This window comes from Schaalia sp. ZJ405, assembly GCF_011038885.2.
Lineage (GTDB): Bacteria > Actinomycetota > Actinomycetes > Actinomycetales > Actinomycetaceae > Pauljensenia.
Map to the genome: position 1 here is coordinate 287,270 of NZ_CP064952.1, position 230,686 is coordinate 517,955.

The following is a 230,686-nucleotide window of genomic DNA, read 5'->3' on the forward strand; positions in this document are numbered from 1 at the left end:
GGGCGTTGCCCTACCCGTGGATGACCGATGTTGTTGACGCTTTCGAGGCGCTCACCGGTGCCTCAATTCAGCTTCTTCGCCACGATGACGTCCTGGGGAGCCTGCGCCGTGGCGAGGTCGACGTTGCTCTGAGTCGTTACGAGGCACAAGTTGACGATGTGCGATCACTGGTTATTCATTCTGAGCAGCGGGTTGCTGCGGTGAGTAAGCGCCTGCCGCTGAGTGGTCGTGACCGACTCGACTGGGATGAACTCAGGGATTTTCCGGTGGTGATTAACAAACTCAGTGGAAGCACTCAGCCAGAATTGTGGGACGACCCGCTCCCTCCAGAACGCATCGTCAGCTGTGAGAGCTACGACGAATGGGAAGCGCTGATCGCCGCGGGTCGCGGAGTGGGGGCAATCGGACAATCGGCGGCGTGCGCAAAACCACATCCGGGGATCGTGTATCTTCCCCTGAATGGGGCGCCGATGACGACGCTACGGTTATTTATTCTGGCCGGACACATTCCCCCGCTCGTGGGCACCTTCATTGAGATCGCTTCGCAAACCCCGTTCTCGGTGGCGTCGACGTGGTCAACGTCTGTTGCCTTAGATGATGAATAAACGACGAAAGAGAGCCGATGTTGAGCAGTCCGATAACCGTGACTGCGTGCGAGGGTGATCATGAGCGGACGTGGTCAAGGCCAGACGCCAGCGGCTCGTGACTGCGCGGTCGCCGTCACGAGCCGCGGTCTAAGGAACCGCCTGTCCCTGTGATCCCCTTGACTTCAAGTTCACTTGAGGTCTTAGGCTCACTCATGTGAAGAAACACGCCGTCGGTCATCCGTCAGGATCTGCTCCGTGGAGAGTTCACCTGAGCATGATCCTCGTAGCTGTGGCCGCGATCCTGCTGCCTGGATGCGGTGGCACGCAACCGGAATCGCCACTAAGCGAAGAACCTCAGCTTCACGCGCCCCAGTCAATGCCATCACAGCAATCAGGACGTGTCCCAGATCAGAAGAAGGGGCCTGAGTCTGGAGAGTCTCCTCAGCCGCTGACAGGAGACAATGAAGAAACAACGACCGGATCGGGAGACAATATGCGCGAGACTTTGGTGATGACAGCCAACGGGCAGGAACTCCTCGTGGACTGGGAAGATAACGACTCCGTGAGGAATCTCGCCGCGTTGGTTGCTCAGAGTCCTGTGACCGTGGAACTGACTCCCTACGGAGGATTTGAGCTCGTTGGGGATCTCCCGTGGTCTGTGACAAGCAATGATCGTGCTCTGGCGGCAACAAGCGGCGACATTCTGCTCTACCAATCACGCAGCCTCGTTCTCATGCTCGGCGAAAACCAATGGTCGTACACGCGTCTGGGACGCCTTCGGCCTCAGTCACTGGAGGTGCTTGGGTCGATGAGTCCTGGGGCGCCTAGCGCGGGTGCATCGCTCGTCGTGCAGCTGAGCGCTCGGGCGTAAGTCTGTGTCGTTGAATAGTCAGTGGACGTACAGCCCGACCGCAGGGTGCAAGTCGTGAGCGTCTACGGCCTTGGCAAGCAGCGGCGGCCTCGTCCATTGAGAAGAACCTGTGAGAAGAACTGTTGACCCTCAAGAAAGGACAATTCGCGTGGATGTCTCAACATTTCGTCAGCTGATGGACGAGCGCTGCGCTCTTGAACCGGGTACCGAGGCAATGCGCTTCATGCACGAGAAGGCGAACCGTGCCCGCCGCCTCTGCCAGAAAATTAATTCCTCCGAGTTTGACGAGGACGAAATCCGCGCCATTCTCCGCGACGTCACGCAATCACCTGTCCCGGAGTCCACAACGATCCTCCCGCCGGTCACCCTTGACTGCGGGGTGAACTTTCACGTTGGCGAGGGCGTCTTCATCAATGCGGGATGCAGCTTCCAGGACCAGGGTGGCGTGTGGATTGGAAACCGCACACTCATCGGCCATCAGGTCGTCATCGCGACCCTCAACCACGACGAAGATCCCACCCAGCGCGGCATCCTTCATCCCGCTCCGGTGATTATCGAGGACGATGTCTGGGTTGGTGCGCATGCCACGATCCTTGGGGGCGTGACCATTGGCCGGGGCGCAATCATTGCGGCTGGAGCTGTTGTGACGAAGGATGTGGCTCCTGGGATGATCGTTGCGGGTGTTCCCGCTGCTCCGATTCGTCGGGTCACCTCGGCGGAGAAGATCTGAGAGTCCACGGCACTGATGTGAGTGGATGGTAGAATAGGTCCTGCTATTGACAGAATGCAGGGAGAAACTCGATGTCGTTCGAAATTGGTCAGACCGTCGTCTATCCGCACCACGGTGCTGCCACGATCGAGGAAATCTCTACTCGAACAATTAAGGGCGAGGAACGTATCTACCTGACCCTCCGCGTGAACCAAGGTGACCTGACGATCCAGGTTCCGGCCGACAACGTGGACCTCGTGGGGTTGCGTGATGTCGTTGACGAGGGCGGTTTAGAAGAGGTCCTGTCAGTTCTGCGCGCCCCCTACATCGAGGAGCCAACGAACTGGTCACGCCGCTTTAAGGCAAACCAGGAAAAGATCGCAACGGGCAATATCGTCAAAGTTGCGGAAGTTGTTCGTGACCTCACCCGTCGTGACGAAGAGAAAAAACTGTCAACCGGTGAGAAGCGGATGCTGACGAAGGCCCGCAACATTCTGACCTCTGAACTTGCATTGGCACGAGATATCGACAAGAGCGCTGCAATGATTCGCCTCGATGAGATTCTTGCAGAGGGACACGCCGCGAGCGCTGACGCCGATGCTTCCGGTGCTTCGGACCAGGATGGGGCCGAGGACGCAGCTGAGAAGTCCTCTCAGGAGTGAGCCCGAGCTGCCTGGCGGTTCTCACCGCCGCTGGATCGGGGACCCGCCTCGGGTGCGATGGGCCGAAGGCTTTAGTTCCCGTCGGTGGTGTCCCGATGGTTGTCAGGGCCGTCAACGGATTGGTGGCTGCCGGAGTGGATGGCATTGTCATCACAGCTCCCCTAGAAGCAATTGACGATTTTCGTCGGCTTTTCCCCGGTGGTGTTGCCGGGGTGGCGGGCGAGCGACATGTGCCTTTGGTTCCAGTGGACATCGTGGCAGGATCCCAGGCCTCTCGGCAGGCATCGGTTGCCCTGGGTCTTGAGGGGCTGCGTGACATGAGTGAGAGCCGCGGACTTGACCTCGTTGATGACTCTGTTGTCCTCATTCACGATGCGGCACGATGCCTGACTCCCGTCGAAGCGATTCGGCGCGTGATCGATGCGGTGGAACAGGGGTATCACGCGGTCATCCCAACGATTCCCGTGTCGGACACTCTCAAACGTGTTGGTGACGCGAAAGGGCAGGAGAGTGCCCCTCGGCCCGTGCATCAAACAGTTGACCGATCCAGCTTGGTTGCTGTCCAAACTCCGCAGGGTTTCACTTGGAAAGTGATTTCCGCCGCTCATGAACGAGGGGCTTCCCGCTCGGCCTCGGAAATAACTGCGGCAACGGACGACGCCGGGCTTGTTGAGGAGATGGGCGGCATTGTGTACGTCGTTGACGGTGACCATCTGTCGCTGAAAGTGACCACGGCTCTTGACTTGACCCTCGCGGAGGTCCTCATTACCCGGTGACAGTTGGCTGTGGGAATGTTACGAGCCGGCTCAGGCGTGGTACATTCAGGCCGGGCCTTCGGGCAGGAACTCGGACATCCTAAGGAGAAGGACATGTCCACTCTCGACACAGCGAATGTTGACGTCAAGCAGGCGTCAACGAAGCTTCTCACGCGACCCATCATTGAATGGTCCCTGTGGGATTGGGGTTCTGCGGCATTCAACGCAGTTGCCACAACTTTCGTCTTTTCCACCTACTTAACGTCCGACGGAGTTTTCACCGACTCGGGGACAGCGAATTCGTACCTGTCGCTGGGATTAACCATTGCGGGACTCTTCATCGCCTTGCTTGCGCCGATCACGGGGCAACGTGCTGACCGTAAGGGCAAGGGTGGTCTCCTGCTTGGATGGTTCACCGGAGCCGTTGTCATCTGCATGCTCGCGATGTTCTTCGTTGCACCCGAATCGGCGATGGGCCCCGAGGCTTCGCTGTGGCTGGGTATCGCGCTCCTCGGCCTCGGCAATGTCTTTTTTGAGTTCGCCTCGGTCAACTACAACGCGATGCTCAATCACCTCGCAGCGAAGAAAGACATGGGACGTATCTCCGGCCTGGGCTGGGGCATGGGCTATGTCGGCGGCATCGTGCTGCTCCTCATCCTCTACGTTGGACTCATCGGCCCGAACCTCCTGGGGGTTTCCACGGCGAACGGCTTGAACATCCGTATCGCTATGGTCATCGCCGCACTGTGGTTTGGAGGATTCGCGCTCCCCGTTATTCTTCGCCCTCCGAAACCCCGGGTCGTCCAGCACAACGATTCTGCTGAGTCCCTGGTGGATTCGTATCGCCTGCTGTGGAAAACAGTGAAGTCCCTGGCTAAAGATGCCCCTCACACGATGTTCTTCCTCATCGCTTCGGCGGTGTTCCGTGACGGACTCGCCGGCGTCTTCACGTTCGGAGCGATCATCGCCCGGACAGCCTTTGGTTTCAGTCCCGGTGACATCATGATCTTCGCGATCGCTGCGAACGTTGTTGCGGGCTTGGCAACGATTGCTTTTGGTGCCATTGACGACTGGATCGGCCCGAAGAAAGTGATTCTTGCGTCGCTGATCTGCATGGTTGCTGCCGGCCTCGGAGTGTTCTTCCTCCACGACCGCGGAGCCATTGTCTTCTGGATTCTCGGCTTGGTCCTGTGCGTCTTCGTGGGTCCGGTCCAATCGGCATCCCGGTCGTTCCTTGGCCGCATGATCCCTGAGGGGCGTGAGGGCGAGGTCTTCGGCCTCTACGCAACAACGGGTCGAGCCGTGTCCTTCATGGCTCCCGCGATGTACGGTGTCTTCCTTCAGATCGGTCGGGCCATGCAGACTGATCCGAATGCGGACTACACCTACTGGGGGATTCTCGGCATCGTCCTCGTGCTCCTCGTTGGCCTCGCTCTCACGATCCCGGTGAAAGCTGATCAGGCTCATCTCGATTCGTTGACGTGACCCTGACGCGTTAACGCGAGCTGTCCACACCCGCTGATGTGAGTCTCCCCTGCGGTTCTTAGGACCGAGCGACCAAGGCAACAGCGGATGCTGCCAGCCCTTCTGCGCGCCCAGTGAATCCCAAGCCGTCCGTTGTTGTGGCGCACACGTGAACGGGAGCGCCAACGATTTCGCTCATACGCCTACAGGCTTCAGGCAGGCGCGCAGTCATCCGAGGTTTCTTCCCGATGACCTGCACGGTGACATTCCCGATGACCCATCCAGCCTCGGCCACCATGCGCCGCACCTCGGTGAGGAACTGTTCCCCGGAAGCATTGGCCCATTCGGGGCGGGACGTGCCGAAGATCGTTCCCATATCGCCCAGCCCTGTTGCGGCAAGGATCGCGTCGCACACGGCGTGGGCGGCAACGTCGCCGTCAGAATGTCCGCTCAGAGGCGTTTCGCCAGGCCATTGCAGGCAAGCAAGCATCAGCGGTGCCGCGTCGATTCCCCCGGTCTCTTCTCGTGACGAGGACGAGGCGGCACGTTCCTCCTCAGTGGCGAAGGCGTGAACGTCGATTGCTTGGCCGACGCGGAAAGGGAAAGATTCTGAGGACATGGTCATGAGGCCAGAGTAATCGTTTCTGGCGGTGGAGTGCTCACACTGCACGGGTGGCTCGGATGCTCGGACTGAAGACTGGTCATCTGCAACCGCCGGAGATCAGAGGTCCTCTTTCGGACAGCCACTCAAACAGTTGACGGTGACAGATAGGATCAATGTGTGCGTTACATTTCCACTCGTCAAGGCCCTGACGTTCGTCCTCGTCAATTCTGCGACATCCTCCTGGGAGGACTTGCGCCAGATGGGGGACTTTACCTGCCGGAAAGCTATCCGCAGCTGACCGCTGAGGACTTGGCGGGGATGCGCACAACCCTCAACGACGAGGGGTATGCGGCGCTCGCGGCCCGGATCCTTGAGCTCTATATCGACGATATCCCCGTTGAGGATCTGCGTGAGATTACGGCGCGTGCCTACCGGACACCCGCGTTCTCCAACCCGCAGATCGTGCCCGTCACTCGGCTAGAGAATACGGACGACCTGTGGATTGCGCACCTGTCGAACGGGCCGACGGCGGCCTTTAAGGACATGGCGATGCAGCTGCTCGGCGAGCTTTTCGACTACGAACTCACGCGCCGCGGTGACTGGTTGACGATTGTCGGTGCAACATCGGGAGATACGGGTTCCTCCGCGGAATACGCGCTGCGTGGACGTGCGGGACTGAGCGTTGTCATGCTGACCCCCGCCGGGCGGATGACTCCTTTCCAGCGAGCACAGATGTTCTCGCTGATGGACGACAACATTATTAATGTCGCTGTTGACGGAGTATTTGACGACTGTCAGGACCTGGTCAAGGCCGTAAATATGGACGCGGACTTCAAGAAACGCTGGCACGTGGGTGCAGTGAACTCGATCAACTGGGCGCGGCTACTTGCCCAGGTTATTTACTACATTGCCACGTGGCTGCGTGTCACGCAGACTTCCGTCGAAGGTGTGACCGGTGCGGCTGCGACGTCTGGGGACGAGGACGAGCGTGGTCCTTTCTCCCGCGACGCCCACGCCGCATCCGTGGGCCTGCCGGAGGTCTCGGTTGTCGTGCCCTCGGGGAACTTTGGGAACGTGTGCGCCGCCCATATTGCCCGGCAGATGGGTGTCCCCCTCAAAGCACTGGTCGTTGCGACGAACGAGAATGACGTGCTTGACGAATTCTTCCGTACCGGCGTCTATCGCGTCCGCACAAGTGACCAGACGCTGGCGACGTCCTCGCCGTCAATGGATATTTCCAAGGCGTCGAACTTCGAGCGTTTTGTGTTTGACCTGCTGGGACGCGATGGTGAGCGCGTGCGAGAACTCTTCGGTGAGTGCCTGGGGACCGACGGCTTCTTCGACCTGTCCGGCACACCTGAATATGCGTCGTTGCGCGCGACCTACGGTTTTGTCTCGGGATCGTCGACTCATGCGGATCGCCTGGTGGAGATCGCCCGCACGCACGACGAATCCGGGTATCTTTTGGATCCTCACACCGCTGATGGTGTGCATGTTGCGCGGCAGTGGCGCGAGGAAATCGACGGGCCTGTCGTTGTCATGGAGACGGCGTTGCCGGTGAAGTTCGCTCAGACCGTTGTGGAGGCCACGGGGCATCTGCCCGACGTGCCCGAACGCTTCGCGGGGATCGAAGGTAGCGACCAGCGGGTTGTTGATCTGCCCAATGATGTTGCCGCTCTGAAGTCCCTGATCGAGGACGAGGTCCGCCAGGGGCGATAACTCAGGGCTGTAGCGTGAGCCTGGTTCATGAGCCGCGGTGGGGTGCGTGGGGCGTCGCGCAGGTGATTGTCGAGGTTGCTATCCTCGGTCTTTCGTGGACGACAAGGTGGAAGGCGACGTGAAGATGCAGGGTGTGTCTGATGAGCGACGCAGGATTCTTCATCGACGTGTGCGGCTCATTGTTGCCGTAACGATTTGCTACAACGTCATTGAGGCGATCGTCGCTGTGTGGGCGGGTGCTGCGTCCTCGTCCGCTGCGCTCCTGGGTTTCGGTTTGGATTCAGTGATCGAGGTGCTTTCTGCGGTTGTTGTTGCCTGGCAGTTCACTCGCAAGGATCCGCAACGTTGGGAACGCGTGAGTGTCAAAGCGATCGGCCTTGCGTTCTTCTTGCTTGCGGCGTACGTCAGCGTGGATTCCGTGCTGGCGCTCCTGGGGCGCGAGGGCCCGGAGCATAGTCCGCTTGGCTTGGCAATCACGCTCCTCAGCCTGATCATCATGCCTGCGCTTTCACTCATTGAGCGTCGCACCGGTGAGGAACTGGGCTCACAGAGCGTTGTTGCGGATTCGAAGCAGCTGCTCCTGTGCGTCTACCTGTCGGGAACGGTTTTTGTTGGTTTAATCCTCAACAGTCTGTTCCACTGGTGGTGGGCGGATTCCGTTGCTGCTCTCGTTGTTGCCGTGCTGGCCGTTCGTGAGGGGCTGGAGGCGTGGGGTGGCGAGGTCGAGACTCCCCTTGAGGTACTTGACGATCTCAACTAGTTGAGCGATTCCTATTCGCTGCGTCCGCTACTCTTTGTCATAACTCTATGACAAATCACATTGTCATGGTATCGTGACAATATGGCGTTGATCGGCAATGAACTGGAACTCGGTGCCGCTATCCGTGAGCACCGCGACAAGGCGGGGCTCACACAGGCTGAGCTTGCCGCGCGTGCCGGGGTTTCGCGCGCCTTCATCATCGATATCGAACGAGGGCGACGCCCTCGTGCCGAACTTGGACGCGTCCTCGCACTATTACGATCCCTCGAAGTGTCGATCACCCTGACTGCGGCGGACACTCGAAGCATGGATGAAATCCTCGACGCGCTCGTGGGAGACCAACTCGTGGAGGACAGATGAGAGTCGCTTTCGCCCTCTACGGCAAGGTCGCCGGAATAATCGAGAGAACCGGACCGCGCACATCGCTGCGGTATCTGCCTGAATATCTTGTCCAAGAAGCTCCAACGCCTCTCTCGTTGTCGATGCCGATTGCCTCGACGACGTACATGACGAAGCCAATTGAGGCATACCTCCGGGGGCTTTTGCCCGATAATCCTCAGGTCGTCGACAGATGGGCACGCAAAGCACATGTTCGTCCCGGCAACACTCTCGGTTTGATCGCGCACTATGGTGCGGACATGCCCGGCGGTGCAATTTTTGCTCGGGAGGATGAGATTGACAGCCTTCTCGAACGTCCAGGTCGGCTTATTCCTGCATCCGAGGCTGACATCGCGCAAAGGCTCAGGAGAATCCGTCGTGACGGTGCTGCCTGGCAGGAAGAATCCGATGCCGAGCACTGGAGCCTTGCCGGAGCCCAGTCAAAGTTTGCTCTGGCATGTACAGCCCAAGGATGGGCCTTCGCGCAAGGCTCACAGCCGTCAACCCACATCGTTAAACCAGGGATTGACACAATCCGTTCGCAAGCACTCATCGAACATGTGAGTATGCGAGCGCTCGACATTGTGGGGCTCCCCGTGGCCCACAGTGAATACCAGATATTCGAGGATCAGCCTGCGATCGTCATTCGACGTTTCGATCGAGGAGTGACAACGTCTGGGGCAACGATTCGGATCCACCAGGAAGATCTTGTTCAATCCTTCGCCACGGATCCTCGGAGAAAATACGAGAGCGATGGTGGCCCTGGAGTTCAGAGGATTTCTGCGCTCCTGAGAATGACGGCGGGTGAAGATTCCGTTGAACGCTTTGCTCGTGCGGTCATCGCCAACTACATCATCGGCGCACCGGACGCGCACGCAAAGAACTACGGAGTTCTTCTCGTTGGGCCTCGGGTGAGTCTGACACCGCTCTACGACGTTGCGACCGGTCTTGTGCCCGACGCTAATGGACGCCTGCGTTATCCGCGCGCAGCAATGTCGATTGGCGGTGAACGAAGATTCGGCGATGTCGAGCGAAGGAATTGGGAACGTTTTGCGCGCCTCATCCAGTTGCCGCCCGACCAGGTTATTCACTGGGTTGATGAATTAGCGATATCGATTCCGCGCGCGTTCGAGCAGGCGGCAATCGACACTCAGGCTCCGGACTCACCGTTCCTTGCCGGCGTTGTCGCCAAGAACATCGCTGCGGTAGCGCAGCAGACTAGGCGAGGGTTGAGTACTTCTCGGCGCGTGGGCGGTCGAATTGTTCGGCCGTTCATTGACGACATGATGACGAACTGAATATGTGGTGAACGCGTGTTCGTCACCTTTTCCCACGGCGGCCAGCCGACGCGGAGGATCTCAATGAACACCACTATGATCAGCACCATGACGCTGCACATGCACGATTCCAAGACCGCCCGCCTCCAGGAACTGACGCCCGTGACACCCGGTCACGTGGGGATTTACCTGTGTGGCGCAACGGTTCAGGGGGCTCCGCACGTCGGACACCTGCGGGCGGCCGTCGCTTTCGATGCGCTTGTGCGGTGGCTGCGTCGCAGTGGGCTGGACGTCACCTACGTTCGCAACGTCACCGACATTGACGACAAAATCCTCAATAAGTCAGCCGAGGCCGGAGCGCCGTGGTGGGCGTGGGCGTACCGCTTTGAGCGAGAATTCACCCAAGCCTACGAAACCCTCGGCGTGCTCCCACCCACCTATGAACCGCGCGCCACCGGACACATTCCCGACCAGATCGCCCTGGTGCGCAGACTCATTGAACGCGGACACGCCTACGACGATGGCCGGGGAAATGTCTACTTTGATGTGCACTCGCAGTCCGACTACGGGTCGCTGACCCGCCAGCGCCTAGAGGATATGCGGACCACCGAGGACGAGGCGCAGATCGATTCTGCTGTTGAGGCGGGTAAACGTGACCCACGGGATTTCGCTCTGTGGAAGTCCTGGAAAGCGGGTGAACCTCAGACCGCTGCGTGGGAATCCCCCTGGGGGCGAGGCCGTCCGGGCTGGCACCTCGAATGCTCGGCAATGTCACGCCGATACTTGGGCGATGAGTTCGATATCCACGGCGGCGGCATCGACTTGCGTTTCCCCCATCACGAAAATGAGCAGGCTCAGTCCCACGGCGCGGGATGGGATTTCGCGCGCCTGTGGGTGCACAACGCATGGGTGACAACCAAGGGCGAAAAAATGTCGAAGTCCCTGGGGAACGTCTTGTCGATCGGTGCCCTCACGCAGGATTATCCGGCCGTTGCCGTGCGCTGGGCCCTGTCAACCGTGCATCATCGTTCCGCAATTGAATGGGCTCCGGAAACCCTCCCCACGGCGGCTGCGGCCTGGGCAAAGTTCTCCTCGTTCATTGAGCGTTCCATCGACTCTGTTGGTGAGGTTGGTTTCGATGAGGTCCACTCCCTGGGCAGCGGTGACCTGCCCGAAGGCTTCGTTGCGGCGATGGACGATGACCTCAACGTCGCGGGCGCTCTGGCCATCATTTACGAGCACCTCAAGACGGGGAACACGGCGCTTTCCGAAGGTGATGCCCAGGTTGTACGACGCGAACAGCTGCTGGTGCGTTCGATGCTCGACGTCCTCGGCCTCGATCCCGCATCGGCGCAATGGCGTTCTGGCCTGGGTAGCGGTGGAGGATCAGATTCTGCCGAGCATGATGCTCTTGATTCTCTGGTGCAGACTCTGCTTGATGAACGTGCCTGTGCCCGCGCCGCAAAAGACTGGGCTCGGGCCGACGAATTGCGTGATCGCCTGGGACATGCCGGCATCATGATCGAGGACGGACGCGACGGAGCCACGTGGCATCTCGCCTAACGCGGGATGAGACATCGGTAGGCGTTTGTTGTTGTGATCAAGTGAATCAACACGCAGTCCCGCAACTTCGTGTGCTTGACAGGCCAGCAGGCCGCTAGGCTGGGTGTTATTAAGCAGCCTCGTCCTCGTCAATGAATACGACAAAGGCGACGGACACGAACGGGCATCGTCCGCACGAAGCAAAGGGGACCACTATGGCCGGAAACGATGGACGCCGCGGCGCCTTACGGAAGCCGGGAACGAAGAAAGGTCCCAAGGTCGGCACCGGCGGTCATTCGCGGCGCAGGCTCGAAGGGAAAGGCCCCACCCCCAAGGCCGAGGACCGAACCTATCACCCGGCATATAAGCGCAAGGTGGAGCGTGAGAAACGTCAGGCGCAGGAAGCGGCGATCGCTCGGGCTCGTGCGAAAACCTCGATCAAGATCCCCGAGGGGCACGAGCTAATTTCCGGGCGTAATCCGGTTGCCGAGGCCGTGCGCGCAAACGTTCCCGTTGAACGCGTCTTCGTTCTCGACAACGTCAAAGATGAACGAGTCGAGGAAGTCATTCGCAAAGCCTCGGCGCTGGGTGCTCCCGTTTTGGAGGTGACACGCCGTGACTTGGATGTTGCCACTGACGGGGCCGTGCATCAGGGAGTTGCCATCGATGTTCCCGCCTATGAATACCTCGATGTTGCCGATCTGATTGCGCAGTCCACTCAGCAAGTCGGTGAGCCGCTGCTTGTTGCCCTTGATCAGGTGACGGATCCGCATAACTTGGGCGCTGTTTTGCGGTCGACCGGGGCATTTGGTGGAGATGGCGTCATTATTCCGGAGCGGCGCAGCGCATCGGTGAATGCCACGGCGTGGAAGGTGTCGGCGGGTGCGGCGGCTCGGGTCCCTGTTGCGCGTGCAACGAACCTTGTTCGTGCGTTGGAAGACTGTAAGAAAGCTGGATTCTTTATCGTCGGCCTCGATGGGGGAGGCGAGGCCGAGTTGCGCAATCTGCCTTTGGCCACGGCGCCACTGGTTGTTGTCACCGGGGCTGAGGGGGCTGGTCTGTCGCGTCTTGTGCGGGAAACCTGCGATCAGATTGTGTCGATTCCGATTTCCTCGACGGTAGAGTCCCTGAACGCGGCTGTTGCCACGGGTATTGCGTTGTACGAGGTCGCCTCGGTGCGGGCGGCGGAGGCTAGCCAAGAGTAGAGCGTCCGTTTGTGTGAGGCTGACGCGCCCCGGCTCTGAATGAGTCGGGGCGCTAGTGTATGACGAGCATAAACATGGGTCACGCTTAAAATGTGATATCATATTGATATATGATTCAATCGAAGGAGCCGCGATGACACATAACGACGTGACCAATGATGGCGTTCCCGCTGTCGCAGACGATGAAATCGTCGTCGCCACCTCACCGCACAACGTCAGTCCACGAGTCGATATCTGCGAAAAGCCTGCTCGCTCCTTGGGAAGCGGTGTAGCGTTCCTCGTTCTTCTCCTCATCATCGCCAGCCTCGCCGGCGCAGTTCCGAGCTTCGTCATGGCTGCTATCTCGGAGGAAGGCGGCGGTGAAGCCGCGGAAAAGGCTGGCCTGTATGGGCTGCTCGGAGGGGTGCTCATCGTCCTCTTCTTGATCCTCCTGACAACCCTGACGATCGTGCCACCGGGACAGACCAGTGTTCGCCAGTTCTTTGGAAAATACATTGGAACCGTGCGCCGCACCGGCCTAGTCATCGTTCCCCCATTCACCGGAGGAAAGAAAGTCTCCGTCAAAGTTCACAACTTCGAGACCCACGAACTCAAAGTCAATGACTCTGACGGTAACCCCATCAATATCGCCGCGATTGTCGTGTGGCAGGTTGCCGATACTGCGCGCGCCGTTTTCGCCGTTGAACAATACGAAGAATTCATCCAAACCCAAGCTGAGGCTGCGCTGCGTCACGTTGCCACCACTCACCCCTACGACGAACCGGGACCCGGTGAAACCTCGCTGCGTGGAGCCACCGACCTCGTATCGGAGGAACTGGCCGAAGAAGTTGCCGCTCGTGTTGCTCTCGCCGGACTTGAAATTGTCGAGGTGCGGATCTCGTCTCTGGCCTACGCCCCCGAAATCGCCCAGGCAATGCTCCAACGCCAGCAAGCCGGAGCAGTGATTGCCGCACGTGAACAAATCGTTGAAGGGGCAGTGAGCATGGTCAACCAGGCCCTCGCACGCCTCGAAAACGAAGGGATCGTCGACATGGACGATGAACGCCGAGCCCAGATGGTCTCCAACCTCCTCGTTGTCCTGTGCTCCGACCAACGCACGCAACCCGTGGTGAACACGGGGTCGCTGTACGCGTAATCTGCGGTCCTCCCCGCGACGCAGAGTACCGAGGGAGAGCCACACAGGGGAGGAGTCATGACAGGAAAAGAACGCAAAAGTATCCTCCTGAGGCTTGATCCCGCCGTCCACGAAGAACTTGCCAAGTGGGCGGCGGACGAGCTGCGCTCAGTGAACGCCCAGATCGAAATCATTTTGCGACGCGCACTGAGGGAAGCGGGACGCGAGGCAAAGGCAGCTCCGATGAGAGGGCGTGGTCGTCCTCGTCAAGAAAAGGCTGATGATCAGGACCGGATCAGCGACTGACGAGGACGAGGCGCGCCCCCTTGTGTCGAATAGAATCGCCCCGATGTCGAGCAAACGCTAGACTCTCGATGTACGGCCACCGTCGTACGGACGTCGAATTCGGGGGAGATACCCATGCCAGCCGTGATCGTGCTTGGTGCCCAGTGGGGCGACGAAGGCAAAGGCAAGGCCACAGACCAGATCGGCCACCTGACCAACTACGTGGTGAAGTTCAATGGTGGAAACAACGCGGGACACACCGTTGTCATTGACGACGAGAAATACGCGCTTCACCTGCTCCCCGCCGGAATCCTCTCCCGGGGAGTCACGCCGATCATCGGAAACGGCGTCGTCGTTGACATCGAAGTTCTTTTCCAGGAAATCGAGGAAATGACGGCACGCGGCGTCGACTGCTCGAAGCTGAAGATCTCATCGAACGCCCATATCATTCCCTCGTACAACCGCTTCATCGATCAGGCCAATGAGAAGGCCCGCGGACATAACCTCATTGGCACGACGGGGCGCGGCATCGGTCCGACCTACGCTGACAAGATGAACCGCATCGGTATCCGTATCCAGGACCTGTTCGCTCCGGAAACCCTTGCGGAAAAAGTCGCGCTCGCCCTGGCGCCGAAGAACGAGATCTTCCAGGCCGTTGGCATGGACACCCTTGATGCCGCCGAAGTGACGCAGGAACTCCTGTCCTACGCTGAGCGCATCCGCCCGATGGTCTCCGACGTATCGCTTGAAGTCAACAATGCTCTTGATCGCGGCGAAACCGTGCTTTTCGAGGGCGGTCAGGCGACGATGCTCGACATCGATCACGGAACCTACCCGTTCGTTACCTCGTCGAACCCAACAGCTGGCGGTGCCCTCACCGGGTCCGGAGTTGGTCCCACCCGTATCGACCGAGTTGTTGGCGTTGCCAAGGCCTATACGACACGCGTTGGTGAAGGACCGTTCCCCACCGAGTTGACCGACGAGGTGGGTGAAGAGTTGCGTACGAAAGGCGGAGAGTTCGGCGTCACGACAGGTCGTCCTCGTCGCACCGGCTGGTTTGACGCAGTCATCGTGCGCTACGCGACGCGGGTCAACGGACTGACAGACATCTGCTTGACCAAACTTGACGTGCTCTCGGGCTACAAGTCAATCCCGCTGTGCGTTGCCTACGAGGTTGACGGAGTTCGTACGGAAGACATGCCTCTCGATCAGGGAGCTTTTGAGCGTGCCATCCCGATTTACGAGGAAATGCCCGGATGGGATGACGACATCTCCCAGTGCCGGTCCTTTGACGAACTGCCTGAAAACGCTCAGGCCTACGTCACACGTCTTGAGGAGATCTCTCGTTGCCGCATCCAGTCGATCGGAGTTGGTCCCGGTCGTGAGGCAACAATCGTTCGCTACCCGCTGCTGGGGGAATGATTCTCGCCGGTGAGCTGGTGAGCCAGTGAGCCGGTGAGTAGGAGCGCAAGAGAAGGACGAAAAGTCTGAAGACGCCGAGCCGAAAGCGCCTGTCGGCGCGAAGGCCGCTCGTAGCGGCAGAGTTTGGAGCCCGGGGCTTAGCGGCTCGGCGCAGGCATTAGCATATGCGAGAGGGAAACACTTGCGCATTTTCAGCCAGGTGATTTCGCGCACCGATGTTCTCGCGCGCCGACTGTGCGACGATGGATACCGTGACTACCGGTAATGATCCTCAGTACTCCAGTCCCTTTCCCAAGAGACGTGACCTTGCCCAGCGCGCAGCGGCGTCAACGGACAGTGCGGACGTGCGTGAGCACGATGAGCGAATGACCAACAGTCAGCTGGGTGAATCCTCCACAGAGGCATCGCCCATTCGTGATCAATCGGCACAGGCGTCACAGAATGAGACCCGTGAGCCTGTGGACACCGCGGATACTTCCCCACGCTTCCCATTACGCCGGGACGTCGTGCACAGCGATGAGGACGATGACGAGTCACAGGGCGGCATCCTCGACACCTTCTTTCGCAAGCTTTCCGTTCCAGCGGGACTGAGAGTCTCGGCGATCACCGTTCTCATCCTCTCTGCTGGAGCTGTCGGAGTCTGGTTCCTGCCCGGCGCTCAATGGACGTTCATCCCCGTTATCGGCTTAGCCGGTGTCCTCCTCGCCGCCGGATGGCCACGGCTCACGGGAGTGCGTATTCGCTCCCTCACCCAGGGGGTCCTCGTGCTCTCGGCTCCCCTCATTCCTCTGACTGTCGCGTTAACTCAGGATCTTCGCGTCGCGGTTTCAGCGCTTGCTTTGGCGATCGTCGCACTTGTCATCACGTCCATTCTTGAAGCCCCAACACCCGTTGACCACCACATTTGTGACGCTCCGACGAACAACGAACCTCGGGGAGCATGGTACGTCGAAGACACGGGACAACAGGTAAGGCCGTCATGGAGGACAACCTCGACAATGGCTTCCCTCGCCTCGGGGATTACAGCGCTCCTGATCATCACGGGTGGATCGGCATGGGCCGCCCTCGATTCCTTGAATGAATGGGCCGTCACAGTTCCGATTGCAGCGGTTGTTGTTGCCATCGTTGTGTGGGGCAATCAGATCGGCTCAACATTTCGCTCGCAGTCCGTGGCCGCAGTGGTCTCAGCGATTGTCGCGGGAATCGCTGCCGCCGTCATCGCGTGGGCGCTGGGACATGCAACGGCTCTTCAACCGCTTGTCCTTCCGGGGCTGGCTCGGACAATGGGCGAACTTGCGGCAATTGTTTTCCTGGGGGTTGCCACGGGTATTTCTATTGCCCTGGCGATCGTTGTTATTGATGGACTCCTGGGAGACCACGATGTCCGTCAACCTCCCGTAGCAGCGGTTGCCCGGGGTGCCACGAAGTTCCTTGTCGCTGCGGTTCCGGTGTACGTCATGATCCGCGTTGGCGGACTCTGAGACGGGACGCCCAGTCAAAGAAGCCGAATGACCCACGGGGTCGTAGGCTTATCACCATGATGGTGATACCAACGGACCTTCCCTCCTCACTTGCTCCGCTTGCCTGGATGCTGGGAACCTGGGAGGGATGGGGGATGCTCGCAACCGACGGCGAGGACCCCGATACGGCGCTTATTCAACGAATTCGATGCGACATTGTGGCCTCCCAGATGCGGATGACAACGACGCTGTGGCATGCGATTCCCTCGGGACAAACGCCCATTGAGCCGACGTGGGAAGCCGCTGAAGGGCTGCGTCACATGACACGGGGTGACCTGTTCCGTGAGGAAACGATGTACGTCACGGTGTTACCCGGATCGGGAACGCTTCCGCCTCCGGGACAGTACGAACCGCGTGAGTTCACAACAACGGCCTCGGACACGCGAGGTTTCGGCGCGCTGTGGGCAGGTGTGGGCGTGGGTCCTCGGGTGCAGATGACCTCCGACGCCCTTGCCCGATCTCCTCAGGCCGAGGACGTCACCCACCTGGGCCGCATGTACGGGCTGGTCGCTGGGGAACTCATGTGGACCCAGGAGAAAACCGTCGGTCAAGGAGATGCCGCGGTTGAGCTCTCCGGTCGCCTGATGCGCACCGAGCAGGCAACAACGGCCTCGGGTCAAAGTATTGAAGGTATTGCCGCCGAAGGTGAACAGGACGGGTTCCTTGTCTGAAAACCGTGAATCCCCGGTATTTGAGGGACCCGCACTGGCCCAACCTGCCGCGCATTTTGGCGACCCAATTGGCGAGCAGTGGGCGTTGGAGGCAGGACGCGCCCTCGTTGACCGCTGTGATCTTCGCGTGATCGCCGTATCAGGGCCAGACCGTCAGACGTGGTTGACGTCAATCACGAGCCAGGTCATCACCGGCATGGGACCATCTGATTCCCGTGAGCTTTTAATCCTCAGCCCCGAAGGTCGGATCGAACATGCAGCCGCGGTCCTTGATGATGGCTCCACCACGCTACTGATCACCGAGGGTGCACGCGCCGACGGACTCATCGATTTCCTTGAGTCGATGCGTTTTGCCTTGAGAGTTGACGTGGAGTTGCGATCCGACCTCACGGTGTACGGGTCCGTTCGTCCTCGCCCCTCTTCCGGTACAAAAGATTCCCTCATTGACGAGGACGAACCCGGCTCACCTGTGTGCGCAGAAATCGCCGTGTGGGACGATCCGTGGCCGGGACCAACGGATGGAGGAGCGGAATACTTCCGTGGGACACATCCGGGACTGGCCACGCCGATGCGTCTGCACCTGGTCGATGCTTCCCGCAGGAAGGAATTCGAGGAAGACTGGCTGTCTCGGGCGCCGAAACGTCTGCGAGCGGGCATGCTCGCGTGGGAAGCAATGCGCATCGCCGCCTGGCGTCCACGCGTCGGCATCGACACGGATGAGCGGACAATCCCGCACGAGGTTGACTGGCTGCGAACCGCAGTCCACACCGACAAAGGATGCTATCGGGGACAGGAAACGGTTGCCCGCGTCATTAACCTGGGGCGTCCACCGCGCAGGTTCGTGTACCTCCAACTCGATGGAATGCGCTCGGATCTTCCTGAACCCGGTACGCAGATCACGCTGGGGGATCGGGTTGTTGGGAGGGTCACCTCGGTGGCCCGGCACGCCGATCAGGGACCGATTGCGTTGGCGCTTGTTGCGCGCAATCTGCCCGCCGACACGGTTTTCGTTATCGACGGTGTGGCGGCAGCTCAGGAGCTGATCGTTCCTATCGACGGGAAGTCGTCGATTTCACCGCAGAGGCGCCCGGGATTGGGCCTGTCCAACCCCGATCTGCGTCGCGTGGACACTCATGTTCGCGCCGGTAGTGGAAGTCTGGGGGCCCGCTGATGCGCGCGGTGATTCAGCGCGTGACCCGCGCATCTGTCACGGTCGACTCAGAGGTTGTCGGACGGATCGACCGTCCGGGCCTCATGGTGCTGCTCGGTGTGGCTCGCGGTGACGGCGCTGAGCAGGTCGAAACCGTTGCGAGAAAAATCGCGGAACTGCGGCTTTTAGATGGAGAAGTCAGCGTTCTTGACGCGCACGCCCCCGTCTTGGTGGTCTCCCAGTTCACTCTGTACGGGGACACGCGAAAGGGACGCAGGCCCTCGTGGTCTCATGCTGCCCCGGGAGACGAAGCCCAGCCGCTCGTTGCCGCGGTGGTGGAGAATCTACGCGCTCGCGGCCTTGACGTTGCCACCGGCACCTTCGGCGCGATGATGCAGGTGGAATTGGTCAACGATGGGCCTTTCACGGTGCTTGTTGAGGCCTAGCCTCGTCCTCGTCCCCTGAATCCCTCACGCCCTGGGCGAACTAACGGGCACAACCCCGATGCCTGGCCGTAGTGTTAGGGCCAGTGACAGAGTTCAGCAGTGTCGGCGCGGCGTCCCAGTGGCGCGGCCAGCAGGCCGGCATCGAGGGGAGAAGACATGTTTGAACGCTTTACCGACCGTGCCCGACGCGTGGTCGTTCTGGCGCAGGATGAGGCGCGCGGACTCAAACACAACTACATCGGAACAGAGCACCTGCTTCTCGGGTTGATTACCGAGGGCGAGGGCGTGGCCGCAAAGGCCCTTGAAACTATGGGAATCAAGGGTAACGAGGTGCGAGCCAGCGTCGTCGACATCATTGGCGAGGGCGAGAAGCCCGTTGAAGGTCACATTCCGTTTACACCGCGCGCAAAGCGCGTTTTCGAGCTGTCGCTTCGCGAAGCCCTCCAGCTGGGACACAACTACATTGGGACGGAACACCTCCTGCTCGGTCTGCTCAAAGAGGGCGAGGGCGTGGCAGCCCAGGTCCTGACGAAGCAGGGAGCTGACCTTGCGCAGGTGCGTCAGACCGTCATTCAAATGCTCTCGGGTTACCAGCGCGGAGATGATGAACGCCGTGAATCCGTGGGCGCCGGTGTGGGTGGTCCGGGTGGAGCTGAGCGCTCGAACTCGGCAATTCTTGAGCAATTTGGACGCAATCTCACTCAGGCGGCTCGGGACAACAAACTTGATCCCGTGATCGGCCGTCGCACCGAGATGGAACGCGTCATGCAGGTCTTGTCACGTCGAACGAAGAACAACCCGGTCCTCATCGGTGAGCCCGGCGTGGGAAAGACCGCTGTCGTTGAGGGACTTGCGCAGGCCATTGTTCACGGTGACGTGCCTGAGACAATTAAGGACAAGCAGATCTACAGCCTCGATATGGGGTCGCTTATTGCTGGTTCACGCTACCGCGGTGACTTTGAGGAACGCCTGAAGAAGGTTCTTAAGGAAATTCGTACGCGCGGTGACATCATTCTTTTCATCGACGAGATTCACACGCTCGTTGGTGCCGGTGCCGCTGAAGGTTCAATTGATGCGGCGCAGATGCTCAAGCCGATGCTTGCCCGCGGTGAACTTCAGACAATCGGTGCAACAACCAATGATGAGTACCGCAAGTACATTGAGAAGGATGCGGCACTTGAGCGTCGTTTTCAGCCGGTGAAGGTTGACGAACCGTCCGTTGAGGAAACCGTTGAGATTCTCAAGGGGCTGCGTGATCGCTATGAAGCCCACCATCGCGTGATCATTACGGATGATGCGATCAAGGCTGCTGCTGAGTTGGCGGATCGTTACATTTCGGATCGTTTCCTCCCGGATAAGGCGATTGACCTCATGGACGAGGCGGGTGCGCGCCTGCGTATTCGCCGGATGACGGCCCCGCCTGAGCTGCGTGAACTCGACGAAAAGATCGCCGAGGTCAAGCGCAACAAGGAATCCGCGATTGACGATCAGGACTTTGAGAAGGCTGCGGCGCTGCGCGATGAGGAAGCGAAGCTGTTCGCCGAACGCAAAGCGAAGGAAGATGCGTGGAAGGGCGGCGAGAGCGACGAGATCGCCGAGGTGTCCGAGGATGAGATCGCCGAGGTCCTCGCAATGTCCACGGGTATTCCGGTCTTTAAGCTCACCCAGACGGAAACAACGAAGCTGCTGAAGATGGAGGACGAGCTGCATCGGCGCATCATCGGTCAGGACGCGGCTGTGAAGGCTCTGTCGCAGTCGATTCGCCGTACCCGTTCGGGCTTGAAGGATCCGAACCGTCCCGGTGGTTCGTTCATCTTCGCTGGCCCCACGGGTGTTGGGAAGACGGAGTTGGCGAAGGCTCTCGCTGAGTTCCTCTTCGGTGACGAGGATGCGCTGATCCAGCTGGACATGTCGGAATTCTCCGAGAAGCACACGGCGTCGCGTCTCTTCGGTGCCCCTCCCGGGTACGTTGGCTACGACGAGGGTGGGCAGCTCACCGAGAAGGTGCGTCGCAAGCCGTTCTCCGTCGTTCTTTTTGACGAGGTCGAGAAGGCTCACCCCGACATCTTCAACTCGTTGCTCCAGATCCTTGAAGAGGGACGCTTGACGGACGCTCAGGGACGCAAGGTTGATTTCAAGAACACCGTCATCATCATGACAACGAACCTGGGGACGCGGGACATCAACAAGGGGGTTCTCACGGGATTCCAGTCGGCCGACAACCTAACCCACGATTACACGCGCATGAAGGCGAAGGTCAACGAGGAACTCAAGCAGCACTTCCGCCCCGAGTTCCTCAACCGCGTGGATGACACGATCGTCTTCCCGCCGCTGGAGAAGGAACAGATCAAGCAGATTGTTGACTTGATGATCGCGAAGCTGGCCAAGCGCATGGAAGCACAGGACATGCACCTACAGCTGTCCGACGAGGCCCGTGACTTGCTGGCGGACCTTGGTTTCGATCCGGTGTTGGGTGCTCGACCGCTGCGCCGTGCGATCCAACGGGAGATCGAAGACGCGCTGTCTGAACGCATCCTCTTTGGTGAGATTCACGCCGGTCAGGTTGTCACTGTGGGTGTCGAAGGTGAGGGCGTGGATCGCCGCTTCACTTTCAACGGTGCCTGATAGGTGTAAGGCCCGACGTCGCTCGGCTGCGGACTGTTCGGATCGCGGCGAAAACTCCCCCCTTTCCGACCAAAACGTCACAGTGAATCTATTCGTTGTGACGTTTTTGGTCGGAAAAGGCTATTTTGGGGCAATTCTGAGCACTTTGCGTAGCAGTGAATTCTTTCAGTGTGACGTTTTTGTCTCGCAATCGTCATCGTGTCGCCCCCTCTGCCCAGAGGCGTCGAGGAATCAGCGAGGGTGTCTTCACCTGCGAGTGGACATCTGCGACTAAGCTGCGGCCAGGTCGGTACAGTCTGTTGCCCCAGTCGCAGGTCACCCGTCTTTTCGTTGTCATTGCTGGTGTTTGCTCGGGTGCCTTCAGCCGGTGAACGAGGAAAAATCAACTATCTCAAGATCTGAACATACCGCGAAAAGTTCGCTGGAACCATCTTATTTTATGGTGTGAATCACATGTTTCGTGTGGAGGAGTGACCATGACTAAGCGTCCCAGTGGTTCAGACAATACGCAGTCAGTAGCGGATCTTGCACATAAGCCACAGATGTCGATGTTGCAGATTCTTCTTCTCAACTTCGGCTTCTTTGGTATTCAGTATTCCTTCGGTATGCAGCAGAATGCGATCTCACCGATTTATCAGATCCTCGGTGCAGACCCTGCGGACCTACCGATTCTCAACCTTGCAGGACCCGTCACAGGACTACTTATTCAACCCCTCATTGGGGCACTATCCGACCGAACGTGGTCGGATCGTTGGGGCAGACGCAAACCCTTCTTCCTGATCGGTGCCATCGGATGTTCGATCTGCCTGTTCCTATTCCCCTTCGTCACCGCGGTGTGGATGGCAGTGCTGCTGCTCTGGCTCCTTGATGCGTCAAATAACACCGCTATGGAACCCTATCGAGCTTTCATCGCAGATCGCCTGCCGAACAATCAGCTCGCCAAGGGCTTCCTCACACAGTCCCTCTTCACGGGGGCTGGCTCTGCTCTCGCAGCCCTGTCGTTGGCCGGATTGGAAGTTGTTCTCTCCGGAGCAACGGCTGTGGGTATTCCCTACTGGGTATTCGGAGCCTTCATGATCGGCGCAGTCTGCTCGATCGGCTCCGTCCTCGTCAGTGTTCTGTCTACCAAAGAACTCCCACCCACTCCCGAGCAGCGCGCGGAACTTGAACGGAAGAAGAAAGAGGAAGGCTCCTTCGGATTCGTTCGCGACGTCTGGGTTGCCATCATCGAGATGCCGCGCGGCCTGAAGAAACTCTCGGTGGTGTATCTCTTCCAGTGGTACGGAATGCAGATTTTCTGGCAATACCTGGGATTGGCAATGGCCGTCACGCTCTGGTCTGTCGACCTTGCCGACAAGAACTATGCCAAGTCTGAGGCCTTCGCTCAGGCAACGGCATTCTCGGCCTCGCTCATGGCGGTCTACTACATCTCGTGCACGATCGCTGCGCTCTTCCTTGCTGCACTGGCAAACAAGGTGGGGCCGCGCAATGTCCACATGGTCTGCCTGATCCTCGCAGGTGTCTGCTTCTACGCGCTGACGCACATCGACGCAACGGGCAAGCACTGGATTCTCTATATCCCGATGGTGGGTATTGGCATCGCCTGGGCCTCGATCATGGGTGTTCCCTACATCATGATTTCGCGGATGATTCGACGCGACCGCCAAGGCGTGTACATGGGCGTCGTCAACATGATGATCGTCATCCCCCAGCTCATCCAGACGCTGACCTTCGGTTGGATCTTTGAGAACCTGCTTGGCGGATCGCCAACGAACGCCCTGGTCTTCGCCGGTGTCTGCCTGGCAATCGCCGGCGTCCTCATTCAGTGGATCAACACGCGCAAAGACGCTGATCCACTTGTTCAGGCGGAGCTTGCCGCAGCAGAAAAGTAAGGCTCGGGGGAGGAATCATGCCACTGCCCACGGATGTTCGCGATGCTGCGCGATCGGCGCTGGAGTCCCTGGATCCAACGGCACGCGAGATTTTTCTCGCGCGCCTCGACGAATGGGGTCCAGACCTGCTCGACGGCCTCGTCACTCTCTATGGTGCGCAACGGGGAATCGACACGGCGAAACACCTTGTTGAAGCCGCGGCCGGTTCCTACGTTGAGCGCGATGACGATCTCAAAAGGCTCGACCTATCCCGGATGATTCATCCGAACTGGATCCAATCTCCCGATCGCATCGGATACGCGGCCTACACTGAGCGCTTCGGTGGTGACCTGCGTGGCGTTGTCCGACGGATTCCCTATCTCCAAGAACTAGGAGTCACCTATCTCCACCTCATGCCCCTGCTCACGCCCAGACCCGGGGATTCTGACGGGGGTTATGCCGTTGCGGACTACCGCACGGTCCGCGAGGATCTTGGAACAATGGAGGACCTGCGCGTTCTCACGCGTGAACTCCGTGCAAAAGGGATGTCGCTGGTGATGGACCTCGTCCTCAACCACGTTGCCCGTGAGCACGAGTGGGCGCGGCGCGCGCGAGCCGGCGAGCAAAAGTACCGGGACTATTTCCTCATATTCCCCGATCGCACAGAACCGGACGAGTACGAAAAGACTCTTCCGGAGATCTTCCCCGATTTCGCCCCCGGAAACTTCACCTGGGACGAGGAAGCTCAGGGATGGGTGTGGACAACATTCAACTCCTTCCAATGGGATGTCAACTGGGCGAACCCTGAAGTGCTCGTCGAATACGGGGACATCATCCTCAACTTGGCGAACCAAGGGGTTGAGGTCCTGCGCCTGGACGCGATTGCTTTTATGGGCAAACGCAAGGGGACGGACTGCCAAGGTCAACCCGAGGTTCACGCGATCACGGAGGTTCTTCATGCGCTTGTGCGCATCGCCTGCCCCGCGGTGATCCTCAAAGCAGAGGCGATCGTTGCGCCCGAGGAACTCATGCAGTACCTGGGGCGTGGTCGCTACACCGGCAAGGTCTCCGACCTCGCGTATCACAATTCCCTCATGGTGCAGATCTGGTCGATGATGGCCACGAAGGACGTGCGTTTGACCGCTCATGCGCTCGGTTCCCTCCCGGTGGCTCCGGCGAGCTCAACGTGGATTTGCTACGCCCGGTGTCACGACGACATTGGCTGGGCAATCTCCGACCACGATGCCGGAGCGGTCGGCTTGTCCGGCTACTGGCACAGAGTCTTCCTCTCCGACTGGTATTCGGGCCTCTACGAAGGGTCGAATGCGCGCGGCCTCGTGTTCCAATACAACCCGGTGACTAACGATCGCCGGATTTCAGGAACCGCGGCCTCGCTCATTGGCCTTGAGGTCGCGGCTGAGCGTGCGAAGGAAATGAAAGACAGCGTCAACCCCATTGACACGGTGCGTGCCAACCAGGACGTTGACCTGGCGATCCAGGCGCTGTTCTGCGTCAACGCGATGATCTTCGGCTGGGGCGGCGTTCCCGTCATCTGGAGCGGCGACGAGCTTGGACAGTTCAACGATCCGCACTGGGCCGAGGAGGAAGGCCACGAGGCGGACAACCGGTGGGCGCATCGTCCTCGACTTGACGAGGACGCGGTCGCGCTTCGCCACGACCGTTCAACCATTCCCGGACGCGTTTTTGAGTCCATCGCTCACCTGGCAAAGGTCAGGGCATCGTTGCCGTATCTTGAAGCGTCGACGCGTACAGAAATCGGAGCGGTTGATGATCCCGGTGTCCTCGTCACGGTGCGTCATCATCCCTTGGGGACAATGGTCGGTCTATATAACGTCACCCCGACACACAGGAGTTGGCCCGGGTGGCGGCTTGGCCAGTACGGACTTGAGAACGCGGTTGATGCGCTGAGCGGACACTCGGTGCGGGTGGACAGCGATGGGACAATTGCCCTGGCTCCCTACCAACCCATGTGGTTAGTCAGAGGGGAGGACGGCGGAGCTGAGAACTAGGGTCATTGCGTGCCGCTCTGTGACAGGGGGGTGACATGCGGTGGCTGGTCCATGCCGATACGGGTGGCGGACGATCAATGAACAACGGGGATGCGCTGTGCCATTCTGAGTGACAATAGAAGCGAGGCGGTGCCATCACCGTCTCCTTGATCGCAGCGGCCCGCAGAGGGCAGGATCGCACGACATGTCTTGGGAGGCACGGTGGAATCACGGCTTGACACATCCCTGAGCATCGACTGGGGAGCCGCCACGGATGCGGGTCCGGTGAGAACCGAAAACCAGGACTCGTGGCTGTCAGCACCTCCTTTCTTCGTTGTCGCCGATGGGATGGGTGGTCATGCCGGGGGAGCGCAGGCATCTGCGGTTGCCGTCCACACGCTCGGCTCTGTCATGACCTCCGCATTCCGTGGGGAACGCCGCCTAGATGTCACAGATCTTGACGCAGCTATTGAGGCTGCGGGTCATGCAGTTGCTGAGCTTGCAGATCCTGACGATCCGTCGAATTCCCCTGGGACAACCGTGACCGGGGTGCTCGCGTTAAACACCAGTGAACACCCGTATTGGTTAACTTTTAATATCGGGGACTCACGGACCTACGTGGTCGGAGGAGGAGCAATTCGCCAGATCACCAAGGACCACACGGCGATCCAGGAAGCGAAGGACCTCATGGAGGCCACGCACACCCAGCTTGCTGTTCCCTCGGCACACGTTGTCACGCGCGCTCTCGGTGGTGGGCTCCCGGGGTCACCTCAAGCAGACTACGCAGTCGTTCCCATTGTTGACGGTGATGTTGCGATTCTCTGCACCGATGGGGTGCACGGTGTGTTGTCTGATGACGACCTCCATCGCGCAGCAACATCGGGAGACTCTCCTGCCGACATCGCGCACTTCCTCGTTCAGGCAGCCCTGGGAGCGGGAACCCGAGATAACGCAAGCGCGCTAGTTGTGCGCGCCACGACGCAGCAACACGTGGGAAATTCCCGACCTATCACCGAACGCCTCGTCCAGGCCGTGCGTCCTCGCGTCACCGGCCGAGAGTAAGGAAACACCACCAATCGAGGTGGGGGCTGTGTCGATCAGACGCGCCGTGATCACCGCCCCCTGAAGAACAGCTGAGGCGAAGGCCGTGAGGGCCCACAGGGCCCCGATCATGACCCTCCCGGGCAACAGATGTTGCGCAGTGGTCGTTTTGAGGGCCCTAAGTCCCGAATTTGGTACGATTCTCCTGAAGCGACCCAACGATGGGTCTACGCAGCGACAACGGAAGTTGAGGACCTCAATGGTCAAGTACGTTTACGATTTTTCCGAGGGCGACAAGTCCATGAAGGACTTGCTTGGAGGCAAGGGTGCCAACCTGGCAGAAATGACGAAGCTGGGGCTTCCAGTTCCCCCCGGATTCACCATCACCACGCAAGCCTGCCGTGCCTACCTGAAGGACTCCGTTGTTCCTGAGTCGCTGGAAACGGAAGTGACCACCGCTCTGCGTCGCGTCGAGGACCTCATGGGTCGTCGCCTCGGTGATCCCCAGAACCCTCTCCTCGTGTCTGTTCGTTCCGGTGCGAAGTTCTCGATGCCCGGCATGATGGAAACGGTCCTCAACATCGGCCTGAATGACGAGTCGGTCAAGGGTCTGGCTGAGAAGTCGGGCAACGAGCGATTCGCATGGGACTCCTACCGTCGCCTCATCCAGATGTTCGGCAAGACGGTGCTCGACATCGACGGCGACCTCTTCGCCGACGCTCTCGATGACCTCAAGAAGGAACGAGGCGTCACGGGAGACACCGAGCTCAACGCCGATGACCTGCGTGGTCTGGTGGAGACCTTCAAGAAAATTGTTGCCAAGACCAAGGGAATGGACTTCCCGCAGGATCCTCGCACCCAGATGGACATGGCGATTGAAGCCGTGTTCCGCTCGTGGAACACCGATCGCGCACGCATCTACCGTCGCCGTGAGCGTATTCCGCATGACCTGGGCACCGCCGTCAACATCTGCACGATGGTCTTCGGCAACATGGGTGAGGGTTCTGGCACGGGTGTCTGCTTCACGCGCGACCCCTCCTCGGGTCACTCCGGCGTGTATGGCGACTACCTGGAAAACGCTCAGGGCGAGGACGTCGTTGCCGGTATCCGCAACACCCTGGCACTGGCCGATCTTGAGCGCATCGATGAGAAGTCGTACAACGAATTGCGCGCGATCATGCGCAAGCTGGAGACCCACTACCGCGACATGTGTGACATTGAGTTCACCATTGAACAGGGCAAACTGTGGATGCTCCAGACCCGCGTTGGCAAGCGCACCGCCGCCGCCGCGTTCCGTATCGCGACGCAGCTCGTTGAGGAGAAACTCATCACCCGCAACGAAGCCCTTGATCGCGTGACGGGTGAACAGCTGACCCAGCTGATGTTCCCGCAATTCGACGCCGAAGCTGACAAAGAACTCGTTGCCAAGGGTATGGCCGCCTCTCCGGGTGCCGCCGTCGGTAAGATCGCTTTCGACAACGCTCAGGCTGAGGCCGCCGCTGCCGCCGGTGTCAAATGCATCCTCGTGCGCCGCGAAACGAATCCGGATGACCTCCCGGGCATGGTTGCTGCCGAGGGCGTGCTCACGGCTCGTGGCGGTAAGACATCGCACGCTGCCGTTGTTGCTCGTGGAATGGGCAAGACCTGCGTGTGTGGTGCGGAGTCCCTCGACATCAACGCCGATGCTGGCACCGTGAAGATCGGGGACCGTGTTCTGACAGCGGACGATGTCATCGCGATTGATGGCCAGACCGGTGAAATTTTCATCGGTGACGTGCCGGTTGTGGATTCCCCGGTGACAACCTATCTTGCGCACGGCCTCGCCGCTGGCCTCGAAGCTGCTGGTGACAACGAAGGCACTCGTGAACTCGTTGAGTCCGTTGATCGCCTGCTCACCCACGCCGATAAGGTTCGCCGTCTGCGGGTCCGCGCGAATGCGGATACGCCGGAGGATTCTCGCCGTTCCATTGAGTTCGGTGCCGAAGGCATTGGCCTGTGCCGCACCGAGCACATGTTCCTCGGCGCACGTCGTCCGCTGGTTGAGCGCGCCATTCTCTCCGAAGCGGGTTCGCAGGAACGTCGGGATGCCTTCGATGAGCTTGAGAAACTGCAAAAGCAGGACTTCTTGCAGATGCTTGAGGTCATGGATGGAAAGTCGATGACGGTTCGCCTCATTGACCCGCCGCTGCACGAATTTATGCCGGCTCTAGGTGACCTGGAAGTCAAGGTCGCTGTTGACCGGGTTGCGGGGACGGTTGATCCTGACGATGAGAAGATGCTCGTCGCGGTTCGTCGCTTCCATGAGCAAAACCCGATGCTCGGCTTGCGCGGTGTTCGCCTTGGCATCTACCTCCCCGGTCTTTTTGGGCTACAGATGCGCGCTCTGTGTGAGGCCGCTGCTGAACTTGTGTCCCGCGGTCTTGATCCTCGTCCGGAGATCATGGTTCCGCTGGTTGGCTCGGTCCGTGAGCTTCAGCTGATCCGCGAGGAAGGCGAAAGCATCATCGCTCAGGTGTCCGCTGATCGAGGCGTTGACCTGTCGAAGATCACGATCGGCGCAATGATCGAGCTTCCGCGTGCGGCAATGACCGCCGAAGACTTGGCGGAGGAAGCCGACTTCTTCAGTTTCGGCACGAATGACCTCACCCAGACGGTGTGGGGCTTCTCCCGTGACGATGTTGAGGGCGTGTTCTTCGCCGACTACATCGAGGCTGGAATTTTCGGCGTGTCTCCCTTTGAGTCCATTGACGTTCACGGTGTGGGCACCGTGGTTTCTGAGGGCGTGCGTCGCGCACGTTCAACGAAACCGAATATCAAGCTCGGTGTCTGTGGCGAACACGGTGGCGATCCCGCATCGATCCACTTCTTCCACGAGGTCGGCATCGACTACGTGTCCTGCTCTCCGTTCCGTGTTCCTGTGGCTCGTCTTGAGGCTGGCCGCGCTGCGGTCGGTGGTGGCTCCACCACGGCGTGACGTTGAGTCGCTGACCCTGTAGAGGCCGGGTCCGCACTGTCCGAAAGGACGGTGCGGACCCGGTTTGCCTTTGAGCGGGTGGGGGGGGGTGGGACACCGGTATTCGCTGTGATATCAGAGATGAAGATCATGGCAGACATGAGGAGGTCGCAGTAATGTGATGAGTCTGACGCAAAATTAATTAGGTTATACTTATATTGCTTCTTTACGCCTTAGCAAAATGTCGCTAGGCTTCATGAGTAAGGTTTTCATCGCGCTCAGCGAGTGCACGGATGCCAATGACAATTGACGTCCCTCCTCGCCGGGCATCCCGCGTATCCCTGCGGTGATATAGGAGGCAAATTAGCGTGCACCCTCGTCGACGCTCGGCACCCACGCAGACGCTCGCTCGGTCGGCTCACCAGTCGTCGGTTCTGTGGTTCTCATCTGTCCTCCTCATCGGGGCTGTTCTTTGTGCGATCTTTTCGTGGACAACACCTGCCATCGCACAACCTGTGGACGCACGCTCAGCTGCGATCAATGCCCAGGTGAGCGCTGCGAACGAAAAACAGACGTGGACAGCTGTCGCCGAAGAGATGGGGCAGATGCTCGATCGGGCGGAAAAGACCTATCTTGACGGAGATGTTCAAGGCGGCAAGGACGGCGTGAATGAAGCGTATTACCGTCGCTATGAAGTTCTTGGCTTTGAGAAGCAGGTGATGGCGCGGATTTCCGGTGATCGAGTGTCCAGCGTCGAGATGGAATTCGCCCTCGTGAAGAAAGCAATGAACGAGGGCGACGACCAGGGGGTCAAGCAGCACACGCAGACTCTGAAGACCTATCTGAGCGAAGACGCCGCAGTTCTCGACGGAACCAGCGGATCGGGTGGCGGCGCGGGGAACGCGAACGACTACAGCCCGGGAGCCTGGGGCGAGGTTGCCAAAGACATGGCAGGCATCCTCGATCGGGCGGAAAAGACCTACCTTGACGGAGATGTTCAAGGCGGCAAGGACGGCGTGAATGAAGCGTATTACCGTCGCTATGAAGTTCTTGGCTTTGAGAAGCAGGTGATGGCGCGGATTTCCGGTGATCGAGTATCCAGCGTCGAAATGGAATTCGCCCTCGTCAAGAAAGCAATGAACGAGGGCGACGACCAGGCAGTGGCCGAGCACGTTGCCACTCTGAAAAACTTTCTTCGCGAAGACGCGAATTCTCTTGATGGCTACACCGGTGCTCAGACCGCAATGACGAGCCCTTGGCTCACGGGATTCCTGCCGTCACTTGCGGTGATTCTCCGCGAAGGAATGGAAGCGATCCTCGTTGTTGCCGCTGTGTTGGCGTATCTGACGAAAGCGGGGCATCGCGACAAGACGCGCTTTGTGTGGCTCGGTGTTGGGCTGGCACTTGTGGCTTCCGTGGCGCTTGCCGTCCTCTTTACCCTGGTCAAAGCTGCGGCCGGAGCCAACCAGGAACTCCTCGAAGGGGTAACCGCACTATTCGCCGTCGCCATGCTCATCTGGGTGTCCAACTGGATGATCAACAAGTCCTCCGGACAAGCCTGGGACCGGTATATCAAAGACACAACGGACCGGTCACTGACCAACGGATCCCTTTTTGGCCTCGTCTTCATCGTGTTCCTCGCGGTGCTGCGTGAAGGAGCAGAGACAATCCTCTTCTACGTCCCGGTCTTCTCAAACGCCGGCGACGCTGTGGGCTACGTCTGGATGGGCCTGGGCGTCGGGGCTCTTGCTCTGATCGTTGTCTTCCTCCTCATCCAATTCGCAGCGATACGCATCCCGCTGCGTCCATTCTTTACAGTGACGTCGATCCTCCTGGCGATCATGGCGTTCACATTCACGGGAGCCGGAATCAAGGAACTCCAGGAAGCCGATGTGGTTTCACTGACCTACCTTGAAGGCTTCCCCACCATTGACCTCTTGGGGATCTATCCCCGAGTGGAGAACCTTGCTGCACAGGCACTGGTTCTCATGATCATCGTTGGGCTCTATGCCTGGGGTGCTGTGCGCAATCGACGCGCCCTAACGACGGTCACCAACAATGCAACCAACCCTCAACATGGAGAATGATTGATGAAACGCTCTCACATTCGCATGGGTGCTGCCCTCGCGGCCGCTGCCCTCATCACCGGTCTGGCAGCGTGCAGCCCATCCACAAAAGAATCGTCCGATGAGATGCACAACCACGACCACTCGCATGCTTCTGAGCCGATGCAGTCCGGTGAGGGCGCAGCACCCGGTGAGGATGCAGGCTTCGACGAGTTCCCTCTGGGTGACGAGGTGTTCGTTGGACCTCTGACCGTCGCTGGCGTGTACTTCCAACCAGTTGAGATGGAACCCGCGATGGGCACCCCCGCTTCCGAGGCATCGATGCACATGGAAGCTGACATTGCTGCCGCGCCCAACAACAAGCTGGGCTACGGCGCCGGCGACTTCATCCCCGGGCTGACCGTGGATTACCGGATTCTTGGCGAGGGTGGAAAGGTTGTCCAGGAGGGCACCTTTATGCCGATGGTCGCCTCCGATGGTCCGCACTACGGCATCAACCTGCCCAAGCTCGAGGCCGGCACATACACGGTGCAGTTCATCATCAAGTCGCCGGAAGAATCCGGATGGATGCTGCACACCGACAAGGCGACGGGTGTTGAGGGACGCTACTGGACCGAACCTCTCGTTGCCGAGTTCACGAACTGGCAGTGGGATCCCACCGCTGTTGAATGGTGACCTGCGGGGCGGTCACGCGCTCACCCCTATCTGGTGCGTGACCGCCCGCCTGGGTGATCGGTGAACGTGAGTGTTCACCATCCCATTGGTGGAGCACGATCGTCTTGAGGCTCCACGACATGACCCCGGTCGCTCGAATCAACGCCGCCATGAGTGCGGCGTTTTCGTGCGATATGTGAAGGATTGACATCGCGATGATTGAACAGATGAGCGAAGTAACGCTCACGCTTCTCCTGACGGGCCTTGCCATCGGTGCGTTAGTTCCCCTTCTGCCCTCCCAGGGACGAGGACGAGGCGCACAGTCCCGACGGACAAGGATCATCGCGGGTGGTGTCGGCCTCGGCCTCGTCGCCTCTGCCGTGCTGTCGGTGGTTAACACGATGTGGCCTAAAGCCGTGAATAGACAGACCGTGGGCCTGTGGACTCTTCCGATGGTCATCGTGTGTGCGGCGATCGTCCTCGTCCTCGTTGCCCGACATTCTCGACGCGATGACGACGCACCTGCTTGTCGGGAGGATGCGATCCTTCGCTGGGTGGCGTTCGCGTACTTCGCGTTGGTCATCTTCCGCAGCGTGCCAACGGCAATGGCGCAGGTCGTCATGCTTTTCCCCACGGGGTTTGAGCTGTTTTCAACGCCGATGGTCATGGCCCTGCTGGGATATACCTTGGGCTGGGTGATCGTTGGTGCGCTTGCGTGGGTGTCGGCGAAACTCATCGCTCTGCGGCGCTCTCTCACGAGGAGCATCTGGCCGACGGCATTGATCGTTGGCGTTTTGGCGTTGACGCATCTCCTCTTGATCGTCCGCATCCTCCAAGCACGCCGCACGATTGTCCTCTCGAAAGACGTCTTCAACGTCATTGCCTGGTTCATCAACCACGAAGCTGTTTTCCCGCTGGCGGCGATGGCTGTCCTCGCGTTCGTCGCCGTCTCAATTGTTGTTGCGACACGGTCGATCCCCACTCAGGCTGCGAATCCTGCTCAGGGCCGCCTCAACCGGGCGCGGGTGAAACTGTGGAAAACTCTGGCCGGTGGCGCCGCCGCCGGGTACCTCTGCGGCGCTCTCTTAGTCACGCTCGGTGTGGCGATCGGGTCTGCCCAGGTTGAGTTGTCGGAACCGGAAGACTACTCCGTGTCGAATGACAAGGCCGTCATCGCGCTGGCCGATGTTTCTGACGGACACCTCCACCGTTTTGCCTACACAACGAAGTCTGGAGTTGAGGTCCGCTTTATCGTCATTCAGAAGGCCGGCTCGTCTTTTGGGGTCGCGCTGGATGCCTGTGAAATCTGCGGTCCAACCGGCTATTACGAGAAGGACGGCAAAGTCATCTGCAAACTCTGTGAAGTCGCAATGAATATCGCGACGATTGGTTTCAAGGGTGGCTGCAACCCCATCCCCATTGACTATGACGTCTCCAATGGTCAACTGACAGTTCCGTTGTCGGTGCTGGAATCCAGCGCGGAGGTCTTCGCCTAATGTTTGTCCGGATGCTATGGGGAGCGCTGACTCGCCGAGGAAACCGACACGCGATGATTGCCCTGACCGTGGCTTTGGGGGCGTGCGTTGCCACGAGCATGCTGTCGGTGATGTTTGATGTTGGCGATAAGGTCAACCAGGAACTCAAATCCTACGGTGCAAATATCGTCGTGCGTCCCCAGGGGTCGGCGGTCTTAGAAGACCTCTACGGAACAGACTCCACGATGGGACAGAGTTCGTATCTGCGTGAAAACGAGCTCGGGAAGATCAAGACGATTTTCTGGACCTACAACATCCTCGACTTCACGCCGCTGCTGCCCGTGACGGTCACCGATGATTCAGACGATCACGTCACCGTGACGGGAACATGGTTTGATCATCACCTGGCGCTGGAAACCGGAGAGAGCGTGACCACGGGCCTGGACAAACTTCGCGGGTGGTGGAGTCTGGAAGGCCAGTGGGTCGGTGACGACGATCCGAACGGCGCAGTCATCGGCTCACGCTATGCATCTGTCCGTCACGTATCCATTGGCGATACCATCCACGTGAGGCGAAATGGCGAGCCAATCGCCCTTGTTGTCCGAGGAATTTTTACCTCCGGTGACGAGGCCGATGAGCAAATCTACGTGCCTCTTGCGATCGCCCAGAACCTGCTGGGACAGCCGGGCGTTGTCTCCAGTGTCGAGGTGTCGGCGCTGACAACTCCCGACAATGACCTGGCGCGCAAGGCCGCGAAGAATCCGAACTCGCTGTCCGTGACGGAACGGGAAACCTGGTACTGCACCGCGTATGTCTCATCAATTGCCTACCAGATCGAGGAAGTCATGACGGACTCGGTTGCCAGGCCCGTCCGACAGGTCGCAGAGTCCGAAGGCACAATCCTTGAAAAGACTCAGCTGCTCATGGTCCTCGTCACCGTGCTGGCCCTCGTTGCCTCGGCCCTCGCTATCGCTAACCTTGTGACAGCGAATGTCATGGAGCGTTCCTCCGAGATCGGCCTGATGAAAGCCGTCGGTGCGAGAGGACGGTCGATTATTGCGCTTTTCCTCACGGAAATCGTTGTTGTGGGCCTCGTTGGTGGACTCGTCGGATATGCCGCAGGTCTGGGCGTTGCTCAGCTCATCGGCCTGATGGTTTTCCGTTCATCAATTGCTTTTGCTCCGGTTGTTGCCGCGTTGGTTGCCGTCCTCGTGGCGCTCGTTGTTCTTGGGGCATCAATTCCTGCGATCCGCTACCTTCTGCGCTTGAACGCCGCCGAAGTTCTTCACGGAAGGTGAGGTCATGACTCGTCGTTCAATGTTCTTCCGGATGGTGCTCTCATCCATTCTTCGTCGCCGCTCGCGCGTGTTCATTGCGATCCTCGCCGTTGCCATCGGCGGAACAACTCTGTCGGGCCTGGCAACGATTGCCATTGACGTGCCTGCGCAGATGGCCAGGGAAGTGCGATCCTACGGGGCAAACCTCGTGGTCACTCCAGGCGAGGACTCGTCTGCGCTGGCAGATGCGGATCTGAAATCGGTGGCCGAGCGTGTGGAATCGGAGGCGCTCATTGGATATGCCGCTTTCGATTACGAAACCGTTGTTGTCAACGATCAGCCGTATGTGGGGGCCGGAATCGACTTCGAGGCAGCGAAAACCGTCAACCCCTTCTGGTATATCGACGGAGACTGGCCTCAGGGCTCAGGACAGGTGCTCATTGGCGAGGAAATCGCGTCGACAATCGGTGTCACAGTCGGTGATCAGATCGACGTGTCACTGCTCAACGCGACATCTCAGTCAGGTTCTGCCGCTATCGACACGTCGAAACCACTCAAAGGTGACGCTGCCGCACCTGGAATGGACATCTTCACGGGAACCAGCGGCTCAGGTGAGTGCGCTCATGATCACGAGGCAGCTCAGTCGGGCAATAGCGAAAACCACAGCGACCATGCGGGTCACGGCAATCATGCGGGCCACGCCAGCGCTCCCGGGAACAGTGATCATGCGGGTCATGACGCCCACGCCGGGCACTCAGGTCACGGTGACCATCCCGGGCACGGTGACCACGCTGCACATGGTGACCACGCCGATCACAGTGACCACGTAGGCCACGGTGACGATGCCGGCCACGGGGAAACGCGCGAGTCGTCCTCGTCAATGACCCAGGCCGCGCACGCATCGGCCAACGCGGACACCCCGGCCACAGTGACGCTGACGGTGTCCGGGATCTTGAAAACCGGAGGAAACGACGACCAATACCTGTTCATGGGGTATTCGGATATGTCCACACTCACGGGGCAACAACCGCATTACTCACTCGCTGAATACTCGGTTGCTCTTGAGGGCGAGCAGTTGGCGGGCCTTGTTGATTCGATCAATACGCAGGTCGACGGCGTTCACGCTCAGACCGTGAAACGTCTTGCGCAGTCTGACACAGGGGTCCTTGAGATGCTGCGATCTCTCCTCCTCATCGTCACCGTCATTGTCCTGGCGCTGACAATCATCGGTGTGTCGACGACGATGGTGGCCGTTGTGACCGAGCGTCGCAACGAAATCGGGCTACGGAAAGCCCTGGGTGCAACCTCGACATCCATCGTCTGGGAGTTCATCGGCGAGGGCGTTGTCCTTGGACTCATCGGTGGCATTATCGGCGCTGCGCTGGGCTTCGGCCTCGCCGCACTCGTGTCCCTGAACGTCTTCCACCGGACGATCGCCGTGAACCCCCTGATCATCATCGTGACGATCCTCGCGTCCGTTGCCGTGTCCGTCATCGCGTGCCTGTCGCCCGTGCGTCGCGCCGCAGCTGTTGATCCCGCGCTCGTCTTGCGCGGAGAATGAGAGAACATCATGACCGAAGAATCGCAATCGCCGCTGCTGGACCTGCGCGGTGTGTCAAAGATCTACGGCGAGCTGCACGCCCTGGACAACGTATCCCTCGAAATCCCCCGCGGACAGTGGCTATCCATCGTTGGCCCTTCCGGATCAGGGAAAACAACAATGATGAATATCGTCGGCTGCATGGACACGGCGAGCCAGGGAACCGTCATGCTTGACGGCGCCGACATCTCCGACCTGACAACCAACGAACTCACGGAGATCCGCTGCCAGACCATCGGCCTCGTGTTCCAGCAGTTCCACCTCATTCCACACCTGACGGCAGTGGAAAACATCATGGTCGCCCAGTACTACCACTCGGTTCCCGATGAGAAAGAAGCGATGGAAGCCCTCGATCGTGTTGGCCTTGCGGACCGGGCAACACACCTTCCCCGTCAGCTTTCCGGTGGTGAACAGCAGCGCGTGTGCGTTGCTCGCGCTCTAATCAACTACCCGAAGCTGCTGCTGGCTGACGAACCGACCGGCAACCTTGACGAAAAGAACGAGGAGATCGTTCTCAATCTGTTCCAGCAGCTTCACCGCGAAGGAACAACGCTGATGGTCGTCACCCATGACGCGCTCGTTGCATCGCAAGGACAGCGAGAAATTCGTCTCGATCATGGCCGGATCATCAAAGAAACGTGGCACGATCATGACAGTGAAAATCCACGCACTCAGGGGAAGGACACGGTGACGCTGTGAGGCGGATGAGTCAGTGGGGATCAATGATGGGGCTGACCGCAATGATCCTTGCGGCATGTTCGACTCAGCCAACGATCGACATGTCCATCCCCATGCGAGACGGCGAATGGACCGGGCTGTCCAACCCGGATGAACAAGGAGCCGTTGGCGCGCTGACAATCACCGTCAAAGATGGGAAAATCACCCGATCCGAGTACCAGACTGAGGAATCAGATGGGCATCTCAAAGACTCAGACTACGGGAAAGATTCCTCTGGCAAGGTCTTCAACAAGGACTACTACGATCGCGCCCAAAAGGCCGTTGAATCCTTCGCCCAGTATTCCCAAAAGCTCACCGAAACCGGTGACCTCACTCAAGTTGACGTGATCTCGGGGGCAACCGTTGCCCACAGCCAGTTCGTGCAAGCCGCGATCCGCGCGATCTCAGCCGCTCAGGGAGTCAACAACGACGCCTCAGCTGACAAGATCGACATTCCTGGACTCAACACCGGCACGGAATCCACAGATCCCACCCTCGATGAGGACCTGGGTGGCTCAACAAACTGAAGTCCGCATCGTCCCCAATGGTGGCGACACCTATGGTTGGTCCGTGTCTTTCCCCGCGATGGGAACCCGCGTCGACATCAGCGGGTGGGGCGGAGACCTCCACGCAATCACCGAAGCAGCATGCTCCGTGGTTGCTCACGATGAGGCACTCTTTTCCGTGTTCCGCCCCGATTCGGATATTTCACGGCTCAACTGCTTCGCCTCCGCGTCACTTTCTCCGCCATTTTCAGGGGACGAGGACGCAGCCGCCGTGGATGCCCTGACCGATGAGCTCCTGCGTGACGCCTGCGAACTCTCACGTGCCTGCGGCGGAGTGTTCACGCCACTCATCGGTGCGCTTGTTGACCTGTGGGATGTCAAGGGACGTCACCAGGCGTTCCTCGACGGCGCAGGTATTCGTCCTCTTCCCACGTCCGAGGATATCGAGGCGGCGCTCGCGGCCACCTCGCTTGAGAGGATCCATCGTCTCGCGCCTCGTCGATGGGTATTGGGGGTTGATGGTCGGTCACAGAGAAGACGGGGACACCTCAGCGATATGAAGGATTCGGGTGGCATCGACGCCCGCTCGTCCTCGTTCATGGGAATCAACCCGCGCGTTGACCTGGGAGGGATCGCGAAGGGGCTGACGGCGGATCGCCTGGCTGAGCGGATCATGGAGCTGGGCGCAGGTGGGGTGCTGGTGTCCCTGGGAACCTCGTCCGTGACGGTACGGGGAACCAGAGTGGATGGGAGTGTCTGGAAAGTCGGTTTACGTGACCCCGGAGCAAGCGAAAGCCGATGGGTTGGATGGGTGCCACTCGGTGAAGAAAGCTCCCGTGGTGCGCAGACATCGCCTGGCCAAGCGCCCAGTTCCGTCAGAAGAACACGCAGTGATTCCCAGGGGCCCACGGGTGGATTCCGGGCACTGGCAACCTCGGGTGACTACGTGGGGCCGGCTCTCCTTCGGGCACTCGCCCCCCGGACGCAGGGGATCGATGTTCTTGGCGAGGACGACGTGAATGCCGGGCGCGCAAGCGGCGCGAAGTCACAGGATCGTCAGGGACGCGTTCCTCGCAGTACTGCGCGCACTGAGAGCCAGGCGGAATTCCTTGAAGGGATGTTCCTCCATCACATCATTGACCCGCGGACAGGGCGTCCCTCCTCGGGGCCTTTTCGTCAGGTGAGTGTCCTGAGTCAGTCCGGAGTCATGGCTGAGGCGCTGTCAACCGCGATTCTCATCGGTGGCGTTGAATGTGTTGACGAGGAAGCGATTGAGCGTTGGGCCATGCATCGAGGTCTTGATCCGCGGTGGTCATTCATCGCACTGGGGGATCGGGCCGAGGACGTGGTGTGTTCCCCCGGTGCGCAGTGGATGCCGCGCGAATCGTTGGCGCCCTGACCGAGGTCGGTGCTTTCGCTTGCGAATCTCCGCGTGGGTGCGCACTGTGGCTTGGCGGATCCGACGTGGCGAGGTGTCATGGCCGCATGTGTGAGTGATGTCGATTGCCATTAGGGACTTTCGGCTAGGTAAATTAAGGCAGGCAAGACTAACCTGACCTCATGTTGCTTTCCTCTTGCGTGCCAAACACCCGAGGGCGGCTCCTCGCCGTCAATGTTGAGCCGGCTCATCGTCTGCGCCTCGAAGAGCTTGGCGTGCGCGTGGGAGCCCAATTCTTCTTGGCTAATCGCGCGGCATTCGGAGGAATCGTCGTCAACATTGCAGGGACCCGCGTTGCCGTTGATGCGCGCAGTGCCCGCCGGATCGAGGTTGAAGAACTCGCATGAGCTGCCCAAAGTGTTCCCCATCCGCGTCCTCAACATGCACAACCCACCGTGCATCAATGCCCGGAGTGGCCGCTGCCTCATCGCCCTCGCACCGCGAAGGGGGACAGCCAACCATTCTTCTTGTGGGCAACCCCAACGTTGGGAAATCAACGCTATTTAATCAGCTCACCGGGGCGCGCCAAGCCGTGATCAACGCGCCGGGAACCACCGTTGAGGTCATGTCGGGAACGTGGGGTGCCATTGACGCCCGGCTCCTCGACATGCCGGGAACCTACTCTCTGATCGCGAACTCGCAGGACGAACAGGTTGTTGTTGACACCCTCGCCGGAGCCCCCGGTTCTTTTACCGATCCGATCCGAGGAGGGGGCGTCGACCTCGTCCTCGTTGTTCTTGATGCCACGGCGATGACGCGCTCACTGTATCTCCTCGGCCAAGTCGCCCGAACAGGACAACCCGTTGCCGCCCTCGTCACCCTGAGTGACGTTGTTGAACACGAAGGGGAATCCGTTGACGTTGCGGCGCTGGGGGCAACGCTTGGAATTCCTGTCATGGCGATTGACCCCCGCAGAAATGCCGGCATCGAAGGGGTTGCCGACATGGTGACCGCAGCCCTGCACACTCGTCCTCGTGTCAAAGGAATCACCCCGAGCCCCGCGGCACCCGGGTACGCCAAAGCCGCCGCCACGGAGACGACAATTTCCGACGATGACCGTGGCCTCCTCGACGACGCGGAGATTGACGGCGATGATATGCCGGCTCTGACGGATGTCCTCGCACAGGCCGATGAACTCTTTGCCTGGGTTGAAAATGTTGAAACACAGGCCTTCGGTAAGCGCGCTGATCAGGCAAAACTCTCTCGATCTGACAAAATTGACCGATTCCTCCTGCACCCGCTTGTGGGGATCCCCGTGTTCTTTGCGCTCATGTGGTTCCTTTTCAAGATCGCAGGGGAATGGGTGGGGCCCGTCCAGGATTTCTTTGATCAGCTTTTTACCAATGAAGACCCCGGAGCCGTCTCTGTTGCCCAGGCGATTAATGCGCTGCTGGGATTCTTCGGATGGGATCAATCGTGGCTTCACGGGCTCCTCATCGGCGGGATTGCAACGGGACTTGGGGTTGTTGCCTCCTTCCTGCCGTTGATGTTCGTCATATTCCTCATGATTTCGATCCTTGAAGACTCCGGGTACATGGCTAGAGCGGCATTCCTCGGTGATCGTGTCATGCGAGCCATTGGTCTTGACGGACGAGTCATTATGCCGTTAATCATGGGTTTTGGCTGCAATCTTCCCTCTTTGGCTGCCACGCGCACCCTGCCAAGTGCCAGGCAACGCCTCGTGACAACACTGATCACGCCCTACACCTCGTGTGCCGCGCGGCTGACGATTTACCTGATGATCTCCCGGATCTTCTTCCCCAACAACGCCGGCACCGTTGTCTTCATCCTCTACATGCTCTCGCTGACCCTGGTGATCCTCGGGGCGCTCGTCCTGAAGCCTTTCGTGACGCGCGGTGAAACGCAGGCGCCTCTAATGCTCGTTCTTCCCGCCTACCAGATGCCGCGCATCCTCGTGACGCTTAAAAACACGTGGATGAGGGCCTGGGCATTCGTTACCGGCGCCGGCAAAATCATCGTTGCCATGTCCTTCGTTGTGTGGCTCATGAGTGCGATTCCCGTAACGGCGGGACACGCCTTCGCCGATGAGGACCTGGCGATGGAGGACTCTCTCTACGGCGCAACCGCTCAGGCACTTGTCCCGGTTTTCGCTCCCACAGGCTTTGGTGAATGGCACATGACGGGGGCGCTGATGACCGGATTCGTTGCGAAAGAAACCGTGATCTCGTCAATCGTCACCTCCTACAACCTCGACCCCGAAGTCGCCGGAGGCGACGCCGAAGACGGCGGCAGCGACCTGGGGTCCCTCCCGCAGCTCGTCACCGAATCTTTCCGGTCATCTGCCGGGAATGCCGCCCCCATCGCCGCCTTCGGCTTCATGGTGTTTGTTCTGGCATACACCCCCTGTCTGGCAACAGTTGCCGAACAGGCTCGCCAGATCGGTGGGAAACGGACCGCCGCCGCGGTTGTTGTTCAGCTGGCCGCTGCGTGGATCCTCGCAGTGGCAATCTTCCAAGTGGGAAAGCTGTTCCTATGAGCCGCCCATGCGTTGATCGAATCACTGCGTCGAGTGTGTGCTTGTGGAGGTGGAGCTGATGAGTTTTACCCTTCGTGCGGCGCGTCGCCGCCGCATCTTTCACCTTGACACCTGCGTAGCGCGCCTCAAAGAGTTCTCAGGTGGAACACCCGCGCCCGTCCTCGTTCATCAGGATTCCGCTGGCATGACTGAAGCCGAAACTACGGGTCCGTGCGATGAGCCTGAGGATCGCGGTGGAGCCGGGACTGCACGCGAACGACTTTTTCGCCAGCTCAGCCGCGGCGCAACGGTCACGGCGGCGGCAGCTCAGGCGGGAGTGGATCCCCAGCTCGCTGCGGTGATGATCGAGGAATTCGAGCGTACCGGACTGCTTGATCGCGCGGAAACTCTCTGTGCTTCAGGCCTAGGGGCATGCCACGGTGGGGATTCACCGGATGTGCGTCTCCACTGTGCGGGGTGTCCGCTCATCCCCTTGGGGCCGAGAAAATAGTTCATTTCCGAGGCCGCGGTGACGGTAGCTGGAGTGGGGCGCACGAGGGTGCGTGAGGATTGTGCTACCCGCCGCCGCAGGAATTTTGATCACAATTTGGTAATTTTTGGGTAACCGCTGACGAGGGACCAATGTCCCGATTACAGTAAAAGGGTTAGTGACGACCGTCTCAACTGTTAGAAGGAGTGCAGCGGTGGGAATCCCTATCACACACGAAGCGACAACGGTCGCCCCAGGAACTCAAGAAAAAGCACCTGACTCGGGCACCTGGAAACGTCAGATCATTGGCATCGTCAGCGGACTTGCGTTGGCGGCGCTCGTATTCTTCCTCTTCCCGGCCTCAGGCGTGGACCAGATTAACGAAATCGCTCAGGCGTCGGCCGCAGCAAAAGGTGAGGAATTCGTTCCTTTCACCGACATCGGGCTGCGGGTCGTCGCATGTGCGGCAGTACTTCTTGGAGTCTGGTGGATGACTGAGGCAATCCCCCTGGCAGCAACAGCGCTGCTGCCATTGGTAATCTTCCCAGCTTTCCAAGTGGCAACATTCAAAGAAGTTGCCGCTCCCTACGCCTCTGACACGATCTACCTCTTCATGGGTGGATTCATGATCGCCCTGGCAATGCAGAAATGGAATCTCCACGTCAGGATCGCCCTCGGTGTGGTTCTGCTCGTCGGCACGAAACCACGCCAACTCGTCCTCGGGTTCATGATCGCGACAGGATTCATGTCGATGTGGGTGTCCAACACAGCAACGGCGGTTGTTATGCTGCCGATTGGCCTGTCGGTCCTCAAACTCGTTGCAGAGCTGGTCGGCGGAATGGCCCAGATTCGGAAATTTGCAACATCTCTCATGCTCGGTATCGCATACGCGGCATCAATTGGCTCCGTTGCAACGATCATTGGCACACCGCCGAACGCTCTCCTCGTTGCCTATCTGTCAGAAAATCACGACATTCACATCGGCTTCGGGCAATGGATGCTCGTGGGAGCTCCACTCGCTGTGATCTTCCTGCTCTTTGCCTGGTGGCTCATGGTGTTCGTCCTCTTCAAGCCGGAGATCTCCGAGATTCCCGGTGGCCGCGAACTCATTGAGAATCAGTGGAAAGAACTTGGGCGGATGCGTCGCCCGGAGATCAGCGTCCTGCTGATCTTCCTTCTCGCGGCGCTGTCATGGGTGTTTGTTCCGTTCATCCTTGACCTCACGGGTGCGACTCTGGTGATCTCTGATTCGCTCATTGGCATGACGGCAGCCCTCCTCCTCTTCCTCATCCCCGCGGACTTCGCGAAAGGAACGCGCCTGCTGGATTGGAAGACTGCGGCTGAACTTCCGTGGGATGTTCTTCTCCTCTTTGGAGGTGGCCTGTCCCTGTCGGCGATGTTCTCCAAGCTCGGATTGTCCCTGTGGATCGGTGAACAGTCGAAGGCTCTGGGCGTCCTCCCGATGATTCTCATCCTCGCGGCGATCACGACAATCATCATCTTCCTGACGGAACTGACATCCAATACCGCCACGGCGGCCGCGTTCCTGCCGATCATGGGTGGCATTGCGATGGGCATCGGCCTGACGACTGACAACCCGATGAACGTCATGCTTCTCGCTGTCCCCGTGGCATTGGCGGCAACCTTCGCGTTCATGCTGCCGGTGGCAACACCGCCGAATGCGATTGCCTACTCCTCGGGTTATGTGAAGATCGGCGACATGGTCAAAACGGGCGTGTGGCTCAACCTGGCGGGCATTGTCCTCATCCCGCTGGTGGTTCTTCTCATCGGCGTGCCAGTGTTTGGCCTGACCTTCTAAGACGCGGCGCCTCAATCTGCCTCGTCCTCGTCCCCCGATCGCTTTACGTGGGGGTGCCTGGATGAGGCGAACGTGAGGTGTCACAACAGACGGTGCGGGTGGGTGGTCGCGAGTAGCCTCCCACCCGCACTTCGTTTGTCGCCGCCCTTCATTAACGAGGACGACTGCGCGCCTCCCCACCCCCGCGCAGCGACCTAGCGGGCCGGGCCACCGGGCCCAGACGCGAGCAAAGTGGCCAGATGAACCCCGCCCCGGGCAGCCAGCTGCTGCGCCTGCGTGCGACAGGAGAATCCATCAGCAACATATATCGCGTCAGGGTATTGTTCGAGAGCGGGAAGCAGTGACTGCGAGGCAACAGCAACGGACATGTCGTAGTGTCCGCGTTCCATTCCGAAGTTCCCCGCAAGTCCGCAGCATCCGTCGAGGCGGATCACGCGTGCTCCCAGGCTTTCCAGGAGTGCCTGATCCGCATCCCACCCCATGACGGAGTAGTGATGACAGTGTGGCTGCGCAACGACGTCAACGCCGGTGAGATCAGGGAGGTGACGCTCGCTGGGGTCAACGGAACTGAGAAGCTCAGCAAGTGTCTGCGTTGCTTGGGACACCAGGTGTGCCCGGGGATCATCGGGCAGGAGATCACGCAGATCGTCGCGCAGCACCGCCGTACACGACGGCTCAATACCGACGATCGGGATGCCATTGGCAGCAAAGGGCGCGAGCGCACTCAGCAGGGACGTGAGTTTTTTCCGCGCGCCCGCCAGCTGTCCCGTTGTCACCCAGGTGAGACCACAGCACACATCCGGCGCAACAATCGGCGCGAACCCATTGCGTTCAAGCAGCTCAACAACGCTGCGCGCCCCCGTGTCGTCAAGTGTCTGACTAAACGAGTCCGCCCACACCACAACGTAGGGCCTCCCATGTGGGTCCTTGGGGGAGGTGGCGTGCCCATGATCGCCCGCCGCTTCGGACTGCGCTGCGGTGAGCGTGTTGTCGCGGGGCCACTCAGGCAGCGGCCCCGCGGGGTCGTATGTTTCGGGGGACGAGGACGAGACCGTCAAGGACGGGACCGCAGAGCAAAGTCCGCGTTTCTTCGCCCAGCGCGAGAAGGTGCCCGACTGGAGAGGCGGCATCGGACGCCTGGCATCCAAACCGATGAGGGAGAACACGATGCGCCGGATTGCGTCGACGGAAAGCAGCGCATTTCCCATTGCCGCAACCCCGGGGATCCGTGCCGACAGCCTCGTCCACCGCGGAAGCCACCCGAGCGCATAGTGCGAGAGTGGGCGTATGCGCCCTTGGTAGCGCCGAAAGAGAACCTCGGACCGGTATCTGGCCATGTCAACACCCGCGGGACAGTCCGAGGAGCACGCCTTACATGCAAGGCACAAGTCAAGGGCCTGAAGAACTTCCGGTGAGTCGATCGCGGCGATGAGTTGACCATTAGCAGCTTCTTGAAGGGTACGTGCGCGACCGCGAGTGACGTCTTTTTCCTGGGACGAGGCTTTCCAACTGGGGCACATGAATGTGCCGGGGATCGTGGCTCGGCACTTGCCCACTCCGGTGCATCGGTGGATCGCCGTGGAGAAGTCACCTCCGTCTTCACTAAACGCAAATCCTCCGTCCGCGAGGAGACGGCGCGCGGCAGGGCGGCGAAGGAATTGGTCAACGAGGTCAACTCCGGGTTGTGGATCTTGCTGCGAGGCTGCGGTGGCATCTTGACTGCGGCGTTCCACGCGCCGCGCCTGGGCCTGAGCCGGTGACATCGGCGCGGTGAGAACACCAGGATTCATGAGATTCTCAGGGTCAAAAATCGCTTTGACCTGGGCAAAAAGATCGAGAAGCTCCGGGGAATACATGAAGCGAAGAAGCTCAGAACGCGTGCGCCCATCCCCGTGTTCCCCCGAGACAGAACCGCCGTGTCGCGCACAGATCTGTGCCGCTTCCTCAAGGAAGCGTCTCGTGTGGGCAACCCCGTCGTCCGTTTCGATGGGGAAATTCAGGCGCACATGGACACAGCCGTCACCGAAATGGCCATACAGCAGGCCGTCGATTCCATAACGCGTCATCAGTGCCGTGAAGTCACGCAGATATGCTCCCAGGTGTTGCGGGGGAACCGCCGCGTCCTCGAACCCGGGCCATGCTTGTTCGTTGCCGCCACCGGTGTGGATATTCACCGGGGTGCGTCCACCCAGTCCGGCACCGTCGGCACGAATACGCCACAGGCGGGTGGCATCCTCTCCCGGCGGGTAGATCGCTACGGCATCGGTGTGGGCTGATGCCGCCAGTTCACGAGCGCGCGCGAGAGAGTCTTCCACGGTGTCTGAGCTCATCTCGCACATGAGCCAGCCATTCCCTGCGGGCAGGTCAGGCACACTTCCTGGGCCGTTGTGGTGACGGACAACGTCAACGAGCCGAGAATCCAGCCCTTCAACGGCAAGTGGATGGTGCTCAAGAAGCGCAGGTACGTCATCTGCCGCGGCAATCATGTCGGGATATCCCAGCGCCACCAGCACGGGAGCAGCCGGAAGGTCAACGAGTGTGACGGTGATTTCGAGGATCGTGACGAGGGTTCCCTCGGTGCCCACAAGCATTGCCGCGAGGTTACGGTGATGCTCCGGCGTGAGTAATTCAAGAGAATAACCGGAAACCTGACGGGAGAAACGTCCCAGTTCAGTGCGGATTATTTCGAGGTTCGTATCGATCAGGTGGGCGAGTCCGGGTATTTCGTGGATCGCAGAGTCGTGGCTCGTGCGGGCGGTGAAATGTCTGCCGGTGCCGTCCACGCATTCCATTGACACAATGTTGCTTGCTGTTCGCCCCCATGCCGTCGCGTGGGGTCCGCACGCGTTATTCCCCACCATTCCGCCGATCGTTGCGCGGTTTTGACTCGAGGGGTCAGGACCGAAGCGCAAACCGAAAGGCTTGGCAGCAGCCTGGAGTGTTGACTCGATGCATCCGGGTTCCACGACGGCGGTTTTTGTTTCCGGGTCGATTGACAGGACCCGGTTGAGGTGACGGGTGAAATCAATGACGATGCCCGGACCGATGGCGTTTCCTGAACACGAGGTGCCGCCGCCGCGATTCGTCACCGGAACTGCGTGGGAGCGACACAGATCGAGAGTTGTCACCACGTCCTGACGTGTTCGCGGATAAACGACTCCCAGCGGGGGGATCCGGTATAAGCCGGCGTCCGTTGAATAGCGGGCGCGGGTTGCCGTGTGTGTGTCGACCTCGCCCGTGATTGCCTGACGCAGCTCGGTGAAGAATTGTGCGATCCGGGGATCATTGTCCAGGGACGAGGGCGCCCACGCCTGATCTGTCTGTGTCCCGTTCACGGGCGCTAAGTCACGAAGAGTGGCGCTGCGTGAGGGCGCAGAGGGTCCGGATGTTGGCGCGGGGATCGTGTGCGCGGAGCCTGGAGAGGTCATCGCCGCATCGGAGGTGGTTCTCGGGGTCCGGTCAGCGCTCATGAGGGAAATTGTACGTAGGACGAGGACGTGCGGCAGCCCCGATCGAAGTCTGAACCCTCGGGGGCCGGAGCCGTCCTCGTCAATGAAGAAGCGCGGGCTGCGCAGTGACGCTGCGGACTATCTGTGGGACAATGGCACCCGTGGTGTCGCCGGGCCGCGGACCACAGCTGATCGCCCGCGTATGTGAGGGGAGCGTGACCGATGGCGCTATTCGAATTTGAGGATGGGCGACTCATCCCTGCTCAATTCGGATACCCCGTTGCCCAGGGGGTAAGCCCTGAGATGACCAACGCGGTGTGCTCCCAGGTGCTTGAAATCGTGTCGCGTCCGCTCTTTCCGATCACGTGGAACGATGTTGCGCGTACTCGTGACTCCGGTTCTCAGGCCCCGCGTCTGACCGCGCTGGATGCCGCCGGTCAGGTTGTTTCCGTCGAGGTCGTTGCCCATCTTGACTCCGACATGCTCATTGCGTCGCTGTCACGCCTGGCGGAGGCAGCTTCCCTATCGTGGTCGGATCTTGCCCAGGAACACCCCGGGGGGATCGACGGGTTTAAGCGGGGATGGATTCAGTTCCGTGACGCCATGCCACCTTCAGCCGGTGCAGGTCCCCGACTGGTGATGGTTGTTGGCTCCATTGCCCCGGAAGTTCGGCCAGCACTGGATGTTCTCGCCACATCCGGCGTGGAAGTGCACGAAATGACTATTCGGCAGATGTCCAACGGCCGGATGTTCCTTGAAGTTCAGGAAGTGGGTCCACGCCTGTACGGGCATGCCCCGCAGGTCGTCCTCGGTGGGAGCGGGCAGCTGAGTGAAATCACTGCGGCGCGTGATTCCCGTGAGGACTCTCGCGTGTCGCAGCAGGAGGCTGCACCCGCACGGGAGCAGCGGCCCTCTCCAACGGATCCGGTAGTCGACCGCTTGGTGTCAACGGATCCCCTGCCGCATCAATTGACTCCGGTGCCCACTCCAGCTGAGCAAATGGCGTCGGCGCAGGCGGGATCTTCTTCGCCCTCGCGGGTAGGTCGTCGCCGAGTGTCCAGTGAGAGCACTGACCGAAATTCCTTCCCCAGCAGCGAGGCCTTCCCTCATGATCGAGGTGATCGAGCTGGTGGCTCAGCCCTCAATTCGGGTGGACATGGTTTAGGTGGGGTCAACGACGGTGGAGCCTCAGACGCTGCGGTCTCTTCGTCGGTCGATACCGCTGTGGGAGAATCGCCGCTGATTGCCGATGCTCGTGCAGCGGGTCTTCCCCTCCTCAACAGGGACGTTGAGGGACTGACCGTGCTGGCGCAACTTATCGGGGAAGACACTGCGCTTATCGCCCATTCCGACCTTCTGCTTCCTCAGGGTCTTGTCTTGTCGAAGTTCGGTAACCTTCGGGCCGGAGGGGCAAGTTACGCAAGTCCGGAAGATCTCTTCTCCGCCTACTCCGTTTCTGGGCAACCGTGGGAGCTTTTGCGATTGGCGGATCGTCAGGGGCCAACTCTTGCCGAATCCCTCGATGAAATCAACGTCGCGATCATCCGCGAATTTGAGAACGCTCCCGCACGCGGTGGGCGCAGAGGAAAACACTAACACCAAAAGGGGCGTGTCCAGTGAGCACAGCTTTCCCTGGGATATGCGGCGTGCCCCGTCGCGGAGGCGCTCTCAATCAGCGCGGCTTTGCCAGCGGGAGCGGTTATCCCCGCAGCTCCTCGTTCTTATTCTGCGGCGACAAAAGCTCCGCACCATCGGCGCATGAGCGAATAGACATCGGCGCGAACCCAGGGATCTGAGAGGAAGAGATCGTGTTTGCCTGGGAAATGAGCGACCGTCACCAAGGGACCGAGAGTTGCCGCCCGCTTCGCGATGACTTCCACGTCAAGAACAACGTCACAGGTGAAGACCTGTTCATCCCACTGCTCCCCGAAATACGATCCCGATGATGTCATCGACAGCACGGGACAGGAAATGTCCACGCCCTCGTTGACGACCTCGTGACCACGAAGAACCGCGTCCAACCAGGACACCTGTGCCGGATACGATCCGGGTCGTTTCCATTCGTGCGCATAATCCCACCCGGTGAAGGCCGGATCGTCCTCGTTCCCTGAAAATGACGGGGGAGTTGTCAGGCCGGAACCGGACCAGCCATCAACGAGAGAGCGGGCGTAGAAGTCGGGACCTGACCCCATCGGAACCGGCCACATCGGGCTGTAGTACGCGATTTGCCCGAGGACGGGCTGGATCGTTGACCGAAGATTCGCCAGTGTCTGCATTTCGAGCCATGCAGAATTGAGAATCAGACCACCGAGGGCCCCCGGATGGCGGTGAGCCCACAGGGTAGCAATGAGACCACCCGTTGAATGAGCGACGATCACCAGTGGGAGATCGCCCTGCTCAGACCGGATGATGTCAAGGGACTCACCGATTTCCTCGTCGTAGGTGTTGAGGTCGTCGGTGTAGCCGATCGTTTGCCACGGACGCAATGAACGCCCGTATTTGCGCAGGTCAAGGGCGTAGAAAGCCGCTCCTGAGTCCGCCATAGACCGGGCCAACTCGGTTTGGAAAAAATAGTCGTTGCGGCCGTGAATATACAGGGCGGCGAAGCGCGGGAATGAACGGGCCCGGGGAGTTGACGCAGGGTCGCGGTGGGGAAGGTAGCGAACCAAGGTGGCGACGTTGTCGCCTTCGGCATCGGGAAGAAGCTCGATCGTTCGAGACTCAAATGCCGCGCCAAGAATATCGTGTCGCCATTGATTGACGGGTGCGGGGCCAGCATCTCCCCAGGGGGCAAGGACATCAATGGGTTCACTCATGCACCAAGGATAGAGCGAATCTGCTCTTCCAAGCGCGGAAATACCCTTCTGATCTTCACGTACTCTCTCAGGTGCTTTCAGCGAGCAAAGACCGACGCACGCGAAGGGATGCGTTCAGTGAGGAACTCGTTGATAAAGCCCGTTGTCTGTCCGGATTCGATGAGGAACCCGTCGTGTCCATTCGCTGAATGGATCTCCCGGTAGTAAGCACCGTGAATGCCGTCGGCCATCTGCCACACCTGATCGGGGGAGAAAAGTCGATCCGAATCCACAGCGATCACGAGGGTGCGGGCCGTGACCAGGCGGAGAGCTTCCTGCTGTCCGCCGCGGTCGCGACCAATATCGTGAGAGAGCATCGACCGGCACAGCGTCACATAGGACCCGGCATCAAAGCGACGCACGAGCTTGTCTCCGTGATAGTCCAAATAGGATTCGACCGCTAAGCGTCCCCCGTGCAGTGGATCTTCTTGACGCTGGGGGAGACGACCAAAACGCTTGTTGAGTTCGCCGGGTGATCGGTAGGTGGTGTGCGCGATCTGGCGGGCGAGGGCGAGGCCGCTGGTGGGGCCCTGCGGTCCCTCGTAATAGTCACCACCATTCCAGTGGGGATCTAACTCAATGGCCCGGATCTGGGTGTGACACCACGCGGCCTGATCGGCGGTCGTTTGCGCGCCCGAGGCAACGACGATCAGGCGATCCACCCGCTCGGGATAGCTCACCGCCCACTCGATTGCGCGGTGTCCTCCCAGTGATGCGCCGATGACAACGGACCACGTGTCGACCCCCAGGAGGTCGGCCAGGCGCGCCTCGGCCCGGACCTGATCACGCGTCGAAACGAGGGGAAATCGTGATCCCCAGGGTTTCCCATCCGGTGCCTTCGAGGACGGTCCGGTTGACCCCTGACAGCCTCCCAGGACGTTGGCTGCGACGACGTAATAGCGGTCTGTGTCGATGGCGCAGCCCGGGCCGACAATGTCGGGCCACCATCCGGGCGTGGGTTGTCCGGGGGCCTCAGGGCCCACAACATGCGCATCACCGGTGAGGGCATGAAGCACGAGAACGGCATTCGACCGCGTCTCATTGAGTGCGCCCCAGGTTTCGTATGCCAGTCGCACCGAGGGCAGAACTGCGCCATTTTCAAGGCGCAGTGCGCCCAGGTCGGCGAAGCGTCGAAATGCGGCGGGGTCGTCCTCGTGCCATGCTCCGGAAATGGGAGCCGGAGGTAGCGTCTGGTGCGACATGACGTGTCCTCTCTGTGATCGGGCGTTTCGTTCGTCAGATCCGTTGACTCCAGGGCAGCGATCGTGCTGCGTCCCTGCGCTGTTAGTCGCCGTTGACGGCGGCGGCCGCAGCAGCGAAACCCAGCGTGAGGTCGGCAAGAATATCTGCGATATTCTCCAACCCGATGGACAGGCGCACTGTCGCGGGGTTGACTCCTGCGGCTTCTAGCTCACTGGGTGTGAGCTGCGAGTGCGTTGTCGACGCTGGGTGAATGACCAGAGACTTTGCATCACCGAGGTTTGCCAGGGTCGGGAGAAGTTCCAGGCCATCTGCGAAGGCTTTTCCGGCGGTGAAACCTCCGCGGATCGTGAAGGAAAGCAGACCGGAAGCCCCCAGTGGAGCATATTTCTGCTGAAGCGCATGGTAGGGAGAGGATTCCAGGCCCGCGTAGTTGACGGACTCCACCTGCGGATGCGCCTCAAGCCACTGTGCGACGGCGAGTGCGTTGTCAACGTGACGCTGAACCCGCAGGGACAGGGTTTCAAGGCCCTGTTCGATGAGGAAAGCGTTGAACGGGGAGGTCACCGCTCCCAGGTCTCGGTTAATGAGCGTTTGGATGCGCAGGAGGAACGCCAGGTTAGCCCCCAGTGCACCGCCGACACCGAAGTCCCGGCCGAAGACGATCCCGTGATAGGACTCATCGGGCTCATTAAAGAGGGGGAAACGCTCAGGTTGCGTTGTGTAGTCGAAGTTCCCGGAGTCCACGATGGCCCCGGCGATCGTTGTGCCATGTCCGCCCAGATACTTTGTTGCGGAATGAACAACAATGTCGGCTCCCCATTCGATCGGGCGCACAAGGTAGGGGGTGGCGACGGTGTTATCGACAATCAGCGGAACTCCGATCTCGTGGGCGGCAGCGGCGATGGGTTCGATGTCGAGGATGTCGCCCTTGGGATTGGGGATTGTTTCGCCGTAGAAGGCAACGGTTTTGTCGTCAGCCAGAGCGCGCCACTCATCGACATTCAGCGGGTCACTAACGAATCGCGTCTCGATGCCGAGGCGTCCCAGCGTGTTCTTCAGCAGTGTGACGGAGCCGCCGTAGAGGGAGGGAGAGGCAACGATGTTGTTGCCGGCTTGGGCAAGTGCAAGGATCGCCAGTGCGGTTGCCGACTGTCCCGAGGAGACGAGCAGTCCTCCCACGCCATTTTCGAGGGCGGCGATACGTCCCGCAACCGCATCAGTTGTTGGGTTTGTCAGGCGCGTGTAAATCGGTCCGAGTTCCTGGAGGCTGAATCGTCCGGCTGCCTGCGCTGAGTCGGCGAATGCGTATGAGGAGGTCTGGTAGATCGGGAGTGCGGTTGCCCCCGTCGAGGGGTCGCGATCCCAGGCGGCGTGAATCTGCTTGGTCTCAAATGCCCAATTGGCCGAGTTCGTGCTGGTCATGATGTGCTCCTTGGCTGAAAGTTGAATAGGGGTGTTCTTCAGGGGGAGCGAGGACGTCGACGAGGACGAGCCGGTTTCGTGCTACTTGTGCAACATGACGGATCGGTGTCGATGGGATCCGGTGGCGTGCATGGGGCCGTGGCCTCACAGGACGCATGGGTGCCGACGCGCAGTGCGCTTCGTAGTCGAGCGTTCTCGCTTCAACGACTGCACGGTGCGCTCGTTGGCGCGGCTGTCGTGCAGTCGCTAGGGCATTCGACGGATCATCATGCGATCACGATATGGCGTTCGTGGAGATAGTTTGGGGAGTGTTCACGATGTGAGGTTGTGTAACACGTCTGGGGGGGGGTACTGGAGGCAGCGCCGGTGGCGATCTCTTGTCTCGCCGCAGAGATTCAGCGCGCGTCTGCCACCACAGACAACACTGATGTGTCGCGCGTCAACTAGCGCAGCCACCACCGATTGTTACTGCTGTGACAGATGTGAAAATAGGGATTAATGGGATTTTTGTGGATACTGTTGCTTTTTGTGGTGAAAGTGAACTAGTCTCTCAGATGGTGCGCTAGCGATTGCAGGCGCAGGTAGATATGTAGTCGACGACGGGTTAAGCAGTGATCTTTGGAAAGCACAAGCGCTCACAGCGCAAGGCACGACTCACCCTGATTTCGATGGGTGCGATCCTCGCACTGAGTATTCCCAGCCTTGCGCAGGCTGCTCCATCACCGGAGGACATTGCGCGCGCCAAGGCAGAGGAAGAGGCAGCGAAACTGTCCGTCGCCCAAATTGAGGTCAAGCTCGCGGCTGTCACCTCCGACGCTGAAACCGCGCGGCGCGACGCGCAGGTTGCCGCTGAAAAGCTGAACCAGTCAAAAATTGAGCTGGAAAACGCAACCAAGACCGCCGAGCAAGCGCAGAAGGATGCCGACAAAGCTCAGGCGGACTTCGAGGAAGGCAAACGAGAAATCGCCTCCGTTGCCCAGGCTGCCTATCGCGACGGAACGTCCTCGCTCGACTCCCTCGCCCCCTATCTTGACGCCGACGGACTGCGCACCGTTGAGACGAAGCGCGCATCCATCGACAACTTCTCCAACTCCGCGGACACGAAGATGCAGCGTGTTGCCGCTTTGGAGAAGGTTGCTGACGTCATGAAGTCAGCGGCCGATGAAGCTCTCCAAGCCCAGCGCAAAGCAACGGATGAGGTGCAGAAGCGATCCGATGCCGCCGAATCGAGCGCACAGTCTGCCCTCGACTTGCAAAAGACCACGGAAATCCAAAAGCAGGCGTATATCGAAGAGCTTGCTCGGAAACAAAACACAACGACAGACCTCATTAAACAACGCGAAGCCCAGCTTGCGGCTGAACGTGCAGCCGCAGCTGAAGCAGCAGCAAAGGCCGCCGCAGAAGCCGCAGCTGCACGCGAGAGACAGCGTCAGCAAGCCGCTGCCGCCCAGCCTGTCAATCCGTGGACTCCAGCTCCGGCCCCGGCGCCAGCCCCCGCCCCGGCTCCTTCGTGGCCCGCTGCGGGAAGTGGAGGCGCGGGCGGTGCCGTTGCTGCCGCCAAGTCATTCCTCGGCGTTCCCTACGTGTGGGGTGGAGAGTCTTATTCGGGTGTTGACTGCTCGGGTCTGACCATGCTTGCGTGGCGATCGGCAGGTGTCAACCTCCCTCACTTCGCCGCCTCGCAGTACAACTACGGAACAAAGGTGCCGATTTCAGCCATGCAGCCCGGTGACCTGATCTTCTGGTCGTCGAATGGCACGCAGTCTGCGATCTACCACGTCGCGATGTACCTCGGTGGTGGCCAGATGATTGAAGCTCCAACCTTTGGTATGACGGTGCACATCACCTCCGTGTACAGCTGGGGATTGATCATGCCCTACGCCGTTCGCCTCTGATCCTTCGGGCGTGCGAAAAGACCGGGTCCTTCGAGACACAGATATCCCTTCGGTGTCAACGGGCAGATCATGCGTGGTGGAGATGCGGCGTACGGGAAACGTCAGGAACATCTGACAGACATCACCGCCGCGGTCAGTGTGGACACTCCCTGTGCCTCGCTCATCATCGTTGCTGATCAATGGGGAATCCGACAGATTCGGCCGCGCTCGTCCTCGTCCCCCGTGGCACGTCCAGATCACGTGATAGCTGGTGACACAGAATCCCGGACGAGGGGCGACATAGCCGAGGACGTCGCCGATGCACACGTGCTCAGCCTGGGCGAGAGCACCGGGGACGGACGCGCAAACCCCGCGTGCATCAAAGCGCTGAGGCTTGCCGAACGGGCACGACGCGAACTTATCGAATACGTCGAGGGTCAGCGCCGAGAGTTCACTCTCCCACTCAGGCCCGAGGGCACAGCTTTTCAACGGCGAGTCTGGGAAGCGGTGGCCTCAATTCCCTACGGACAGGCGCGCACATACGGCGACATTGCGCGGATGATTGGCAATCCCCGGGCGGCGCGTGCAGTTGGCGGGGCAAATAATGCCAATCCGATTCTCATTGTCACGCCCTGTCACCGGGTTGTTGGCGCCCGAGGCGCACTTGTGGGGTACGCCGGAGGCCTGGAGATGAAACAGTGGCTCCTCGACATGGAGTCTGGGAGCCACTGTTCAGACCGGTAACGACCAGCGTGGGGAGCGAGCCGCTCCTCAGTGATCGCCGTGAGCTTCGGCCTGCGCAAGCCGCTCGTAGGACCGGCGAATCTCGGCTTCGGCTTCCTCGCGGCCCACCCAGTGAGCGCCCTCAACGGACTTGCCGGGCTCAAGGTCCTTATACACCTCGAAGAAGTGCTGAATTTCAAGGCGGTGGAACTCTGAGACATCCTCAATCTCAGTGCGCCACGATGCGCGCTGATCGGAAGCAGGAACACACAGGACCTTGTCATCGCCGCCTTTCTCATCGCGCATGCGGAACATGCCGAGCGCGCGGCAGCGGATCACGCAGCCGGGGAACGTTGGTTCCTCAAGGAGGACGAGGGCGTCGAGTGGGTCGCCGTCCTCGCCAAGCGTATCGTCAATGAAACCGTAGTCATCGGGATACCGCGTCGCCGTGAAGAGCATGCGGTCAAGACGGATCCGCCCCGTTTCGTGGTCGATTTCGTACTTATTTCGGTTTCCCTTCGGGATCTCGATGGTGACGTCAAACTCCACGTTGCCCTCCTTGATTATGCGCCGCATGAGACGGGTGTCGACTGGTCGTCATTACGCTATCGTCGATAGGGTAGTTTCCTAGCACGAACATGCGAGGAGAGGAACCCGATGCGGCAACAGCCTCTGGGTGTGATTGTAAGCGCTTTAGCGGTCGCTCTTGTGCTCGTTGGCTGCCACGGCGCAGATGTTCGCCGCCCAGAAGGTGCTCCGAGCACAATCTCACGGGACGTAGACCCCCGTGGACCTGCAACGATCCTCCCCCAGTCGGGAGCAGCAATTCCCGCTATTAAGGGGAACGAGAACGGGGCCGCGGTCTCCCCTCAAGCCGTTGCTGCCCTGTGGTCGCCCGTCCAGAACGCCGCTGATCAGGGTCACTGGGTGACATGGGGATCAGTGATCGACGCTTCCACGGGCGATGTGCTCTTAGACAGGTCCGCTCAAACGGCGCACGCACCGGGGTCAGTAGCGAAGGTCCTCACAGCCTTTACCGCTCTGTCTCATCTGCGGGCATCAGATCGCCTGACAACGGGGGTTAAACAGGAGGGCACGTCCCTTTACCTGTGGGGCGAGGGAGATCTCATGCTGGCTGCGGGAGCGGGAACACGGACCGCGGTCAACGGACACGCGGGCGTTGCCGATCTTGCGCAGGCCACCGCTGCGGCTCTGAAGAAACAGGGGATCGACGCGGTGACCGTCAACTGGCAGGAGAATCCTTTCGCCGGCCCCTCCAGACTCCCCGCGCTGGTTGAACAGGAAGTTGCCGATTACGAGGGACCCGTTGCGGCGATGGGAATGAACTCGGGGGCGTTGGACGCTACATTTATCGGCTTTACAGCAACCCCGGAAGCAGACGTTGCCGACGTGTTTGTTCGTGCCCTGGAAGAGGGCGGGGTGAAGGCGCAGCTGGGTCAAAGCGCAGATGCTCCCGAGGGGGCCAGTTCCATTGCTTCGGTGGAGTCGGCGACGATGGGACAGCAAATTCGGTGGATGCTTCACTATTCCGATAACACGCTGGCTGACCAGTACTGCCGTTTAGCTGCTCGCGCCGCGGGGGGAGACACCTCATTCGAGGGGGCGACCGGCCTTGTTCGCTCAACATTGATGTCCGCTGCGGTGCCAATCGAGGGGCTTCGGCTTGACGACTGCTCGGGTCTCTCAGAAGACAATAGGATCACGGCGGCGACCCTCGTTAATGCGCTGAGGACGGCGGCGCTGAGTACGGCCGATACTGACGACGCGGATGCAGACGACTCGGATGCAGACGACGCGGGCCTGGCATCACATCGGCGCGTGGGAACCTCCGACCTGATCCGTGACTTGCCGTGGTCGGGACTTCAAGGGACCATGACGAAGCGCATGCTTCCCGAGGGAATCGCGAATGTTCAAGCAAAAACGGGGTCACTGGCGGCAACGTCAACGCTGGCAGGAACGGTTACCACCAGTTCGGGTCGCACGCTGATCTTCGCGATCGGCAATGACCAGGTGCCCGACGACGGTGCGTATTTCACCCGCGATGTGCTTGACTCATTTATTCAGGGATTGGCAAAGCTATGAGAACCTACGACATGTACCGTGCGCTGACACCGGCGGGGCCAAAAGTTGCCCCGTACCACGCTCAGGCAATCGTCTCCCGGTTGAGAGAGAGCCTGCACTGGGCCAACCGTCGGCTGGCGCAGATTTCGGGTTTCGAGGACGAGGCGGCGGCTGTCACCTCACGGCCCACGCGAATTGCCAACCGGCACGGTGCATTAGCTGTGACGTATCGACTTCTCGCTGAGGCTGTGTCTCGGGCGGACGTGGCCGCTGCGTCCATCGGCCAGCGGATACGACGAGAAACCACTCACGCTCGCGCTGCGAGTCTCGTGGCCAATGCCGCCTGTGGACTCTGGGACTTCCAGCGTGACGAACGCATCCTCATTGCCCCGAATGTCCTCGTTGACGCGGAGAGATTCGCTCTGGATCAAAAAGACTGGTGCCGGTGGGTGGCCCTGCGCACGGGGCTGCGGGGCGTGTACTTTGAGCGAGCACCCTTCCTTCCAGGAGTCCTCGCCTCGGGCGCATTGAACTCTCAACCGGAGGAAGATGATTCCCTCGATGCTCTCACCGTTACTGACACAGCTCTGCTCGTTGACATCCTTGACGTGCTGCCAACGCTTCAGATGACGTGCCTGAGTCCTCGTGATCTCCCGTCGGTGCATTGGATCTTGTCGCACCGGCTGTACGGAGTGGGCCCAGCCTGTGTCCGGCTATTTGCTCCAGCGACGCAGACCAGCCAAACGGACCCCTCTCTGACGCTGCGTGCGCAGCGCTTCGCGCAGTTCCTCGTTGATCAGCACGCGGTTGCTGACTTCTTTGCTTCCCCTCAGGCACTGCCGCGAGCCCGAGAGGTGGAGGATCCTCTCAGGTGGCTTGACCGTGTCAGAGGGTAGTCGGGGTAACCAGTGGCGAACTGACGATGCCGCCGCGTCTGAGAGCCACCGAGACCGCGCACATCCGAAAGCAATGAGCACAGGATCTGTTAAGGACGTACCGGGTGTTGGTCCCCTGACCGAAGCGAGCCGACTCATTGGCGCACAGCCGACAGGGGCGGTTGCCCGGATCACCCAGGCCGTTCGACGCACACTGCGTTCGCTCACCGACCACACCCGCGATGGTGAGAATCCGGGAGGTCTGATCGTTGGACTTTCCGGTGGTGCAGACTCGCTTGCGCTCGCGGTTGCAACCATTGACTGCGGAGTCCGAATGGGATTTGTCGTCCACACGGTGACTGTTGACCACGGGGTGCGTCCAGAATCGGGAAGAGAAGCTCAGGAAGTTGCGCAGCTGGCAACCCGTCTGGGGGCTATTGCTCACGTGGAACGCGTGACGCTTGCCCGCGGTGGTGGTCCCGAAGGGGGAGCACGCCAGGCGCGACGATCCGTACTCGTTCGTTCTGCCGGGAATCCCCCGATGCCTGTGATGCTGGGACATACGCTCGATGATCAGGCGGAAACCGTCTTGCTTCGCCTTGCGCGAGGGTCAGGTGTGGGATCTCTGCGAGCCATTGCTCCCGATGTTGTTGATGATCAGGGGGTTCGGTGGCTGAGGCCCCTTTTGGGAATCCGCCGCTCAGATACCCGCCAATTCCTCGTTGATCTTGGCCTGACCTGGTGGGATGATCCAACGAATGATCCTCATGGCCCCTGGGTGGCAGCGGATGGAACTCCGCTGCGGCGGGCAGCGCTTCGGGCCAGTGCTCTGCCTGTCCTGGCCACAAGTCTGGGTGTTGATCCCGCTCCCGCCCTCGCGCGGACGGCGCAATTGGCCGCAGATGACGACGATGCGCTCACCCAGTGGGCAGACCGTGCCTGGCAGGGCGCCTCGGGTGACCTAGCGGAGCAGCTGCGTCAGGTCGAGGAATCCGACGAGGGCGGCTTAGCCACGTGGGATGCGTCTGCACTCAACGTTGCCGCGCTTGATGATCTCCCGGTAGCTGTCCTGCGGCGTGTCCTTGGACGCTTTGTGCGCGAGCACGGAGCACGAGGAGGTGACCTGAACGCCCGCCACCACGATGAGCTGGCGAGCCTTGTCACCCGGTGGCGCGGTCAAGGACCTCTGTCCCTTCCGGGAACCCGGGTTGGTCGGATCCGAGATGAACAAGGGCGAGCGTGGATCGTTGCGATGAATGATGAACATGTGGGCCGCTGCAACGATCGTGAACACTGACCATCTTTGCTCGATGAGCTTCGCTGAAAGAGAAGTATGTCGCTCACGTCGCTAAGAGCGGTCCATTTGTGGCACGCTTGTTGAGTGAAGGTCTGTTGGCCACTCTAAGCGCCGACAGCTGTAACTCTTAGTGAAAAGGGGAGTCGCGTGGACGCCACCGACATGGGTTCAGATCTCAAAGAAGTTCTGATCAGCGCTGAGGACATGGACCGGCGTCTTGAGGAACTCGCCGCGGAGATTGATCGCGACTACGCGGGCAAAGAGATCCTGCTTGTCGGTGTCCTGCGCGGAGCCGTCATGGTTATGGCTGATCTGTCTCGCAAGCTCCACAGCCCACTTCAGATGGACTGGATGGCCGTGTCCTCCTACGGGTCGGGAACAAAGTCTTCCGGTGTTGTCCGCATCCTCAAAGACCTCGATCAGGACGTCAACGGGCGTCACGTCCTCATTGTTGAAGACATCATTGACTCCGGTCTCACCCTGTCGTGGCTTCAGAAGAACCTCCTGACGCGCGGAGCTGCATCCGTGGAGATTGCCACCGCGATGCGTAAGCCGCGAGCGGCAAAGGTCGATGTAGATGTGGCCTATGTTGGCTTTGAGATTCCCGACGAATTCGTTGTCGGATACGGGCTTGACTACGCTGAAAAGTACCGGCACCTGCCTTTCGTTGGCACCCTTGCCCCGCACGTCTATCAGTGATCGTCGGTTGGTCAGTGACCTGGGACGCCAAGCAGAAGAGAAAAGACATCCGTGGCTGAAGTAACGAAGAAGAATCGCATTAACTGGGCGTGGATCATCATCCCGCTTGTCGTGCTCATGGTGGGAGGATGGTTCGTCTGGCAGACCTTTCAGCCGCGAGCCGTTGACACTTCCGAGGGCGTGGAAATCCTCAAGAGTTCCACCGTTGAACGAGTGGTGCTCAACGAGGGGACCCAGCAGGTCAACCTCACGTTGAAGGAAGACTACACGCACAAGTCCACTGGCCTGGGGGACCGTGATCGTAACCTCGGCAAGTCCGTGTACTTCACCTACTCGAATGTCCAGACCAAGGATATTCTTCAGGCGGTCGAGAAGCTCGACCCGTCAAAGGGATGGAACGCAATCTATCCGCAGTCATCCATGCTGTCGTGGATCATCCAGATGCTCTTGCCCCTGGTGCTGCTCTTCGTGCTTTTCTGGTTCGTTATGGGGCGGATGACCGGGTCGCGGATGATGGGGGCCTTCGGTCAGTCCAAAGCAAAGGAATTTAACCAGGAACGTCCCGAAGTTACTTTCGCTGACGTTGCGGGCGAGGACGAGGCCGTTGAGGAACTCGAAGAAATCCGTGAATTCCTTGCCTCGCCTGAACGCTTCCACAAGGTTGGAGCGCGGATTCCCCGCGGTGTTCTCCTCTACGGTCCTCCCGGAACCGGTAAGACGCTGCTTGCGAAAGCTGTTGCCGGTGAAGCACACGCCCCATTCTTTTCGATCTCCGGATCGGAGTTCATGGAACTCTACGTCGGCGTTGGTGCTTCACGCGTTCGTGACCTCTTTGAGCGCGCAAAGAAGAATTCCCCCGCAATTATTTTCGTCGACGAAATTGACGCGGTCGGTCGTCACCGCGGATCGGGAATCGGCGGCGGTAACGATGAACGCGAGCAAACACTCAACCAGCTGCTCGTTGAAATGGACGGTTTCGACGAACGCGCAAACGTCATCCTTATTGCTGCGACAAACCGCCCGGACATCCTTGACCCCGCTTTGTTGCGTCCGGGGCGTTTTGACCGGCAGATTGCCGTGGAAGCCCCAGACCTCAAGGGTCGCGAAGCGATCCTCAAAGTCCATGCTGCGGGTAAGCCACTGACCGAGGACGTCGACCTGCGTCAGATCGCCAAACGAACCCCCGGTTTCACCGGCGCAGACCTGGCGAATGTTCTCAACGAGGCGGCCCTTCTCACTGCCCGATCCAACGCCGACCTCATTGATGATCGTGCGATCGACGAGGCTATCGACCGTGTGATCGCCGGTCCGCAAAAGCGCACGCGCGTGATGAATGATCACGACAAAGCCGTTACCGCGTACCACGAAGGCGGACATGCCCTGGCTGCCGCAGCGCTGCGGTACACGGATCCGGTGACGAAAGTGACGATTCTCCCACGTGGACGCGCACTGGGGTACACGATGGTCATGCCCACCGAGGATCGTTTCAACAAGACACGCAACCAGCTCCTTGATGATCTGGTCTACTCAATGGGTGGACGCGTTGCCGAGGAACTGGTGTTTAGGGATCCGTCAACAGGCCCGGCCAACGACATTCAACAGGCCACAAAGACCGCCCGAGCAATGGTCACGGACTACGGAATGTCTGAGCGCGTCGGCCTCGTGAAGCTAGGATCTACTGACACCGAGGCTTTCGGACACGGTTCAGGTCGACCCAACGAGCGAGTCCTCTCCGACGAAATGGCGTCGATCATTGATGACGAAGTTCGTATTCTTCTCGATAACGCGATGCGTGAAGCATGGGAAATTCTCACCCGTAACCGCGACATCCTCGACGAACTGGCCTCGCGTCTTCTTGAGGAGGAAACCCTCGACGAGAAACAGTTGGCTCAGATCTTCGCCAAGGTCCGCAAGCAGGATGAGCGTCCCGTGTGGAACTACGGTGCCGACGCTGCCGTGCCCGGAGCCCTCATGGGTAACCCGGTGCTCGGTGGAAAACCGGAACCTCAGGAGCCGGAGGCCATTGATGAGTCTCACTGACCGCGCCTACGATGCGGCAGGAGTTGAACAGGCTTCACGCGACCTCCTCGTTGCCGTGGGTGAGGATCCCACCCGAGAGGGACTGGCCGACACCCCGTCTCGAATGGCCCGTGCGTGGAGTGAAATCCTCAGCGGAATGACTGAGGATCCCCGCGAGCATTTACGCACCCAGTTCCATGCGGGAACCGACGAATTGGTCCTCGTTCGAGACATCACCTTCTACTCCGTGTGCGAACACCACCTCCTGCCTTTCTACGGCCGCGCACACGTGGGCTACATCCCCCGAGGCGGCGTTGTCACCGGACTGTCGAAGCTCGCACGAGTCGTTGAGGGATATGCGAAGCGCCCCCAGGTTCAAGAGCGGCTCACCGCGCAGGTGGCGGACGCGATCAACGAGGTTCTCCATCCCCAGGGCGTCATCGTTGTTATCGAGGCCGAGCACATGTGTATGTCGATGCGCGGCGTCACTAAACCCGGGTCGTCCACGGTGACATCGGCGCTCCGCGGCATCATGAATGATGGTGCGACCAGGTCTGAAATCATGGCGCTCGTCTTAGGTGGTCAGCGGTAAATGCGTGAGAATTCAGCCTCGTCCTCGTTCCCAGATACAGGGGAGTTCGCCGCTGAGGTGAGGGGATCGGCGCTTGGGGGGAACGTCAACATTCCTTCCCCGAGTCTTCCCGGCGCCTGGGAACTTCCCACGGGACGCACCCTCGTCATGGGGATCCTCAACGTCACCCCGGATTCTTTTTCCGATGGTGGCCGGTGGAACGCCCCGGAGCTGGCACTTGCTCATGCGGAGGATCTCCTCGCGCAGGGTGCGCACATCATCGACGTCGGAGGGGAATCCACCAGGCCCGGATCGCAGCGCATTACCGAGGACGAGGAATGGCAACGAATCGGCCGAGTCGTTGAAACACTGGCGTCACGCGGTGTCGTTGTCTCCGTCGATACGATTCATGCGCTCACGGCCAGGCGCGCTGCCGATGCCGGCGCAGCAATCATTAATGACGTGTCGGGAGGACTGTGGGATCCGCAGATGAACGCGGTGATCGCTCAGACGGGTGCCGCCTACGTCATCCAGCATTTTCGTGCGCTTCCCGGTCCCAACGAATCCCACGACTACGGTAACGACACGGTCACGACGGTCTTGCGTGAACTTCACGCCCAGGTTGAAGCGGCTCGTGAAAGCGGTGTTCGCCCAGGTCAGATCATTGTCGATCCGGGACTGGGTTTCTCTAAGACCTCCGAACAGTCGTGGGAACTTGTGGATTCGTTCGGAACTCTGCGCGGGCTCGGGTACCCTGTGCTCATTGGGGCTTCGCGTAAACGTTTCGTCGCCTCGACGGGACGTGACCCAGACGCGGTGACAGCTGAGATTTCTGCCCGTTGCGCGCGGGAAGGAATATGGGCCGTTCGCGTTCACGACGTGGGCCTTAACGTCCGCACAATTGATGCCAATGAGGAGTGAGCGTTCGTGATGAGGCAACTCGACGTCATCACCCTGCGTGGCCTGAGCGCCCCAGGGGTACATGGGGTGCTCGAACACGAACAACGGTCCTCACAGCCATTCAGTGTCGACGTGGCGATGTGGGTGGCAACGGATGCGGGGAGCGGTTCGGACAACATCGCAGACACCGTGTCGTATGCCGATATCGCCGACGAAGTCTCTTCGATTCTCACGGGCCCGTCGGTTCGTCTCATCGAAACGCTGGCTCACCGGATTGCGCGTGCCGTCATTGCGCACAACCGCATCGAAGCCGTGGAAGTCACTGTCCATAAGCCGCACGCCCCGATTCCCTACCATTTCCAGGACGTGTTCGTCACCGTTCGCATGGGTTCCGTGTGGGGTGATACCCCGGTGGGTACCCTCGCTTCGGTCATTGACGAGGACGAGGCCGCACTTCGCGGTCACACACCCGGCACTGATGAACGGGCCTCTTCCACCTCGACGACCGTGTTTATCACCGGACCTGAGAGCCCCGCAGAGTCTGCACGCCAGGCTGTTCTTGCGTTGGGCGGCAACCTTGGAGATACCCCGACGATCCTTGCTCAGGCGATTTCTGATCTCATTGATACGCGCGGAATTGACGTTGAGAACGTGTCTCCGATTTTGCGGACACGGCCTGTTTTGCGTCCCGATCAGGCTGCACAGAACGACTACTGGAATGCGGTTGTCCTGGTGAAAACGCGTTTGCAGCCCCGTGATCTTCTTGCTGTCACCCAGAGGATCGAGGCCGCGCACGGCCGGATTCGGCAGGAAAAATGGGGTCCTCGCACTCTCGACATCGACATTATTCAGTACGAAGGCGTTACGCAGATTGATCCGGAGTTGACGCTTCCGCATCCGCGGGTTCGTCAGCGCGCATTCGTCCTCGCCCCCTGGTTGCTTGTTGACCCGGAAGCTGAGCTTGAAGGTAAAGGCAGGGTCGAGGATCTGCTGGAACTCACGCCTGACCGGGAGGGAATCCGAGATGCCGTTGAGGGCTGGTTGGATGATCCGTCGTCGGTGATTGCCGAGTCCGATGCCGTGCTCAATGACGTTGCGGATGAGATCGCTGATGACGGGGACGTTGAGGAATCCGGCGATTCGCTGGTGATTCCCCATCTTGCACACGCGGGTCAGCTCGTTGCGCAGTCGCGTCTCGACCTCGTTCCCGAAGCGTCGAGAGTGGGATTGGAGCCTGGCGAGGGTGGAGATGACCTCGTGTGGCGTCGGCTGTGGGAAAAGTGGGGGACGACGTCGGCCACTGACCGTGACGCTCGTGAAGAACCCGCACCCGTTGTTTACCAAAAAGCTCCTGCGTCGCTGGAACCGGCGTGGACTCCGTCCGTATTCCTCACCGACGGTGAGCGGGGGAAAGCGGAGAATACCGGTGCCTCCGGTACCGCCTCTCAGCGCTCCGGTGCGCGTGAGGATGTCGGGCTGACTGCGCAACCCGCTGAGCCGCGCGCGATCTATGCCGGTGGGGCTGCCGCATCAGGGGGGTCTTTCGATACCTCCGTAACGCCCGTCGGCGTGGATGCGGGGGCTGTGGCACCCGGTGAATCGTCTGTCTCCGGTGAATCTCAGTCAGTCCAGCGGCGAACCACGGGGAGCAAGGGCTCTGCTGAGTCGGAGCATCCCCAATCTGTGGCACCTGAGACGCGTTCGGATGCTGGAGAATCCACGACGTTGACACCTGAGAAGCGCCGACCCAGGTGGCTGCCGGTATTTGACGAGGAAAAGGCGCATGAAGGGCATGAGGGTTCCGAGGGCACTTTGCAATTGCCGTCGTGGGATTTTGCTCATCATACGGTGAGGATCTTTGACGACCCGGATGCCGCGCCCTTAGGTGAAGCGCCGGCAGGTACTCCAGCGCAGCCGGTTCGGCGGTCAATTCTTGATCCGATGCTCCCACAGGGAACACCCATTGGTCCGGTGTCCGAGGACGAAACCGCGCAGACGGGAATTATCCGCAAAGCGGTGATTCGGCCGACGGCTCTGGGTCAGGTTGAGATTTCGCGGCACAAGGACCCTGATCAATGAAACCCGTGGGGGTAGTCCTGCTCAGCGTCGTTGCCGTTGTTGCGGCTCTTCTTGTTGGCTGCGGGTCTGCCATCGTTGTGATCACCGGGGGATTTCCGCCTCTGATCGCTCCTGCGGTGGGTGTGGTGTTCCTTGTTCTTGATGTACTCATTTGGTGGTTGGGCTTTCATGTTCGACGCTACCGCAATGGGAAACGGACGTGGGTGACGGCTTTTGCTGCGATGCGAATCGCCGCGTTGGCACGCGCGTCAGCGTGGGCTGGAGCCGGTTTTGGGGGAGCGTTGCTGGGGATCGCCGGTGCTTCTCTTCTGCGGATCGACGCGGCGACCATGACCTATAACGCGTGGGTGGCGGGCCTTGGGGGTCTTGCGGCGTTCTCGTGGTGTGTGATTTCGGTAGTTGTTGAACGTTGGTGCGTTCTGGGTTCCGATGACACGGAGTCGGGTGACGATCAACGTAATTCAACGGTTTCGGCGGCATAGGGGGCTGTTATCGTGGGGAAGACGACGCGTAATTCTGCCTCCCGTGGGAGTGGCGCCCGTCCTGCGTATCGTCAGCGACGAGGGCAGTCGTCATCGAGGACGACAGGGCGTCCGTCGTCTCAGGGGCCGGTGAATCTCTGGCCGCGACGGATCATCACGGGAACGGCTCTCCTGCTGATCATTGCCGTGGTGGTCTGGGCAGTTGTAGCCCTTGTTGGTCGACTGACCGCAGGAGCGGGTAATGCCCAGGAGTCTCAAAGGCAAGCCGCTGCCCAGTCTGGTATGCAGTCCGGTGCGCAGTCTGCTTCTCAATCGGGAGCCGGGTCTGGTCATTCGGCAACCTCAGACGGATACGTTGTGGCACAAGGACAGGAAGCAACGGCTGACGGATTGCTCAACCCTGACGACTCCGTTGATATTCCCCAGTGCACGCAGCGCAGCCTCGACGTGTCGGTAGCGGCCACGGGAACCACTGTGGGCGCAGGAGAGGCGCTGTCAGTGAAGCTGCTCAATCGTTCCGACGTGTCGTGTGTTGCCTACCTGGGGGCACTCACTGTTGAAGTTCACTCGGGCGACCAGGTGGTTTACGATTCCTCGGTCTGTGCTGAGCGAGATCCCAAGGCTACTGCGCTGTTGCTTGCTCCCGATAAGGAATGGCAGGGAACGGTGTCGTGGGACGGCAAGGTGTATGTCAACGGATGTGACGCTCCTGCCGGTGGGCTGGCCATAGCGCAGGCGGGAACTTACTGGGCGCAGCTGTCATTTGATGGGAAGACCGTTGGGTCCCCGCAGTGGTTCGAGGTCAACGGGTAACAAATTGCTGGCGCGGCGAGGACGAGGGTGAGTGAGTGAGCGCGACACTCCCGTTCCTACCAGCCGACGATGCCGTTCGCCGCCATCTGGGCCTGGTGTTCAAGGTTCTCATGGATGAGTTTTGCTCGGTATGGCCCGATTCCCTCAAGTGCTTGAAGTTCTTCGAGGGTTGCCAAACGCAACTCAGCGAGAGTTGGCCAGTGCGCCGACACATTCTTAATCACACTCCACGGCAGATGTGGAACCAGGGAGAGCGCGCGAATTCCGCGGGGCTGAATGTCGCGGTCAAGGTCAGCAACCTCGAAAACATTGAGGCCAAGGACATTGGCAATGGCCGTGAGATCAACGAGCTTATCTCCACCGAGATCAGTGAGTTCTTTTTCAACGCGTGCAACGTCTGCGGAGTCGCGGATGTAGTCGCGCAGCACCAGAGCACGTTCGGAGGCGGAGCCGCGAACAAGGTCGTCAACCTGAAGGGCAAGGAGGCGACCTCCGGAACCGAGTTCCTCAAGATAACCGTTAATTTCCGCGGTGATCCGACGAATCATTTCCATTCGCTGAATCACCGTGGCAACGTCACGCACAGACGCAGAGTCGCGCATTTCAAGAACGGTGAGGGTTTGGAGTACCTCATCGAGCCGCTGTGAATACCTGTCAAGAGTGTTCACCGCGAGGTTTGCACGTGACAGCAGCACTTCGGGTTCCTCGACAAAACGGTGGTATTCCCCAACGTAAATGGAAATCATTCGCATGGACGCGGATAGGGAAAGAACCGGAAGATGCAGTTGCCGTGCGGTGCGCTGAGCGGTGCGGTGACGCATCCCGGACTCATCTGTGAGGATCGAAGCGTCGGGGAGAAGCTGAACGTTCGCTTTGACGATACGCCACGAGTCGGTGTCGATAACGACCGCCCCATCCATCTTGCACAATTCGCGCAGGCGCGAAGCGGTGAAGGGGACGTTGAGGTCAAAACCTCCCGAGCAGATGGCTTCAACTTCGGGGGAGTATCCCATGACGATGAGGGCACCCGTGTGTGACCGCTGAATCCTTTCGAGACCCTCGCGCAGGGCGGTCCCGGGGGCGACGGCCTGGAGGGCCTCGCGCAATGACGCAGCGTCGGCGGTCATGAATGGTCCCTTTCTTGATCTCTAACGATGAGATCGTGATGCGCCTAAGTTTAGGGCAGCGCGACTCTCATCGTGGTATTGAGGTCGGATACGGTGAGAATGTCGATGCCTTTGACTGGGCGAATCTCTTCTGAGCCCTGAGCGGGAACGATTGCGGTAGTGAATCCGAGCCGCGCAGCTTCCTGGAGACGTCGCTGAATTCCGGTGGATGAACGTACTTCCCCTGTCAGCCCGATTTCCCCCATCGCCACGAGCTTTGCACGCGGTGCTCGCTCTAAAACAGAGGACATGAGTGCGACGGCCATCGCTAGGTCAACGGCTGGTTCGGAGGTCTTCGCCCCTCCGACGGTGGACACGTAGACATCTTTGCTGGTGAAGTCAACACCCAGTCGTGCCTGAAGGACCGCGAGGATCATGGCGACACGGGAATGATCGACTCCCGACGTTGTTCGTCGCCCATTTGCTGCCCCCGCTTCCGTGACAAGTGCTTGGATTTCTGTGGGCATCGGACGGCGTCCTTCGAGGGACACGGTGACGCATGACCCGGGGACATCCTCAGAGGTTTGTGAAAGGAACAGTCCAGAGGGGTCGGGCAGACCCCGGATTCCCGTATCCATGAGCTCAAAGCACCCGACCTCGTCCGTGGGACCGTAGCGGTTCTTCACGGCGCGCAGGAGCCTGAGCCTCCCATGCCGTTCGCCCTCAAATTGGCAGACAACATCAACGAGGTGCTCAAGAACCCTCGGACCTGCGATGCCGCCGTCCTTTGTGACGTGACCAACGACAATGACCGGTAGATCGCGTTCTTTTGCAACCCGGATCAGCGCCGATGTCACGGCTCGAACCTGAGCAACCCCACCTGCACCGCCGTCAACATCTGCGCTGAGGACGGTCTGGATGGAATCGACAACGAGAAGTGAGGGGTGTGTGGCGTCAATATGCCCCAGGATGGACCCCAGATCATTGTCATCGGCAAGGAATAGCCGATCGGATAGGGCGCCGATCCGATCTGCGCGAGATTTCACCTGAGACGAGGACTCTTCACCGGTGATGTAGAGAACGGGATCACCTGAGGGTGAAGCGGTTGGCGTGAGTGCGCCGCCACGCGTTGACGTTCCCTGAGCGGCCCGCGCTGCGACATCAAGAAGAAGAGTGGATTTGCCGATCCCGGGCTCACCGGCCAGCAGAATGACAGCACCTGGAACGATGCCTCCTCCCAGGACGCGGTCAAGTTCGCCAACGCCCGTGGGACGGTACTGTGCGCGCCCCGAATCCACGGAGCCAATCGGCTGCGCTGCGCGACGAGGGGTGATCGCGGTCGGCACGTTCGTGACGTGTTGCGTTCCCGATTCTTCAAGGGTTCCCCACGCCTGACATTCCCGGCATTGGCCAACCCACTTCGGGGATGTCCAGCCGCATTCGGAGCACCGGTACTCGGTCTTATCTTTCGCCATGACTTAACCGTACTGGCACCCATAGGCATCTGCGGCTCACCGGCGTGCTGGTGTGGACTGCTACGGCCTATTCGCAAAGTATTCAAGCAGCCGAGCATCCCCGGAAACAATGACAATGTCTTCGGGGTTGATGCGTGTATCGGCGGTGGCATACTCGAACTGTTGGCCGCGATGCTGAACGGCCAGAACGTTGACGCCGTAGCGTCCGCGCAGGTCCAAGTCGGCCAGCGTGAAGCCGTGTGTTTCTTTCGGCGGACGCAGCTTCATGATTGCAAAGCCGTCTTTTTCCATCTCGATGTAGTCAATCATTCGCCCGCCGACGAGGTGGGCGGTGCGCTGTCCGGCGTCAAATTCGGGGTAGACAACGTGGTGAGCGCCGATGCGTTTGAGGATGCGCCCGTGTTCGCGGGAAATGGCTTTCGCCCAGATCGACGAGATTCCGATATCAACGAGGTTCGCTGTGATGAGCACCGATGCTTCGAGCGAGGAACCAACCCCGACAACGGCGGATCGGAACTCGCGTGCGCCAACCTGATCGAGCGCTTCCATCGATGTGCCGTCGGCCTCGACCAGGGGGAATCGTCCAGCAAAAGACTGGACTCGTGAGGGACTTTTCTCAACGGCAAGTACTTCGTATCCCAGCTTGTCCAGGGTGACGGCCACAGCGGCACCGAAACGCCCAAGCCCCAGCACAAGTGTTCCCGACGCGAGGTCCTTTTCTTCACCAGCCATAGGGTTATTCTGTCACGTCCCCTGTGCCTTGGGTTGGGCTCGCCACGTTCATTAACGAGGACGACCGTGCATTCTCAGTCGGGTGGCGTAAAACCTATCCGATGATCGGGCGCTCTTCGGGCATGCGGATCACGCGGGAGCGCTCTCGGATCGCCAGGGCTGCGGCGACGGTCATCGACCCGGTACGGCCGGCGAACATCAGGGCAATGAGCACATACTTCGCCATTGCCGGCAGGGTGGCAGTGATCCCAGTGGAGAGGCCGACGGTGGCGAAGGCTGACACGGACTCAAATAAGATGACATCGAGGGAATAGTTCGTGAGGAACAGCAGGATGACCACGGCGAAGCAGACCATTGCCACGCCGATGAGCGTCACTGCCACAGCCAGGCGAACCACCGATGGGGGAATACGACGGCCGTAGGATTCGATATCTTGGTCGCCTCGGGCTTCGGCAACTCCCGCAAGAATGAGTACGGCGAATGTTGTGACCTTGATTCCGCCGGCCGTTGACGCGGAGCCACCGCCAATGAACATCAGGATGTCTTGGACGAAGTGGGTCTGTGGTTTCATCACGCCGACATCTAGCGTGGATAGGCCAGAGGAACGGGAGTTGACGCCCGCCAGCAGCGCGTTGAGTACTTTCGATGGAGTGTCGTCAAGACCTCCGAGGGTCTCGGGGTTCGTCCACTCAGTTAATGCCAGCATGACGGCACCGACGACTGTGAGGATCAGGTAGACCGACAGGGTGAGTTTGGTGTGGAGCGCCCACTTTTGCGGCGTTCGCCACCTGGCGGCGAGGTCTTGCATGACGGGGAACCCGACCGCGCCGATTGCTGTTCCTAGAACAATCGGGAGCAGCATCCACCAGTCGGAGGCGTGCGGAGCTAATCCGCCGACGAGGATGACGAAACCGGCGTTGTTAAACACGGAGATCGCCATGAAGAGTGCTTCCCACGCGGCTTTGCCAATGGGTTCACCCAGAGTGATGAATCGGGGGAAGAACACGAGGAAGAGAATGCCTTCGGCGCTCAGCGATGTCACGAGAACAGCTTTGAGCAGGCCGGACAGTTGCCCCAATGAATCTGATTTTGTTTCTTGGGCGGTGAGGAGACGTTGGGTGAGCCCCAGATGCATCGAGACGGCGATTCCGAGGATTGACGCGAGAGTCATGATGCCCAGGCCGCCGATCATGATTCCCAGTGCGATCACGGCCTGACCGAAGACGGACCAGTATGTTGCGGTGTCAACGGTTGTGAGTCCGGTGACGCACACAGCGGAAACCGCCGTAAAGACGACGTCAACGAAGGGGGCGGAGCGTGATGAGGCGGAGGCAAAAGGAAGGCATAGGAGTGCGGTGATGGCAACGTTAATGAGCGCGAAAATTGCCAGCGCAAGACGTGCGGGGGAGTAGCGCGCTTGCTTCGTGAACCATTCTCTGAAGCGATGGGTGTGGGTGGTGCGGATATTTTCCAGTGCGTCGGGGGAATGAACATGGACCGTTTTGATAACGGGAGAGGGGTGTGGTGTTGCAGAGAATTCGTCAGGGGTCCACTGTGAGGTTGGTCGCGCCTGATGAGTCGGAAGACCGGAAATTGAGTGTTTCCGTCGTCGTTTGCGTGAGCGCTGTGCCGCCATTGCTCACCTCCTCGCATCTGTCATGAGTCGTTGAGTGCCTCACGGGTGCCCAACCGTTGCCGCCGATCTTGGTGGCATCTGCCTGTGAGGCCCGGTCAAACGCACCGATTCCATTGCACTATAGGGCGTTTTGACGGTGCGATGGTGAATTGCGTGATCTCGCGCATGAACTTTTGGGCAAAGTTACCGCTTGCGGGGTCAAAGGCACTAATATGGTCGCAGTACGTAGTGTGTCGCCGCCTCTGTGCGGAGTGTGGCGCATAGACCGACCCCAGGGAGTCATCGATGGATCAGCAGTCCGCTCCGCGCTTCTTGACCGTAATGGAAGTTGCGGACATCATGCGCGTCTCCAAGATGACTGTTTACCGCCTCATTCATTCGGGTCAGATGCCGGCGATTCGTGTGGGCAAAAGCTTCCGCGTTCCGCAGGCTGCGGTGACTCAAATGATTGATCTGGGTCTTGCTGATCACACTGATGACAAAGCAGTGGGTCTTGGCGGGTAGTATGTCAGGGTTGCCCCTTGAGGGGCCAGCTTTTCGTAAACGGTAGTACCTCTGCCGAACGACCGATCGATTGCGAGGGAGGAACCTCATGGGCTCCGTCATTAAGAAGCGCCGCAAGCGTATGGCGAAGAAGAAGCACCGCAAGCTGCTGCGGAAGACTCGTCACCAGCGTCGCAACAAGAAGTGACATCCTCGGGGCTTGGCCACATGGCCGGGCCCCGAAGTCTTTTCCCTCGCTGTTTGGGTGTCCGGATGGAAAGTTGGAGGATTTTTCATCCGGGCACCCACTTGTTTCTCCTGTCCGCCATGTGATCTACGGAGCACATAGAGTTTCGCTGTAATCGGGTACTTGGTAATCTGGTGGTGGTCCTCTGTGCGCAGCGTGACGTTGTGGTTTCTGTGTGTGGTGTGTTCGCATGTGGTGCTGGGTAGGCGCTGGCGGGGGGGGGTCGGTCCTGTTTGGCCTTGTGGAAGGAATTGGACGAGTGAAGACTCCGAAGAAGAATGTGTCTGTGGCGGTTGCTGCGACTGTGTTGGTTTCTCTTGCTGGGGCGCCTATTGCGCACGCTGTAGAAGCTATTCCCCCTGCCGGTGACGAAGGGGGTTCTGCTGCTGTTGGTGATCGGGCTGGTCAGCCGGTGCCCTCAGTCCCTACGCGAGGGGAGGTTGACGATGCAAAATCCGCCTCAGACTCAGCGTCTGCTACGGCTGCTAGTGCTGAGGATGCCTATAACAAAGCACAAGCGGACCTGAAGGAGGCTGAGGCTGGGAAGGCTCGGGCTCAGGATGCTTATGACAAGGCGTCTGCTGCTGCCAGTGAGGCTACAAATCCCAGTGATGAAGACATCACAAAAGCCTCTGATGCTGTAGGTGCTGCCCAGGCTGATCTTGCACCCGCCACAGGCGCTCAAAACAAGGCTAAGGGCGTGCTGGATGAGGCAGCTAAGAGTGATGATGCTGCTGTGGTGGCAAGGGACGCTGCTCAAGCTGGTGTTGATCAAGCGCAGAAGAATGCTGATGCTGCTGCTGAGGCCCTTGCGGGTGTGGAGGAGAGGATTGCTGCCGCAACCGCGGTGATTGATAAGGCGAAGGAGGTTGAAGGCAAGGTCGACGACCTGAAAACCGCTGCTGGGTCTGCGTCTTCTGAGGCCGACAGGGCGCGTGTGGCGAAGGAAGCCGCTGATGTTGCTCTTGAGGCAGCAAACACAGCGAAGGATGCTGCCCAACAGGCAGCCAACGAGGTGCGAGAGGCGAAGAACACAGCCGAATCCAACGCCCAGGACGCGGCTGCAACCCTGGCCACCGCAACAGCAAACCTCGAGGCCGCAAACACAGCAAAAACCGCCGCAGACCAAGCCCTAGCCGAGGCTCAACAAGCCTACGACGAACTCAACAACGTCAGCGATGAAACACCACCACTACCAGTACCAGACGAAGACACACTCAGAGCAGCAGAACAAGCCGTTGACGAAGCACGAAGAGCCTACGACACTGCTCTGCAGGAGTGGGGGGTCTACACCTCCTGGGGTTTCTTCGCTCATAGGGGAGCGATGGATGCTGCTGAAATCATTGCAGACTACAACTATCTGGGATTCCTCGATGAGGCGAGCAGTTTATGGCAGATGAAGTCTGATATTATGCGGATTAAGAAAATGAACGAGAAATACCGCATTCCCTTGGGTCTAAAGCCGTTGAAGGTCACTGACCGTCTCATGGCTATTGCCCAGATGAGAGCCAGTGGATATTCGGAAGAGTATGGCACGCTGAAGCCCCATGACGGGGTGGATTCGGATATTGTAAACGAGAGATATCAGGAATATGGTCTGGACAGCGTCTTATATGTCCCCGTTGGCACGGGAGAATGGTTCGACTGGGAAAAAGAGCACTTTGATCGGTTCACCACTGAGTATGTTCCTGCTGGTAAGACCTGGGACGACTATCTGAAGGACTACCCGTATGCTCAGATCGAACACTACAAAAAACTGATCAATGCCAACTACGGGGTCATCGGTTGCGCACAGATTAACCGTGGAGTAGGAGTGCCGTCGTCCGGTGTGGCTTTTTCAGTCGACGCGCGTCCAGGCGAAGAGGCGTATGACGTTGATGCGTACTACGAAGCATTCATGACCTATTACGACGAGTTCGACACACGGGCGGATGGTAAAAAGTACGCCGAAGCAATGACAAAATACGCGAACGCGAATGGGGAACTCGACGGTGCTCAAGGGTATCTTGAGTATCTTGAAGCTCTGAGACAGGGCGATAGGGCTGCGGCTCTTGCGGCGGCGCAGAAGAGGCTGAATGCGGCAGAGGCTGGTGTTCATTGGAAGGAGCAGGCTGTTGATGCTGCTACTGAGAGGCTTGAGGATGCCAGGGTTGTTAAAGCGAATGCTGATGAGGCGTTAAGGGATGCCACCGCAGCTGCCACCCAGGCCAACGAGAAGCTCACCGAGGCCACAACCCGCCTGGAAGCAGCCCAGCGTGAAGCTGATGAGAAGAACACAGCATTTGCCACGGCCAGCCAGAAAGCCCAGGTGGCCAAGCAGGCCTATGACGAAGCTGTTGCGGCAACTGAAGGTGTGGATCAGGCTCGTCGTGATCTTCAAGCCGCGCAAGCCGAGAAAACCACCGCTCAGGTGGCTCGCGATGAAGCTCAACGCACACTCACCGATGCCCAGGCAGGTCTCGATACGGCCAGGGCTGCTGCTGAGCAGACCGCTGCCCAACGTAGTGTTGCTCAGCGGGCTTATGATGAGGCGACAGCCCGTGTTGGCGTCCTCGCAGACAAGGTGGCTGTGGCCAAGGAGGCGTATCGTCGGTTGTTGGCCAGTCGAGAAGACTACGCCAACACACGTGAAGTTGTTGCGCGCGCTCAGGCTGATCTTGAGGAAGCAAGCCGCCTGCACGGCCAGCACAGCAAGCAAGCCGAAGCTGCACGCCAGGTGTGGGTCAAAGCCAAAGCAGTAGCAGAAGAAGCCACCACCTACTACATGGCTGTTCTTGCCGCATACACCGCCACACACCCCGAAACACCCACGCCCACACCCGGCAACACCGAAACGCCCACACCCGGTGACACCACACCCGGTGACACTGGCATGCCTAAGCCTGGTGACACGGGCATGCCTAAGCCCGGGGATTCTGGCATGCCCACACCTGGTGATGCTGATAAGCCTGGCAAAGCCGAGAATAACGGTGCCAATATGGGCGCAGCTGAGCACAAGGACAAAGGCAAAGGCAAGAGCAAGGTGGCTCGTGGTGCAGGAAAGACGCTGGTAGGAAAGAGCTCCACGGGTCTTGCTGCTACGGGAGTTGACTCATCGGATCTCATCATCGCCGGCGCTGCTGCCATCGCGTTCCTCGCATCCGGAGCCATCATGAGAATCCGCCGCCGCTAACCAAAAGCCCCTCTTGTTTACGGTCTCGCTGATCGCTAGACCGTGAACAAGGGGGACAGCAACACGAATTCACTCACTGACAACACCGTGGCGCGCACCCCACACACGCAGGGTGCGCGCCACACTTTTGCCCCCTGCTCACCTGCCCTGTGGTGAATCGCCGGCGCGTGAACAGAGGGTTAGCGGACTTTTCGTGTTGGTTTTTGGGTTGTTTTTCGTTGGTATGGCGGGGGAAAGTCGGTGTTGAAGTTGGTGGTTTCCAACTTGCGTCGCGGACATTTTGTGTTGGTCGGTGGGTGTGTTTTGGTTGTGGTTGCAGTGAATAGTTGGCGTTGAAGTTGTTTTTTCTGATCGTTGAGGAATGAATATTCCTCGATGTGAAGTTTGTGGTCTTGTGATGACGCGGTATGGGTACACGTCTCGTGGAACTCAACGGTGGAGGTGTCGCGCGTGCGGCGTGTCACGGGTGGGGCGCATTGATAACACCGCGAAGCTTCTTGAGCGGTTTTTGAAGTGGCTGACATCGGGTGAACTTCAAAAGAACATGCCAGGGGCGGGACGAACGTTTAGGCGTAAGAACGAACGCTTGTGGCAGTTATGGCCTTTTTGTCCCGTCGTTGACGAAGTCCACCCAGTCGTCTTCGTTGATGGCCTGCATTTGGGCCGTCAAGCGGTCGTGTTGATTGCCTGCACCAACGAACACGTGCTGGGCTGGTATGTGGCTCGTAGTGAGAACTCCAGGGCGTGGGGTGCGCTTATGAGCCGCATCGCCCCACCCGATGTGGTTGTCACTGACGGCAGTGGTGGTTTTGAGAAAGCTCGCCGCCAACATTGGCCCGACACTAGTGTCCAACGATGTGTCTTTCATGTATTCATGAACCTGACCACAGCCACCACACGCCATCCACGCCTACCAGCCTCTCAAGAGCTTCGCCAGCTCGCCCTAGCGCTGTTGAAAGCTAAAACACCCCAATCGGCACGCCAATGGATCCGCGACTACATGGACTGGCTTCGCCGCTGGGAGGCATTCCTTGCCCAACGCACCGCAACCCCCAATGGAACCCTCGAATACACCCATGCGCGCCTGGTTAAAGCCCGAAACTCCACCAACAAAATCCTCGCAGACAAACGCTTATTCACCTTCCTTGACGACGAATGGGACATCACCATGCCATCAACCAATAACCGCATCGAAGGAGCCATCAACGCACCCCTACGCCAAATGCTGCGCGATCACAGAGGCATGAGCCTAACCCGACGCATCAAAGCGATCTTCTGGTGGTGCTACATGCACAGCCCAAACCCGCTACCACCAGCACAACTCCTCAAAACCTTCCCCACTGACAGCGACATCGAAAACACCTACCACCACGCCACCCAACACCACCAAACCGCCACATCAATCCCCCAATGGGGCGACGCAATCGTCTGGGCAGAAATCCACCACACCACCCCATACACAAATCGATGGGACTAAAGCCCCAACACAACAATTGAAACCTAAACTACCAACACATTTTGTCCGCTAACCCTGAACAGAGGTTCCCCATAGAGGAGATTGTTATCGAATTGTTATCTGATGTCTTGTGAGCTGGAGAACTGTTGGAAGCATGCCAAAAGCTCTGTGGATACTTGAGGATCAAAAGATACCTACAGTGTTAACGTGAACATCAATGTCCTTCGCGGGCTCTGAAAAGGTCCTAATGTTTACGTTAACACCTGGGTGGACCTGCTATGCGATCGCGTTGACGAAGGCTGTTTGCGCGGTGATGATGCGGCGACCCAGGCGGGTAGCGCAGAGCCAAACCTGGTTGCCAGCTGGGACTTCACCGGGAAATACGGGAATCAGGATGTCTGATCTGGGTGGATACCTCACCTACATCGGCAAGTCCCTCTACGCCGCAGATGTCACATGGAATGGCGCGATCGACGATCTTGAAATCTACAAAGGCGCGCAGGCCCTGACACTTGCCAGCGCGGTCACCATTTCCGGGGCGTCAACAGTCATCGTTGGAGACTCCACGCAACTGAGTGCAAGCGTGACCCCCGCCGACGCCCTGGACTCCTCACTGACCTGGACCTCCCCCACGCGTCGCCAATATCGGCTCATCATGGAACACTTAACCTCATGGAGACAACAACTATTCATGTGATGCGCCACGGAGAAGTGGACAACCCCGACGGTATTCTCTACGGACGACTCCCCGGATACGCGTTAACTGAGCGTGGACATCAGATGGCTCAGCGAGTCGCTGACTATTTCACGGCTCAGGGGGCCGACATCACATACGTTGTGGCCTCGCCGCTCCTGCGCGCGCAGCTGACCGCCGCACCGACGGCTGCCGCCTACGACCTGACCATTGCGACCGACCCTCGACTCATCGAAGCAAGCAACGTTTTCGAGGGACTGCCCGTGAACTCCGACCGATCGGTCCTACTGCGCCCATCAGCGTGGAAGTACTACCGCAACCCGATGGAACCCTCCTGGGGTGAACCCTACGCGGACATTGCTTCCCGCATGAAGGCAGCGCTCTCGGCGGCTCTGCGGCACGCCCGCGGACACGAAGCCCTCGTTGTGTCCCACCAGAACCCCATTACGACCCTCACGCGTTTTGCCCAGCGTCAACCACTGGCCCATTCGCCGATGTCACGTCACTGCGCCCTGGCATCACTGACATCCTTCACATTCGACGGGGCAACGCTCGTGGACATTTCCTACGTTGAACCTGCGGCTGACCTGGTTGCACAGGCGAAAGACATGACCCCCGGCGACTCACAGGCACAGCTTCGACGGTAAGCAGGCGTTCACGGACTTTAAGTGCCTGAGGGCAGCGCGCCTTTACGTGCGTGCTGGCCCCTAGTCCTCAGGTGTGTCACCTGGGAGTTCGTCCTCGTTGCCGGGCATATCGGTAGATGAGGGGGAGTCGTCGGGCGAGCCCTCGTGGTCGGGGGACGAGGACGCGCTGCCCGACGCACGCTCATTGCGCTGGCGTTCTTCCTCGCGGCGGCGACGTTGGATGTCGCGTTCCAAGCGGAAAAGAAACTCCGGGTCATCATCGGGTGCCGTTGGAGCCGAAGGGGGCTCATGATTCTTCGGACCCCAGGGGAAACCTGAGGGCCCGCGCCCCTGCTGTTTCTCCGCTTGACTGATCCATCGAATGACGACCCACGCGATCGCGCCGATCGAAAAGCTCGGGATCGTCAAAATGATGATGAACAGCCACATCATCTTCGGGATCCGGGCGGGGGCTTCGTCGTCAGGAGTGCGATACCAGTCGGTGATCGCGTATACAGTCACGACAAACCAGACAATGGGAATGAGAATTCTCAGCACGACGAAGCTCTGGATCCTTTCGTGTTACCGCAGGTTCCACCTACTTTACGTCGGGAACCGGTGTAATCGCACGATACGAAGCGGCGGCTCCTGCTGAGAGTACCGCAGTCGACCCCGCACGCATGCCCTCACGCACCGCAGTGGGGAAGTCGTGACCTTTTGCTAACGCCGCAGCGAGGACCCCGACGCTTGCGTCTCCCGCTCCCGTTGTGTCAACAACGGGGCCGAAGTCGAGCGCGTCAACAAGTTCAGCTCCTTCGGGCCCGGCCCACACTGACCCGTTCTTCCCCAGGGTGATGAGCGCGTGAGTGATGCCGAGATCAACAAGTTCCCGGGCTGCGGTGACAGCTGAGTCGCGGTCGCGAGGAGCGGGTGTGCCGAGGACGAGGCCGGCTTCGGACTCGTTAACAACGAGGACGTCGACGGTAGACAGCACCTGCGGAGCAATGTCGTACACGGGTGCGAGGTTGAGGACGACACGGGCATCCGATTCGTGTGCCCACGCGATGATTTCCTCATTGACGGTTGGGGGGATTTCGCCCTGGAGAACAACGATGTCCTGGTCGGTCAGGTCGACGGCGTCGCGGGCTTGCTGTGACGTGATCTTCCAATTTGCCCCCGCGTCGAGAATGATCGTGTTTTCACCCGAATCTGCGACGTTGATGAAGGCGATCCCGGTTGTTGTGGTCGAATCGATGAGGAGCGCGGAAACGTCGACGCCGTGAGAGGCCAGTTCATCTCGAAGAGATGGACCGTTCGGGTCGTTACCGACGCGGCCAATGAAGTGTGTTTCTACGCCTCCGTGAGCTGCTGCTGCCGACTGATTGGAGCCTTTGCCTCCGAGGCGATAGTGGACTGATTTCCCAGACAGCGTTTCCCCGGGCTCGGGGAAACGGTGGACGTTGACGGTGATGTCTTGGTTGATTGATCCGACGATGATGACGCGTCCCATCTCAGGCTCCTGTGACTGTTGTGGAATCGTTTGCATACCTGTGACACACTGTCACACGTGCCACGGCACATCGTCAAGGCGAAATCATCAACTGAGGTCACAACACGCGACTAGGCTCAACTGTTATGAACTCACCCTCCACCGCCCCAACGTCACTGATCCTCGACCTCGATACCGGCATTGACGACGCGTTAGCGATCGCCTACGCCCTCGGCAGCGCCGACGCCCGCCTCATTGGCATCACGACAACCTACGGTAACGTTCGCACCGACCAATCCGTTGCCAATTCGCTGGCAGTTCTTGACCTGCTGGGGGCCAGCGATGTTCCCGTTTTCCGCGGCCTGACGCACGCCCGAGCCAGCGACGCTTTTGAGGTTTCCGAGATTTCTGCGTTCATCCACGGACGCAATGGGCTAGGCAACGTTGATCTCCCGGCCTCGAAGCGCACCGCATCTGAACAGTCGGCCGTTGATTTCATTATTGAAGCCTCAAAAAACATTGACGACCTCGTGTACGTCCCAACCGGTCCGCTGACAAATGTTGCAGCTGCCATCGACAAGGACCCGAGTATTGTCGACCGTCTCACCGTTGTCCTCATGGGTGGGGCGGTGTCGGTGGCTGGCAATGTCAACGCCTACGCCGAAGCCAACATCAGTCAGGACCCCGAAGCCGCAGACCTCGTGTTCCGTTGCGGACTCCACACGACCGTCATCGGTTTAGATGTCACCCTCCAAACTCTGCTGACGCGTCACGAAACGCAGCAGTGGCGCGACATGGGGACACGTGCGTCCACCTTCTGTGCAGAGATGACGGACTACTACATCACCGCATATGACACGACTGCGCCCGACCTGGGTGGCTGCGGCCTGCACGACCCGCTCGCCGTTGCTGTTGCCCTTGATCCCTCCCTCGTGGGAACGCACGCAATGAACCTTCGTGTCGACTGTGATGAACCCACTCGTGGCCGAACCATCGGTGACCCTTCGCGTCTGAATTCCCCGGTGAAAACAGCGAAAGTTGCGTTGACCGTTGATGCTGACCGCTTCCTCGCCGAATTCATGAACCGCGTCGGCTCGCTTGTTGCTTCACGGTGAACCAGCATCGGCTGCGGCCTCGAAAATCAGGCAATAATCAGGACAAAGGCGGCAAGAATCCCCCAGGCAAGCGTGAAGAGCCCGGTGTTTCGGAGCACAGGAATGAGGTCGCGCCCGGTTGCGCCCTGAACAACGGGACGAATGGCGAGGACAGAGCCGAAAAGAGCGCCAAGGCCAGTGCAGATCACCACGATCAGCGGTGATTGACGAAGGAGAGCAACCACAACAAGCACGGCAACCGGGAAGACGACGCACAGTCCATAAAGCCAGCGTGACCACGTGTCACCCAGGCGAACAGCGAGCGTTTTCTTCCCGGATTCCCGGTCGGTGGGGATGTCGCGGATGTTGTTGACCATGAGGAGAGCAACTGAGAGTAAACCCAAGCCAGAAGCCAAAGCCCACAACCACCCTGGAGCATGCGGAGTCTGGGTCCATGTTGTTCCTACCGTGGCAAAAAGGCCGAAGAACACGAAGACCATGAGCTCGGACAGGCCGACCCCCATGTAGCCGTAAGGGTGGCGTCCCCCGGTGTAGAACCACGCAGCGATCACCGCGACGAGGCCGAAAATGATGAGAAACCACTGGTGTGACAGCGCCAGCAAAACCAATCCTGCAAGGCCTGCGACTCCGAAGCATCCGAGGGCAGCTCCTAAGACAGTGCGGGGGGAAGCTAAGCCGCCGCCGGTGAGGCGAGGTGGTCCCTGCCGAAACTCGTCCGTTCCTCGGATGCCGTCTGAATAGTCGTTAGAATAATTCACGCCGATTTGCAAAAGCAGAGCAACGATCAGAGCAAGAATGGCGCGCTCGGCGTGCCATTCGCCCAGATGGTAGGCCGCTGCCGTACCCACGAGGACGGGGGCGCACGCCGCCGGAAGTGTGCGCAGACGAGCGCCTTCCACCCAATCGGATAGGCGTGCTGAGCGGTGAGCGTCGCCCTCGATCCGCTGTGAATGAACGGTACTCATCGGCGCCACTCACGCATCGGATTCTGAAAGTCTTCTGCCGCACGCTTGGCTGCGTTTCGGTCAAGTTTCCCACTGTCGAGGACGGGCAACTCATCGAAGAGCAGGACACGTCGGGGGGCCTGGACACGTCCGACCCTTGACCCGGCGAAATCGCGGATAGCGTGCCCCAGCTGCGCCATCTGTTCCTCGGTTTCGGGGAAATAGCTCGGGACAACGAGGGCGGTGACGACTTCACCCCAGCGCTTATCGGGAAGGCCGATGATGTGGACGTCGCTGACCTCGTCCATCGGAGCGATTGCCGCGCGGATCGGTTCGGGATGAATAGAGAGCCCGCCGGAGGTGATGATGTCGTCAACGCGTCCGTGGATCGTCACCTGCCCCGAGGCATGAATTGTTCCCAAATCAGCGCTGAGTAACCAGGTTTTCCCGGCTTCCTCGAAGAATGGTGTGTCGCCGTCAAGGTATTTCGTCAGAAGCTGCGGTCCGGCAATCGCCAGGCGATCTGAGCCTTCGTGGTCAACTGAGCGAATGATTGTTCCCGGCAGAGGGAAGCCGTTGTACACGCAGCCCCCGCAGGTTTCCGTCATGCCGTAAGTAGTGTGAATGGCGAGCCCCGCCTCGCGTGCTCGATCCAGGAGCGAGGGATCCGAGGCCGCGCCCCCAACGAGAATCGCATTGAGAGAAGCGAGCGCGGAGACGACCTCGTCCCCAGAATTGAGACACACCTCAAGCTGAGTGGGAACTAGTGAGAGATAACCGGGGGTGGACGGGTCCTCGGTGATTGTCCGAATCGCGGGAAGCAGATGCTCCGGATGGAAACCGTTCATTGTGTCAATGACCAGAGGATTCGTTGCTGAAAGAGCACACCGCAGGAGAACCATAGCCCCGGCAACGTGGTGAGTTGGAAGAGCGAGAATCCACCGGCCAGGGCCGTCGAGCACAGCATTCGTTGCGTGATGTGCCGCGATGAGGCTGTCGATGGATAAACCGACGAGACGTGGCTGACCGGTGGTTGACCCGGAAGTGGGCAGAACCAGGTCAACGCCGTCAAGAAAGGACGGATCCTCAAGGCGTTGAGCAAGGTAGGGGTAGCGGTCGGCGGGGAAGGCCTCGTCGAGTGACACAGCTGAGCCGCGTAGCGTGGCGGCTGGAACCTGAGCGGGTGGGCGGATCGCGACGATCGTGCGCGGAGCTGGATGGTGGGGATCGCGCTGACGTTCCTCGTGGAGTTCCACGAGCTTATGGATGGACGCATTCGCCAGAGCGACCGCGCCGATGGATGTACCCCCGGGCACAACAAGAACTCGGGGCGTTGACATCTGGGACCTCCTCGATGGAACAACAATGCGTCGCTGGCCGATAGTGACCAGCGCTAAGGCTCAGTGCCGGCGCATGATCTCACCACTGGCATCCGTCTGAATGTAACCAGAATGAGCGCTGAGGTCCAATGGACGGTGTCGCATGGTCAGGATTGAGAGAAAAGTGAAAGATGCATCCTTGAAAAGTAGCGGAAACCAGTGGGAGATGATGTGGTCAGAGTACGGGTGATGCTGTCGAGGCCGACGATGTGATCTCAACACGTGATATGTATAAGTGATATCGGTTGCACGTGGCGAAATGGTTGGCAGGTATTGGGGAATGACGTTTTAGAATTTTGGTATGGGTTTATCGCGTCGCACCATCATTCTCACAGCGTCGATCACCGGCGCGGTCGTCCTCGCTACCATCGGTGGCGGAGCCGCATACGCGACATATTACGGTGATCGTGCACTCCCCGGAACGCTCGTTGGGGAGACCTCCGTTGCCGGTATGAGCCGTGATGACATTGTTGCTGCCGTGTCCAAGCAATCGCAATCGGCAAAGCTCACCGTCGATATCACAGGAACTCAGAAGAAGTACTCGCTGTCTGATCTGGGTGTCACCGTTGATTCACAGGCAACGGCGGACAAGGTCCTGGCGATGAACGATTCAATTCTTGACCGTTTCTACGCGCTGTTTGGAGGCCACTCAGTTGACGCCGTGTACTCGGTGGACGCGAAGGTGTCGCAGAAAGTCCTCACCGAACTGGCGCGTACAGCCGGTCCTGCACCTGTCGATGCGACGGTCACCGCCGATCCTGCGAGCGGAGTTTTCTCCGGATCCACAGCGGAAAACGGGATGACGATTGACACGAAGGCTGTGGAATCAGCGGTGTCGGAAGCGGCGAAGGGGCTCTCGTCCTCGTCTCTGACACTTCGCGCAATCGAGGTCGGTCCGAAAGTGACAACGGAGGCCGCCGCGAAGGTCGCTGAGGAAGCTAACGCTCTTGTGCAACTTGATGTCACTGTGTCCGACACGGTGGATCGCTATTCGCCGGATGTTCCCACGAAAGCGCAATGGGTGACTTTTGAGACGAAGAACGGGAAGCTCTCATCTCCAAAACTTGACCGTGACAAGGTCAATGAGTGGGTTGAAAAAGCGGTAAAGGAAGCGAATGTTGCGCCCACGGAAGGCGTCAATAACGTTGACTCCGCGGGAAATGTGCTCGTTGAGGCGATGCCGGGGAAGAAGGGTTTCTCCGTGAACAACGCCAGTGCCGTCACAGATGCCATCGTGTCGAGCCTGACAGACCGGAAAGCATACTCAGGTGAGTTCGCCTATGACGAGGTAGCGCCCACGTATGCGGCTCGCCCAGTCCTTGCCGGTTACCAAAACTACGTGTATCCGGCAGCGGCAGGCGAAAAATGGGTGGACATTAACCTGGCAGCGTCAACGCTGACGGCCTACGAGGGGTACAACGTTGTGCGGGGGCCGGTGCCGATGAATCACGGGGGACCGGGACGCGAAACCGTTGTTGGAACTTTCCATGTTTACCTGAAGTATCAGAAACAGGACATGGGGTGTAGCCCTGAGTGGCCCTACTGTGTCCGCGACGTTCCGTGGGTCACCTACTTCACGGGATCCTATGCGATGCACGGTGCCCCCTGGGCGGATGCCTTTGGAATTGGCTCAGATTATTCGTCATCGGGGTGCATTAACTTGCCGGTGGACGAGGCGCGTTGGATGTGGGGCTGGAGCGACATGGGAACGGCGGTCGTCACCCATCACTGATCACGCGCCCGCAGCGCCCGCGGGGCACGCACAGATCACGCACTGATCACGCGCCCGCGGGGCCCGCAGGGCACACCACCTACGCGTAATAGGGGAACTTCGTCCAGTCGGGACGGCGGTGCTCAAGGAAAGCATCCCGTCCTTCCTGGGCTTCCTCGGTCATATACGCAAGCCGCGTTGCCTCCCCGGCGAACACCTGCTGCCCGGCCATCCCGTCGTCGGCCAAGTTAAACGCGAACTTGAGCATGCGTATTGCCTGAGGAGACTTCGACGCAACGATGGATGCCCATTCGAGAGCGGTGTTTTCTAGTTCGGCGTGCGGCACAGCCCGATTGATTACCCCCCACTGCTGGGCGGTCACTGCGTCGTAACGCTGAGCAAGGAAGAAAATTTCACGTGCCCGTTTGTCGCCCGCTTGGCGGGCCAGCAATGCTGAACCGTATCCGGCATCGAAAGACCCAACATTGGCATCGGTCTGCATGAATGCGGCGTGCTCAATGGATGCAACGGACAGGTCAGCGACGACGTTGAGGGAATGTCCTCCACCTGCCGCCCACCCGGGAACCGCAGCGATGACCACTTTCGGCATGGTGCGGATCAGTCGCTGAACTTCAAGGATATGCAGGCGACCTGCGCGCGCAGGGTCGATCTGTTCCCGTCGCTCGGCGGTGGGACGTGAGTCGTCGGCCTCGTCAACCTCGTAGCGATAGCCGTCGCTACCTCGTACACGCTGGTCCCCTCCCGAGCAGAAGGAATACCCTCCGTCTCGTGGAGAGGGGCCATTTCCGGTGAGAATCACGGCGGCGACATCATTTGTCAGCCTGGCATGATCGAGGCAACGGTAGAGCTCATCGACGGTATGAGGGCGGAAAGCATTGCGGATGTCCGGCCGGTCAAAAGCAATGCGCACGACAGGAAGGTCAGATCCTTCGGGCGCGCTGTCGAGGTCAATTCCGCGGGAGATTCCCCGGTGATAGGTGATGTCGGTCAAGTCGAATCCGTGGACCTCGCGCCACCGAGCCGCATCAAAGGTGTCGGAAACAAAAGGCAATACACTCATGTGCCCTAGCCTACGGGGTTGCAGCCTCAGCGGTTGCTTCGCGAGCGCGGGCGCCAACGTCGTGTGGACGCCCCACAGGGCGTGCGAGGCCGCATCGTCCTCGATTCCGAAGGAATACCCTGCGATGAGGCTAGGCTATCTGCCATGACGATGTCCCCTCTATCTCGGAATCTCCGGGTGACGGAACTGCCGATCAACACCCTCCCACCGACGGTCCGCGCATTCCTTGATGGAATCGAGCGCGTGTGCGTGTACTCGGTGGATATGACAGCGCGTTTTCGCCGCGTGACTAGCCGTGACGGACTCTTTCTTCTCGGGGAAGCCGGATGGGGTGAAGCGGCGCCATTTTGGGACTATGACGCCGCGGAATCATCGCTGTGGCTGCGGAGTGCATACATCCAGGCAACACGCCCAGCCGTTGCGGTCGTGCGATCTTCCGTTGCCGTCAATGTCACGATCCCAGTTGTGGGGAACGAGGACGCACAGCGCCGGGTTTGCGAATCCGGTGGCTGCCAGACGGCGAAAGTCAAAGTGGCTGACCCGGGAGTCTCCCTCGCTGAGGATGCGTCGCGGGTTGAAGCCGTGGCCGATGCGCTCGCGCGCAGTACCGGGGGACGAGGACGAATCCGCGTGGACGCTAACGGCGCGTGGAATCGCGACGACGCCGTTGACGCGATCCGAGTGCTTGACCGCGCAGCGTCTGCGGTTGGGGGGTTGGAATACGTTGAACAGCCGTGTGCGACGGTTGAGGACCTCGCCGCTGTTCGACGCCGCGTTGATGTTCCGATTGCGGCGGATGAGTCAATTCGTCGTGCGCATGATCCACTGGCGGTTGCCCGAGCCGAGGCCGCGGACATCGCGATCGTTAAAGTTGCTCCCTTGGGTGGGGTTGAACGGGCATTGAATATCGGAGCCGACACGGGTCTTGACGTCGTCATTTCTTCGGCTCTTGAAACGTCAATTGGTTTATCTGCCGGTGTTCGGGCTGCTGCGGCTCTCCCAGGGGGTGAGCGCGCCTGCGGACTGGCAACCGCTCAGTTGCTTCAAGGGGATGCTTGTGAGCCTCTTCTTCCTCGCAATGGGCGCATTGAGGTTCGAGCGGGGACGCTGGATGAGCGCTTCATTTCCGATGAGCCGGTGGATGAGCGTCTCGTTGAACGGTGGCAACGGCGCTTGAGGGACATGGTGGATGCTCTTTCATGTCCGTTCCCAGGTGCGGAGAGGGCACATTGATGGGTGATCATTTTCTGACACACGACCGCCCGCAGCCTGGTCACGACGCTTCTTCTCAGGAGGGTTTGGGGCAACAAACGCCCGGCGGGGATCACGCAGACCAGCGAGCTCACGAGATTCAGGAGTATCCGTCGATCACTCTCGCATGGGACATCGTCGCTGCTCTCACCGCCTCCGGAGTACGCGATATCGTCTACTGCCCCGGATCCCGCTGCGCTCCCTTCGCCTATGTTCTCTACGCGGCGCAGCGCGCGAACACGGTTCGCACCCACGTGCGTCTTGACGAACGTTCCGCGGCGTTTCTTGCTCTGGGGCTGAGCCGCGGTTCAGACGATGAGTTCGGACTGGCTCCGGTGGCGATCGTGACAACGAGCGGCACTGCGGTCGCTGAGCTTCACGCCGGTGTTGTCGAGGCCTACCACTCCCACATTCCTCTGATCATCGTCAGCGCCGACCGCCCGAATCTTCTCCACGGTGTCGGAGCCTCGCAGACAACAACGCAGCGCGGAATTTTCGGACCTCACGTGGTGTCTGAACGTGAGCTGCACTCAACCGAGGCGGGGTGTGATGCGGTTGGAGCCCGGGTGGAGCGTCTCGTCGCCCAAGCGCGAGGTCTTCCCCGCGGTGTTCCCGGACCCGTTCACCTCAACGTGTGTCTCGACACGCCCCTGGTTCCAGCTGATCTTCACGCTCTGAGAGTCCGCGCCGACTTGTCCCCATCGACGCCTCCGGCTGCCAGGGTGCGCGTCCTCGCATCTCCCATACGCCCAACGGCCTGGGACGAGGTCGTTGAGCCGGATTTACGCACGGTGATCCTCGCCGGAGACGGTGCCTCACCCCAAGCTCGCGAGTGGGCGCAGATGGCTCAGATCCCGATTTTTGCTGAACCAACAAGCGGCCTCGTTGGAACTGCCCACCATATTCCCTTCCAGCAGTCGCTCCTGAGCGATCCGGACGTGGCATCGTGTATCCAGCAGGTCATCGTCACGGGGAGACCAACCCTGTCTCGCCCCGTATCCGCTCTCCTCGCACGTGCCGACGTGCGCGTCGTCGTTGTTGGCGAAAGTGGGCAGTGGCCAGATGTTTCCGGTACGGCATCCTGCGTTGTTGCCGCACTTTCTCCCAGGGAACATTCCGGGGACGAGGACGAGGCCGACGTGCCCCGCATGAACGTCTGCGATGATGTCTCCACAACACCTGACGACGGACACACTCAGTGGCTTGCCGAACTGCGTGCGCGCGCACAGACAACGCAGACTCGGATCGATGAAATCCTTGGACGCGGTGAACCTCAAGTTCCCACACTGATGCGTCTTGCCCGTCTCGTCTGGGAGTCGACTCAGGGTCCGCTGATCTTGGGGGCATCAAATACGATTCGCGCGGTTGATCTCGTTGCCCGGTGTAGGCGGGAAGGAATTGTCGTGGCGAACCGCGGCGCCGCCGGAATTGACGGGACGCTGGCAACCGCGAGCGGAGTGGCACTGGCCCAAGCGAAGGCCACGACCGTCCTCGTTGGTGACCTGACCTTTCTTCACGACGCCTCAGCCTTGGCCCAGGGAGAGCACGAACTTACGCCCGCGCTCGACATCATCGTTGCTGATGACCGAGGGGGTGGAATTTTCGCCACCCTTGAGCATGGCAAAGCAGAGTATTCCGATGTCTGCCGCCGGTGGTTTGCAACGCCTCAGTCGGTGGATCTCTCCTCGCTTGCACGGGCGTACGGAGTTGAATATCACCGCGGGACTTGCCTTGATGACTGTGCGGCGTTCCTGTCAACGCGCACCGAGGCTGCGGGGATGAGGATTCTTCATGTTCCGATTCGGACGGGCGTGGATGACTACGTGGATCTGCGCGCTGCGTCGCGACCCCAAAGGTGAACTCCGTCTATTCCAGGAAACTTCCAGATAACTGTCAGTGTTCGGGGAAGAAATACGTGCACACTGTTTCCTGAACGCAGCACCACTGGTGACATGACCAAGAAGGAAATATGAGCGACGAAACATTTGATCCCCGCGAGGGACGCGACGTACAGGACGCCCCCGAAGCGGAGCCACAAACGACTCCTGGAAACATGGAATCGCAGGGCTCCGCGTGGAGCCCTCAGTCCGACGCAGGGATGCCGCCCGTCACCGAAACTCCGGGCGCATCCGGCGAGCCTCAGTTTGGTGGGGCCGCAGCATCGTCCTCGTCCAATGCTCCGTCGGAATTCCCTCCACCGGTTGCCAGCACACGTATCCAGGGATACCCGGGACCGCATGCCGGTGAGGAAATGTCGCATCCCACCCCTGATGAGCAGCCGACACGCCCCAGCAATCCCTTTGCGGCTCCGACGGGCAGGCAAACGCCGACGTCGATGACCGCACCTCAACCGCCTATTGCGCCACAAACGCCTCAAGCGCCACAACCGATGATGACGACGAACACCTCACGGGGTCGTGCCCGCTCGAAGGGACCGGGATGGGGAGCACTTATCGTCGCGATGGTTGTCACCGCCCTTGTCACCGCCGGCGGTTTCTGGGGAATTGGCGGAGCACTCGGCCTGTTCTCTCATGCAGAATCGTCGGGATCAACAGCGCACTCGTCCTCGTCCACCTCCTCGACCACGCAGACCGTGCCGAAGGTGCCGACGTCGGGGGAAAGCGCGAACTGGCAGGCCGTTGCCAAAGCTGTCTCACCGGCGGTCGTGACGATCTCCGTTGTGGGGCAAAACGCCTCGGGCGTTGGCTCGGGAGTGATCTACGACGCCAAGGGTGACATCGTCACGAACTATCACGTGATCTCCAAAGCGATCGGATCCAAGGGCGGCCTGTCCGTCACGCTCGCCGATGGGCGAATCTACGACGCGGAGATCGTGGGATACGACCAGACAACCGATCTCGCCGTCATCAAACTCGTCAACGCCCCCTCGGATCTGACGGTCGCCTCTTTCGGTTCATCGAAGGACTTGGCGGTCGGCCAGCAAGTCATGGCCATCGGCGCCCCCCTCGGGTTGTCGAACACGGTGACGACGGGGATTGTTTCGGCGCTGAATCGTCCGGTTGAAGTGTCGGCCCGAGAAGAACGGGAACCGCAGGAACCCAACCCTCTCGACCCGTTTAACCAGCTGCCGAACCTGCGCGGCCAACAGCAAGCGGGATCGGAGTCAGTCATCACGAACGCGATCCAAGTGGATGCGTCGATCAACCCCGGAAACTCCGGTGGGCCGCTGTTCAACGCAAACGGTGCGGTCATTGGCATTAACTCGTCGATCGCGTCGATGTCGTCAACGTCGTCGGAGGCTGGATCTATCGGCTTGGGCTTCGCGATCCCCGCCGACCTCGTCACTTCCGTTGCTGACCAGCTCATCGCCAATGGTACAGCCGACCACGCGGTTCTTGGGGTGTCAATTACCACCGGTGAAGTCGACGTTGACGGGGCAACGAAAGCCGGTGCGAAAGTTGCCCAGGTGAGTCCCGGCGGCGCAGCGGCTGCGGCAGGAATTCGCGAGGGCGATGTCATCGTTGCCGTCAACGGTTCCGAGGTGTCGTCAGCTAAGCAGCTCACCGGCTACATTCGCCGCTACAAAGGTGGAGACGAGGTGAGCGTGTCGGTTGTCCGTGACGGCAAGGTCGAGGACATTAAGACAACGCTTCAATCCCAGTCGAGGTAGCTTCCTCCACGTCAGGCATGGTCAGTTAGCCCGTCGGTGGTTCCCCAGGGAAATAGCCGGCGGGCTGCTGCATTGGGGGCGACGTGATGGCAGAAGAGCCGCGATAGCCGGATTCTTCGGCGGGAAGCCGCGCGGGGGACGAGGACGAGCGCGCGCCCTATTCCACTCCAAGGACCGTCAGGAGCGGAGCCATTTTTGCTCGGGTTTCGGCCAACTCAGACCGCGGATCAGAGTCGGGCATGATGCCGCACCCTGCGAAGACCCGGAGAGTGAGAGCATCGTCGCTGAGCTGCCCGCACCGCAGTGCCAAAGCGATTTCGCCTTCCCCGCTGTGATCCATCCAGCCGACGGGACCGGAGTAGCGTCCCCGCTCGGTGCGTTCACATTCGTCAAGCAAAGCAAGGGCACGTGCCCGTGGGGTTCCACAGACCGCAGCTGTGGGATGAATGTGGTGAACAACGTCGAGGACAGTTCGCCCGTCGAGAGATCCCTCGATATCACTGGCCAGGTGGGCGACATTCGGTAAGTCAAGAATGAAAGGGCCAGCCGCTTCCTCGCGGGGGATTCCGGCGTCGTCGAGCGCATCTGTGACGGAACGCACGGCGAGACGATGTTCGCGTCGATTCTTATCGGAGTTCATCAGGTCCTCACCGCGTCCGGCCGGAGCGGTTCCAGCGAGGATCCGTGAGCGGAAACGCCCGTTCGATGCCGATGCGAGCATCTCCGGAGTGGCTCCAACGAGCCCGGCGACCGAAAAACGCCACGTCGTTGGGAAATGTCGGCCAAGCGCCGACACGATTTCACGGACACTGAGCGGCGTGGTGGCCCTAATTGATAAGTCACGCGCCATGACAACCTTCGAGGCTGCGCCCTCGTTGAGCTTGTCGATAATGTGCGTCACCGAGCGTCTCCACTCGTCCTGCGTCATCCGCCCCGGAAGCATCGACAGTTCCGTGGGCTCAGGCAGGGGAATTGCGGTGCTCGTCGCCTCATCATGCAGGTGTCGCGCGGCTTCGAGGGGATCGTCAACCTCGTCGAGGGCGCGCGTGCGAGCAGTGGTTGCCACCCAACGCTCATCCTCCACGTCAACGATCAACGTGCGAGGGATCACAACCGCTGAGGGAGTGCGTGAGTGAAAACCCTCGGAAATAAAGGCCAGCGGGAACTGAAGATCGGATGGCTGGGGATCCGAGGGACAGCGAACAAGCTCAACGATGGTGCGCCACAGCATTCCCAGTGTGTTGGGGGTGAGTGCGCGCTCGTCCTCGTCCCCGATGACGGAGCCGAAACCGACGGCGCGCAGGCGCGGGCCGAACCACGCGCAAGACTCCACGCCCGGCAGGAGAAACTCATCAAGGGGAACGGAACGTAACGGCGACGAGGACGGAATCCGCTCCACCCGGACTGCCAGTGGGAAGGATGCGGAAACCGAGTGATGCATGGATGACATCGTAGTGCGCGGCGCGCTCAGTCGTGGACGTGGGAAGATAAGACCCATGAGCGAACTTGATTCGGATGCCATCCGCGCAGACCTGAGTAAAAACGTTGGTGACATTGCCCAGATGTTTGACGGCGTTGCCGACAGGTACGACCTGATGGACGCCCTGATGACCGGCGGAATGGACCACCTGTGGATGGTGGCTCTGCGCAAGGCAACGCAGGCGGGACCCGGGGATCGTGTCCTCGATGTGGCTGCCGGTACGGGGGCGTCATCTGCGGCGATTGCGCGCACCGGAGCGCACGTGACGGCCTGTGATCTGTCTGAGGGGATGATCGAGGTCGGGCGCGCACGTCATCCCGATATTGAGTTCATCCAGGCGAATGCGATGGACATGGAGTTCGAGTCCGACAGCTTCGACATTGTGACGATCTCCTATGGGCTGCGCAATATCCCTGACCCTGAGAAGGCTCTGCGTGAGATGGCGCGGGTGGTGCGTCCTGGCGGTCGACTGGTTGTGTGTGAGTTTTCGACCCCGCCGAATCGTGTGTTTAGAGCGCTCTATTCGTTCTATTCGGCAACGGTGCTTCCGATGGTCGCGCGGATTGCCTCATCGAATGATGTGGCCTACGACTACCTCGTTGAGTCGATCCGAGAGTGGCCCGATCAGGAGAGCGTGGGACGGATGATTGCGCGTTCAGGCTGGGAAAATGTCGAGTATCGAAATCTCACGGGGGGCATTGTTGCGCTGCATCGGGCGGAAAAACCCGTGCGTGAGGGTGATCGAGATCAATTCTGAGTACGGAGACGAAAGATTAATTAGGGTAACCCAATTTTGCGCAATTCCCATGAGGGGATAGCATCAGCTCATCGTGAAATGGCGGAATTACGCCGCGAAACGTGCGTGTCATAGGGGCCATGCAATTTGGGGCTAATGTGAACGACTGGGTCGCGGTTCGTGCAGACCGCCCCGAAATGCACACATGCGCACAACTGTGCGTTCAATCATCAGTGGAGGAAACCTGTGGTCGATGACCTGGCTGGCAACGCCGTTGCCGACGTTGTCGTCGTTGGCGCAGGGCCCGGCGGATCCTCCACCGCCTACCACCTGGCGCAACTGGGAATCGACGTCCTCCTCCTCGACAAAGCATCATTCCCGCGCGACAAAATCTGCGGAGACGGCCTCACGCCGGCCGCGGTTCATGAGCTCGTCCACATGGGTATCGACACCTCCGGGTGGATGAAGAACCGAGGACTCACAGTCATTGGCGGCGGTCATCGCGTTCACCTCGAATGGCCCGACCAGAAGTCACTGCCCGGATACGGGTTGACCAGGGCGCGAGGCGAACTTGATGCCGAGCTTGCCGCCCAAGCTGTGCGCGCTGGCGCACGTCTGGAAGAAAACGTCACCGTCACCGGTCCCATCCAGGATTCCTCCGGACGAGTGTGCGGAGTAACGGCACGCATCGGACGAGGAAAAGACGCGCAGGAAATCAGCGTTCGGGCAAAGCTCGTCGTTGATGCCGGCGGAGTCGCTGCCCGTCTTGCTACCCGAGTGGGACTTCACAAGCGCGTGAATCGTCCGATGGGAGTAGCTGCACGCGCCTACTTCCGTTCCGATCGCGGCAACGAGGAATGGATGGAATCCCACCTCGAACTATGGTCGGGAACCCCCGGAGAATCAGATCTCCTGCCCGGATACGGCTGGATCTTCCCAATGGGTAACGGCCTGGTCAATGTGGGACTTGGTTCCGTGTCGTCTCGTGCGGACGCCACCGCGCTTCCCTATAAACAGGTTTTCAGGCAGTGGACAGCAAGTCTGCCGAGTGAATGGGGATTCACCCCCGAAAATCAAGTGGGCCCACTGCGATCTGCTGCGCTGCCGATGAGTTTTAATCGCGCGCCCGCCTATAGCAGCGGCCTCGTTCTCGTTGGAGACGCAGGAGGCATGGTCTCCCCGTTCAATGGCGAAGGAATCGCCCCCGCGATGAAAGCTGGACGTTTCGCTGCGGCGAGCATCGCACAGGCACTGTCACGCACAAGCCGCGCCGGATGCGACCGAGCGATGAGCGAATACCCCGAAATGCTTCGAGCCGAATACGGCGGTTACTATCAGCTCGGTCGAGTTTTCGTGCGTCTCATTGAAAACCCGCAGATTATGCGGCTGTGCACCAACCGGGGACTACCTATTCCGCGGCTGATGAAACTGGTTCATAAACTTCTGTCCGACGGATATGAACGGGCAGGCGGCGACATTGATGATCGCCTGATTACGGCGTTAACACGGGTGGTGCCTGCCGCATGACACAGCGCACGACCTCGCCGAAAATCACACCAAAGACAACCATTATTTTCATCGATCGATCCTGGGAGGAACAATGACGAATCCCTACGTTCCGCTGCTGATCATGGCGGCGGCGGCCCTCGTCGTAGCGTTTGGAGGCCTGGGCGCATCAGCGATCCTCGGACCGACGAAGAAATCGAAAACTAAAGCCGATAACTACGAATGCGGTATCGAACCGGCCAGCGCGCACCTGCACGACGGTCGCTTCCCTGTGCGCTACTACCTTGTCGCCATGACATTCATTATCTTCGACATCGAAGTGGTGTTCATGTACCCGTGGGCCGTGAGCTTCAACGAGCTCGGCCTGTTTGGACTTATTGCCATGCTCACCTTCCTTGCGCTCATCACCGTGCCCTATGCGTACGAGTGGCGACGCGGTGGACTGGACTACTGACGGACGGGAGTAAATCAGTGGGAATCGAAGAGAGCCTGCCCGCAGGCATTGCTCTAACAAGCATCGAAAAGGTCCTTGGGCTGGCACGTAAGCACAGTCAATGGCCCGTGACGATGGGTCTGGCCTGCTGTGCAATCGAAATGATGGCAGCCGGAACCCCGCGTTTCGACATGGCGCGATTTGGTCTCGAAGTCTTCCGCGCCTCGCCGCGTCACTCCGACATGATGATCGTGTCGGGCCGTGTCTCGCACAAAATGGCCCCGGTAATCCGCCGCGTCTACGACTCCATGCCCGAACCCAAATGGGTGATTTCTATGGGAGCGTGCGCGTCTTCAGGTGGCATGTTCAACAACTACGCCGTCGTCCAGGGCTGCGACCACATTGTTCCCGTTGACGTCTACCTGCCCGGCTGCCCGCCGCGCCCCGAGGCTCTCATTCACGCCGTTCTGACGCTGCGTGAGCAGATCGGTAAAGAACCTCTCGGTGTTCATCGACGTGAGATCGCCCGTAAGGCCGAACAGGCCGCCCTCGCAGCGACCCCCACCCACCAGATGAAGGGACTGCTCGCATGACTGAGAATCTGGATGCTCCTCAGGACATCGTTCCCCAGCAGCGTGGCTTCGACGTGCCCGAACGGATCACCCGACGCACGGGGATGTTCGGCGCACGCCAGGGTGATGACACAACGGGCTTCTCCGGCCTCGTCACCGAATCTGCTCTTCCCGGAGAAACGGCGCGTCCCTACGGTGGATGGTTCGACACGGTCGTCGATGTCCTCGAAGAACTCATCGCAGCCGACGGGCTTGATGTTGCCAGCGTCATCGAAAAGGTCGTTGTTGACCGCGATCAGCTGACAATCTTCATTACCCGTGAACACATTGCCCGCGTTGCGAAGTACCTGCGTGACGATCCGGACCTGCGTTTCGAGCTGTGTCTGGGAACGAACGGCGTGAACTACCCCGAGGACCGCGGACGTGAACTGCACGCAATCTATCCGCTGATGTCGATCACGTATTCACGAACCATTCGCCTCGAAGTCACGTGCCCCGATTCGGACCCGCACATCCCGTCGATCGTGTCCATCTACCCCGGAAACGACTGGCAGGAACGTGAAACCTGGGACCTCATGGGCATCGTGTTCGACGGACACCCCTCCCTGACACGCACAGCGCTTCCCGATGACTGGGTAGGACACCCACAGCGCAAGGACTACCCGCTCGGCGGAGTCCCCGTCGAATTTATGGGCGCCACCGTTCCGCCCGCAGACACGCGGAGGTCATACAACTGATGAGCACCACGAAATTCCATGCGGCGTCCTCAGCCGCCGGACTCAAGATCGATGAAATCCCCGAGGTGATGACTCAGGGAGGCGACTGGGAAGACATTCTTAACGAGATCCAGAAGATCTCGAACGAACGCATCGTTGTCAACATGGGTCCCGTTCACCCGTCGACGCACGGCGTGCTCCGCCTCGTTCTTGAACTTGACGGTGAAACAGTCCGCGAGACTCGAATCGACACGGGCTACCTGCACACCGGTATCGAAAAGAACATGGAGTACCGCACGTGGACCCAGGGCGTGACATTCTGCACGCGCATGGACTACGTTGCCCCCTTCTTCCAAGAGGTCGCCTACTGTCTGGGAGTTGAGAAGCTCCTCGGTGTTACCGATGACATCCCCGAGCGCGCCACGCTGATTCGCGTCCTCATGATGGAGCTGTGCCGCATCGCCTCCCACCTCGTTGCCATTGGGTCCACCGGTAACGAAATGGGCGCGACAACGATGATGACGATTGCCTTCCGGGCACGCGAAGAAATCCTCAGGATCTTCGAGCGCATCACCGGTCTGCGCATGAACCACGCGTACATTCGTCCCGGTGGGGTCGCTCAAGATATCGGCGAAGGCACGATCGACTACATCCGCGAGCTTCTCCCCAAGTGCCGCCGCGACATCGGTGAGCTGGAAGATCTGACGAAAGCCAACCCGATTTTCAAGAAGCGTCTGTGCGATGTCGCGATCATGCCGCTGTCAGCACTCATGGCGATCGGGTCAACCGGGCCGGGTGTGCGCGCCGCTGGCCTTCCCCTCGACCTGCGCAAGTCGCAACCGTACTGCGGATACGAGACCTTCGACTTTGATGTTCCCGTGCGCGACCAATCCGACGTGTACAACCGAACAATGGTGCGCTTCGACGAGTGCTACCAGTCGCTGCGGATCGTCTACCAGGTCCTTGAGCGTCTCGAAGAGTGCGAGGGTGCGCCCGTGATGGTTGCGGATCCCGAGATCGCGTGGCCAGCGCAGCTTTCAGTGGCCACCGACGGCCAAGGCAACTCACTTGACCACATCGCTCAGATCATGGGTCAGTCGATGGAATCGCTGATCCACCACTTCAAGCTGGTCACCGAGGGCTTTAGGGTTCCCGCGGGTCAGGTGTACCAAACGATTGAACATGCCAAGGGTATTCTCGGCGTTCACCTGGTCTCTGACGGAGGAACGCGCCCGTTCCGCGTGCACTTCCGCGATCCGTCCTTCGCGAATCTTCAGTCTCTGGCGATGATGACCGAGGGCGGCCAGCTCGCCGATGTTGTTGTCTCCCTCGCCGCAATTGACCCCGTCCTTGGAGGTGTCGACCGATGAGTTATTCCGCAGAAGTTGAGGCTCGCTTACGGGCCGAGTCCGCTGAAATCATCGGACGTTACCCAACGGGCCATGAGCGTTCCGCTCTGCTGCCGATGCTCCACCTCGTTCAATCCGAGGACGGATACGTCAGCGCTGACGGGATCGCTCTTATCGCCGATATTCTCGGGATTGAACGCGCCGAAGTCAGCGCAGTTGCCACGTTCTACACGCAGTACAAGCGTCACCCCAACGGTGACTACCTCGTGGGTGTGTGCACGAATGCGCTGTGCGCTGTCATGGGCGGCGATGAAATCTGGGAGGCCGTCTCGAAGAAGGTCGGTGTTGGCAGTGATGAAACCAACGAGTCGGGGACTATCACCCTGGAACGCCTCGAATGTAACGCTGCGTGCGACTACGCACCCGTTGTCATGGTGAACTGGGAGTTCTTCGATAACCAAACCCCAGAGTCGGCGCTCGCCCTCGTTGATGACATCGAAGCTGGACGTCCCATCCACCCCACGCGCGGCGCGAACATTGTGCCAACCTTTAAGGAAGTTGAGCACACGCTCGCAGGCTTCCTCGACGGACACCAGGATGAAGGACCGTCGGCGGGGAAGCCCTCGCTGCTTGGACGTGAAATTGCCGCAACTCACGGGTGGACCGAACCCGTGCAGGTTGCGGACGCAACCGACGACTTGAAGGGAGGCGAGCACGCATGACGAGTTTTGCCGCACCTGGACCGCTGACCCCAATCGTGACGAATGGCTGGGGTGAGGATCGTTCGTGGACACTTGAGTCCTACCTGTCACGCGGTGGATACGAGGGGCTGAAGAAAGCCAACGGCATGGATGCCGCACAGATCGTGGAAACCGTGAAGGCCTCTGGCCTGCGTGGCCGCGGCGGCGCGGGATTCCCCACCGGTCTCAAATGGTCTTTCCTCCCGCCCGACGACGGGCTTGCCCGCTACCTCGTTGTCAACGCCGACGAATCCGAGCCGGGAACCTGCAAAGACATCCCGACCCTCATGGCGAACCCTCACATTCTTGTCGAGGGCGTGGCCATCACCTCGCGCGCGATCAACTGTCAGCACGCATTCATTTACCTGCGTGGCGAGGTCGTCCACGTTTACCGTCGTCTGCTTGCCGCGATCAAGGAAGCAACGGACGCGGGCATCCTCGGGGACCTGAAAATTACGGCGCACGCCGGTGCAGGTGCCTACATCTGCGGTGAGGAAACGGCGCTTCTGGACTCTCTGGAAGGCCGACGGGGACATCCCCGCCTCAAGCCGCCTTTCCCCGCGGTTGCTGGCCTGTACTCACGCCCGACGGTGGTCAACAACGTTGAGTCGATCTGTCAGGTTCCCGGAATTTTCCGCCACAGCGCCGAATGGTATGCCTCGATGGGAACGGAAAAGTCGAAGGGACACGGTATTTTCTCGGTCTCCGGTCACGTGACGAATCCGGGTCAATTCGAAGCCCCATTCGGTATCACGATGCGCGAACTCATCGAGATGGCCGGCGGTATCCGTCAGGGACATCAGTTGAAGTTCTGGACTCCCGGTGGCTCATCCACCCCTCTCTTTACCGAGGCCGAGCTGGACACCCCGCTCGACTACGAGTCCGTGGGTGCTGCCGGGTCGATGCTGGCCACCCGCGCTCTGCAGGTGTTCGACGAGACAACGTCGGTTGTCCGTGTGATCACGCGGTGGGCTGAGTTCTACCAGCACGAGTCGTGCGGGAAGTGCACGCCGTGTCGCGAAGGAACCTACTGGCTCAAGCAGATCATGCTGCGCCTGGAAAAAGGACAGGGACTGCCTGGCGACATCGACCTGCTCGACGAGATCGCCCACAACATCGCCGGACGTTCTTTCTGCGCCCTCGGTGATGCCGCCGCAACGCCGATCATGTCCGGAATTCAGCGTTTCCGTGACGAGTTCGAGGCGGGGCTAACCACCCCTGCTCGTGAACTCTTCCCCTACGAAGCGTCCGCCGTTTACGCCCGAGGAGGTGTTCGATGAGTGACGCACCTCAGATGGTGGACGTGACCATCGATGACGTCCATCTGAGTGTCCCGCAGGGGACCCTCGTCATCCGCGCCGCCGAGCAGGCGGGCATCCGGATCCCGCGTTTTTGTGACCACCCGCTCCTCAAACCGGTTGCGGCGTGCCGCCAGTGCCTCGTCGAAGTCGGAATGCCTGACCGCAACACCGGCGAGTTGCGTTTCATGCCGAAGCCGCAGCCCTCGTGTGCGCAGACCGTAACCCCGGGAATGGTTGTCAAAACCCAGTTCACCTCAGAGGTTGCCGACAAGGCGCAGCGCGGTGTTATGGAGTTCCTCCTGATCAACCACCCGCTGGATTGCCCGATCTGCGACAAGGGCGGCGAATGCCCCCTGCAGAACCAGGCAATGACTGAAGGACGTGGCACCTCGCGTTTCGCCGATGCGAAGCGGACGTACCGTAAGCCGCTGAAGCTCACAAGCCAGATTCTCCTTGACCGCGATCGTTGCATCCTGTGTCAGCGGTGCGTGCGTTTCGGTAAAGAAATCTCCGGTGACGTCTTCATCGATCTTCAGGGTCGAGGCGGTGGCACTGCCCCAACGGATGACCACTACTTCATGGCCGAGCAGATCGGCGGTTTCGACACGTCAACGCTGGGCTACCACGACCCCAAGGGCAAGGGCTCCGGTGACGCCGGTATCTCAGGCCCCTACGGTGACGCGGGGATCATCGGTTCGGTGAACGAGGGCGAGCTCGGCCCGTCCGACCGAGATATTTCGGGACGCGCATTCGCGTCATACTTCTCGGGCAACATTATTCAGATCTGTCCGGTCGGGGCGCTGACCGCGGCCTCGTACCGTTTCCGCGCTCGCCCCTTCGACCTCGTGTCGACTCCGTCGGTCACCGAGCAAGACGCGTCAGGCTCTGCGATCCGCGTTGACATGCGACGCGGTGAAGTTGTTCGCCGCATGGCTGGCAACGACCCGGAAGTCAACGAAGAGTGGATCACCGATAAGGATCGTTTCGCTTTCGAATGGGACCGCCAGGATCGCCTGACAACCCCGCTGGTGCGTGAAAACGGTGAACTCGTGCCGACATCATGGTCGGATGCGCTTCACCGGGTCCGCGAAGGCTTGGAAGCCGCGCAGGGAGCCGTTGGTTTCCTTCCCGGTGGCCGACTGACCTTCGAGGATGCATGGGCGTGGTCGAAGTTCGCCCGCACCGTCGTTGGCTCAGACTCCATCGACGCGCGTTCGCGGTCCTTCTCCGAGGAGGAACGCTCGTTCCTCGCCTCGCGCGTTGCCGGTTCCGGCCTGGGAGTGACCTACGGTGACCTTGAAAAAGCCTCGCAGGTTCTTCTCGTCGGCCTCGAACCCGAAGACGAATGTGGTGCCCTATTCCTTCGCCTCCGCAAGGCCGTCCTCAAGGGATCGTTGAAAGTCTCCACGGTCGCGCCGATGACGAGCAATGGTTCGCGCAAACTTAAAGCCCAGTTGCTGCGCGCGGCTCCCGGCACCGAGGTCGAGGTCATTGAGTCGATCGCTGCAGGTGGCCTCAACGGTGACCTCGCCAAGGCTCTTAAGGGCGGCATCGTCCTCGTCGGTGAGCGTGCTGGCCGCACACCGGGATTACTCAGCGCAGTTGATACCCTCGCAGCTCGCGTGGGCGCACGTCTCCAGTGGGTTCCGCGTCGCAGCGGTGAGCGCGCCGCCATTGAGGCCGGACTCCTTCCGGGTCTGTTGCCTTTTGGACGTTCGCTCGTTGATGCCCAGTCCCGTCAGTCCCTTGGCTGGTCAGATACTGTTCCGACGCAGCCGGGGCTTGACGTTCAGGGAATTGTCGAGGGCGTCCTCGATCAGTCCGTTGGCGCACTCGTTGTCGGCGGCGTTGACGTTCGAGACTTCGAGGAACCGGGTGTTGTCCTTGAGGCCCTTGAAGCAGTTCCCTTCCTTGTGTCTCTTGAGGTGCGAGCATCAGTCGTCACCGAATGTGCTGACGTGGTGCTTCCGGTTGCACCGCCGCGGGAAAAGAACGGCACATTCATCAACTGGGAGGGACGTCTACGGCCCTTCGGTCAGGCAATGTCCGCTCGTTCCCTGACGGATCGCGACGTCTTCGTCCGTCTTGCAGACGAGTTCGGTGTTGACCTGGGAATCGCGACTCTCGAAGACCTGTACAACGAGGTCAATCCGCTGATGAGCTGGACGGGCTCTCGCGCTCCCTTTGTCTTGGTGACGGCGCCCGCGCCTGAGCCGGTTCCTGCGGGTCAGGCTCTCCTGGCAACCCACAAGCCGATGATTGATGCGGGACGTCTCCAGGATGGGGCACCCTGGCTTGCAGGGGCCGCGCGCCAGCCGGTTGCTCTGGTTTCAGCTCAGACGCTTGCGCTGGTTGGAATTCACGAGGGCGAGCGCCTCACCCTGACCACGGAGCGCGGTTCGATCACGCTGCCGGCGGTTGTTGCGGACCTGCCCGACCACGTCGCGTGGGTGCCGGAGTGTTCAACGCAGTCTCTTGTTCACATGTCCCTGGGGCCGGCTGGTTCCCACGTGGCACTCAGCAGTGGGGAGGTGGCCCGGTGAACCTGACGGCTCTTGCGGTGCCAAAATACGCCGCAGCAGATTTCTCCGAGGAGACGTGGTGGATCACGCTGATTAAGGCCGTGTTCCTCATCCTCTTCCTCATCATCAACGTGATCGCAGCCCTGTGGGTTGAGCGCCGAGGCCTCGGTCGCATGCAGACCCGCCCGGGTCCCAACGTTGCTGGACCTCTGGGGCTTTTCCAGGCTTTCGCTGACGCAGGCAAGCTCCTCTTCAAGGAGGACATGTGGACTCGTCGCTCAGATAAGTTCCTCTACTTCCTTGCCCCGGCGATTGCGGCATTCTCGGCGTTCAGCATCTTCGCGGTCATCCCGATGGGACCGAATGTCAACCTTTTCGGTCATTCATCGCCGCTTCAGCTCGCAGACATGCCCGTGGCAACGCTCTACATCCTCGCGGTCACATCGCTGGGTCTCTACGGCATCGTCCTGGGCGGATGGTCGACTCGGTCAACGCTTCCGCTCTACGGCGCGGTTCGCTCCTCCGCTCAGGTGATTTCCTATGAGCTTGCGATGGGCATGGCGTTGGTTTCCGTCTTCCTCATGTCAGGCACGATGTCGACCTCGCAAATCGTTGCCTCTCAGGGACAGGTCTGGTGGGCTTTCGCCCTCGCTCCCGCATTCGTTGTGTACCTCATCAGCGCATGCGGTGAAGTCAACCGCCTTCCTTTCGACCTTCCCGAAGCTGAAGGTGAACTGGTTGCCGGTCACATGACGGAGTATTCGTCGATGAAATTCGGCTGGTACTACCTGTCGGAGTACATCAACATGCTCAACGTTTCAGCGGTGGCCACAACGATGTTCTTCGGCGGCTGGCATGCTCCGTGGCCGCTGTCCCACTTTGGCATCCTCAACGACGGCTGGTGGGGAATGCTGTGGTTCTTCCTCAAGATGTGGTTCTTCATGTTCCTGCTGATCTGGACGCGTGCCACTTTGCTGCGCTTCCGCTACGACCAGTTCATGACCCTCGGGTGGAAGTGGCTCATGCCGATCGCTCTGCTCTGGCTAGTTGCGGTTGCGGTTGTCCGCGGTGTCACCGCGTGGGTTGAGATCCCGCTTCCGATTCTTGGGGGAATCATCGTCGTATTCTTCGCTGTCGTTCTCGCGATCCTGTGGGTGACCGACAAGGGCGAGGTCGTCACACGTGATCCGGCCTCGGAGGAATACACCGGGTTCGAGGACGGGTTCCCCGTTCCACCGCTTCCGGGCCAACAGCCAGTGAAGTCCACTCGCGCGGGGCGCGAGCCCATCCTTGCGACCACTTCTGAGGAGGGTACCGATGAGTAAGAAATCCACGGAATCGGGACAGATGCGGTTCGAGCACGATCCGAAGGGACCGATCGCGGAGTTCTTCGCTCCCGTTGCCGGATACGGGGTGACGATTTCCTCGTTCTTCCGTCCCACGGTCACCGAGCAGTACCCGCGCGAACCCGCGAGAGTGCAGCCGCGATTCCACGGCCGACACCAGCTCAACCGCTACGCCGATGGTTTGGAAAAGTGCATCGGATGTGAGCTGTGTGCCTGGGCGTGCCCGGCCGACGCCATTTTCGTTGAGGCGGCGTCTAACACCCCGCAGGAGCAGTACTCGCCGGGGGAGCGTTTCGGCAACGTCTACCAGATCAACTACCTGCGATGCATTTTCTGCGGAATGTGCATCGAAGCATGTCCGACGCGCGCTCTGACGATGAGTAACGACTTCGAGCTTGCGAAGTACACGCGCGAAGACGACATTTACGAAAAGCAGGATCTGCTTGTTCCACTGTCGGAGGGGATGCTTTCCACACCTCACCCGATGGTTGAGGGATACTCCGATGGTGACTACTACCGCGGTGAGGTCACCGGAGTCACTCAAACCCAGATTGACTGGGTGCGCGAGCAACGCCCCGATGATCCGTCGCTGGCACACGCGTCGGCCACTCAGGAGGTACAGCGATGAATTTCCTCGGCAGCTGGCCGGTCGTTGAATCGACGGGTCAGGCAGTTCTCTTCGGATGCACGGCGGTCTTCATGATTGCCTGTGCCCTCGGGGTGCTGTTCTTGAAGAAGGCGGCCTACGCGGCGATCTGCATGGTCGGCGTGATGATCGGCCTGGCGGTGCTCTACCTGTCTCTTGAAGCACCGTTCCTTGGGGTCACGCAGGTCGTTGTCTACACGGGCGCGATCATGATGCTCTTCCTCTTCGTCATCATGATGATCGGCATCGGCGCAACCGACGGGTACACCGTCCAGGGACGCGGCAAGATTTACGGTGCGATCCTCGCTGGGCTCGGCCTGGCGCTCGTCCTCGTGTCCACCATTGGTCACACGACCATCACCAACGCGCCGGGGTACGCAAAAGTTGATCCCTATTCGGATCAACCCATTACGGATCTGGCAACAACGCTCTTCTCCGAACACTGGCTGACAATGGAGCTCGCCGGGGCGCTGCTGATCACCGCAGCGATCGGTGCAATGCTCCTGACGCACTCAGATCGACTGGGCGTGGCGATTAACCAGCACGAAACAGTCAAGGCCAAGATGCGTGCCTTCGCTCAAACGGGACGTCACATCGGTCAGCTTCCTGCTCCGGGTGTGTACGCACGGACCAACGCCGCCGATGTGCCGGCGATTTCCGGTGAGACTCTGGGGCCGGTTGAAGAATCGGTGCCTCGAGTCATCCGTGTCCGTGGCCTCGATCGGACGCTCGACCAGGTGGATCGCGAGGTTGCGCAGTCGCTGATGCTGGCGCGTGCCCAGGAGACAATCGATTCTCCCTTTGCTCTTGAAGCCTCCGCTGCTGTTGCGCGTTCGGGATCCTGGGGGATGCCCGGGCCCGCTGCGCCCACTGGACTTGATCAGCCCGAAGCACATGTTGATTCTCAGCCGGATGCTCAGGTGCTGCCCGATGCATCCGCCACCGCTTCGATCCAGGAGGAAGAAAAGTGAGTCTGTCCTGGTACCTCGTCCTCGCGGGAATTCTTTTCTCGATCGGCGCCGTTGTTGTTCTTGTGCGCCGTTCGGCGGTAATTTCCCTCATGGGTGTTGAACTCATGCTGAATTCGGCAAACCTCGTTTTCGTGACCTTCGCGCGAATGTTCGGCGATGTCAACGGCGAAATTATGGCGTTCTTCGTCATGATCGTCGCCGCAGCGGAAGTTGTCGTTGGTTTGGCCATCATCGTGTCCATCTTCAAGTCGCGCGCAACAACAAGCGTCGACGATTCGAACCTACTCAAGCACTGAGGGAGGAATACCTATGACACCGACCCTCGCATTGCTGAGCACTCATGCCAGCCCGGCCGTTGACCCCGTTCCCGCAACGGGTGCAGCGTCCTACGCGTGGCTGATGATCGCCGTTCCTCTGGCGGTTTCCGGACTTCTCCTGCTGCTGGGACGCCGCAGCGACAAGCGCGGCCACCTGTTGGCTACCTGCGCTTCCTGGGTGTCTTTCATTGTTGGCGCCGTTATCGTTGCCCAGATGCTCGGGCTTGATGAGTCTGGCCGACGGATGCAGCAGACGCTGTTCTCGTGGATTCCCGCCGGAGACTTCAGCGTTGACTTCGGTCTCCTCGTCGATCCGCTGTCGCTGACCTTCGTCATGCTGGTGACCTTCGTGGGTTCACTCATCCACGTGTACGCCATCGCCTACATGGAGCACGACACGGATCGCCGACGCTTCTTCGCCTACCTCAACCTCTTCATTGCGGCGATGCTCACGCTCGTGCTCGCAGATTCCTACGCTGTGCTCTTCGTCGGTTGGGAAGGCGTTGGCCTCGCATCGTATCTGCTCATCGGCTTCTGGAACCAGGTTCCGGCAAATGCAGCTGCCGCGAAGAAAGCATTCGTCATGAACCGTGTCGGCGATGTCGGCATGCTCATCGCCATGATGGCGATGGTGGCAAACTTCGGTTCCGTTCGGTTCTCAGATGTCAACGCCGGAGTTGGGGGGATCCCCGAAGCTCAGGCGACGATTATCGGCCTCTTCCTTCTGGTTGCTGCCTGCGGTAAGTCCGCGCAGTTCCCCTTGCAAGCGTGGCTGGGCGACGCTATGGCGGGTCCGACACCTGTTTCCGCGCTCATCCACGCGGCAACGATGGTCACCGCCGGTGTCTACCTCATCGTCCGTTCCGGCGCGGTCTTCGTTGCCGCTCCGATCGCCGCCACAGCTGTTGCTGTGATCGGTGCGATTACGCTGCTCTTCGGAGCAATCGTCGGTTCCGCCAAAGACGACATGAAGAAAGTCCTCGCGGCCTCGACAATGTCACAGATTGGCTACATGATGCTTGGAGCGGGGCTCGGTCCGATCGGTTGGGCCTTTGCGATCTTCCACCTGTTCACGCACGGCTTCTTCAAGGCCCTGATGTTCCTTGGAGCCGGTTCCGTGATGCACGCAATGATGGATCAGGTCAACATGCGTCGCTTCGGTGCGTTGAAGAACGCGATGACGGTGACCTGGCTGACCTTCATGATGGGCTGGCTGGCGATCTTGGGTGTTCCGCCGTTCTCCGGTTTCTGGTCGAAAGACAAAATTATCGAGGCCGCCTTCGCAGCCTCAACTTTCGGTGGACATGACGCTCCGTGGGCCGGCTGGATCTTTGGACTCGTAGCGCTGGTTGGTGCCGGAATTACCGCGTTCTACATGTCGCGTCTGTTCTTCATGACATTCCACGGCAAAGCCCGCTGGACCACCGAAGCCGAAGGCGCTGGAGTTCACCCCCACGAGGCCGGTGCTTTGATGACCGTTCCCATGATCATTCTGGCGATCGGTGCGGTCCTCATCGGTGGGTTGATGTCCATCGGAAACTTCTTCACCAACTGGCTTGCCCCGGCGATCGGCGGTGTTGAGCATGCAGAGCCGGTTCTCCCGGTGGTTGCCATCCAGGTGCTCACGCTGATCCTCGTTCTGGCAGGTGCGTTCCTCGCCTGGCGGATGTACGGCAAAGCTGATGTTCCCGTCGGTGTTCCCGCGGGGAACGCCCTCACTGAGGCTGCTCGGCACGATCTATACCAGGATGACATCAACGGGGTTCTCTTCGTGGCACCGACCAAGGCACTTGTGCGCGGAGCCGCCGCCGGTGACCGCGTGGTTGTTGATGGTGTCGTCAGGGGAGTGAGCGCGGGTTCCCTTGGCCTGGGACGCCTCATTGGCGCAACGCAGACCGGTTTTGTCCGCAGCTACGCCGCCTACATCCTTGGAGGCGTCGTTGTTGCCCTTGCCATCGTCCTTGGATTTAGGTTCTGAGGGGATCGAGAAACATGGAAAACACTATGATTGCAGCGAACATCCCGTGGCTGACGCTTCTCGTTGCCCTTCCCGCAGCGGGAGCCCTGATCCTCGCGATTATTCCGTCGATCCGGCGCAGCTCGGGTAATCTCCTCGCTCTGGCCATCTCGGTCATTGAACTGATCCTCGCGGTGGTCGCGTCGATCGTCTCCTTCGACTGGTCGGCATCGGGCACCTATCAGATGGTCGAGTCGGTTCCGTGGATTCCTCAGATGGGTGTTTCCTGGGCTCTGGGTGTCAACGCCCTGGGCTTGGTGATGATCCTTCTCGCGGTCGCCCTCGTCCCCCTCGTCCTGATCGCCGGACTCAAAGACGACGGAAACTCACGCGACGCGGGTGCGTACTCGGCCCTCGTGCTTGCGCTTGAGGCCTTCATGGTTCTGATCTTTGCCGCCTTCGATGTGGTTGTCTTCTACATCGCCTTCGAGGCAATGCTGGTTCCGCTCTACCTGATGATTGGTCGCTACGGAGTGGGGGACGCGGTCAAGCGCCGCGCCGCCGCCATGAAGTTCCTCCTGTACTCACTGGCCGGCGGACTTGTCATGCTCGGTGGGCTCGTGGCCCTGTGGGCGGGCGCAGCCGAGCATTCGGACACCTACTTCCGTCTGGACTCACTGGCGAGTTCCGCCCCGGCGCTTTCCGGAGCACTGCAGATGGGTGTCTTCGTGACCTTCATCGTTGCCTTCGCCATCAAGGCGCCGATGGTTCCTGTCCACACGTGGCTGCCCGACACTGCCGAGGTGGCGCGTCCGGGAACCTCGGTGCTGCTTGTGGGTGTTCTCGACAAGATCGGCACCTTTGGAATGATCACGCTGTGCGTGCGTCTGTTCCCGGATGCTGCCACGGATGCCCGGTGGGTGCTTGTGGGCCTGGCGGTCCTGTCAATCCTGTGGGGTGCGTTTGCAGCGAACGGACAGGACGACATCATGCGTCTCGTGTCCTACACCTCGGTGTCGCACTTTGGTTTCATGGTCCTGGGAATTTTCATCGGATCTGAGATTGCTCTCGTCGGCGCCATGTTCTACATGGTGGCCCACGGCGTGTCGATCGCCGCGATGTTCCTCCTGTCGGGGTGGCTGTCGAGTCGCGGCGGCACGCAGGACATGCGCGAATACTCCGGTATGCAGCGCGTGACTCCGGTACTGGCAGGCCTGTGGCTGGTTTCCGGTCTTGCATCGGTCGCGCTTCCCGGTCTTTCGGGCTTCGTTCCCGAATTCCTTGTCCTCATGGGCACGTGGAAGGTCAACGTTCTTGTCGCAGTCCTCGCTGTGCTGGGCGTCATCCTTGCGGCGCTCTATATCCTCACCCCCTACCAACGGGTGTTTACGGGCGCACCTCGCGAAGACAAGATCGGTCTTCACGACTTGTCCGGTCGTGAAAAGACGGTGATGACTCCGCTTATCGCCGCGATGCTGATCCTGGGTATCTGGTCAGCTCCGCTCATCGGAGCGCTGACCCCCATCGCCTCTGACTCCGTGTTGTCACACGACGCGGGGGCTCAGGCGCAGACCTTGTCAGAAGGGAGCACGAAGTGAATCTCCTCGCGACAGCGAATTTCACTGCACCAACTATTGAGTGGGCCTCCCTCACTCCAATCATCATCGTTCTGGGAGCCGCAGTTCTCGGAGTCCTCATCGAGGCATTCGCTCCAGCCAGGAGCCGGCGCGGTGCGGGAATTTTCCTCGGAATTCTTGCCCCGCTCGCAGCCTTCGTCGTCCTCGTCATGCGGTGGTTCACAGTCGTGGACACCCCCTCATCTCTCGGCGAGTACGTTGAAGATCCCCTGACGATTGCGACGCAGGCGATCCTCGTCCTCGTCACTTTCGTGGCGATCCTCGTCATGGCCGACCGCACGCGCGTCGGTGACGGTGCCTTCGCGGGACAGCCCTCGGACCGGCCCGGATCATCTGATGAGGAAACCTCGGATGCACACGGTTATCAGCGTTCGGAGATGTTCCCGCTGACGCTGTTCTCGCTGGGCGGCATGATGATCTTCCCGGCGGCGGACTCATTCATCACGCTGTTCGTTGCCCTTGAGGTCATGTCGTTGCCGCTGTACATTCTCGCGGCAACGGCTCGCCGTCGTCGTCAGCTCTCCCACGAGGCCGCGCTGAAGTATTTCCTTCTCGGCGCTTTCGCCTCGGCCTTCCTCCTCATGGGTTCGGCGTTGCTTTACGGCTTCTCCCGTTCCCTGAAGATTTCGGCCTTGGCCTCAGCGATTCCCACTGCCTTGGGCATGGACTGGTTGGCTGTCGTCGGCGTATTCATGGTCATGGTGGGCTTGCTCTTCAAGGTTGGCGCGGCTCCATTCCACGCGTGGACCCCTGATGTCTACACGGGAGCTCCGACTCCGGTCACGGGCTTCATGGCAGCAGCGGTGAAAATCGCAGCGTTCGCCGCGATGCTCCGCTTCTACCAGGTTGTTGCCGCAATCCTCCAGTGGGATCTCCTCCCGGTGTTCGCTGTTATTGCCTTGGCAACGATGGCCGTTGGAACCTTTGTCGGTCTCGTGCAAAAAGACGTCAAGCGAATGCTGGCGTACTCATCGATTGCCCACGCTGGTTTCATTCTCATCGGTGTGTTCTCAGTGGTTCCGGGTTCGGCGGGGCATGTGCTGTTCTACGTCCTGGCCTACGGCGTTGCAACGGTCGGTGCTTTTGGCGTCATCTCGCTGGTGCGTTCAACCGATGCTGAAGGCTACATCGGTGGAGAGGCAACATCTCTTGAACGTTGGGCGGGCCTGGGCAAGAACCACCCGGTGATTGCCGGTTCGATGCTCGTCTTCCTCCTGTCCTTTGCCGGCATCCCGCTCACAGCGGGCTTCATCGGGAAGTTCGTTGTCTTCTCCGATGGTTTCGCCGGTGGCTTGGGATGGCTTGTGGCGTTCGCACTGCTGAGCTCAGCGATTACGGCGTTCTACTACTTCCGCCTCGTGCGTCTCCTGTTCTTCACGGAGCCGTCTGAATCTGCGGTTGTTGTACGTTCGGAGGGAACCGGAGCTTTCGCCATCGTTGCCTGCGCTGTCGTGACGATCATCCTCGGTGTGTTCCCCGGTCCCGTGTTGTCTCTTCTCGCTCAGGTCGGCATACTTCTCCCGTGAGTGTTTCTGCGCCTAATCTGCATGTTCCCGGCCTCGAGTCTCGGATCCAACCGGGGCTCGAGGCCGTCGAGCGTCATTTAACGACGTCTGTTTCCGGTTCCCGCGATCTCATTGATGAGTTGACGAGCCACCTCGCCCTCGCCGGTGGGAAGCGGATGCGTCCACTGCTGACGCTGGTGTGCGCCCAACTGGGTGATCCTGATGAAGCACTCAGCCCCCGTGTGATCACGGGAGCTACCGCTGTGGAGCTGACACACCTGGCATCCCTGTACCACGACGACGTCATGGATTCGGCTCCTACCCGTCGGGGAGTGCCTTCGGCCCAACACCAATGGGGAAATAACCGCGCGATCCTTGCCGGAGACATCCTGTTTGCGCGTGCTTCGGTACTCATTGCGTCGCTGGGCCCTGAGATTGTTGCGCATCACGCGAGAACTTTCGAGCGCCTGTGCGTTGGCCAGCTCAATGAGACCTTTGGTCCGAGTCAGGGTGCTGATCCGGTGGAGTTTTATCTCCAGGTGCTCGCCGATAAAACGGGCTCGTTGGTGGCGGCAGCCGCGAACTTCGGTGCGTGGCTTTCGGGTGCGGGCCCGGAGGTGTCGGCAATTGTTTCGGAGTTCGGTGAGTACGTCGGTGTGGCCTTCCAGATCGCCGATGATGTCCTGGACTTAGTCTCAACGGGTGAGACGTCAGGGAAGACCCCGGGAACTGATCTTCGCGAGGGCGTGGACACTCTTCCGGTTCTCCTCCTACGTCGCCGCAGTGCGCGAGGGATCCTCGATGCTCAAGGTGAAGAGATTCTCCACCTGCTTGAAGGTGACCTGTCATCGGATGAGGCTTTAGCTGAGGTTGTCTCCCGCCTGCGTACACACGACGTCCTTGAGGAAACTCGTCAACTTGCTCGCGACTGGGCTGATCATGCGGTTGGGTGTCTTGCCCCGCTTCCAGATTCGGAGGCAAAGACGGCGTTGGAGTCCTTTTCTGCTCTGATGGTGGATCGTTTGGCGTAGGGTTTCCCAGCTTCTGCGCATCCGCTCTGTGACGACGGCCTCGGATGTATGGTTCGTGTCTCACATGAGGTTGACCTTCGTGGGGACCGATAAGCTAGGGGACGGACTTTTACAGGTCGGGCACTCCGCGTGCTCGAATGATGAAGGAGACGTGGCTTGGCATCACTGAATGTCGCGGTAATCGGCGCAGGCCCGGCAGGTATTTACGCATCGGATATCTTGTCGAAATCGGGACTTGAGGTGAACATCGACCTCTTCGAGCGTCTCCCCGCACCCTACGGCCTTGTTCGCTACGGCGTTGCCCCCGATCATCCGCGCATCAAGCAGATCATCGTTGCTCTGTATCGAATTCTCCAACGCGGTGACATCCGTCTCCTAGGAAACGTTGAAATCGGTCGGGACGTGACGATCGATGACCTGCGTGAACACTACGACGCCATCATCGTTGCAACGGGAGCAGACCGAGATGCTCCCCTCGATATCCCGGGAATCGATCTTCCCGAGTCCTACGGTGCCGCTGACTTTGTGTCCTGGTACGACGGACATCCCGATTACCCCCGGACATGGCCGCTGGAGGCACAGGAGGTTGCCGTTATCGGTGTGGGCAACGTCGCCCTCGACGTTGCCCGAGTGCTTGCAAAGCACGCAGAGGACATGATGGTCACGGAGGTCCCCGAGAACGTTGCCGAGGGTCTGGCACGCAATCCGGTGACGGATGTCCACGTCTTCGGCCGTCGCGGTCCCGCGCAGGTGAAGTTCACTCCTCTTGAGCTCCGTGAGCTCGGCAAGGTTCCCGATGTTGATGTCATCGTCTCCGAAGAAGATTTCGACTTTGACGAGGGCTCGCAAAAGGCACTGCGCGAATCAAATCAGCAGCGTCAGGTTGTCAAAACATTAACGAACTACGCGTCGGTGGATCCCCAGGAGCACCGGGCATCACGCCGCATCCACATTCATCTTTTTGAGTCTCCGGCAGAGATTCTTGGTGATGAATCCGGACATGTGAAAGCCCTGCGCACCGAACGCACAGAGTTGACCGGTGACGGCAGTGTGCGCGGCACGGGTGTGAAAACAACGTGGCCAGTCCAAGCGGTCTACCGCGCAGTCGGCTACTACTCATCGCCGATTGAGGGCTTACCTTTTGACCGGGAACGCGGCGTCGTCCCCAACGACGAAGGTCGTGTGCTCGCTCATGCGGGAGCCGAGGACGAGGTTCTCACCGGCATCTACGCAACGGGATGGATCAAGAGAGGCCCCGTCGGTCTCATCGGCTCAACGAAGTCGGACGCGCAGCAAACCATTGCTCACCTCGTCGAAGACGCGAACGCCGGTAAGCTCCACGCGACAACACCACGTGTTGGCCATGAGGCGATGGTTGCGCTCCTGGACGAACGCGGAGTCGAATACACCACCTGGCAGGGGTGGGAACTCCTCGACGCCTACGAGAAGGAACTCGGCGAGAAATTCGGAGAACTCCCCAACGGTCGCGGAATCCGTGAACGCGTCAAAGTTGTGTCGCGGCGCGCGATGACGGATATCTCACGGGCAACAGGTGACGGTGCGGCTGCGTCCTCGTCCCTGATTGGAGACATGGGAGAAATGGGGGTTCCCAGTGCCCCCGAACGCTTCGATGACTACACGGGTCCAGGTCGGCGCACCTCAAAGGGTTCCTGAAGGGAGGAACTCGTGACGGTCGCGGGCGCGGAGGGCGCTGCGTGAGCGTGGCGTTCAGGAAGCATTCAGCTGCGCCTCATATTCTAGTTTCATGACGCGTCGCAGTTATCACAACGGCTTGAAAACCACGGTGCTTCTGGCGTCGATGTGGGCGATTCTTCTCCTGATCGGCGCAGTGATCGCTCAAGGAACAGGACGGGCGTGGTGGATCTGGGTTTTTGCTGGAATCGGCCTCGTCCAGACGGGCATTGCCTACTGGAATTCCGCATCAATCGCACTGCGGTCAATGAATGCGTACGCCGTGACCGAGGCGGAACGTCCCGATCTCTACCGGATCGTTCGGGAACTGTCGGAGCGGGCAGGTCAGCCGATGCCGTCGCTATGGATTGCGCCAACTCAGACACCGAACGCTTTTGCCACGGGGCGTGATCCTCAACACGCTGCGGTGTGCTGCACCGAAGGCATCCTTGAGCTGCTCAATGAGAGGGAACTGCGCGGCGTCCTCGGCCATGAACTGATGCACGTGTACAACCGCGATATCCTCACGTCCTCAGTGGCGGCCGCGATGGGCGGAATCATCACGTCGATCGCACAGTTCCTCATGTTCTTCGGGGCAGGGAACCGACGCGACAACAACGGGGGAGTGGGAGTGCTCGCCGCCATCGCCATGTCACTTCTTGCCCCCATCGCCGCCACGCTCATTCAGTTTTCCATTTCGCGAACCCGTGAGTTCGATGCGGACGAGGACGGGGCGCAGCTGACGTCGGATCCCCTAGCTCTGGCCTCGGCGCTGCGCAAACTTGATCACATGACCGAGCGCAGGCCTATGCAGCCAACACCGGCGAATCAGAATGTTGCGGCAATGATGATTGCCAACCCATTCCGCGGCCAGGGGATGCGCGCTCTCTTCTCCACGCACCCGCCGATGGATCAACGCATCGAACGTTTAGAAAAGATCGCCGGATACTGACAAAGACAGGGGCGTCTTCTCCTGTCCGCTACCCCCGGCGCGCGTGGTGCCGATACTGACGAGGCCGACGCGCGTGATGCCAGCTGCTGACGAGGTGGGGCGCTCAGCCGCGTCGGTTCTGAGAATCGAATGAGATCGGTTCTCAGAATCGGATCAGCTCGGTGCATCCCCAGATCGCGTCAGGCCTGCTTGCCTCGCCTCAGCGGTAGTTGACGAACTGGAGAGCCGTGTCAAACTTTTCCCCCGCCGGGCCCTTGAGCAGCGCAATGACGGCCTGAAGATCGTCGCGGGACTTTTGAGGACACGCGCAGTTCATCGCCCTGAATCTGCGCCTTGACACCCTTGGGGCCCTCGTCGCGGATGAGCTTGGAGATTTTCTTCGCTTCATCCTGGGCAATGCCTTCTTTCAGCGGCGTGACAAGCTTGTAGATTTTCCCGGAGGCTTTTGGCTCGCGATCCTTATAGTCCAGGGATTTGAGGGACAGACCACGCCGGATGAGTTTCGTCTGAAGAACGTCAAGGATCGCCAAGACACGCTCAGGTGAGTTTGCCTCCATCTCAATGGCATCTCCAGACAGGCGGATCGCGGCGTCAACATTACGGAAGTCGTATCGGTTGGCGATCTCCTTCGCGGCCTGGTTCACGGCGTTATCTACTTCTTGACGGTCGAGCTTAGAGACGATGTCGAATGACGAGTCAGCCATAGTGGGTCCTTTCAACGGATCGCGCGTGATTTTGCTCATGATCCACGTGGTCATGACGCGCGCGTGATGCCCCCTAGCGTAGTGGGTGACGAGGGCGGGTGGCGAAATATCGGTGTTTTTTGCCGGTGTCACCGAGAGGTTGTCGGCGTGGTCCGCCCTCAGTTGCTCAACTTCTTGGGGCCGCTCTGATTCGCATTTGGGCGTTGAATTCTGTTATTCTTCCACGGCACCGAAAAACGGTGCACGGCGGGGTTCCCGAGTGGCCAAAGGGATCTGACTGTAAATCAGACGCGGAATGCTTCGGGGGTTCGAATCCCTCCCCCGCCACACTTTCGACTTCGGTCGAAGAGGTTGCGCCGGCAGGGTTTTTACCGTGCTGTCGCGCCGCCCGGTGAAAACCGGGAAACGCTGTGAGGTCCTTCTCATGCGATTCGATTGCTTCGGTAGTCGGGCCTGAGCTAGGCTTTCCGGCGTTGCCCCGATAGCTCAGTAGGCAGAGCGTCTCCATGGTAAGGAGAAGGTCAAGGGTTCGATTCCCTTTCGGGGCTCTGGTTCGCGGCTCCGGTCGCAACCGCCGTGGCGGGGTAGCTCAGCTGGTTAGAGCGCACGACTCATAATCGTGAGGTCGCGGGTTCGAGTCCCGCCCCCGCTACCAAGATTGACCGGTCGCGCGCGACACAAACTATCAGCAAAAGAGGGAAGCAACCGTGGCAAGCAAGTCTCAGGACGTTCGCCCCAAGATCACTCTGGCCTGCTCGGAGTGCAAGGAGCGCAACTACATCACGAAGAAGAACCGTCGGAACACGCCGGATCGTCTCGAACTGGCAAAGTACTGCCCGCGTTGCCGCAAGTCGGTGATGCACCGCGAGACACGCTGATTCCGTCGACACAACGTGTCGCGTTCGCCCCTGAGGAGTGATCCCGGGGGCGTTCGCTGTATCCGCCCCATCATCTGCTCCGAGAGCCTCGACGTTTCCACGGCAAGGCCTGAGAATTCGGGAGCTAGACCGCTTCGTCCTCGTCCCCATTTTGTGAAGGAGCCCCATGTCCGCCCCGACCCTCGCTGACCTGACGACGCTACGTGTCGGCGGCCCTGTCGCTCAATTTGTCCGCTCCCAATCCGAGAGCGAATTCATCGAGGCGGTTGCCCAGGCGGATGCCACGGGTCTGCCTCTGCTCGTCATCGGCGGTGGATCGAATCTCCTCGCCTCGGACGCTCCCTTTGAGGGGGTCGTTGTCTCCCACGGCGTCGCTGCCATTACTCAGCACCCCGCACCCGCGGTCGGTGCGGGTCCTCTTCCTGATGGAGAGGGCGCCCCGGTGTCCTCGGATACTTCGGGGGACGAGGACGAGGCTGTCCGTGTGATCGCTTCCGCAGGGACGACCTGGGACGAACTTGTTGCCTGGACCGTTGACCGTGGTCTGTCGGGACTTGAGGCGTTGTCGGGGATCCCTGGGACAGTCGGTGCAGCTCCCGTGCAAAACATCGGCGCATACGGTCACGAAGTCGCTGAGTTCCTTGAAAGCATTCGGGCGTGGGATCGGCAGGAACACCGCGAGGTGACGCTCACGCGTGAGCAGATGGCTTTCGGCTACCGAACCTCCGTGATCAAGCGTTCGATCCTGGAAAGCGGATGGGGACCAACGGGACGATGGGTTGTCCTTGAGGTGACCTTCCGGCTTTGTCGATCACACCTGAGCGCTCCGATCCTGTACAGCCAGCTTGCGAGCAGTCTCGACGTGGAACAGGGTGACGTGGTCGCTTCTCGTCGCGTCCGTGAAGCTGTCCTGAGCCTGCGTGCCTCAAAGGGGATGGTCCTCACCCCAGGTGATCACGACACGTGGTCCGCGGGGTCGTTCTTCACGAACCCGATCATCCCCTCATCTGCGGCATCGGTCATTGACGAGGACGCCCCGCGGTATCCCGCGGGGGAAGCCGCTGATGGCACCCCCCTGGTGAAAACATCGGCGGCGTGGCTTATCGAACACGCGGGATTTACGAAGGGGTTCGCGCTTCCGGGCGAGGGACGGGCTGCGTTATCGTCGCGTCATGTGCTCGCGCTGACAAACCGTGGGGGAGCCACAGCACGCGAGATCGCCGATCTTGCCCGCGCCATTCAGCGGGGCGTGGAGGACACTTTCGGGATCCATCTTGTCCCCGAGCCGGTCTGCCTCGGTATTGACCTCTAGAAGCCGGGTATTGACCTCTAGGAGCTCGGTATCGAACTCGAGGAGGCAGGTCCGCATCCCTGCTGACCTCCGCCGTCCTCGGTTCCCGGTTCTGTGGCAAGCCATGCGACGATCTGTCCTCGCCACTGTGCTTTTCGAGACGGTGATGCCAGCGATGCGTCAATTGACTCACGGGCCAGGTCGGCCAGCTGTGCGTCACTGAAGTCGAAGGCATCACGAGCTGCCGCATACTGCGCCACAAGGCGCGAATGGAAGAGCAGAGGGTCATCTGCGCCCAGGGCGATTTTCACACCGTGTTCCATGAGCGTTGGTAACGGAACGTGAGCAAAGTCCGGATAGACCCCCAGGTGAACGTTCGACGTGGGGCACACCTCGAAGGCCACACCGGAACTGGCAAGACGATCAAGAAGTTCCAGGTCTTCACTGACGCGCACGCCGTGGCCGAGTCGTGCGGGGCTCAGAGCCGCAACGATTTCCCTGACGGATTGCGGTCCCAGTAATTCTCCGCCATGAGGTAGTGAGGCCAGACCGGCACGACGCGCGATGTGGAATGCCGCAGAGAACTCCGATGTTGTTCCCACGCGCTCATCGTTGGACAAGCCGAATCCGACGACGTCGCCAACTCCGTCGCCAACGTATTGCGCAGCGAGGCGAGCGAGGATCCGCGCGTCCAAGGGGTGACGGATACGTGACGCCGCAACAATGATTGCGACATCCACCCCGGTGGTTTTCGAGGCTGCGCGAGCTTCATCGAGGATGATTTCGAGGGCCGGAGTGATTCCCCCAACCCAGGGGGCGTAAGACGTTGGATCCACCTGCATCTCAAGTCGAACGGAGCCTTCGCGGGCATCGTCCTCGGCGGCCTCGCGAACGATGCGGCGCATGACTTCTTCGGAGCGGACGAGGTGGCGTGCAGCATCGTAGGAACGCTGGAATCTGAACCATCCACGCCCATCCGCGGGGACTTTCAGCGGGTCGAGTTCAACGAGGTGCTGAGGAAGACGAATCCCGGCGTCCTCGGCAAGCTCGATGAGTGTCTGCGGTCGCATTGCCCCAGTGAAATGGAGGTGGAGGTGAGCCTTGGGGAGCGTTGATGGGTCTCGTCGTCCGGGGGGTGGAGGTGTAGCTGTGGTCAGGTCGAAGGCCGGACGCGCTGAACTTTTGTGCCGGGCGGGCATGTCATCGCGCCTCATCGGTGTGCGTTCAGCCATTCGACGATGTCGGTGATGAGCTGCGGTCCTTCCGGCTCGTTGAGTACCTCGTGGTAGGCACCGGGGATGATCCGCAGCTCAAGGTCGAGGTCGGGGTGGGCCTCGAGCGCCGCAGCAACGAATTCCCGTGACCCGTCGAGATGGGCGAGGCGGTCCTGATCCCCGTGGAGGATGAGCATGGGCGTTGATAGGCGGTGAGCATGACGGATCGATTCGTCGCCCTGGACGAGCATTGTCGCTCCGGTGAGCAGAGCGACCCCGCCGTGCCAGTTGAGAATGTCGGCATCGAACTCAGCTTGAACCGCCGGGTCACGCGACAGCTTGGATTCGGCGTTCGGTAAGTCGCCGGGGGATGCGATGAGGCCCGGGCACATTCGCGCGAGGGGGAGGAGCTTGCGCGCAAGGTCGGGACTAATCCCCGATATGGGGCGGAAAGCTGGCCCTGAGAGAACGGTGCCGCGCAAGTGGGAGGAGTCAATGAGTGTTGAAGCCCCGGTGATCAGTCCTCCCATTGAGTGTCCGAAGAGGAAAATGTCACGAGTACGAGCATGCGTGAGCACGATGCGGCGGGCATCGAGGTGATCCTTGATGAGTCGTCCGACGTCGACGCGCGCTCGCGGACCGGATGCGGTGCCGTGACCCGCATGATCGTAGTAGGCGACGTCGTAGCCGGAGGCTGTTAGCGCATCGAAAAGAGGGAAATAGCGGCCTGAATGTTCGGCGTAACCGTGGGCTACTAAGACGGTCCCGTGGGGCTTTGCTGAATTTGCGCGAAGAAAGTGGAGGTCCATGACCCTATTGTGGCAGAGTCACCGCCCGTTGATCGGGCAACGTGTGCAACGGTGAGAATGAACTGGACGTGAACTGTGCCGTCCCACAGCGGTGGGACGGCACAGAACAGATGGACCATCAACGCGGTTGTTCACCGCGTGCGAGAGTCGACAGATGCTTAGCGGGCCTCGGCGAGGAGTTCTTGAACTCGACCGACACCTTCGACAAGGTCATCGTCGGAGAGGGCGTAGGACAGGCGGATGAAGCCAGATGGGCCGAATGCTTCGCCGGGAACAACCGCGACCTCGACCTCGTCAAGGATCAGATCGGCCAGCTGCGCCGAGGTCGTTGGAACGGTCCCGCGGATCGAACGTCCGAGAATGTTCTCAACGTTCGGGTAGGCGTAGAACGCCCCTTTGGGTGTGGGGACCTCAAGCCCATCGATCTGGCGGAGCATCGTGATCATTGTTTGGCGACGACGGTCGAAAGCTTCGCGCATGAGGTGCACTGTGTCGAGAGAACCAGAAACGGCTTGCAGCGCGGCACGTTGGGCCATGTTTGACACGTTCGATGTGAGGTGAGACTGGAAAGAGGTTGCGGCCTTGACGATGTCGAGCGGTCCGATCATCCAGCCAACACGCCACCCCGTCATCGCGTATGTCTTGGCGACACCGTTGAGTACCAGGGTCTGATTTGCCAGCTCGGGAACGAGGGCAACGATGTGGGCCGGCTGAGCGTCCTCGTAGAGGAGGTGCTCGTAGATTTCATCGGTGATGACCCAGATGCCGTGCGCGAGTGCCCATTCACCGATCGCGCGCGTTTCCTCCGGTGTGTACACGGTTCCCGTTGGGTTTGACGGTGAGCAGTGGAGGAGGACTTTTGTGCGGTCAGTGCGTGCCGCTTCAAGCTGGTCGACTGTCACCTTGTAGTCCTGATCGGCTCCGGCAAAAACCGGAACTGTCACACCACCGGCGAGCTTGATGACCTCGGGGTACGTTGTCCAATACGGCGTCGGGAGAAGGGCCTCGTCACCGGGGTTGAGGATCGAAGCGAAGGCCTGGAACACCGCTTGCTTACCACCGTTGGTCACGAGGACCGAAGCGGGATCCACTTCGTAACCGGAATCACGCAGGGTCTTCTGAGCAATCGCTTCGCGCAGTGCCGGAAGGCCAGCGGCGGGCGTGTAGCGGTGCATTGCGGGGTCCTTGGCGGCCTGAACAGCGGCCTCGACGATGTCATCGGGCGTGGCGAAGTCAGGTTCACCGGCGCCGAACCCAATCACCGGACGGCCCTGAGCCTTGAGAGCCTTGGCTTTGGCGTCGACGGCGAGCGTAGCTGACGGTGTAATCGCAGCGAAACGAGCGGAAACACGAGATGCAGTTGAAGCAGTTGAAGTAGTCACGTCCCAATGGTTCCATGTCAACGGACAAAAGTCTCCTCTTTGCCGCAATACGAAACGGTAACGATTGCGACAGTCGTGGGATGCGCCTCGTCCTCGTCCCCAATATGTGACCCACTTGGGAGGCACTAGGTTGGACAAGGGGACCACTTGTTCCCTAAACTCGACCGAGTGAGTTTCCCCAACTCATGTAGGGCAGTGGCGCAATTGGTAGCGCACCGGTCTCCAAAACCGGCGGTTGTGGGTTCGAGTCCCGCCTGCCCTGCCAGGAAGAACCTGATTGGCACAAGTGGAGGATCGAATGAGCGACAGCAACGTCATCAGCGACAGCTCCGCGCGCCCGGATCGCACAAAGATCTCGGCGACCCGCAAGCGTGATGAATCCCCAGCTGAAGCCGATAAGAAGCCGAATATCTTCAAGAGGATCTGGACGTTTATCCTCCAGGTGATTTCGGAGATGAAGAAAGTCACCTACCCTTCCGGTCAGGAGACCTGGACCTACTTCGTGGTTGTCGTTGTCTTTGTGGCAGCAATCATGGCTTTCGCTGGCCTATTGGACTTGGGATTCGGTAGACTAAGCGCATTGATCTTCGGCTGAAGCCAAGAGAACCCGCCCGCAGGAACCTGCAGGCGGGTTTCTTCTACGGCGTGACATCGAGGATCGGACATCGAAGCAAGCCGACCGAGGCAACGAGGAGAACACGCGTGAGCGAAGAAATGACATCTGCCGACATCCCTGTCGACGAGACTGCCGAAACACTCGCGGACGAGACCGCCACCGAGGCAGCGGTCGACGCCGCCAACACGCCCGAGGACGCTGAGGCAACTCACGAGGATCCGGTTGAGAAACTCCGTCGTGAGCTCTACGTGGCCCCCGGTGACTGGTACGTCATCCACACCTATTCCGGTCACGAGCGCAAAGCCAAGGCCAACCTTGAGCAGCGCGTGGAGAATCAGGGCCTCCAGGAACAGCTTTTCCAAGTTGAAGTTCCTGACGAATACGTCATGGAATACCGAGGGACCGCGAAGAAACGCGTGCGGCGTGTGCGCATCCCCGGATACATCATCGTTCGCATGGAGTTCAACGAGGCGACCTACCGCGTTGTCAAGGAGACGCCCGCAGTCACCGGATTCCTCGGTGACCAGCACAACCCTGTTCCGCTGACGATTGACGAGGTCGTCATGCTTTTGACACCGAATGTCATGGAAGAGGCGGCTGTCGAGCAGAAGCAAGGCCCCGCCCCCGTCCAGGAAGTCCAGGTTGCATACGAACCGGGCGAGGTTGTTACCGTGACCGACGGTCCGTTTGAGGGAATGTCGGCAACGATTTCCGAGATCATGCCCGAGACTCAGAAGCTCAAGGTCCTCGTGACGATCTTCGAGCGCGAGACTCCGCTGGAAGTCGGATTCGACCAGGTCGACAAGCTCGAACAGTGAAGTGTCGCACGCGGACTTGGGAACAGGTCCGCGCGCGCGTTAGTATCAATGTCTGTGCGAATTGGGATCGCTGTGCCTTCGTGGCCTGCGGCCCGCGCATAACCCCGGCGACAACCGTCGCTGTGGAACAAACGTAGGAAGACCCGAATTTACATGGCACCGAAGAAGAAGGTCACCGGCCTGATCAAGCTTCAGATCGCAGCCGGCGCCGCAACACCTGCTCCGCCTGTCGGTCCCGCTCTGGGCCAGCACGGCGTGAACATCGTTGAGTTCACGAAGGCGTACAACGCCGCGACCGAGTCGCAGCGTGGCAACATCGTCCCCGTTGAAATCACCGTCTATGAGGATCGTTCATTCACCTTTGTCCTCAAGACTCCTCCGGCAGCGGAAATGATTAAGAAAGCCGCTGGCCTCCAGAAGGGTTCCGGCACGCCGAACACCGTCAAGGTTGGCTCCATCACGATGGACCAGGCCCGCGAGATCGGCCAGGCGAAGATGGCGGACCTCAACGCGAACGACATCGAAGCCGCAGCAAAGATCATCGCCGGTACCGCCCGCTCTATGGGCATCACCGTCGAAGACTGACCCCACAACATTTCCCAGTGGTAGGGCAGGCGCTGCCCACATCCCACGACTGCAAGGAGAAGAAGCAGAATGACGAAGCGCTCAAAGAGCTACCGCGCGGCAGCTGAGAAGATTCACGCCGATGTGCTCTACACCCCTCTTGAGGCCATGAAGCTGGCCAAAGAAACCACCGTCACCAAGTTCGACTCGACCGTTGAGGTGATGTTCCGACTCGGTGTTGATCCGCGTAAAGCGGATCAGATGGTGCGTGGCACCGTTTCCCTGCCGCACGGCACCGGCAAGACCTCCCGGGTCTTGGTCTTCGCCGTTGGCGAGCGTGCACAGGAAGCAATCGACGCCGGAGCTGACGAAGTCGGTGGCGACGAACTCATCGAAAAGGTTGCCAAGGGCTACACCGACTTCGATGTCGCCGTTGCTACTCCGGACCTCATGGGCAAGGTTGGTCGCCTCGGCCGCGTCCTCGGCCCCCGTGGCCTGATGCCCAACCCCAAGACGGGCACCGTGACGATGGATGTTGCCAAGGCCATCAAGGAAATCAAGGGTGGGCGTATTGAGTTCCGCGTGGATAAGCACTCGAACCTCGCGTTCATCATTGGCAAGGCATCTTTCTCTGCTGAGCAACTGACCGAGAACTATGCCGCTGTCCTCGAAGAGGTGCTCCGCCTCAAGCCGTCCTCGTCGAAGGGTCGTTACATCTCCAAGGGCACCGTCTCTACAACGATGGGCCCCGGCATTCCGCTGGATGTCACGAAGACGAAGAACCTGACCTCGGAGCAGGCATCCTGATCTGAGTGAAATTCCGTCAATCCCCGGAACGTTTCTGACGTTCCGGGGATTTGTCGTTTAACGCCAATGGTCACCTGATGGTGTGCGCTTCCCATGTGTCCCGTGTCATCAGGTTGACATGGCCGGTGCGGTCTTCGCCGAGCTGTGGCACCGGAACATTGTCACTTGTGTGATGGAAGACGAACCCAAGTTTGTCTTGCACCCGAGCTGACTTGTGGTTCCCGTCGTAGTACGCACACCACACGGCCCGCATACCGAGGTCCTCGAATGCGTGTCGGATGAGTTCCCTACAGGCTTCGGGCACAAGACCCCGCCCCCAGTAGTCAACGCCGATCCAATAGCCGAGTTCGCATTCGTCGGCGCGGTCGGTCAGGTCGGTGGCGTCGCCCATCTTCAGGGCAATTGCGCCGATGGCTTCGTCGGTGTCACGCAAGGTGATTGCGTAGGATTCGGGCTGAAAAAGCACGGTGTCAATGATGTGCGCCGATTCTTCGACCGTCTGGTGAGGGGGCCATCCCGCAGCCGGTCCTATTCGCGGATCGCTCGCGTAGCGGAAGAGACTGTCTGCGTCCTCTCGACGCCATGCTCGCAGCACAAGCCTTTCGGTAGTGAAGTCTTTGATCATTTCCTCACAATACAGGAGGATTCCAGGGTGTGGTTGCGCGTCGTCCTCGTCCCCTTTCCTGCTATTGACGAGGACGAAGGGCGACCTTCACGAGGGCGAGCGTGTCCACTCCCACACCTGATCCACTTGGGTGCCATTCCTTGGGCTGGTACTCTAGGGAACTGCCCAAGACCGTCGGATCCAAGGAAACTTGGACGAAGCGCGAAAGCAGCCGACGCAGGTGAGTGAGCGCAGCCTAAAGGCCGCGCACTGGACAACCGGATCTTCCCGGGACTTAACAGAGTCAGGGGAGGAGATGCGAGCCCGGCACGAATCTGCGTGTCGGGCTTCTTCGTGTCTGATGGTCACCAATCTGGAAGGAGGACCATGGCGAGGTCTGACAAGGTGGCAGCGGTTGCCGAACTCGTGGAGCGTTTCCGCGCGAGCGACGCCGTCCTGCTGACTGAGTATCGCGGCCTGACCGTTGGCCAGCTCAAGCAGCTGCGTCGCGGACTGGGCGACAACGCGAGCTACGCCGTGGTGAAGAACACGCTGGCTGCGCTGGCTGCCAAGGAGGTCGGACTCGACTTCCTGGCTGAGGACCTCAAGGGTCCAACCGCCATCGCATTTGTCTCAGGTGAGCCCGTTGAGGCCGCCAAGACTCTGCGTGATTTTGCCAAGGAGAACCCCAACCTCGTGCTGAAGTCCGGCGCGATGGACGGCGCTCAGCTGTCCGTTGAGGGTGTCAAGAAGCTTGCTGATCTGGAGTCTCGCGAGGTGCTGCTGGCCAAGGCTGCCGGCGCTCTCAAGGCGAAGATTTCGCAGGCGGCGTACGCGTTCAATGCACTGCCCACCAAGGCTGTGCGCACCATCGATGCCCTGCGCGACAAGCAAGGGGAAGCGGCCTGACGAGACAGGCCCCGCGCTGTCGCCGGTTAGATGCCGGCTACCGGTGCGGAACTCAACACCAATCTGCTCTCGTAGCAGGCCCAACAAGGAAGGATGCCACTCATGGCTAAGCTCTCCGCTGATGAGCTCATCGAAGCTTTCAAGGAAATGACCCTCATTGAGCTCTCGGACTTCGTCAAGCAGTTCGAAGAGGTCTTCGACGTCACCGCTGCCGCTCCGGCTGCCGTTGCCGTTGCAGCTCCCGCCGCTGGCGACGCTCCCGCCGCCGAAGAGAAGGACGAGTTCGAGGTTGTCCTCGAATCCGCCGGCGACAAGAAGATTGCGGTTGTCAAGGTTGTTAAGAACCTCACCGGCCTCGGCCTGAAGGAAGCCAAGGACCTCGTTGACGGCGCACCGTCGACCATCTTCGAGAACGCGAAGAAGGAAGACGCCGAGAAGGCCAAGGCTGAGATCGAAGAGGCCGGCGGCTCCGTCACCCTGAAGTGACGCTGCCGGACCCATTGATGGGTGTCAGCAGTTGATGAGCGTCACCTGCTGAGTGTATTGTCACGGGCGCAGGTGTCTGCCACTTGGTGGTCGTCTCTGTGTCCTGAGCCCAGTCGATGCGGTCGATAGCTTCGACAAATCCCGGATCCCCCATGTAGGGGATCCGGGATTTTCCTATGGCCGGGATTTTCCTATGGGAGGGTAGCCCCAATCCTGGGGTGCGTGAGATGTGAGCATCGGGGTAGACAAATCTCCTGGATCAGGTGGTCAATTGTGCATAGGCGAGGTGAATGCAAGAGACAGATGAAAACCCTCCGACCTTTTTGTTGAAAAATCGAGGTAATCGGCGCTGACCTCGGGTGATGACATGCGCTGTGGATCGGCGAATACAGAGGAAAGCGCGCGCTCGTCCTCGTCAATTTAGTTGAAAATATGACCAATGAGGGGTGACTCTCTGCTACTGTCACGTACCGTCCAACAATGATGTTGGGTGTCTCCACAGCACTGCGCTAACCCGAAGAAGGGCTCATGAAACGAAAAGCCTCGTGGCTGCTGCCGTTTTTTGTCACATCGACGTTGCTTGCAGCTCCACTTCCTTCCCTCGCAGCCGACGTCGACGGCTACGTTACTCACGCTGAACTGACTGCCACGCAGACAGCTGAACCTGTCAAAGATGACGTGGTTCCCAGCGGCAATCAATACCGCTACCAGAAAAACGAACTCGCGGGATTCGTCCACTTCGGACCGAATACCTTCGAGGGAATTGAATGGGGCGAACACTACGGGCGACGTCCTCCCTCGGACATCTTCCGCTTATCGAAGGATTTCGATGCCGAAACCCTCGTCATGTCAATGAAAAAGGCGGGTTTCAAGCAGATCATCGTCGTGGCGAAACACCACGATGGCTTCTGCCTCTGGAACAGCGCATTCACCGACTATGACATCGCCAATACGAACTACAAGAACGGCCAGGGAGACATCCTCGCCGAAATCTCCGCAGTAGCCACCCGGGAAAACATGGACATGGGCCTGTACCTGTCCCCGTGGGATATTCACGAACCCAGCTACGGCTACTACGACGCCAACCACCGACCGACAACCCAAGATCGAGACGTTCTGGACTACAACGAGCATTACAACAATCAACTGAACGAAATCCTCTCGAACCCGAAGTACGGCAACAACGGACACTTCACAGAAATCTGGATGGACGGAGCCAAGGGCTCGGGCGCGAACGCACAGGACTACAACTTCCAAAAATGGTTCGACACCATTCAGCGCAACGAAGGTCGCGCGGCAGGTTTCGACTCCGACGCCATGCTCTTTGGAGCCGAATCGCACACAACCGTGCGGTGGATCGGGAACGAACTCGGACTCGCCGGTGCCAACACGTGGTCAAAGTCGAAGGTCAATAAACAGAGCAACACCATCGACTCGCGCAGCATCAGTGATCCCGAGGTAGGAACGAAAGCTACCGTCGGTTGGGAAGATGGTAACCAGTGGACCGTTCCCGAGGCCGACGCGCGAATCACCGCGGGGTGGTTCTGGGCAAACAACCGCAAAACTCCAAAGTCCCTCAAGGACCTGGGGAATATGTATTTCAACAGCGTTGGCCACAATGCGGTGCTCCTGCTGAATATCCCCCCGAATACTGATGGCACAGTTGACGAAGCAATCCGGTCGCGCCTGGGAGAATTCGGTGATGCGATCAAACAGAGCTTCGCAAAGAACCTGGCGGCAGCTAACGGGGCGAGCCTGAGTGCCTCCAATGTCCGCGGCAATGCCCAGCAGTTCTCGCCGAACACTCTGGTCGACGGAGATGACGCGACGCACTGGTCAACAGATGATGGGCAAAGCAGCGGATCCGTGATCGTTGATCTGGGCCGGTCGACACTTGCCGATGTGGTGTCCGTTGAAGAGGCCATTGAGTTCGGACAGCGCATCAATCACTACATGATTGAATACCGCAACAACACCACTGGGGCGTGGACGAAGCTGAAAGAAGGGACGACGATCGGTGCGAAGAGGCTTGTTCGCGACGTCCCATTCCGTGCCCGCCAGGTCCGCATCACAGTGAGCACTCCGGATAACAAAGTCCCGGTGCTTTCTGAAGTTGGTGTTTACAAGGTCGCCGAACCCTTTGAGCTTGCTTCCCCTGTCCCAGAGGGGATGGACCTGATCTCCATCACCCAAACACCCACTGCCCTCAACGGCAACATTGGTTTTCAAGCTGGGCGTGGATGGAACGCTGAAGGCGGCGTGCAGTACATCAACGGCGCGAATAAGTGGGCCAAAACAGGGGCGACACTCACACTGAAGTTCCACGGGTCCAAGGTCTACCTCATGGGAACACGCGATCCTGGGCACGGCACGATGGACGTCAGTATTGACGGAGGTCAGGCCGTCACGGTAGATACGAAAGACACCACGCGAAGTGTGGGGCAGAAAATCTACGAGTCGCCAGATCTTGATGACGGAGATCACACGCTGACACTGAGAGTTAAGAGCGAGGCCATCGGCATTGAAGCGGCGTTTGTCATTAACAACGGTGGCGTTGGCATGGTCGGTATTGACCGCGATTCTTTCCGGATGAACGAGGCATCGACCCTTGAGGTTCCGTTGACCCGCGTGGGAGGAACAAGCGGTGAGGTGAGAGTATCGCTTCAACCGAATCCCGGTTCGGCAATCCAAGATGATTTCGACACGGACAACGTTCCGGTGGTGACTTTTGCTGATGGACAGAAAACAGCAACTGCTCCCGTGAAGACGCGTCGAAATACGAACGAAACCGGAGATCAGCACTTCACTGTTGAGCTGACCGATCCGTCTGACACCCTCATTCTCGGCTTCATCACGAGGGCGCGAATCGACATTGCTGACACAGAAACCGAGGTGAAGAAGCCTCTCCTCGACGCAATTGCGAAGGCACAGAAACTTAATAAGGCCTGGTACACGCAGGGGTGGGAAGCCTTTGAGAAGGCGCGCGATGTGGCGGTTGGAGCTGCCGAGCAGCGGCCGGTGAATGCTGACGCGATGTCCGCTGCGGTTGAAGGGCTTGCTACAGCAACAGCGGCTCTGGTTGAACGTCAGAGCTTCTCGGCAGAGGATCCCTTCGTGTTCCCATCAACCGTTGGCGCCAAGACACTTGCCGAGGCCGAGTTCGGTCAGGTCACCGATGTCAAACTGCCGTCGGATGGACGTTGGGCAGCATCCGTTAACGATGCGGCATGGGCCTCTCATGGGAAGTTCGTCAACTGCATTAACCAGCAGGATACGTTGACGATTCCCTATCGTGCTGACCGCGCAGGAACGTATCGGGTCACGGCGTTCTACCGCTCAGGTGATCCGCGCAACGCCCTGGCGTGGACGGAGCCTTCCAACAAGATCGAGGCGGGGCAGGCTCAAGCAGGGGATTCCTCTGCCCAAGAGACACGTCGAGCCGAGTTTGACATGGTGGTTGCCGAGGCCGGGGCCGGCTCCTTGGTCTTCACCGGACCGGAGTTCAAGTCGCCGCAGCTGGACGCTTTGGAGTTTGAGCTGATTTCCGCGGTGGAGGAGCCCTCGGCTCCCTCGGATCCTTCGGAGTCCGAGGAACCGACTCAGCCGGCAGATCCGGGGAACACGACTGAGCCGAGCACGCCCGGTGAGCCCGCCAATCCGGCAGGGCCGAGTGATCCGGCAGGGCCGTCCGGTCCTGAGACCCCGACCGTCCCGGACACCCCGGGTCAGACGGGTGAACCCAGTGATCCTTCGGGTCCGTCCGGTTCTGAAGAGCAGCTCAAGCCCATTGAGATCATCGGGTTGGTTGAGGGAGCGACGAGCCAGGGGAAGCCATTGAGCTTCGTTGTCCGTGGTGTTGCTGCGAACTCCAAGGTGACGTACACGGTTCATTCACAACCGGTCGTCCTTGATCCGGTGACCGCAGATTCCCTCGGCGTGGCCAGGGCAGAGTGGATGGTTCCGAAGAACTTCGAGGTCGGGGAACACTCGGTGGTTGCGTCGGTCAATGGTGCAGAGATCGCACGCGCAACCTTTAGGGTTGTGGCGGCGCCTGCCGACACAGCTGACCCGGCTGCTCCGGTCAATCCGGGAGCCTCACCTGAGGGTGATCAGCCGGCAGATGGTGATCAGCCGACGGATACCAACAAGCCGGCAGATGGCGACAAGCCGGGGGATGGCGCAGATCCGGCGAATCCTCCTGCGCCCAAGCCTAGCGAGAAACCAGACAACGAAGGGCCTGACCCGGCGGGCACACCCAATGACGGAGGACGCCCTGGCGGTCCTTCGGATGAAGCATTGGGAATGCTCGAGAATCCCTTCGGAACATCGGGGATGAAGAAACCCGGTCAAGGCGCTGAGGCTGCCTCCGGGACGGCGATGAAACGGCGTCCGGTTACGGGGACGCATAGCCTTGCGTCCACCGGAGCAGTGGCGATGACCGGTGTCGGACTCACCGCTACTCTTGCAGCGCTGGGAGCTCTTGGCGTCAGGCGTTCGCGTCGTGACCGTTCCTCGCTCGGGTGACATGTGAGGATGTGGGCGCGCCCGGGTTGCCGGGCGCGCCCCGTCCTCGTCAATGCGCATCACAATGGAAAGCCCACTGATCACGGGATGCCCGAGGTGAGGCAAGGACCACGTCGAGGGAATTTGCTTGACGCGCAGAGAATCGCTAACATTTTCACTTGTCGATCCCGCGTAGCTCAACGGCAGAGCATCCGACTGTTAATCGGACGGTTACTGGTTCGAATCCAGTCGCGGGAGCCACACGAACGGCCCGGAGTCAGCGAAAAGTTGATCCGGGTCGTTTCGCATATTCCCGGAAATCTCGCTGTGGCTGCCCGAGGGGGAGAGCGTGAAAAAGACCGATGTGGGGGTGGCGCGCGCTAAGGAGGCGCCGCCATCTGCGCAGGAGATCCGCACCGAGCTCATTCTTCGTCTCGTTGAACAGATTCCTCCGGGGAAGGCGGCAACCTATGGGCAGATTGCGCGCATCGTCGGCACGGGTGCGCGCGTTGTTGGACGCGTCATGGTTCAGTGGGGTGAGTCGGTTCCCTGGTGGCGCGTCGTGAACGTTCACGGAAAGTTTCCGAAAAATCTTCGTTCGGGGGCCCGATCTCACTGGGTGGACGAGGGGATGATGATGCTGGGTGATGGGGAGCAGATTGACCTGAATCGGTGTCAGGTGGATGACGAATTACTTGAAAGTAACTGTCAAAAAATCCGCGAGATTCTGCGGAAAGAAGCCGATGAAAACGGTTGTCAAGTATTTCAATGAATAACGATTTTGTAACGAGATGGCGTTGAGCATTCGTCTTTTCCGACAGAGTGTTCTACTCTTGAGTCACGCCAAAGAGGGCGGCAGTTGATCTCTGGTTTCGTTAGCGTTAACGAAACCGGGGAGGCCCAGGAACAACGTAGTTACTGGTACCCAAGGGGTGAGAAGTGACGAACTTACTTGAATTAAAGGGGATTTCCAAGACATTTCCCGGTGTCAAGGCACTGTCTGATGTGGATCTTGACTTGCGCGCCGGGGAAATTTTGGGACTCTGCGGTGAGAACGGTGCCGGCAAGTCGACGCTGATGAAAGTCCTCACCGGTATCCACAAAGCAGATCCGGGGGGTGAGATCTGGCTCCAGGGGGAAAAAGTTGAGATTCGCGGAACGAATCATGCTCGTGACCTCGGCCTGAGCATCATTCACCAGGAACTCAATATCATCCCGGACCTCACGGTTGCACAGAATCTCTATATCGGGCGTCCCCGCTCCCATCGGGGCGGCTACATTTCCGACCGTCAACTGGTCAAAGACGCGCGTGAACTCTTTGAGCGCCTCAATATGGAGCTGAACCCGAATGATGTCTGCCGCGATCTTCCAGTTGCTCGCTTGCAGATGCTCGAAATCGCACGTGCTCTGTCCTATGAGTCAACAAAGATCCTCGTCATGGACGAGCCGACGGCTCCGCTGACAACCACGGAAACGGATCAGCTTTTCGAGCTCGTTCACAACTTCATTACCCCGCAGACGGGCCTGATCTTCATTACTCACCGTATGCCCGAACTTGCACGCATGACCGATCGCATCGCAGTTCTGCGTGACGGTCAGTACATCGGAACGGTCGATACGGCCACAACCCCGATGCCCGAGGTCATCAAGATGATGGTCGGTCGTGCAGTCCCCGCGGATGCACGTCCCACCACGAAGCCGATCTCGGATGAAGTCCTTCTCAAGGTTGAAGGCTTGTCAACGAAGAAGACCGTCCATGACGTGTCCTTCGAGGTCAAGAAAGGTGAGATTTTCGGCTTCGCCGGTCTTGTTGGCGCGGGTCGTACCGAGGTCGCACGCGCGCTGTCGGGTGCTGACCCCCACACGGAAGGTGAGATCTTCATCAACGGACAAAAGGTGAAGATCCGCAATGCCACGGACGGTGTGAAGAATGGCATCGGCTACCTGTCCGAGGACCGTAAACAGTACGGTCTTCTCCTGGATAAGTCGATCGCTTTCAACACAGCGCTTGCGTCGATGGATCAATTCAATAAAGCAGCGGTGATTACGAGCGGCAAGATTGAAAAAGTCGCTCAAGAATACGTTGACAAGCTGCGTACCCGTTGCCCGGGAATCGACACCGAGGTTCGGGCACTCTCGGGTGGTAACCAGCAGAAGGTCGTCATTGCTAAGTGGTTGGTTCGTGACGCTGAGATCCTCATCTTTGACGAGCCAACACGCGGTATTGATGTCGGCGCGAAAGACGAGATTTACACACTGTTGGAAGAACTTGCCCGTCAGGGGAAGGCAATCATCGTGATTTCATCCGAGTTGCCGGAGGTTCTGCGGTTGGCCAACCGCGTCGCCGTGATGGCTCATGGCCGAATCATTGGCACACTCAATAACGAGGATGCCACCCAGGAAAGCATTATGGAATTGGCCACCGTCGGCCAGGAAGAAGTGAACGGAGAAGTCGCGTGAGCACCAGTGTCAACGCAAAGGCAGCGAAGACCCCAAACCCGGCGGCTGCCTTCCTTAATCGAAACATGCAGCTGCTCCTTGTGGCGGTTGCGCTTGTCATCATCTACGTCTACTTCATGTTTGCTGCGCCAGGATTCTCGCAGCCGAAGATCCTCACGGACATCCTCCTCCAGGCGGCATTCACTGGAGTCATGGCCTTCGGTGCGACATTCGTCATCGCAACCTCAGGTATCGACCTTTCCGTCGGTACGGGCATGACCTTGGTTGCAGTGATGGGAGGTGTCTTCCTTTCGGGTGATTGGATGAACCTTCCTCTGGGCGTGGGACTTATCCTCATCCTCGTCGTCGGTGCGTTTATCGGTCTGATCAACGGTATCAACGTCTCTTTCCTCGGTCTGCCACCGTTTATCGCAACGCTCGCAATGATGATGGTCGCGCGCGGTCTTGCCCTGGTGATCTCCGGAAAAGCAACGATCTCCATCGCGAACAGCGGATACATCGCCCTGTCGACGGGATCGCTCATTCCGGGACTGTCTAACGCTGCGCTGATCTTCATTGTTCTGACGATTCTTGCTGCCTTCCTTCTCAACAAGACTCTGCTTGGCCGTTACGCACTGGCAATCGGATCGAACGAGGAAGCCACGCGTCTTTCCGGTGTGAATGTCCGCCTGTGGAAGCTCATCATCTACACGGTCGCCGGTGTCTTCATGGCGATTGGCGCAATCCTCTACTCGGCACGATTTGGATTCGTTCAGCCTGCTGAGGGTGTGGGCTTCGAGCTCAACGTCATCGCCGCAACCGTTATCGGTGGAACCTCCCTCGCCGGTGGTCGCGCATCGATTCCAGGAGCCTTTGTTGGCGCGCTCATCATGGAGACTCTGAAGAAAGGCCTGACGATGATGGGTGTTCCCTCTGAGTGGCAGCTCGTTGTCACCGGTATCGTCGTGCTCCTCGCGGTCTTCATTGACAACATTCGCCGCGCTCGTGAGAACGCCGCCTGATCTCGGCATCCGCGAACATTATCCAGACTTACTGAGCACCCCGTTCAGTATTCATCGAGAAGAAAACGGACTCGCTGTCCACCAAATGAACAGGTTCAGAAATATCTGAACCACCCCACGAAAGGAAAACACATGCGCCCCATCGGACGTATCGTTGCCGCCGCTGCTGTCGGCACACTTGCCCTCGGCATGGCCGCTTGCTCCACATCGATGGACAAGGGCTCCGAAGGCTCAGACAAGGAAATGATGTCGGACTCTTCGGCTGAGGGTGAATCCGCTCTGCCGACCGAGCAGTCCGAAGAAGTTCCTGAAGGTGATGGTACCAAGACCATTTACCTTGTTTCCAAGGGCTTCCAGCACCGCTTCTGGCAGGCAGTGAAGGAAGGCGCTGAGGAAGCTGGCGAAAAGTACAAGTACAAGGTTGAGTTCGTTGGCCCCGACGATGAGACCAAGGTGACCCAGCAGCTCGATCAGCTCCAGGCTGCGTTGGACACCAGCCCCGCCGCGATCGGCCTCGCAGCCCTCGACTCGAGTGCTGCAACCCCGCTGCTCAACAAGATCAAAGATCAGAACATTCCTCTTATCGCTTTCGACTCCGGTGTTGATTCCGACATTCCGTTGACCACGGTTGCAACGAGCAACACCGATGCTGCCGCCGAAGCAGCCAAGCACATGATTGAGATGCTTGATGGCAAGACCGGCTCCGTTGGTCTGATCTGCCATGACGCTACCTCGGCCACCGGCAAGCAGCGTTGCGAAGGCTTCAAGGACTACTTCAAGAAGAACGCTCCCAAGGGCCTGATGCTCCTCGACGAGCAGATCGCTGGCGAGGTCGGCAAGGCTGCTGACACCTCGAAGGCCATTATCCAGGCGAACTCCGACATTGTCGGCATCTACGGCTCCAACGAAGCTGCTGCTTCGGGCGCCATCCAGGGCAAGAACGAGTCGGGCAAGTCCGAAGTTGTTGTTGTCGGTTTCGACTCTGGCAAGACCCAGATCGCTGCAATCAAGGACGGTTCGCAGGCCGGTGCAATCACCCAGGCTCCCAAGCTCATCGGCTTCAAGACGGTGACCGCTGCAATTCAGGCACTCAACAACATCCCGCTGCCGAAGGTCATTGACTCCGGCTTCTACTGGTACGACAAGTCCAACATTGACGCCGAGGACATCGCTCCGAACCTCTACGAGTGATCCGAGGATCCTGGACACATCAACCCAGGACGGTGATACGGACCGGTACATCAGATCCGGCACGTAACACCGCCTAGCTCAAAGCCTGCTGTGGTCGGGCACCGGGACACAGACCGTGCCCGACCACAGCAGCTCACACATATCAGGCGCATATATCGTGTGCGGTCGTGCCGCTTTGGCAAAGCCCACCGGCGTTTGCTGCGTCAACGTCAGCATTAACGGTGATAGGGGATTTCCCAACAGCACCCGAAAATATACGCCGATACCAAGGAATCCGAGGGGCTTGAATGGCCCCCAACACCACTTATAGATGAAAGAAGATCAGAGAAGACATGAGCCATCATCCCCGTATCGGAATCCGCCCCGCGATTGACGGCCGCCGCCGTGGCGTCCGCGAAAGTCTGGAAGACCAGACAATGGGCATGGCGAACCGCGTCGCCAAGCTGTTCACCGAGAATCTGCGCTACCCCGACGGCGAACCCGTTGAGGTTGTCATCGCCGACACGACAATCGGTCGCGTCCACGAAGCGAAAGCATGCGCCGAAAAGTTCCAGGCAAACAACGTAGGCCTGACCCTGACGGTCACCCCGTGCTGGTGCTACGGCACGGAAACCACGGACATGGATGCGACGATGCCGCACGCGATCTGGGGTTTCAACGGCACTGAGCGTCCCGGCGCGGTCTACCTTGCCGCTGCGCTTGCAGGCCACGCCCAGATCGGTATCCCCGCTTTCGGTATTTACGGCAAGCAGGTTCAGGATGCCGACGACGAGTCAATTCCCGAGGACGTGCGCCAGCGTCTCCTCGACTATGCAACTGCCGGTCTTGCCGTCGCGCAGATGCGTGGCGAAGCGTATCTGTCGATGGGGTCAGTGTCGATGGGTATTGCCGGCTCAGCTGTGACCCCCGACTTCTTCGGTCCCTACCTGGGCATGCGTAACGAATACATTGACATGTCCGAGTTCACGCGCCGTATCGACGAGGAAATCTACGACAAGGACGAATACGAGAAGGCCTACGCGTGGATCCGCGAGAACTTCACCCAGGGTGAAGACTTCAACGATCCTGAGGGTCAGTTCCCCGAGAAGCACGAAGACTGGTGGAAGTTCGTCACGAAGATGACGCTCATTGGTCGTGACCTCATGCACGGTAACCCGAAGCTTGCTGAGCTGGGCTTCGAGGAAGAGGCGGGTGGCCACGGAGCCATCGCTTCCGGTTTCCAGGGACAGCGCCAGTGGACGGACCACTTCCCCAACGGCGATGTCATGGAGACCATTCTCAACACGAACTTCGACTGGAATGGTGCTCGTCAGCCCTCCGTCATGGCGACGGAAAACGACTCCCTCAACGGCGCATCAATGCTCTTCGGTCACCTGCTGACGAATACTCCGCAGATCTTCTCCGATGTGCGCACCTACTGGTCACCCGAGTCCATTGAGCGTGTCACCGGATGGAAGCCTGAGGGTCGCGCCGCGGCCGGTATCCTCGACTTGCGTAATTCCGGCTCGACGACTCTCGACGGTGCGGGCAAGGCCGTCCGCGACGGTGAGAATGTCATCAAGCCCTGGTGGGAGATTACCGAGGACGATCAGAAAGCCGCCCTTGAGGCAACAACATTCCACCCGGCAGCCACCGGATACTTCCGTGGTGGCGGCTTCTCAACTCACTTCCGTACCTCCGGTGAGATGCCGGTGACGATGTGCCGCATCAACCTTGTGCGCGGCCTCGGACCGGTCATGCAAATCGCCGAGGGCTGGACCGTTGAGCTGCCCGACGAGGTGGCAACGATCATTGAGAACCGCACGGACCGTGCCTGGCCGACAACGTGGTTCGTTCCCAACCTCACCGGTGAAGGTGCGTTTGCATCCGTGTACGACGTGATGAACAACTGGGGAGCTAACCACGGTGCGATCTCCTACGGTCACATCGGTGGTCAGCTCATCACAATGGCCTCAATGCTCCGCATCCCGGTGAATATGCACAACGTTCCCCAGGAGCGTGTCTTCCGCCCGAAGGCATGGTCGCTGTTCGGTACCGAGTCCCCCGAGGGCGCGGACTACCGTGCATGCCAGACCTTCGGTCCGCTCTACCGTTGAGATGAATCTCTGACCATGTCATGAGGTCTTTTGGGGACGAGGACGGACCGACTTTCTCCACGAATGCACGGCTGTACTTGGCGGCTGCGCTTCGTGGAGGGGTCGTCCTCCTCGTCTCCCTCAACCTCCCGCTCGCGCTCAGTCAAGCGCGTTTTAGTGAGCCCGGCATGACGACGTGGCTCTCACACTCTTGCGGACGAGGATCCGGCACCGGGCTGGTATCCTCGTGCTCGTCCTCGTCCCCGAAACTTCGTGCGCACAGGCAAGGCAATGTCGCAGGCCAAGGTGCGCTGTGGAACACAAAGGAACTCAGATGACTACCGCACTTGCTGTCGACCTCGGATCGGCTTCCGGGCGTGTCTTAGCTGGGACGCTCCGCGAGGATGGCCGGATCGACGTCACCGATGTCCATCGTTTCAAACATCAAGCACAACGACACCACGGGTCGCTGATCTGGGATGTTGACACAATGTGGGACGAGGTCGTTGTCGGTCTGCGCAAGGCTGTTGAGCAGTTCCCCGACGCGGTCTCTGTTTCCGTGGACACGTGGGGCGTTGACTGTGTTCCACTTGATGCTCACGACGAGCGTGTGGGCGAGGTCCGCGCGTACCGTGACGAACGAACCCAGCGAACGCTTGATGAGTTCCGCTCTCGGATTTCCGATCGTGAGTTCTTCGCCCTCACAGGCATTGAACCGGCGACGATCAACACAGCGAATCAGCTTGTCGCATTGACCATTGAGGAACCCGAGCTTGCCGAGCGCATTGACACGTTCCTCTACCTTCCCGACTACTTCGCGTGGAAACTCTCCGGCGTTAAGGGCTGGTCACGGTCGATTGCGTCGACTTCTGGTCTGTGTGAGCCAGGATCCCCCCGATTCTCCAACGAGGTCTTCTCGCGCCTTGGACTGAATCGCGACTGGGTGGGTGAGCTCAGCGACGACCTGACCGTTGTTGGTCAGTGCACTGTTGAGGGGCTGGAGATGCTCACCGTCGTGCGCGGCGGTGCCCACGATTCCGCGTGCGCTGTTCACGGGCTCCCCATTGACGAGGGCGTGCGCGCGTACTTCCTGTCGTGCGGTTCCTGGTCGGTGCTGGGTGCGCTGGAGGATCATCCACTGGTGTCCGACGCGGCGTTTGAGCTCGGGTTGACGAATGAATCGCGGACCGACGGGGGAGTGCGACCGCTGTTCAACATCACCGGGATGTGGATCCTTCAGGAGATTCAGCGTCAGTGGGAGCGTGAAGGGACCCCGACGGATACCGATGAGCTTGTTGCTCAGGCTCGTGAATGTCCGCCCTCGCCGGCGTATTTCAATCCCGATGACCCCTACTTTGCTGAGCCTGGGCAAATGCAGCAGAAAATTGACGAGGCAATGGACAAGCAGGGGGCCCCGCGTCCAACGACGAAGCCCGAGTACGTCCGTCTGATTATTGAATCCTTTGCTCAGCGCTATGCGCGGGCCATTGATGAGCTCACCGCGATCACCGGGGTTAAGCCCGATCAGCTCAATCTGGTTGGTGGGGGAGCGCGTAACCATCTTCTCTGTGACCTCACGGCTCAAGCCTCGGGGGTGCGTGTTGTTGCCGGACCGATTGAGGCTTCAACCCTCGGATCCCTTCTTGCACAACTTGAAACCCTCGGTCACCTCGATCCGCGTGACCGCCCATCTGTGATTGCGAAGACAGCGAAAACTCATGCCCACTCGCCCGCAAGTAACTAAGAAAGTGTCGCTGGCTGACGTTGCGGCGTTGGCCGGAGTGTCAACGAACACGGTGTCGCGCGTTGTGCGCGGGGATGCCGAGGTGGCCGATAAAACCCGCAAAAGAATCAGTCGGATCCTTCAAGAGGTGGGGTATCGTCCAAATCTTGCGGCCCGGGCGCTTGCGTCCAATCGGACGGGTGTTCTCCAGGTGCTGCTGGCTGCCCCGATGTTTCACGGGCATGGATCGGTGCTTTTGTCGGTCCTCAACGCGGGCTCGCAGGCCGGATATCACGTGTCTTTGTCGAATGCTTACGGCGTTGACCGGATGGGGACCTCGAATGTCACCCCTTTCGACGTTGACGGAGTTGTCATTCTCGGTGGACAGGACCCGACTGTGGACCTTGCCCTCGAAATTGGCCGGCGACTGCCGACGGTGCTCGTTCTGACATCCGAGCGGGAACTGGAGAATATCTCAACGGTGTCAGTTGACAATGTCCGCGGGGCGAAACTTGCAACCGAACACCTGCTTCAGCAGGGTGTCACAGACATCATGCATATTTCTGGACCTCGGGGCTGGTCGGATGCCGTGGGAAGGCGCACCGGTTTTGAGTTGGCATGTGCGGAAGCCGGTGTTGAGGGGCGTGTCGTTGAATCGGATTCCTGGGATGCTCAGGAGGGGTATGACGCGATGCGTTCACAGTTCAGGCTCCCTCAGGCTTTGTACACCGCGAATGACCAGCTTGCCTTGGGGGCGATGCGGGCGATTTACGAACGAGGAGCGAGCGTCCCTCGGGATGTGCGTGTTGTTGGGTTCGATGACCTCGACGGAGCCGAGTGTTTCTGGCCTCCGCTGACATCGATTCGTCAGCCTTTTGATCGGGTTGGGCGCACCGCGGTACGCCTCGTTCGATCAATGATGGATGGTGCCGATCCGCAGGATATTTCCATTGACCCCGAACTGGTGATCCGAGCCAGCTCGCTGCTTTAGCTCAGAAGTTTCACTCTCTGTGATGAAAGGACAGAATCTATGCTGTATGGACCAATGACTCACCCTCAGTTCCTCCGGGCCTTGGCCGCTGCCGGTCACGGATCGAAAATTCTCCTGGCCGATGCGAATTATCCGCATACGACGGGTGTTAATGAGCGCTGCGAACTCGTGTCGCTCAACTTCGCGCCCGGGATGCTTGATGTGATCCAGATCCTGGAGGTGCTCAAGCGCACGATCCCCATCGAGAAGGCCGAAATCATGACCCCGGCCGCGGATCAAGCTCCCGTTGATATTCCGATTCACGATGAATTTAAGGCTCAGCTCCCCGATGTTGAGTTCGGGGAACTCTCGCGTTTCGACTTCTACGAGGCCGCACGTTCACAGGATGTCGGCATCATCGTTGCCACCGGTGAGCAGCGACTGTACGGCAACCTTCTTTTGACGGTCGGTGTTCGTCAGCCCGGGGAGTGATACTTTCGTTTTTTCTTTCGATTGTCTCGGGCAGCGGCCCAGCATCATTGCGATGCTGGGCCGCTGAGCTTATTGGGCGAATAGTTACTGAAAATTCGCCGAAAATGCCGTGAGTGTTCGAGGTGGACTCGGGTGGAGAAAAGACGAAAAAGTTGACAATCAAACCTCTTGCATCCTTTCGTTTAATTTACTAAACTCGCTTCATAAGAAAGCGAATCGAAAGTTGTATGGTCGCGAAGAGGTGATCAGATGGGACGCGTAGAGCGCACTGATTTCATCCTGAACCGCCTTGCTCAAGAAGGCGAGGTGAGTGTCTCAGCGCTCGCGGATGCCCTCAACGTGTCCCCTGTTACCGTTCGGACAACGCTCAAGGAACTCGAAGATGGGGGATACCTTGTGCGCACTCACGGTGGGGCGCGTCCGACAACTTTCAGGAACATCCGTTTGCGGCAAAACGATCGGATCGAAGAAAAAGAACGGATCGCACGTGCCGCTGCGCAGATGGTTCGCGATGACGACCGAATCATGATTGAAGCGGGCACCACGTGTGCCCTCTTGGTCAAATACCTCGCCGGGAAACGTGGTGTACAGGTCGTCACCAACTCGCTCCTGGCATTTGCTAATGCGCGTTCCAACCCGCGTCTTGACGTCACACTCACCGGAGGGCGATTCCGCGCCGAATCAGAATCCCTCGTGGGACCCGTCACCGAACGCGCCATCAATGACTTCAACGCCCGCCTCGTGTTCCTGGGAACCGATGGCTTCACCGTTGAACGGGGACTCACCACGCAGCTCGTCGAAGGCGGGCAGGTGGGAACCATCATGCGTAATCGCGCAGAAGAGACCTGGCTTCTCGCTGACTCATCCAAATTCGGGCGAGCCGGTTTTGTCAGCTATATGGGGATCGAGGATGTCGCGGGGATCATCACCGACAGCCAACTTCCCAAAGAATCCATCAAGGAATTGACCGAGCGTACACAGCTACGCATCGTCTAGGAGGAAACACATGGCCACCATCGTGGTGATGCCCCAGCTGGGCAACTCTGTTGAGTCGTGCATTATCGTCGAATGGAGCGTGAAAGAAGGCGACACTATCTCCGTCGATCAGACTCTCTGCTCGATTGAAACAGACAAGTCCACTATGGAGGTTCCCAGCACCGACGCTGGAACCGTTCTCAAACTCCTGTGGGACGAGGGCGACGAGGTCCCCGTCAAGGATCCCCTCCTCATCGTGGGCGAACCCGGCGAAGACATTTCCGACCTCGTTCCCGGAGGCTCCAGTGAAGAAGCTGCCGCTCCAGCCGAGGCCGAGGAATCTTCCGACACCGCCGCCTCTGCCACGACCCCATCCTTTGCAACGACAACCGCTTCGGGCGCAGTTTCCCCGCGCGCGCGTTCCCTCGCAGGAGCCAAAGGCATCGACACCTCAGCGATCACCGAGGGCTCCGGACCCCACGGACGCGTCATTGAGCGTGACGTGCAGGCCGCAATCGCCCAGGGACCCGCATTGACGAACGCTGCGCGCATCCAGGGTGGAACCGCTGCCGAAGGCACCGGCATTGGTGGACGTGTGACAACGGCCGACATCGCCGGCCAGGGAGCGCAGACCACCGATGCTCCGGCAGCATCGTCCTCGGCCCCCGTTGCAATCCCCGCGGCAGACTTCCCCGGAGCAACGGAATCAACCCAGCTCAAAGGTGTGCGCAAGGTTGTTGCTCAGCGCATGATGGAATCGCTGGCCGAGACTGCGCAGCTGTCCTACACCGTGTCGGCTAAGGCCGAGGGCCTCATGGCGATGCGCAAGAAACTGAAGAACTCTGACGAATCCCTTGGCCTGAGCAAGGTTACCATCGGTGATCTCGTGGGTTACGCCGTCGTCAAGACCGTTGCGAAGTACCCGGCGTTCAACGCGACACTTGAAAATGGAACCTTCACGAAGTTTGAGCAGGTTCACCTCGGGTTCGCCGCTGACACGCCGCGCGGTCTGCTGGTCCCCGTTGTCCGCTCCGCCCAGGCGATGACCCTCAAACAGTTCTCCGCCGAATCCAAGCGTCTTGCCTCGGAGGCCATTGGCGGCACGATCAGCCCCGACTACCTCTCCGGCGGCACATTCACCGTGTCGAACCTCGGATCTTTCGGAGTGGAGACTTTCACCCCGATTATCAACCGTCCCCAGGTGGCAATCCTCGGTGTTGCCGCAGTCACGCCGCGTCCCGTTGTTCGCCCCGATGGCACGGTGGGAGTCGAACAGAGGATCGGGTTCTCGCTGACCGCAGACCACCAGGTCATTGACGGTGCGGACGCCGCCCGCTTCCTCAAGGACCTCGTGTCCGCCATTGAAAACATCGACGTCACCGTGCTCGCCTGAGCCTCACGCGCCCGATATCCCAAAGGAGAAACACACATGACTGAAACACACTTCGACGTCATCGTCCTGGGCGCAGGTCCCGGCGGGTATCTTGCCGCCGAGCGTCTTGGACACGCGGGGAAGAAAGTCCTCCTCGTTGAGGAACAGTACCTCGGTGGCACATGCTTGAACGTTGGATGCATCCCCACGAAGACCCTGCTCGCCGGCGCAAAGACATATCTGCACGCCAAAGAAGGCCAGCAGTTTGGCGTGACGGTGTCCGATGTCGCGGTTGACTGGCCACAGATGCAGGCCTGGAAGGAACAGGTTGTTCGGGGGCTCGTCGCAGGTGTCGCCGCAACGGAAAAGAAAGCCGGAGTCACCGTGGTCAACGCGCGCGGCCGCCTCGAAGGGGCTGGACGAGTCAGCGCTGATGGGACAACCTATACCGCCGAACACGTCATCATCGCGACAGGTTCAGTTCCCGCGATGCCTCCGCTTCCGGGAGTTCAGGACAATCCAGCAGTCGTTGATTCCACCGGCATCCTCTCGCTTCCCGAAGTTCCCAAGCGTCTCGCCGTGATCGGCGGCGGCGTGATCGGCGTGGAGTTTGCCTCGCTGTACTCAACCCTGGGATCCGAGGTCACCGTCATCGAAATGACGGAAGAAATCCTGCCGTTCATGGACAACGACATGGCGAAGAAGATGCGTTCGTCAATGAAGGGCATCACCTTTGAGCTCGGCTGCCGCGTTGAATCCGTTGAGGGGGCGACCGTTCGTTACTCCAAGGGAGACGAGCAACGCTCCTACGAGGCCGACGTTGTGCTCATGGCTGTTGGACGTCGCCCCGCAACCCAAGGATGGGGAGCCGAAGAGGCTGGACTTGAGATCAACCGCGGTGTTGTTGTTGACGACACGATGCGGACGAACCTGCCGAATGTGTGGGCGATCGGTGACGTTACCGGACGTTCCCTGCTGGCCCACGCCGCCTACCGTATGGCAGACGTTGCCACGGCGAATATCCTCGATCCCGAGGCCGCCAAGCGCGGTGAGGTTATGCGCTGGAACACCGTGCCGTGGGCCGTGTACTCGCTTCCCGAGGCCGCTGGAGTTGGCCTCACCGAATCAACGGCGAAGAAAGAGGGCCGCGAGGTTCTTGTTGCCAAGGTTCCCGCTCAGATGTCGGGTCGTTTCATCGCGGAGAACGGCTTCAAGGCACCTGGTGAAGCAAAGATCATTGCCGATCCGAAGACGCATCAGATCCTCGGTATTCACGTGCTTGGCACGTACGCAGCCGAAATGATCTGGGGTGCTCAGGCTGTCCTTGAGATGGAACTGACCATTGAAGATCTCCGCCAGGTCGTCTTCCCCCACCCAACGGTTTCCGAAGTCATTCGCGAGGCCGCCTGGGCCATGAAACTCTGATTCTCTGCACCATATCGAAGAAAGAAGCTGACGAAATGACGAAGTCACTGATTATTGATCCCGCCCAGGTGCGAGCCCCCGGGCGCGTCGAATTCCCCGAAGTTCCGATCAACCAATATTCCTTCAACCTGGATACTGAGCTGGGTCGCTACGGCAAAGACGGCATGGTGAACATGCTCCACGACATGATTGTCGTGCGGACTTTTGAGTCGATGCTTGACTCGATTAAGAAGACCGGTGCGTGGGAAGGCATCGAATACAACCACCGTGGCCCCGCCCACCTGGGTGTTGGCCAGGAATCGGCCTACGTCGGTCAGGCCGCGGTCCTTAGCCCAGACGACCAGGTCTTTGGTTCGCACCGTTCGCACGGTGAAATCCTCGCCAAGTGCTACTCCGCGATGCGTCAGATTTCCGCCGAGGACCTCGAAACGATTATGAAGGGCTTCCTTGACGGAGAAACCCTGTCCTACGCTGAAAAGATCGGCTACGACGGGACGCTGGACCTCACCGAGAACTTCATTCTTTTCGGCGCTCTCGCTGAGATCTTCGCCCGTAAGTCCGGGTTCAACCGCGGCCTCGGTGGCTCAATGCACACCTTCTTCCTGCCTTTCGGTTCCTTCCCGAACAACGCCATCGTCGGTGGCTCAGCCCCGATCGCCAACGGTGCCGCGCTGTTCAAGCGGATCAACCGCAAGCCCGGCATCGTCGTTTCCAACGTCGGTGATGCCGCCCTCGCCTGTGGCCCCGTGTGGGAGGCCATGAACTTCGCTGGCATGGATCAGTTCCGGACCCTGTGGCGCGAGGAAGACGGTGGCAACCCGCCGATCCTGTTTAACTTCTTCAACAACTTCTACGGAATGGGTGGACAGACCTACGGCGAGACAATGGGCTACGACGTCCTCGCTCGCGTGGGTGCGGCCATCAACCCCGAAGCCATGCACGCCGAACGTGTCGACGGCATCAACCCGCTTGCCGTTGCCGACGCAGTGTCGCGCAAGAAGAAGATCCTCGAAGAGGGACGCGGCCCGGTCCTCATGGACACGATCACGTACCGTTTCTCGGGTCACTCCCCGTCGGACGCGTCCTCGTACCGCACGAAGGACGAGGTCGACCTGTGGGAAGGCGTCGACTGCATCAAGGTCTACTCCGATCTGCTCATCGAGAACGGCCTGACCACGCAGACCGACATCGACAACTACACGGCGGGACTCACCGAGAAGCTGACGAAGGTTCTGCGCCTGGCCATTGACGAGGACGAGACACCCCGCGTTGCCGACGGTTACATCGACACCGTGATGTTCTCCAACACCCCGACCGACAAGATGGACGAGGGCGAAGCGGAGATCGACCTCGAGGATAATCCGCGTGTCAAGGCCATTGCCAAAAAGGTCCGCAGCTCTGTGGATGAGAACGGCAAGCCCGTGTCGAAGATGCGCATGTACCAGTTCCGTGATGGCCTTTTCGAGGCGATGCTCCACCGCTTTAAGGAAGACCCGACGATGGCTGCATGGGGCGAGGAAAACCGCGACTGGGGTGGCGCCTTTGCCGTCTACCGTGGTCTCACCGAGGCCCTCCCGTACCGTCGTCTCTTCAACTCTCCGATTGCCGAGGCGTCGATCGTTGGCGCGGGTGTTGGTTACGCAATGGCCGGTGGTCGTGCGGTTGTTGAACTCATGTACTGTGACTTCCTCGGACGCTCCGGTGATGAAGTTTTCAACCAGATGGCGAAGTGGCAGTCGATGTCCGCTGGCCTGCTGAAGATGCCGCTCGTCCTGCGTGTTTCCGTGGGCAACAAGTACGGCGCCCAGCACTCCCAGGATTGGACGGCGCTTACCGCTCACATCCCCGGCCTCAAGGTGTACTTCCCGACCACGCCGACCGATGCGAAGGGCATGCTCAACCTCGCCCTGCACGGCACTGACCCGGTGGTCTTCTTCGAGTCGCAGTTGCTTTACGACAAGGGTGAAGATTTCGAGCCCGGAGGCGTTCCCGAAGGCTACTACGAGACCCCCGAGGGTGAGCCCGCGATCCGACGCGAAGGCAGCGACATCACGATTGCCGGCTACGGTGCAACGATCTACCGCGCACTTGAAGCGGCCGATGTTCTCCAGGAGAAGTACGGTATGAGCGCCGAGGTCATTGACCTGCGTTTCATCGCCCCGTTGAACTACGACAAGCTCATTGAGTCCGTGAAGAAGACGGGCCGCCTGCTGCTGACCTCGGATGCGGTCGAGCGCGGCTCCTTCCTCAACACGGTTGCCGCAAACGTTCAGACCCTCGCTTTCGACGCCCTTGATGCGCCGATCGCGGTTGTCGGATCTCGCAACGGCATCACCCCCGGACCCGAGTTGGAGTCGTACTTCTTCCCGCAGGTCGACTGGATCATCGACGCGATCCACGAGCGCATTGTTCCGCTCCCAGGACACACGCCGTCGTCGAACCAGACCGAAGCTGAGCTCGCTCGGCGTCACCGTCTCGGACTCTGATCCCTGCGGCTGGGTCGGGTTCCGTCAGGACTCGGCCCAGCCCGCCGGGCACCCCGCTGTCCGACTCATTACCGAGGACGACGCCGTCCTCGCCTCGCCGGTGCGACAACACGAGCGCCGCCATCGGCCGGCGTGATCATGTGCGGCGCTTTCCCGTGACTCTCTGCCTGAATTCTTAACTATTTCCCCCGCTTGATGTGAAGAGGACCCGATGGATGCCACAAACGATGTGACTCTCAGCCAGGAGCAGCGCCTCGCTGCGCTGCGCACCCAAGCCGCTCAGGAGAATTTCCCCCAGTGGGTTCCCGAATCGAATAACCACATTCACACGTGCTACTCCTTCAGCCCGTACACCCCAACCGCCGCCGCCTTGAATGCGCGCCGCGCCGGGTTGCGAGTCGTTGGATCCGTTGATCATGATTCGATCGCCGCGGCTCCCGAGATGAGCGAAGCAACGAAAATCCTCGGCATGGGGTCTGTGACCGGTTTCGAGATCCGCGCAGTTTTTGACCCCCAGGGGCCACTCAACAACCGCAAACTCAATAACCCAGACTCTCAGGGCATCGCCTACATGACGGTTCAGGGCGTGCCTCATCAGAACCGGGAGAAAGTTGCCCAGTGGTTGGCTCCCAAACGGGCGGCGCGTTTGGAACGCACACTGAAGATGGCCGCTGCGGCAAACGACATCCTCACAGGCCTGGGGCTCGATCCCTTTGATCCACAGCGCGACATGGTGGATATCTCGCAATACGCGAACGGAGGCGGAATCACCGAGCGTCACCTCCTGGCAGCGATGGCGACGGCGCTGATCACAGGCTTTGGTCACGGGCAGCCCCTCGTTGACGGACTGACATCAATGGGCGTGAACATCCCCGCGAAACTTGTTGACGTCCTCGGAGACGAAAACAACCCGCACCTGATGTACGACCTGCTCGGCGTGCTCAAATCCGAGTACCTTGAGCGCATCTACATTCAACCCACAGATGAGCTGCCCACCACCGAGGACGTCGTTGCCTTCGCCGACTCGGTGGGTGCCATCGCGACCTACGCCTACCTCGGTGATGTGTCTGCCTCGCCGACAGGGGACAAGAAAGCAGAAAAATTCGAGGATGAATTCCTTGATGAACTTTTCGAGGCGATGGAGGCTAAAAGCCTGCGCGCTGTGACGTATATGCCGCCGCGAAACACAGCTGAACAGCTTGAACGCATTCATACGCTGGCCACGAAACACGGCATGCTTGAAATCTCCGGTGTTGACATTAACCAACCTCGTCAATCCTTCAACTGTCCGGAGCTGCGTCGTCCCGAATTCGCCGACCTCAACGAGGCGACGTGGGCAATGGTTGCTCACGAGGCACTGTCCACCGTCGACCCCGAACTCCATATTCTCGGCGAGGGTCGCCTCACCCCTCAGCGGCTCGCCCAAAGGATTGCCGAGTATGCCCCGCTTGGTCGTGCCATCGCAGATGGGGAAGACCCGGCGGAGGTCGCTCAGAGGGCGACGCGGGCCTGAGACCTGACTTTAGGCGAGGCCGCGTGCGCCGCGAATGCGGCGTCGTCCTCGTTCATGACAGATCACTTTCACCCCGGATTGGGGATAATTAACAAAGGACACTGATATGACACACGCACCGTTGCTTCGGGGACTGTTCCTGAGCGGGCTGGGACGCCCCGTCATCGTTCGTCCCACGACGGGCACCCCGGCACTGACGCTTCCTGAGGACCTGACAACTGCATCACCTGCGGATATCGAAGGCGTTGAATTTCCCGCCATCGTTGCCGTGGGAAACGAAACCTACGAGGTGTCCTTGACGACACGTGGGGAACGCGAAATCTCCGGACGCATCGCTGTTGTCACCGGCGGGGCTCAGGGGTTCGGCGCAGAAATCGCCAAAGGTCTTGTTGACCAAGGGTGCTTCGTGTACATCGCTGACCTCAACGCCGAAGGGGCGATCGCGAAGTCAAAGGAACTTGGATCCGACATTACCCATCCGATCACCGTCAACGTCTCCGATGAGGACTCGGTTGCAGCGATGGCCGAGGAAATCGAACGCGTGACCGGCGGACTTGACCTGGTTGTCTCAAACGCCGGAATCGTCCGCGCTGGGTCGGTACTTGAACAAGACGCTGCAATGTTCAAGCTGTCCACGGACATTAACTACGTGGCTTTCTTCCTGGTAACAAAGCACCTCGGGAAGCTTCTTGCACGCCAGCACGAGACCAGTGGTGCATGGCTAACCGACATTATCCAGATCAATTCCAAGTCCGGACTGGTTGGCTCGAATAAGAACGGTGCCTACGCCGGCTCGAAGTTCGGCGGTGTTGGTCTCGTGCAATCTTTCGCCCTTGAGCTGATTGAGCACGGGATCAAAGTCAACGCCATCTGCCCGGGAAACTTCTACGACGGGCCGCTGTGGTCCGACCCTGAGAAAGGGCTGTTCGTGCAGTACCTCAACTCCGGGAAAGTCCCCGGAGCAACAACCGTTGCCGAGGTCAAGGCCGCCTATGAGGCGAAGTCGCCGATCCACCGTGGAGCCAATGGGCTGGATGTTCTCCGTGCCCTCTACTACGTCGTTGAGCAGGCATACGAGACCGGTCAGGCGGTGCCCGTCACGGGTGGTCAGGTCATGCTGTCCTGAGGTGCCCCACGATTCCCTAGCTTTCATATCCTTAGACATTGACAGAAAAGAGAGACGACATGAGTGAGATTCCCTCCACCCAGTACGCCATCCAAATCGTCGGCGCGGAAGAATTCCGCGTCAATACAGAAAAAGAAGTCCATAAGGTCGGTCCCCACCAGATGATGCTCGAGGTCGAGGCCTGTGGGATCTGTTTCTCCGATACGAAGCTGCTCCACCAGTTCTCCACCCACCCGCGTAAATCCGAGGTTGTCTCCGGCGTCGACGCGAACGCGCTCAAGGACATCCCCTCATACTGCCCCGGCGATCAGCCCACCGTCCCCGGACACGAACCCGTTGCCCGCGTCATCGAAGTTGGCGATCAGGTCACGCATTTCTCAGTGGGTGACCGCGTCCTCGTTCAGGCCGACTGGAAGCACCTGCGCACCGCGAAATCCAACGGGGCTTTCGGTTACAACTTCGAGGGTGCATTGCAGGAATACGTCGTCGTTGATGAACGCTGCGTTGTGTCACCCTCGGGTGAAGAGTTCCTCATCCACGTTTCCGATGGTCCATCAGCGGCTGCCGTTGGCCTCATTGAGCCCTGGGCAACGGTTGAAGGATCCTACGCCTGGAAGGAACGCAACCACCTCGCCGATGGGGGACGGCTCCTCGTGGTCGGCGACGGAGACGTTGACGCCCTCACCCAGGCGCATGCTCCCGCCGAGATCGTCCGCATCGGAGCTGGCGAGGTTTCCACGGTTGAGGGTCAGGAATTCGACGACATCATCTACTTTGGATCCGACGCCGAAACAATTGAAAAAATCGCCGTTCTCATTGGCACGCGCGGGGTCCTGTGCGTTGTCCTAGGAGGGGGCACGATCGAGCGCAAGGTGTCGCTCGACATTGGCCGCGTGCACTACGACTTCACGCGTTTTTGCGGCACCACTGGAAACGACCCAGCCGAGGGGTACGCGTGGATTCCCTCGAACGGTGACCTGCGTGAAGGCGACAAGATCGGCATCATCGGTGCTGCCGGCCCAATGGGGCAGATGCACACGATGCGCGCCGTGACCTCCGGTGTCAAGGGCATTTCCGTTGTCGGCACAGACCTGTCGGATGAACGACTTGCTGGCCTTAAATCCGTTGTCGGCCCGGTCGCTCAGAAGAACGGTGTCCCGCTCGACATCGTCAACACCACAACCACGCCGCTTGAGCCCGGGTACACGCACATCACCGTGCTCGTTCCTGTTCCGGCGCTGGTGTCGCAAGCCGTTGACTTGGCTGCCGAGGATTCAATCCTCAATGCCTTTGCCGGAATCCCCGCAGGAACATTCGGTGACTTCGATCTCCAAGGCATCATCGAGCGCCGCATCTTCATGCTCGGTACCTCCGGTTCCGATGTCTCCGACATGCGCACGGTCCTGCACAAGATCGAAGAGGGAATCATCGACACGACGATCTCTCTCTTTGCGATCACCGGTATGGCAGGATTTGGCGATGCCATCAACGCAGTGATCAACCGGACTTCCGGCGGCAAGATCATGGTCTTCCCGAAGCTTCACTCACTCGGACTGACCCCGCTGTCGGAACTGGCTGAGAAACTGCCTGAGGTCGCTGCGAAACTCGATGACGACGGACTGTGGACGAAGGAAGCCGAAGAAGCTCTCATGGCTTCAGGCCTGTGAGCCTCACGTGGTTTCGCGTCTGTGAGCGTCTTTGGCGCTGAGTGAGGACACTCGTCGCTGAAGAACACATCAGGGCCGGTTGCACAAGGAAGTGCAACCGGCCCCTTTGTCCCCCAAAGACTCTTGTTCAGCCCATGACGTGCGCTGGAGGAGGCGCCTCGTCCTCGTCCCCGAAATTGAGGGACTACTGCCAGAAGTCGAGCTCTTCCGTGATGCCAATGTCGGCGGCACGGAAGTGCGGGTCGAGCCCGGCGGCGCGCTGACGGCGATAGTCGCTGGCGCAGTCGATGGCTTTCTTGCCCAGAACAAGGATCACCGGCAAGTTGATGAGAACCATCAGACCCATGAGGATGTCGCCGATCGCCCACACCGTGGAGAACTCCATGAGGGCACCGGCGAAAACGAGGAGAACTGCGACGGAACGGAAGATCGCGTACCCCCACGATGGGATCTGGCCGTGCTTGCGCAAAAGGAAACGGAAATTCACTTCCGCGTAGTAGAAATTACCGATGAGCGTTGTGAATGCGAAGACCAGCAACGCCGCGGAAACGAAGGGGTGGGCGAAACCGGCAAAAACCGTGGACATCGCGGACTGGACCAGAGGTGCTCCTGTGACGTCATCGCCGTAGGCAACCCCCGTGGAAAGAATGAGGAACGCGGTGATCGTGCAGATGATCATCGTGTCGATAAAGACCGACATCATCTGGACAAGCCCTTGCTTGACAGGGTGCGATACGGATGCCGAGGCAGCGGCGTTAGGGGCCGAGCCCACACCGGCCTCGTTTGAGTACAGGCCTCGCTTGATGCCCAGCATCATTGCCGAACCGGCAAAGCCGCCGAAAATTGCCTGGAAATCGAAGGCCTGCGAGAAGATTGCGCCGAACATCGCGGGAATGTTCTGCCAGTTGATGCAGATGACGATCAGGGCAACACCGACGTAAATGATCGCCATGATCGGCACAATAACCGCCGTGACGGCAGTCAGGCGGCGAGATCCACCGAAGATTGAGGCTCCCATCGCAATGGCCAGAACGCCGCCAACAATAACGGGGGTCCATGTTGGGTGAGACCAGGAATAGCTGGTGAAGGCCTCCGCGACGTTAAATGATGCGAGAAGATTGAATCCACCCATGTACGTGACGATGAGAATGACCGCGAAGGACATCGCGAGTCCTGGTTTCTTCAGAGCAATCAAAATGTAGTAGGCGGGGCCGCCGTGGGAGTCGCTGCCTCGCGAGCTGCGTTTCTTGTAGATCTGAGCGAGGGTCGATTCAATGAATGCCGTCGCTGACCCGAGGGTGGCGATCATCCACATCCAGAACACGGCTCCGGCGCCGCCCGTTGCGATTGCCGTGGCGACGCCCGCGATATTGCCAACGCCGACGCGCGAGGCCGTGGACACCATGAGAGCGCGGAATGACGAGAGTTCACCCTCATCTTTCGGTGGCTCTGTGACGACTCGGATCGACTCTGCGAACATGCGGATGGGAAGCGCGCGCGTTCGGATGAAGAAGTAGAGACCTCCACCGACCAGCAGAGCAACGAGGATATAGGTGTACAGTGCGTCAACGACGACGGTGAGTGCATTGTTGATCGCGGTCATTACATCTGCGAACATCGGATTCCTTTGGTTTTCTGGCACACGTTGATGAGTGGGTGTGGTTGAGTGCTCCGGTCAAGCCGGTGCACTCTTGGCGCATGCGACAACTGCTGCATGCGTGACGCGTGTGTCTGAGTGTCAACTCTCCGAGGTGTTTTCGCTCCTCAGAGGTTAAGTCTTCATGACCCACGCGTGGGGCACAGGCGGCTCATTGACAAGGATTTTGACATTCTCCTTGCGTTGGGCGCACGCTGCATCCATCTGAGATGGCGATAGTTTACCGAGCCAAGGGGAATTCGGGAAAGTCTGATGGTGATGTGGGGTGCGGGAAGCTGGCCAGTTGGCCAGCTCTCGTTCTCCTCTTCTCTTCTGCGTGCGTGCTATCGAAAAGGCCACGCACGGACGCCAGAACCTCGCCCAACCTCTTCTTCCACGTGTGCGCCGCCGAGGAGTGGTCGCGGACTTGTCGACAGCTCAGAAGATGGGGCACAGCTCTCATGAACGGTCTTACTCGCGAAATTTAGCCGTTTTTGCCACCTCCTCCCTGGTGAGCTGGGTTACGTGTGTACATCACATTTTGTTCAATTGGGGCGAGCGATCGGCAAAAATCGTTGAGAATCCGGGGAACTTGTCTCGCTCGTATCGTCGGACGGTAAGCGAGCCTGATTTGACTGGACGCTGTGTGGGTGGGTAGTGTTTTTTCTTGTCGCTTGGCTGGCTTTGTGGTTGGTTGGGTGGTGGTTGGTCCTTTCTGGCTTTGGCTCTGTTTGTGGGGTTGGGGTTGGTTTGTGATTGGTGTTGTTTGTGAACTCGATAGTGTGTTTGTTTGTTTTTATGCCTGTTTTTTGTTTTTGAGTTGTTTTTGGTTGGGATTGCCTGGGTTGGCTTGGCTGTTGTGGTTGGGTTGGTTTGGGTTTTTTCGAGTTTTTTGTTCGGAGAGTTTGATCCTGGCTCAGGACGAACGCTGGCGGCGTGCTTAACACATGCAAGTCGAACGATGATGCGGTGCTTTTTGTGCTGTTGATTAGTGGCGAACGGGTGAGTAACACGTGAGTAACCTGCCCTCTTCTTTGGGATAACGGTCGGAAACGGCTGCTAATACTGGGTATTCACTTTCCTTCGCATGGGGGTTGGTGGAAAGCTTTTGTGGTGGGGGATGGGCTCGCGGCCTATCAGCTTGTTGGTGGGGTGATGGCTTACCAAGGCTTTGACGGGTAGCCGGCCTGAGAGGGTGACCGGTCACATTGGGACTGAGATACGGCCCAGACTCCTACGGGAGGCAGCAGTGGGGAATATTGCACAATGGGCGAAAGCCTGATGCAGCGACGCCGCGTGAGGGATGTAGGCCTTCGGGTTGTGAACCTCTTTCGCTCATGGTCAAGTCTGGGTTTTGGGCCTGGGTGAGGGTAGTGGGTAAAGAAGCGCCGGCTAACTACGTGCCAGCAGCCGCGGTAATACGTAGGGCGCGAGCGTTGTCCGGAATTATTGGGCGTAAAGGGCTTGTAGGCGGTTGGTTGCGTCTGTCGTGAAATTTCCTGGCTTAACTGGGGGAGTGCGGTGGGTACGGGCTGGCTTGAGTGCGGTAGGGGAGACTGGAATTCCTGGTGTAGCGGTGGAATGCGCAGATATCAGGAGGAACACCGGTGGCGAAGGCGGGTCTCTGGGCCGTTACTGACGCTGAGGAGCGAAAGCGTGGGGAGCGAACAGGATTAGATACCCTGGTAGTCCATGCTGTAAACGTTGGGCACTAGGTGTGGGGGCCACCCGTGGTTTCTGCGCCGTAGCTAACGCTTTAAGTGCCCCGCCTGGGGAGTACGGCCGCAAGGCTAAAACTCAAAGGAATTGACGGGGGCCCGCACAAGCGGCGGAGCATGCGGATTAATTCGATGCAACGCGAAGAACCTTACCAAGGCTTGACATGCGCCCTGAGCCACTAGAGATGGTGGTGCATTTGGTTGGGGGTGTGCAGGTGGTGCATGGTTGTCGTCAGCTCGTGTCGTGAGATGTTGGGTTAAGTCCCGCAACGAGCGCAACCCTTGCCCTATGTTGCCAGCACGTTGTGGTGGGGACTCGTGGGGGACTGCCGGGGTTAACTCGGAGGAAGGTGGGGATGACGTCAAATCATCATGCCCCTTATGTCTTGGGCTTCACGCATGCTACAATGGCTGGTACAGAGGGTTGCGATGCCGTAAGGTGGAGCGAATCCCTTAAAGCTGGTCTCAGTTCGGATTGGGGTCTGCAACTCGACCCCATGAAGGTGGAGTCGCTAGTAATCGCAGATCAGCAACGCTGCGGTGAATACGTTCTCGGGCCTTGTACACACCGCCCGTCACGTCACGAAAGTTGGTAACACCCGAAGCTCATGGCCTAACCGTTTTGGGGGGAGTGGTCGAAGGTGGGATTGGCGATTGGGACGAAGTCGTAACAAGGTAGCCGTACCGGAAGGTGCGGCTGGATCACCTCCTTTCTAGGGAGCCTCGTTTTGGGGAATGCTGTGCGCGCGTGTTTGTGTGTGTGGTGTTTTTCTTGTGTTCATGCTTGTTGATCATGCGTTGTGTGTGGTGGGTGTGGGCGCGTTTTGGGGTTGCAGGCGTAGGTAATGGATGAGCATGCTGTCGGGTTCAGGTTCAACATTGTGTGGCCTGTGGCTTGCATCTGGACTGCTATTACTGTGGTTGTTTGGGTGTGTGGTGGGTTGTTGGTGATTTGTATAGTGGTTGCGAGCATCTTTATTTTTTGTGTTTTGTGTTTGTGTTTAGTTTTGTTGGGCATTCGGTGGATGCCTTGGCATCAAGAGCTGATGAAGGACGTTGCGGCCTGCGATATGCCTCGGGGAGTTGGCGAGCGAGCTTGGATCCGAGGGTGTCCGAATGGGGGAACCTAGCCCTGGTTGTGTGGGGTTACTGTCATCTGAACGTGTATAGGGTGATGGGGGGAACGCGGGGAAGTGAAACATCTTAGTACCCGTAGGAAAAGATATTCCGTGTGTAGTGGCGAGCGAAAGCGGATGATGGCTAAACCGTGTGCGTGTGATTAGTCGGCGGGCGTTGCGTGTGCGGTGTTGTGGGGCTCGATCGTTCCATCTCTGCCGGGGTGGGGTTTTGTTGTGTTGTGGGAGTTGAACATTCTGGGATGGGTGACCGTAGTGCGTGATAGTCGTGTAGGCGGACCGTGACATGATGGGACGGGTTGGGTGCCCGAGTAGTGCGGGGCTCGTGGAATCTCGTGTGAATCTGCCAAGACCACTTGGTAAGCCTGAATACTTCTTGGTGACCGATAGTGCATAGTACCGTGAGGGAATGGTGAAAAGTACCCCGGGAGGGGAGTGAAATAGTGCCTGAAACCGGGTGCCTGTAAGCCGTCAGAGCCTTGTGGGGTGATGGCGTGCCTTTTGAAGAATGAGCCTGCGAGTCAGTGATGCGTGGCGTGCTTAACCCGTGTGGGGGATGCGTAGCGAAAGCGAGTCTGAAATATTGTTGGGCGTGTGTCGCGTGTTCTGGACCCGAAGCGGGGTGATCTACCCATGGTCAGGTTGAAGCAAGGGTAAGACTTTGTGGAGGACCGAACCCACCTCAGTTGAAAATGGGGGGGATGAATTGTGGGTAGGGGTGAAAGGCCAATCAAACTCCGTGATAGCTGGTTCTCCCCGAAATGCATTTAGGTGCAGCGTTGTGTGTTGCCTGGTGGAGGTAGAGCTACTGGATGGCTGATGGGCCTTTTGGGTTACTGACGTCAGCTAAACTCCGAATGCCATTAGGTTGAGCATGGCAGTGAGACTGCGGGGGATAAGCTTCGTAGTCGAGAGGGAAACAGCCCAGATCATCAGCTAAGGCCCCTAAGTGTGCGCTAAGTGGGAAAGGATGTGAGATCGCGGTGACAACCAGGAGGTTGGCTTAGAAGCAGCCATCCTTGAAAGAGTGCGTAATAGCTCACTGGTCAAGTGGTTTCGCGCCGACAATGTAGCGGGGCTTAAGTGTACCGCCGAAGCTGTGACATTCACACGTATAAGACCTGAGGGGCAAAGCCTTTTGGGTTGTGTGGGTGGGTAGGGGAGCGTCCTGCTCGCGGTGAAGCCTGCTGGTGATGGTTGGTGGAGCGTGTGGGAGTGAGAATGCAGGCATGAGTAACGTTTGGCGGGTGAGAATCCCGTCCGCTGATTGACTAAGGGTTCCAGGGGCAGGTTTTTCCGCCCTGGGTTAGTCGGGTCCTAAGGCGAGGCCGACAGGCGTAGTCGATGGGTGACCAGTTGATATTCTGGTACCGCGTAATAACCGACAAGTGCTGAAGCTGGTGTGCTAACCATTTGCCGCTGCTCGCCTTTCCCTTTTGGGGTTGGGTGTTGTGGTGGTTGTGGGGTCCTGCTGGTGTGTAGGTAAGCGTGTTAACAGGGGTGACGCAGGAAGGTAGCTGGCGCACACTGGTGGTTTGTGTGTTTAAGGTTGTGGCCTGTTGCTCAGGTAAATCCGGGTGACATTGTGGGTGAGGACTGATGAGGCTGGCCGTTGTGGTTGGCTGCTGGTGATCCTATGCTGCCAAGAAAAGCCTCGACGTGAGGGGGTTACGCGCCCGTACCCTAAACCGACTCTGGTGGTCAGGTAGAGTATACCGAGGCGTTCGAGTGAATCATGGTTAAGGAACTCGGCAAAATTCCTCCGTAACTTCGGGATAAGGAGGACCTCCGGCGGTCTCACGCCCATGCGGTGTGGTGGTGGTTGGGGGTCGCAGAGAATAGGGAGAAGCGACTGTTTATCAAAAACACAGGTGCGTGCGAAGTCGTAAGACGATGTATACGCACTGACGCCTGCCCGGTGCTGGAAGGTTAAGAGGAAGACTCAACCATACTTGTGTGGTGAAGGTTTGAATTTAAGCCCCAGTAAACGGCGGTGGTAACTATAACCATCCTAAGGTAGCGAAATTCCTTGTCGGGTAAGTTCCGACCTGCACGAATGGCGTAACGACTTCTCCGCTGTCTCGACCGTGAACTCGGTGAAATTGCAGTACGAGTAAAGATGCTCGTTTCGCGCAGAAGGACGGAAAGACCCCGGGACCTTTACTATAGCTTGGTATTGGTGTTCGCTTTCGCTTGTGTAGGATAGGTGGGAGACTGTGAAGCTGTCGCGCTAGCGGTGGTGGAGTCGTCGTTGAAATACCATTCTGGTGGGAGCGGTCATCTAACCTTGGCCCGTGATCCGGGTTGGGGACAGTGCCTGGTGGGTAGTTTAACTGGGGCGGTTGCCTCCTAAAATGTAACGGAGGCGCTCAAAGGTTCCCTCAGCCTGGTTGGTCATCAGGTGTTGAGTGTAAGTGTACAAGGGAGCTTGACTGTGAGACCGACGGGTCGAGCAGGTGCGAAAGCAGGAACTAGTGATCCGGCCATGGCACGTGGGTGCGTGGTCGCTCAACGGATAAAAGGTACCCCGGGGATAACAGGCTGATCTTGCCCAAGAGTCCATATCGACGGCATGGTTTGGCACCTCGATGTCGGCTCGTCGCATCCTGGGGCTGGAGTTGGTCCCAAGGGTTGGGCTGTTCGCCCATTAAAGCGGTACGCGAGCTGGGTTCAGAACGTCGTGAGACAGTTCGGTCCCTATCCTCTGTGCGCGTAGGAAACTTGTGAAGGGCCGTCCCTAGTACGAGAGGACCGGGATGGACGAACCTCTGGTGTGCCAGTTGTACCGCCAGGTGCATGGCTGGTTGGCTACGTTCGGGAGGGATAACCGCTGAAAGCATCTAAGCGGGAAGCTTGCTTCGAGATGAGGTTTCCGCACCACCCTTTGGTGGTGGAAGGCCCCCAGGAGACTACTGGGTTGATAGGCCAGAAGTGCAAGCCTTGTAAGAGGTGTGTGAGCTGACTGGTACTAATGGGCCAACACTAAACAACAACACACACACAATTATTGTGTGTGGCACAATGAGTGTTGTGTTTGCAACCACTATACGAATCACCCACAACCCACACAACAAGAGCCAAACCCCAACACACGGGGTTAGGGCAGTGTGTGTGGACCAATAGTCTTGTGGTGGTCATAGCGTGAGGGAAACGCCCAGCCCTTCCTTTTCGAACCTGGAAGCTAAGCCTCACAGCGCCGATGGTACTGCACTTGGGAGAGTGTGGGAGAGTAGGACACCGCCACAACAAACTTTCACTGTGAGCCGACACCCCCCAACGGGGGGTGCCGGCTCACACACACATAACCACACATAACCACGCGTCCCACACAAAACGGGACACAACCAACACCACACACACGGGACACACTTGCGACAGACGTCCAGCCCTACCCATACCACCCGTATGGAATAGACGACAGTTCGATCCGTGCCATTGTCACCGTGGCGACCTCGCTATACGCTTTCACTGTAATTATTTGACCGTTAACAATTACTGTCAATAGGAGTACATATGACACGTCTTGCAGTCGTCCTCGGATCCGTTCGCACTAACCGCGTGGGACAGGGTGTTGCAGAATGGGTGGTTTCCAAGGCAAACAACGTTGAGGGTGTCCAAGCGGAACTTGTCGATATCAAGTCTTTCGATTTACCGCTGTTCGCTGAACCCGTACCAACGGCAGTATCTGCGCCCCAGGACCCCGCAGGGGCCCGCTTCAATGAGACAGTCAAGAGCTTCGACGCCGTGATCATTGTGACACCCGAATACAATCACTCAATCCCGGGTGCGTTGAAGAATGCCCTTGACTTCCTTGAGCCGTCCGCGCTCGCTCGTAAGGGCGTTGGACTTGTTGGATACTCCTTCACCGGCGGGCTCCGCCCGGTTGAACACCTGCGCCTGATTCTTGCGAATTTCCAGGCTGCGGTCGTTAACCCGCAGGTTTCTCTCTCGTTGGTCACTGATTTTGAGAACATGTCAGAGTTCAAGCCTGCTGCTTACCATGACGGCGAAGTCGAGGGCATGGTCGCGGAAATGCTTGCTCAGGGCAACGCGCTGGCCTCTTTGCGTGCATGAGCTCAGCCCCGGAATCGTGTGTGAAGTTTGGGATGTCTCAGCCTCTGGTGGGATAGACCCGGTTCACCTGTGATCCTGCGGCGTTAGCCCTAAGAAACGCGGTATCCCGGTTGCGGGATGCCGCGTTTCTCTGTTTCTTGTGCCGATATGGGGACGAGGACGAAGCTCCCATCACCTCATCATCAGCCGCTCTTTTGCGTGGGTGCGTGGGTTTTTTCGGGGTGAAGACGCGGCGTGCAGCCAACTCGTCCTCGTCACGCGCTGTGCTTCCATGCGAAGGTGACGACGACGGTGCAAAGATGAGACGATGTCACGGTGAGCACCCATGAGAATCCGATTCAACCTTCAGGGTCCCTTCTTCTGGCCGCAACGCCCATCGGCGATATCGAGGACGCCTCGCCCCGCCTGATCCGGGCGCTGGCCGAGGCCGAGGTTGTTGCTGCAGAAGACACGCGCCGTCTGCTCGCGCTGGCGTCACGCCTTGACGTGCGAATCAACGGGAAACTTGTCAGTCTCCACGATCACAACGAGGCTGAGCGCGCCGAATCCGTTGTCGACCTTGCTGAGGGTGGCGCACGTGTCCTCGTTGTATCGGATGCGGGAATGCCAACGGTCTCGGATCCGGGATTCCGCGTTGTCAGAGAAGCTGTGAGACGAGGAATTCGTGTCAGTGCACTCCCTGGACCTTCTGCTCCCATCACTGCGCTTGCCGTCTCAGGGCTGCCGTCGGATCGATTTGCCTTCGAGGGGTTCCTGCCGCGCAAAGACGGGGAGGCCCGGCGCTATCTTCACGCACTTGCGTCTGATCCCCACACACTGATCTTTTTTGAGTCCGCGAAACGGTTGAACGACACTCTCGTGCGTATGGCGGAGGCATTCGGCGGGACACGCGATGCCGTGGTGTGCCGGGAACTGACAAAAACTCACGAGGAGATCATCCGCGGTGACCTCAACTCATTGATCGCGACGACAGCTGGTGAGGTTCTCGGCGAAGTGACGATCGTTGTCGCCGGATTCACAGGTCACGGTGACGCCCTGGAATACGCTGAAGCAGTCATTGCACTCGCTCAGGAAGGGATGCGCCTCAAGGAAGCCGCCGTGCAGGTTGCACAGGCCACAGGGCTACGCGCAAACGATCTTTTCCGGGCGGCCCTTCGACGCAAGGACGAGGCCCAGCGGGGCGAGGACGAGGAAACCCGCGAAAACAGTTGACGACGGCAAAGAAGAAGTAGTCGGCGCGTCTCCCACGACGGCGTGGTGGAGGAGCCCAAGGGGATCGGAAGCTGTTCTTTAGTGGCTGAGCGTGAGGCAGCCTATGTTGGTAAAACGACAGATCAGCCACGTTTTCTTCGTGGTGGCCCTGACATTTTGGTGGGATGGTGTCGTCCTCGTGGCAATGACCGCCAGATGTGGACAGGTTCACTACAACGTGATGGAGGCAAGGTGGCCACCGAAAGACCCAAACGGCGCATAGGCCGCATGATTTTCCGTATCCTCAAGGGCATCCTCAAAGCTCTGATCGCAGTGCTCATTATTGCGCTGATGTGGGTCACCAATACGATGCTCCCCGGGTTCTCTCGGATGGCGAATTCCATGCTCGGCGGACCAAATCAATCATGGGACAACTCGCAGGTCAGTGCGGAAGGTCTTGACCTTGACTACACCAAGGCCGACTACGACAAAGACTCCATTACCGAGGCCGAGCGTGACCTCGATGAGCGGATCACGGGGGAAGGTTATGTTCTCCTGAAAAACGATGACCAGGTCATGCCGTTCGAGAGAGGAACAACGTTCTCTTTCTTTTCCGAGGCGTCAAAGGTTTTGTCGTCCTCGCAGAATATGATGACGATGCTCACTGGGGCAAAGGCAAGTTTTGATGGTCTGAATACCGCACTTGAGGCGGAAGGCTTCTTAGCGAATATGCAGCTGGAAGAGGTCTATGCCAAAGGAGCCTGCGCCGACTACACAATGGGTCCAGGATCGGTGGGTTTCGGTGACGGAGAAGATTTCTCGATTAACGAATGCCCGTTGAATGTTCTCAAAGAATCCGGCGTCCTCGAATCCGCGAAGAACACGGTCCCGGTTTTCGTGATGAAACGGGTTGCCGGTGAGGGGCGTGACATGCCTCGATCGATGTACAACCACGCTAAAAGCGCCGAAGACAAGGCGCGTTCGTATATGGAACCGGATTCGACGGAACGTGAGATTCTCCAGTACCTCAATGACAATTTCTCCGAGGTCCTCCTGGTGATTAACACCGCGTCCGCATTGCAATTGGACTGGTTGAATGAGTACCCGTCGATCAAAGCGGTGCTTTCTGTTCCCTCGGCGGGAACATATGGACTCAGCTCCTTTGCACGGATCCTCTCAGGTTCTCTCAACCCCTCCGGACGTACCGTCGATACGTGGTCCGGTGATATTGCAGCGTCACCGGCGGCTCAGAATTTCGGAGATTATCAGTATGTCGATGCAAATGGAGAACTGACGAAGTACAACTACGTGTCGTACGCGGAAGGGATCTACGTTGGCTACAAGTACTACGAGACGCGCTACGAAGACCTCGTCCTCGGCCAGGGGAATGCCGGTGACTTCACCTATTCCCGTGAGGTGATCTACCCCTTTGGATACGGCCTGAGCTACACGGAGTTCGCCTGGTCGGATTTCTCTCTCACGTGGAATGGTGACGAAGCCACAGCGACGGTCACCGTGACGAACACGGGCAGTGTTGCCGGTAAAGACGTTGTTGAAATTTATGCACAGAGTCCCTATACCGACTACGACAAAGAGAATTCCGTTGAAAAATCGGCTATTGAACTCGTCGGGTACGCAAAGACGCAGGTGCTTGAACCGGGAGCACGTGAAACCGTTGACGTGACCTTGACGAAAGACCAGCTCAAAGCATATGACTCACACGGCGCCAAGACCTATATCCTCGATGCCGGAACGTACTACGTGACTGCCGGTCGTGATGCGCACGACGCTGTGAACAACATTCTGGCGGCTAAGGGGAAAACCGAGAAGGACGCAATGACCGCGGCTGGAGACTCAACGCTGGTTGCCCAGTGGAGTCCCTCGAACTCGGACGTTGACACCACGTCCTTTGCCAAGGATCCGGCTACCGGAGTTGCCGTGACGAATCTTTTCGATGACGCGGCTGGTGATATCACCTACCTCAGTCGTCAAGACTGGACGGGCACTTTCCCGAGGAACGATGGTGAAGTGTCAACCACCATTTCAACGTGGGGCAACGAGATCAACGGCACAGATCAGAACGGGGAGGCGGCCTCGTTCCTCTACACGAAGGAAGCAAGCCCCGAACTCATCGCGAAGCTTGACTCCACAGAGTCGGGGAACCCGGATGACCTGACATCCATCACCGACACTCCCGTGTATGGAGCCAATCATGGCCTGACGTTGGCGTCGCTCAGAGGAGCAGACTTCGATGACCCGAAGTGGGATCAACTGCTTGACCAACTCACTCCCGCGGACTATCAACTCTCGATTGCTCGCGGTGGATACGGGACAGAACCGTTGAAATCAGTGGGGAAGCCTTTCTCGATGGATGCGGACACCGCTGCTGGCCTCATCTACGGTGGAACCGGCATGATGTTTGCAACTCCCATCACCCTGGCGCAGACGTGGAACCCCGATATCGCCTCCGAATACGGGAAGATGATCGGCAACGAGGCGCTGCTTGGCGGGGCGAATGGCTGGTATGCGCCGTCAATGAACATTCACCGCAGCGCATATTCGGGCCGTAATGGGGAGTATTTCTCCGAGGACGCTTTCCTTTCTGGAGCGATTGCCGCAGCTGAAGTCAAGGGAGCCGCATCCAAAGGAATGTATGCGACCATTAAGCACTTTGCCCTCAACGACCAGGAGAATCATCGCGGTGACCGCGAGGGTCAGTACTCGATTGCCACGTGGGCAAATGAGCAATCGATCCGTGAAATCTACGTCAAACCCTTCGAGATGGTGATGAAGGTGGGCAACGTTGATCTCAAGTACACGCAGTGCGCACAAGACGGAACCTGCCACGTCAAGAGCCGGGAGTACCCCGCGGCAGCAGGCATCATGACGGGCTTCAACCGGATCGGGGCCACGTGGACAGGTGGTTCATACCCTCTGCTCACAGGCCTCGTGCGCAACGAGTGGGGTTTCGATGGGTGGATCATCACCGACAACGCCAATACGGGTGTGTTCATGGATGCTCATCAGATGCTTCTTGCCGGAGGTGACACGAAGCTGACGACCTTGGATCAGTCGGACATGTGGACCTTTGATGAGAATGATCCCGTTGAGTACCACTACGGGCGTGCCGCGATGCATCGTCTGCTGTACACGATTGCTCATTCGCACGTGATGAACGGGTCCATGCCGGGAAGTGAACTGACGTATGGCATGCAGAAGGTCGATCAGATTCGTCTTGGGGTCGCAGTGGTTGGTGGAATCATCCTCATCCTGCTTGCGTGGACGACGTGGCGTAACCACAAGAAATACGCGCGTGAGCGTGCGCAGCGACGCCAGAGGCAGATTCCGGGAAGCGTTGAGGAGGAAGTCTTCAGACAGTAGCCATTCGTTTCGCTCGACCTCCTCGACCTCGTTGAGGGGCGGGTGATCGTCGGAGTCCCCAAGGTTAGTGCCCCGATGGTCTTTGCACGCGTAGAAACGGTATTGTTAGCCACTATGAGTCGTATTCTGTCTGCCGTTGCGTGGCCTTACGCCAACGGCCCCCGTCATATTGGTCATGTTGCCGGATTCGGCGTTCCCTCCGATGTGTTTTCGCGATACATGCGAATGGCCGGCCACGATGTCCTCATGGTGTCGGGCACGGACGAACACGGAACTCCGATCCTGGTTGCCGCTGACCAAGAGGGAGTGACTGCGAGGGAACTTGCCGACCGCAACAACCGCATGATCGTTGAAGACCTTGTTGCCCTCGGCCTCTCCTACGACCTCTTCACCCGCACGACCGCGGGCAACCACTACCGGGTTGTCCAAGACATGTTCCGTACGGTCCGCGACAACGGCTACATGATCGAACAGGTCACGCATGCTGCGATCTCACCGTCCACAGGCCGTACCCTGCCGGATCGCTACATCGAGGGAACATGTCCGATCTGTAGCGCCGAGGGTGCGCGCGGCGACCAATGCGACGCCTGTGGAAACCAACTGGACCCCACGGACCTCGTTGATCCCCATTCACGGATCAACGGCGAGACCCCGAAGTTCGTGGAGTCCACTCACTGGTTCCTTGACCTGCCCGCCCTCGCCGAAGCTCTGTCCCAATGGCTTGATGAGCGTGAAGAATCGGGAACGTGGCGGCCCAATGTCATTAAGTTTTCCAAGAACTTCCTTGAAGATATCCGCCCGCGTGCCATGTCGCGTGACATTGACTGGGGCATCCCGATTCCCGGCTGGGAGGACCAGCCGACAAAGCGCCTCTACGTGTGGTTCGACGCTGTGATCGGATATCTGTCGGCGTCGATTGAGTGGGCACGCCGCACGGGTGATCCGCAGGCGTGGCGCCAATGGTGGAACGATCCAGAGGCCCTGTCCTACTACTTCATGGGCAAAGACAACATTGTTTTCCACTCGCAGATTTGGCCGGCTGAACTTTTGGGGTACAACGGTCAGGGTGCGCGTGGAGGAAACCCCGGTGACCTCGGGGTGCTTAACCTGCCAACCGAGGTCGTGTCCTCTGAGTTCCTGACGATGGAGGGTAAGAAATTCTCGTCCTCGCACGGGATCGTCATCTACGTTCGCGACTTCCTTGAGCGTTATCAGGCGGATGCGCTGCGCTACTTCATTTCGGCGGCCGGACCGGAGACCTCCGATTCAGATTTCACGTGGGCGGAGTTTGTGCGCCGGACGAACGGTGAGCTTGTCGCTGGATGGGGAAACCTCGTCAACCGGACCGCCTCGATGATCGCGAAGAAATTCGGTCAGATCCCGGCCCCTGAGAGCCTTGAGGATATTGACCGTGGCCTGCTTGATGCGATCAATGAGGGGTTTGCAACCGTTGGGGATCTGATCCGTCAGCACCGTCAGAAGGCTGCGCTCGCCGAAGCGATGCGTCTTGTGGGTGAGGCAAATAAGTATGTGACGGATACGGAGCCGTTCAAGCTTAAAGCTCCCGAGCAACAGGGACGCCTGGCAACGGTCCTGCATACGCTCGCTCAGGCGGTGATGGACCTCAATCTCATGCTGTCACCATTCCTGCCTCACGCGGCGAACGACGTGGACCGGGTCATGGGTGGCGGTGGGCAGATCGCTCCGATGCCACGCATTGAGGAGGTTGAGGAACTGGATCCCCAGGTTCTTCCCGAAGCCTTCGATGGACGCGCCGGCTATCCGATCATTACGGGTGACTACACGAATGTTCCCACGTGGGAACGTCACGAGATCGTTGTGGGCACGCCGATCGTCAAACCAACGCCCGTGTTCACCAAACTTGACGAGTCGATTGTTGAGGAAGAACTCGCGCGTTACGCCAGTATTCTGCCCGATGACATCACGGGAGCCTGAGCCCATCGGGAGCACATGTTCCCAGAAGCGTTGAAGTCCCCACGAAAGGCCCCACCGTACTTGAGACGGTGGGGCCTTGGGTTTCCTCATTAACGAGGACGCCCCCGCCGAGCGCCACAGCGCCCAGTGGGGGAGAAATCCCTCAAACGGTGAGTGAACGAATCACAGGGACGTCGAAGGAGTCGGCTGTGACGATGTCGGAGGCTTGGGTCGGCGGTCAACAAAGAACGCTGAAATGATGAGGACAACGCCGAGTACTCCGATGAGTCCGATGAGCAACACAGCGATGTCGACGGCCTTACACAGTGCGAGAATGATGAGGAATACTCCCGTCAGGCACACCACGGACGCCCAAACAAGCTGACCGACGCGGATCCCTTGAGCAGGTTCCTCCGGTAAATCGCGTGGATCGGTGGGAGTGATGCTGTGAGCGGTCCATACGCGATGATTCGGATCAGGTGCCAGGCCAGCTGTGTCCGGCGCATCTGCCTCGTTGGGAGTGACGGTTGGCGCGGTCGTTGTGTCCTGGTGGCTGTCTGGCGATGCGCTATGAAGCTGTTGAGTCGGTGTTTCCTGTCCAGATTCCTGGTCGACGTGTGACGGTTCAGTGGGCAGCGGCAGAGTGTGGGAGCTGTCCTCGGTGGACGGCTGCTCGGGCAGTGCCTCCGTCGGCGTGTTTTCTGTTGTCATGATGCGTTCCTCCAAGACGTTACGAATAAATCTCATGGGGCGCGGCGCAAACCACGGAAGAAACGACCGTGCGCTGAGAAGGTGAGGGGATGGGGGAGAAGGCGAGGTTCGTCCTCGTTAATTCCGTGGTGGGTGAGGCTGATGTGGCCGAGCTCGATGACTGAGGAGATTGGGGCGAGGACGGAGTCACAGCTTCCGATTGCGGTTCGTCAAGGGGCTGAACTGTGTCATCCACAGCTAAAGTCAGCCAATCAAGGCTGGTGTTCGCGGGGATCAGCAGCGTGATTCCTCGATCCTTTGACCAACGGGGTGACTGTACGGCCACTGTTCCCTCGTCCGTGGGGTCACAGTTGTCGAGGGCGTCGGTCCAGCGAAGATCCGGGGCGGAGACGTCAAAGACTGTGCCTTCGCAGATCACACGTACGGGCTGATCTGAGCGGATTATCACGTGAAGCGCTGCCCACGTCGAAGGATCAACGGTGATTGTCTTATTTACTGACTCAGGAGCGTTACTGAGATCCAGCTCGGCATGACCCGACGAGGAATCCGAGGAAACGATGTCAGCTTGCCACCCGTAGTGGGCGGTGTTCACCTCTGAGCGGGAAAAAGAGGACCAGGAATCATCTTCGGTGACATGCCAGGCGCCGCCAACCAAAGCCGTTGGACCAGCAAGGAACATGCCGATGATTGACAAAGCGATGAGCCACCCGGCCCCCCGATCACGAAGGGAAGCCGAGACCAGTGCGAGACCCGCGATGAGTAAGCAAACTCCGCCACCGATGAGGCCGATGGTCATGACGCGATTGTTGATTTCTTGGGAGAGACCATCGCTCAAGGAGGTGTGATACATGAGGAAGAAAGTCGTTGCCATTGCAAGGACCACGAGACCAGTGACAATGAGGCTTTCACGCAGACTCACGACGCGGACCCTGGTGCGGGGCGGATTCCACTGCCGCGGAGGGGTTGGCATGGGAGCGGCTTGGCCGTAACCCTGAGGAGAATATCCGGAAGTAGGGCGAGCGGAGGACTGCCAGGGAGCGGGAGCCGGTTGAGTGCTCCCCATCGCATACGTCCCGCGATTCTCGGGAGCGGGTGCGTTTGGGGTCTGTGGAGTTCCGGCGTGTGAACCAGGGGCTGGAGCCCCGAAAGAGTTGGGAGTATGAGCCCCCGGTGTTCCGTGTTGATTCGGTGAAGACATTGGTGAAGGAATCCCTCCGTATGGGTTGTGGAACGTCGAGGAGGTGTTTGGGATCGAGGACGAGCGACCATTGCGAACAGCAAAGAAAATGATGAATCCGATGGTGACGAAGAAAAGGAACCCGAGGATCCCAAAGAATGCGCTGAAGGATGAGCTAAAGAAGAACGGTTTGGGGAAGAAACTGCTCAGGCTGATGAGAATCAGCAGGAAAGCCCCGAGCTGGGCTCCGTCGAATCGTCCTTCGACAAGTTCTTGCAGGTGGATGCGGCCATCGCGCTGTTCAGGAAGAAGTAGCCAGAGGAAACCGTAGAGCGCAATGATCGGCGTGAAGAGAATCGCTGCGATGATTGTTACTCCACGGACGAGGGCAACATCCCATCCGAGCCGCGCAGCTGCTCCCGAACAAACACCGCCGATCACTCGAGGTTCGGCGCGGAACCAGCCTGACCACCGCAGCGAATGAAAGAAACCACGAGGCTGAGGATTGGGAGCCTGGGGAGTTTCAGATGGGTCGCTCATTGCGCTCTCCTTGACGTTCGGGTCATGTCGTGCGTGTTCATGACATCTACTGTGGTCCTTTTCGGTGAAAACAACCATTGGGGACTGCCCTGAAACTCCCCTGAGTTAATGCCCTCACCTCGAAATCAGGGGGACAGTCGTGTGAAGATACGAGGGTGAATAGGTCCAGAGGTCGTCGACACGAACGCCGCTCGGCTGCCGTCGATACGCAGGGGTGGGTGCCTCCTCAGGCAGTGCATACCCGTCCGCCGCTGCGGCGAGCAACGGGACAGTCTGGGCTGTGGCCAACCCCGTGGTTGGCTGGAGTGTGCTCGGGACTGTCGGTTCACCTGGGAATGTCGGTGGGGCTCATTCGCGCACTCATGGTGCTCTTCGTCCCGGTCTTCGGCATCGTTTTTCTTTTCTACCTGTGGCTCTGGGTGATGATCCCGAGGGAAGAACTACGGGACATGACCCCCGAGAGTCCGGGACTGACTCGGGGATTGACGTCGGTGACCGCAGATCATCGCAACGTCGCCACGCGAAATCGACTGTTCATGGCGGGCATCATCATGCTCGGCATCGCAATCACAGCGGTCATCATCGCGCGCTCGGGAGCTTTGGATCTTCGTGAAATTATCGCGATTCTCGCCGTGATCGTTGGTCTCGGCCTCGTGTGGTCACAGGGAGGCAACCTCTCAAATTGGCAGTCCGTGTCATTCCTCGGCGCCGTATCATCGGGAGCTGTTCTCCTGATTTTCGGCATTGTCCTCATCGTTGGACGTAACGATCCGCCGCTCATTCTTCTGCGCGGAGGACTGCTGGGGGCCGCCGTTGTTGCCGGCGTGCTCTTCGCTTTTGCTCCTCTGTGGTTGCGTACATCGAAGGATTTGTCTGCGGTGCAACGTCAGCAGGTTCGTGACGCAGAACGTGCGGACATCGCCGCCCACCTGCATGATTCAGTGCTTCAAGCACTCACCCTCATTCGTTCGAGCGCCGATGACCCCACCCGTGTTCGCGCAATCGCGCTGACAGAGGAACGTGAGCTGCGCTCGTGGTTGTACACGGGGCACGACGAGGTTCAAGATTCCCTTGCTCGGGCTGTCAAGGAAACAGTTGGAGGCATTGAGTCTCGCTACGGCATTGCGGTCGATGTGGTCACCGTGTCCGACATGCGTCCGGGTCCTGGAGAGATTGCGTTGATTGCCGCCCTCGGTGAGGCTGTGGCCAATGCGGTTCGACACGGAGCGCCACCGGTGTCCGTTTACGTGGAGGTTCGCCGCACGGTCGTTGAAGCATTCATTAAGGATTCGGGTGGAGGATTCCGCCTGGAAGATATTCCCTCGGATCGTCACGGGGTACGTGATTCAATCATTGGCCGTATGGAACGTGCAGGTGGCAGCGCACGAATCCGCACGCTGGCTGTTGGAACAGAGGTCTCTTTGTCGATTCCCCGAACCGAGGAAAGCGGCGCTGATTCGCTCTAAGAGAGAGCTTGTCATGTATTGTCACAGGGGAGTCACCAGGGATCCAAGGAGAACACGTGACTATTCGACTCATTGTCATTGATGATCATGCGATGGTTCGCGCGGGGGTTCGCGCCGAACTTGAGGCATCGGGAGCTGATTTCGAGGTTCTCGGCGAGGCCGCAGATGTTGAGGGGGCAATCGCTGCGTGCCACGAGCTGCGACCGGATGTCGCCCTTTTAGATGTCCACCTCCCAGGAGGTAACGGCGGTGGCGGGGCGGAAGTCGCCGCGTCCTGCCAGGACGTTGAGGGGTTGCGCTTCCTCGCTCTGTCCGTGTCCGATGCGCCCGAGGATGTTGTCCAGGTTATCCGTGCGGGTGCTCGCGGCTACGTGACGAAGTCGATTACGACACCCGACCTCGTCGAAGCCATTGAACGTGTGGCCGTCGGGGATGCGGCGTTCTCGCCTCGTCTGGCGGGCTTCGTTCTTGATGCCTTCGGCACGGGTGACGTCTCAATTGGCGAGGACGAGCTGGACCTACTCTCGGCCCGAGAGCAGGAAGTCATGAGGCTCATTGCCCGTGGCTTCACCTACAAGGAAGTGGCATCGGAGCTTTTCATTTCGATCAAGACGGTTGAGACTCACGTGTCGGCGGTGCTGCGTAAGCTCCAGCTGTCGAACCGTAATGAACTCACCCGATGGGCAGTCAAGCGTCACATCGTGTGATCTCGGGGTCGTTGGCGTTACTGACGTCGGCGAGTGCCCCGGGTTTCTCGGTACTATCTGCGCGCTTGACGTGCGCCAGACCGTGCTTCTGTGCCTTGTGAGTAGAGGGTTGCCGCACGTGCTTTTTCTCAGCTGCGGGTTCCAGAACATGTTCCATACGACGACGCGCTCATCGCTTCGGTTGCCAAGGCCAATGGGATGACTATGGTGACTCGAAATACTCGACATTTTCAACCAATCGATATCGCGGTCATCAACCCCTGGAACGAGGACATCCGTGGAGATATGTGCGTATAGGCACAGTCAATCCGGCTTTTCTCAGCGCTTGGGGAGTTGAGAACGCGCTAGAGTAGTCGGGCGGAAGATTGAAGATCCTGGCACCGGAGGACGGCATGCATCGCATCGGATTTGACCGCAAGAAATACCTGAAGCTTCAGTCTGAGCATATCGCCGCCCGGCGCGCACAATTCGGCGGAAAACTGTACTTGGAGTTCGGCGGGAAACTCGTCGACGATATGCACGCCTCCCGCGTTCTTCCGGGATTTACCCCGGACAACAAGATTGTGATGCTTTCCGAATTGGCTGAGGACGTGGAGATCATCGTTGCCGTCAATGCGAAAGACTTCGCGCGGCGCAAGGTTCGTGCAGACTTGGGGACAACGTACGAGGACGAGGTTCTTCGACACATTGATGCTTTCGGAGAGTATGGCCTCAAAGTTGGGTCCGTTGTCATTACGCAGTGGACCGACGATAACAGGGAAGCGAAAGCTGTGCGGCGTCGCTTCGAGAAACTGGGGATCCGCGTGTATCGCCACTTCCCGATCTCCGGCTATCCCTCCGATGTAGCGCAGATCGTGTCCGATCATGGGTACGGGAAGAACGAATACATCGAAACGGAACGAGACCTCATTGTTGTCACGGCTCCCGGCCCCGGTTCCGGCAAGATGGCGACCTGCCTGTCGCAGCTCTATCACGATCACAAGCGCGGTATTCGTTCCGGGTACGCGAAATGGGAAACCTTCCCCATCTGGAATCTTCCCCTCGATCACCCCGTGAACATTGCGTACGAGGCTGCGACCGCCGACCTTGATGACGTCAACATGATCGACCCATTCCATCTGGCTGCCAACGGTGTGCAGACGGTGAACTACAACCGCGATGTTGAGGTTTTTCCCGTACTCAAGCGGCTGTTCGAGCAGATCCTCGGGGAATCTCCGTACAATTCACCAACGGAGATGGGGGTCAACATGGCGGGCCTGTCGATTTGCGACGATGAGGCGTGCCAAGAAGCATCGAAACAGGAAGTCCTTCGACGCTACTACAAAGCCCTGGTCGTCGAGAAGAAAGAACTGCTTGATCCGGTCCAATCCGAACGGATCGCTTTGCTCATGAGCCGCTTGGGGATCAATAAGGACGACCGCCCGGTTGTACGTCCGGCACTGAAAGTTGCGAAGGCAACGAAAGCTCCGGGTGCAGCGATTGAACTCCCTCACGGGGAAATCGTCACCGGCAAGACATCGGCGCTGCTGGGCTGTTGTTCGGCAATGTTGCTGAACGCGTTGAAGAAACTTGCCGGTCTTGATGACTCAGTCAAATTGCTTGCCCCCGAATCCATTGAGCCGATCCAACACCTCAAGACCGGTCATCTGGGTTCGCGGAACCCGCGTCTGCATACTGACGAGGTGCTCATTGCCCTGGCGGTGTCAGCTAACGGTGATGATAACGCCCGACGTGCCCTAGATCAGCTGGGTGTACTCGGTGGCTGTGATGTTCACACTTCAACGATCCTTGGGTCCGTGGATGAGGGGATCTTCCGTTCCCTGGGTGTCCAGGTGACGTCGGAACCCGTGTACGCAACGAAGTCGCTGTACCGCAAGCACTGAGACGGTGCCCGATGACGTGGAGTGCGTGACATTTCGTCATCGCGCGGCGCACGTCGGGTGGGTGCTGCCCGGCCTACCGGTGATGTGAGCACGTCATGTCGAGTGTGGTCATGCGTGGTGCCATGTCTTCAGATGCAAGAGCCCTGTCTTAGAGTGGAGGAGCCATGACTGATTACACCGCACTTCCTGACCTGGGATCAGGCCTCCTCAACGATGGAGACAACGAAGCCGCTTTCGACATGATCCCGACCTACGATGTTGCTCCCGACCGTCCGCACGACGGTCAGGGGAGCTGGGCAGACGCGTCCACAACGGCTCGACGTGGGGACATCAACGGGTGGCCGCCGGTTGCACGTCCGGGTGGTGCATCCTATGGTTTCCCAGCGGATGAGAGGGAATTCGATCCCGATTCTCTCCTCGAAGGGCTCAACGACCAGCAGCGTCAGGCCGTTGTTCATCAGGGGGACCCTCTGCTGATCATGGCGGGTGCCGGATCGGGAAAGACCCGCGTGCTCACGCACCGCATCGCGTATCTGCTGGCAACGGGACGCGCCCGGGCCGGACAGATCTTGGCAATCACCTTCACCAATAAGGCAGCTGCGGAAATGCGCGAGCGCGTGTCGCAGCTCGTTGGTGATGATGCGAGGCGGATGTGGGTGTCAACATTCCATTCCGCGTGCGTGCGGCTCCTGCGCTATGAGCATCAGGCGGTGGGCCTGCCGTCCTCGTTCACGATCTATGACGCCCAGGATTCTCAGCGGCTCATTCAGATGATCCTCAAAGCCGACAACGTTGACGTCAAGCGCTTCACGCCGAAAATGATTGCCGCGAGAATCTCAGATCTCAAGAATGAGCTCATTACCCCGCAGCGATACGCGGACACGGCGGGAAAAGACCCGATTTCCCGGATCGTCAGCCAGACGTATTCGCAGTATGCCAATAGGCTCGCCCAAGCCAATGCCGTGGACTTCGATGACCTGATCATGCGGACCGTCCAGCTGCTCACCGAAAATCCCGCGATCGCTGAGCATTATCACCGACGTTTCCGCCACGTCCTCGTTGACGAGTACCAGGACACGAACCATGCGCAATACATGCTGGTTCGCGCCCTCGTTGGCAGTGGAGATGACGGGGTAGCGCCGGGGGAACTCACTGTCGTTGGAGATTCGGACCAGTCGATCTACGCATTCCGCGGCGCAACGATTCGCAACATTGACGAGTTCGAGCGTGACTTTCCTGGAGCGCGAACAATCCTCTTGGAGCAGAATTACCGCTCGACGCAGAACATCCTGTCGGCCGCAAATGCCGTTATCGCAAAGAACGTGGGACGCCGGCCAAAGAACCTGTGGACAGCATCGGGTGATGGTGCGCCGATCGTTGTGGACACCGCGGAATCTGAGCACGACGAAGCACGATTCATCATCCGCGAAATCGATCGCCTCCACGATGACGGGACAGATTGGGGAGACATCGCAGTTTTTTATCGAACAAACTCCCAATCCCGCGCAATTGAAGAATTCCTTGTTCGACAGGGAATCCCCTATCGGGTTGTCGGCGGCACCCGCTTCTACGAGCGTCGTGAGATCAAGGACGCGCTGGCCTACCTCCAGGTTGTGTCGAATCCGGACGACACCGTTGCTGTTCGGCGAATCCTCAACACGCCGCGCAGAGGTATCGGAGCAAAAGCTGAGGATGCGCTCCTGGCTCACGCGGACCGCTACGGACTTTCCCTGGGCGGAGCTCTTCGCGACGCATGGGTCGCGGCCGGCAGGCCCGCCGGTGAAGGGGAGGGCATCTCGATTGACGCCGGTGAGCGAGAAGCCCCTGAGCACGCTGTCGGTACCAAAGACATCACTCACGAGGACGAGGTCAACGAAACGGGGCGGGAGGTCCAGGGGCTGACTGCTCGCGCTGCGAAGTCTGCCGCGAACTTCTGGGGCCTCATTGAGACGCTTCGCGCGGCCGAGCGGGCCGGCGCTACCCCCGCGGATCTCCTCGAAGAAGCCCTCGACCATACGGGATACCTCGCTGAGCTGCGCGGGTCTGAAGATCCTCAGGATCAGTCGCGTGTGGAAAACCTCGCGGAGCTTCATTCGGTTGCCCAAGAGTTTTCCGCGCTCATCGCAGCTGCACCAGCGCAGTCGGTCACTCCCACTGACGCGGACCCGCGCGATCAGGCGAACGCTGCGTCGGCGACTCGACCGGCAGATGAGGGGACCGTCGGGGGAGAGGACGCAGACTCGTCCTCGCCAATTGATGAGGACCCGCATCTGGGGGTGCTGGCGGCGTTCCTTGAAAGGGTTGCCCTGGTTGCTGATTCTGACCAGGTCCCAGATGAGGGACAACGCAGCGGTCAGGTGACGTTGATGACGGTGCATACGGCGAAGGGACTGGAATTCCCCGTTGTTTTCGTCACCGGAATGGAGGATGGAACATTCCCGCACCAACGGTCCCTGGGAGAGGCAGAGGAGCTCGAAGAGGAGAGGCGCCTGGCGTATGTGGCGATTACGCGTGCCCGCAAACGCCTGTATCTCACGCGCGCGGTCGTGCGATCAGCGTGGGGAACTCCCCAAGAAATGCCTCCGTCGCGCTTTCTTGACGATATTCCGTCCGAGCTGATTTCTATGCGTCGTGATGGGCCGTCCTGGACCAAACGTCGTTCGGGGTATTCCTCAGCGGGGTATTCGTCGGGGGCGCGTTCACTGGGGAAAGATCCGTGGGGAGATGCTGATTCCGGTCCGGTTTTCGGTTCGGGACGAGGACGATCGGGCGATCTCGGGTCGGGGAATTCGCAGAGTCCGCGCGTCGGGGCCGGGCGGCCGATTGTCCGTTTCGGTAGGAGCACGCCCGCGGCTAAGGCAGCACAAGAAGACACCCCGATGCTCGTTCTTGCGGCCGGTGACCGGGTGCGACATGAAACCCTGGGGACAGGAGTGGTCCTTGGTGTGGAAGGTCAGGGACGGCAGACCGTTGCGCGAGTGCAATTTGGGACGAAAGAAAAGCGTTTGCTTGTGCGGCTTGCGCCTATGGAGAAGCTCTGACGGCGAGGAACGACGTGGAGAGCAGTATCACAATCTAGGACTTTTGTCTCATATACCTGATAGATGATGTGGATCACGCTAATGTTGATTCCCGTCGGACCCCCTGTCAGATGGGATACACAATGGATCTCTACGAATACCAGGCGCGAAACCTCTTCCGGGACCATGACGTTCCGGTACTTCCCGGGATTACAGCGACAACCCCCGAGGAAGCCTTTGAGGCTGGACGCACACTCATCGACGACGGAGCAACGCTGCTCGTCGTTAAAGCTCAAGTGAAAACCGGCGGACGAGGTAAAGCCGGCGGCGTTAAACTCGCGCGCACTCCCGAGGAAGCACGAGACAAAGCCGAGCAGATCCTCGGACTTGATATCAAGGGCCACATCGTTCACACGGTCCTGATCGCATCCGGAGCGGATATCGAGAAGGAATACTACTTCTCGATTCTCCTGGACCGATCGAACCGACGTCACCTGGCGATGTGCTCCTACGAGGGAGGAATGGACATTGAAACCCTCGCAAAGGAACGCCCCGAGGCGCTAGCGAAAGTCCCCCTCGACCCTCAGAAGGGAATTGACGAGGACGTGGCCCGCCTCATCCTGAACGAGGCCGGGTTCCCCGAGGAACGGCATGAGGCAATCATCCCGGTTCTCATCAAACTGTGGGATGTTTACGACGGAGAAGACGCAACGCTTGTTGAGGTCAACCCCCTCGTTACCGCGCCCGATGGACGCGTGTGGGCGGTTGACGGAAAGGTGTCCTTGGATGACAACGCGCGTTTCCGTCACGAAGCACACGAGAAACTGGTTGACAATCGCACCGAGGATCCTCGTGAGGCAATGGCGAAAGCTGCGGGCTTGAACTACGTGAGGCTTGAAGGTGAGGTCGGCATCATTGGTAATGGCGCCGGTCTTGTCATGTCGACGCTTGATGTTGTTGCCCTGGCCGGCAAGGACCTCAACGTTCAGCCCGCGAACTTCCTTGACATCGGCGGCGGCGCATCCGCGGAAGTTATGGCCCGTGGACTCGACGTCATCGTCGGAGATGATCAGGTGCGTTCCGTTTTCGTCAACGTCTTCGGCGGCATCACCGCCTGCGACCAAGTGGCCGAGGGAATCGTTGGAGCACTCTCCAAGCTCGGCGACTCAGCAACGAAGCCGATTGTTGTGCGACTTGACGGGAACAAAGTGGATGAAGGCCGTGCGATTCTCCAGGCAGCCGCACACCCCCTGATTCACTTGGAGGAAACAATGGACGGCGCGGCTCGACGCGCCGCTGAACTCGCCGCACAGGCGAAGTGACACGAGAGGAAAGAGAAGAGAATGTCGATTTTTGTCAACTCGGATTCGCGTGTCATCGTCCAGGGCATGACCGGAGCGGAAGGGCGCAAACACACCGCTCGAATGCTCGCATCGGGAACGCACATCGTCGGAGGAACGAACCCGCGTAAAGCGGGAACCTTCGTGAGTTTTAGCTCCGGTGGAGCAGACGATCCCGTGGAGATCCCCGTTTTCGGGACCGTCGCGGAGGCTCGAGAAAAAACCGGAGCGAATGTCTCCGTGATCTTTGTGCCACCCGCTTTCGCCAAGGGTGCTGCTCTTGAAGCTATTGACGCCGGCATTGAAACGGTCGTCGTCATCACCGAAGGAATCCCTGTTCACGACTCCGTTGAGTTTGTTCACCGGGCCCTTGAAAAAGGCACGCGGCTCATCGGTCCCAACTGCCCCGGAATCATCACCCCGGATGAGACGAATGTGGGGATCACCCCCGCTGACATCACCGGAACGGGACGTATCGGGCTTGTGTCGAAGTCGGGAACCCTGACCTATCAGCTGATGTACGAACTCCGTGACATCGGCTTCACCACGGGCCTGGGCATCGGTGGCGACCCGGTTGTCGGGACCACTCACATTGATGCGCTCGCCGCTTTCGAAGAAGACCCGGACACAGACCTTGTTGTCATGATCGGCGAGATCGGCGGAGATGCGGAGGAACGTGCCGCCCAGTGGATCTCGAAGAATATGACGAAGCCAGTTGTTGCCTACATCGCGGGATTCACGGCTCCGGAAGGAAAAACGATGGGCCATGCGGGTGCGATCGTTTCCGGTTCCGCTGGAACGGCGGCGGCGAAGGCTCAGGCCCTTGAGGCTGTTGGAGTCCGTGTGGGGCGCACACCGTCTCAGACGGCACTCATTGTTCGGGAGCTGCTTGGACAGTAGAGGCTCTCGCCGCGTTGGTCACTTGTGATAAGTACAGTGCAGAAACCACGCGCGGATCTTGAGGAACCTTGGGTGCCCGCCCGGCCATGTCGCCGGGCGGGCACCCACGTTTCTGTGCAGGGCCAGCTTATGCGGGATCGGGGCGCAGACAACGGCCTCTGAGAGGAAGGCGAGGGCTGCGGCAACTCATGCGTGGCCGCGCACATTTGTTCAAGACCCCGGCGCTTCGCCGCGATCTTCTGCTGAAGTTGCGAGACGATGAACCCGATGACTGACAAAACAACGCTCCACCGGCCTCAGCGCCCTGTGCGGTCGCGGCCGCCCGCGCAGAAGAAGGACTCCTCACACGTGGAAACCCCTTCCTCGTCTCAGGCGACGACTTCCGTTGTCGAGCGTCCCGTCATCCGTCTGCGGATGCCCGACGGCTGGGCTCGATCCCTACTTTCCGGGGTGGAGGCAGCGTTCCTTGGCTGGGCTCTATGCACCGTCGCGTCGATTTTTGCCTACTGGACGACCTCAGAGAACCCGTGGATGGGGTCTGTCACCTGGGAAAATGCCTATCACGCAGGCAGTGATGCGTGGGCGCTGATCCTCGGAGGAACTCTCCACATTGCCAACGTGTCCTACCGAGCCCTTCCAACTCTGGGAGGAATTTTCCTCGTCTGCGTGCTTCGCCTCTTCCTGCGATCAAGCCGACACTTTCCACGCGCAGCTTCCTGGTTCGCAGTCCCCGGGTTTGCAATCCCTTCGCTGCTGTTCGTCGGACTGATAGCTCCGCACGCTCGATGGGTGACAGCACTTCCCGGTGCCCTCCTCATCCCGCTGGTCGCGGCCGCCTGGGCTCTTCTTCGCCGCTTTGACTGGGACACGATATTTTCGCGCTTCCCCACCTGGGTGAAATCCGGGATCACGTGGGGAATCATTGAGGTCATTGGACTGATCGTCGTCTCTGCCTTAGCGGTCATCACAGCAATTCTCATGTCGCGCGAACGTATCGCCGGAATCCACCAGCTCCTTCTGACAACCTCGTGGCAGGAGAACACCCTGATCATCGGCGCCCAGGCGCTATTCCTGCCATCACTGTGTGCATGGGCGCTGGCCTGGCTTGCCGGTCCTGGCTTCTGGGTAGGAACCGACGCGTGGCATTCGGTGACGTCCGCTCCCTCAGGGGCGATCCCCGGCTTCCCCGTCCTCGGAGCAATCCCGCAGACAGCACCGGGCCACGGCATCTGCCTTCTTCTCGTACTTGTCGGCATCCTCCTGGGTGCCCTTGTCGTCTGGCGCAGCGCCCAGTCCACGCTGAAAACCCACATGTACGCAACGGGAATCGCGACGATTGTTCTCGCCGTCGCCGTATGGCCGTGGATTGCCTCGTCAACACTCGTCCTCGGGGCACACAGGATGGCATTTCTTGGCCCCCATGCTGCGATCACGTGCCTTTGGATCGTCCTTGAAGTGGGCGGAGGCTTTGCCCTTGCAGGTCTTGTCGGACACCCGACGTCACGTGCTTTTGTTCAGCGTCAGTGGGAAATCTCGAAGCTCCCACGCGGAGTTGCCGCCTCGTCCTCGCCACTAATGAACGAGGACGAACCCGCCTCAGCTCACGACGGAACCCACAACGAGACCGCAGGCGACGCAGACACCGACGCACCCCCGCGAGACGCTGACAACGCCGACGCTGAAAACGACACGGCTGGGGAGACCCTCGCGGACCAGGCCGCGCATGACAGCCGGAAGAAGGACCACAGCGAAAGGAACGACGAGGACTCAGACGAGGACTCCGCCGACCGCACTCCCACTGAGAACGTGCGCACACAGACGGCGGACATCCCGTGAACGTGACCGTTGAGCCTCTTGCGCCCGCCCGCATCATCGTCCTCGTCTCCGGTGAAGGATCGAATATGCGTGACCTCGTGCGTGCCAGCCGCGATCAGCGGTGGGGAGGTGACGTCGTTGCCGTCGGAGCAGACCGTCACTGCGCAGCGATCGACTGGGCGAAGCAACGAGGCATGACAACGTGGATCCACCCCTTTGCGCGAGGAGGAGATCGGGCCGCGTGGGATCGGGAACTTGCGCAGCTTCTTGCCCAGTCGCGTCCTGACCTCATCGTGTGCGCGGGATACCTCAAGATGCTCGGTCCGGCGGTGCTCGACGCATTTGGTGGTCGGATCGTTAACACGCACAACTCGTTGCTCCCGTCATTCCCCGGAATACACGCCCCCGCGGATGCCATCGCTTCGGGAGTTAAAGTCTCCGGTGCGACGCTGTTTTTCGTTGACGAGGGCGAGGACACGGGCCAGATCATCGCCCAGACCGTCGTCCCTGTGCTGCCCGACGATCACGCGGATTCCCTTCTTCAACGAATCAAAGAGGCTGAGCGTGTCCAGCTTGTCGAATGGGTGGGGCGTCTGATCCGAGGTGGATGGACGATCTCGGGACGGCGTGTCGAAGTCGGAAACTGATACGATGCCTATGGTCGTAACTGGCGAGGGTGGATGACCACCGGGAAGCGACGAATAATTCCCATAGGCGCCGCCCGCCTGGGTGCCTGGGCATGAGCAATACCGACTGAGACGAACCTCGGAGGAAACATGTCCGTCCGCTTAGATCACCTTGAACCCATCGACGTACGCCCAGTGAAACGCGCCTTGATTTCCGTGTACGACAAAACCGGCCTTGAAGACCTGGCGAAGGCCCTGGGAGAGGCCGGAGTGGAGATCGTTTCCACAGGGTCAACTGCGTCGCGAATCGCAGCTGCCGGCGTGGCGGTGACACCCGTTGACGACGTGACCGGTTTCCCGGAGGTCCTTGAAGGGCGCGTGAAGACCCTCCACCCGAAGGTTCACGCGGGGATCCTCGCTGATCAGCGCAAAGCTGACCATCGTCAGCAGATCGCTGACCTGGGTGTTGAGGCCTTCGACCTCGTCATCTGCAACCTGTACCCGTTCTCTCAGACCGTTGCTTCCGGAGCGTCCTTTGACGAGTGCGTCGAACAGATCGACATCGGCGGTCCGTCGATGGTTCGTGCGGCCGCGAAGAACCACCCGTCAGTTGCCGTTGTCACATCTCCGGCCCACTACGAGGATGTTGCCCGTGCGGCGGCAGGTGAGGGCTTCACACTGGAAGAACGCCGCAACCTTGCCGCTGAAGCCTTCGCTCACACCGCGATGTACGACCTGGCCATCGCCGGATGGTTTGCCAACGAGCTTGACCGCGAGGACCTGCGCGATGAGCTTGACGAGGCCTGCGAAACGCATCTTGATCAATCGGATGTGGCGTTCCTTGAATCCCTTGGTTTCGTGGTCGATCACGAGGGACAGTACGTTGTCGAGGAAGATGCACAGGACGGTACTCTGCCGGCGTATGTTGCCGATGCTTTTGAGCGTGTCCATTCGCTGCGCTACGGTGAAAACCCGCATCAGGGTGCAGCTGTGTACCGCGAAATCCCGGTCGATGAGGACATCGATGAGGTGAACCCCGAAGAAGAGGACGGTGCGGAGGTTTCGGCTTGCGCCGATGACCCCTTGCTTCCGGGCATCGCCAACGCCCGTCAACTGCACGGCAAGGACATGTCGTACAACAACTACACCGACGGGGATGCTGCGCTGCGTGCCGCCTACGATCACGAGCGTCCCTGCGTTGCCATCATCAAACATGCGAATCCCTGCGGTATCGCCGTGGGCGACGATGTTGCCCAGGCTCACCGCAAAGCGCATGCCTGCGATCCCGTCTCCGCGTTCGGAGGTGTCATCGCAGTTAACCGTCCGGTGAGTGTCGAACTGGCCCATCAGATTGTCCCGATTTTTACCGAGGTCGTCATTGCCCCCGGATACGAGGACGGGGCCCTTGAGGTGCTTTCTGCGAAGAAGAACCTCCGAGTGCTTGAGGTCGCCGCTCCCCAGCGCGGCCAGCGTGAGTTCAAGCAGATCAGCGGTGGGCTCCTGGTTCAGGATCGCGACGATATTGACGCCCCCGGTGATGATCCGGCGAATTGGACGCTCGCGGCTGGCCAAGCCGCGGATCCTCAGACGCTTGCAGACCTTGAGTTTGCGTGGCGAACGGTACGCGCCGTGCGGTCGAATGCGATCCTCCTGGTCAAGGATGGTGCTTCAGTGGGCGTCGGTATGGGGCAAGTCAACCGCGTTGATTCGTGTAAGCTCGCAGTTGAACGTGCAAATACTCTCGGTGGACGTTCAACGGGTGACGCGGCGAAGAACGCCGGCACTGACATTACCTCGGCGGGTGGAGCACGCACCGAAGATGTCGTGTCCGATGCTCCGGAGCAACGCTCAATCGGCGCTGTTGCGGCCTCCGATGCGTTCTTCCCGTTTGCGGATGGACTTCAGGTTCTTATCGACGCCGGAGTAAAGGCTGTTGTCCAGCCCGGCGGATCGATCCGCGACGATGAATCAATCGAAGCTGCGAAGGCAGCGGGAATCACGATGTACCTGACGGGAACCCGCCACTTCGCACACTAAAACCATGTAGTTCAGGTGAAAGTGAAGACCGACTCCTTAGGTGACTCAACTGGGCGGGGCGGAAGGCAGACCGCCATTGACTGGGCGAATACGCTCGGCGTGGCGGTCCCTCCGCTTGCGCGTACTCCGAAGCGTTGGCCACGCTCGCTGACCTCACCCAGTGGCGAAGCCCTGAGTCTGGAAGCCTCCCCGCGCTCCATTGCCCGGCAGATCCTGTGGAGCATCCGCAAAAGCGTCGTCGGTGGTTCACTGCTGTCGATCCTCGTGTCGGTGTCTGTTGCCCTCATGCCGTGGGCGCTGGGACTCATGCTCGATGCGGGCCTGGAACGAGGACTCACCCTCGACCTTCTGGGACCCATTGCGATCTTTGGTGGGTTGCTCATCGTTGTTGTTCTCTGCGACGGCCTCAATGAGCTCACCGACATTGCGATCTGGATCGGCACGTCCTCGCACGCAATGCGCTCGGTTGGTCACCGAATCGCTGGTCGAGGCAGAGCGATCAACCGGGCTCTACCGACAGGTGACGTGACGACGACGCTTCTGTCGGACAGAGCGTCTCGGCGCAGCGGCCGCGTGGACCCCGGTGCTCATCGGGTCAGTGGTTTCCACTGCCGTTGTCGCGGTCCTCATGTTGACGACATCTCTTCCTTTGGGGCTGCTGGTGCTCATTGGTCTTCCCGTGATCATCGCATCGACGACGCTGCTGATTCGTCCCCTCCAGGCAAAGCAGACACACATGCGTGAGGAACAGGGAAAACTCACGACGATCGCAGCGGACGCTGTCGCTGGCCTTCGGGTACTGCGGGGGATCGGTGGGGAAGACCGATTTGACGATGCCTATCGCAGGCAGTCAGCCCAGGTCCGTGACGCGGGAATTTCGATGTCGGGAAATGCTGCGGGCCTTGCCGTGATCAAGGAAGGTGTGCCCCTGGCGTTCATGCTCGTCGTTGTTGCCTCCGGAGCGGTCCTCACCCTCCGCGGTGACCTATCTGTGGGGAATCTTGTTGCCTTCTACGGTTTCACCGCCTACCTGCAAGCGCCGATCTCCACGGCCTCGAACCTCATTGAGCAGTACACGCGAGCATGGGTGGGGCTGTCGAAAATGGCGCGGATCCTTGCGGTTGAGGATCCTGATGAGTCGATTCCAGGGGACGAGGACGAGCCGTCACCCTCGCCCGTTCACGCACCGTCCACCTCTGCCGAAGAATCCCCGTCGTCCGGTGACATGAACGAGGACGACTGGTGGGCTCACGCAACGCTGAGGGACCCCGACTCAGGGGTGCGGATCGACGCGGGACGTATCACTGCTGTTGTCGCAGCCGATCCTGACGAAGGCGCATCGATTGCCCGCAGGCTCGCCGGCTTTGACCCCGGTCAAGCAATGGTTGAGGACCGGAAACTGGCGACTCTGGCGCGTGACGAAATCCGGCGCGGCATCTACTTCCTCGGTGCAGACGCTCAGGTGTTCTCCGGGAGTCTTCGAGATGATCTCCTGGGGGCTGGCGCACCGATGCGTCGGCCTCATGGGACAACCGAACTCGTGGTGCGTGACGAGATCGCCGCCCAGTCACTTGTTGAGCTGCCGCCACCGCACATTGATGACCCGCGAGACCCCGCGCTCTATGCGGCAATCGACGTTGCCGACGCTCATGACGTCCTCACGTCGTTGCCCGGCGGCCTCGATGGAGTCCTCCTCGAAAAAGGTCGGAACCTGTCGGGTGGTCAGCGTCAACGGGTTGCGCTTGCGCGAGCCGTGGCGGCGAAAGCTCCCGTGCTCGTCCTCGTTGAACCAACGTCGGCACTGGATGCTCATACGGAGGCGCGTATTGCCCGGAAACTTGCGGTGCAGAGGGCGGGGCAAACAACGGTGATCGTCACCGCGTCCCCGCTTGTCCTTGAGGAATGTGACGTCATCGAAGTTGTTGATGAACAGGGCACTCGGATAGCCGAAGGAACCCACCGCGACCTGCGGCATCAAGCCGAGGCCGGTGACCCGGGTGCGGACGCATACATGCGGATCATTGACCGCAGAATGGGGCAAGCATGAGACTGCCAATCGCTGACGGGCGTACCGTCATCGGGCGGATGGGGATGCTGCTGCGGTCCTACCGTTGGGCGCTGACCACCGTGATCGTTCTTCAACTGGGAGCAAGCGGTGCAGCAATTATTCTGCCGTGGATGCTGGGGACAGTCATCGACCGTTTCACTCAGGGCACGGTGGAACAATCATGGCTGATCCACATGCTCGTCATCGCCATCGTCCTCGTTGCCGTGGCGTCGCTCCTGTCGTTTATTGCTGAGTACCGTGCTCGGGTGCTCGGCGAGAAACTCTTCGCGCGCTTGCGCGACGACCTCGTGCACTCGGTGACGCATCTGCCGCTCTCAGTTGTCGAGGCCGCGGGAACAGGTGACCTCCTGGGACGGACCACACACGACATTGGGCGCGTCCAATACACGGTACGTCAAGGGATCTCACGGGCGCTCGTGCTGGCAACAACGATCATCGTCACGCTCGTTGCAGCGTTCTCAACGCAGCCGCTGCTTGCCGTGCTGATCGTCGCGGAATTTCCTGTGCTCGCGCTGCTGCTGCGGTGGTATCTGCCTCGAACGATCCCGTCGTATCGAGCCGGAGCTGCTTCGTGGGCACGGATGTCGGGAAGCGCCTCCGAGACCCTCGAAAATGCGGACACCGTTGAAGCAGCGCGCCTGGGGCGACTGCGAAAGAACGACATGGATGCCTCCGTTGTTGAAATGTTCAGGCTCGAACGCTACGGCGCTTGGGCGCGGATGTTCCTCCTGGGAGGGCTTGGCGCAATCGTCCTCGTTCCCGTGATTCTCATCGTCCTCGTCGGCACACTGGGGATGTCCCGTGGATGGATGACCCTTGGTCAGGTGACAACAGTCGCCCTGTATGCCCTGCAGATCCGCATGCCCGTCAATCAGATGACCTTTTGGATTGACCAGTTCCAGGCGTCCGGAGCTTCCCTCGCCCGAATTTTCGGTGTGGCCCTGGTCGATGATGACCGTCAAGCGCTCGCGGTGACCCCGGACTCAACCGTGATTGTTGCTTCGGATGTGTCCTACGCCTATCGGGAAGGGGAAGACGTTCTCCACGGAGTGAACCTTGAACTGCGTGACGGTGAAACTCTTGCGATCGTTGGACCATCGGGTGCGGGTAAGTCAACCCTTGGCCGGATGATCGCGGGCATCCACGCGCCAACGTCAGGTGCTGTAACAGTTGGGGGAGTGCCACTCGTTGACCTGCCCGAAGATATGCTTCACCGTCAGGTAGCTCTGGTCACCCAAGAACACCACGTATTCGTTGGTTCCATCGCTCACAATCTCAAACTCGCGGCTCCTGATGCCACTGACGAGGACATGTGGCGAGCCCTTGAGGGGGTCGAGGCCGATGCGTGGGTTCGTGATCTTCCTGAGGGTCTTGACACGGTTGTGGGTACCGGTGGCCTTGAGCTGTCACCCGCCAGGGCTCAGCAGCTCGCACTGGCGAGGATTATCCTCCTTGATCCGCATACGCTCGTCCTCGACGAAGCGACATCGCTGCTTGATCCGGCGTCCGCTCGTTCCCTTGAGAAATCGCTCGGCAGAGTTCTTGAGGGGCGCACCGTTGTGGCCATCGCGCACCGTTTGCACACAGCACACGACGCGGACAGAGTCGCGGTTATGGTCGATGGGCGTATCGCGGAACTTGGAAGTCATGACGAGCTTGTTGCTCTCGGGGGAGAGTATGCGCGTCTCTGGGAGGCGTGGCGCAGGAGCTGATGCTCTCCCGAGCTACAAACCCGCGTCCGGGTGTTCGGGGAAAATTGGAAGAACACCGGGAATATGACTGTGAGCCGTCAGTGGATTCGTTGGGATTTCGTACGCAATATCAAGGAAGGGGCGAATGATCTCCGCCAGGTCCTGTGGCTCTTCGTCTGAAACAAAGATCACCTGAGGGTGAAGTTTGGCGGATTCCACTAAATCCAAGATTGGTCGAGAATCATCCCATTCGGATTCGACCCAGTAGAGGATCCAGTCAGGTCCCAGTGGTCCGACTGCGCTGACAACCATCCGGCGTACCCGACATCCAGGTGGAAGAGCGGTCACAACATCCTCGTCGAGGTCAATCATGACGTTTGGGCCTGATACGGCAGTGAGGAATTCAGCGGGAACGTCCCGAGGGTCGCGAGCCTGCTGAATCCACGCGGGAACGTCAGAAATTGTTGTTGCCCGGTGCGCCCCCATGATCCGCACCACCCAGTCAACGAACCTCCATGACATGATCTCAGGTCGGGGATCAAAGATCTCGGGGGTCTCCCAACGGAATCGACACACCGCGAGGAACCAGGCGAGCGGATCCACCGGTCCGAGGAGTAACCCTTCGCGCAGGTATAGGGCCCGTTCCATGATGCGGTCCCGTTTCGGATCCTGCGAAATTGCTCGCGCACGTTTGAGTCGACGGTGAAACCTTCGCTGAGCTGACGCGTAGTCGTCCCCGTTGATCCACTGGTCACCGGGCCAGTTATTGAGGCGGGCAACCTCCTCACGCAGGGAGAAACATTCACCTGTATGTCCGAGCTGGGCAAGAACCTCGTCCCATTCCTCGACGTATTGAAGTGTGAGCGCAAACTCGGCGGGAATCTCAAGGGAAGGAATGACAGTGAGATCCATCGAGGACATGCGTTTTTGCCACGACCTGAGCCCTGCGAGCGTAACGGGGGTTCCCTCGATGCTCTTCCACCGGGGATCTTTCGCTCGCACGGCGAAGGCGTTGCGCCACTCCTTGAGCGCGGCGGTGAGTTTCTTGCGCGGAAATTCACGTGCACCGCCACGCGGGTGGTGAATATCCACACCATCGGCAAGATCTTCGATCCTCGCGCACACACGCAGCAGGAGATCCTCATCCGGAAGAGGAACTTTTTTACGAGCAGCCAGAGTCATTGGGTGAAGAAATTGCCCAACAATCCATGCCACATCAGCGCAGTGAGCGCAGCGAGCAACCTTCTCGGTTGCCCTGGTCACCCCTTCGTTGATTCCGTCGAGAATGGGGAGCGAGGCGCGTTCTTGGGCAGAGAGTTTCTGCCCGAAAGGAGATCGCTTTTTCGCTCCATGCATCCCCAGATCGGAGAGAAATTGGGCGGTCGAGGGCGCAGTGGACTTCTGGGACGCCATGCTGCAATTGTCTCTCAGTCAGCTCAATGTCGGGGCGTATCCGCCCGACGCGTGTCTCAATATGTCGGCTGCGCGACGACATGAGATTTTGCCCTCGGAGATAGCACCAACACAGCCGCATGACCTCGCCAGCCCGTGGGTGTCTTTCCTCTGTGGGAAGGTGAGGTCATAAAGGAAGGTGCGTGCTCGTCCTCGTCAATGGAACACGATATGAGCCACCCACTCTGGTGAGCGCACGCCGAGTCAGGCGACAACGTGGTGACGTGTTGCCAGGTAGCATAAGGGGCGTGAATACGACTCAGCCTCGCCCTGTCCTTGTTGTCGACTTCGGCGCCCAGTACGCCCAACTCATCGCCCGGCGTGTCCGCGAAGCCAAGGTCTACTCCGAGATCGTTCCCCACTCCATGAGCGTGGCAGACATGCTTGCGAAAGACCCTGCCGCGATCATTCTCTCGGGTGGTCCTTCCTCTGTTTACGAGGACGGCGCTCCGAGTATCGACCCGGCGATTTTTGACGCGCAGGTTCCAGTGCTAGGAATCTGCTACGGCTTCCAAGCGATGGCCCAGGCGCTCGGTGGTGCTGTTGGTCGAACCGGCACCCGCGAATACGGACACACCGAGGCGCAGGTGTCACAGGGGTCCTGCCTATTCGATGGAACACCCGATGACCAGGTTGTATGGATGAGCCACGGGGACGCCGTTGAATCTGCCCCCGAGGGATTCACCGTCACGGCCTCCACTCGTGAAACTCCCGTTGCGGCATTCGAGAACCGTGACCGCAAGCTCTTTGGTCTTCAGTGGCATCCAGAGGTCGGTCACTCTCAGTTCGGTCAGGCAGCGCTGACGAACTTCCTCTATGAGGGCGCCGGAATTGAGCCCACGTGGACCGCCGGCTCCATTGTTGACGAACAGGTCGAGAAGATCCGCGCTCAGGTGGGTGATGCGCAGGTGATCTGCGCGCTGTCAGGTGGCGTTGATTCCTCCGTTGCGGCAGCGCTCGTGCACAAGGCTGTCGGTGATCAGCTCACGTGCTTCTTCATTGATCACGGCCTGCTGCGCGCGGGTGAACGTGGACAGGTTGAGGGGGACTACGCCAAGGGCATGGGCATTAAGGTCATCACCTGCGATGAATCCGAGCGTTTCCTCAGCGCGCTCGCGGGCGTTACCGAACCCGAGGCGAAGCGTAAGATCATTGGCCGCGAATTTATCCGTTCTTTCGAGGCCGCTCAGAAGCAGGTCATCGAGGCAATCGGGGCCGAGGGCGGGGAAGTAAAGTACCTCGTCCAGGGAACCCTTTACCCGGATGTTGTTGAATCCGGTGGTGGCGAGGGCGCGGCCAATATCAAGAGTCACCACAATGTCGGGGGCCTGCCTGACGACATGACATTTGAGCTTGTTGAACCGTTGCGTGCCCTGTTCAAGGACGAGGTTCGGGCTGTGGGGCGCGAGCTTGGATTACCTGACTACCTGGTGAATCGTCAGCCCTTCCCCGGCCCCGGCTTGGGGATCCGCATCATTGGCGAGGTAACGCGTGAGCGTCTCGACATTCTTCGTGCCGCCGACTTGATTGTCCGCGAGGAGCTGACCGCCGCCGGCCTCGATTCTGAGATCTGGCAGTGTCCGGTTGTTCTGTTGGCGGACGTCCGTTCCGTCGGTGTCCAGGGAGATGGGCGCACCTACGGCCACCCGATTGTTCTGCGTCCGGTGTCCAGTGAGGACGCGATGACGGCTGACTGGACGCGTCTGCCCTACGACGTTCTCGCCCGCATTTCTACGCGCATCACGAACTCTGTGGCTGAGGTCAACCGTGTTGTTCTCGACGTCACGAGCAAACCACCGGCAACGATTGAGTGGGAGTAATCCGGCTAGGGTGTTTTGACCTCTCTTACGCCGCCTCGATCTGTCCTTGGGACTGATCGAGGCGGAGCTTTTACTGCGGGTATTTTCGCTCGATGTACGTTTCAGAAATCCTCAATTTCTGGTGCTGTGGAAAGGTCCCTTCAATGACCGCCAATAGCGGAATATAACTGGCGGTCATCAGGGGTGAGTGTGCAGGCAGCGGTAGGTGGGCTACTACAGGGGGCGTGCAGATTCGGAGGCAACAGGATCTAGCGAGGTTTTTGTCCAGCTCGTGCCCAAGAAAGTCCGTGAGTCGATTTTCGCGTTCGCAAGGCGTGCAAACGGGAAAGAGTTCTCTGAAGACAAGGAAATGTCAGATCCGGCATTTGGGTCGTCAACAAGAAGTAGGCCAAAGACTGCATGGTGATACGGACAGATAGGAACGACAATCTGAGTTTCCTAGGCGTTTGATTGTCTTAATATTTGAGATGAAAGCCTGGATTCTTTTTCGCTTGCCTGAAGACAAACACATACGTCCGACACCACTTTTGTGACCGGAATCTAATGATCTAGTGCCGCACCCCTGATTCGTTATCGTGGGTGTTCCGGTCCAATCTCGATGACAATACCCCGCTGAACAGGCAATAGACAGAGGCAAGCAATCACGCCGGGACTGTTGAGCTCACACGTTTGCTACCCCCTAAAACCACAAGAATGGCGACTCGTCAACTAAGTAACGGGGTGTTTTGGAAAGGAAATTTATCAAGGGGGTTGCGCGCCGGGGGGGGGTGTCCTATTCTCAAGTCACACAGTGTAGTAGTTCATGGCATCCCGTCTTGAGCTAGTTCCCATCCTGTTAGGAGAACAACAATGTCTGTCCGTACACGTATTGCGTCAGTCGGCGCAGCCGTGGCACTTCTGGGTGCCCTGGCTGTCCCCGCTGCCTTCGCCGAAGAGGGTCCGACGGCTCCGGCGGTCGACCCGGCTACCACCACTCAGCCGGGTGCGACCACCACTGAACCTCCGGCTGCTACCCCGGCACCGGAACCGGTTGTCAAGCCACTCATCGACAAGGAGAAGCTGGATCGCCTGAACTCGGTTGTCAACGGTGAGGCTGAGGCTCCTGTCATCAACAGGGATCTCCTCAACAAAGACAAGCTTGATCACCTGAACAAGGTTGTCAATGGTGAGGCTGATGATCCGGTGATCAACAAGGACCTCCTCGACAAGAACAAGCTTGATCACTTGAACAAGATCATTAATGGTGAGGCTGATGATCCGGTTGTTAACAAGGACCTCCTTGACAACTGCAAGCTTGATCGCATGAACAAGATCATCAACGGTGAGGATCCGGGCGAGGAATGCTCCAAGGTCAAGGCTGAAGAAGCCAAGCCGATGCCTTCTGAGAAGAAGCCCGCTGCCAAGGCAGGCAAGATGGATGGCAAGAAGATGGCTGGCAAGGCCCAGGGCCTGGCAAAGACCGGTTCGTCTGCTGTGATTGCAATTGCAGCTGGTGCCGTTGCTCTTGGTGCTGCTGGTGGCGCCACCGTGGTGCTTCGTCGTCGCCTCGGCTGACACGTTGCCTGCGGTGCGCATGTAGCGCTGCACTTTGCGAATACGCAGGGGCCTAGTCCCCGCCGTTCGTAACCGATCAGTCCCCGTCCGTAAACTCGGGCGGGGACTGATCTTTTGTTTTCTCCTGATGGCTGCCACTATCGGAATGGCACGTCAAGAAATGATCCCTGGGGTACTTCAGGAGTCTTCTGATATATCGACTGCGGTGGCTGTCTCAACATCATTGAAGTCAAGTACGACGAGAGTGCTTTGGGGATGCCAAGTTACGAAGCAGGCAGCTTTCTCCAGCTACACGCGTATCGCAGAGATTCCGATGTGCGAACGTGTATTCCATAATGTTGCAGAAATAATGGGAACAACACCCTCGCATTGTGAGACTACCTTTTCTGTGGCGCAGAAGCCCGGGCCACCATCCTCGTGAAGGATGTGGAATAGCTACTTCAACGTGGAGTAATCGCTATCTGAAACGGGTTCGAGCCACTCGTTGGAGGTGTTGCTGCCTGGGGATTCGATGGCGAGATGTGAGAACCATGAATCTGGGGCTGCGCCGTGCCAGTGCTTGACGCCAGCGGGGATTTCAATGCAGTCACCCGGTGTCATCTCCACAGGTTCATGTCCCCACTCTTGGTAGTAACCGCGTCCTCCAACACAAATGAGGATCTGCCCACCGCCCTCGTCGGCGTGATGAATGTGCCAGTTGTTGCGGCAGCGAGGCTCGAAGGTGACGTGATGTATTGGCACTTGTTCGGTGGCTACGGGTGCGAGGTAGCTCTGGCCAACAAAGTACTCACCGTAGGGGTTAGGTTCCCCGATCGGGAAGATGACTGAACGCTGATACGTGTCTTTGCTTCCATCAGCCGACTCGTCCTCGTTCCATACCTCTTGCGCCACCCTGAATGCAGCCCAGCCTTTCGGCCATCCCGCATACATCGTGACGTGCGTGATGATGGCGGCGGCCTCTTTCTTGGTAAGCCCGTGCGCCTTCGCGTTTGCAAAATGGTACTTCAGGGAGGAATCGGTGATTCCCGAGGTAATGAGAGATGTGATTGTGAGAATGCACTTCGTTTTGACGTCGAGGGCTTCCTCGTTCCAGACCTCTCCGAAGAGAACGTCATCATTGAGGTGGGCAAACAGGGGAGCAAAGGCCCCCAGCTGCTGACGTCCCGCTGTCTGCACGATCTTGTCTGCCATAGTTTCTTCTCTTTTCTTGTGCGGTGTTTACGCGCAGCCAATTTTAGGCAGTTACCGAAGAAGGGTAAAGACGCTCTCATGGGTAAGACTGCTTTGACGCTCTCATGTAGATCGACACGGTGTGCGCTGAACGTGCGGTGGTATCGCCCTGTTTATTGGGTCATTGCGCACAGTGTTCGCAGGTTACTGTCCGGAGGTGAGATGCCCCTAAGCAGCAGCCTCTTGTGTCGTTGGTGAGATGGGAAGGACCATTCAGAAGATATCGTTTGGGTCACAATATCCGTCTCAGATATCGATTTCTTGAATTTAGAAATCGATATCTGACAGAATCTGCTTCGCAGTACCTAGACGGATGGTCCGCGCGCATCGCAGCACACGGGCCGTTCACCATCTCAGCGAAGGGCGCAACGATGCCTCTTCGCAGACACAGAGGAGCACACGTGAAAAATCGGATCTTCGCCGCAGTTGCAGCAGGAACCCTTGCGGTCCTCGCGCTCAGCGGATGCGTCACCCAAACGAACAACGGCAGTTCAGGACAATCGAATGCTTCAGCAGCTGAAAGCGACTACCCGACGAAGCCCATCGACCTCGTTGTCGCATGGAGCGCCGGCGGTGGTACCGATGTCCAGGCTCGTGCCCTTGTCCAAAACGCGAAAGAATACCTGGGGACAAACATCAATGTCGTCAACAAGCCGGGTTCGTCAGGTGCAATTGGCTGGGGCGAAATTGCCCACTCAACAAAGCCAGACGGCTACACCCTGACCGTGGTTTCACCAGAAATCGGCTTCATGCAGGAACAGGGACTTTACGACTTCGGACTTGAAGACTTCACCCTCATTACGATGTTCAACGAAGACCCTATGGCACTTGCGGTCAAAGCAGATGCGCCGTGGGCAAACCTTGAAGAGTTCCTCGCAGATGCCAAGGCAAACCCCGGCAAGATCACCATTGGAAACGCAGGCCCCGGACTTGCATGGGACCTCGCGACCACCGCGATTGAAGAGGCCGCCGGCGTTGAATTCACCCACGTCCCCTACGACGGCGCATCGACCGCGGTCCAGGCCATTCTCGGTGGCACACTTGACGCGATGACCTACTCAATTGGCGAGGTTCGTTCACAGGTTGAAGCCGGCGAGATGCGCGTGCTGGCAATCGCCTCCGAAGAGCAGCTTAAGGCACTTCCGAACATCCCGACCTTCAAGTCTGAAGGCCACGACATTGTCACCGGGACTTTCCGTGGAATCGCCGGACCTGCCGGCATGGATCCCGCAATGGTTAAGACCCTCAATGAAGCATTCGTCAAGATGGCGAAGGACAAGGGATTCATTGATGTCATGGAATCAAACTCCTTCGGAATCAAGGTCCTCGAAACCGATGAGTTCCAAACATTCTTCGGGAACGCAAAGGAGCTCTACTCCGAGCTGATCGAAGCGCAGAAGAAATAACGTCAACGACTGAGATGAACCACAAGGTGGTTGCCTGATGAAGGACCAATCAAGACTGATCACAGTCATAAAAAAGGGCGCGCTTGATATCTTCCTCGCGCTAGCGTTCGTCGTGCTTACGGTGCTGATTGCGATCGATGCACACGGATACAAAGCCGGGGTCGGAAACGAGCCCGGACCGGCCGCGGTACCGACGGTGCTTTCGGTGCTCTTGCTGCTGGTAGCAGGCGGAATGTTAATCCAAGTATTTCGCGGAAAATGGGAAGATCAGAACGAACCAGATGCTATCCGAAATTGGCGAGTTCTCGGTGGAATCGTACTGCTGATTCTCGTGGGGATTCTGATGCCGCTCATCGGATTCTTCGTGACCTTCTCGATCGTCCTTTTTGGATTGAGTCTTTTGTCAGGCACCACCGCATGGTGGAAATCAGCGATCTTCTCGCTGATTGTGACATGGGTAGTTCTGCTGTTGTTCTCTCGCTACCTCAACGTTCCGTTGCCGGCAAGCCCCGTCGATCTGATGCTGGGAGCATGACATGGATATTTTGACCAACATTCTTGCCGGATTTGGCGGAGTCTTCTCCGATCCGATGATTTTGGTAGGTATTGCTGGCGGTGTCTTTGGAGGCATGATCGTCGGTGCTCTGCCCGGGCTGACCGCGACGATGGCGATGGCGCTGTTCTTGCCCTTCACATTCCTCATGGAACCAAGTCTGGGCATCGCAACAATGATGGGAATTTTTGCCGGCGGTATCGCCGGCGGCTCCATCCCTGCGATTCTGCTCAACGTTCCTGGAACTCCAGCCTCTGCTGCAACCGCGCTTGACGGCTATCCCATGACCCGCAACGGACGCGCCTCGCAGAGCCTCACGATGGCAATGATCGCCTCGTGTATCGGCGGCACGATTTCCGGCCTGCTCATGGTGTTTCTGGCGCCGGTTATCGCAAAACTCGCTCTGAATTTCCAAGCTCCAGAATTCTTCGTTCTGGCAATCTACGGTCTCACCATCATTTCTGCGGTCTCTGGTAAGTCACTGCTCAAAGGTTACGCGGCAGGACTTATCGGCCTGGTGATCGGCATCATCGGCCTCGACCCAATTTCGGGCCAGCTCCGTCTGACGTATGGCAGCAACGAACTCTACGGCGGCATCTCACTGATCCCCGTGCTCATTGGTGTTTTCGGACTGAGCCAGGTCCTCGTTATGCTCAAGGAATCCACCTCTCTCAAAGAGCACGTCAGCATCGGGAAGTTCCAATTGCCCGAAAAACAAGACATCAAGGATTCGATGCCGTCCATTCTCCGAGGCGGACTCGTTGGCTCAGCAATTGGTGCAATTCCTGGCACGGGAACCGATATTGGAGCATTCCTCTCATACTCGTTGGCCAAGCAAAGTGGCCGAGGTCGTATCCCATTCGGCAAAGGAAACCCAGTCGGTGTTGCTGCATCGGAATCTGCAAACAACGGCGTTGTTGGCGGCGCAATGATCCCGATGTTCACGCTGGGTATCCCAGGTGAAGCTGCCACCGCAGTCCTTCTCGGCGGTCTGCTCATCCAAGGATTGACCCCCGGACCCCAACTCTTCCAAGGCCCGAACGCGCACCTCGTCTACACGGTTTTCGCGAGCTTCCTCATTGCGAACATCGTGATGTTGCTTATTGGGTTGGTTGCCGCCAGACTCTTCGTCAACGTTGTGAGAATCCCGAACTCGTACCTGATTCCACTGATCACGATCCTGTGCCTGGTTGGTGCCTACTCGATCAACAACCGGCTCTTCGATGTATTTGTTGCCATTTTCTTCGGATGCTTTGGATACCTCATGGTGACACACGGATACTCGCCTTCGCCGTTGATCCTCGGCATGATTCTCGGCCCTATGGCAGAAACAAACTTCCGTCGCGCAATGACCATCGAAAACGGCAACTGGACGGTCTTCTTCACGCGCCCGGCCTCGCTGATTTTCTGGGCGTTGATTGCTGCTTCGCTGTTCTACCTGTGGCGTAATCAGAAGAAGGCGCAATCAGTCGAAACACTTGAAACACAACTGACGAAAAAAGAGGTTGAAAATGTCTGAAAACATCACTCATCTGACAGGAAATGACCCGCTGTTTGATGTCTCGGGCCGCACTGCGGTTGTGACTGGCGGCTTCGGTCAAATCGGGCAGGAATTCGTGCGGGCGCTGGCTTCTCGAGGTGCTCACGTTGCCGTCTGCTCACGCTCCGCATCCGAGGAGAGAATTGCCCAGACCTTCCCCGGTGAGTTTGCGGGAACAATCCGCTCGTACGCTCTGGATATCACCTCTAAAGAATCCATTGAAACAGCACTTGATAGCATCGAAAAGGACCTCGGCCCAATCCGTATCGTTGTCAACAATGCGGGAATCGATACTCAACCTTCCGCACCGCCAGAGGTGTCGGGACCATTTGAGGACTTCCCTGAAGAAGTATTCCGTGAGGTTGTTGAAACAAACCTCACCGGGACTTTTCTGATGTGCCAGGCAGCAGGTAAGCGGATGCGCGCCGCGGGTGTCGAAGGATCGATCATCAACGTCGGTTCCATCTACGGAATGGTTTCGCCAATCCAAGATATCTACGCCTATAAGGAAGAACAGACCGGTGTTCCTTTCATCAAGCCGGTTGCTTATTCGGCAGCAAAATCTGGAATCTATAACCTGACTCGCTACTGTGCAACGTACTGGGGTGCCAACGGAATCCGGGTGAATACCCTGACTCCGTCCGGGGTATGGCGCGATACTCAGGATGCAACATTCCAGCACAACTACACCTCACGTATCCCGATCAAGCGCATGGCTCAGGCTGACGAATACAACGGTGCCCTGCTGTTCCTCGCGTCTGATGCCTCGCGTTACATGACCGGATCGAACCTGATCGTTGACGGTGGGTGGACAGCGTGGTAACGGATCTCGCCGGACGGATCTACTCCGCCCTTGTGACCCCAATGAACGAGGACGGCGTGCTGAAACGCTCCGTGATTCCTCGCCTTATTGATTGGGAGCTGGCATCTGGTGTCGAAGGGTTTTACGTCGGTGGCACAACAGGTGAGGGGCTCTTGCTTAACGAGCGCGACCGGACCGAATTCACACGCAGTGTTGTCGATTGCGTACGTGGCCGGGTGCCCGTCATTGCGCACATCGGTGCAATTGGTACGGCCCAGACGCAAGAACTGGCACGAGGCGCAGCAGATGCGGGTGCTCAGGCTATTTCCTTGATCCCACCGATCTACTACACGCTATCGGAGAAGGGCATCGTTGAACATTACCATGCGGTTGCGTCGGCGACGGATCTTCCGGTGTTGATCTACAACATTCCTCATGCCGTTGGTTTTGAGCTTTCATCGAGCGCGGTTGATGCACTGTTTGAGAATCCGAAGATTATTGGCATCAAACACACCTCGATGAACATGTATCGGTTGGAGCGGATGACGGCGTACCACCCCGAAAAGTTGATTTTTGGTGGTCTTGATGAATGTGCAATGGCCGGTTTCTCTTTGGGGACATCCGGTATTGTTTCGACATCAGCGAACTTTCAAGCAAAGCTGTTCCGTGGAATGTGGGACGCCGTTCAAGCTGGTGACATCAATGCAGCGCGCGAATATCAACGACGTGTCAATAACAACATTGACGCGTTGCTGCGTGATGATATTGTTGCGAGTACCAAAATGGTGCTTAAGTCCCAGGGTATCGACTGCGGAGGTGTTCGCGGTCCTCTTCCAAATATCCCCAATGATGCGTCCGTTCGGCTCCTGTCCGAGGTGGATGTTTCATTCCTCTAGGCGGTGATTGAACGGTGAACCCGACGATCTATGACGTGGCGAAAGCCGCAGCAGTATCGCCTGCAACAGTCTCTCGGGTTCTCAATGGCACCAAGGTGCGAGCCGACTTGGAAGAACGTGTTCGCGAGGCAACCAAGGCTCTCGGATACGTTCCCAGTCGGCTCGCCACCGCCCTACGAACTCGAAATTCCCGCTTGATCGCTCTGTGCATCCCTGATCTGTCGAATCCATTCTTTATCGCGATGGCAAGCGCCGTGCAGCGGACGGTTGTTGAAGCGGGATATTCCCTGGTTCTCTTTGAGGTCGTTCCCGGCTCTGATGAAGAGCTTCGGTGCTTTCAGACGATCATCGCCGAGCAAATGGCAGGCGTCATTACTGTTCCGTCGCACGATCCCACACGTATTCAGGGGTTGCTTCACGCCGACATCAGCGTCGTTGCGGTTGACCGCAGCGGCAACGGCTTGGACATAGATTGTTTCCTTATTGCGAACGAACAAGAAGGTTATGACTGCACGAACCGGCTCTTCGACGTGGGTTACCATCACGTTGCGTGCATTTCTGGACCTGTCGGCGTTGAGACAGCGGATCACCGCGTCGCCGGATGGATGCGCGCAGTCAGTGAACGAGTGGATGAGTCACATGCGCAGCGTGTTGTGCGCGCGGCGTACACAGTAGCTGCGGGCCGACGCGCTTTCAATGAGCTTATTGAAAAGTATCCGGATACGGATGCCGTTTTTGTTGCCAATAACCTCCTGTCTGTTGGCGTGATCCAGGCAGTAATTTCCGGAAATTCTCACCGAAATTTTGGCATTTTGGCCTTCGGTTCGGTCCCGTACATGCTGGCGGACTTGCCGACAATTCAGGTTGCCCACTTGCCGGCACGGCAGATCGGTTCCGGCGCAGCTACACGTCTGCTTGAACGTATCCACGGATCGAAAGAAGCACCTGAGCGAATTATTTATGCAACGACGGTCAACTGGAATCTGACCAGCGCCGAGGACCTTATCGAAGAGCGCGCTGAGTTAGGCGCGGAATCTGATTTTTCAGCGAGCTGAGGTCTATTTTACCGCCCAGGAATTCCTCACGAGGCGGTATACCTTGTGTGGACACTATGGCTCGCCAGGGCCAAGATTCGAGCAACTTTACGAGTGTTTTCTCCGCATATTCCCCGGAGTCTCCCAGCTTCCGATGTGAAACTTGACGCGTGGGAACAACGACGTATCTTGTCACCGGTGGGGCCGGACATCTCGGTTCGACGATTGTTCGTTTCCTCGCGCGAAGCGGGAGTCGGGTCCGTTCCCTTGTTCTTCCGCACCAGCGTTCCCCGCGTTTTCCTTCGGTCGACGTGGTCACAGGAGATGTCACCAACCCGGATTCGTTAAAACCATTCTTCTCTGGCATCACCGGGGAGAACGCCGTGCTCATCCACACGGTGGGGCTCATCTCGATTGGAGGAGTGTCCAAGAGAGCTCTCTATCACGTGAACGTCGACGGCACCCGAAACGTCATCGAGGCGGCGATCCGCCAGGGGATTCGTCGAATCGTCCACGTCTCGTCAGTTCACGCGATCCCGGAACCGCAGGATCCGTCCTCGATCATCCGCGAAGTTACCCATTTTGACCCCGACCTCGTCGTTGGGGACTACGCGAAAAGCAAAGCAGTGGCCACGCAGATGGTGCTTGATCACGTGGGGAAAGGAACAGAGATCCTCGTCGTTCATCCCTCCGGAATTCTCGGTCCCTATGACCGAGGAGGAAATCATCTTGTTCACATGATTGATCTGCGTAGACGAGGACATCTGCCGTTTGCTGTACGCGGTGGCTACGACTTTGTTGATGTTCGAGACGTTGCGCAGGGCTGCATTAACGCCACAACAATGGGACGTGACGGGGGAACATATCTCCTGTCGGGTCATTATGCGCAGGTGTCTGAGGTGCTCGAAATGGTCGACCGTAGCCGGGTTCCGGCGATGCCGCGAGTGCTCGCGACAGCCTGTGCCCCAATTGCCGAGGGCGTCGCCCGAGTGTTGAATACTCAACCGTTATTCACGCGGTACGCGATTCACACATTGGGAACCAACGGCCGCTTCACCCACGACGCGGCCACGCGTGAACTGGGATTCATCCCTCGGCCGCTCCGACAGTCTGTTGAAGATACGGTCGCCTATCTTGGGGGAGAGCGCCGGGGTCTCCTGGAATCAGTTGAGTGGCGGCGCCTCCTTCCTCGCCCCGCTACCTCTCGCTGACAGGCCCCCAGCGCACTACTGAGCCAGTGTGAGGTGAGTATGGAGGTAGCGTGGTGCTTTTTGGCCACCCAGCACGCCACTAACCCGAACTAATGTATAAGATTTGTCACATTCCCTCGCAGAAAAGTGTGTAGGGTGGAAGAGAGCTCTCGTCTCGACATACGGGTAAGGTATCGCTGCAGGTCAACGAAGGAATCGTTCAGTGCTCGATCGCATCGCGAAGTTTCTCGTTACAGGGCGGGTCATTATCACGGCGATAATGGTCGCCCTGACGATTGCGTGCGCGTTCGCCATCCCTCGGGTTGGTGTCATCTCGGACATGGCTAAATACCTTCCCCACAGCTCATCCATGAAGCAAGGAATTGCGATCATCGACGAGGAATTTCCCGCCGAGACGCAAGACAACACAATTCGCGTGATGGTCAGTGGACTCTCCCAGGACAAACGCGACGCGATGCGAACGCGACTCAAGGCACTCGACCACGTCTCAAAGGTCGAATACCTGCGCGACTCACCTGACTACAACACGGATGAACACGCTCTCTACGTACTCCACACCACCGCCGGCTACGGGTCCACCGAGGAATTGGCGATCGAACGCGCCCTGACAAGCGACGCTTTTAGCGACGTGTCCGTGGAGGTACGCAGCGACAACCCGTCACCAACAAGTGAACTTCCCCTCTGGATCGTCCTCGTGGCCATTGCCCTGCTCGCTGCCATCCTTTTCGCGATGTGCCACTCATGGATCGAACCCATCCTCTTCTTCCTGACTATCGGAATGGCCATCGTTCTCAATCTGGGAACACACATTATCCGAGGATCCATCGCCGATATCACGTTCACGATCGGAGCCATCCTTCAGCTCGTCCTCTCAATGGACTACTCGATCATCCTGGCAAACCGCTACCGTCAGGAACGAGCGAAAAACCCCACTCATTCCGACGCCATGATCACCGCCATCCGGCAATCCTTCTCTGCTATTACTTCCGCGTCGATGACGACGATCGTCGGGCTGCTCATGCTGTGCTTCATGTCGCTCCTCATCGGCGCTGACCTGGGAATTGCCCTGGCGAAAGGCGTCTTCTTCTCGATGCTCTGCGTGTTCACCGTCCTTCCGACGCTGATCCTGGGGTGCGATCGATGGATCGTGGCCTCCAGCAAACCCGCATTGCACATCAACCTTCGACGGATCGCAGGATTCGAATACCGATTCCGCTGGTTCATCACCGGTGGATTCGTTGTCCTTTTCGTCGGCTCGCTGATCCTCAGCATGGGGACTCCGATCGCCTACACCCTGGACAAGAAAGATCCGATCGCCCAGGTGTTCCCCAAGACGAACCCGCTCGTCCTCGTTTATCGTCACGAGGACGAAGCGGCCGCCGCCGCACTCGCTGACACACTGGAAGACCACGCCGGGGTGAGGACCGTAGACGCATACTCAACGACGCTTGGTCGCCAGCGCACCGTTGAGGACATGACGCAGTTCCTCGCCACTGTTGACGACACGGGAACCCTCAACACATCGACGGTGAAAATGGTGTACTACCTGGGCCACGGGGAAGACGGGCGTCGCACCATGTCAGCCGGTGAGTTCTTGACCTTCCTCGCATCAGACCTGGCGAAACATCCTGACTTTTCCACCCGCTTAGCTGGAGACCTGACGAAGAATATCTCTGAGATCCGGCGATTTGCCGATAGGGAGGCACTCACCGAGCAGCTGTCGATCTCCGACCTTGCGTCCTTCCTCAAAATTGATGCAGCGCAGGTGCGTCGCGTTCTGCTCGCATCGGTCATCGGCGGTGGTCAAGGTGATCCGGGAACAATGAAACTGGCAACCTTCACCCGTTTCATCACCGATGAACTTGCGCGAAATCCCGACTATTCGGGACAGTTTTCCGCCGAAACGATCGGTCAACTCAGCCAGCTACGCACATTCACCAACGTGGGGAAGATGACGCGTCGCACCGATCCTCACAATCTTGCGCAGATTCTCGACGAAGACCCCACGGCCATCGCATACGCCGCGATGGTGTACATGGCGGATTCCGGCATCTACGATGCGTCGACGATGACGCTCCCTCAATTCGTGGAGGTGATGAATTCCGAGGTTACGGCAGATCCGTTCTTCGCCTCGGCAATCGATGCGAAGCAGCGTGAACAGCTGAAAACACTTGCGACATTCACCGATACGACCGCGATGACGACACCGGCTGACTCTTTCGCGCTCGCAAAACTCTTGAGTCTGCCCGCCGATCAGGTCGGTGCGGTCCTCGCGGCCAAAGCGCAGTCCGAAGGCGCAGATCCGTCCTCGTCCCTTGCCTCTACCCCCGCAGACTTCGTCACTTTCCTTTGTAACACCGTTCTGGCTAACCCGTCGTCGGATGCGGCCCAATCGTTCTCACCGGTGCAGGTGGCGCAACTGGAGAGCTTGCGTCAAATAATCAACACAGCGCGAGATGGACGCGCCTTGACCCCGGCGCAATTGGCTCCGATCGTCGGATTGAATCCGCGAGATGTTGCGACAATCTACGCCTACTCGCGTTTTGACGAGGATGCGTCGACGTGGGAGGTGAGTCCGCAGACCCTCGTCCATTTCCTCATTGACCACCCGGAATACGCTCCGACAGCACGACTAGAGGATCTTGACGTCGCGGCAGCAATCATTGACACCGCCGTGTCTGGTGCCAGCCTGACACCGGCGGAGATGGCCGCGCTTTTGGGGATCGATGCAGGACAGACGCGGGCGGCCTATCTGGTTTACGTTGCCGAACATGGAGACACGAGCGGATGGACCATGTCGGTAGAGGGCTTCCTGGATTACATGGTCACCACTGTCCTGGCATCTCCTGCGGCGGCCGGTCAGTTCACCGACGAACAAGAACGTCATATTCGGGGCGCTCATGCTCTGGTCAACGCGGTTATCGCAGACACCCCTTATTCGGCGGATGACATGGCATCACTGCTTGCCTTTGCCAATCCGAGGACCACGGCACATGATATTGCCGCAGCGTATCTCGTCGCGGGGATGCTTGAGGATTTCGATGAGTCCTGGACGATGTCACTCAACGAATTCTTTGATGTCCTTGCCACGGACGTTCTCGACGACTCGCGTTTGTCAGGAATGATTGATACTTCAACGCGCAAGGATATTGCTCGGCAGCATCAGACGCTTGTTGACAATCTGGCAAACCTTGTGGGTCAGCACTGGTCACGCCTTGTCATCACAACGATTCTTCCTCTGGAGTCCCCTGAGACAACGGAATTTATTCGGTCGATTCTCCACACTTGTGACGAAGAATTCTCCGGGGAATGCCACCTCGTTGGACAATCCGCGATGATTGACGAGCTCGCCGCATCTTTCCCGAATGAAAATCTCCTCATTACGGGGCTCACTGCGGCATCGATTTTCGTTGTTGTTGCCGTGGCGTTCTTCTCGTTGTCGGTTCCGCTTCTTTTGGTGCTTCTTGTCCAGTGCGGCGTATTTATGACAACAACCGTTATTGGATTGCAGGGGTATAACAACTACTACCTCGCCCAGTTGATGGTTCAATGTCTCCTCATGGGCGCGACGATTGACTATGGAATTGTCCTGACCACGTACTACCGACAAAACCGCACGTCGATGGGGATTTCTCGCTCCCTTGCTGAAGCGTATGACGGGTCGATTCACACGATCGCAACGTCCGGCGCAATCATGGTGGTGATCACGGGGATCCTCGGTTTCCTTTTCGACAATCCAACCGTCGGGCAGATATGTCGAACAATTTCCATCGGAGCGTTTACCGCGATCTCACTCATTGTTTTCGTTTTACCGGCGTTGCTGGCCTGTCTTGATCGTTTCGTTGGGGGACGAGGACGTCGCCGCTCCCTACACTAACCGTCCTTGGAGCGAGTGCGCCTTTTCTGGGTGAACCCTCCGGGGACGAGGACGAAGCGGGAATTCTTCAGCTTTCGTCTGTGACCCGGGTCCGCACGATCCATAGTCCGAACTCGTTCAACGCCTCCTGGAGTCGTGTCTTCGTGATCGACCCGTTCCTGGTGAGTACCGAATAGGATTCCTTCGCCTCGTGTGTCATCAAAGATGTCGGTCTGAAACCGTTTTTCTCATAGAAAGCCAGGCGACGTCGACGCTGCTCGTAATTGGACGAACTTTCGTCAACGGGTTCGATTTCAAGGATCTGTGTGCGTTCAGGGTAGACGCGTTGGAAAGCGTTGAGGATCTGGGAACCGAAACCCTGTCCCCGTAATTCCTCATCAACGGCGAGATACCCGAGGTAAACCAGGTCGGGTGCTGCGAATGAATAGCTCAACCCCCTCACCTGCGTCGGGTCTTCCTCTTCGCACCACGCGAAGAAATTGCATGATCGACGAAGCGCATTGACGTGGAGAAGGGGCAGGGGTGCTTGTTCAGAAACAGGGAAGGCCTTGGTGTAGAGGGCATGAACCTGACGGGTCTGTGAACTCCGATCCCATCGGACGGGGCGCGGACGCAGGATGGTTCTCTTCGCTTTCGACATAGGTTGAGCATATGGGGTCTGTGCTCAGGTCGCGACCCTTGGTGTGTGAGATTGGCAGGGGAAGGCCAACGACAGGTACACGGGGGAGTGTATTTATCAAGGATATATTAGCCAAAATCTGATACTTTCATGCCTACACTTTCTTCATTAGATGAATATCAGATGCGGTTAGAGAATTTTTAGCGTTTTGAATTAGACTTAATAATCCGATATTTGTTCCTCGTGTGGTGTGAAAAAAGACTATTCGTAACTAAGGGGTGAGGTCGTACTGGCCGGGGATGTGGCGTGGTGGGTGGTTGAGCGGGTGAACTCATTGAAGGAAGAGATTCTCACGCTCCTCATCTGGAAGACTTCGACGTGTTTGACACTGCTGACATAGGCCCTGATTTAACAAGTTTCTGCTACTTCGACAACCACGGTTCGGAGGTTATCGGACAACGTTTTGAGTCCAAACTGTTCGGTCTTTGCCAGCAGACGGCCTCAAGCCAGGTGCGCCTGGCTTGAGGCCGTCACGCCGGACGCTTCTACTGGCAAAAGGCTGCCATCGCCGAGGAAGTAACCTGTGACGCCATTGCGATAACGGACGCGTGCTTGACCTCCTTGCATTCTTCGATCTACCCCGCTACCAGTGCCAGCCCCACCGAAGTCTCCTCGAAATCGAAGAATGAAAACCCATCTGTACCCTCGCAGGCGAGGAGCCTGTCTTCTGTAACCCGCATGTTTTGGGTTGTCTCCTGTTTAGGAATAGGTGGCCTGGAGGTATTCAATCGAGTTTTTTCTCATCTGTTGTGCCACAGTAGCTGCCCAGATAAGAGAGGCTAGGCTTCGGAAGACGTTTTTGTGTGGATCTGTCTACAGCGATCAAACCGAACTGCATGGAGAAACCTTTCTGCCATTCAAAATTATCGAGCAGACTCCAGCAGAAATAGCCTTTAATAGGAAGACCATCGGCTATGCACTTTCGAACGCCTGCCAGGGCGGTCTCAATAAATGCGACCCTGCGAGTATCATCAGAGGTGGCAATGCCGTTCTCTGTGACGATGAGATCTCCGTGGAAGTCTTGTGCAACCCTGCGAAGAACATTCTCTAGACCCTGCGGATAGTATTCGTAATCCATCTGTGTCAACTCCGCTCCGTCGGGAGTGGTCATACTACCGTTGTGGTCGTGGCGATTACGGGTGTAGTTCTGAACACCCAGGAAATCGTCATCTGCGATGGATGGAAGATAATGCGTGAATTCTTCATTCCATTCCGTCTGTGCAGATCCTTCGCCTCCGGGAAGTGCCTGGATATCGTGCAGACTCAGGGTAAGACCAACCTTGATATGAGGGCAGACTTCCCGAATGACAGCGCGGGCAGCTCGGTGAGCTTCCATCACCAGTTCATCGCCGCGAGAGGTTCTTGGGCTGGTAAAGCACTGCGGATCGGCAACCCCAAACACTCTCTTATTTTCCTCGGCCATTTCCGCCTGATTAGCAATCATTTTCTCGATGTTCAAGCCCATCTGGACCTGACTGTCAGACGTAGTTCCGGTGGCCTGTGCTTTGGTAAGTTGGGCAATGATCTGGCGGGAAATAGCGGCTACCTGGATGCCCATATTGGCTTCGTTGAGAGTGCAGACGTACCTTAACTCACTGCCCAACTTCTCCATAACGTAGCGGACATAACGAGCAAAATCACTGGGCGTTGTTTCTGCCTCCCAACCACCTTTGGAAATCAGCCACTTTGGGCTGGAAAAATGGTGGAGTGTGATAACTGGCTCCAGGCCGTTGGCCTTGCAGGAGGCAATCACATCCCGGTAATGTTGTACGGCATCCGCGTCAAAAGCTCCCTCCTGTGGCTCAATCCGAGCCCACTCGATGGAGAAACGATAGGCGTTTAGTCCAGCCGTGGCCATCAGCTGAATATCTTCTTCGTAACGGTTGTAGTGATCCACGGCATCCAGGGAGGGTTCAACGTAACTGGTGTGAACCATCTGCTCCTGTGCCCAGAAGTCGCTGTTGATGTTGTTGCCTTCAACCTGATGTGCGGCGGTGGCAGCACCGATGAAAAATCCACTGGCAAATTCATGCATGACAAAACCTTCTCTCAGTGATTGATCGAACCTTGATGTAGAGCTGAACGAAGTCCATTGAGCATTTCCTGATACTGTTCTTCTCCCATCGCAGCGAAGTTGGCAAGAGTCTTCAGCGGCATTGCAAATATAGTTGCTTGCTCAGTAGCATCTTTGGACTCCGTGCTGGTAGCGTTTTCCGTGGCGGCAGAGCCAAATGTCGTTCTTAGGATCTGACTAAGGGCGGCAGCGGTTTTGGGATTATCCATCAGTTCACTTAGTGTGGTAGATCCGTCAATAATCATCGGTGGTATTTTGTTAGTGGTGAACTGTAGTTCACCACTCAGTTGAATATCATCGCTGGCGTGTCCAACCAGTACCTCATATTTACCGGAGGCTGCATACCAATCGTCAATATCCTCATTATACCAACTCAGATCGCGTGCAGTAATCTCTAACGTCACAGTTTTAGTTTCTCCGCTCCGTAACGCTACTTTGGCAAAGCCCTTCAATTCCTTAGTAGGACGGCTTGTGCAACCGGTTTTATCGCTGATATACAACTGCACGACTTCTTTGCCGTCTATTGGTCCGGTATTACTGACGACAACATTGACCTGCACGGTTCCCTCATCGTCCATTTTATCGCTTGACAGCCAGAGATCTCTGTATTCAAACTGCGTATAGGACAATCCGTGCCCAAAAGCCCAGCGGACAGGCATCTTTTTGGTATCGTAGTAACGATAACCAATGAATACCCCTTCGGCATATTTGACCTTTTTCCCATCTCCGGGGAAGTTCAAAAAACTGGGATTGTCTTCCACACGTAGAGGGAATGTCTCAGCTAGCCGGCCGCAGGGATTCGCTTCGCCCCACAGTAGGCGGTCGCAGGCTTCGCCTACGCCCTGACCCCCAAGATACATCTCCAATACGGCAGCCACATCTTCTGCCCAGGGACATTCGACGGGACTTCCGTTGTGGAGCACAACGATGGTGTTTGGTTGCACAGCGGCAATCGCAGCAATCAAGCGGTCCTGGCAGGCAGGCAATTTCATGTTGACCCGGTCATAGCTTTCACCCTCAACGATGTCGGGCAGTCCCGCAAAGACTACGGCGGCCTCCGCCTCCCTTGCAGCATCTACAGCGGCACAAAAAGCGTCGGGATCTATCTCATCCCGGTCTGAAGGGAAACCCTCGGTATAGATAACATTTCGCCTCTTTACCTGTGCGCTTTGAAGAGCAGAGATGACTTTGCTGGCGTTGATATGACTGGAGCCGCCACCTTGATAGCGTGGCGTGAGCGCAAAACCTCCGATGTAAGCAACCTTCGCTCCGGCCTTCAAGGGTAATGCACCGTTGTTTTCCAGTAGCACAGCACATTCAGTTTCCATTTCCACGGCTTTTTCGTGGTCGGCATCCCGGTCAAATGTTGCTTCGGGATGGCGGTGGTCAACATAGGAGAAGACTACCTTGAGAATCCGCTCCACCGTTTGATCCAACAGGGCTTCATCCAACGTTCCGTTTTTAATAGCGGCCACGATCTTTGCATCATTGACGCCGCCGGAAGAGGGCATTTCCAGATCTAGTCCGGCACGAACCCCCTGCACGCGGTTATTGACTGCACCCCAATCAGTTACTACATAGCCCTCGAAGCCCCACTCCTCTCGAAGAACTTTACTGAGCAGCCACTCATTATCGGCTGAGTAGACACCGTTGATCTTGTTATAGCTGCACATGATGGTCTGTGGCTGCGATGCTTTGACAGCCTCCTCAAAGGCTGGGAGGTAGATCTCTCGCAACGTACGCTCATCCACTTCGGAGGAGCAGTTCATACGCCGATACTCCTGATTGTTGGCAGCGAAATGTTTTATGCTTGTGCCAACATCCCAGCTCTGTACACCGTCGATGTAAGCGGCAGCTATTTTTCCAGTCAAAAAAGGGTCTTCGGACAGATATTCAAAATTTCGACCACAAAGCGGGCTGCGTTTGATGTTCACGGCAGGTCCAAGCAGAACGCCTAGGCCCTCCGCTTGGCACTCCTGGCCTAATGTGCTGCCAAGTTTTTTTGCGAGTTCTGGGTCAAAGCTGCTTGCAAGGGCACAGGCAGCAGGGAAACAAACGGCCTCAATGCTTTCGTTCAAGCCGAGATGATCATCCCTACCATCGCCTTGCTTTCGAAGACCGTGTGGACCATCGGCGAACATCACAGCAGGGATTCCCAATCGCTCGATAGGCTGCGTATGCCAGAAATCTGAGCCAGAACAGAGACTAGCTTTTTCTTCTAAAGTCATCTGAGAAATCAGCGCATGAATGTCGCGTGCCATGTGGAGCTTCTCCCTTCTTAGGGTGTATCAGGGTGAGACTGTAATTTCACGGAGTGTTGAGTGAAGCGGATTCAGAACAGCCCGATAGCCGTCCGCGTACATGTGGACACCATCGACGGTGAACTCCGCTCGAAGTTTTCCTTCCGTATCGGTCAGGCCGGCATTCAAATCCAAGAAGGTCGCGTCATAGCGTTGTGCTAGCGTCAGAATGCCCTGATTGGCTTCATGGATCCGCTCGTTGCTGCGGTGACTCCATATCTCCTTGGCATGAGGACTACTTCCTGCATCCAGATTGATGGGGTAGAACGCGAGTAGGTATAACTTGGCTTTTGGCGTATGTGACACAATACTTTTCAGAATGCTCTCATAGGTGTTAAGCATTCTGGATACAGCATAGTTATCGCTATCCATGTCATTGGAGCCGATGTTCAGGAAAACTGCTTTTGGCTCGAGCTCATAGATGCAGACATCTAAGGAATCGAGCAATTCCTGTGAAGTGTATCCACCAATACCTCGATTATAAATCGTATAGGGTAGGTTCTCGCTGAGAATAAACTCGTAGATTGGAAACTGCTCCATCAAGCTGGAACCAGTAAAAACGATCTGTCCCTTCTTTGCGAGGACATTCAGACGACGGAAGTTTTCGCGCTTCCGCTGTTTTTCTTGCTGCACCCACGCCTGAATAACCTGAGTGTATTGGGCAAGCTGTTCTCCCTCTCTCATCGACATCAAGATGACGCGTCCGTCTTTGAAGCACGACGTTCAGCAAGTTCGTCTCGAATCTGAGGCAGCTTGCTTTCGAGGTCAAAGAGACGAAGCCCGAGAATCATGACGATAAACAGTATCAGTGGGATCCAACTGGACAGGGCGACGATCGAAGCGCGAGCAGGAGCGGTGATCTCAGCCGCAGTTCCATCAAAGCCGGCCAATCCCATGATGAGACCCACGCCGCCAGAGGAGAGACCGGAACCAAGCTTATTGGAGAAGCTGCCGACGGCTGAGATCATCCCCTCAGTACGGGAGCCGGTTGTCCACTCTTGGTAGTCCATGATGTCAATGAGGAGGAGAAGCGTGAAGTAAGAAGGAGGTAGTACAGCAACAGTTTGCAACAAGGTGCTCAGCACCACCATCGACATATCTGCGCCCGCAAAATAACGAATGATGCAGCCGATACAACCGATAACAAAGGACCACGTAAAGAGAGTCCGAATGGAGATTTTTTGCAGTAGCTTCGGCATGAGCAGAAGAAGGAAAGGTGTGAGCAGACCAAGTATGCCCACCACGCTCATTTTTTTGATGTCGCCTACGATATATTTAAAATAATAGCTACCTACGGTACTGTTGCTATTGACAATGATGTTAGTGAGAATAGAAACGACGCACAGAATTCTCAGGTACTTGTTTTTCAATACGGGAAGAAAATCTTTAAATTTAGGTGAATATGCGTTCGTGTCTCCTTCGGTGTTGACTTCCTTGACGCCGATCAAACGAGTGAGGCCTAACAAACAAAGAGGAATACCGGTGATGAGTGAGATGGTTGTCCAGCCGCCGCGGGAGGTGCCCAATGTGCCCATAAGGATTGGGAATATAACTGAAACGACGGTGCACATCAAAGTGATAAGGAAGCCATTGATCGCAACGACTTTGCTACGGTCATCTTCGTACTTAAAAGCACGATTCAAATACACCGGTTCTGAGACATACAAGAGTGTGGCAAAGATCGAATTGATAAAGGTGAAGGTGGTAAAGATCCAGATGGATTTACCGATATCGCCCAATTCGGGGCAGGAGTAGAGCAGGATCGTGCAGATCCACACTCCGATGATCGAAAATTCATATGGGCGAGCTTTGCCGAGCCGGGTTTTGGTCCGATCGATCAGAACACCAGCGACCAGATCGGTGAACCCGTCAAATACCTTGCTAGCCAGAAGAAGTGTTCCAACAAGAACCGCATTCATGCCGAGCATATCGGTGCAGTAATAGGTAACATAAGTTAAAACCAGTACGTTGCTAGCAGTCGACATGCCACGGCCGGACCAGGCCAACTGTTTGCCAACTGTGAGACGGTAAGGATCGCGGATTTTATGCTTCTTTGCCATGAGTGTTCCTTCTCAGATTGACGACTATCCGTCGTCGTTGTCGCAGCATGCTAACACTGAAGCCGATGGTGATGATATTAAAATTCTGCGATTTACATCGAAATGCATCCCACTTGACGTAAGTTAACCAATCTGCGCAGAATATTAGTTAATATCGCAGATATTTACTAGCGGTCATTCGGTAGTGAATGTTAGCCTGCAATGCAGAAAGATGATATTCAGATCGAGTGGAGGAGTGGGTTCTATGTTGAGACTTGATGAGAAAGCAAATTTTATTACTCCTCGCTGCAAAACAGTAGACTGTCACATCGGAGAAGATGTGGTGAGGAACATGTCTCGTGGATCGGAACAGTTGTCTGTGAACTAGTACCCGTTAGGGTTAAGCTCTGAGGAGCTTGTTAGTTGGGCGGAGACGTCGAATGCTCTAGAAAGATCGGAAATAGGCTTTTATGCTTTGACATGATTGGTGAATGGTCCCAATAGGACAAAGGAGGTTGATCTTGTGGAAGATCAGAATCTTAGATTTTTGCAGGACGCCTTTTTAAATACGCACAAGATGTGTTCGTGGACACTGACGGTCGACGGACAACTTGTGTACTTCAACTCTTTGGATCAGGAACTATTCTTTAATCTGTTTATGCTTGGTGACTGTAGTTCCGTAATTCGGAAGCATTTCACTCAGTCCGATATGCCTATCATAGCAGCAGATCAAATTGGCTTTGTCTGGGTTGCCGTGTATCAAAAATCGGTAGACGATCAGCAAGATCCGCTAGTTCATGTACTTGGGCCTATAATTATTTCAGAAGTTACTGAGAAGCAACGGAGGCAGAGGATTCAAGAACTTGGCTTTACACCCGATTTTGAAGAGCGTCTTCTGTCGTTGGTTCGCGAGGTCCCTACCGTTTTAGAGAATGTCGCTATTAGCTGTACTCGGATGCTGCACTACTGCACAAACGATGAGGTTATAGAGTCAGATGCCATTGTTTTGTGGAACGAGTCCGCTGTTCGAGAAGAAGATATTGTTTGGGGCGATGCTCGCTGGCACGGAACCTGGCTCGGTGAACAACGCTTCTTCAAAAGCGTTGTTGAGGGGAGTTACGATGGGCTTCGGGAGTTGGCTGTTGGTCATGTGGGCGGCATTGGCGGCGGGGATCCGTTGCGCCAGGCAAAAAATGAAGTAATCATTCTCTCGGTCTTCTGTAGTCGAGGCGCCATTATGGGTGGTGTTTCTTCAGAAGGAGCCCTAAATTTGTCGGACAATTTTATTCAAAATATTGAAGCTGCGGAAACTGTGGCAGAAGTTCGGCAGATTGGTGGCGCCATGCACAGAGCCTTTATTGATCGAGTTCGGCTTGCAAAAGCTAATCAGGGGTACTCTCCATTGGTGCGGATGTGTGTGGATTATGTTGAGACACATATTTTCGAACGCATACGCATTAGAGATCTTGTTCAAGAGGTGGGATATGCAGAGAACTATATCAGCAGGCGTTTCAAGGCTGAAATGGGTCAAAGTTTGGTTGAGTATATCAATCAACAGAAAGTTGAGGTTGCTAAATCTATGTTGAAGGGAAGTGTGGTTTCCGTTGTGGAGCTTAGCGAGCGACTTTCCTTCTCTAATCCCAGTTATTTCAGTGCGGTTTTTAAAAAGCGCACAGGTCTTACACCGTTAGAGTATCGAAAGAAGTAAGAATAGGTGGAACTCTAAATGTTTCAAAAGGCATGTAATTTGAGTGAGACTCAGATCCATGAAGAGGCAGTACAACTTCTCAAAAAAATGACATTGAAGGAGAAGGTATTTGTCCTCAGTGGTAACTGGAAGATGATTCGCGATAGTATTGTGTATAAGCGAACGTATAATCCTGTGGCCATCGAGTCTCATGGTTGTAAGAGACTGGGAATCACGCCGGTGGCCTTTACTGACGGCCCTCGCGGCGTAGTCATGGGTCACAGCACCTGCTTCCCAGTTTCCATTGCGAGAGCGGCCAGCTTTGACCGAGAGCTTGAGCGTGAGATCGGAGAAGCAATAGGTAAGGAGGCCCGTGCTCAAGGTGCCAACTATTTTGCGGGAGTCTGCGTCAATCTTCTGATGCACCCGGCAGGCGGTCGTGCCCAGGAGTCCTACGGTGAAGACCCCTATCTCGTGGGCGAGATGGGAGCTGAGCTGGTCAGAGGCGTGCAGGCGCACAATGTCATGGCCTGTGTTAAGCATTATGCTGTAAACAACATGGAGAATCGCCGTTTTTATGTGGACGTTGACTGTTCTGAGCGAACGTTGCGGGAGGTTTATCTGCCCCACTTCAAAAAGTGTGTGGACGCCGGATGTGCCTCTCTCATGGGGTCCTACAACCGCTTCAGAGGCGATCAGGCTTCTGAATCTCAGCACCTGTTGACGGAGATTCTTCGCGAAGATTGGGGCTTCGAAGGTTTCACCATCACCGACTTTATTTTTGCCCTTCGCGACGGTGTGAAGGCGATCGAGTCTGGCATGGACATGGAGATGCCGCTTCCAGTGCATTTCGGGTTGGAGCTGAAAAAGGCCGTTAAGGACGGAAAGCTTTCAGAGAAGACCATTGATCAAGCGATTCTCCGCGTGCTTAAAACGCAGTTGACTTTTGAAAATACGCCTGACCCTATCTCCTATGACAAGTCCCTCGTAGCCTGTCCGGAGCACGTGGCCCTGGCGCGCAGAGCCGCCGAAGAGTCGATCGTGCTGATTAAGAACCAAGGCGACGTGTTGCCGTTTAGCAAAGATTGCAAGATGGTGCTTGTCATCGGGCATCTTGCTTCCGAGGCTAATACCGGTGATCACGGAAGCTCCAACGTTTACCCTCCCAGCGTGGTAACCGCGCTGGAAGGGATCCGCGAGAAGTTCGGCAGCCTCACGGAGGTAATTCATGTGGGGGAGGCTGAACTGGACCGTATTAAAGAACTGGCCCCCAAAGCGGACGCAGTCATCGTCATTGCAGGTAACGACTATAACGACGAGGGCGAATACGTTATGCCAGATAGCGATATCAACTCCGTTGCACTGATGGGCAGGGGATTTTCGAACAATGGCAATAGGATTTTAGGTGCGTTGATGTCCAAGGTTAAGGCCAGCAATGCCGGTTCCTACACCTCTGACGATGGCAAGCCTGTGGGTGGCGACCGCAGAAGCCTCTCTCTGCGCCAGTCCGAGATCAAAGCAATCCGTGCAGCGGGGGAACTCAACAAAAACACTGCAGTGGTGTTGGTCAGCGGCTCCATGATCCTTACCAAAGAGTGGGAGGACAGTGTATCTGCCATTCTGTATGGCTGGTACTCCGGAATGGAGGGCGGACACGCTCTGGCCTCTGTCCTTTTGGGCGATGTTAATCCCTCCGGCAAGCTGCCTTTTGTGATCCCCTCCGACGAGTCTCAGCTTCCGCAGGTGGACTTCTTCGAAGCCAACGCCATCACCTATGACTTCGATCATGGGTACCGCAAGCTCGATCGGGACGGAAGCGTCCCCGCATATCCATTTGGTTTTGGCCTGAGCTATACCGAATTTACTTATGGTAAAACCGCTGCTGCAATGGACGGTGAGTGCATCGTTGTGAAGACTTCAGTGAAGAATGTCGGTCAACGCGCGGGCGATGAGATCGTGCAGGTCTATGTCTCCGTGCCGAAATCTGATGTTGAGCGTCATGTGAAACAACTGAAGGGCTTTGCGCGCGTGGCGCTTGCTGCCGGAGAGGAAAAGACAGTAGAAATTCGGATCCCGTTCGAAGAACTCAAATACTATGACGAAAAAACAAACACATGGGTGCTGGAGAATGCGGAGTATGTCTTCTTCGTAGGACCTAGTGCAGATCCGGAACAACTGACAGGAATCTCGATGCGTCTAGATGAGGCATGGAATTTACTGTAATCCTGCGTAAAGATTACGTGGAAACATAGAAAATATAGGGGAATGGTATGGAACAAATAGCGCGTTACAAAGATTCCTCTCTTTCTCCCGAAGATCGGACAGCGGATCTACTGTCCCGAATGAGCATTCAGGATAAGCTGGCACAGCTGACTCAGGTATGGGGGCTTGAGCAAATGGTCGGCATGGGTATGCCTCATCCCAAAGATATGGCCAGTTTGGGTGTTGGGTCCATGCTTTATGTCAGCAGCATGAGCGATAAAAACGCGTACCAAAAGATTGCCGTAGAGAACACCAAGTGCGGCATCCCCATGCTTTACGGAACCGACGTAGTTCACGGTTATCGGACAGCTTTTCCGTTGCCGTTGGGCATGGCCTGTAGCTGGGATCCTGAGATTCTGGAGCAAGCTCAGCACGTCGCTGCTAAAGAAGCCAGGGCAGACGGTATCACCTGGACTTTCTATCCCAATGCCGACATCGCCAGAGATGCCCGATGGGGCAGAGTGGGTGAGACTATGGGGGAAGACCCTTATTTGGCTTCTCGTCTGATTGCCGCAGAGATCAAAGGCTTTCAGGGGAATAATCTCAGCAACGAGGAATCTATTGCCGCTTGCCTCAAGCATTTTGTTGGCTACGGTGCTTGTGTAGGCGGACGGGACTATGAGCAGGTTAATCTGTCGGAGAGTGAGCTTCGCAACACCTATTATCCCTCCTTCTCTGCTGGTATCCAACAGGGAGCGGAGAGTGTGATGACGGCATATATGGATCTCAACAGTGAGCCGCTTACTGCAAGCCGTTATCAACTGAAAGAGGTTCTGCGAGGTGAAATGGGATTTGATCGACTTATCGTCACAGATGCTGGCACCATTGGAAATCTGGTCGTGCAGGGAAATGCCAAAGATGGTGTGGATGCTGCCGAAAGAGCTATGAGTGCCACTGTTAATATGGATATGGGAAGTTACCAGTATTTTCAGAATTTGCCGAAACTTCTGGAACTGGGCAAAGTGAGCATGGGGCAACTGGATGAAGCGGTGCGTCCGATTCTGATGACTAAGTTCAAGTTGGGGCTGTTTGAGAATCCCTATAGTGAACCGGGAAAAAGTGAAAAGCTGGCAGAAGATCCTGCCAGTCATGCCCTAGCAAGAAAAGCTGCACAGAACTCCATCGTGCTGTTGAAAAATAAGGACAGTATTCTCCCGTTAGATGAGCAGACATCGGGTAAGGTTGCGGTCATTGGATATTTGGCAGACTCTCAGATTGACTGTGGTGCAGCCACGGTGGTGGGGGTCCCAGCTTATGCAGTGACTCCTCTTCAGGGACTAAAAGAGCGCCTGGGTGTAGATCGGGTACTGTATGCTCCTGGTCCATTTGCGGAGCGTACAATTCCCAACTTTGTCAGTGAATTTATTGCCGACTTTGGCTTAGAGAAGCGGAAGCTTCAGAGCTGGGCTGAGCAAACCGACTCTATCAACGAAGCTGTGAAGACGGCCGAACAAGCGGATGTGATTCTCACGTTTTTGGGTGAGAGCGCTGAGATGTCTGGAGAGGCGTCTTCTCGTTCCGATTTGTCTCTGCCCGGCCGCCAGCAGGAGCTTCTAGAGAAGCTGACTGACACTGGAAAGCCTGTCATTCTGGTGCTTATTGGTGGACGTCCTCTAGCGGTCACATGGGCCCAGGAACATGTCAATGCCATTCTCATGGCTTGGCAGCCTGGGAGGGAAGGAGGGCACGCTATTGCAGATATCCTCTTCGGTGATGTCAACCCTTCCGCACATCTGGCAATGACCTTTCCGCGCAGTGCCGGTCAATGTCCGCAGTATTATGCGACCACATTGACACATCAGCCGGCGTCACAGCAGAAACAGCCGTTCTCACGTTATTGGAACGAGTTATCCTCTCCTCTCTACCCCTTTGGCTACGGCATGAGCTACAGCACCTTTGGGTACGGTAATCTGTTGCTCAGCAAGAATAAGATCTCATGTGGTGAGAACCTGACTGTCTCAGTAGAGGTGACAAATACTTCAAACAGAGATGGGAGCGAAGTGGTTCAGCTGTACCTTCATCAGCGTTGGGGAAGTGATACGCGTCCAATCCGCGAATTGAAGGGTTTTAAGAAAGTTTTTATCCTTGCCGGTGAAACTAAGATAATTACCTTCTGTATTGGTCCAAAAGAGATGTCCTATTACAGTACGACAAAGCAGTCTTATGTTCAGGATGCGACGATCTTTGATGTGTGGGTTGGTGGTGACAGTATGGCAGAGTTGAAGGGTGAATTTGAAGTGATTGCCTGATGTCTGTCATTTGGATAAAGCGGTCATGAAGGTTTTGAGGCGGTTGCTGATATAGTAGATTGGTACTTATTTGCGTCGATTCCATATCTGACGTAACCTGTGTTCTGATCGTGAAGAAAATCCAATCTGGAGTTAGGGTATCACAAGTTTTTGAAAAGTTTAAAACATGGAAAATGTGGGAGTGGGTTAAAATGCTGAAACCGGCAATGTTGTTTCAGGATCATATGGTTCTGCAAAGGGAGAAGCCTGTAGCCGTTTGGGGTACAAGCAGACCGAACGAAACCGTCTCCGTGTCTATACAAGGTCAGACCTGTAGTTGTAAAGCTGACATGGAGGGGCGTTGGTGTGTAAAACTCCCTCCCCTTCGAACCTCTTTTCTAGAAATCCTCGTAATTTCCGGTGCTAGCGATGTGATGACGTATCAGGATGTTCAGGTTGGAGATGTCTGGTTAGCCTCCGGTCAATCCAATATGGAATTCTTCATGCGCTATGATGCAGATTTTCCAGAAGAAAAGAGAGTTTGCTCCAATGCTGACATTCGCTTTTTTGACTATCCGGAGGTGTCCTATCCGGAACAGATCGGTGAAGCGGATTATGGGAAGAATTTTGGATTCTGGAGAAAAGCTTGCCCGGAGGATCTGGAATGGTTCTCAGCCGTGGGATACTATTTTGCAAAAGAAATCCAGGGTTCCTACGGTATTCCGGTGGGGATCGTGGGTTGCAACTGGGGTGGGACTCCTGCCTGCGCATGGATGAATGAAGAAGAAATACGGAAAGGCGGTGGCCAGGTATGGATCGACGAGTATAAAGAAGGGCTTAAGACACTGAATTTGGAGAACTACGAGGCGCAATTTCGCCAAAATTCTCCTGCGTGGCGAACAGATCCGTTTCAGGACCCCTTCACCGATCTGCTGTTGCAGGGAGCAAGTCTTGGCGAAGTCGTCAAAAACTCACTGGGCAGGAACTGGATGTGTCGACCATTGACATGTCAGTACATGCTCCAACCGTAGGGCCAAAGACAGAAACTAGGCCCTGTGGACTATACGAAAGTATGCTCTGTCAGGTTGCTCCCTTTACTCTTCGGGGCATTCTGTTTTATCAGGGAGAGTCCGATGGGGATCGTCACCCTGAAGTCTACGCGACCCTGTTTCCTGCTCTGATCCAGGGTTTTCGGGACCTGTGGCAGGAGGAGCTGCCCTTCCTGTTTGTCCAGATTGCTCCTTTCGGCAGGTGGATGCAATCAGTGGGTGAGCCTTATGTCGAGATTAGGGAAGCGCAGCAGCTTGCTTCCGAAAGAGTTCCAGGCACAGGAATGGCTGTCATCAGTGACATAGGAATGGAACTGGATATTCATCCTAAGAAAAAACAGCCTGTCGGCCACCGCCTGGCTCTTCTCGCTGAAAGCAAGGTTTATGGAGACGATGTGTTGTGCGAAGCTCCAACACTGGTCTCCGCGAAGGAAGAGGGCGGAGCGCTGATTCTGCGCTTCACCAATACCGGCGATGGTCTTTATATTGCGGACCATACCCCTGATGGCGTAAAGACCGATCCCACAAAGGTGGGTGGTCTTCGTGTTATTGAGGACGGCCAGGTTGTGAACCTGGATGGGGTGACTGCTTCGGTCGAAGGTGAGACTATGACACTCTGCGGTGACACACTTCATATCAAGAAGCCTTTTACTGTGGAATTGGGGTGCACTGGCTGGTACCGAATTAATCTGTATAACAGTGCTGGTCTTCCTGCTAGACCGTCTAAGGTATTGGTGAAGTGACGTACATAGGGGAATAGCTGTAAAACGTTAATACAGCTTCTCATTTCCGTGGTACTCACTTTGATCGCCGGTCTCATTCCCTTGGCCCGGCCGGACGAGAAGATCCTGTGGAGGCGCTTCGCGCCGAGTAAGGCAGGCTGGACGAGAAGATCTTGTGGAGGCACGGGAGAGCGCGGCGGACTAACCTCGAAGCAAGACGATGGCGAGAGTCGGCGACGAAAAGTCGGTGAAGAAAACTGAGGAGGGATTGCCGATGCTTGAATTGCGGTCAGTAACGAAGTCCTACACGACGGCATCTCTGACTCAGGTCGCCCTCGACAACGTGTCCCTTGCCTTCCGGGATAACGAATTTGTTGCCGTCCTCGGCCATTCGGGATCTGGCAAAACGACGATGCTCAACATCATCGGAGGACTTGACCAATTCGACGACGGCGACCTCGTCATTGATGGAACATCAACGCGTCACTACCGGAACCGTCAGTGGGATACGTATCGGAATAACCGCATCGGCTTTGTTTTCCAGTCGTATAACCTCATTCCCCATCAGACGGTGCTGGCCAATGTTGAGCTTGCCTTGACACTGTCTGGGGTGTCCCGTGCGCAACGTCAACGCCGGGCACTTGAGGCTCTAGAACAAGTTGGCCTCGCTGATCACGTACGCAAACGTCCCGCTCAGCTCTCGGGTGGGCAGATGCAGCGCGTGGCCATTGCCCGGGCGCTGGTCAATGATCCGGAGATTGTTCTCGCTGACGAACCCACGGGAGCTTTGGACTCAAAGACTTCCGTTCAGGTTATGGATTTGCTCCGCGAAGTCGCCAACGACCGACTTGTCATCATGGTCACCCACAATCCTGAGCTTGCTCACGAATATGCAACGAGGATTGTGGAACTCACTGACGGGAGGATCACGGCCGATTCCCATCCTTTCGTCCCGGGAACCGTTCAGGCGCGCCCCGCTTCGGCTCCTCGGAAGACCTCGATGTCCTTGGCGACCGCGCTTTCTTTGTCGGCGAATAACCTGATGACGAAGAAGGGGCGCACCGTGATGACGTCCTTTGCTGGATCCATCGGCATCATCGGGATCGCAGCGATCCTCGCGTTAGCTAACGGCGTGAACGCGTATATCGCGAAGACACAGGAGGAAGCCCTCAACTCCTATCCGCTGACGATTCAAGAAACTAGCGTTGACCTGACGAAGATGATGAAGCAGATGCCTCAAGGAACAGGAGGAGAAGGGAGCGAGTCTGCCGGCAGTCGTGAGGTTGGATCGAGGAAGAAGATCGAGGTTCAGCCGTCAGTGACGTCGATGACTGAATCAACAAATGTTAACGACCTGCGCTCCCTCAAGGCATACGTTGATTCCAACGGTGGAAAAATCAACGATCACGTGACCGCAATCGAATATGCCTACGACGTTGAACCTCAGATCTATCAGGCGGACACATCGGAGGGGATCATTCAGGTCAACCCGGATCGTTCGTTTGCGGCGATGAACCAGGCGTATGGCTCGGGCGCATTTTCACTCATGATGACAACGAGTTCATTCCATCAACTTCCCAGGAACGCGCAGCTGTACGAAAAGAACTATGAGGTTGTTGCTGGGGATTGGCCGAAGAAGCCGACGGACCTTGTCATGGTTCTTGATCAATCAGGCAAGATCCTTGACGTCGATGCCTACACCCTGGGTCTGCGTCCCCACGCAGAACTTGAAGACATTATGGAGAAGTACTATTCGGGGCGCCTAGGTGATATCGCCGCAGGAAAATCGGGCAATGCGACTGAGTTAGAGGCTCAAAGCGCAGGGGTGTCCCACGGCGCACATCAGGCAACTTTTGGGTCCTATTCCTATGACGACATCATCGGGACGGAGTTCGCACGAGTCAACGCCGCCGATCGGTACACGTGGGATGAGAATTTCAAGGTCTGGACTGATCGTTCGGAGGACGTCGCCTTCATGAAGAAGACGATCGCTTCGGGAGAAAAGCTCACTGTCACCGGCATTGTGCGAGCCAAAGACCCTCAGGTGTCATTACTTCGCCAGGGATTGAACTATAGCGCGAAGCTCACCGATGAGGTGATGGCTCAAGCTGCCAGCTCAAAGATCGTTGAGTCGCAGTTGGCGAACCCGACGACTGATGTTTTCACGGGAAAGACGTTCTCTCAGCTGGAAAAAGAGGTGAAGACCGGGGCAGAAAGTGCCGTCGACTTCTCCAAGCTCTTCACCGTTGACGGTGAGAAACTCCGCGCTGCATTCGCTGTTGACTCATCTGCTCTTGAGCGGGAACTGAGCGCGCTTGATCTGACTGGCATGGATCTGTCGGGTGTGTCTCTATCAGCTGCGGATCTCTCATCCCTGGATATGTCGGGGCTGGCCGAGGCTTTCGACCCATCGCAGCTAGCCGGTGCTGTTGATCTGTCGACGATCGACTGGTCCACTCTGGACCTTTCTGACTTGTCGACGATCTACCCACAGTTGGCAAACATTGATGTCGCAGCGCTCCTGAGCACGGCACTCAAGGACGGTGCGCTCAAGGACGGAGCCGGTGAGTATCTGGCCGGTGCTCTCGTGCCCATCGCGCAGGGGCTGAGTGACGCTCTGCGTCAAGGAGTTCATGCGGCAGGGGACGAGGACGGAGATGGTGTCCCCGATGTCGATCTTGGTGTCATCGTGTCGCACTACTTCGAGTCCGATGAGGTCAAGAGGCAGATCGATGAGATCGTCAACTCTGATGCCGTCATTGACGAGGACGTCGTCGTGGCTAACCTCGCGCAGGCGCTGAGGGAGGATCCGGCACTGACCGCCATTGCTCGTGATGTCTCACAGACCTTTGCTCGGGCAATTGGACAGCAGATCTCGACGCAGCTCGGTGGCGCCGTTGCGTCCTCGATGAGTCGCGCGATGGGAAACTATCTCTCCACGGCGATGAGCGGCGCAATGACGCAGATGATGACGACAATTCAGGACCGGATTGCCGGGTCTCTGGAGTCGGCCATGAGTCAACTCATGGGAGCGCTGTCGACATCAATGAACATGGACCCCGGTGCTTTTGCGCAGGCTTTTCGCCTCAACATGGATCAGTCGGATCTTGCGGCTGTGATGTCGACGTTCATGACGCGGCAGGTGCCCTCGTATGAGCAGAATCTGCGGATGCTTGGGTGGGGCGATGTCCACGATCCATCCCTCATCAGCATTTACCCCAAGTCCTTTGACTCAAAGGATGCGGTTAAAGGAATCATCGACTCCTACAACGAGGCAAAGACCTCTGCGGGCAAGGAAGCGCAGGTCATCACGTACACGGATATGGTTGGCCTGCTCATGAGTCAGGTGACGAGCATTATCGACATGATCTCGTGGATGCTCATCGCCTTCGTGTCCATTTCCCTCATCGTCTCGTCAATCATGATCTCGATCATCACCTACATTTCGGTTCTTGAACGCAAGAAAGAAATCGGGATTCTTCGGTCGATCGGGGCGTCACGCCGCGACATTTCACACGTGTTCAACGCGGAAACCGTGATCGAAGGACTGCTCGCGGGCATCATGGGAGTCGTCATCACGCTCGGTCTGGCGGTGGTTGCGAATATCGTGGTCGAACACACCTTGGGCGTGGAGAACATTGCGCAGCTTCCGCTCCTGGTGGCAATCGTCCTCATTCTCATTTCCGTGGTACTCACTTTGATCGCCGGTCTCATTCCCTCGGCCCGGGCCGCACGAGAAGATCCTGTGGAGGCGCTTCGCGCCGAATAGGGCCGGCTGGGGCGTACAGTGATGAGTGTTCGATACTGACGAGAGGAAATGTCATGCCGACTCCAACTCCGTGCGTCACCGATCAGAGCGTCGCCGTTCTCATCGCGTCAGGACTTGAAGAGGTCGAGGCCTTAGCCGTGGTGGATGTTCTCTATCGCGCAGGCATTCGCTCAGACCTCATCGCCGTTGGTGACCAGCTGGAAATCGAATCCAGCCACGGCATCCGCTTGATCTGTGAACGCCTCCTGTCCGACACTGACCTGTCGGACTACTCACTCGTTTTTCTCCCCGGCGGATTGCCCGGGACCCTCAACCTGGGTGACTGCGATGCTGTCACAGCGGAAGTTCGACGGCGAGGAGAAACAGGCGAGCTCATCTCAGCGATCTGTGCGGCTCCCTCGGTTCTTGCCCAGGCGGGAATACTTGATGGAATCCGTGCGACAGCGAACCCGGGATTTATGGATGCGATCGCCCAAGGAGGTGCGGTGATCAGCGAGGACGCCGTCGTTCACGACGGGGCGGTTATCACGTCCCGAGGAATGGGGACGGCGGTTGAGTTGGGATTAGAGATCGTCCAGACACTTCTGGGGGACGACGCCGTTGCGGAGGTCAAGAAAGGAATCGTCTACCAGCGGTAGCTTGAGGGACGACACGCATCAATGGGGAAGAACTCGAAAAAATCACGGACATGGCCCAGTCTTCCAAGCCCGCTGGCTGCGCCCGTCATTGATAATCACACGCACCTGGCAACTCACGAACTCGCTATTCCGAAAGCCTCGGATGTTCGCCCAAGTGTCGAAACGCAGATCGAATGGGCTCGACAGGTCGGGGTTGTTGGTGCAATCACCTCTGCGTGCGAACTTCCGGAGTTCCAACCCACGTGTGAACTGGCACGTCAGCTTACGGGGGTGCGCGTCGCCGTGGCGATCCATCCAAACGAAGCGGCCCTGCATGCAGGACACGCGGACCCATCCCCCGATGGACTGACGCCACAGCCCCTGAGCCACCATGTTCCCCTCGTTGACGCACTCGTCGAGGTCGAGCAGGCACTCAAGGATCCGATGGTTGTTGCTGTTGGAGAGACAGGACTTGACTATTTCCGTACCGCGCAGCCTGGACGAACAGCCCAGATTGAATCCTTCCGTTCTCATCTCCAACTTGCCCGTGAGGTGGATCTTCCCGTGCAGATCCACGATCGGGACGCTCACGCGGACACCCTTGCGGTTCTTGACGAATCCGCTGATGTGAGCCAGCGGATCGTGTTCCACTGCTATTCCGGCGACCGAGAAATGGCTGAACGCCTCAAAGACAACGGGTGGTATGCCTCGTTTGCTGGGCCGCTGACCTATCCGGCGAACACTCACCTGCGTGAGGCTCTTCTCACTTTGCCTCGCGAACTCGTCCTCGTTGAAACGGATGCCCCCTACTTGACGCCGGTTCCCGAACGCGGCAACCCCAATGCGTCCTACGTCATGGCACATACGGTGCGAATGATCGCTGACCTGTGGGATCTTGCCGAGGACGAGGCGTGCCACCAGCTGATGGAGAACACGCAGCGGGTGTATGGACGCTGGGTGTAGACGGCTGCGCTCGTCCTCGGTAATAGTGAGAAGTGACACGAAGGGTCGCACGGGCGTACCTTACTTGGTTACCGTTGATCGCGAAGATCCGTCGGCCTCACCGTGCGATACGTCGCTGGGTGCAGCGCAGCGGATGACGCCGAACAAAGGACGTATATGCGGATGTGGAATCCGTCGCGATGGACCGTGATCGCGACTGCCTCAGCGTTGGCCCTGACCATGATGTCGACCGCGGGAATAGCAGTTGCCTCCTCGTATAAGGAGGTTACGGTCGAAGTTGACGGAGTTTCCCGGCCGATGTCGGGATTCTTCCCAAATGTGGCATCGGTTCTCGCCGCTGCGGGAGTTGTTGTCAGTGAGCATGATCTTGTTGCCCCCGCAACCGAGGAATCGGTGAGATCTGGGGATACCGTTGCCATGCGTTCGGCGACTCGTTACGACGTGGTTGTCGATGGGCGCAGAGATCACGCCTGGTCAACAGCGACATCGGTGGCGCACGTTTTGGATTCCATTGGCGCGCAGGATTCCGTTGTTCTTGCTGCCGACCGTTCCACGGTGCGGGAAAAGCTTCCCGCCGCCGCTGATGCTCAGACGGTGACGATCATTGCCGATGGACAGAGAATTCCGGTGGAAACAACCGACACGAGCGACGTGACGGCACTTCTTGAGGACGCAGGAGTGAGCGTTTCGGCTCTTGATCGGGTGGAGTTCATTTCCGAGGACGGTGCTCTGACTCTGCGCGTGTCCCGAGTGACGCGCGGGAATGTTTCGACAACGACGGCTGTTCCCTTTACCACCGAGGAACGTGCGGATGACTCACTGGAGTTCGGAAAGACCCGCGTCATTGAGGAAGGTAAAGACGGGTCGGTGACCACAACCTCGTACCAAGAGACCGTTGATGGCGAAGTGACCGTTGATGTGTTGCTCAGCAAGGAACGCGTTGAACCGGTGACGAAAATTGTTGCCGTGGGAACAAAGATGAAGGACCTAAACTCAGCCGATGGCTTGGCTTCGATGTCTGCGGCCAGGGATTCGGCGGGTGCTGCCCTGGTGTCATCTGGCGGGGTGTGGGCTGCGTTGGCGCAGTGTGAGTCGGGTGGTAACCCCGCAACGAACACGGGCAACGGGTTCTACGGGGCCTATCAGTTCTCACTTTCGACGTGGCAGGCTGTTGGAGGTTCGGGTCTTCCATCCGAGAATTCGCTTGCTGAGCAGACGTATCGGGCGCAGCTTCTTCAGCAGCGCGCCGGGTGGGGGCAGTGGCCTGCGTGTTCGGCTTCCCTCGGGTTGCGCTGAGACCGTGTAGCCGTCCGTCCGTTCCTCGACAGTGGCTTTCGTTCCCATCAGTAGGGATGTAGGAGAAGCCTTTTCGGGGCGGAGAATATCTCGTGCTGGGGAGTAGTGAATCACTCCCCAGCATTGTCACAAATCGGTTACGATTGACGAGTTGTGAGGGAACGGCGCGCCGCTGGACCATAGAGCAATACACCAAGACATCGATCATGAGATCAGTGAGGGGCTTTTTGTGGGGCATACGCAAACACGAGGTCAGATCACCGAATCCGTGGCATCACGCCTGACCCGCCCAAGGTCAGCACCTCAGGTGATCGTCGGTGCCTGCGCTGCCGCAACTCTTGTTGTTGCAAGCGCCGCCACCGGTGTCGTCGGGTCACGATCCGATATCATGCTGGAAGTGAACGGCGTAACACGTCCCGTCACCGTCTGGAATTCCCATGTGGACTCCGTGCTCGCTGCCGCCGGCATCACCGTGGGACCTCATGATCTCGTTCAGCCCTCCGCCGAGGAGACCGTTCCCAATGGGGGAACAGTGATCGTGCGTACCGCCTCGCCGCACACTCTGTCCGTTGACGGACGCGTGAAAACCGTGTGGTCAACCTCAGAATCCGCCGACGCGATTCTCGCCGATGCCGGGTATTCCGGTACTCAGGTAGCTCTCGCTGCTGATCGATCAAGCACTCGACCAACCGTGACGTCGCTCGTTGCTCGTCCTCGTCCCGTATCGGTGATTGTTGACGGACACGAGACAACAACTCAGGCTCGTCCAGGTCAGCAGACGCATCAGGTCCTGGAATCAGCGGGTGTCAAGGTGTCACCCCTTGACCGCGTGAGCGTATCGACGGCGGATGATGGGCAGCTCGTGGTGTCCGTTGCCCGCGTCTCTCGTGGAGAAGCCACGCAGACGCAGTCCGTTCCCTTTACTCAGGAGGATCGCGAGGACGCGCAGATGTTCGTCGGGGAATCGCAGGTGACGACCCTGGGAGTCAACGGCTCGTCCATGACAACAGTCTGGGAAGAAAAAGCCGACGACGCAGTGGTCCATCGCGTCGAAACATCGGTTGTGAACCTCGTTGAACCGACGACACAGATTCGCTCCGTGGGAACGAAGGACGTCACTCCTGAGGCTCTCGTTGCCGCGGGAATCGACCCGAAAGCGAAACTCGAGGAAAAAACGGAAGCTGACGGCACGACTTCCGTGCGGTATCGGGCAAAACTTGGATCCTTGTCCACCCCCGAGGAACTGGCACAATACGTGTCCGGTAGCGAGGCCGCTGATCTGCTTGCGGCGGCACAATCTGCGGGTGTGCCACTGACGTATTCGGGTGAGGACCCCCGATCAATTGCGCAGGGCCTCGTCAGCGGTCGCGGATGGTCGTCCTCAGAGTTCCAGTGCCTCGTGACCTTGTGGAACCGGGAATCGGGGTGGAACCCCTACGCGGCGAACCCCTCCTCGGGGGCCTACGGTATTCCCCAGGCTCTGCCCGGAACGAAGATGGCGTCCGCCGGTGCAGACTGGAGGACCAATCCTGCAACGCAGATTACGTGGGGCCTTGGGTACATCGCCGGGCGTTACGGAACCCCGTGTTCGGCTCTGGGACACTCCAATTCTGTTGGCTGGTACTAGGCCAACCCCCACCCATCCGTAGCCGAGGTTCTCTCGACTAGAATGACCCCGTGACTCCACGCCAACACGACCGATCACCGAGCCGTCGCACCGACCCGACGCTGCCTGAGGGAGCGGAACCCTCGCCGACGGGACTCCTGGGGCCGCTGGAAGTCCGCGCAATCTCTCAGGCCTTGGGGATCCGCCCCACGAAGATACTGGGACAGAATTTCGTTCACGACGCCGGCACGGTTCGTCGTATCGTCCGCGCTGCACACGTGAGCGAGGGCGATGAGGTTCTTGAAGTTGGGCCGGGACTTGGCTCGCTGACACTTGCGCTTCTCGAAGCGGGGGCACGCGTGCGTGCTGTTGAGATCGATCCACCTCTGGCACACGCTCTGCCCGAAACCGTGCGGGCTCGCATGCCTGAGGCTGCTGATCGCTTCCACGTGGTGACGATGGATGCAACACGTGTGCGCGGAGTCGAGGACCTTGGGGTGGAATGGCCGGCGCCAACAAAACTCGTTGCCAATCTTCCCTACAACGTTGCCGTTCCCGTTCTCTTGGCGATGCTTCAGACATTCCCGACATTGACGGATGTCCTGGTCATGGTGCAGGCCGAAGTTGCGGACCGTCTTGCGGCGACCGAGGGGAACAGGATCTACGGTGTTCCCTCTGTGAAAGCCTCGTGGTACGGCACAGTTGAACGTGCGGGAACGATCGGGCGAAGCGTTTTCTGGCCGGTCCCCAATGTTGATTCGGCGCTGGTGCATATTCGGCGCTACGACGAGCCCCTGGGGGACGGCGCCCTGCGTGATGCCACCTTTGAGGTGTGCGACGTAGCTTTCGGGCAACGCAGGAAAACATTGAGGGCGGCGCTCAAATCCTGGGCGGGTTCGCCCTCGGCAGCTGAAACGCTCCTCGAAGAGGCGGGGATCGACCCGTCGGCACGCGGAGAAACTTTGTCTATCTCCGACTTTGTCTCACTCGGAGAGGCCGTCCTCACATTGCGCGCCACGGGGCAACTCCCTAAAGCCCCCGCACCGCGGACTCCAGCGGATCGCAAGAACACCCGAGCTTCGTCCTCGTCAACGAACCACAGCGATACACGTGAGGGCGAAACGGATGCGTGAAGTTGTTGCCTCGGCACCGGGGAAAGTGAATTTGACGTTGCGTGTTGGCCCTGCGGCAGCCGACGGATATCATCCCCTCATCAGTGTCTTTGAGGCGCTCAATCTGCGTGAAACGGTGACCGTGCGCACCGCGAAAGGCGCGGGGATCCGCGTGAAGACAACCGCCTACACCGCTGATGGGTGCATTGATCACCGCACGACCAGCCTCATGGCTGATCTTCCCCCCGACGGCAATCTCGCGGTCAAAGCAGCGAAGCTTCTCCAGAAACTCGCGATGACGAGCCAGTGGGGAGCAACCGCCGCGGGACTGACGATCGACATTGATAAGCGGGTTCCAGTGGCCGGTGGCATGGCTGGGGGATCGGCAGATGCTGCGGCCACCCTCGTTGCATGCAACGAACTGTGGGGGCTTGGACTCTCCGACGACCAACTCCACCAGCTGGGACGAAGCCTTGGAGCTGACGTTCCCGCGTGCCTGAGCGGAGGAATAGCTCTGGGACGAGGACGAGGCGACACCATGACGCTGCTCGTTGACCCGGCCAACGCCAAGGCCTCGGTACCCACGCATCACTGGGTCATTGCTCTGGCTCACGCAGGTCTGTCCACCCCCGAAGTTTTTCGGACCCTCGACGCGGCTGGCGGTCCGCACGGCGGCTGGGCCCTGACAGAGCACACGGAATCTGAAATACGCGCGCTGACGGGCAACTCACCCACTGAGCTGTCAGCCGTACTGATGAATGATCTGACAGACGCAGCCCTACGGATCATGCCTGAGCTTCGCGCCACGATGGATGCGGCGAAGAAGGCCGGGGCCCTCGCTGTGCAGCTGTGCGGCTCGGGGCCGTCAATTGCCCTGCTTGCAGCGGACGCTCAACACGCCCGCGACCTCGCGGATGCGCTGGTGAAAGAACCTCACGTCGCCCAGGCGGTCGTCGCATCCGGTCCGGCTGAAGGAGCTCGAATCGATGAAGTGAAGGAAGACTGATGGCCCACCTTTTGGGAACACAGTCCATTGCCGCTCTCGCAGGGGCTCGTAAGCTCCTTGAAGATGTGACGGTTGGTTTAGATGACGGATCACGCGTCGGTATCCTCGGGCCCAATGGCGCCGGTAAGTCGACACTGCTTCGACTTGTTGCCGGAAGACAAAAACCTGACGGTGGTGTACTCACTCATCGTGACGGCTTGAGGATTGGTGTTCTTGAGCAGGCAGACATCCTCGACCCGCACGACACGGTTGCGCAGGCAATCCACCCGGGTCGTGAGGAATACGAGTGGGCCGCTGACCCGCGGATCCGCGACATTCACCGCGGACTCCTGAGCGGAGTTGATCTCGCGGCACGTGTTGGATCCTTGTCTGGTGGGCAGCGCAGGCGTGTGGCCTTGGCGCGAGTCCTCAGCGGCGACAGTGACATCGTGTGTCTGGATGAGCCAACGAACCACCTGGATGTTGAGGGTGTTGCCTGGTTAGCTGCCCACCTCAACGCCCGTTTCGCTCGTTCCGGAGCCAAGGGTGCGCTTCTGGTGGTGACGCACGATCGCTGGTTCCTTGATGCCGTGTGCGAACACATTTGGGAAGTTGTCCCCGGAGTGGATCCGGGCGGTTCTCGTCCTCAAATCGCCGGTCGCGTGGAAATCTATGACGGGTCGTACGCCGCGTACACCCTTGCGCGCGCCGAGAGGGTGCGACAGGCACAGGTGGTGGCCGCGAAACGCGCGAATCTCCTGACGAAGGAGCTTGCGTGGTTGCGTCGAGGGGCTCCCGCGCGCACATCGAAACCGAAGTTCCACATCGCTCAGGCTGAGGCGCTGATCGCGGATGTTCCACCGCCTCGTGACCACGTGGAGCTGGTGAAAATGGCGACAGCGCGCCTGGGGAAGGACGTGCTGGACCTTGAGGACGTCACCGTTGAATTTCCTACCCCTTCGGGTGAGCCTGTGCGGGTGCTGGACAATGTGACGTGGCGTTTGGCTCCTGCTGAACGCGTTGGCGTTGTCGGAGTCAACGGCGCCGGTAAGTCGACGCTCCTCAATGTGCTGCGCGGAGTGATCCAGCCGACGAAAGGTCGTGTGAAGCGCGGGAAGACAGTTGAGGTTGCGACCCTGTCTCAGGACACTCGCGAGTTGGATGAGGTCTCAGACCTTCGCGTGGTCGACGCCGTGGCCCAGGTTGCACAGACGGTTGTTGTTGATGGAAAAGACGTGTCCGCCTCGCAGATGACCGAACGCATGGGGTTTACGCGTGAGCGCGCCTTTACTCGGGTGGCGGAGATTTCCGGTGGGGAACGTCGTCGCCTCCAACTCATGCGTCTGCTCATGGCTCAACCGAATGTTCTGCTTCTTGATGAGCCGACGAATGACCTGGACACGGATACTCTCGCGGCGATGGAGGATCTTCTTGACTCTTTCCCGGGGACCCTCGTGGTGGTGTCGCACGATCGCTATCTCCTTGAACGCGTGACTGATCATCAGGTGGCGCTCCTGGGAGATGGCTCGGTGCGTGCTCTTCCCGGCGGAGTGGAGCAGTATCTTGATCTTCGTTTAGCTTCTTCAGCGGACGGTTCCTCGAGGATGTCCCTTGACGAGGACGAGGCGGCTTCGGCTCGTCGTCAGGTGGGGACCGCCGCGGATTCCGCGGC

Annotated in this window: 173 protein-coding genes, 5 tRNA genes, 3 rRNA genes, 1 pseudogene and 1 riboswitch (2 of these 183 cut by a window edge); of the genes and pseudogenes, 151 read left to right on the forward strand and 31 right to left on the reverse strand. The window is 58.6% G+C overall.

All coding sequences use genetic code 11. The features are described 5' to 3' along the window. From G7Y41_RS01210 to G7Y41_RS01235, 6 genes are all read left to right on the forward strand, one after another. Positions 1–605, forward strand: the 3' portion of a protein-coding gene (locus G7Y41_RS01210) for a LysR family transcriptional regulator (protein WP_165316125.1). It extends 424 nt beyond the left edge of the window; only the last 605 of its 1,029 coding nucleotides appear in the window; its start codon lies off the left edge, out of view; it ends in the stop codon at positions 603–605. 196 nt (positions 606–801) lie between these two features. Then, complete coding sequence (locus G7Y41_RS01215) at positions 802–1,458, forward strand: cyclophilin-like fold protein (RefSeq protein WP_165316126.1); 657 nt, start codon at positions 802–804, stop codon at positions 1,456–1,458. Between the two features lie 148 nt (positions 1,459–1,606). After that, on the forward strand, positions 1,607–2,188 hold the full coding sequence (locus G7Y41_RS01220) for a DapH/DapD/GlmU-related protein (RefSeq protein ID WP_196819524.1): 582 nt from the start codon (positions 1,607–1,609) through the stop codon (positions 2,186–2,188). 71 nt (positions 2,189–2,259) lie between these two features. After that, the gene (locus G7Y41_RS01225; RefSeq protein WP_231367331.1) at positions 2,260–2,829 is read left to right on the forward strand and encodes a CarD family transcriptional regulator; all 570 of its coding nucleotides are present in this window, start codon (positions 2,260–2,262) and stop codon (positions 2,827–2,829) included. Continuing rightward, a complete protein-coding gene (locus G7Y41_RS01230; RefSeq protein ID WP_165316127.1) occupies positions 2,826–3,605 on the forward strand; it encodes an IspD/TarI family cytidylyltransferase in 780 nt (259 codons plus the stop codon). Before G7Y41_RS01225 ends, G7Y41_RS01230 begins: the two co-directional genes overlap by 4 nt. A 93-nt stretch (positions 3,606–3,698) precedes the next feature. Beyond that, on the forward strand, positions 3,699–5,069 hold the full coding sequence (locus tag G7Y41_RS01235; RefSeq protein WP_165316128.1) for an MFS transporter: 1,371 nt from the start codon (positions 3,699–3,701) through the stop codon (positions 5,067–5,069). A gap of 58 nt (positions 5,070–5,127) precedes the next feature. On the opposite strand, the gene ispF is transcribed toward G7Y41_RS01235, so the two are convergent. Continuing rightward, positions 5,128–5,667: a 2-C-methyl-D-erythritol 2,4-cyclodiphosphate synthase gene (ispF, locus tag G7Y41_RS01240; RefSeq protein WP_165316160.1), complete on the reverse strand. Its 540-nt coding sequence runs from the start codon at positions 5,665–5,667 to the stop codon at positions 5,128–5,130. Positions 5,668–5,829: 162 nt separating this feature from the next. Here ispF and G7Y41_RS01245 point away from each other — a divergent pair, with 162 nt between their 5' ends. The 30 genes from G7Y41_RS01245 to G7Y41_RS01390 all read left to right on the forward strand — a co-directional run bounded on the left by G7Y41_RS01245 (position 5,830) and on the right by G7Y41_RS01390 (position 44,158). Then, the gene (locus G7Y41_RS01245) at positions 5,830–7,371 is read left to right on the forward strand and encodes a threonine synthase (protein WP_165316129.1); all 1,542 of its coding nucleotides are present in this window, start codon (positions 5,830–5,832) and stop codon (positions 7,369–7,371) included. A gap of 124 nt (positions 7,372–7,495) precedes the next feature. Next, positions 7,496–8,131, forward strand: a complete 636-nt coding sequence (locus G7Y41_RS01250) for a cation efflux transmembrane domain-containing protein (protein WP_165316161.1) — start codon at positions 7,496–7,498, stop codon at positions 8,129–8,131. A gap of 81 nt (positions 8,132–8,212) precedes the next feature. Further along, positions 8,213–8,491, forward strand: a complete 279-nt coding sequence (locus G7Y41_RS01255; protein ID WP_165316130.1) for a helix-turn-helix transcriptional regulator — start codon at positions 8,213–8,215, stop codon at positions 8,489–8,491. Then, entirely contained in the window at positions 8,488–9,807 is a 1,320-nt protein-coding gene (locus G7Y41_RS01260) for a type II toxin-antitoxin system HipA family toxin (RefSeq protein WP_165316131.1), read from the forward strand. Before G7Y41_RS01255 ends, G7Y41_RS01260 begins: the two co-directional genes overlap by 4 nt. An 87-nt stretch (positions 9,808–9,894) precedes the next feature. Next, the gene (cysS, locus tag G7Y41_RS01265; RefSeq protein ID WP_165316162.1) at positions 9,895–11,349 is read left to right on the forward strand and encodes a cysteine--tRNA ligase; all 1,455 of its coding nucleotides are present in this window, start codon (positions 9,895–9,897) and stop codon (positions 11,347–11,349) included. Between the two features lie 194 nt (positions 11,350–11,543). Beyond that, entirely contained in the window at positions 11,544–12,533 is a 990-nt protein-coding gene (gene rlmB, locus G7Y41_RS01270) for a 23S rRNA (guanosine(2251)-2'-O)-methyltransferase RlmB (protein WP_165316132.1), read from the forward strand. 133 nt (positions 12,534–12,666) lie between these two features. Continuing rightward, a complete protein-coding gene (locus G7Y41_RS01275) occupies positions 12,667–13,668 on the forward strand; it encodes an SPFH domain-containing protein (protein ID WP_165316133.1) in 1,002 nt (333 codons plus the stop codon). A gap of 57 nt (positions 13,669–13,725) precedes the next feature. After that, a complete protein-coding gene (locus tag G7Y41_RS01280; protein WP_165217338.1) occupies positions 13,726–13,953 on the forward strand; it encodes a type II toxin-antitoxin system antitoxin in 228 nt (75 codons plus the stop codon). 114 nt (positions 13,954–14,067) lie between these two features. Then, a complete protein-coding gene (locus G7Y41_RS01285; RefSeq protein WP_165217340.1) occupies positions 14,068–15,354 on the forward strand; it encodes an adenylosuccinate synthase in 1,287 nt (428 codons plus the stop codon). Positions 15,355–15,596: 242 nt separating this feature from the next. Beyond that, positions 15,597–16,835, forward strand: coding sequence for a hypothetical protein (locus G7Y41_RS10000; protein ID WP_231367332.1), 1,239 nt, complete (start codon positions 15,597–15,599; stop codon positions 16,833–16,835). A 56-nt stretch (positions 16,836–16,891) separates the two neighbouring features. Next, complete coding sequence (locus tag G7Y41_RS01295) at positions 16,892–17,545, forward strand: heme-binding beta-barrel domain-containing protein (protein WP_165316134.1); 654 nt, start codon at positions 16,892–16,894, stop codon at positions 17,543–17,545. After that, positions 17,538–18,716, forward strand: coding sequence for a CAF17-like 4Fe-4S cluster assembly/insertion protein YgfZ (gene ygfZ, locus G7Y41_RS01300; RefSeq protein WP_165316135.1), 1,179 nt, complete (start codon positions 17,538–17,540; stop codon positions 18,714–18,716). The genes G7Y41_RS01295 and ygfZ overlap by 8 nt, the downstream gene beginning before the upstream one ends. After that, a complete protein-coding gene (gene dtd / locus G7Y41_RS01305; RefSeq protein ID WP_165217346.1) occupies positions 18,716–19,141 on the forward strand; it encodes a D-aminoacyl-tRNA deacylase in 426 nt (141 codons plus the stop codon). Before ygfZ ends, dtd begins: the two co-directional genes overlap by 1 nt. 156 nt (positions 19,142–19,297) lie before the next feature. Further along, positions 19,298–21,766, forward strand: coding sequence for an ATP-dependent Clp protease ATP-binding subunit (locus tag G7Y41_RS01310; protein ID WP_165217348.1), 2,469 nt, complete (start codon positions 19,298–19,300; stop codon positions 21,764–21,766). A 476-nt stretch (positions 21,767–22,242) separates the two neighbouring features. Next, positions 22,243–23,658 (forward strand): MFS transporter, encoded by a 1,416-nt coding sequence (locus tag G7Y41_RS01315; RefSeq protein ID WP_165316136.1) that lies wholly within the window; start codon positions 22,243–22,245, stop codon positions 23,656–23,658. Between the two features lie 17 nt (positions 23,659–23,675). Next, the gene (locus G7Y41_RS01320; protein WP_165316137.1) at positions 23,676–25,667 is read left to right on the forward strand and encodes an alpha-amylase family protein; all 1,992 of its coding nucleotides are present in this window, start codon (positions 23,676–23,678) and stop codon (positions 25,665–25,667) included. A 201-nt stretch (positions 25,668–25,868) separates the two neighbouring features. Beyond that, positions 25,869–26,708, forward strand: coding sequence for a PP2C family protein-serine/threonine phosphatase (locus G7Y41_RS01325; RefSeq protein ID WP_165316138.1), 840 nt, complete (start codon positions 25,869–25,871; stop codon positions 26,706–26,708). Between the two features lie 238 nt (positions 26,709–26,946). Beyond that, a complete protein-coding gene (gene ppdK / locus G7Y41_RS01330; protein ID WP_165316139.1) occupies positions 26,947–29,661 on the forward strand; it encodes a pyruvate, phosphate dikinase in 2,715 nt (904 codons plus the stop codon). 347 nt (positions 29,662–30,008) lie between these two features. Further along, positions 30,009–31,727, forward strand: coding sequence for an FTR1 family iron permease (locus G7Y41_RS01335; RefSeq protein WP_442984251.1), 1,719 nt, complete (start codon positions 30,009–30,011; stop codon positions 31,725–31,727). Positions 31,728–31,730: 3 nt separating this feature from the next. Then, positions 31,731–32,381 carry an iron transporter gene (locus tag G7Y41_RS01340; RefSeq protein WP_165217358.1) on the forward strand — a complete coding sequence of 217 codons (651 nt, stop codon included), beginning with the start codon at positions 31,731–31,733 and terminating at the stop codon, positions 32,379–32,381. A gap of 194 nt (positions 32,382–32,575) precedes the next feature. Further along, positions 32,576–33,856: a DUF2318 domain-containing protein gene (locus G7Y41_RS01345; protein WP_165316140.1), complete on the forward strand. Its 1,281-nt coding sequence runs from the start codon at positions 32,576–32,578 to the stop codon at positions 33,854–33,856. Beyond that, complete coding sequence (locus G7Y41_RS01350; RefSeq protein WP_196819526.1) at positions 33,856–35,133, forward strand: ABC transporter permease; 1,278 nt, start codon at positions 33,856–33,858, stop codon at positions 35,131–35,133. The genes G7Y41_RS01345 and G7Y41_RS01350 overlap by 1 nt, the downstream gene beginning before the upstream one ends. A 4-nt stretch (positions 35,134–35,137) precedes the next feature. Continuing rightward, a complete protein-coding gene (locus G7Y41_RS10005) occupies positions 35,138–36,673 on the forward strand; it encodes an ABC transporter permease (RefSeq protein WP_231367333.1) in 1,536 nt (511 codons plus the stop codon). A 9-nt stretch (positions 36,674–36,682) separates the two neighbouring features. Continuing rightward, the gene (locus tag G7Y41_RS01360; RefSeq protein WP_165217362.1) at positions 36,683–37,411 is read left to right on the forward strand and encodes an ABC transporter ATP-binding protein; all 729 of its coding nucleotides are present in this window, start codon (positions 36,683–36,685) and stop codon (positions 37,409–37,411) included. A gap of 5 nt (positions 37,412–37,416) precedes the next feature. Then, positions 37,417–37,956 (forward strand): FMN-binding protein, encoded by a 540-nt coding sequence (locus tag G7Y41_RS01365; protein WP_231367334.1) that lies wholly within the window; start codon positions 37,417–37,419, stop codon positions 37,954–37,956. After that, complete coding sequence (locus G7Y41_RS01370; protein WP_165316141.1) at positions 37,940–39,334, forward strand: FAD:protein FMN transferase; 1,395 nt, start codon at positions 37,940–37,942, stop codon at positions 39,332–39,334. Before G7Y41_RS01365 ends, G7Y41_RS01370 begins: the two co-directional genes overlap by 17 nt. A 161-nt stretch (positions 39,335–39,495) precedes the next feature. Then, on the forward strand, positions 39,496–39,720 hold the full coding sequence (locus tag G7Y41_RS01375) for a FeoA family protein (protein ID WP_165217366.1): 225 nt from the start codon (positions 39,496–39,498) through the stop codon (positions 39,718–39,720). Between the two features lie 56 nt (positions 39,721–39,776). Further along, positions 39,777–41,870 carry a ferrous iron transport protein B gene (gene feoB / locus G7Y41_RS01380; RefSeq protein WP_165316142.1) on the forward strand — a complete coding sequence of 698 codons (2,094 nt, stop codon included), beginning with the start codon at positions 39,777–39,779 and terminating at the stop codon, positions 41,868–41,870. Positions 41,871–41,928: 58 nt separating this feature from the next. Continuing rightward, positions 41,929–42,360 carry a hypothetical protein gene (locus G7Y41_RS01385; RefSeq protein WP_196819527.1) on the forward strand — a complete coding sequence of 144 codons (432 nt, stop codon included), beginning with the start codon at positions 41,929–41,931 and terminating at the stop codon, positions 42,358–42,360. Between the two features lie 193 nt (positions 42,361–42,553). Further along, positions 42,554–44,158: an SLC13 family permease gene (locus G7Y41_RS01390; protein WP_165217370.1), complete on the forward strand. Its 1,605-nt coding sequence runs from the start codon at positions 42,554–42,556 to the stop codon at positions 44,156–44,158. 194 nt (positions 44,159–44,352) lie between these two features. Here the strand turns inward: G7Y41_RS01390 and G7Y41_RS01395 are convergent, their stop codons facing one another. Beyond that, positions 44,353–47,628 carry an FAD-binding and (Fe-S)-binding domain-containing protein gene (locus tag G7Y41_RS01395; RefSeq protein WP_231367335.1) on the reverse strand — a complete coding sequence of 1,092 codons (3,276 nt, stop codon included), beginning with the start codon at positions 47,626–47,628 and terminating at the stop codon, positions 44,353–44,355. A gap of 201 nt (positions 47,629–47,829) precedes the next feature. Between G7Y41_RS01395 and G7Y41_RS01400 the strand changes: the two genes are divergently transcribed. Beyond that, the gene (locus G7Y41_RS01400; RefSeq protein WP_165316143.1) at positions 47,830–49,203 is read left to right on the forward strand and encodes a hypothetical protein; all 1,374 of its coding nucleotides are present in this window, start codon (positions 47,830–47,832) and stop codon (positions 49,201–49,203) included. 125 nt (positions 49,204–49,328) lie between these two features. On the opposite strand, the gene G7Y41_RS01405 is transcribed toward G7Y41_RS01400, so the two are convergent. From G7Y41_RS01405 to G7Y41_RS01415, 3 genes are all read right to left on the reverse strand, one after another. Further along, positions 49,329–50,423, reverse strand: coding sequence for an alpha/beta hydrolase (locus G7Y41_RS01405; RefSeq protein WP_165316144.1), 1,095 nt, complete (start codon positions 50,421–50,423; stop codon positions 49,329–49,331). A gap of 77 nt (positions 50,424–50,500) precedes the next feature. Continuing rightward, positions 50,501–51,664 carry a homoserine O-acetyltransferase MetX gene (gene metX, locus G7Y41_RS01410; RefSeq protein ID WP_165316145.1) on the reverse strand — a complete coding sequence of 388 codons (1,164 nt, stop codon included), beginning with the start codon at positions 51,662–51,664 and terminating at the stop codon, positions 50,501–50,503. Between the two features lie 82 nt (positions 51,665–51,746). After that, positions 51,747–53,087 carry an O-acetylhomoserine aminocarboxypropyltransferase/cysteine synthase family protein gene (locus tag G7Y41_RS01415; RefSeq protein ID WP_165316146.1) on the reverse strand — a complete coding sequence of 447 codons (1,341 nt, stop codon included), beginning with the start codon at positions 53,085–53,087 and terminating at the stop codon, positions 51,747–51,749. A gap of 78 nt (positions 53,088–53,165) precedes the next feature. Here G7Y41_RS01415 and G7Y41_RS01420 point away from each other — a divergent pair, with 78 nt between their 5' ends. The 3 genes from G7Y41_RS01420 to G7Y41_RS10150 all read left to right on the forward strand — a co-directional run bounded on the left by G7Y41_RS01420 (position 53,166) and on the right by G7Y41_RS10150 (position 55,705). Further along, positions 53,166–53,387, forward strand: coding sequence for a hypothetical protein (locus G7Y41_RS01420; RefSeq protein ID WP_196819528.1), 222 nt, complete (start codon positions 53,166–53,168; stop codon positions 53,385–53,387). A gap of 368 nt (positions 53,388–53,755) precedes the next feature. Beyond that, positions 53,756–54,982, forward strand: coding sequence for a C40 family peptidase (locus tag G7Y41_RS01425; RefSeq protein ID WP_165217887.1), 1,227 nt, complete (start codon positions 53,756–53,758; stop codon positions 54,980–54,982). Between the two features lie 69 nt (positions 54,983–55,051). Next, entirely contained in the window at positions 55,052–55,705 is a 654-nt protein-coding gene (locus tag G7Y41_RS10150) for a methylated-DNA--[protein]-cysteine S-methyltransferase (protein WP_165316147.1), read from the forward strand. Between the two features lie 27 nt (positions 55,706–55,732). Here the strand turns inward: G7Y41_RS10150 and G7Y41_RS01435 are convergent, their stop codons facing one another. Further along, positions 55,733–56,233, reverse strand: coding sequence for an inorganic diphosphatase (locus G7Y41_RS01435; protein WP_165217382.1), 501 nt, complete (start codon positions 56,231–56,233; stop codon positions 55,733–55,735). Between the two features lie 108 nt (positions 56,234–56,341). On the opposite strand from G7Y41_RS01435, the gene G7Y41_RS01440 reads away from it, so the two are divergent. The 10 genes from G7Y41_RS01440 (at position 56,342) to G7Y41_RS01485 (ending at position 67,501) form a co-directional block, all read left to right on the forward strand. Next, positions 56,342–57,787, forward strand: a complete 1,446-nt coding sequence (locus G7Y41_RS01440) for a D-alanyl-D-alanine carboxypeptidase (RefSeq protein WP_165316148.1) — start codon at positions 56,342–56,344, stop codon at positions 57,785–57,787. Then, complete coding sequence (locus tag G7Y41_RS01445; protein ID WP_165316149.1) at positions 57,784–58,662, forward strand: zinc-dependent metalloprotease; 879 nt, start codon at positions 57,784–57,786, stop codon at positions 58,660–58,662. The genes G7Y41_RS01440 and G7Y41_RS01445 overlap by 4 nt, the downstream gene beginning before the upstream one ends. Positions 58,663–58,735: 73 nt before the next feature. Continuing rightward, positions 58,736–59,938 carry a tRNA lysidine(34) synthetase TilS gene (gene tilS, locus G7Y41_RS01450; RefSeq protein WP_165316150.1) on the forward strand — a complete coding sequence of 401 codons (1,203 nt, stop codon included), beginning with the start codon at positions 58,736–58,738 and terminating at the stop codon, positions 59,936–59,938. A 147-nt stretch (positions 59,939–60,085) separates the two neighbouring features. Next, a complete protein-coding gene (gene hpt, locus G7Y41_RS01455) occupies positions 60,086–60,637 on the forward strand; it encodes a hypoxanthine phosphoribosyltransferase (protein WP_165217390.1) in 552 nt (183 codons plus the stop codon). A 51-nt stretch (positions 60,638–60,688) separates the two neighbouring features. Beyond that, positions 60,689–62,677, forward strand: coding sequence for an ATP-dependent zinc metalloprotease FtsH (ftsH, locus tag G7Y41_RS01460; protein WP_165316151.1), 1,989 nt, complete (start codon positions 60,689–60,691; stop codon positions 62,675–62,677). Further along, positions 62,664–63,248 (forward strand): GTP cyclohydrolase I FolE, encoded by a 585-nt coding sequence (folE, locus tag G7Y41_RS01465; RefSeq protein WP_165316152.1) that lies wholly within the window; start codon positions 62,664–62,666, stop codon positions 63,246–63,248. The genes ftsH and folE overlap by 14 nt, the downstream gene beginning before the upstream one ends. A gap of 147 nt (positions 63,249–63,395) precedes the next feature. Continuing rightward, positions 63,396–64,148, forward strand: coding sequence for a dihydropteroate synthase (gene folP, locus G7Y41_RS01470; protein ID WP_165316166.1), 753 nt, complete (start codon positions 63,396–63,398; stop codon positions 64,146–64,148). Between the two features lie 9 nt (positions 64,149–64,157). Beyond that, positions 64,158–66,206 carry a 2-amino-4-hydroxy-6-hydroxymethyldihydropteridine diphosphokinase gene (folK, locus tag G7Y41_RS01475; RefSeq protein WP_231367383.1) on the forward strand — a complete coding sequence of 683 codons (2,049 nt, stop codon included), beginning with the start codon at positions 64,158–64,160 and terminating at the stop codon, positions 66,204–66,206. Continuing rightward, the gene (locus G7Y41_RS01480) at positions 66,203–66,688 is read left to right on the forward strand and encodes a DUF3180 family protein (protein ID WP_165316154.1); all 486 of its coding nucleotides are present in this window, start codon (positions 66,203–66,205) and stop codon (positions 66,686–66,688) included. The genes folK and G7Y41_RS01480 overlap by 4 nt, the downstream gene beginning before the upstream one ends. A gap of 12 nt (positions 66,689–66,700) precedes the next feature. Then, entirely contained in the window at positions 66,701–67,501 is an 801-nt protein-coding gene (locus G7Y41_RS01485) for a hypothetical protein (RefSeq protein ID WP_165316155.1), read from the forward strand. 56 nt (positions 67,502–67,557) lie between these two features. Here G7Y41_RS01485 and disA read toward each other — a convergent pair whose 3' ends face one another. The 4 genes from disA to G7Y41_RS01505 form a co-directional block, all read right to left on the reverse strand. Continuing rightward, positions 67,558–68,628: a DNA integrity scanning diadenylate cyclase DisA gene (gene disA, locus G7Y41_RS01490; RefSeq protein WP_165217404.1), complete on the reverse strand. Its 1,071-nt coding sequence runs from the start codon at positions 68,626–68,628 to the stop codon at positions 67,558–67,560. Positions 68,629–68,678: 50 nt separating this feature from the next. Further along, positions 68,679–70,082 carry a DNA repair protein RadA gene (radA, locus tag G7Y41_RS01495; protein ID WP_165316156.1) on the reverse strand — a complete coding sequence of 468 codons (1,404 nt, stop codon included), beginning with the start codon at positions 70,080–70,082 and terminating at the stop codon, positions 68,679–68,681. A 60-nt stretch (positions 70,083–70,142) separates the two neighbouring features. Further along, on the reverse strand, positions 70,143–70,814 hold the full coding sequence (locus tag G7Y41_RS01500; protein ID WP_165217408.1) for a potassium channel family protein: 672 nt from the start codon (positions 70,812–70,814) through the stop codon (positions 70,143–70,145). A gap of 94 nt (positions 70,815–70,908) precedes the next feature. Then, complete coding sequence (locus G7Y41_RS01505; protein ID WP_196819529.1) at positions 70,909–72,450, reverse strand: TrkH family potassium uptake protein; 1,542 nt, start codon at positions 72,448–72,450, stop codon at positions 70,909–70,911. A 285-nt stretch (positions 72,451–72,735) separates the two neighbouring features. On the opposite strand from G7Y41_RS01505, the gene G7Y41_RS01510 reads away from it, so the two are divergent. From G7Y41_RS01510 to G7Y41_RS01535, 6 genes are all read left to right on the forward strand, one after another. Continuing rightward, complete coding sequence (locus G7Y41_RS01510; RefSeq protein WP_165217413.1) at positions 72,736–72,954, forward strand: helix-turn-helix domain-containing protein; 219 nt, start codon at positions 72,736–72,738, stop codon at positions 72,952–72,954. An 88-nt stretch (positions 72,955–73,042) separates the two neighbouring features. Then, the gene (locus G7Y41_RS01515; RefSeq protein ID WP_003792170.1) at positions 73,043–73,141 is read left to right on the forward strand and encodes a 30S ribosomal protein bS22; all 99 of its coding nucleotides are present in this window, start codon (positions 73,043–73,045) and stop codon (positions 73,139–73,141) included. A gap of 298 nt (positions 73,142–73,439) precedes the next feature. Continuing rightward, positions 73,440–76,352: a CAP domain-containing protein gene (locus G7Y41_RS01520; RefSeq protein WP_196819530.1), complete on the forward strand. Its 2,913-nt coding sequence runs from the start codon at positions 73,440–73,442 to the stop codon at positions 76,350–76,352. Between the two features lie 361 nt (positions 76,353–76,713). Then, positions 76,714–77,829: an IS1249 family transposase gene (locus G7Y41_RS01525; RefSeq protein WP_196819491.1), complete on the forward strand. Its 1,116-nt coding sequence runs from the start codon at positions 76,714–76,716 to the stop codon at positions 77,827–77,829. Between the two features lie 373 nt (positions 77,830–78,202). Further along, on the forward strand, positions 78,203–78,505 hold the full coding sequence (locus G7Y41_RS01530; RefSeq protein WP_165316211.1) for an Ig-like domain-containing protein: 303 nt from the start codon (positions 78,203–78,205) through the stop codon (positions 78,503–78,505). Continuing rightward, positions 78,481–79,149, forward strand: a complete 669-nt coding sequence (locus G7Y41_RS01535; RefSeq protein ID WP_165316212.1) for a histidine phosphatase family protein — start codon at positions 78,481–78,483, stop codon at positions 79,147–79,149. The genes G7Y41_RS01530 and G7Y41_RS01535 overlap by 25 nt, the downstream gene beginning before the upstream one ends. 60 nt (positions 79,150–79,209) lie before the next feature. On the opposite strand, the gene G7Y41_RS01540 is transcribed toward G7Y41_RS01535, so the two are convergent. Continuing rightward, positions 79,210–79,650 (reverse strand): phospholipase, encoded by a 441-nt coding sequence (locus tag G7Y41_RS01540; protein ID WP_196819531.1) that lies wholly within the window; start codon positions 79,648–79,650, stop codon positions 79,210–79,212. Between the two features lie 76 nt (positions 79,651–79,726). Then, complete coding sequence (locus tag G7Y41_RS01545) at positions 79,727–80,638, reverse strand: ribokinase (protein ID WP_165316213.1); 912 nt, start codon at positions 80,636–80,638, stop codon at positions 79,727–79,729. Between the two features lie 125 nt (positions 80,639–80,763). On the opposite strand from G7Y41_RS01545, the gene G7Y41_RS01550 reads away from it, so the two are divergent. After that, a complete protein-coding gene (locus G7Y41_RS01550) occupies positions 80,764–81,732 on the forward strand; it encodes a nucleoside hydrolase (protein WP_165316214.1) in 969 nt (322 codons plus the stop codon). A gap of 26 nt (positions 81,733–81,758) precedes the next feature. Here G7Y41_RS01550 and G7Y41_RS01555 read toward each other — a convergent pair whose 3' ends face one another. After that, positions 81,759–82,697, reverse strand: a complete 939-nt coding sequence (locus tag G7Y41_RS01555; RefSeq protein ID WP_165316215.1) for a 1,4-dihydroxy-2-naphthoate polyprenyltransferase — start codon at positions 82,695–82,697, stop codon at positions 81,759–81,761. Continuing rightward, positions 82,694–84,016, reverse strand: coding sequence for an AMP-binding protein (locus G7Y41_RS01560; protein ID WP_165316216.1), 1,323 nt, complete (start codon positions 84,014–84,016; stop codon positions 82,694–82,696). Before G7Y41_RS01560 ends, G7Y41_RS01555 begins: the two co-directional genes overlap by 4 nt. 340 nt (positions 84,017–84,356) lie before the next feature. On the opposite strand from G7Y41_RS01560, the gene G7Y41_RS01565 reads away from it, so the two are divergent. Then, positions 84,357–85,787, forward strand: coding sequence for a L,D-transpeptidase family protein (locus G7Y41_RS01565; RefSeq protein WP_165316217.1), 1,431 nt, complete (start codon positions 84,357–84,359; stop codon positions 85,785–85,787). 79 nt (positions 85,788–85,866) lie between these two features. On the opposite strand, the gene G7Y41_RS01570 is transcribed toward G7Y41_RS01565, so the two are convergent. After that, positions 85,867–86,847, reverse strand: coding sequence for a 1,4-dihydroxy-2-naphthoyl-CoA synthase (locus G7Y41_RS01570; RefSeq protein WP_165316218.1), 981 nt, complete (start codon positions 86,845–86,847; stop codon positions 85,867–85,869). A 144-nt stretch (positions 86,848–86,991) separates the two neighbouring features. On the opposite strand from G7Y41_RS01570, the gene G7Y41_RS01575 reads away from it, so the two are divergent. From G7Y41_RS01575 to G7Y41_RS01585, 3 genes are all read left to right on the forward strand, one after another. Beyond that, a complete protein-coding gene (locus tag G7Y41_RS01575) occupies positions 86,992–88,080 on the forward strand; it encodes an o-succinylbenzoate synthase (protein ID WP_165316219.1) in 1,089 nt (362 codons plus the stop codon). After that, on the forward strand, positions 88,080–89,957 hold the full coding sequence (gene menD / locus G7Y41_RS01580; RefSeq protein ID WP_165316220.1) for a 2-succinyl-5-enolpyruvyl-6-hydroxy-3-cyclohexene-1-carboxylic-acid synthase: 1,878 nt from the start codon (positions 88,080–88,082) through the stop codon (positions 89,955–89,957). The genes G7Y41_RS01575 and menD overlap by 1 nt, the downstream gene beginning before the upstream one ends. 110 nt (positions 89,958–90,067) lie before the next feature. Next, on the forward strand, positions 90,068–91,729 hold the full coding sequence (locus G7Y41_RS01585; RefSeq protein ID WP_231367337.1) for a S1C family serine protease: 1,662 nt from the start codon (positions 90,068–90,070) through the stop codon (positions 91,727–91,729). Positions 91,730–91,886: 157 nt separating this feature from the next. Here the strand turns inward: G7Y41_RS01585 and G7Y41_RS01590 are convergent, their stop codons facing one another. Then, positions 91,887–93,170, reverse strand: a complete 1,284-nt coding sequence (locus G7Y41_RS01590) for an isochorismate synthase (RefSeq protein ID WP_165316221.1) — start codon at positions 93,168–93,170, stop codon at positions 91,887–91,889. A gap of 55 nt (positions 93,171–93,225) precedes the next feature. Here G7Y41_RS01590 and G7Y41_RS01595 point away from each other — a divergent pair, with 55 nt between their 5' ends. The 19 genes from G7Y41_RS01595 (at position 93,226) to htpX (ending at position 115,138) form a co-directional block, all read left to right on the forward strand. Then, the gene (locus G7Y41_RS01595; RefSeq protein ID WP_165316222.1) at positions 93,226–93,966 is read left to right on the forward strand and encodes a class I SAM-dependent methyltransferase; all 741 of its coding nucleotides are present in this window, start codon (positions 93,226–93,228) and stop codon (positions 93,964–93,966) included. 225 nt (positions 93,967–94,191) lie between these two features. Then, on the forward strand, positions 94,192–95,472 hold the full coding sequence (locus G7Y41_RS01600) for a geranylgeranyl reductase family protein (protein WP_165316223.1): 1,281 nt from the start codon (positions 94,192–94,194) through the stop codon (positions 95,470–95,472). 73 nt (positions 95,473–95,545) lie between these two features. Continuing rightward, positions 95,546–95,905 carry an NADH-quinone oxidoreductase subunit A gene (gene ndhC / locus G7Y41_RS01605; protein ID WP_165217433.1) on the forward strand — a complete coding sequence of 120 codons (360 nt, stop codon included), beginning with the start codon at positions 95,546–95,548 and terminating at the stop codon, positions 95,903–95,905. 17 nt (positions 95,906–95,922) lie between these two features. Then, the gene (locus G7Y41_RS01610; RefSeq protein ID WP_165217435.1) at positions 95,923–96,477 is read left to right on the forward strand and encodes an NADH-quinone oxidoreductase subunit B; all 555 of its coding nucleotides are present in this window, start codon (positions 95,923–95,925) and stop codon (positions 96,475–96,477) included. Next, positions 96,474–97,193: an NADH-quinone oxidoreductase subunit C gene (locus G7Y41_RS01615; protein ID WP_165217437.1), complete on the forward strand. Its 720-nt coding sequence runs from the start codon at positions 96,474–96,476 to the stop codon at positions 97,191–97,193. Before G7Y41_RS01610 ends, G7Y41_RS01615 begins: the two co-directional genes overlap by 4 nt. After that, positions 97,193–98,542 (forward strand): NADH-quinone oxidoreductase subunit D, encoded by a 1,350-nt coding sequence (locus G7Y41_RS01620; protein ID WP_165316224.1) that lies wholly within the window; start codon positions 97,193–97,195, stop codon positions 98,540–98,542. The genes G7Y41_RS01615 and G7Y41_RS01620 overlap by 1 nt, the downstream gene beginning before the upstream one ends. Next, positions 98,539–99,243 (forward strand): NADH-quinone oxidoreductase subunit NuoE, encoded by a 705-nt coding sequence (gene nuoE / locus G7Y41_RS01625; protein ID WP_165217441.1) that lies wholly within the window; start codon positions 98,539–98,541, stop codon positions 99,241–99,243. The genes G7Y41_RS01620 and nuoE overlap by 4 nt, the downstream gene beginning before the upstream one ends. Beyond that, positions 99,240–100,541 carry an NADH-quinone oxidoreductase subunit NuoF gene (gene nuoF / locus G7Y41_RS01630; RefSeq protein ID WP_165217443.1) on the forward strand — a complete coding sequence of 434 codons (1,302 nt, stop codon included), beginning with the start codon at positions 99,240–99,242 and terminating at the stop codon, positions 100,539–100,541. Before nuoE ends, nuoF begins: the two co-directional genes overlap by 4 nt. After that, on the forward strand, positions 100,538–103,105 hold the full coding sequence (locus G7Y41_RS01635) for an NADH-quinone oxidoreductase subunit G (RefSeq protein ID WP_165316225.1): 2,568 nt from the start codon (positions 100,538–100,540) through the stop codon (positions 103,103–103,105). The genes nuoF and G7Y41_RS01635 overlap by 4 nt, the downstream gene beginning before the upstream one ends. Further along, positions 103,102–104,409, forward strand: coding sequence for an NADH-quinone oxidoreductase subunit NuoH (nuoH, locus tag G7Y41_RS01640; protein ID WP_165217447.1), 1,308 nt, complete (start codon positions 103,102–103,104; stop codon positions 104,407–104,409). The genes G7Y41_RS01635 and nuoH overlap by 4 nt, the downstream gene beginning before the upstream one ends. Continuing rightward, positions 104,402–105,058 carry an NADH-quinone oxidoreductase subunit NuoI gene (gene nuoI, locus G7Y41_RS01645; RefSeq protein ID WP_165217449.1) on the forward strand — a complete coding sequence of 219 codons (657 nt, stop codon included), beginning with the start codon at positions 104,402–104,404 and terminating at the stop codon, positions 105,056–105,058. Before nuoH ends, nuoI begins: the two co-directional genes overlap by 8 nt. After that, entirely contained in the window at positions 105,055–106,047 is a 993-nt protein-coding gene (locus G7Y41_RS01650; RefSeq protein WP_165316226.1) for an NADH-quinone oxidoreductase subunit J, read from the forward strand. The genes nuoI and G7Y41_RS01650 overlap by 4 nt, the downstream gene beginning before the upstream one ends. Beyond that, complete coding sequence (nuoK, locus tag G7Y41_RS01655) at positions 106,044–106,343, forward strand: NADH-quinone oxidoreductase subunit NuoK (protein WP_165217453.1); 300 nt, start codon at positions 106,044–106,046, stop codon at positions 106,341–106,343. The genes G7Y41_RS01650 and nuoK overlap by 4 nt, the downstream gene beginning before the upstream one ends. 13 nt (positions 106,344–106,356) lie before the next feature. Then, positions 106,357–108,342: an NADH-quinone oxidoreductase subunit L gene (nuoL, locus tag G7Y41_RS01660; RefSeq protein WP_165316227.1), complete on the forward strand. Its 1,986-nt coding sequence runs from the start codon at positions 106,357–106,359 to the stop codon at positions 108,340–108,342. 26 nt (positions 108,343–108,368) lie between these two features. Next, positions 108,369–109,919: a complex I subunit 4 family protein gene (locus G7Y41_RS01665; protein ID WP_165217896.1), complete on the forward strand. Its 1,551-nt coding sequence runs from the start codon at positions 108,369–108,371 to the stop codon at positions 109,917–109,919. Further along, the gene (nuoN, locus tag G7Y41_RS01670) at positions 109,916–111,484 is read left to right on the forward strand and encodes an NADH-quinone oxidoreductase subunit NuoN (protein WP_165217458.1); all 1,569 of its coding nucleotides are present in this window, start codon (positions 109,916–109,918) and stop codon (positions 111,482–111,484) included. The genes G7Y41_RS01665 and nuoN overlap by 4 nt, the downstream gene beginning before the upstream one ends. Further along, a complete protein-coding gene (locus tag G7Y41_RS01675) occupies positions 111,481–112,494 on the forward strand; it encodes a polyprenyl synthetase family protein (protein ID WP_165316228.1) in 1,014 nt (337 codons plus the stop codon). Before nuoN ends, G7Y41_RS01675 begins: the two co-directional genes overlap by 4 nt. A 156-nt stretch (positions 112,495–112,650) precedes the next feature. Next, the gene (locus G7Y41_RS01680; RefSeq protein ID WP_165217463.1) at positions 112,651–114,168 is read left to right on the forward strand and encodes an FAD-dependent oxidoreductase; all 1,518 of its coding nucleotides are present in this window, start codon (positions 112,651–112,653) and stop codon (positions 114,166–114,168) included. A gap of 91 nt (positions 114,169–114,259) precedes the next feature. Next, on the forward strand, positions 114,260–115,138 hold the full coding sequence (htpX, locus tag G7Y41_RS01685) for a zinc metalloprotease HtpX (protein WP_165217465.1): 879 nt from the start codon (positions 114,260–114,262) through the stop codon (positions 115,136–115,138). 199 nt (positions 115,139–115,337) lie between these two features. Here the strand turns inward: htpX and G7Y41_RS01690 are convergent. Further along, a pseudogene (locus tag G7Y41_RS01690) lies at positions 115,338–115,842 on the reverse strand (YajQ family cyclic di-GMP-binding protein). Positions 115,843–116,087: 245 nt separating this feature from the next. On the opposite strand from G7Y41_RS01690, the gene G7Y41_RS01695 reads away from it, so the two are divergent. The 5 genes from G7Y41_RS01695 (at position 116,088) to G7Y41_RS01715 (ending at position 118,032) form a co-directional block, all read left to right on the forward strand. After that, positions 116,088–116,169: transfer RNA gene (locus tag G7Y41_RS01695), tRNA-Tyr, on the forward strand. 148 nt (positions 116,170–116,317) lie between these two features. Next, positions 116,318–116,390 (forward strand) — tRNA-Thr (locus tag G7Y41_RS01700). A 30-nt stretch (positions 116,391–116,420) separates the two neighbouring features. After that, positions 116,421–116,497, forward strand: a tRNA-Met gene (locus tag G7Y41_RS01705). A gap of 52 nt (positions 116,498–116,549) precedes the next feature. Further along, a complete protein-coding gene (rpmG, locus tag G7Y41_RS01710; RefSeq protein ID WP_165217469.1) occupies positions 116,550–116,720 on the forward strand; it encodes a 50S ribosomal protein L33 in 171 nt (56 codons plus the stop codon). A 166-nt stretch (positions 116,721–116,886) separates the two neighbouring features. Beyond that, positions 116,887–118,032 carry a UDP-N-acetylmuramate dehydrogenase gene (locus G7Y41_RS01715; RefSeq protein ID WP_165316229.1) on the forward strand — a complete coding sequence of 382 codons (1,146 nt, stop codon included), beginning with the start codon at positions 116,887–116,889 and terminating at the stop codon, positions 118,030–118,032. Positions 118,033–118,049: 17 nt separating this feature from the next. On the opposite strand, the gene G7Y41_RS01720 is transcribed toward G7Y41_RS01715, so the two are convergent. The 3 genes from G7Y41_RS01720 to G7Y41_RS01730 form a co-directional block, all read right to left on the reverse strand. Next, entirely contained in the window at positions 118,050–119,210 is a 1,161-nt protein-coding gene (locus G7Y41_RS01720) for an adenosine deaminase (RefSeq protein WP_165316230.1), read from the reverse strand. A gap of 11 nt (positions 119,211–119,221) precedes the next feature. Next, positions 119,222–120,034 carry an alpha/beta hydrolase gene (locus G7Y41_RS01725; protein ID WP_165217476.1) on the reverse strand — a complete coding sequence of 271 codons (813 nt, stop codon included), beginning with the start codon at positions 120,032–120,034 and terminating at the stop codon, positions 119,222–119,224. A gap of 158 nt (positions 120,035–120,192) precedes the next feature. Further along, entirely contained in the window at positions 120,193–121,416 is a 1,224-nt protein-coding gene (locus G7Y41_RS01730; protein ID WP_165217478.1) for a pyridoxal phosphate-dependent aminotransferase, read from the reverse strand. A gap of 189 nt (positions 121,417–121,605) precedes the next feature. Here G7Y41_RS01730 and G7Y41_RS01735 point away from each other — a divergent pair. The 5 genes from G7Y41_RS01735 to rplA all read left to right on the forward strand — a co-directional run bounded on the left by G7Y41_RS01735 (position 121,606) and on the right by rplA (position 124,221). Next, positions 121,606–121,681 (forward strand) — tRNA-Trp (locus G7Y41_RS01735). Positions 121,682–121,714: 33 nt separating this feature from the next. After that, complete coding sequence (gene secE, locus G7Y41_RS01740; protein WP_165217480.1) at positions 121,715–122,011, forward strand: preprotein translocase subunit SecE; 297 nt, start codon at positions 121,715–121,717, stop codon at positions 122,009–122,011. Positions 122,012–122,130: 119 nt separating this feature from the next. Further along, positions 122,131–122,850 (forward strand): transcription termination/antitermination protein NusG, encoded by a 720-nt coding sequence (gene nusG, locus G7Y41_RS01745; RefSeq protein ID WP_165316243.1) that lies wholly within the window; start codon positions 122,131–122,133, stop codon positions 122,848–122,850. A gap of 153 nt (positions 122,851–123,003) precedes the next feature. Then, positions 123,004–123,435 (forward strand): 50S ribosomal protein L11, encoded by a 432-nt coding sequence (gene rplK / locus G7Y41_RS01750; protein ID WP_165217482.1) that lies wholly within the window; start codon positions 123,004–123,006, stop codon positions 123,433–123,435. Positions 123,436–123,504: 69 nt separating this feature from the next. Next, the gene (gene rplA, locus G7Y41_RS01755; protein ID WP_165217484.1) at positions 123,505–124,221 is read left to right on the forward strand and encodes a 50S ribosomal protein L1; all 717 of its coding nucleotides are present in this window, start codon (positions 123,505–123,507) and stop codon (positions 124,219–124,221) included. 70 nt (positions 124,222–124,291) lie between these two features. On the opposite strand, the gene G7Y41_RS01760 is transcribed toward rplA, so the two are convergent. Further along, on the reverse strand, positions 124,292–124,846 hold the full coding sequence (locus tag G7Y41_RS01760) for a GNAT family N-acetyltransferase (protein ID WP_165316231.1): 555 nt from the start codon (positions 124,844–124,846) through the stop codon (positions 124,292–124,294). Between the two features lie 366 nt (positions 124,847–125,212). Here G7Y41_RS01760 and rplJ point away from each other — a divergent pair, with 366 nt between their 5' ends. From rplJ to G7Y41_RS01860, 20 genes are all read left to right on the forward strand, one after another. Then, positions 125,213–125,734 carry a 50S ribosomal protein L10 gene (rplJ, locus tag G7Y41_RS01765; protein WP_165217489.1) on the forward strand — a complete coding sequence of 174 codons (522 nt, stop codon included), beginning with the start codon at positions 125,213–125,215 and terminating at the stop codon, positions 125,732–125,734. Positions 125,735–125,836: 102 nt separating this feature from the next. Beyond that, entirely contained in the window at positions 125,837–126,220 is a 384-nt protein-coding gene (rplL, locus tag G7Y41_RS01770) for a 50S ribosomal protein L7/L12 (RefSeq protein ID WP_165217491.1), read from the forward strand. A 528-nt stretch (positions 126,221–126,748) separates the two neighbouring features. After that, a complete protein-coding gene (locus tag G7Y41_RS01775; protein WP_165316232.1) occupies positions 126,749–130,744 on the forward strand; it encodes an alpha-L-fucosidase in 3,996 nt (1,331 codons plus the stop codon). Between the two features lie 165 nt (positions 130,745–130,909). Then, positions 130,910–130,984: transfer RNA gene (locus G7Y41_RS01780), tRNA-Asn, on the forward strand. A gap of 88 nt (positions 130,985–131,072) precedes the next feature. Further along, complete coding sequence (locus tag G7Y41_RS01785) at positions 131,073–131,495, forward strand: MGMT family protein (RefSeq protein WP_331272608.1); 423 nt, start codon at positions 131,073–131,075, stop codon at positions 131,493–131,495. Positions 131,496–131,662: 167 nt separating this feature from the next. Next, positions 131,663–133,183 carry a sugar ABC transporter ATP-binding protein gene (locus tag G7Y41_RS01790; RefSeq protein WP_165217496.1) on the forward strand — a complete coding sequence of 507 codons (1,521 nt, stop codon included), beginning with the start codon at positions 131,663–131,665 and terminating at the stop codon, positions 133,181–133,183. Beyond that, positions 133,180–134,184 carry an ABC transporter permease gene (locus G7Y41_RS01795; protein WP_165217499.1) on the forward strand — a complete coding sequence of 335 codons (1,005 nt, stop codon included), beginning with the start codon at positions 133,180–133,182 and terminating at the stop codon, positions 134,182–134,184. The genes G7Y41_RS01790 and G7Y41_RS01795 overlap by 4 nt, the downstream gene beginning before the upstream one ends. 132 nt (positions 134,185–134,316) lie before the next feature. Beyond that, on the forward strand, positions 134,317–135,375 hold the full coding sequence (locus G7Y41_RS01800; RefSeq protein WP_165217501.1) for an ABC transporter substrate-binding protein: 1,059 nt from the start codon (positions 134,317–134,319) through the stop codon (positions 135,373–135,375). A 332-nt stretch (positions 135,376–135,707) separates the two neighbouring features. Continuing rightward, a complete protein-coding gene (locus G7Y41_RS01805) occupies positions 135,708–137,471 on the forward strand; it encodes an L-fucose isomerase (RefSeq protein ID WP_165217503.1) in 1,764 nt (587 codons plus the stop codon). A gap of 20 nt (positions 137,472–137,491) precedes the next feature. Continuing rightward, entirely contained in the window at positions 137,492–137,788 is a 297-nt protein-coding gene (locus tag G7Y41_RS01810; protein ID WP_165316233.1) for a hypothetical protein, read from the forward strand. Further along, complete coding sequence (locus G7Y41_RS01815) at positions 137,785–139,194, forward strand: rhamnulokinase (RefSeq protein ID WP_165316234.1); 1,410 nt, start codon at positions 137,785–137,787, stop codon at positions 139,192–139,194. The genes G7Y41_RS01810 and G7Y41_RS01815 overlap by 4 nt, the downstream gene beginning before the upstream one ends. Next, on the forward strand, positions 139,169–140,164 hold the full coding sequence (locus tag G7Y41_RS01820; protein WP_165316235.1) for a LacI family DNA-binding transcriptional regulator: 996 nt from the start codon (positions 139,169–139,171) through the stop codon (positions 140,162–140,164). Before G7Y41_RS01815 ends, G7Y41_RS01820 begins: the two co-directional genes overlap by 26 nt. A gap of 39 nt (positions 140,165–140,203) precedes the next feature. Beyond that, positions 140,204–140,635 carry an RbsD/FucU family protein gene (locus G7Y41_RS01825; protein ID WP_165316236.1) on the forward strand — a complete coding sequence of 144 codons (432 nt, stop codon included), beginning with the start codon at positions 140,204–140,206 and terminating at the stop codon, positions 140,633–140,635. 249 nt (positions 140,636–140,884) lie between these two features. Then, on the forward strand, positions 140,885–141,631 hold the full coding sequence (locus G7Y41_RS01830; protein ID WP_165217515.1) for a DeoR/GlpR family DNA-binding transcription regulator: 747 nt from the start codon (positions 140,885–140,887) through the stop codon (positions 141,629–141,631). A 10-nt stretch (positions 141,632–141,641) separates the two neighbouring features. Beyond that, positions 141,642–143,003 carry a dihydrolipoamide acetyltransferase family protein gene (locus G7Y41_RS01835; protein ID WP_165316237.1) on the forward strand — a complete coding sequence of 454 codons (1,362 nt, stop codon included), beginning with the start codon at positions 141,642–141,644 and terminating at the stop codon, positions 143,001–143,003. 36 nt (positions 143,004–143,039) lie between these two features. Then, positions 143,040–144,407 carry a dihydrolipoyl dehydrogenase gene (gene lpdA / locus G7Y41_RS01840; RefSeq protein ID WP_165316238.1) on the forward strand — a complete coding sequence of 456 codons (1,368 nt, stop codon included), beginning with the start codon at positions 143,040–143,042 and terminating at the stop codon, positions 144,405–144,407. Between the two features lie 35 nt (positions 144,408–144,442). Further along, complete coding sequence (locus tag G7Y41_RS01845; protein WP_165217522.1) at positions 144,443–146,893, forward strand: alpha-ketoacid dehydrogenase subunit alpha/beta; 2,451 nt, start codon at positions 144,443–144,445, stop codon at positions 146,891–146,893. A 211-nt stretch (positions 146,894–147,104) separates the two neighbouring features. Further along, on the forward strand, positions 147,105–148,406 hold the full coding sequence (locus G7Y41_RS01850) for a PHP domain-containing protein (RefSeq protein ID WP_165316239.1): 1,302 nt from the start codon (positions 147,105–147,107) through the stop codon (positions 148,404–148,406). Between the two features lie 106 nt (positions 148,407–148,512). After that, the gene (locus tag G7Y41_RS01855; protein WP_165217526.1) at positions 148,513–149,532 is read left to right on the forward strand and encodes an SDR family NAD(P)-dependent oxidoreductase; all 1,020 of its coding nucleotides are present in this window, start codon (positions 148,513–148,515) and stop codon (positions 149,530–149,532) included. A 59-nt stretch (positions 149,533–149,591) separates the two neighbouring features. Beyond that, positions 149,592–151,199, forward strand: coding sequence for an alcohol dehydrogenase catalytic domain-containing protein (locus G7Y41_RS01860; protein ID WP_165316240.1), 1,608 nt, complete (start codon positions 149,592–149,594; stop codon positions 151,197–151,199). A gap of 184 nt (positions 151,200–151,383) precedes the next feature. Here G7Y41_RS01860 and G7Y41_RS01865 read toward each other — a convergent pair whose 3' ends face one another. Beyond that, positions 151,384–152,817 (reverse strand): alanine/glycine:cation symporter family protein, encoded by a 1,434-nt coding sequence (locus tag G7Y41_RS01865; RefSeq protein WP_165316241.1) that lies wholly within the window; start codon positions 152,815–152,817, stop codon positions 151,384–151,386. A 911-nt stretch (positions 152,818–153,728) separates the two neighbouring features. On the opposite strand from G7Y41_RS01865, the gene G7Y41_RS01870 reads away from it, so the two are divergent. The 7 genes from G7Y41_RS01870 to metG all read left to right on the forward strand — a co-directional run bounded on the left by G7Y41_RS01870 (position 153,729) and on the right by metG (position 166,291). Continuing rightward, positions 153,729–155,266, forward strand: a 16S ribosomal RNA gene (locus tag G7Y41_RS01870). 285 nt (positions 155,267–155,551) lie between these two features. Further along, positions 155,552–158,680, forward strand: a 23S ribosomal RNA gene (locus G7Y41_RS01875). Between the two features lie 135 nt (positions 158,681–158,815). Next, positions 158,816–158,935, forward strand: a 5S ribosomal RNA gene (gene rrf / locus G7Y41_RS01880). Together the 16S, 23S and 5S rRNA genes form the textbook arrangement of a ribosomal RNA operon. A 267-nt stretch (positions 158,936–159,202) precedes the next feature. Next, positions 159,203–159,763, forward strand: coding sequence for an NADPH-dependent FMN reductase (locus G7Y41_RS01885; RefSeq protein WP_165218943.1), 561 nt, complete (start codon positions 159,203–159,205; stop codon positions 159,761–159,763). A 315-nt stretch (positions 159,764–160,078) separates the two neighbouring features. Further along, positions 160,079–160,975, forward strand: a complete 897-nt coding sequence (gene rsmI, locus G7Y41_RS01890) for a 16S rRNA (cytidine(1402)-2'-O)-methyltransferase (RefSeq protein WP_165218940.1) — start codon at positions 160,079–160,081, stop codon at positions 160,973–160,975. Between the two features lie 231 nt (positions 160,976–161,206). Beyond that, the gene (locus G7Y41_RS01895) at positions 161,207–164,335 is read left to right on the forward strand and encodes a glycoside hydrolase family 3 N-terminal domain-containing protein (protein WP_196819532.1); all 3,129 of its coding nucleotides are present in this window, start codon (positions 161,207–161,209) and stop codon (positions 164,333–164,335) included. A 114-nt stretch (positions 164,336–164,449) separates the two neighbouring features. Further along, on the forward strand, positions 164,450–166,291 hold the full coding sequence (gene metG / locus G7Y41_RS01900) for a methionine--tRNA ligase (RefSeq protein ID WP_165316207.1): 1,842 nt from the start codon (positions 164,450–164,452) through the stop codon (positions 166,289–166,291). Positions 166,292–166,453: 162 nt separating this feature from the next. Here metG and G7Y41_RS01905 read toward each other — a convergent pair whose 3' ends face one another. After that, entirely contained in the window at positions 166,454–166,981 is a 528-nt protein-coding gene (locus G7Y41_RS01905; RefSeq protein ID WP_165316206.1) for a hypothetical protein, read from the reverse strand. Positions 166,982–167,000: 19 nt separating this feature from the next. Beyond that, entirely contained in the window at positions 167,001–168,698 is a 1,698-nt protein-coding gene (locus G7Y41_RS01910; protein ID WP_165316205.1) for a PspC domain-containing protein, read from the reverse strand. Positions 168,699–168,853: 155 nt separating this feature from the next. Here G7Y41_RS01910 and G7Y41_RS01915 point away from each other — a divergent pair, with 155 nt between their 5' ends. From G7Y41_RS01915 to G7Y41_RS01965, 11 genes are all read left to right on the forward strand, one after another. Continuing rightward, positions 168,854–170,164, forward strand: coding sequence for an ATP-binding protein (locus G7Y41_RS01915; protein WP_331272609.1), 1,311 nt, complete (start codon positions 168,854–168,856; stop codon positions 170,162–170,164). A gap of 56 nt (positions 170,165–170,220) precedes the next feature. Further along, entirely contained in the window at positions 170,221–170,871 is a 651-nt protein-coding gene (locus tag G7Y41_RS01920; protein ID WP_165218928.1) for a LuxR C-terminal-related transcriptional regulator, read from the forward strand. A gap of 392 nt (positions 170,872–171,263) precedes the next feature. Beyond that, entirely contained in the window at positions 171,264–172,754 is a 1,491-nt protein-coding gene (locus tag G7Y41_RS01925; protein WP_165218919.1) for a DUF1846 domain-containing protein, read from the forward strand. 164 nt (positions 172,755–172,918) lie between these two features. Next, complete coding sequence (locus G7Y41_RS01930; protein ID WP_165316204.1) at positions 172,919–175,795, forward strand: ATP-dependent helicase; 2,877 nt, start codon at positions 172,919–172,921, stop codon at positions 175,793–175,795. Positions 175,796–175,917: 122 nt separating this feature from the next. Next, positions 175,918–177,096, forward strand: a complete 1,179-nt coding sequence (sucC, locus tag G7Y41_RS01935; protein WP_165218913.1) for an ADP-forming succinate--CoA ligase subunit beta — start codon at positions 175,918–175,920, stop codon at positions 177,094–177,096. Positions 177,097–177,117: 21 nt separating this feature from the next. Then, complete coding sequence (gene sucD, locus G7Y41_RS01940; protein WP_165316203.1) at positions 177,118–178,014, forward strand: succinate--CoA ligase subunit alpha; 897 nt, start codon at positions 177,118–177,120, stop codon at positions 178,012–178,014. A gap of 267 nt (positions 178,015–178,281) precedes the next feature. After that, a complete protein-coding gene (locus G7Y41_RS01945; protein ID WP_165316202.1) occupies positions 178,282–179,850 on the forward strand; it encodes a cell division protein PerM in 1,569 nt (522 codons plus the stop codon). Next, positions 179,847–180,476 (forward strand): phosphoribosylglycinamide formyltransferase, encoded by a 630-nt coding sequence (gene purN, locus G7Y41_RS01950; protein ID WP_231367339.1) that lies wholly within the window; start codon positions 179,847–179,849, stop codon positions 180,474–180,476. The genes G7Y41_RS01945 and purN overlap by 4 nt, the downstream gene beginning before the upstream one ends. A 6-nt stretch (positions 180,477–180,482) precedes the next feature. Beyond that, positions 180,483–180,567, forward strand: a riboswitch (ZMP/ZTP riboswitch). A gap of 38 nt (positions 180,568–180,605) precedes the next feature. After that, positions 180,606–182,492, forward strand: a complete 1,887-nt coding sequence (purH, locus tag G7Y41_RS01955; protein WP_165316201.1) for a bifunctional phosphoribosylaminoimidazolecarboxamide formyltransferase/IMP cyclohydrolase — start codon at positions 180,606–180,608, stop codon at positions 182,490–182,492. Positions 182,493–183,090: 598 nt separating this feature from the next. Then, positions 183,091–184,539 (forward strand): ABC transporter transmembrane domain-containing protein, encoded by a 1,449-nt coding sequence (locus tag G7Y41_RS01960; RefSeq protein WP_165316200.1) that lies wholly within the window; start codon positions 183,091–183,093, stop codon positions 184,537–184,539. Continuing rightward, entirely contained in the window at positions 184,536–186,272 is a 1,737-nt protein-coding gene (locus tag G7Y41_RS01965; protein WP_165316199.1) for an ABC transporter ATP-binding protein, read from the forward strand. Before G7Y41_RS01960 ends, G7Y41_RS01965 begins: the two co-directional genes overlap by 4 nt. Before the next feature lie 12 nt (positions 186,273–186,284). Here G7Y41_RS01965 and G7Y41_RS01970 read toward each other — a convergent pair whose 3' ends face one another. After that, the gene (locus tag G7Y41_RS01970) at positions 186,285–187,664 is read right to left on the reverse strand and encodes a hypothetical protein (RefSeq protein WP_165218885.1); all 1,380 of its coding nucleotides are present in this window, start codon (positions 187,662–187,664) and stop codon (positions 186,285–186,287) included. A 287-nt stretch (positions 187,665–187,951) separates the two neighbouring features. Between G7Y41_RS01970 and guaA the strand changes: the two genes are divergently transcribed. Further along, positions 187,952–189,523 (forward strand): glutamine-hydrolyzing GMP synthase, encoded by a 1,572-nt coding sequence (gene guaA, locus G7Y41_RS01975; protein WP_196819533.1) that lies wholly within the window; start codon positions 187,952–187,954, stop codon positions 189,521–189,523. Positions 189,524–190,372: 849 nt separating this feature from the next. Beyond that, positions 190,373–191,077, forward strand: a complete 705-nt coding sequence (locus G7Y41_RS01980; RefSeq protein ID WP_165316198.1) for a hypothetical protein — start codon at positions 190,373–190,375, stop codon at positions 191,075–191,077. 435 nt (positions 191,078–191,512) lie between these two features. Here the strand turns inward: G7Y41_RS01980 and G7Y41_RS01985 are convergent, their stop codons facing one another. Then, entirely contained in the window at positions 191,513–192,268 is a 756-nt protein-coding gene (locus G7Y41_RS01985) for a carboxymuconolactone decarboxylase family protein (RefSeq protein WP_165316197.1), read from the reverse strand. A 440-nt stretch (positions 192,269–192,708) separates the two neighbouring features. Here G7Y41_RS01985 and G7Y41_RS01990 point away from each other — a divergent pair, with 440 nt between their 5' ends. The 8 genes from G7Y41_RS01990 (at position 192,709) to G7Y41_RS02025 (ending at position 203,626) form a co-directional block, all read left to right on the forward strand. Further along, positions 192,709–193,713, forward strand: coding sequence for a tripartite tricarboxylate transporter substrate binding protein (locus G7Y41_RS01990; RefSeq protein WP_165316196.1), 1,005 nt, complete (start codon positions 192,709–192,711; stop codon positions 193,711–193,713). A 37-nt stretch (positions 193,714–193,750) separates the two neighbouring features. Further along, on the forward strand, positions 193,751–194,248 hold the full coding sequence (locus G7Y41_RS01995) for a tripartite tricarboxylate transporter TctB family protein (RefSeq protein ID WP_165316195.1): 498 nt from the start codon (positions 193,751–193,753) through the stop codon (positions 194,246–194,248). Position 194,249: 1 nt separating this feature from the next. Next, positions 194,250–195,785: a tripartite tricarboxylate transporter permease gene (locus tag G7Y41_RS02000; protein WP_165316194.1), complete on the forward strand. Its 1,536-nt coding sequence runs from the start codon at positions 194,250–194,252 to the stop codon at positions 195,783–195,785. Beyond that, positions 195,778–196,629 (forward strand): SDR family oxidoreductase, encoded by an 852-nt coding sequence (locus G7Y41_RS02005; RefSeq protein WP_165316193.1) that lies wholly within the window; start codon positions 195,778–195,780, stop codon positions 196,627–196,629. The genes G7Y41_RS02000 and G7Y41_RS02005 overlap by 8 nt, the downstream gene beginning before the upstream one ends. Then, complete coding sequence (locus G7Y41_RS02010; RefSeq protein WP_165316192.1) at positions 196,623–197,504, forward strand: dihydrodipicolinate synthase family protein; 882 nt, start codon at positions 196,623–196,625, stop codon at positions 197,502–197,504. Before G7Y41_RS02005 ends, G7Y41_RS02010 begins: the two co-directional genes overlap by 7 nt. Before the next feature lie 35 nt (positions 197,505–197,539). Then, a complete protein-coding gene (locus G7Y41_RS02015) occupies positions 197,540–198,559 on the forward strand; it encodes a LacI family DNA-binding transcriptional regulator (protein ID WP_196819534.1) in 1,020 nt (339 codons plus the stop codon). Positions 198,560–198,708: 149 nt separating this feature from the next. After that, positions 198,709–199,749, forward strand: a complete 1,041-nt coding sequence (locus tag G7Y41_RS02020; protein ID WP_165316190.1) for an NAD-dependent epimerase/dehydratase family protein — start codon at positions 198,709–198,711, stop codon at positions 199,747–199,749. A gap of 202 nt (positions 199,750–199,951) precedes the next feature. Further along, the gene (locus tag G7Y41_RS02025) at positions 199,952–203,626 is read left to right on the forward strand and encodes an efflux RND transporter permease subunit (protein ID WP_165316189.1); all 3,675 of its coding nucleotides are present in this window, start codon (positions 199,952–199,954) and stop codon (positions 203,624–203,626) included. 67 nt (positions 203,627–203,693) lie between these two features. On the opposite strand, the gene G7Y41_RS02030 is transcribed toward G7Y41_RS02025, so the two are convergent. The 5 genes from G7Y41_RS02030 to G7Y41_RS02050 form a co-directional block, all read right to left on the reverse strand. After that, on the reverse strand, positions 203,694–204,266 hold the full coding sequence (locus G7Y41_RS02030) for a GNAT family N-acetyltransferase (protein WP_165218873.1): 573 nt from the start codon (positions 204,264–204,266) through the stop codon (positions 203,694–203,696). Positions 204,267–205,029: 763 nt separating this feature from the next. Then, complete coding sequence (locus G7Y41_RS02035) at positions 205,030–206,340, reverse strand: glycoside hydrolase family 1 protein (protein WP_165316188.1); 1,311 nt, start codon at positions 206,338–206,340, stop codon at positions 205,030–205,032. A 14-nt stretch (positions 206,341–206,354) separates the two neighbouring features. Further along, complete coding sequence (locus tag G7Y41_RS02040) at positions 206,355–208,640, reverse strand: glycoside hydrolase family 3 C-terminal domain-containing protein (RefSeq protein WP_165316187.1); 2,286 nt, start codon at positions 208,638–208,640, stop codon at positions 206,355–206,357. Positions 208,641–208,667: 27 nt separating this feature from the next. Then, a complete protein-coding gene (locus G7Y41_RS02045) occupies positions 208,668–209,363 on the reverse strand; it encodes a GDSL-type esterase/lipase family protein (RefSeq protein WP_165316186.1) in 696 nt (231 codons plus the stop codon). A gap of 5 nt (positions 209,364–209,368) precedes the next feature. Further along, the gene (locus tag G7Y41_RS02050; RefSeq protein WP_165316185.1) at positions 209,369–210,739 is read right to left on the reverse strand and encodes an MFS transporter; all 1,371 of its coding nucleotides are present in this window, start codon (positions 210,737–210,739) and stop codon (positions 209,369–209,371) included. 502 nt (positions 210,740–211,241) lie between these two features. Here G7Y41_RS02050 and G7Y41_RS02055 point away from each other — a divergent pair. The 13 genes from G7Y41_RS02055 to G7Y41_RS02115 form a co-directional block, all read left to right on the forward strand. Next, a complete protein-coding gene (locus tag G7Y41_RS02055) occupies positions 211,242–212,426 on the forward strand; it encodes a helix-turn-helix domain-containing protein (RefSeq protein ID WP_165316184.1) in 1,185 nt (394 codons plus the stop codon). Between the two features lie 39 nt (positions 212,427–212,465). Then, positions 212,466–214,628, forward strand: a complete 2,163-nt coding sequence (locus G7Y41_RS02060) for a beta-glucosidase family protein (RefSeq protein WP_196819535.1) — start codon at positions 212,466–212,468, stop codon at positions 214,626–214,628. Positions 214,629–214,675: 47 nt separating this feature from the next. Then, entirely contained in the window at positions 214,676–216,916 is a 2,241-nt protein-coding gene (gene bglX / locus G7Y41_RS02065) for a beta-glucosidase BglX (protein WP_269207960.1), read from the forward strand. A 110-nt stretch (positions 216,917–217,026) separates the two neighbouring features. Beyond that, positions 217,027–217,926, forward strand: a complete 900-nt coding sequence (locus G7Y41_RS02070; protein ID WP_165316182.1) for a hypothetical protein — start codon at positions 217,027–217,029, stop codon at positions 217,924–217,926. A 41-nt stretch (positions 217,927–217,967) separates the two neighbouring features. Next, positions 217,968–218,687, forward strand: a complete 720-nt coding sequence (locus G7Y41_RS02075; protein WP_165316181.1) for a sialate O-acetylesterase — start codon at positions 217,968–217,970, stop codon at positions 218,685–218,687. Positions 218,688–218,940: 253 nt separating this feature from the next. Continuing rightward, a complete protein-coding gene (locus G7Y41_RS02080; RefSeq protein WP_165316209.1) occupies positions 218,941–222,435 on the forward strand; it encodes an ABC transporter ATP-binding protein/permease in 3,495 nt (1,164 codons plus the stop codon). A gap of 53 nt (positions 222,436–222,488) precedes the next feature. Next, positions 222,489–223,073, forward strand: a complete 585-nt coding sequence (locus tag G7Y41_RS02085; protein WP_165316180.1) for a DJ-1 family glyoxalase III — start codon at positions 222,489–222,491, stop codon at positions 223,071–223,073. A gap of 21 nt (positions 223,074–223,094) precedes the next feature. After that, positions 223,095–224,015 carry a TatD family hydrolase gene (locus G7Y41_RS02090; RefSeq protein ID WP_165316179.1) on the forward strand — a complete coding sequence of 307 codons (921 nt, stop codon included), beginning with the start codon at positions 223,095–223,097 and terminating at the stop codon, positions 224,013–224,015. 162 nt (positions 224,016–224,177) lie between these two features. Beyond that, entirely contained in the window at positions 224,178–225,311 is a 1,134-nt protein-coding gene (locus tag G7Y41_RS02095; RefSeq protein ID WP_231367340.1) for a resuscitation-promoting factor, read from the forward strand. Between the two features lie 229 nt (positions 225,312–225,540). Continuing rightward, positions 225,541–226,938 (forward strand): aggregation-promoting factor C-terminal-like domain-containing protein, encoded by a 1,398-nt coding sequence (locus tag G7Y41_RS02100; RefSeq protein WP_231367341.1) that lies wholly within the window; start codon positions 225,541–225,543, stop codon positions 226,936–226,938. A gap of 50 nt (positions 226,939–226,988) precedes the next feature. Next, positions 226,989–228,050 (forward strand): 16S rRNA (adenine(1518)-N(6)/adenine(1519)-N(6))-dimethyltransferase RsmA, encoded by a 1,062-nt coding sequence (rsmA, locus tag G7Y41_RS02105; protein ID WP_165316177.1) that lies wholly within the window; start codon positions 226,989–226,991, stop codon positions 228,048–228,050. Then, complete coding sequence (locus G7Y41_RS02110) at positions 228,043–229,035, forward strand: 4-(cytidine 5'-diphospho)-2-C-methyl-D-erythritol kinase (RefSeq protein WP_165316176.1); 993 nt, start codon at positions 228,043–228,045, stop codon at positions 229,033–229,035. Before rsmA ends, G7Y41_RS02110 begins: the two co-directional genes overlap by 8 nt. Then, positions 229,035–230,686 carry the 5' portion of an ABC-F family ATP-binding cassette domain-containing protein gene (locus G7Y41_RS02115; RefSeq protein WP_165316175.1) on the forward strand. The gene runs 259 nt beyond the window's last position, so only the first 1,652 of its 1,911 coding nucleotides appear in the window; its start codon is at positions 229,035–229,037; its stop codon lies off the right edge, out of view. Before G7Y41_RS02110 ends, G7Y41_RS02115 begins: the two co-directional genes overlap by 1 nt.

Bases quoted from the DNA above. Each gene is read 5' to 3' on its own strand.
- sucC (WP_165218913.1), top strand. From the start codon at position 175,918: ATGGATCTCTACGAATACCAGGCGCGAAACCTCTTCCGGGACCATGAC.
- G7Y41_RS01835 (WP_165316237.1), top strand. From the start codon at position 141,642: ATGGCCACCATCGTGGTGATGCCCCAGCTGGGCAACTCTGTTGAGTCG.
- secE (WP_165217480.1), top strand. From the start codon at position 121,715: ATGAGCGACAGCAACGTCATCAGCGACAGCTCCGCGCGCCCGGATCGC.
- nuoE (WP_165217441.1), top strand. From the start codon at position 98,539: ATGAGTTATTCCGCAGAAGTTGAGGCTCGCTTACGGGCCGAGTCCGCT.
- G7Y41_RS01725 (WP_165217476.1), bottom strand. From the start codon at position 120,034: ATGGACCTCCACTTTCTTCGCGCAAATTCAGCAAAGCCCCACGGGACC.
- G7Y41_RS01970 (WP_165218885.1), bottom strand. From the start codon at position 187,664: ATGGCGTCCCAGAAGTCCACTGCGCCCTCGACCGCCCAATTTCTCTCC.
- rplA (WP_165217484.1), top strand. From the start codon at position 123,505: ATGACGAAGCGCTCAAAGAGCTACCGCGCGGCAGCTGAGAAGATTCAC.
- G7Y41_RS01595 (WP_165316222.1), top strand. From the start codon at position 93,226: ATGAGCGAACTTGATTCGGATGCCATCCGCGCAGACCTGAGTAAAAAC.
- G7Y41_RS02095 (WP_231367340.1), top strand. From the start codon at position 224,178: ATGTGGAATCCGTCGCGATGGACCGTGATCGCGACTGCCTCAGCGTTG.
- G7Y41_RS01395 (WP_231367335.1), bottom strand. From the start codon at position 47,628: ATGAGCGCTGACCGGACCCCGAGAACCACCTCCGATGCGGCGATGACC.
- G7Y41_RS01985 (WP_165316197.1), bottom strand. From the start codon at position 192,268: ATGGCAGACAAGATCGTGCAGACAGCGGGACGTCAGCAGCTGGGGGCC.
- sucD (WP_165316203.1), top strand. From the start codon at position 177,118: ATGTCGATTTTTGTCAACTCGGATTCGCGTGTCATCGTCCAGGGCATG.
- G7Y41_RS01800 (WP_165217501.1), top strand. From the start codon at position 134,317: ATGCGCCCCATCGGACGTATCGTTGCCGCCGCTGCTGTCGGCACACTT.
- G7Y41_RS01980 (WP_165316198.1), top strand. From the start codon at position 190,373: ATGTCTGTCCGTACACGTATTGCGTCAGTCGGCGCAGCCGTGGCACTT.
- G7Y41_RS01885 (WP_165218943.1), top strand. From the start codon at position 159,203: ATGACACGTCTTGCAGTCGTCCTCGGATCCGTTCGCACTAACCGCGTG.
- G7Y41_RS01570 (WP_165316218.1), bottom strand. From the start codon at position 86,847: ATGAGTGTATTGCCTTTTGTTTCCGACACCTTTGATGCGGCTCGGTGG.
- G7Y41_RS01530 (WP_165316211.1), top strand. From the start codon at position 78,203: ATGTCTGATCTGGGTGGATACCTCACCTACATCGGCAAGTCCCTCTAC.
- G7Y41_RS01815 (WP_165316234.1), top strand. From the start codon at position 137,785: ATGACTACCGCACTTGCTGTCGACCTCGGATCGGCTTCCGGGCGTGTC.
- G7Y41_RS10150 (WP_165316147.1), top strand. From the start codon at position 55,052: ATGCGTGGTGGAGATGCGGCGTACGGGAAACGTCAGGAACATCTGACA.
- G7Y41_RS01340 (WP_165217358.1), top strand. From the start codon at position 31,731: ATGAAACGCTCTCACATTCGCATGGGTGCTGCCCTCGCGGCCGCTGCC.
- G7Y41_RS01550 (WP_165316214.1), top strand. From the start codon at position 80,764: ATGAACTCACCCTCCACCGCCCCAACGTCACTGATCCTCGACCTCGAT.
- G7Y41_RS01805 (WP_165217503.1), top strand. From the start codon at position 135,708: ATGAGCCATCATCCCCGTATCGGAATCCGCCCCGCGATTGACGGCCGC.
- G7Y41_RS01225 (WP_231367331.1), top strand. From the start codon at position 2,260: ATGTCGTTCGAAATTGGTCAGACCGTCGTCTATCCGCACCACGGTGCT.
- G7Y41_RS01965 (WP_165316199.1), top strand. From the start codon at position 184,536: ATGAGACTGCCAATCGCTGACGGGCGTACCGTCATCGGGCGGATGGGG.
- G7Y41_RS01250 (WP_165316161.1), top strand. From the start codon at position 7,496: ATGCAGGGTGTGTCTGATGAGCGACGCAGGATTCTTCATCGACGTGTG.
- G7Y41_RS01405 (WP_165316144.1), bottom strand. From the start codon at position 50,423: ATGAGTGAACCCATTGATGTCCTTGCCCCCTGGGGAGATGCTGGCCCC.
- G7Y41_RS01715 (WP_165316229.1), top strand. From the start codon at position 116,887: ATGTCCGCCCCGACCCTCGCTGACCTGACGACGCTACGTGTCGGCGGC.
- G7Y41_RS01775 (WP_165316232.1), top strand. From the start codon at position 126,749: ATGAAACGAAAAGCCTCGTGGCTGCTGCCGTTTTTTGTCACATCGACG.
- G7Y41_RS01560 (WP_165316216.1), bottom strand. From the start codon at position 84,016: ATGTCAACGCCCCGAGTTCTTGTTGTGCCCGGGGGTACATCCATCGGC.
- folP (WP_165316166.1), top strand. From the start codon at position 63,396: ATGGGGATCCTCAACGTCACCCCGGATTCTTTTTCCGATGGTGGCCGG.
- G7Y41_RS01535 (WP_165316212.1), top strand. From the start codon at position 78,481: ATGGAGACAACAACTATTCATGTGATGCGCCACGGAGAAGTGGACAAC.
- ppdK (WP_165316139.1), top strand. From the start codon at position 26,947: ATGGTCAAGTACGTTTACGATTTTTCCGAGGGCGACAAGTCCATGAAG.
- nuoI (WP_165217449.1), top strand. From the start codon at position 104,402: ATGAGTAAGAAATCCACGGAATCGGGACAGATGCGGTTCGAGCACGAT.
- G7Y41_RS01295 (WP_165316134.1), top strand. From the start codon at position 16,892: ATGATGGTGATACCAACGGACCTTCCCTCCTCACTTGCTCCGCTTGCC.
- G7Y41_RS02090 (WP_165316179.1), top strand. From the start codon at position 223,095: ATGGGGAAGAACTCGAAAAAATCACGGACATGGCCCAGTCTTCCAAGC.
- G7Y41_RS01440 (WP_165316148.1), top strand. From the start codon at position 56,342: ATGCGGCAACAGCCTCTGGGTGTGATTGTAAGCGCTTTAGCGGTCGCT.
- G7Y41_RS02040 (WP_165316187.1), bottom strand. From the start codon at position 208,640: ATGGCACGCGACATTCATGCGCTGATTTCTCAGATGACTTTAGAAGAA.
- G7Y41_RS01480 (WP_165316154.1), top strand. From the start codon at position 66,203: ATGAAACCCGTGGGGGTAGTCCTGCTCAGCGTCGTTGCCGTTGTTGCG.
- G7Y41_RS10005 (WP_231367333.1), top strand. From the start codon at position 35,138: ATGACTCGTCGTTCAATGTTCTTCCGGATGGTGCTCTCATCCATTCTT.
- G7Y41_RS02030 (WP_165218873.1), bottom strand. From the start codon at position 204,266: ATGTCGAAAGCGAAGAGAACCATCCTGCGTCCGCGCCCCGTCCGATGG.
- G7Y41_RS01500 (WP_165217408.1), bottom strand. From the start codon at position 70,814: ATGGCTGGTGAAGAAAAGGACCTCGCGTCGGGAACACTTGTGCTGGGG.
- G7Y41_RS01575 (WP_165316219.1), top strand. From the start codon at position 86,992: ATGACGATGTCCCCTCTATCTCGGAATCTCCGGGTGACGGAACTGCCG.
- G7Y41_RS01665 (WP_165217896.1), top strand. From the start codon at position 108,369: ATGATTGCAGCGAACATCCCGTGGCTGACGCTTCTCGTTGCCCTTCCC.
- lpdA (WP_165316238.1), top strand. From the start codon at position 143,040: ATGACTGAAACACACTTCGACGTCATCGTCCTGGGCGCAGGTCCCGGC.
- G7Y41_RS01565 (WP_165316217.1), top strand. From the start codon at position 84,357: ATGGGTTTATCGCGTCGCACCATCATTCTCACAGCGTCGATCACCGGC.
- G7Y41_RS01400 (WP_165316143.1), top strand. From the start codon at position 47,830: ATGGCGCTATTCGAATTTGAGGATGGGCGACTCATCCCTGCTCAATTC.
- G7Y41_RS01585 (WP_231367337.1), top strand. From the start codon at position 90,068: ATGAGCGACGAAACATTTGATCCCCGCGAGGGACGCGACGTACAGGAC.
- G7Y41_RS01545 (WP_165316213.1), bottom strand. From the start codon at position 80,638: ATGGGACGCGTCATCATCGTCGGATCAATCAACCAAGACATCACCGTC.
- feoB (WP_165316142.1), top strand. From the start codon at position 39,777: ATGCCCGGAGTGGCCGCTGCCTCATCGCCCTCGCACCGCGAAGGGGGA.
- G7Y41_RS02000 (WP_165316194.1), top strand. From the start codon at position 194,250: ATGGATATTTTGACCAACATTCTTGCCGGATTTGGCGGAGTCTTCTCC.
- G7Y41_RS01590 (WP_165316221.1), bottom strand. From the start codon at position 93,170: ATGCATCACTCGGTTTCCGCATCCTTCCCACTGGCAGTCCGGGTGGAG.
- G7Y41_RS01855 (WP_165217526.1), top strand. From the start codon at position 148,513: ATGACACACGCACCGTTGCTTCGGGGACTGTTCCTGAGCGGGCTGGGA.
- metG (WP_165316207.1), top strand. From the start codon at position 164,450: ATGAGTCGTATTCTGTCTGCCGTTGCGTGGCCTTACGCCAACGGCCCC.
- G7Y41_RS01620 (WP_165316224.1), top strand. From the start codon at position 97,193: ATGAGCACCACGAAATTCCATGCGGCGTCCTCAGCCGCCGGACTCAAG.
- G7Y41_RS02075 (WP_165316181.1), top strand. From the start codon at position 217,968: ATGCTCTGTCAGGTTGCTCCCTTTACTCTTCGGGGCATTCTGTTTTAT.
- G7Y41_RS02045 (WP_165316186.1), bottom strand. From the start codon at position 209,363: ATGAGAGAGGGAGAACAGCTTGCCCAATACACTCAGGTTATTCAGGCG.
- G7Y41_RS01525 (WP_196819491.1), top strand. From the start codon at position 76,714: ATGAATATTCCTCGATGTGAAGTTTGTGGTCTTGTGATGACGCGGTAT.
- G7Y41_RS01820 (WP_165316235.1), top strand. From the start codon at position 139,169: ATGCCCACTCGCCCGCAAGTAACTAAGAAAGTGTCGCTGGCTGACGTT.
- G7Y41_RS01505 (WP_196819529.1), bottom strand. From the start codon at position 72,450: ATGGCGGCACAGCGCTCACGCAAACGACGACGGAAACACTCAATTTCC.
- htpX (WP_165217465.1), top strand. From the start codon at position 114,260: ATGACGCGTCGCAGTTATCACAACGGCTTGAAAACCACGGTGCTTCTG.
- cysS (WP_165316162.1), top strand. From the start codon at position 9,895: ATGACGCTGCACATGCACGATTCCAAGACCGCCCGCCTCCAGGAACTG.
- rplJ (WP_165217489.1), top strand. From the start codon at position 125,213: ATGGCGAGGTCTGACAAGGTGGCAGCGGTTGCCGAACTCGTGGAGCGT.
- G7Y41_RS01635 (WP_165316225.1), top strand. From the start codon at position 100,538: ATGAGTGACGCACCTCAGATGGTGGACGTGACCATCGATGACGTCCAT.
- dtd (WP_165217346.1), top strand. From the start codon at position 18,716: ATGCGCGCGGTGATTCAGCGCGTGACCCGCGCATCTGTCACGGTCGAC.
- nuoF (WP_165217443.1), top strand. From the start codon at position 99,240: ATGACGAGTTTTGCCGCACCTGGACCGCTGACCCCAATCGTGACGAAT.
- nuoL (WP_165316227.1), top strand. From the start codon at position 106,357: ATGACACCGACCCTCGCATTGCTGAGCACTCATGCCAGCCCGGCCGTT.
- G7Y41_RS02005 (WP_165316193.1), top strand. From the start codon at position 195,778: ATGTCTGAAAACATCACTCATCTGACAGGAAATGACCCGCTGTTTGAT.
- G7Y41_RS01315 (WP_165316136.1), top strand. From the start codon at position 22,243: ATGACTAAGCGTCCCAGTGGTTCAGACAATACGCAGTCAGTAGCGGAT.
- G7Y41_RS01720 (WP_165316230.1), bottom strand. From the start codon at position 119,210: ATGCCCGCCCGGCACAAAAGTTCAGCGCGTCCGGCCTTCGACCTGACC.
- disA (WP_165217404.1), bottom strand. From the start codon at position 68,628: ATGACCGCCGACGCTGCGTCATTGCGCGAGGCCCTCCAGGCCGTCGCC.
- G7Y41_RS01425 (WP_165217887.1), top strand. From the start codon at position 53,756: ATGGGTGCGATCCTCGCACTGAGTATTCCCAGCCTTGCGCAGGCTGCT.
- G7Y41_RS01365 (WP_231367334.1), top strand. From the start codon at position 37,417: ATGAGTCAGTGGGGATCAATGATGGGGCTGACCGCAATGATCCTTGCG.
- G7Y41_RS01825 (WP_165316236.1), top strand. From the start codon at position 140,204: ATGCTGTATGGACCAATGACTCACCCTCAGTTCCTCCGGGCCTTGGCC.
- bglX (WP_269207960.1), top strand. From the start codon at position 214,676: ATGGAACAAATAGCGCGTTACAAAGATTCCTCTCTTTCTCCCGAAGAT.
- G7Y41_RS01945 (WP_165316202.1), top strand. From the start codon at position 178,282: ATGACTGACAAAACAACGCTCCACCGGCCTCAGCGCCCTGTGCGGTCG.
- rplL (WP_165217491.1), top strand. From the start codon at position 125,837: ATGGCTAAGCTCTCCGCTGATGAGCTCATCGAAGCTTTCAAGGAAATG.
- G7Y41_RS01275 (WP_165316133.1), top strand. From the start codon at position 12,667: ATGACACATAACGACGTGACCAATGATGGCGTTCCCGCTGTCGCAGAC.
- menD (WP_165316220.1), top strand. From the start codon at position 88,080: ATGGGTGATCATTTTCTGACACACGACCGCCCGCAGCCTGGTCACGAC.
- G7Y41_RS01930 (WP_165316204.1), top strand. From the start codon at position 172,919: ATGACTGATTACACCGCACTTCCTGACCTGGGATCAGGCCTCCTCAAC.
- G7Y41_RS01910 (WP_165316205.1), bottom strand. From the start codon at position 168,698: ATGAGCGACCCATCTGAAACTCCCCAGGCTCCCAATCCTCAGCCTCGT.
- G7Y41_RS01860 (WP_165316240.1), top strand. From the start codon at position 149,592: ATGAGTGAGATTCCCTCCACCCAGTACGCCATCCAAATCGTCGGCGCG.
- G7Y41_RS02080 (WP_165316209.1), top strand. From the start codon at position 218,941: ATGCTTGAATTGCGGTCAGTAACGAAGTCCTACACGACGGCATCTCTG.
- G7Y41_RS02050 (WP_165316185.1), bottom strand. From the start codon at position 210,739: ATGGCAAAGAAGCATAAAATCCGCGATCCTTACCGTCTCACAGTTGGC.
- G7Y41_RS01345 (WP_165316140.1), top strand. From the start codon at position 32,576: ATGATTGAACAGATGAGCGAAGTAACGCTCACGCTTCTCCTGACGGGC.
- G7Y41_RS10000 (WP_231367332.1), top strand. From the start codon at position 15,597: ATGGATACCGTGACTACCGGTAATGATCCTCAGTACTCCAGTCCCTTT.
- G7Y41_RS01555 (WP_165316215.1), bottom strand. From the start codon at position 82,697: ATGAGTACCGTTCATTCACAGCGGATCGAGGGCGACGCTCACCGCTCA.
- G7Y41_RS01650 (WP_165316226.1), top strand. From the start codon at position 105,055: ATGAATTTCCTCGGCAGCTGGCCGGTCGTTGAATCGACGGGTCAGGCA.
- G7Y41_RS01360 (WP_165217362.1), top strand. From the start codon at position 36,683: ATGACCGAAGAATCGCAATCGCCGCTGCTGGACCTGCGCGGTGTGTCA.
- radA (WP_165316156.1), bottom strand. From the start codon at position 70,082: ATGGCGAAAGATAAGACCGAGTACCGGTGCTCCGAATGCGGCTGGACA.
- tilS (WP_165316150.1), top strand. From the start codon at position 58,736: ATGAGCACAGGATCTGTTAAGGACGTACCGGGTGTTGGTCCCCTGACC.
- G7Y41_RS02035 (WP_165316188.1), bottom strand. From the start codon at position 206,340: ATGCATGAATTTGCCAGTGGATTTTTCATCGGTGCTGCCACCGCCGCA.
- rplK (WP_165217482.1), top strand. From the start codon at position 123,004: ATGGCACCGAAGAAGAAGGTCACCGGCCTGATCAAGCTTCAGATCGCA.
- G7Y41_RS01865 (WP_165316241.1), bottom strand. From the start codon at position 152,817: ATGTTCGCAGATGTAATGACCGCGATCAACAATGCACTCACCGTCGTC.
- G7Y41_RS01310 (WP_165217348.1), top strand. From the start codon at position 19,298: ATGTTTGAACGCTTTACCGACCGTGCCCGACGCGTGGTCGTTCTGGCG.
- G7Y41_RS01845 (WP_165217522.1), top strand. From the start codon at position 144,443: ATGACGAAGTCACTGATTATTGATCCCGCCCAGGTGCGAGCCCCCGGG.
- G7Y41_RS01995 (WP_165316195.1), top strand. From the start codon at position 193,751: ATGAAGGACCAATCAAGACTGATCACAGTCATAAAAAAGGGCGCGCTT.
- purH (WP_165316201.1), top strand. From the start codon at position 180,606: ATGTCCGTCCGCTTAGATCACCTTGAACCCATCGACGTACGCCCAGTG.
- G7Y41_RS01445 (WP_165316149.1), top strand. From the start codon at position 57,784: ATGAGAACCTACGACATGTACCGTGCGCTGACACCGGCGGGGCCAAAA.
- G7Y41_RS01760 (WP_165316231.1), bottom strand. From the start codon at position 124,846: ATGATCAAAGACTTCACTACCGAAAGGCTTGTGCTGCGAGCATGGCGT.
- G7Y41_RS01375 (WP_165217366.1), top strand. From the start codon at position 39,496: ATGTTGCTTTCCTCTTGCGTGCCAAACACCCGAGGGCGGCTCCTCGCC.
- G7Y41_RS01850 (WP_165316239.1), top strand. From the start codon at position 147,105: ATGGATGCCACAAACGATGTGACTCTCAGCCAGGAGCAGCGCCTCGCT.
- G7Y41_RS01510 (WP_165217413.1), top strand. From the start codon at position 72,736: ATGGATCAGCAGTCCGCTCCGCGCTTCTTGACCGTAATGGAAGTTGCG.
- G7Y41_RS01320 (WP_165316137.1), top strand. From the start codon at position 23,676: ATGCCACTGCCCACGGATGTTCGCGATGCTGCGCGATCGGCGCTGGAG.
- G7Y41_RS01350 (WP_196819526.1), top strand. From the start codon at position 33,856: ATGTTTGTCCGGATGCTATGGGGAGCGCTGACTCGCCGAGGAAACCGA.
- folK (WP_231367383.1), top strand. From the start codon at position 64,158: ATGAGGCAACTCGACGTCATCACCCTGCGTGGCCTGAGCGCCCCAGGG.
- nusG (WP_165316243.1), top strand. From the start codon at position 122,131: ATGACATCTGCCGACATCCCTGTCGACGAGACTGCCGAAACACTCGCG.
- ndhC (WP_165217433.1), top strand. From the start codon at position 95,546: ATGACGAATCCCTACGTTCCGCTGCTGATCATGGCGGCGGCGGCCCTC.
- G7Y41_RS01925 (WP_165218919.1), top strand. From the start codon at position 171,264: ATGCATCGCATCGGATTTGACCGCAAGAAATACCTGAAGCTTCAGTCT.
- G7Y41_RS01385 (WP_196819527.1), top strand. From the start codon at position 41,929: ATGAGTTTTACCCTTCGTGCGGCGCGTCGCCGCCGCATCTTTCACCTT.
- ispF (WP_165316160.1), bottom strand. From the start codon at position 5,667: ATGTCCTCAGAATCTTTCCCTTTCCGCGTCGGCCAAGCAATCGACGTT.
- G7Y41_RS01810 (WP_165316233.1), top strand. From the start codon at position 137,492: ATGAGGTCTTTTGGGGACGAGGACGGACCGACTTTCTCCACGAATGCA.
- G7Y41_RS01280 (WP_165217338.1), top strand. From the start codon at position 13,726: ATGACAGGAAAAGAACGCAAAAGTATCCTCCTGAGGCTTGATCCCGCC.
- G7Y41_RS01235 (WP_165316128.1), top strand. From the start codon at position 3,699: ATGTCCACTCTCGACACAGCGAATGTTGACGTCAAGCAGGCGTCAACG.
- G7Y41_RS02110 (WP_165316176.1), top strand. From the start codon at position 228,043: ATGCGTGAAGTTGTTGCCTCGGCACCGGGGAAAGTGAATTTGACGTTG.
- folE (WP_165316152.1), top strand. From the start codon at position 62,664: ATGAGTCTCACTGACCGCGCCTACGATGCGGCAGGAGTTGAACAGGCT.
- G7Y41_RS02085 (WP_165316180.1), top strand. From the start codon at position 222,489: ATGCCGACTCCAACTCCGTGCGTCACCGATCAGAGCGTCGCCGTTCTC.
- G7Y41_RS01285 (WP_165217340.1), top strand. From the start codon at position 14,068: ATGCCAGCCGTGATCGTGCTTGGTGCCCAGTGGGGCGACGAAGGCAAA.
- metX (WP_165316145.1), bottom strand. From the start codon at position 51,664: ATGTCGCACCAGACGCTACCTCCGGCTCCCATTTCCGGAGCATGGCAC.
- rlmB (WP_165316132.1), top strand. From the start codon at position 11,544: ATGGCCGGAAACGATGGACGCCGCGGCGCCTTACGGAAGCCGGGAACG.
- G7Y41_RS01260 (WP_165316131.1), top strand. From the start codon at position 8,488: ATGAGAGTCGCTTTCGCCCTCTACGGCAAGGTCGCCGGAATAATCGAG.
- G7Y41_RS01905 (WP_165316206.1), bottom strand. From the start codon at position 166,981: ATGACAACAGAAAACACGCCGACGGAGGCACTGCCCGAGCAGCCGTCC.
- G7Y41_RS01515 (WP_003792170.1), top strand. From the start codon at position 73,043: ATGGGCTCCGTCATTAAGAAGCGCCGCAAGCGTATGGCGAAGAAGAAG.
- G7Y41_RS01830 (WP_165217515.1), top strand. From the start codon at position 140,885: ATGGGACGCGTAGAGCGCACTGATTTCATCCTGAACCGCCTTGCTCAA.
- G7Y41_RS01415 (WP_165316146.1), bottom strand. From the start codon at position 53,087: ATGACCAGCACGAACTCGGCCAATTGGGCATTTGAGACCAAGCAGATT.
- G7Y41_RS01255 (WP_165316130.1), top strand. From the start codon at position 8,213: ATGGCGTTGATCGGCAATGAACTGGAACTCGGTGCCGCTATCCGTGAG.
- G7Y41_RS01615 (WP_165217437.1), top strand. From the start codon at position 96,474: ATGACTGAGAATCTGGATGCTCCTCAGGACATCGTTCCCCAGCAGCGT.